The organism is Cellulosimicrobium cellulans, from assembly GCF_024124905.1.
Taxonomy (GTDB): domain Bacteria; phylum Actinomycetota; class Actinomycetes; order Actinomycetales; family Cellulomonadaceae; genus Cellulosimicrobium; species Cellulosimicrobium cellulans_G.
In genome coordinates, this window is sequence record NZ_JAMXST010000001.1 from 859,072 (window position 1) to 1,087,066 (window position 227,995).

Below are 227,995 nucleotides of genomic sequence, written 5' to 3' on the forward strand. Positions count from 1 at the left end.
ACGAGCGTGCCCTCGTCGGGCACGCTCGCGACCTCGAGCGTGCGCTGCTCGACGCGCCCGGTGTCGGTGATGATCACGACGAGCAGGCGCGAGTCCCCGACCGGCACGAGCTCGAGGTGCCGCAGCCCGGACCGGCTCAGCGACGGGTACTGCACGACCGCGACCTGGCCCGTGAGCTGCGCCAGCAGCCGGCCGGCGCGCGCGATGACGTCGTCGAGGTCCACGCCCTCGGAGAGGAACGTCTCGATGGCGCGCTTCTCCGGCGCGGACAGCGGCTTGACGCCCGAGAGCCGGTCGACGAAGAGACGGTAGCCCTTGTCCGTGGGGATGCGGCCCGCGGACGTGTGCGGCTGCGCGATGTACCCGGCGTCCTCGAGGGCCGCCATGTCGTTGCGGATCGTCGCGGGCGACACGCCGAGGCCGTGCCGCTCGGTGAGCACGCGCGACCCGACGGGCTCGCGCGTGAGGACGTAGTCCTCGACGATCGCACGCAGCACCTCGAGCCGGCGCTCCTCGCTCACGTCCACCTCCGTGTGCCGCACCGTCGCCGCCCCGGGCGGGCGCGCGGGCGTCGGCACTCTCGACCTCCGAGTGCCAATCCTACGCGTCCGCGCGGCCCGTCCCGCGGTCCTCCGCTCGCCGCGAACGCAGGTCGGCGAGCCCGACGACGAGCGCGAGCGCGACGAGCACGATCGTCACGAGCAGCGCCCTCCCCGTCGCGTGCGCCGCCGTGTCGCCGCCCGCGAGGCCCCCGTAGTACACGGAGAGCACGATCGAGATGCCGACCGCCGACCCGATGCGCTGCCCGAGCTGCAGCATGCTCCCCGCGACGCCCGCGCGGCTCACGGGCACCTCGGACAGCGTGAGGGTCTGATTCGGCGCGATGACCGTCCCGCTGCCCGCCCCGGCGACCAGCAGGGCGCCCGCGAGCGCCGGCCCGACGGCGGCGGGGTCGTCCCCGAGCAGCCGCACGACGGCGTCGGCCACGACGACCCCGACGAGGACGAGCGCCAGCCCGCCGACGACGAGCTGCCGGCCCCAGCGCGCGACCCAGCGCCCCGAGAACCACGCCGACACCCCGGACGCCACGGCGAACGGCGTCCCGACGAGCCCCGCCTGCAGCGGCGTGTAGCCGAGCTCGTCCTGCAGGTAGAGGGTGACCACGAGGAAGATGCCCGTGAAGCCCGCGAAGTAGGCGAGGCCGAGCAGCGCGCCGTTGCGGAACGACCCGAGCCCGACGACCTGCGGGTCGAGCACCGCCTCGCCGGTGCGCCGCTGGTACCGCCGCTCCCAGACGACGGCCGCGAACCCCGCCGCGGCGGCCACGACCAGCCACCACCAGCGCGAGGCGTCGTCGCCGCGGCCGGTCGTCGTGACGAACGGCATCATGACGCCGAGCGTCGCCGCGCCCAGCAGCGCCAGCCCGACGAGGTCGAGGCGACGCGGGCCCCGCGCGGTGCGTGCGGCGCCGGGCGGTGGGGCGGGCACGAGGCGCCACGCGAACGGCAGCAGCACCGCGACGACCGGGAGGTTCACGAGGAAGACCCACCGCCACCCGTCCGCGGAGCCCGCCGCCGCGATGATGAGGCCGCCGAGCAGCGGGCCGAGCGCCGTCGAGACCCCGATCGTCGCGCCGAACATCCCGAACGCGCGGCCGCGCTCGAACCCGGAGAACTGCTGCTGGATGAGCCCGACGACCTGCGGGTTGAGGACGCCCGCGCTCACGCCCTGCAGCAGCCGCGCGGCGGCGAGCCACCCGTCCGTCGGCGCGAGCCCGCACGCGAGGCTCATGAGCGCGAACCCGACCAGCCCGGCGATGAACAGGGACCGCCGGGCGCCGGCGTCGCCGAGCCGGCCGGCGGGCACGAGCGCGAGCCCGAACGCGAGCGTGTAGCCCGCGACGACGAGCTGGAGCTGCGTCGGCCCCGCGTCGAGCGACGACTCGATCGACGGGAGGGCGACGTTGACGATCGACACGTCGAGCGTCGTGACGAAGCCGACCGCGAGGCAGACGGGCAGCACGCGCCAGCGGTTCGGGTCCGGCTCGGCGCGCTGCGGGCTCACCGCTCCGTCGTACCACCCCTCCCCGGGACCGCGCGCGGCGGGCGCCGCGTGCCGAGATCGACCCGAGCGTCCGAGATCGACCCTCGGGAGGTCGATGTCGCGACGCACGGGCCGATCTCGCCGGGGTGCGTCCGGCGCTCCCCTAGGGTGACGGCGTGGCTTTCGATCGTTATGGGTTCGACGTCCTCGGCGGCACGCCCGCCCCCGTTCATCATCGTGCGCGGCCGGTGTCCCGACCGCAGGCCGCCGAGCGGGGGCTCGTCGTCGAGGAGGTGCAGACCGGGTGGGTCGGCGCCGTCGTGCGGGTCGAGAAGTCGGGCGGGATGCACGTCGTCGTGCTCGAGGACCGCGCCGGCCGGACGCGGACGTTCCCGCTCGGGCCCGGGTTCTGGGTCGACGGCGAGCCGGTCGAGCTCACCGCCCCGGTCACGTCCCGCGCCCCCGCCGCGCCGACGCGGACCGCGTCCGGCTCGCGCGCCGTCGTCGGGCAGCGGGCGCGCGTGGCCCGCGGCAGCCGCATCTGGGTCGAGGGCAAGCACGACGCCGAGCTCGTCGAGAAGGTGTGGGGCGACGACCTCCGGGTCGAGGGCGTCGTCGTCGAGCCCCTGCACGGCGTCGACGACCTCGCGGCGGCGCTCGCCGACTTCGGCCCGACGCCGCAGCGCCGCGTCGGCGTGCTCGTGGACCACCTGGTGCCCGGGAGCAAGGAGCGCCGCATCGCCGACGACGCGGTCCGCCGCTCCCCCGCGGGCACGGTGCTCGTGCTCGGGCACCCGTACGTCGACGTGTGGCAGGCCGTGAAGCCCGCGCGCGTCGGCCTGCAGCGCTGGCCCGTGATCGAGCGGGGCACCGAGTGGAAGCGCGGCATCCTGCGCGAGCTCGGCTGGCCCGCGGAGACCGCCGAGGACGTGGGCCGCGCGTGGCAGCGCATCCTCGGCACCGTGCGCACGTACGCGGACCTCGAGCCGTCCCTGCTCGGCCGCGTCGAGGAGCTCATCGACTTCGTCACGGCGTCCTGACCTCGCCCCGGTCCGGACGCGCCGCGCCCCGGCACCGACGGGCGGCACCGGGGCGTGGTGAACGACGACGACCGGCCGTCAGGCGGCCGGCACGCCCCCGGTGAGGCGACGGTAGGCGAAGCCCACGGCGACGTAGCTCAGCGGGATCGTGACGAACAGGCCGAGGCCGCACGGGATCGCGCCGAGGATGTTGATGCCGAACAGCGCGAGCAGCAGCAGGAACACCTGGCCGAAGTTCTTGGCGACGAGCGAGAAGCTCGTCCGGATCGCCGTGATCGCGTCGACGCCCTGGTCGAGCGCGACGTAGTAGACGAACGCGGAGAAGAGCAGCACCGCGAAGCCCGGCAGGATGCACAGCACGAAGCCGACGCCCGTGAGGATGCCGACGATCAGCGCCGCGAGCAGCACGTTGACGACGTTGCCGAGGCGGAAGAACGCCGCGACGTCCGGGCGGCGCCCGTCCACCTCGTCGAGCGCGCCGCGCGTGAAGAACGCGGTGATCAGGTAGCCGATGACCGTGCCCACGATCCCGAGCAGGATGCTCGTGAACGTGATGCCGCTGACGGCGGCGAAGTTCGTGTCGCTGAAGTCGTACTGGTCCTGGAACTGGTCGAACCCGCCCGTGATCCAGCTCCACGCCACGTTCACCGCGAGGAAGATCAGCGCGACGAGGATCCACGGCCCGAGGTTCGAGGTGACCTTGCGCCAGCCGTAGGAGATCGCCTCGCCCACCGCGAAGGCGGGCCCCGTGTACCCGGGCTGGGCGCCGTAGCCGCCGGCCGCGGTCGGGTACGAGCCGGGCGGCGGCGGGTAGGCGCCGGACGGGGGCGGGTACGCGCCCGGCGGCGGGGCGGTCGGCCCCGGGGCCGCGGGGTCGCCCGGTGCGCCCGCGGGAGCGCCGTACGCCCCGGGTGCGCCGTAGGCGGGCGGGCCCGACGGCGGCGCGGCGGGGTCCTCCGGCGCGCCGTACGCGGGCGGCCCCGACGGCGCGGCGGACGGGTCCGGCGGCGTCGCGCCGCCCGGGCCGTACGGCGACGCGGGCGGGACGTCGCCCTCGGGCGTCGCCGGGCTCGGACCGGCCGGCGGCTGGGTGGGCTGCTCCGGAGCGCCGGAGCCGTCCGCCGGCGTCGGCTCGTCGTCGCGGGGCGGCTGACCGCCCGGGTTCGTGGGGTCCGTCATCGTGCACCTCGTTCCTCGTCGTCACGTGCTGCGGGCAGCACGCGTCCTCGACGTGCTCGGTCCTATCCTGGCTGCTCAGGGGCCTGGGCGCGCGGGGAGCAGTGCCACCCTCCGCCTCAGACGGGCTGCTCGCCGTTGAGCCGGCGGTACACGTACGCCGTCGCGATCTGGGCGACGGGCAGCGCCACGAGCAGGCCGACGTAGCACAGGAGCGTCCCGACGAGCTCGGCCAGGTACACGCCCAGGAACAGCAGCACGACCGTGCCGAGGTTCTTGCTCACGACGGAGAAGCTCGCCTTGAACGCGTCGAGGACGCCGAGCTTCTTGTCGATGACGTAGAACAGCGTGAACTGGGCGAAGAACACGAAGACGAGCGGCCCGACGATCGTGATCGCGAGCACGCCCGTGGCGAGACCGATCAGCAGCGCCACGAGGATCACCGTGCCGAGGTTCGGGTACCGGAAGAAGTCCGCGTACTCGAGCTTCTTCCCGCGGGTGACCAGGAGCGACACGTTGACCACCGCGGCCTGGACGAGGAACCCGAGCACGACGAGGATCGCGACGAACAGGAACGTCCCGAACCCGAAAGCGAACCCGCCCGCCGTGCTGATCTCGCCCGTCTGCGGGTCGATCGTGGTCGTCGCCGTGCCGACGAGGAGCGCCCAGAACGCGACCGACAGGCCGGCGAGCACGACGACGTACGTGAGGACGCCGCCGAGGATGACCCCGGCGTTCTGCGTGAACCTGCTCCAGCCGTAGGAGAACGCGTCCTGGACCTGGATCGGCTGACCCGGGTACCCCGGCTGCCCGTACGGCGCCGCCGGCGGCGGGTACCCGGGCTGCCCGCCGTAGGGCGGCTGCCCGGGCGGCTGCTGGCCGTACGGCTGCCCGGGCGGCGGTCCCGCCGGGGGCGGGTACGCACCGGCCGGCGGGGCACCGTACGGCTGTCCCGGCGGCGGCCCGGCCGGCGACGGGTACGCGCCCGCGGGCGGAGCACCGGACGGCGAGGCCGGGGGCGGCGACGCGGGCTGCGCCGGTGCGTGCGGCGTCTGCGGGACGGGCGGGGCCTGCGGTGCAGGCGGCTCCTGCGCGACGGGCTCCTGCGGCGGGACCGGCGGCTCGGCCGCCGCGTACGGGTTCTCGGGCGCCGGGGCGTCCGACGGGAGCTGCGGCTCGTTCTCGTCGCGCGGCGGGCCGCCGGCGGTGCTGTCGCTCATGGGTCTCCTCGGTCGGTCGACGGGCCGCGGGGGAACCGGGCCACGCACCGGATGTGGACGTCGTGTGTCGGTCGCACATTTCGCTGTCGCCCTCCAGCCTGTCGGGATTCCGACGGCGGCGCGAGGGGAAACGCCGGGCGGACCGGAACGACGCCGCGGAGGGTCAGCTCGTCGTGGAGCCCAGCGCCGCCGCACGGGTCAGGCCGTCGACGACGACCGCCGTGTACGCCGTCGCTCCGGCGTCCGTGGGGTGCACGCCGTCCGGACCGAGCACGGTCGGGTCCGCGGCCACCGCTGCCGACCAGTCCGCGACGACCACACCGGGGTGCCGTCCCGCCGCGGCGACGATCTCGGCGTTGGTGCCCGGTACCCACGGCCGGTCGGCGTACCCGGTGACGAGCACGACGCGGTGGCCGGGGCCGACCGCCGCGAGCAGCTCGTCCATCGCCGCGGCGCTCGCGGTGCTGTTCGTCCCGAGGGAGACGACGACGTAGGGCCGCAGCGCGCCCGCGTCGCGCGCGGCGGCGAGCGCCGCCGGCCCGTCCTTGACCTGGCGCGAGACCGCGCCGTCGACGTACGTGCCCGGGAGGGCCGCAGCGAGCGCGGGCGCGCTCGCGAGCGTCACCGAGTCCCCCACGACGGTCACCTGGTCGCCGGTCGGTGCCGCGACCGGGGCCGCCGCGGCCTCGGCGGGTGCCGCCTCGGGTCCCGGTGCGGGCGCGTCGGCCGGGCCCGGGTCGGGACCCGCTGCCGGGGGCGACACCTCCGGGCCGGCCGCGGGCGCCGCGGCGCGCGGTGCAGCCTGCGTCGCCCGCGCGACCTGCTCCCCCGCCGCGATCTGCTGCTCCACGCTCGTCGTGGCGGGCGCGTTGACGACCCCGGCCGCGGAGAGGCCGACGACGAGCGCGCACGACGCCGCCAGCGCCCAGCCGCGGCGGGTGAGGACGCGCGGCCCCGCCTCGCCCGGCGTCGGCTGGAGGCGGCGGGCGAGGTCGCGCGCCGCGCCGCGCAGCCCGCGTCGCAGCACGGGACGCTCGACGTACCGGAAGGACAGCGCCGCCGCGACGGTCGTCACGGCGAGGGTCACGACGACGACGAGCGGGTGCACGGCACCCGGGGTCACGGGACCCACCACGGTCCCGAGCGCGGCCGCGGCGAGCACGAGCACGGGCCAGTGCCACAGGTAGAGCCCGTACGACCGCCGTCCGACCCAGCCGAGCGGACCGCGGTCGAGCTGCGCGCCGATGCCGGGCAGGCACACGACGGCGTTGAGCACCGCGGTCGCCGCGACCGCGCACACGAGCAGCCCGCCGCTATAGGCGAGCTCGCCGTCCCAGCGCATCGTCGCGACGGCGACGACGAGGACGACGGCGCCGACCGCCCCGGCGCCGAGGACGGCGACCCGGCCGCGCGGCGTGCGCACGCGCGGCCCGCCCGGCAGGAGGGCGGACGCGTCGGCGCCGGCCCGGGGTTCGACGTCGGGCCGCTGGACCGGGCGCACGTGCCAGAACGCGAGCGCAGCCCCGGCCATGAGCGCGAAGAGGTGGGTGTCGGTGCCGACGTAGACGCGCGTCGGGTCGGAGCCGGGCGCGTACAGCAGCGCCATGAGGGCCGCGGACACGAGCCCCAGACCGGCGACGATCCACGGCGCCCGGCGGCGCAGGGGCCGCACGACGCACAGGAGCACGACGACGAGCGGCCACAGGAGGTAGAACTGCTCCTCGACCGCGAGCGACCACAGGTTGCCGAAGAGGTGCGGGAGCAGCGCACCCGAGTAGGTGGCCCCGCTCGCGACGTCGACCCAGTTGCTCGTGAACGTCGCGGCGCCGAGGAGCTGGGGGCCGATGCCGACGAGGACGTCACCCCCGACGACGGCCGCGGCAGCCGTGCACACCGCCACGACCAGCCCGAGCGCAGGGAGCAGGCGGCGGGCGCGCCGCGCCCAGAAGGAGCGCAGCCCCACGTGGTGCCGGTCGCGGTGCTCGCGCACGAGGAGCGTCGTGATGAGGAAGCCCGAGAGCACGAAGAAGACGTCGACCCCGACGTACCCGCCGGGGAGCGTCGCCGGGGCGAGGTGGAACGCGACGACCACGAGGACGGCCAGCGCCCGCAGCCCGTCCAGCCCGGGCATCCGGCGGTAGCGCACGGTCGGGCGGCCCGGCCGTCGGGCGGCGCCGGGCGCCCGCACGTGCCCGACGACGCGAGGCTCCTCGAGCGTCGGGCGACCGGCCCCCGCATTGGTCGTCCCGGGTCGAGGTGCCTCGTAGGTCGTCGTCACTCGTCCGTGATCTCCCGTACCACCGTGTCCGCCAGCAACCGCCCCCGCAGGGTGAGCACTCCGCGACCGGCCACGGCCGCGCGGCCGTCGAGCAGCCCGTTCGCGACGAGCCCGGCGACGGCGCGCCGTCCGGCCGGGGACAGGACCGCGAGGTCGAGACCCTCGTGCAGCCGCACGCCGAGCATGGCCTGCTCGAGCCGTCCCTCGTCCCGCGTGAGGAGCTCACGCCCGGCCGCGGGGCTGGTGCCCGCCTCGAGCAGCGCCGCGTACCGGCGCGGGTGCTTCACGTTCCACCATCGCACGCCGACCCGCGGCTCCTGGACCGACGCGCCCGTGTCCTCGGTCACGGACGTCGGCTCCGCGCCGAGCGCCCCCGGCGCCGCGACGTACGAGTGCGCGCCGGGCCCGATCCCCCACCAGTCGTCGCCCCGCCAGTACGCGAGGTTGTGGCGGCAGCGGTCGTCGTCGGTGCGGGCCCAGTTGCTCACCTCGTACCAGGTCAGCCCGGCGGCGGTGAGCAGCTCGTCGGCGAGCTCGTACTTCGTGGCCTGGTCGTCCTCGCTCGGGAGCGCGACCTCCCCGCGCCGCACCTGGGCGGCCATCTTCGTCCCCGCCTCGACGACGAGCGCGTACGCGGACACGTGGTCGACGCCGGTCGCGAGCGCGGCCTCGAGGCTCGCCCGCCAGTCGTCGAGGCTCTCGCCCGGCGTGCCGTAGATGAGGTCGAGCGAGACCTGGAGGCCCGCGTCGCGCGCCCAGCGCACGACGTCCGGGATGCGGCGCGGGTCGTGCGTGCGCTCGAGCGTCGCGAGCACGTGCGGGACGGCGGACTGCATGCCGAACGAGACGCGCGTGAACCCCGCGGCCGCGAGCTCGGCGAGCGACTCCGGCGTCACGGAGTCCGGGTTGGCCTCGGTCGTCACCTCGGCGTCGGGTGCGAGGCCCCACGCGTCCCGCACGCCGTGGAGCAGGCGCGCGAGGTCGCCGGCGGGCAGCAGCGTGGGCGTGCCGCCGCCGACGAACACGGACGACACCGGCCGCTCGGGCAGACCGGCGTCGCGCAGGACGCGCGCCGCGAGGTCGACCTCGAGGAGCGCCGTGCTCGCGTAGGACGCCTGGCTCGCGCCGCCGCCGAGCTCGGACGCCGTGTAGGTGTTGAAGTCGCAGTACCCGCACCGCACCGAGCAGAACGGGACGTGCAGGTAGACGCCGAACCCGCGCGGCGCCGTCGGGCCGGGCACCCCCGCGACGGACCCGCTCCCGCCCGGCGCGACCCACGCGGGGAGCGAGCCGTCGGGCGGGACCGGCTCGCCGTCGGGCAGGGCCGGGCTCACTTCTTGGACTTGTCCTTGGCGTCCTTGCCGCCCGCGGCGTCGGAGGAGAGCGCGGCGATGAAGGCGTCCTTCGGGACCTCGACGGACCCGATGTTCTTCATGCGCTTCTTGCCCTCCTTCTGCTTCTCGAGCAGCTTGCGCTTGCGGCTGATGTCGCCGCCGTAGCACTTCGCGAGGACGTCCTTGCGCATCGCGCGCACCGTCTCGCGCGCGATGACGCGCGCGCCGACGGCCGCCTGGATCGGCACCTCGAACTGCTGGCGCGGGATGATCTCCTTGAGCTTGGCGGTCATCATGACGCCGTAGTCGTACGCCTTGTCCTTGTGCACGATCGCGCTGAACGCGTCCACCTGCTCGCCCTGGAGCAGGATGTCGACCTTGACGAGGTCCGCGACCTGGTCGCCCGACGGCTCGTAGTCGAGCGACGCGTACCCGCGCGTGCGGGACTTGAGCTGGTCGAAGAAGTCGAACACGATCTCGGCGAGCGGCAGGGTGAAGCGCAGCTCCACGCGGTCCTCGGACAGGTAGTCCATGCCGAGCATCTGCCCGCGGCGGTCGTTGCACAGACCCATGACCGTGCCGACGAACTCGCTCGGCGCGAGGATGGTCGCCCGCACGACGGGCTCGCTGACCTGCTTGATCTTGCCGCCGGGGAACTCCGACGGGTTGGTCACCTTGACGGTCGTCCCGTCCTCGAGCGTCACGTCGTAGACGACGTTCGGCGCGGTCGAGATGAGGTCGAGGTCGAACTCGCGCTCGAGGCGCTCGCGCACGATCTCCAGGTGCAGCAGGCCGAGGAACCCGACGCGGAAGCCGAAGCCGAGCGCGACCGACGTCTCCGGCTCGTAGTTGAGCGCGGCGTCGTTGAGCTTGAGCTTGTCGAGCGCGTCGCGCAGGACCGGGTAGTCGGTGCCGTCGATCGGGTACAGGCCCGAGAAGACCATGGGCTTGGGGTCGGAGTAGCCGCCGAGCGCCTCCGCCGCGGGCTTCGCGGAGTTCGTCACCGTGTCGCCGACCTTCGACTGGCGCACGTCCTTCACGCCCGTGATGAGGTAGCCGACCTCCCCGACGCCGAGACCCTTCGTGACGATCGGCTCCGGCGAGATGACGCCGATCTCGAGCAGCTCGTGCGTCGCACGCGTCGACATCATGACGATGCGCTCGCGCGGGTTGAGGTTGCCGTCGACGACGCGCACGTACGTCACGACGCCGCGGTAGGTGTCGTAGACCGAGTCGAAGATCATCGCGCGCGCCGGCGCGTCGGCGTCGCCCACCGGGGCGGGCACGCGCTCGACGATCCGGTCGAGGAGCGCCTCGACGCCGGCGCCCGTCTTGCCGGAGACCTTGAGCACGTCGTCCGGGTCGCCGCCGACGAGGTTCGCGAGCTCCTCCGCGTACTTCTCGGGCTGCGCGGCCGGCAGGTCGATCTTGTTGAGCACCGGGATGATCTCGAGCTCGTTCTCCATCGCGAGGTACAGGTTCGCGAGGGTCTGCGCCTCGATGCCCTGCGCCGCATCGACGAGCAGCACCGCGCCCTCGCACGCCGCGAGCGACCGGGAGACCTCGTACGTGAAGTCGACGTGGCCCGGGGTGTCGATCATGTTCAGCGCGTGCGGCGTCTCGACCCCGTCCTCGACGACCGCCCACGGCATGCGGACGGCCTGCGACTTGATCGTGATGCCGCGCTCGCGCTCGATGTCCATGCGGTCGAGGTACTGGGCACGCATGGCGCGCGGCTCGACGACACCGGTGAGCTGCAGCATGCGGTCGGCCAGGGTCGACTTGCCGTGGTCGATGTGGGCGATGATGCAGAAGTTCCGGATCAGCTCGGGCGGCGTGGCCGCGGGCTGGATGCGGGTGCTCAGCTGGGCGCTGGGGATCGGGGACAACGCGGGTGCGCTCCTGGGAGTGGCGTGCGGGTCGGGCCGCGCGCTCGGGGGCGGCGCGCCGACGGTCGCTCTCGGGCGGGCGGGAGCATCCATTGTCCCACGTCCGGCGTCCGGCACCCGCCCGCCCTGCGGGGCGCGGCGAGCCGACCTAGCGTGGAGGACCGGCCGGCCGCACCGGGCCGACCGGCGACGAGAGGAGCGCTCATGGCCCAGGACACCGCGCACCGGACCTCCGGCCGTCCCCGCGGCCGTCGCGTGCTGGCGATCGTGACGAACTACGGCGTCGAGCAGGACGAGCTCGTCGTGCCGCTCGAGCACCTGCGCGGCGAGGGGGTGGAGGTCGACGTCGCCGCGGTGTCCGCGGACGACGTGCAGACCCTGGTCGGCGACAAGGACCCCGGCCGCACCGTCACGCCGACGCTCACGCACGCCGACGCCGACCCTGCCGAGTACGACCTGCTGCTCGTGCCCGGAGGCACGATCAACGCCGACGCGCTGCGCCTGCAGGACGACGCCGTGAGCCTCGTCCGCGCGTTCACGACCGCCGGCAAGCCCGTCGCGTCGATCTGCCACGGGCCCTGGGCCCTCGTCGAGGCCGCGGCGGTCGAGGGCAAGACCCTCACGAGCTACCCGTCGCTCGAGACCGACGTGCTCAACGCGGGCGGGGCCTGGGTGGACCGCCCCGTCGTGCGCGACGACGACGGCTACACGCTCGTCACGTCGCGCGATCCCGGCGACCTCGACGCCTTCCTGCGCGAGGTGGACGCCGTCCTCGCCGGCTGAGCGGGCCGGTGCTCGACGGGTCCCGCGGCCGAGACCTGCGGCGGGGACCGACGCCGTCCGCACGCTGCGGGCACCGCGACACCGCCCGCCCGGTAGGGTGCGCGCGTGGCACGCAACCGATGGCTGGGACTTCTCACCGACGCGGCCCGCGCCGTCGTCTCCGGGCTCACGCGCTCGTCGCAGGGTGCGCAGGGCGGCTCGGGAACGGCCGCGACGCGCGCGCCGGGACGCGAGCGCCCGTCGCCGGCGCGGACCCCGTCCCCGCGCCCGGGACCGCGACCGTCGTCCCCGACCCGGCCCCGCACGCCCGCGCGCGGCGGGTCGGGCGACGGACCGGTCGGCGGGTACCCCGGCGACTACGAGGGCCGGGTGCGCGCGCAGTACGCACCGCGGCTCGACGGCGACCCGGACCCCGGGGAGATCGTCTGGACCTGGGTGCCCTACGAGGAGGACCACACGCAGGGCAAGGACCGGCCGGTCCTGCTCGTCGGGTCGGACGGCGCCTGGCTGCTGGGCGTCATGCTCACGAGCAAGGACCACTCGCGCGACGCCCGCGACGAGGCGCGCTGGGGCCGCTACTGGCTCGACATCGGTTCGGGCCCCTGGGACGCGAAGGGGCGCGACAGCGAGGTCCGGCTCGACCGCGTGCTCCGCGTCGACCCGGCCGCCGTCCGACGGGAGGGCGCCGTCGTGGGGCGCGACGTCTTCGACCGCGTGGTGGCGGGCATCTCGCAGCACCGCTGATCCCGCGGAGCGGGAGCGTCCGTCCGGGACCCGGCGCGGCGACGCCGCGCCGCGGTCCGGTGGGAGCTCCTGCGGATTGGAGTTCGGACCACGACCGCTGGTAGTCTTGGTGGTCGCGTGTCCGCCCAGGTCGGCGGGCACAGCCCCAGCACCTCTCCACGGGTTCCCCACCCCAGTCCCGGAGCTAGGGCCGCCCTCTACGACCTATCCGCTCGCTCCGGCGAACAGAACCAGAGAGTCCACACGTGGCAAACATCAAGTCCCAGATCAAGCGCATCCGCACGAACGAGAAGGCTCGCCTGCGCAACAAGGCGGTCAAGTCCGAGCTCAAGACGTACGTGCGCCGCGTGCGCGAGGCCGTCGCCGCGGGCGACAAGGAGGCGGCGAGCACCGCGCTCCAGGCTGCGTCGCGCAAGCTCGACAAGGCCGTCTCGAAGGGCGTCATCCACGCGAACCAGGCCGCGAACCGCAAGTCGGCCATCGCGAAGGCCGTCAACGCTCTCTGAGCGCACGGTTCGCCCGCGTCGGCGTGACACGCTGAACGTCACGACGGCCGCACAGGCTTCCCACGGAGGGGCGCCGACCCGCACGGGTCGGTGCCCCTCCGTGCGTGCGGCGGGAGAGCACCCACGCCGCCCGAGGTAGAACCGTGGTCGGACGAGGTAGAGCCGTGGTCCGGCGCCGACAGCCCGTCGCGCGCTCAGCGGCCGTGGGCACGCGCGATGGTGAGGACCGCGCGCTCGACGGCGAACACCGGGTCCCGGCCCGCGCCCTTGACCTCCGCGTCGGCCTGCGCAACGGCGCTGATCGCCGTGGCGAGTCCTTCGGGGGTCCAGCCCGCGAGCTCGCGGCGCGCCCGGTCGACCTGCCAGGGGGCCAGCCCCAGGTCCTTGGCCGCGACGCCGCCCCGGCCGCGCATCGCGCCGACCTTCGCGAGCGCGCGGAGCTTCATGGCGAGCGCCGCGACGAGCGGCACCGGGTCGGCGCCGGTCGCGAGCGCGTGGCGCAGGAGCGCGACGGCCTCCCCCGCGTTCCCGGCGACGGCGGCGTCGGCGACGCGGAAGCCGGTCGCCTCGACCCTCCCTCCGTAGTACCGGTCCACGACGGCCTCGCTCACGGTGCCGTCCGTGTCGGTGACGAGCTGGCTGCACGCGGCGGCGAGCTCGCGGAGGTCGTTGCCGACCGCCTCGACGAGGGCGCGCACCCCCGACGCGTCGATGCGTCGGCGGGCGCGGCGGAACTCGGCGGTGACGAAGGCGGTCTTGTCGGAGTCCTTCTTGATCGCCTCGACCGCGACGACGGGCGCCCCGCTGGCCTTGATCGCGTCGAGCATGCGCTTGCCCCGCACCCCGCCCCCGTGCACGACGACGACGGTCGTCTCCGGGTCGGCGGTCGGGACGTAGTCCACGACGTCGGCGACGAGCGCGTCCGTCGCCGCCTCCGCGCCCTCGACCACGACGACCTTCGCCTCGCCGAACAACGACGGGCTCGCCGCGACGGTGAGCATCCCCGCCTGGTACGTGGCGGCCTCCATCGTGACCTTCTCGACCTCGGGGTCCCGCTCGCGCGCGAGACCGACGATCGCGTCCACGGCCCGCTCGGCCAGGAGCGACTCCGGGCCCTGCACCAGCACGACCGGCGCGAGCCGGACGTCGTCCCACGCGAGCGACGGGCCGGCGGACGGTCGGGCGGTGCGGGTCGGCGCGGGCATGGCACCAGCCTCCCACGAGCCACCCACCGGACGAGAAACGCCGGCGCCGTTCAGCCGCAGCCCGCCGCGGCGAGGACGCCGTCGCGCACGACGAGCGCGAACGTCCCGCAGGCGTCCGTCCGCAGCACCGTCGCGCCGACGCCTCGGTAGAGGTCGAGGGCCCGGTCCGTCGGGTGACCGTAGGTGTTCTCGCCCGAGCTGACGAGCGCGACCGTCGGGGCGAGCAGACCGGCGAGCCGGTCGGACTGCGTCGCCGAGCCGTGGTGCGCGACCTTGACGACGTCGACGGGTCCGGAGCCGCGCTGCGCGAGGGTCCGCGCGAGGGCTGCCTGGCCGGCGTCCTCCAGGTCGCCGAGCGCGACGACGTCCATCCCCGCCACGCGCAGGAGGAGCGCCACGCTCGCGTCGTTCGCCCCGCCGTCGGACTCCGTCCGGGCTCCGCCCGACGAGGCGGCACCTGACCCGGCGGGCGACGGGCCGGGTCCCCGCGCGGCTCCCGAGCGTCCGCCGCCCACCCCGGCCTGGAGCACCTCCCACCGCACACCCGCGGCGGTGCCGTCACCGCCCTCGCTGCCGACGGCGCCCGCCGTCGCCACCTGGACCGGGACGCCCGCCTCGGCGAGCGCGGCGAGCGTCCTCTCGGCCTGCTCCGGGGGATCCGCCGTGGCGGTCACGAGCGCGCGCTCGACCGCGCGGCCGCGCAGGACGGCGTCGAGACCGCCCACGTGGTCGGCGTGGAAGTGGCTGAGGACGAGCAGGTCGACCCGGTCGACGCCGAGCCGGTCGAGGCAGCCGCCCGCCGCGGTTCCGGGTGGCCCCACGTCGACGACGACCGCGGACCGGGGCCCGGAGCGCAGCACGAGGGCGTCGCCCTGCCCGACGTCGCACGCGACCACGGCCCAGTCCGACGGCACCGGTCCGGCCGACACGGCGAGCGGTCGCACGAGCACGACGACGAGCACCGCCAGGACCGCCGCGGCGACCCCGCCGGCGACGACCTGACCCGGGCTCCGGCGAGGGCGCCGCGGCGCCGCACCCGGCCACGCGAGGCGTCCGCGCCCGCCCGACACCCGCCGTCGGGCGACGCGGACCGTCCGGGCGACGCGGTCGCGCAGGGGTGGCGACGACGCGCGTCGGAGGGCGCGCCGCTCCCCCGCCTCGTGCAGCGCGCGCGACCGGAGCACGACGGCGAGCAGCACGACCGTCCCGAGCGCCAGCAGGACCAGACCGCCGACGCCCCCGGGCCAGGGCAGCCGCGCACCGGGCAGACCCGCGAACGCCTCGGCGACGCCGGCGATCCACCCCGTGAAGATCCCGGCGGCCCACGCGAGCGCCGTCGCCGCGCCCGGCCACCACGGCGCGACGAGGGTCGCGAGCACTCCCAGGACGGTCGCGGGACCGAGCGCCGGGGCCGCGACCAGGTTGGCGGGGACGGACCAGGTGCTCACGCTCGGGTCGAGCAGCACGAGCACCGGGGCGCACGCGGCCTGGGCGGCGACGGGCACCGCGACCACGTGCGCGGCGGTCCGCCCGCACCACGGCGCCATCCGGCGCGCGAGCGGCGCCGCGAGGAGCGCGAGCCCGGCCGTCGCCGCGACGGAGAGCACGAACCCGTACGAGCGGGCGAGCCCGGGATCGAGGACGAGCAGGACGACGACGCCCGCCGCGAGCGCGGCGACGGCGCGCGACGGCCTGCCGAGCGCGATGCCGACCACCCCGACGGCACCCATCGCCGCCGCCCGCAGCACGCTGGGCTCCGGGTGGACCAGCACGACGAACCCGACCATGGCCGCACCCGTGACGACCACGCGCGCCCCGCGGGGCGCGCGGGCGAGAACGCACAGCGCGGCCACGCAGGTGACGACGATCGCGAAGTGGCCGCCGGAGACGGCCGTGACGTGCGTGAGCGACGTCGTCCGCATCGCCTCGTCCAGCGCGGGGTCGAGCCGCGAGGTGTCACCGACCGCCACGCCCGGGACGAGCCCCCGCGCCTGCGGGCTCAGCCCGTCGGTCGCATCGAGGAGCCCCCGGCGCATGGCGTGCACGCCGCGCAGGAACGCGCCCGGTGGCTCCACGACGCGCGGCGCCCCCTCCGTCCGCAGCAACGTCCGGTCGCCCTGGACCGCCAGCCGGCCCGTCACCACGACCGCCGCCCCGTAGGCGAGGTCGTCCCAGCCGTCGCCGGGCCCCGTCACGACGACGGTGCCGGCCGCCACGGTGGTCACGCCGCGCGCGGTGAGCTCGCGCAGGGAGACGCGCACCTCGTGACGGTCGGCGGCACCCGACCACGGGTTCGTCCGCGGCACGACGGCGGAGCGCACCACCGCGGTGACCGTCGCCGTCGCGCCCTCGCCGGCCACGTCGGCGAGCGCCTGCCGGTCGGCGAGCTGCGCCCCTGCGGACAGGAGCACCGCCGCGACGCACGCGACCACCAGTGCGCCCTGTGCCAGCACGCTCCCGGCCCGCCCCGACCGGGTGGGCCGGTCGGGGCGCGCCGGACGTCGTCGGTCTCCCGGCCCCGACGGCACGCGCGCGGCGCCCGGGGAGGTGGCGGTGCGCGGAGCCGTCGGCGTCCCGCGGCGGCCACGTCGTCCTCCGAGCAGCAGCACCCCGAGCACGACGCCCAGCAGCACGACGGCGACCGACGCACCGCGCAGGGCCGCCGCCGGCGTCGCGCCGGCCGCGAGGAACGCCGTCCCCCACGCCGCGAGCGCCGCCGGGACGAGCCGCAGGTCGCTCACACGCGGACGAGGTCGCGCACGTCCGCGAGGACGGCAGGCCCGATCCCGCTCACCTCGCCGAGCTCGTCGACCGTGGTGAACGGACCGTTCTCCTCCCGCCACACCACGATGCGCTCGGCGAGCACGGGCCCGATCCCGGGCAGCGCGTCGAGCGCCGCCGCGTCGGCCGTGTTGAGGTCGACCGTGCCGTCCGCGGCAGACCCTCCCGACGGTGGTGCCGACCCCGCGGCGGGCACCGCCTCGCCGGGGCGCGGGACGACGATCTGCTCGCCGTCGGTCACCGTCCGGGCGAGGTTCAGCGCGGCGAGGTCGGCCTCCGCGGTCGCCCCGCCCGCGGCGTCGAGCGCGTCGGCGACGCGCGCGTCGGCGGCGACGGTCACGAGGCCCGGCGCGACGACCTGGCCCACCACGTGCACGACCACCCCGCCCGACGGCACGCCCTCGGACGCGGCGCTCGCGTCCTCGTCGCCCGCCCCGGCCGGGGCCGCGCCGCCCGCCGTCCCGTCGGCGTCCGACGAGGTCCCGGCGGCCTCTGTCGAGGAGCCGCCCGTGGGCGCCGCGTCGAGGGGCGCGACCGGGGTGACGCCGCCGGCAGGGGACCGCAGCACGACGACCCCGGCCGCGAGGAGGAGCACGACGACCAGCGCCGCGACCGCGATCCGGGGCCGCAGCGCCCACCGGCGCCTGCCCTCGTCGCCGAGCCCCGCGAACCCCGCGTGGGACGTGGGGTGCCCGTACGCCGCGGTGTAGGCCGTGGACGCGGTCCGGGCAGCACGGGAGCGCAGCCGGTCGACCGCCTCGCCGTCCGGACCCGCGAGGCCGTCGGGCTCGTGGGGTCCGGGTGCTCCCGCCGGGTCGGTGCCTCGACCCTCGTCCACGTCGGGACGCGGCGGGAGCCAGCCAGGCCCCGCGTGCTCCGGCTCCCCCGCACGGCCACGCCCGCGGTGACCGCCCCGTTCGCGCATGAGCGGCTCGCTGCGGCGTGCGGGGAGCTCCGCGACGGGGGCGGGCGCCTCGCCGTCGCCCACGGGGTCGGGCTCCGCCGTGCGGAGACCGTCCGGCCACGGGTCGACGGCGGGCGCGGCGTCGCCGTCGTGCGGCGGTCCCAGCTGCGGGAGCGCCGCGGTCGCGGGGTGCCAGGCGAGCGCGGGCCGCTCGGCCCCGGTCACCGCGCGCAGGCGCTGGCGGACGACCGCACCCTCTCGGGCGGGGTCGCGACCGGGACGGGCGTGCTGACGCGGCTCGGGTCGTGGGGTGCTCACGCCGCGACCGTACGGAGCGTGGGTCGGGAGGATCCCGCTCGTCGAAGGCTCCTGGGGACGGGACGCTCCGTCGACGGCCCTGTGCACGGCCACGACCGGCCCGCTCTCGCCGCGGACGGAGGACCGACGGGTCTCGGCGCGCGTCGAACGGTCCGCGACGCCCGGGTCTCAGCGCGCGGTCGAACCGCCCTCGACGCCCGAGCCGCGGTCCGCGAGCTCGGCGACGACGACGGCCAGCACGCCCGGTCCCACGTGGGCGCCCAGCACGGCGCTGACGGGGGTGACCACGACGTCCAGGCCGGTGCGGGCGGTCAGCTCGGACGCGAGCCGCTGCGCGCCCGCCTCGTCCCCGACGTGGTGGACCGCGAGCGCGGGCAGCGCCCGGCGCGCCGCGGACTCGACGGCGACCGTCGTCAGCCGCTCGACCGCCGCGGCCCTGGTCCGGACCTTCTGCACGACCTCGATCCTGCCCTCCCGCACGGCCAGCAGCGGTCGCACGCCGAGCACCGTCCCCAACGCCGCGGACGCCGCGCTGAGGCGGCCCCCACGGCGGAGATGGTCGAGCGAGTCGACGAGGAAGACGGCGCGGCTCGCGTCGGCGACCTCGATGGCGCGCCGGGCGACCACGTCCGCGCTCTCCCCCGCTCCCGCGGCACGGGCGGCGGCCCGCGCCGCGAAGCCCAGCCCCATCGCGACGGTCCGGGAGTCCACGACCCGCACCGGGACCGGTGCGTCCGCCGCCGCGAGCGCGGCCGCGTGCACCGTGCCCGACAGTTCGCCCGAGAGATGGACGGAGACGATCTCGCGCGCGCCCGCGGCGACGGCGGCGGCGTACGCCTCGGCGAACGCCCGGGGCGTCGGCTGCGACGTCGTGACCCGGCGACCGGCCTGCAGGTGCGCGGCCACGTCCTCGGCGGTGAGCCCGACTCCCTCGAGCGAGGACTCGTCGTCGACGATCACGTGCAGCGGGACGGACCGGAGCCGCTCCTCGGGGACGGACGGGAGGGACGCCGTCGAGTCGGTGACGACGTGCACGTGGTGGTCGGTCATGGCCGCGCCACCTTACGGCCCGCGCGGGCCGTCGCGCATCCCGGCCCGGCTGCGCCCCCGCGGTGCCGCCCCTACGATCCGAGCATGGCCGACGACGCCGCACAGTCCCCGACCGAGCTCGCCGCCCTGCGCGCGGCCGCCGCGCAGGCCGCAGCCGAGGCCGCCGAGGCCAGAGCCGCCGCCGCGCAGGCGGCCCTCGAGGCCGCGGAGGCGGCCGCGCGGGCCGACACGGCCCCCGAGACCTCGGCTCCCGAGGGCGCCGACGCGTCGGCGACCGGTACGCCCCCGGGCACCGCCGGTCCAGCCGAGGCGAGCGGATCCCGCGAGGGGGGCACGTCGTCGGGCACCGAGCCGAGCGCGGAGGGTCGCGCGCCTGCCGAGGAGGCTGCGCCGTCGGGCACCGGGCCGCTCGAGGGCTACGCCGCCGAGGTCGCGACCGGCTACGCGTACCGGGGCGGCACGCTCGCGCTCGGCGCGCTGCTCGAAGGCGACCCGGGCGGCGACCCGACGCCGCGCGCCGACGTGCAGGTGGGGTTCGCCCTGAGCATGCTCAACCGGCACGGGCTCGTCGCGGGCGCGACCGGGACAGGCAAGACGAAGACGCTCCAGGGCATGGCGGAAGGGCTGTCGGCCGCTGGTGTGCCCGTGTTCCTCGCGGACGTCAAGGGCGACCTGTCCGGGCTCGCCGTGCCCGGCGAGCCGAACGAGAAGATCGTGGAGCGCTCGGCGTCGATCGGGCAGGACTGGAGCCCGACGACCTTTCCCGTCGAACTCTACTCGCTCGGCGGTCTGGGGACCGGCGTGCCGATCCGCACGACCGTCACGGACTTCGGACCGCTGCTGCTGTCCAAGGTCCTCGGGCTCAACGAGACGCAGGAGTCGAGCCTCGGGCTGATCTTCCACTGGGCCGACGCCCAGGGTCTCGCGCTGCTCGACCTCAAGGACCTCCAGTCGACGATCGCGTACCTCACGTCCGACGAGGGCAAGGCGGAGCTCAAGGGCATCGGCGGGGTGTCGAGCGCGACGGCGGGGGTCATCCTGCGCGAGATCGTCGCCCTGCAGGCGCAGGGCGCGGACGTGTTCTTCGGCGAGCCCGCGTTCGCGACGTCTGACCTGCTGCGCACCGCACCCGACGGCCGGGGCGTGATCTCCGCGCTCGAGCTGCCCGCGGTGCAGGACCGCCCCGCGCTGTTCTCGACGTTCCTCATGTGGCTGCTGGCCGACCTGTTCCAGGAGCTGCCCGAGGTCGGGGACGCGGAGAAGCCGAAGCTCGTCTTCTTCTTCGACGAGGCGCACCTGCTGTTCACGGGCGCGTCGAAGGAGTTCCTCCAGCAAGTGGTGCAGACCGTCCGGCTCGTGCGGTCGAAGGGCGTCGGCGTGTTCTTCGTGACGCAGAGCCCCAAGGACGTCCCCGCCGACGTGCTCGCGCAGCTCGGCAACCGCGTCCAGCACGCGCTGCGCGCCTTCACGCCCGACGACGCCGCCGCCCTCCGCGCGGCCGTGCGGACGTATCCGACCTCGCCGTACGACCTCGAACGGCTGCTGCAGTCGCTCGGCACGGGCGAGGCCGTCGTCACGGTCCTCACGGAGAAGGGCGCGCCGACCCCGGTCGCCTGGACGCGCGTGCGGGCACCGCAGTCGTCGATGGAGCCCGCGCCCACGACCGTGCTCGAGGGGATCGTGGCTGCGTCGCCGGCCTTCGCGCGCTACGGCACGGCGGTCGACAACGAGTCCGCGTTCGAGCTCCTGCAGGTGCGCGTGCAGGAGCAGGCGGCGGCGCGGGACGCGGCCGCGGCCGCCGAGGCCGAGGCGGCGGCCCAGGAGAAGGCGGCCAAGGACGCCGCCAAGGAGGCCGAGCGCGCGGCGAAGAAGGAGCAGGCGGAGCTGGAGAAGATGCGCGCGAAGCTCGAGCGCGACGCGGCGAAGAGCCGCTCAGGATCGGGCGGGTCGTCCCGGTCGCGGTCGTCGAGCCCGCTCGACTCGTTCCTCCGCTCCGCCGGCACCCAGCTCGGCCGCGAGCTCACCCGCACCATCTTCGGCACCCGCCGCCGCTGACCCCCACGTGCTGTGGGCATGAGATGGGCCCGGTTTTGGAGTCGAAACCGGGCCCATTTCATGCCCACAACCAGGTCGGGGACTCAGACGACGATGTTGACCAGCTTCGGGGCGCGGACGATGACCTTGCGGACCTCGGCGCCGTCGATCGCTCGCCCGACGTTCGGCTCTGCGAGCGCGGCGGCGGTGAGATCCTCCTCCGTGATCGACGGCGGCACCTCCAGGCGGGCGCGCACCTTGCCCTTGACCTGGACGACGCACGTCACGGTGTCCTCGACGAGGTAGCGCTCGTCGGCCGTCGGGAAGGGCTCGTGCGCGAGCGAGCGGTCGTGGCCCAGGCGCTCCCACAGCTCCTCCGCGATGTGCGGCGCGACGGGAGCGGTCATGAGCACGAGCGGCTCGACGGCCTCGCGCGGCACTCGGTCGAGCGACGTGAGGTGGTTGTTGAGCGTGATGAGCTTCGCGATCGCCGTGTTGGGGCGCATGTGCTCCATCTCGACGCGCACGTCGGCGATGGCGCGGTGCACGGCACGCAGGGTCGCGGCGTCGGCGGGCTCGTCGACGACCGTCAGCTCGCCGGTCTCCTCCGAGACGACGTTGCGCCACAGCCGCTGCAGGAACCGCTGCGACCCCACGACGGCGCGCGTCTCCCACGGGCGCGACAGGTCGAGCGGACCCATCGACATCTCGTAGACGCGGAACGTGTCGGCGCCGTACTCGGCGTACATCTCGTCGGGCGTGACGACGTTCTTGAGCGACTTGCCCATCTTGCCGTACTCGCGCTGCACGACCTCGCCGTTCCAGCGGTACACGACCTCGCCCGAGCCGTCGGACGCGGGCTCCTCCGTGACCTCGGCGGCCGGCACGTACTGGCCGCGCGCGTCGGTGAACGCGTACGCCTGGACGTAGCCCTGGTTGAAGAGCTTGTGGAACGGCTCGACGCTCGTCACGTGGCCCAGGTCGTAGAGGACCTTGTGCCAGAAGCGCGCGTAGAGCAGGTGCAGGACGGCGTGCTCGACGCCACCGACGTACAGGTCCACGCCCCCGGCGCGGCCCGCGCTCGGGTTGTGCTCCGGGCCCATCCAGTAGCGCTCGAGGCCGCCGTCGACCACGACGTCGTCCGCGCCGCCGTCCCACCGCGAGTCGAGGTAGCGCAGGTAGTACCAGCACGACCCCGCCCAGTTGGGCATGGTGTTGGTGTCGCGGCGGTACTGCTGAGGGCCGTCGCCGAGGTCGAGCGTGACGTTGACCCACTCGTCGTTGCGGCCGAGCGGCGCCTCGGGCGACGAGTCGGCGTCGTCCGGGTCGAACGTGCGGGGCGCGTAGTCCGGGACGTCCGGCAGGTCGACGGGCAGCAGCGCGTCGGGGATCGCGACGGGCTGGTCGTTCTCGTCCCAGACGATCGGGAACGGCTCGCCCCAGTAGCGCTGGCGGCTGAACAGCCAGTCGCGGAGGCGGTAGGTCGTGGTGCCCTCGCCGAGGCCCTTGGCGACGAGCCACTCCGTGATGCGTCGCTTGGCCTCCGCCACGTCGAGACCGTCGAGCGACACCTCGTCGTTCGACGAGCGGACGGCGACCCCGTCGCCCGTGTACGGGCCCGTGAAGTCCTCGGGGAGCCCGCCCTCGGGCTCGACCGTGCGCACGACCGGCAGCCCGAACGCCTCGGCGAACGCGAAGTCGCGCTCGTCGCCGCCCGGGACGGCCATGATCGCGCCGGTGCCGTAGCCCATGAGGACGTAGTCGGCGGTGAAGACCGGGATCGTCTGGCCGTTCACCGGGTTCACCGCGAGGTGCCCGGTGAACACGCCCGTCTTCTTGCCCGCGTCGGCCTGGCGCTCGACCGCCGTCTTCGCCGCGGCCTCGCGACGGTAGGCGGCGACGGCCTCGACCGGCGAGCGGTGCCCGCCGGTCCACGCGCTCGACGTGCCGTCGGGCCAGTGCGCCGGGACCTCGTCGAGCAGCGGGTGCTCGGGCGAGACGACCATGAACGTGGCGCCGAACAGCGTGTCCGGGCGGGTCGTGAAGACCTCGATCTCGGTGCCGGACTCCGCCGCGGCGTCGTTGGCGCCGTCGGGCGTGCCGAGCACGGCGAACCGCACGAGCGCGCCCTCGCTGCGCCCGATCCAGTTGCGCTGCATCGCCGTGACCTTCTCCGGCCAGTCGATGAGGTCGAGGTCGTCGGCGAGCCGGTCGGCGTACGCCGTGATGCGCATCTTCCACTGGCGCAGGCTGCGCTGGAAGACCGGGAAGTTGCCGCGCTCGGAGCGGCCGTCGGCCGTGACCTCCTCGTTCGCGAGGACCGTGCCCAGGCCGGGGGCCCAGTTCACGGGCGACTCGTCCACGTACGCGAGGCGCTGGGAGTCGACGACGGCGCGGCGCTGCTGGGGCGTGAGCGTCGCCCAGTCGGCCCCCTCCTCGACACCGTCGACGCCGGCCGGCACCGATCGCGCGCCCGACGCGAGCTCGGCCTCGAGCTCGGCGATGCGGCGCGCCCGGCCGCGACCGCCGTCGGGCCGCAGCGCTTCCGCGTCGTACCAGGAGTCGAAGATCTGCAGGAAGATCCACTGCGTCCAGCGCACGTAGTCGGGGTCGATCGTCGCGAACGTGCGGCGCGAGTCGTGCGCCAGGCCGAGGCGGCGCAGCTGGCGCCGCATGTTCGCGATGTTGGCCTCGGTCGTCACGCGCGGGTGCTGGCCCGTCTGCACCGCGTACTGCTCGGCGGGCAGGCCGAACGCGTCGTAGCCGAGCGCGTGCAGCACGTTCTCGCCGCGCATGCGCCGGAAGCGCCCGACGACGTCCGTCGCGATGTACCCGAGGGGGTGCCCCACGTGCAGGCCCGCGCCCGACGGGTACGGGAACATGTCCATGATGAAGTACGGGCTCGCGCCCTCGGGGCCCTGGCCGTCGCCGTCCGTGAGCTCGCCCGTGGGGTTGGCGGCCCAGAAGGTGCCGCGCTGCTCCCAGAGCTCCTGCCACTTGAGCTCGATCTGCTCCGCGAGCGCCGGCGTGTAGCGGTGGGCGGGGCCGCCCGCGGCGGGGGCGTCCGAGGCGTGCGGGATCGAGGCGGTGTCAGGCGTGGTCACCCGGCCGAGTTTACCGGCCGACGGGAGGCGCGACGGCGGCCGTCCGGCCCGTGCGAGGATGTGCGCCGTGATCATCGTGACGACCAACGAGGTGCCCGGCTACCGCATCGACGCGGTGCTCGGCGAGGTGATGGGCATGACCGTGCGCAGCGCGAACATCGGCGCGAACTTCGTCGCGTCGTTCCGCTCGATCGGCGGCGGCGAGGTGACGGAGTACACGAAGCTCGTCTACGAGTCCCGCCAGGAGGTCATGCACCGCATGGTCCAGGAGGCGCAGCGCCGCGGCGGGAACGCCGTCGTCGGCATGCGCTTCGACACGGGCGAGATCGCGGCGTCGTTCTCGGAGGTGTGCGCGTACGGCACCGCCGTCGTCGTCACGCCGATCCCGGCGGGCCAGCCCGGCGCGACGGCGCAGTCCGCCCACCAGGCCCAGGGTGCGCCGTCCGCTCCCCCGCAGCCGGGCGGTCACGGCTACCCGCAGGACGCCGCGCCGGACCAGCCGGCCTGGCGCTGACGCCAGCGGCGGTCCGCGCGGCCGGACCCTCGCGGGGCCGCGGCGCGCGTCAGAACAGCGTCATGATGATCGGGCCCTTGACCAGCAGGATCCACGCGACGAGCGCGACGTAGCCGATCGCCAGGAACAGGTGCCGGTTGCCCACGAGCGTGCGGCGCACGCCGTCGCCCGCAGGCAGGTACCCCTCCTGGACGGCGTGGACCACCTGGTACCAGAAGAGCGGCAGCATGGCGAACCACACGACCATGCAGTACGGGCACATCGCCGAGATCGCGTACATCGTCGTCCAGATGAGGAAGACGATCAGGCCCATGCCGAGGGTCGTCCCGCCGAGGAGCGCGAGCCAGTACCAGCGTGGGAGCCGCGCGCCCGCGAGCAGCACGACGCCCGTCGTGATGACGACGGGGAACGCCGCGATGCCCAGCAGCGGGTTCGGGAACCCGAGGAGCGAGCCCTGCCAGGAGTCCATCGCGTCGCCGCAGTCGAGCAACGCGTTGAGGCTGCACGACGGCACGTGGTTCGGGTCCGCGAGCTTGAGGAACTTCTCGACGGCCAGCGCCGCCGAGCCCGCCAGACCGATCGCGCCGGCCACGACGAGCAACCAGCCCATCGCGCGCGTGCTGATCGGGCGGGGACCGGACGACGGCAGCGGCTCGTCGTCGTGGTCGGCGGACACGCTCGCACCGGCGGTGGCGCTCTTGCTCACGGGGACGCTCCTCGTGGGTCACCGGCTCGCGCCGGACGTGACGGGGCGCACGGCGGTGCGCGCAGGGCACAACCTACCGCGCGCCGCTGGGTCCCGGCTGGGAGTCCGCCGAGGTAGAGGCGTGGTCGCCTTTCACGACGGCGTGTGGTTGCCCTGGGTGGTCGGGGTGGGTGGTGGTGCCGCGTCTACCATCCGCGCCGCTCGTTCCTCGCGTCGCTCCCGCCAGGCCCGACCACGACGCGGCACCACCACCCACCCCGACCCGGTGTCGACTCACCCGGTCGGTGCTCACGACGACCAGGGCTCTACCTCGGCAGACCAGGGCTCTACCTCGGCAGACCAGGGCTCTACCTCGGCGGACCAGGGGTCTACCTCGGCAGGCTGACCGGCTCGGTCACAGGCGAGCCGGCGTCGTCGGGCAGGGTGGCGCCGACGACGTCGGCGACGCCGGCGGGGCGGCGGCCGACGAGGAGGATGATCGCCAGGCCGGCGACAGTGAGCACGACGCCGGTCCAGGCCGGGGCGAGGTAGCCCCAGCCGGCGGCGATGACGAGGCCCCCGAGGAACGCGCCGTTGGCGTTGCCGACGTTGAGCGCGGAGTGGCACAGGGCCGCGCCGAGCGAGGGCGCGGCGGGCGACAGGTCCATGAGGCGCGTCTGCAGGGCGAGGCCGAGGACCTGGGAGGTGACGCCGAGCAGGAAGAGCGACAGCACGGCGGGGACGGGGTGGTGGCCCGTGAGGCCGAACAGCGCGAGCGTCACGCCCGTGGAGACGAACCCGAGGTAGACGGTGCGCATGACGGAGCGGTCGGCGAGCCGGCCGCCGAGGACGGTGCCGACGGTCATGCCGACGCCGAAGATCGCGAGCACCAGCGGCACCGCGGCGGACGACAGGCCCGTGACGCGCGTGATGGTCGGCTCGACGTAGGAGTAGACGGCGAACATGCCGCCGAACCCGACCGCGGCGCCGACGAATCCGAGCCACAGCGGCCCGTTGCGCAGCGCGCCGAGCTCGCGGCGCACGCTCGAGTCCTCGTTCCCCGCACCGGCCGGGACGAGCCACCACAGGGCGGCGAGCGTGACGAGGCCCAGCCCGCCGACCACGACGAACGCGGCGCGCCAGCCGAGCTGCTGCCCGGCGAAGGTCGAGAGCGGGACCCCGACGACGTTGGCGATGGTCAGCCCAGCCATCATGGTCGCGACGGCGCGCCCCCGGCGCCCGGGGCCCGCGACGGCCGCGCCGACCGCGGCTCCGACGCCGAAGAACGCTCCGTGCGGCAGCCCCGCGAGGAACCGGCCGGCGACGAGCGTCTCGATGCTCCCGGCGGTCGCGGAGAACAGGTTGCCGAGCGTGTAGAACGCCATGAGCGCGACGAGCAGCGTCTTGCGGGGCAGGCGCGCCGCGACGACGGTGAGCAGCGGCGCCCCGACGACCACGCCGACGGCGTAGGCGGTGATGGCGTGGCCCGCCGTGGGGATCGAGACGTCGAGGTCGGTCGCGATGTCGGAGAGCAGGCCCATCGTCGCGAACTCGGTCGTGCCGATGGTGAACCCACCCATCGCGAGCGCGAGGAGCGCGGGCCCGGCCCCGCGCAGGCGTCCGGCGCGCGTGGGAGGGACGTCCGCGGGAGGCGCGGGCGTGGCGGTGCTGTCGGTCATCGTGTCCTCGGGGCGTCGTGGCAGGGCGGCGGTGGAGACCTCGGACCGAAGCACCAGCGATCGAATCGATTCGAGGATCGTCGACGACGTCGGCGACGAGAACAGGGGCAGGCGGCCAGTCTAGGCGGGGACCGGCTCCGCGCGCACGACCCACACGTGGTCCGCGGCACGCAGGCCGAGCTGCGCGGGCGGCGTCGGGCGCGCGGCCGACGCGTCGTCGGGACGGACGCCCGCCCCGGCAGCGTCCGGCGGCGACCACACGACGGAGAGGATGCCCGCGTACTCGCGGCGTTCGCGCACCTCGACGCCGGTGTCCAGGCCGACGCCGATCTCCGCGAGGTAGCGCAGGACGTCCGGGTCGGCGTCGGAGATCCGCACGACGGTCCCCCGGTCCCCCACGACGAGGTCGGCGAGCGGGACGGCGGGCGGGCGGACGACGGTCCCGTCGGCGCCGGGGATCGGGTCGCCGTGGGGGTCGCGCGTGGGGCGCCCGAGGCGCGCGTCGATCCGCTCCATGAGCAGGTCGGAGACGGCGTGCTCGAGCACCTCGGCCTCGTCGTGCACCTCGTCCCAGCCGTAGCCGAGCTCGGACACGAGGTAGGTCTCGAGGAGGCGGTGGCGTCGCACCATGGCGAGCGCGAGGCTGCGCCCGCGCTCGGTGAGCGTGATCGCCCCGTAGGGCGCGTGCTCGAGGAGGCCCTGGGCGCTGAGCCGGCGCACCGTCTCCGACACGGTCGAGGCGCCGACACCGATGCGCTCGGCGAGGAGCTTGGTCGTCACCTTCTCGTCCGACCACTCCTGGGCGGCCCAGACGACCTTGAGGTAGTCCTGGGCGACGGGCGTCAGGTCGGTCGGGTGGTCCACACGACCACCCTAGGTCACGGGGCCCCGCGACCCCTCAGGGGCTCGCGGGCCGGACGAGCTGGAGCCGCACCTCGACCGTGCCCTCGTCCCGCACCTGGACGGGGGCCACGGGCGGCACCGCGATGCCGAAGTCGGAGAAGCGCACGCCGATCGCCCCGGTCGCGAGCACCCCGTCGCCCGACCGCTGCGCCTCGAGCGCCACCGTCACGGCCTCGGTCTCGTCGCGGATCGTCAGCGCGCCCGACGCCTCGAGGCGCACCGGCGTCGTCGTGGACCCGAGCTCGCTCACGTCGAGCGGCGAGGTGAGCGAGAAGAGCGTGGTCGGGTAGAGGTCGGTCTCGAGCGCCTGCTGGAGCTGGCGGTCCGCCACGGAGGACCCGGTCCGGAGCGTCGTCGTCTCGACCGTCACGGTCGCGGTCTCCAGCGACCCCGACCGCACGCGGAACGTCCCGGTGACGTCCGGGGTGACGCCCAGGAGCACGGCCTCGTCCGCCGGGACGTCCAGGACGTCGGCGCGGAAGCCCGCCTCGGACCCCGGCCCGACGACCCACTCGCCGTCGACGTCGAACGGCCCCGGCTCGGCGGGCGCCGCGGACGCCGTCTCCTCCCCCGGAGACTGCAGGCCCAGCGGCGGCGGGGTGCGGCCCTCGCGCACCTCCGAGTACACGAACGGCGCGAGGAGCACCACGACGAGCGCGAGGACCACCGACACGACGATCCAGCGCGTGGACCTGCTCATACGCCACATCCTGCCGTGTCCGGCAGCGCGGGGCGAGGACCGACGCGCGCCGTCTCAGCCCTCGGTGGCGGGCGCGTCGTCGGTCGGCTCGCCCGCGGGGACGTCCCCGCCCTCGACACCCTCCTCGCCGCCGTCGTCACCCGCCGGCTCCTCGACCACCGGCACGCCCGACGGCGTCGGCCAGGCGATGCGCGGCCAGACCGTCGCGGACTCGTCGGTCCCGATCTGCACGAGCTGCCAGTCGACGATGCGGCGCCGCTCAGGGTCGAAGCGCAGCACCGTCATCTCGGCCGTGCCCTTGAGCGGGCCGATGCGGAGCTGGTCCTTGACCGCCCCCGCGGTGCTGCCGCTCACGTACCGGACGCCGCCGCCCGTCCGCTCCGGACCGGACCGGGTGTGCATGTGACCGGAGATCTGGTTCGGGACGCAGCCGGAGTCGAGCGCCTCGTTCCCCATGCGGGGCGTGTGGATGAGGAGGAGGTCGATGCCGTCGCCCTCCTCCTGCTCCGTGCACGCGACCTCGGTGAGACGCGCCGCGTACTCCTCGGGCGTCTCCTCGCGCGGCGGCTGGCTGCCGAGGCCGAGGCGCGTCTCGAGCGGGTCGCGGTCGCCGAGGATGCGGATCCCCCCGACCTCGACGACCTTCCCGTCCAGCACGGTCTGGCCGTTGGCACGCTCCTGCGCCGACGTCTCGACGCTGTCGTGGTTGCCGTCGGCGACGACCATGGTCGCGCCCTTCGGCACCGCCGACGCGAACGAGTCGACGCAGAACGACTCGACCGCCGTGCCGTTCATCGTCGTGTCGCCGGCGTTGAGCACGATCGTCGCGCCCGAGCGCTCGGCGGCGGTCCGGACGAGCGGCGTCATGCCCGTGTTGCAGTGGAGGTCGCTCACGACCAGGAGCGTCACGAGGTCCTCCTCGGCCGCCGGCTGCGGAGCCGGCTCGTCGGTCGCCTCGGCGTCGGCCGACCCCTCGGCGCCGGAGACCTCGCCGCCCGCGCCCTCGTCGCCGGCGCCCGACGGCGGGGTGGCGGACGCCCCGTCGTCGTCCCCCGTGGCGCGGGTCCCCTCGGGCGACGTCGCCTCGTCGGGGGACGACTCGTCGTCGGACGTCGCCGTGGCCGCGGGGCGCGGGGCGGTGAGGCGCTGGATGCGGTCGCGCCGGTCCCACGCCGCGACGAGGTTGGCGTCGGCGCGCGCGTAGAAGGCCTCGTTCTCGCGGTACAGGTCGATGAGCATCGCGCCGTACGTGTCGACGACGCCCGCGAGCCGGCCGGTGATGCGCGCGCCCTCGAGCGGGGTCCCGTCGAACACGGCGGACGCGCGGTGGGACGGGCCGGTCGTCGTGCCCGGGTCGCTCGCGACGAGCGACGCCGCGACGAGGGACACGAGGACGACCCCTGCCGTGATCTCGTAGGTCCGCGGCGCGACGCGCTCGGTGAGCTCGCGGCGGCGCGGCGGGCCGAGCAGCAGGTAGAGCCCCGCACCGACGGCCGCGACGACGAGGATCGCGAAGCCCGTCCGGCGCAGCGCGTCGACGACGAGGGCCCGCGCGACGGAGCCGATCGTCTCCTGCGGGCCGCCGAAGAAGCGGAGGTAGTCCTCGAGGTCCTGCGACAGACCCTCGAGCGTGTCGGCCTGCCCGACCGCGGTGAGGTCGGCAGGGATCTCCTCGACCGTGACGTCGGCGCCCAGGCCGAGCGGCAGCGGCGAGTCGATCTGGATGGTCCCGAGCGGGCCGAGGTCGACGGTGACGAGGCCGTTCGTCGTGACCTCGTACAGCGCCTCGTGCGGCCCGAGGCTGCGCTCGGCCGTCGCGGTCGTGACCCCCCACACGACGCACGGCACGAGCGCGAGCAGGACGGCGAGGGTCCAGCGGACCCAGCGGGGCGGGGTGCGGTGCGGACGGCTCATCACCGCCCAGCCTCCCGGATCGGGGCTCCCGCCGCCAACCGCGGGCGCCGCGCGCCCCGCCGCGGGGGCGCGGCGGGACGCGCGGGGCGGCGCGTCGTCAGGACTTCGCGCCGCGCAGCGTGACGAGCGCCACGCCCGCGGCGACGAGCATGAGCACCACGCCGATGAGCGACGTCGTGCCCACGCCGCTGCCGAACGCGGCGTGCGCGGAGTCGAGCAGCGCCTGCGCCTGCCCCGCGGGCAGGGTGGACGCGACCTGGGTCGCACCGCCGAGCGTCTCGGCCGCGGCGACGGCGTCGGCGGCGGGAACGCCCGCCGGGACGACGACGTTCGCGTGGTACGACGCCGTGAGGATGCTCCCGAGCACGGCGGTGCCGAGCACGGCACCGACCTCGTACGCGGTCTCGGAGATCGCGGACGCCGCGCCCGCCTTGGCGGCGGGGACCGACGACACGATGAGGTCGTTGGACACGGTCTCCGCGGCGCCGACGCCGAGCGACAGCACGACGAACGCGACCACGAGCAGCGCGAGCGTGCTCTGCCCCGCGCCCGCGGCGACGATCGCGTACCCCGTCGCGGAGAAGAGCAGCGCGACGGCGACGACGTGCGCGGGGCGCACGCGGCGCACGACCCGCACGACGCCCAGGCCCGCCACGATCATGACGAGCAGGCCGGGCAGGAGCGCGACGCCCGCCTGCATGGGGGCGAGCCCGAGCACGAGCTGCACGTCCTGCGAGACGAAGAACAGGAACCCGACGAGCGAGAACACGGACAGCAGGTTGACGAGCACGGCGCCGCTGAACGCGCCGTGGGTGAAGAGCCGCACGTCGATCATCGGGTCGGGCCGGCGGAGCTGACGTCGCACGAACAGCGCCCCGGCGACCAGCCCGACGACGACGCTCCCCCCCGCGAGGGTGCTCACCCCGGACTTGGCGAGCATCTTGATGCCGTAGACGACGGGCGTCATGGTCGCCATGACGAGCACGATCGACAGCACGTCGACGCGCCCCGGTGCGGGGTCGCGCGACTCGGGCACGAAGAACGGCGCGAGCGCGAGCAGCAGCACGAGCACGGGGACGGCGAGGAGGAACACCGAGCCCCACCAGAAGTGCTCGAGCAGGAACCCGCCGACGATGGGCCCGAGGGCCGACCCGGCGGCGAACCCCGCCGCCCAGATCGCGATGGCGAGCCGACGCTCCTCGCGGTCGACGAAGACGTTGCGCAGGAGCGAGAGCGTCGACGGCATGAGCATCGCGCCGAAGAAGCCGAGCGCGGCGCGGGACGCGACGAGCGCGCCGGCCGTCGGCGCGTAGGCGGCGACGACCGACACGGCCGCGAACCCCACGGCCCCGACGAGGAGCAGCCGGCGGCGGCCGACGCGGTCGGCGAAGGAGCCCATCGGCACGAGCAGGCCGGCGAGCACGAGCGGGTAGATGTCGATGATCCACAGGAGCTGGGTCCCGCTGGGGCGCAGCGACTCGGAGATCTGCGGCAGCGCGAAGCTCAGCACGGTGTTGTCGATCGACACGAGCAGCACCGGGAGCATCAGCACGGCGAGCGCGAACCAGCGGCCGGCGGCGCCGCGCGCGGGCCCGCGCGTCGCGGACGCGTGCTGGGCGGCCGGGGCGGCCGTCGGGGTCGTCGGGGTCGTCGTCACGGAGGTCGTCACGGCGAGAGGTCCTTCCACGTTCTGCGGGCGGTCGGGGCAGCGCGGTGGCGCCGAACTTCCAAACCGTCCAGACGGTACAGTAACGATCTCGACGCTCGCCGTCATCCCGAGGACGGTGTGACGCTGCGCACCGCCGCCGTCCGAGCGAGCGCCGCTCCGTCCGGACGGCCGGTGCGCCGCGCCCTCCCACTACCCTCGGAACCATGCCGCCGCCCCCCGCCGCCCGCGCCAAGGTCCTGCGCGCGTTCGCGTCCCTCCTCGTCGAGCAGGGTGAGCGCGCCGCCACGCTCGACGCCGTCGCCGAGCGCGCCGGGGTGTCCAAGGGCGGGCTGCTCTACCACTTCGGCTCCAAGGACGCGCTCGCCGACGGTCTCACCGAGCACCTGCGCGAGCTCACCGCCGCCGACGTCGCGGCGATGCGCGCGGCGCCCGCCGGGGCCGTGGACTACCTCATCCGCACGTCGACGCTCGTCGACACCGAGTTCGAGCTCGTCTACCTCGCCGTCTCGCGCCTGGCGCAGGGGTCGTTCCCGCGCGCCCGCGCCGCGCTCGACGGCGCGCACGACGCCTGGACCCGTGCCGTCCTCGACGAGGTCGGCGACCCCGTCGTCGCGCGCGCGATCGTCCTGCTCAGCGACGGGCTCTACGCGCACGCCGCGCTGAGCAGCGACGTGCTCGGTCGTGTCACGGGCGGCACGGCCGCGACCGACGACGGCGACGGCGTCCCCGAGGAGGACCTCGCCTTCCGCGGGCCCCGGCCCGGCGACGACGTCGACGACCTCCTGCGGCTCATCGACGAGCTCGTCGCGCTGCGCCGCGCGTCGACCGCCTGAGCCGGGACCGTCCCGCGACGCCGGAGGCCCGGTGGCACGCCTGTCGACGTGCCACCGGGCCTCCGGATCCCGGGGGTGCTGCCTGCCGCTACCCGCCGAACGAGAACGCCACGGAACGCTCCCGCGTGACCTGCTCACCGTCGACGTCGGCGGCGAACGAGACGTCCACCTGGCCCTCGACCGGCTCCGTCGTGCGCACGGCGAACGCCTGGTAGGCGCTCGCTCCCGCCTCGACGCGCGGGAAGTGCTTGCGCCCGAACGGCGTCACGACGCTCACGTCCGCGGTGCTGTCGCCCTCGTTGAGCACGCGCACGCTGAGGTAGAGCTTGCCCGCGAGCCAGCGGGGGCTCACGTCGACGGAGAAGTGCGGCCCGGGGTCGTCGGCGCACGGGTCGGCCGTCGGCGCGTCCTCCCAGACGGCCCCGTAGGACCGTGAGTACGACCACCCGTCGACCCACGCCGACGCGCCGAGCACCAGATCGATGTCGTCGAGCCTCCACGTCTCGTCGTAGGCCGGCGAGACCGTACCGTCGCCGTGCGTGACGAATCCCGGCCAGGGCTCACGAGTGACCCACGGGTGGCCGAAGCCGGCGTCTCCGTACACGACGTCGTACCCGGTGTTCGGCCCCTCCCACGAGATGAGGAACGAGCTCTCGTCCACTCCCGCCGGGGGGTCGACGGCGATGTCGACGAACGGCTCGCCGGCCTCGCACACCGCCGTCACCGAGACGACGTCGAGCGCGCACCGCGGCCGCACGAGGGAGTACCACTCGAGGAGCAGCCGCCCGTCCCCGAGCGCTCGCCACTCACCCGTCGTGCCGGCGCCGCCGGGGAACTCGTACCCGGCCGCCGCCGTCGCGACGATGCCGTCGTCGCCACGCGCGTACGACACCTGCGCGGTGTCGGGCGGGAGGTGCACGTCCTGCGGCGTCGCCGCGCAGTCCGTCAGGGCTGGGGGCGTCTCGGGCACGACGATCTCGCCGCCCGACCCGCAGGACGAGACGCCCGACTCGCTGCGGTCGAAGGCGTCGTCCTCCGCGTCGACGACGACCTGCCACGTCTGGCCCGACCACTGGTCGAGCCGGGTGCCGAACCAGTAGGAGCCGTACTCGTCGACGCGGCCCTCGGAGACGACCTCGGCGTCCACCACGACGGTGACCGCCGAGCCGGCCGGGAAGCCGCCGAGCGAGACGTTGAGGTTCCCGCAGTACGCGTCGGCGGAGAACCAGTCGCTGGGCGGCTCTCCGCACGGCGTCGTCGTACCGCTGTCCGAGAAGTCCTCGTCGACCTCACCGGGTGCGTCGACGACGACGCTCCAGTCGTGCGCGACCGAGCCGTCGACGTCGTACCAGAGCGTGTGGTAGCCGTCGAAGACGACGTCGTCGACGGTCTCACCGTCGACGGTCGCGACGAACGCCGTACCGTCCGGGTATCCGTCGAGCGTGACGTAGAGGGACGAGCAGCCGGCTTGGACGTCCGGGACGGCGGCGGCTGCGGGGGTTGCCGTGGCGACGGAGATGCCGCCGAGGGCCAGCACCGTCCCCACGGTGCTGGCAAGGAGCTTCTTCACTCGGTGTCGTGGTCCTTCACGAGAGGACGGCGCGCGCCGTCGGCGGAGATGTCGAGCGCATTCAACCAGACCTGGGCACGACCTGGACATCCCCGACGAACCCCCTGTGCGCCGAGACCGGGGGCGGACGGAGGATCAGCCGTGTACGCCGCCCGCAGCGGGCCCAGGTCGAGCTTGGCCTGCGTCATCATCACGTCGACGACGCGCTGGACGCGGGCGGGGTCCGGGTCCTGCAGCATCGCGAGGAACTCGACGGGGACCACCTGCCACGACAGCCCGAAGCGGTCCTTGAGCCAGCCGCACTGCGACTCCTGACCTCCGTCGGTGAGCGCCGCCCAGTACGCGTCGACCTCCTCCTGCGACTCGCACTCGACGACGAACGACACCGCCTCGGTGAACGGGAACTGCGGGCCGCCGTTGATGGCGGCGAACCGGTGCCCGGCGAGCTCGAAGTCGGCCGACACCGCCGTGCCGTCGGGCTGGCGGAACACGTCGCCGACCGTCGCGTCGGGGAACACGCTCGCGTAGAAGGTGATGGCCTCCTCGAGGTTGCCGTCGAACCACAGGCTCGGCACGATCGCGCGCATCGTCGTCTCGCTTCGTCGGTCTCGCGGGTGGCCGGACGACCACCCACCGGTTCCGACGCGTCCCAGGGGCGCAACTCATCGCGCGCCCCAGGCCCCGCGTCGGGTCGGGCCGGGGCGGCGGGGACCGCCCTACGCGGACGCCTTCTTCCGCGTCGTCTTCGCCGTCGTCTTCTCCTTCGAGGACGACGAGCGGCCCGAGGTCTTCTTGGCCGCGGGCTTCGAGCCCTCGTCCTTCGCGCCGCCGCCCTTGGCCCGGGAACCGGAGGAGCCCTTGCCCGACGACGAGGCGGCCTTGCGGCCCGAGCCGCCCTTCGCCGTCGACCCGCCGGACGACCCCGACCCGCCGGCACGGCTGCTCTTCGAGGACGCGACGGACTTGCGCAGCGCCTCCATGAGGTCGATCACCTCGGCGCCCTCGCCCTTCTCGGGCTGCTCGCCGAACGTCTCGGCGGTGTCGAGCGCGTCCCCCTGCTCGAGCTTGGCCTCGATGAGCTGGCGGAGCTGCACCTGGTAGTCGTCCTCGTACTCCTCGGGCGTGAAGTCCGCCTCGAAGCTCGCGACGAGCTGCGCGGACATGGCGAGCTCCTTGTCGGTCACCTTCGCCTCGTCGTCCAGCGAGGGGAACGCGGCCTCGCGCACCTCGTCGGCCCACAGCAGCGTCTGGAGCACGAGCACGTCGTCGCGCACGCGCATCGCAGCGAGCCGCGTGCGCTGACGCAGCGCGAACTTCACGATCGCCGTCCGGTCGGTCTCCTCGAGCGTGCGCCGCATGAGCACGTACGCCTTGTTGGACTTCGAGTCGGGCTCCAGGTAGTAGCTGCGGTCGAGCAGGAGCGGGTCGATCTGCTCGCTCGGCACGAACTCGACGACCTCGATCTCGCGGCTGCGCTCGGCGGGCAGCGCCGCGAAGTCCTCGCCCGTGAGCACGACGGTGCGCTCCCCGTCGTCGTACGCCTTGTCGATGTGCTCGTAGGGCACGACCTCGCCGTCGATCTCGCACACGCGCCGGTAGCGGATGCGCCCGCCGTCCTTGTCGTGCACCTGGTGCAGCGGCACGTCGTGGTCCTCCGTCGCGGAGTACACCTTGACGGGGACGTTGACGAGACCGAACGTGATGGCGCCCTTCCAGATGGCCCTCATGCGTCCATGGTGGCGCCCTGCGCGCCCGCCCGCGAGGGGGCGGCGGCTCCGGGTCGCAGGCGAGCGACGCGCGACCCCGCCCGACGACGCCCGCGTGTGGGTGGCCCGCGGCACCATGGTCTCGTGGCGGGGACGAGGTTCGAGTTCGAGGCAGAGCTGTGGCGGTGGGAGGCGCGCACCGACAGCTGGGTGTTCGCCGCGCTGCCGGAGGACGTGAGCGACGAGATCGCGGAGCTGCCCCTCCCGCCCGCGGGGTTCGGCTCGGTCAAGGTCGAGGTGACGCTCGGGGCGCAGCGCTGGTCGACGTCGGTGTTCCCCGACGCGGGGCGCAAGACGTTCGTCGTGCCCATCAAGGCCGCGGTGCGGCGCGCCGAGGGCGTCGACGTCGGCGACCGGGTGACGATCGGCGTCGAGACCCTGCTCTGACGGGCGTCAGCCGAGCAGGCCGACGTGCAGCGCGCGCAGGACGGCGCGCGTGCGGTCGCGCGTCCCCAGCTTGAGCAGCACGGTCGACACGTGGTTCTTCACGGTCCCCTCGGCGAGGAAGAGCGCGTGCGCGATCTCGCGGTTGGAGAACCCCGCCGCGACGAGACGGAGCACCTCGAGCTCACGGTCGGTCAGCTCCTGCACCGGGCCGGTGCCGTCGTCCAGGTCGTCGGCGGGGACGGTCCCGGCTCGCACCGCCCGGAGGAGACGGTCGGTGATCGACGGCTGCACGAGGGTGCCGCCGGTGGCGAGCGTGCGGACGGCGCCCGTGAGCTGCTCGAGCGTCACGTCCTTGAGGAGGTAGCCGCGGGCTCCCGCCCGCAGGGCGCGGAGCACGAGCGCGTCGTCGTCGAACGTCGTGAGCACGAGGACGGGCACGTCGTGCCCGCTCTCGGCCATCGCCTCGAGAGCCCAGATGCCGTCGTGGCGCGGCATGCGCAGGTCGAGCAGGACGACGTCGGGCTCGTGCTCGCGCACGGCCGCGAGCGCCGTCATCCCGTCCTCCGCCTCCGCGACGACGGTGATGTCCGGCGCGAGCTCGAGGAGGCTGCGGATCCCCTGCCGCACGAGGGTCTGGTCGTCGACGAGCAGGACGCGCACCGCGGGGTCGCTCATGCTCCGGTCACGGTCGAGCCGACCGGTCCGGCACCCCGCACGAGGGCTCGGCCGTCGCCGTCGACGCGGCGGCGCTCGACGACGCTCCGCCGCACGGGGTCGAGCTCGACCTCGACCCGGAACCCGTTCCGCCCGTCGAGCCGGACGGTCCCGCCGGCGGCGCGGACCCGCTCCTCGATCCCCCGCAGCCCGTTGCCGGGCTCCACACGCGCGGCGCCCCACCCGTCGTCCTGCGCGACGAGCCGCACCCGGCCCTCGTCGGCGGTGACGACGACGTCGAGCACGGTCGCCTCGGCGTGCCGGATCGCGTTGGTCAGCGCCTCCTGGACCACGCGCACGAGCACGACCGTCTGGTCCTCGTCGACAGTGACGTCGTCGGCGACGGCGACTCGCACGCGCGGCACGGTCACCCGCTCGGCGAGCGCGCCGAGCGACTCCTGCAGGCTGGGCGCCTGCCGCCGCAGCTCGCCCACCGTGGCGCGCACGTCGCCGAGCAGCTCACGGGCGACGCCCTTGGCCCGGAGCACGTGCTCGCGCGCCGGGCCGCCGTCCTGGTGGCTCGCCGTCTCCAGCTCGAGGGCGAGCACGGTGAGCTGGTGGCCGAGGACGTCGTGCAGCTCGCGCGCGATCCGCAGGCGCTCCTGGGAGCGCGTCGACTCGTCCCGCAGCACCGCCGCCGCCCGCAGCTCGACGTGCGCGACGGCGAGCTGCTCGCGCATGCGCCGCTCGCGCTGGAGCGCGAGGGTCGAGCCGACGCTCGCGACCTGGAGCAGCAGGTAGATCGTCGCGGTGAGCAGGGCGTCGGTCGCCGAGCCGCGCAGCCCGACGGCGGCACCGACGACCACGGCGTTCACCGCGACGACGACCGCGACGACCGGCACGGGCACCACGTACACGCTCAGCGCCGCGACGACGACGAGCAGGATCGGGAGCCAGCCCGCGCCGGGCGCCGTGAGCACGAGCGTCCCCACGAGCACGACCTGCGCGCCCAGCAGCGTGTACGCGCGGGGCGTGGCGAAGCCCGACCCGAGGACGATCCCGACGGTGGCCAGGACGAACGCCGCGAACACCGCGAGCCAGGCCACGACGGGGAGCGTCAGGGCATCGGGGGCGGCGATCGGGACGAGCGCCCCGATGCCGAGGATGACGACGAGCATCGCGATGCCCGCCCACACCTCCGGGTCGGTCCGTCGCATCCCTCCACCCTACGGACCCGTCGGCCGGGCGCGACGTGCCGGAAGTCATGGGCGGGGTCGGTGACGACCGGCACGCGCGGGCCGGTCCCCGCGGTCCCTAGCGTCGGAGCACGCACCTGGGCAGGACGACCCGAGCGGTGGCACGCACGCCGCGGACGAGCAGGAGGACGACATGGACGCCGTCGACGCACGGAACCTCACGAAGCGCTACCGCCGCAAGGGCGGAACCACGACGGCGGTGGACGACGTCAGCCTCGTCGCCGTCGAGGGCGAGGTCCTGGGGATCCTCGGCCCCAACGGGGCGGGGAAGACGACGACGGTCGAGATGGTCGCGGGCGTGCGCCGACCCGACCACGGGTCCGTGCGGGTGCTCGGCCTCGACCCGTTCACGGACCGTGCCGCGGTGCGCCAGGTGCTCGGGGTGCAGCTCCAGTCGGGCTTTCTGCACGGCGCGCTGACGGTGCGCGAGCTCGCGCACCTCTACCGCACGTTCTACGGCGCGGGCCGCGACCCCGACGAGCTGGTCGCGACGCTCGGGCTCGAGGAGCAGCGCGACGTGCGCTACGAGCGGCTCTCGGGGGGTCAGCAGCAGCGGGTCGCGATCGTCCTCGCGCTCGTGGGGGACCCGCGCGTCGTGATCCTCGACGAGCTCACGACCGGGCTCGACCCGCAGGCCCGCCGGCAGGTCTGGGGCGTCGTGGAGGACCTGCGCGACGGCGGCGCGACCGTGCTCCTCGTCTCGCACCTCATGGAGGAGGTCGAGCGGCTCTGCGACCGCGTGACCCTGATCGAGAGCGGTCGCGTCGTCGCGCACGACACCCCGGCCGGGCTGGTCGCGGGTGCCGGGCTGGACCAGCGCGTGCGGTTCCGCGTCGCGCAGCCTCTCCCGCCCGCGCTCCTGGACCGCGTCCCCGGCGTGGACGACGTCGCGGTCCGCGGGGACCAGGTCGTGGTGACCGGTCGCGGCGACCTGCTCCAGGAGGTGAGCACCGCGCTCGTGCGGGCCGGCGTCGTCGCGACCGAGACCCGGCTCGAGCGCGCGACGCTCGACGACGCGTTCCTCGCCCTGACGGGACGCCCGCTGACCGACGACCTGCCGGGCGAGTCCCGGGCGACGACCGCCCCGACCGAGGAGGCCGCATGACCACCACCGTCCCCGCCGTCACGACCCCGTCCGGACGGGGCGCCTCGACGCGTCCCGGGCCGCGCGCGTGGGCGGCGCTGGTCGGCGCCGAGGCGCGGATGGTCGCGCGCGACACCGCCGGGCTCGTCATGCCGTTCGGCATGCCCGTGCTGATCCTCGTCATGTACGGGCTCAGCGACGCCACGACGACGGTCCTCCCGGGCTCGGGCGGACGGACGGCGTTCGACGTCTTCGTCGTGCCGGTCGTGCTCGCCGTCGTCGTCGGCATGATCGGCGTCGTCAACATGCCGAGCTTCCTGGCCTACTACCGGCGGTCCGGCATCCTCAAGCGTCTGTCCGTCACGCCCGCGTCGCCCGCGATGGTGCTCGTCGCGCAGGTCGTGGTGAGCGTCGCCCAGACCGCCGGGGGCGTCGCGCTCGCCCTCGGCGTCGCGACGGTCGCGTTCGACGCACGGCTCCCCGCCTCCCCCGGGGTCGCGCTCGGCGTGCTCGCCCTGGCGTCGGCGGCGATGTACGCGGTCGGGATGCTCGTGGCCGCCGTCGCGCCGACCCCGAACGCCGCGCTCGCGCTCGGCCTCGTCGCGTTCTTCGCGTTCGGGGCGACGGGCGGCATGTTCGGCGCCGTGTCGAACCTCCCCGAACCGGTCGCGCGGGTCGGGGAGATGCTGCCCTTCGGCGCCGCGGTGCAGGCGCTCGGCGACGCGTGGGCAGGGCAGCCCGTGGAGCCGGCGCACCTCGTCGCGCTCGGCGGCGCGGTCGTCGTCGGGACCGTCGGCGCGGCGCGCTGGTTCCGCTGGACCTGAGGCCGGCTCCGCCGGCCACCGGCGCCGCCGACCCGCGGGGTGGGTGGCGTCAGCCGTCGTGGCGGCGCTCGTGGAACGCCTCGTCGGCGACCTGCGCCGTCCGCATGAAGCTCTCCATCACCTCGCGCGGCGTGGCGAGCTCGTCCGTGTTCTCCGTGGGCTCGGGCACGCCGTCGAGGCCGCGCACCTCGTCGTGGATGCGCTCCATCGTGGTGTCGAGCGTCGCGGCGACGTCGGCCGCGAGCTTGAGGGCGTCGGTGAGGTGCTGCGGCACGTCTCGCTGGTACTTGTAGTAGATCTTGTGCTCGAGGCTCGCCCAGAAGTCCATCGCGATCGTGCGGAGCTGGATCTCCACCACGACGTCCTCGACGCGGTCCGACAGGAACACCGGCACCTGCACGATGAGGTGCAGGCTCTTGTACCCGTTGCCCTTGGGGTGGGCGATGTAGTCGCGCTCCTCCAGGACCGTGAGGTCGCGCTGGCCGACGAGCAGGTCCCGCACGCGGTAGATGTCCGAGACGAACGCGCACGTCACGCGCACGCCCGCGACGTCGAACATGTTCTCCCGCACGCCCTCCGGAGTGAGCGGGATCCCCTTGCGCCGCGCCTTCGCGACGATCGAGTCGAGCGACTTCAGGCGCGAGCCGAGGTGCTCGATGGGGTTGTCGTCGTGGACGTGCCGGAACTCGTCGCGCAGGACGGTGATCTTGGTCATCACCTCGTCGATGCCGAACTTGTAGTTCATCATCAGGCGCCGGAACTCGCGGACGCGCGGACCGATCTCCGCGGGGAGCGGTACGTCGTCGGCCGTCAGGTGCGTCACGGTGTTCCTCTCGGTCTGCCTCGTCCCGGCGGTCTCCACGGCTGGGTCGGACCGCCTCCTCCAGTGTGCACGGTCGAGGGCGCCGGGAAGTTCCCGCCGCGGCCCGCGGGCAGGGTCCTTGGTCCCGCGTCGGGTCCCGCCCGGCAGGCGGCGCGGACGGGCGCGCGTCACGATGGGCCCATGGCCACCTCATCGAGCCGCGGCGCGGGCGAGACGGTGAGCGTCGGGGGCCACCGCCTGCGGCTCACGAACCTCGACAAGGTCCTCTACCCCGCCACCGGCACGACGAAGGCGGACGTCCTCGCGTACCTCGCGGCCGTCGCCGACGTCATGCTCCCCCACTGCGCCCACCGGCCCGCGACGCGCAAGCGCTGGCCGGACGGGGTCGACGGGCAGGTGTTCTTCCAGAAGAACGCGGGGCAGGGCGTGCCGTCGTGGGTGCGCACGCGCCGCATCCAGCACAAGAGCAGCGCGAACGACTACGTGCTCGTCGACGACCTGGCCACGCTGACGTGGCTCGGCCAGACGGCGTCGCTGGAGCTGCACGTGCCGCAGTGGCAGTTCGGCCGCACCGGGGTCCACCTGAACCCGGACCGGCTCGTCCTCGACCTGGACCCGGGGCCCGGGGCCGGGCTGGCCGAGTGCGCGGAGGTCGCGCGCCTGGCCCGGCAGATCCTGCAGGGCATGGGGCTCGAGCCCCTGCCCGTGACGAGCGGGTCCAAGGGCATCCACCTGTACGCCGCGCTCGACGGCAAGCAGGACGCCGCGGCCGTCTCCGCCGTCGCGCACGAGCTCGCGCGCTACCTCGAGGCCGAGCACCCCGACCTCGTCGTGAGCGACATGAAGAAGTCGCTGCGCGGCGGCAAGGTGCTCGTCGACTGGAGCCAGAACAACGGCAACAAGACGACCATCGCGCCGTACTCGCTGCGCGGGCGCAAGCACCCGACCGTCGCGGCGCCCCGCACGTGGGAGGAGCTCGACGACCCGGACCTGCGGCACCTCGACAAGGACGAGGTGGTCGAGCGCGTGCGGACGATCGGCGACCCGCTCGCGGCCCTCACCCTCGGCCACCTCTCCGCGCTCGAGCCCACGCCCGAGCGCATGGCGACGTTCGAGCGCAAGGGCGCTGCGACGTCGGGCAGCGGCGGAGACGGCCCCGGGGCGAGCGACGACGACCGACCCGACCGCCTGCACCGGTACCGCTCGATGCGTGACGCCCAGCGCACGCCCGAGCCGGTGCCGGACGACGCACCGCCCCCGAGCGCGGGCAACAGCTTCGTCATCCAGGAGCACCACGCCCGGCGGCTGCACTGGGACTTCCGGCTCGAGCACGACGGCGTCCTCGTGAGCTGGGCGCTGCCCCGCGGCGAGCCGACCGACCCGAAGAAGAACCACCTCGCCGTCCAGACCGAGGACCACCCGCTCGCGTACGGGTCGTTCGAGGGCACGATCCCGCAGGGCGAGTACGGAGCGGGCGAGGTGACGATCTGGGACGCCGGAACGTACGAGCTCGAGAAGTGGCGCGACGGCAAGGAGGTCATCGTCACCCTCCACGGCGAGCAGCACGGCACGCGCCGCCTCGCGCTCATCCACACGGGCGGCCGCGACGGCCGCGAGGACGACAACTGGCTCATCCACCTCATGGCCCCGCGCGGCGGCACCCCGGGGCCGGTGTCCGCGGGAGGCCGCGACCAGGGCGAGACGAAGAAGGCGGGTGGGGCGCTCGCGCCGGGTCGTGGCGGGTCTGGCGGGAGCGCCGAGGAACGAGGCGCGGATGGTAGACCCGGCGCGAGCGCCCCACCCGCCACCCAGCCCGACCACGGCCCCGACCAAACCCCGACCGAACCGCAGCCGGCTCGGACGGACTGGCGGCCCATGCTCGCTTCTCCCGCGACGCCAGGCGACCTGCGCGACGGCGATGGTTGGGCGTTCGAGATGAAGTGGGACGGGTTCCGGGCGCTCGCGCACGTGTCGCACGGCCAGGTGCGGCTCGTGAGCCGCTCGGGCAAGGACATGACGGTGACGTACCCGGAGCTGCAGGCGCTCGCCGACCAGGTCCCCGCCGAGGCGCTGCCCGTGGTGCTCGACGGGGAGATCGTCGCGCTCGATGCGCGCGGGCGCCCGAGCTTCCGCCGCCTGCAGCAGCGCGCGAACATCGCCAAGCCCGGCGACGTGGCGGCGGCGCGGCGGAAGGTCGCCGTCGACCTCATGGTGTTCGACATTCTCGAGACGGCGGGGCGCTCCTTGGCGAAGCGCCCCTACGACGAGCGCCGAGAGCTCCTCGAGGACGTGCTCGACGACGCGCACGCACCCGTGCACGTGCCGCCCGCGTTCGACGGCGACCTCGACGCGGCGATGGAGACGTCGAGGCGGCTCGGCCTGGAGGGGGTCGTCGCCAAGCGGCGCGACGGCACGTACTCGTCCGGTCGCCGGTCGACGCTGTGGCTCAAGCTCAAGCACGCGCAGTCGCAGGAGGTCGTCGTCGTGGGGTGGCGGCCGGGGCACGGCGACCGGACGCACCTCGTCGGGTCGCTCCTGCTCGCGGTGCCCGACGGCGACCGGCTGGTCTACGTGGGCCGCGTCGGGTCGGGCTTCACGGACGCCGAGCGACGCGACCTCGTCGCCGAGCTCGGCCGGATCGAGCGCACGACGGCGCCCGCGACGGGAGTGTCCCGCGAGGACGCGCGGGACGCGCGCTGGGTCTCGCCGCGCCGGGTCGCCGAGGTCGTCTACGCCGAGTGGACGGGGCCCGGCGAGGGCGAGGGCGACGACATCCCGTTCGGCAAGCTGCGGCACCCCGTCTGGAAGGGGTGGCGGCGCGACAGGTCGCCGGCCGACGTCGTGCGCGAGGAGCCCGCGACGCTCGACCGGTGACGGATCGTCGACGGCCGTTGACGCGGCCCGCGACCCGCGGGACCGTTGCAGCGTCGAGGCTTCTCGGCTCCCCTCCGACGCAGGACGGTGACCATGACCGACACGTCCTCCGCACCTCCCGCCCCCGAGCGCCCGCCCCGGCTCCCGCCGCGCTGGTTCGTCCGTACGGCCTGGGTCGTGCACCGCGCGTACTACCGGGTCACGGGTCACCGGCGGGGCCTGTGGCGCCCGCAGCCCGAGAAGTGGGGCACGCTCCTGCTCCGCACGGTCGGGCGGCGCTCCGGCCGCGAGCACGACGTGATCGTCGGCTACGTCGAGGACGGCCCGAACCTCGTCACGCTCGCGATGAACGGCTGGGCCGCGCCCGAGCCGGCGTGGTGGCTCAACCTCCAGGCGCACCCCGACACCACCGTCGAGCTGCACGGCGAGACGCGCGCCGTCCACGGTCGCGCGGCCGAGGGGGCGGAGCGCGCCCGGCTCTGGGAGCGGTGGCGCACGTTCGACCACGCGCTGGACGGGTTCGCCGCGCGCCGCCCGACCGAGACGGCGGTCGTCGTGCTGGAGCCCCGTCCCGCAGAGGCGCCCGCCGGCGACAGCGCGTAGGGCGGGGGCGCTGCCGACGCGTCCCGCCGGTCGTCACCCGGTGCTGGGCGCGGCTCTCGGCCTGGTCCGGGAACCGGTCCGGGACGTCGAAGGGGCGTCCGTGCAATTGGTATACCATTTCGCCATGGCACATCTCCCCCCTCCCGGTGGCGCCGCGCCCCTGCGGCGTCGTACGCGCCGCACCCGGCGTGCCGTCGCGGCGTGGGCGACGGCCGTCGTCGTCGGCCTGCTCGCCGCCTGCTCGCCGGGCGATCCGGGCGACGCTGCCTCTCCCGATCCCGCGCGGACCCCCGGCGCCCCGTCCCCCGCCCCGCCCCCTGCGCCCGACCCCTCGGACGAGCCCGCGGTCCTCGAGGAGCCGGTGGAGGCCCCCGCGCGCTACCTGCTCGCGACCGAGGCCGAGTCCGACGGGCTCGCCGTCGTCGATCCGACGATCCGGGACGGGAGCGCCGTCGTCGACCGCGTCGAGGTCGGCGCCGCGCCCTGGGGGATCGCCGTGCACGCCCCGACGATGCGCGCGTACGTCTCGACGGCGCAGGGCGTCGCGGTCGTCGACCTCACCACGCGCGAGCGCGTCGACCTGATCCCCTACCGAGACACGCCCGCCCGGGTCGGGTTCGGCGAGTACCGACGCGGCGGCATGGGCATCGCGGTGTCGCCGGACGGCACCCGCGTCTACGTGGCCGTCCACCGGGGCGACTCGTCCACGCTCGAGACGATCGACGTCGCCGCGCGCGAGGTCCTCGCGAGCACGCCCGTGGGCCTGCGGCCGTTCGACGTGCTCGTCGCGGCCGACGGCCGCGCGGTCTACACGGTCGACCACGACGAGTTCTCCGTGCACGTCGTCGACACCACGACGTTCGAGGCCCGGCGGATCGAGGTCGCCCCCTTCGGCACGGAGGGCGGCCTCGCGTCGTTCGAGAAGCCGCACTACGCCGTCCTCGACGACGACGGGTCGCTCCTCCTCCCCTACCAGGGACGCGTCCTGGTCCGTCTCGACCCGGCCACCGGCACGACGACGACGGTGCCGTCCGCGGCCGACAGCCACCAGCACGGCGTCGCCCGCGCGCCCGACGGCCGCGTCGTCGTCGTGGGCAACGGCCCGTTCGGCAACGCCGCGGGCGGCCCCAACGTGGCCGTGCTCGACCCCGCGACCGGGTCGGAGCAGGTCGCGCCGCTGACGCGCCGGCACGAGACCGCGACCACGTGGACCGACCCCGCGACTGGGGCCCTCAGCGCCGTGCTCGCCGGCGGCTACACCCAGGCCGAGGCGTGGGACGGCGCGACCGTCGTCGACCTCGCCACCCTCGCCACGTACGAGATCCAGATCCCCGGACGGCCCCAGGTCGTCGTCCCGCTCCCGGAAGGACCCGCCGCATGACCAGCCCGAACGCCCCCGAGACCGTCACCGTCCTGCGCGACGTCCGCCCCTGGGGCGGCGAGCGGGTCGACCTGCACGTCGCCGACGGACGGATCGCCGCGGTGACGCCGCACGACCCTGCCGCGCCCGCGCCGTCGGGCACGTCGTCGGACGCGCCGGCCGCCGGGGCCGACGGGGTCGTCGACGGACGCGGCCTGCTCGCGCTGCCCGGCCTCGTCAACGCCCACGCGCACGTCGACAAGAGCTGGTGGGGCAAGCCGTGGGTCAGCTACGGCGGCGAGGCGACGACGCAGGGCCGCATCGCGCACGAGCGCGCGCACCGCGACGAGCTCGGCATCCCCGGCGTCGACGTCACGCTCGCCGTGCTGCGCGAGTTCGTCCGCCACGGCACGACGGCGATCCGCACCCACGTGGACGTCGACCTCGGCCTGGGCCTGCACGGCATCGAGGTCGTGCGCGAGGCGCTCGCCGCGCTCGGCGGCGCCGTGCACGCCGAGATCGTCGCGTTCCCCCAGGACGGCGTGCTGCGTCGCCCGGGCGTGCTCGACCTCCTCGACGCGGCCGCCGCCGCGGGGGCCGAGCACGTCGGCGGCCTCGACCCCGCCTCGATCGACCGCGACCCGGTCGGCCAGCTCGACGGGCTCTTCGCGATCGCCGAGCGCCGCGGCGTCGGGATCGACGTGCACCTCCACGACGGCGGCGACCTCGGCGCGTTCCAGGTCGAGCTCATGATCGACCGCACGCTGCGCGCGGGACTCCAGGGCAAGGTCAACGTCGCGCACGGCTTCGCGGTCGGCGACGTCCCGGCGTCGCGCCAGGCGGACCTCGTCGCCGCGATGGGCGAGGCCGGCATCACCATGACGACCGTCGCGCCGATCGGCGCCGCGCCCCTGCCCGTGCACGCGCTGCGCGCCGCGGGCGTCGCCGTCGGGCTCGGCACGGACGGGATCCGCGACCTGTGGTCGCCGTACGGGACCGGGGACCTCCTCGCCCTCACGACGCAGCTCGCGCGCCTGTCCCGGTTCCGGTACGACGAGGAGCTCGTCACCGCGGCGCGCGTCGCGACGTCCGACGCCGCGCGCTTCGTCGGCCGCGACGTGCACGACCTCGTCGTCGGCGCGCCCGCGGACGTCGTGCTCGTGGACGCCGAGAACGTGCCCGACGCCGTCGTGCGCGCCCCGCGCCGCGCGCTCGTCGTGGCCGCGGGCCGGGTCGTCGCGCGCGACGGCGACGTGCTCGTCTGAGCCCTCCCCGAGGCGGGCCGTCGCCCGGCCGCGACCCGCGCGCGGCCAGGCGATGAGTTCGTGGGGCACCGGTCGTCTACCTCCACGACACACGTACCGGGCGAACCGCCCACGACGCCGGAGGCACACTCATGAGCACGCAGATCTTCGTCAACCTGCCCGTCAAGGACCTCGACGCCTCCAAGGCGTTCTACACGGCCCTCGGGTACTCGGTGAACGAGCAGTTCACGGACGAGAACGCGTCCTCGATCGTCCTCAGCGACACGATCTACGTCATGCTCCTCACCGAGGAGTTCGCGAAGCGGTTCACGAACAAGTCGATCGCCGACGCCACGTCGACGACCGAGGTCATCAACGCCCTGAGCGTCGGCACGCGCGAGGAGGTCGACCGCCTGGCCGACGCCGCGTTCGCCGCCGGCGCCACCCCGGTCAAGGACCCCCAGGAGGAGGGCGGGTTCATGTACTCCCGCAGCTTCGCCGACCTCGACGGCCACCAGTGGGAGGTCCTCTTCATGGACCCGACGGCGTTCGAGGGCTGACGCACCGCACGAGGTAGAGCGTCCGGTCTCGAGGTAGAACCCCGCGTGTCCTCCCTCGAGACCGGACGCTCCATCTCGTGACGGTCGGTCTCGGGAATCGGGCGGGCGCGCGTGCCGTTGCCGCCATCATGCGAGCCATCACCTACTCCCGCTACGGCGGCCCCGACGTCCTCGAGACGACCGAGCTCCCGACCCCCAAGGTCGGGCCCGACTCCGTGCTCGTGCGCGTGCGCGCCGCGAGCGTCAACCCGGTGGACTGGAAGGTCCGCGAGGGCTACCTCGACCAGATCATGGACGTAGCCTTCCCCGTCGTCCCCGGCTGGGACGTCGCGGGCGTCGTCGAGCGCGTGGGCCTGGACACGCCCGAGCTCCAGGTGGGCGACGAGGTGTACGGGTACGTGCGCAAGGACGTCGTCGGAGGCGAGGTGTCGGGCGGGACGTTCGCCGAGCTCGTCGCGGCGCCGGTCCGCACGCTCGCGCGCAAGCCCGCGGCGTGGTCGTTCGAGGAGGCCGCCGCCGTGCCGCTCGCGGGTCTGACGGCATTCCAGACGATCCGGCGCGCGGGGGTCGCGGCGGGGCAGACGGTCCTCGTGCACGCCGCGGCCGGCGGCGTCGGGTCGTTCGCCGTCCAGATCGCCCGGGCGCTCGGCGCGCGCGTGATCGGGACCGCGTCCGAGCGCAACCACGACTTCCTGCGCTCGCTCGGCGCCGAGCCGGTCACGTACGGCGACGGACTCGCGGACCGCGTCCGGGCGCTCGCGCCCGAGGGCGTGGACGTCGTCCTCGACTACGTGGGCGGCGACGCGCTCGACACGGTGCCCCAGGTGCTGCGCGACGGCGGCACGGTCGCCTCGATCACGGAGGCCCGGGCGCGCGACGAGCTCGGCGGGCACTACGTGTGGGTGCGCCCCGACGCGGCGGACCTCGCGGAGCTCGCGCGCCTCGGCGAGGAGGGCGTCCTGCGTCCGGAGGTCGCGGAGGTGTTCGACCTCGCCGACGCCGCCGACGCGCACCGCGCGAGCCAGTCCGGCCACGTGCGCGGCAAGATCGTCGTCCGGGTCTGACCCCCGCGAGATCGACCCGAGCGTCCCCAGATCGACCCACCGAGGGTCGATCTCGGCCGCTCGGGTCGATCTCCTCGTCGTCAGGCGTCCGGGAGCTCGCGCAGCGGCGACGTGAGGTCGCCTCCCGCGTCGCCCGTGTTCACGGTCCCTCGGCGCTCGACGAGCACCGCGGAGGTCTCGACGTCGGCCCGCGGCCGGTGCTCGACGCCCCGCGGCACGACGAACAGGTCGTGTGGCCCCAGGACGACCGCCCGCTCGACGCCGTCCTCGCGCAGGTCGATCGTCAGCTCGCCCGCGAGCACGAGGAACAGCTCGTCGGTGTCGGGGTGGGTGTGCCAGACGAACTCGCCGCGCACCTTGACCACCTTGACGTCCTGGTCGTTGAGGCTCGCGACCCGGTGGGGCTGCCAGTGCCCGTCGAACGTGTCGAGGGCGGCGAAGAGGTTGCGCGCGTCGGTCATGTGCCCACCCTGCCACTCCCCTGCGCGCCGCGAGATCGACCCGCACGTCCGAGATCGACCCTCAGAGGGCCGACGTCGGAGCGCTCGGGTCGATCTCGCGGGTGAGCGGTGCCACGCTGGCACCATGTCCAGCACCGACGCCGCACGTCCGGGGGCCGCGTTCGGCCCCGAGGTCTACGCCGCCCGCCGCGAGCGCGCCGCCGCGCACGCCCGCGACGCCGGGCTCGCGGGGCTCCTCGTCTCGCCGGGGCCCGACCTCGCCTAGTTCACCGGCTACGCGCCGCCGGACACCGAGCGCCTCACGCTGCTCGCCATCCCCGCGGGCGAGCCCGGCGCACGGGCCGGCGCGTCCGTCGTCGTGCCGCTGCTCGAGCGCGGCGACCTGGTCTCGGCCCCGGGCGCCGACGGGCTCGACGTCGTGACCTGGCGCGACGGCGACGACGAGCACGACGCCGCCGCACGCCTCCTCGACGGGACCGGCACCTATGCCGTCTCGGACTCGACGTGGGCGCTGCACGTGCTCGGTCTCCAGCGAGCCCTCCCGGACGCGCGGTTCACCGCGTTCACCGACGCCGTCCCGACGCTGCGCGCCGTCAAGGACGCGCAGGAGGTCGAGCGCCCCGCCGCGGCGGGCGCCGCCGCCGACGCCGCCTTCGGCCAGATCCGCGAGGTCGCGTTCGCGGGCCGGCGCGAGCGGGAGGTCGCCGCCGACCTCGACCGGTTCCTGCGCGAGCACGGGCACGAGCAGGTCGACTTCACGCTCGTGTGCGCGGGACCGAACGGCGCCGACCCGCACCACGACGCGGGCGACCGGGTCATCGAGCCGGGCGACCTCGTCGTGCTCGACTTCGGCGGGCTCCGCGACGGCTACGGCTCGGACACGACGCGCACGGTCCTCGTCGACGGTGGCACCGACGACGCGCTCGCCGCGCAGCAGCGCGAGGTCTACGACGTCGTCCGCCGCGCCCAGCAGGCAGGGGTCGACGCCGTACGACCCGGCGCGACGTGCCAGGACGTCGACCGCGCGGCGCGCGCCGTCATTACCGACGCGGGCTACGGCGAGTTCTTCGTGCACCGTACGGGGCACGGCATCGGCACCACGACCCACGAGCCGCCGTACATGGTGGAAGGCGAGGACCGGCCGATCGAGCCCGGCATGTGCTTCTCCGTCGACCCGGGCATCTACCTGCCCGGACGGTTCGGCGTGCGGATCGAGGACATCGTCGTCGCGTTCCCGCCGGACGTGCCCGACGGCGCACGCCGCCTCAACACCTCGACGCACGACCTCCAGACCGTCCGATGAGGGACCCGGCGCGCTGGCCCGCCTACAACGCGGCCCAGCGCGGGCGGCCCGTGCGCGACCTGTGCCGCCGGGTCCTCGACCTCGCAGGCCCGGGCGACGGGCGCCTCGCGCTCGACCTGGGCTGCGGGGCGGGCGTCGAGACGGCCGCGATGCTCGACGCCGGGTGGCGCGTCGTCGCGCTCGACCCGGCCCCTGGGACCGGCGACCTGGTGCGTGAGGTCGTCGGGCCGGGCGACCGCGGTCGGCTCACCGTGCACGAGGCCGGCGCCGCGGACGTCTCCACCCTGGTCCGCCCCGCGGCCGTGCAGCTCGTCCACGCGAGCTACGCGCTCCCGCACCTGCCGCGAGCGGTGTTCGACGACGCGTGGCGGCAGGTCCGCGCCGCGCTCTCCCCGGGCGGGTGGCTCGCCGTCGACCTGTTCGGCGACCGCGACTCGTGGGTCGGCGCGCAGGACGAGACCTTCCTGTCGCGCGCCGAGGTGGACGACCTCCTCGCCGGGCTGGACGTCGTGGTGCTCGACGAGGTCGAGGAGGACGGCGAGGCGTTCAGCGGGCCGAAGCACTGGCACACGTACGCCGTGGTCGCCCGAGCACCGGGCTGAGCGTGCACGCTCAGGCGGCGGCGTCCGCGGTCGCGCGCACCTTCTCGTTGCGGATGCCGACCCAGCTCAGCACGCCGCCGAGGACGAGCAGCGCCGCCGTGACGACGAGCGAGCGGTGGAAGCCGTCGAGATCGAGCACGCCGCCGACGATCACGCCCGCGAACGCGATGACGACCAGGCCCGCGACGCGGGACACCGCGTTGTTCACCGCCGAGCCGATCCCAGCGTCCGCTGCGGGGATCGAGCCGAGGATGGCGGACGTGAGCGGGGCCACGGTCATCGCGAGGCCGAGGCCGAAGAGCAGGAGACCCGGGAGGACCTGGGTGACGTAGACGGCGTCGTCGGTCGTCGTGAGCAGCAGCAGGTAGCCGGCCCCGCCGACGATCGGCCCGACCGTCATGAACAGGCGCGGGCCGTAGCGGCCCGCGAGCGCCCCGAACCGCGTGGAGAGCGCGAGGAGCACGAGGGTCACCGGGAGCTGGGCGAGCCCGGCGGCCGTCGCGCTGTACCCGCCGACCTGCTGCAGGAACAGCGTGACGACGAACCCGCCGAAGTAGAGCGCCCCGTAGATGGCGGCGGTCGCGAGGTTGCCCCACGCGAAGTTGCGCACGCGGAACAGGCGCGGCGGGAGCATGGGGTCGGGGGCGCGACGCTCCCACCCGACGAACACCACGAGGCACGCGACCCCGACGACGCACGGCCCCCACACCACCGGGCTCGCCCACCCGAACCGGCCCTGCTCGATGAGCGCGAACACGGTGCCGGCGAGCCCGACGGCGGCGAGCGTCGCCCCGGCGACGTCGATGCGGCGTCGCCCGTCTGGGCCGCCCGCGGCCCCCGGCTCCTCCGCAGCGGACCGCGGGACGCCGCGCAGCAACCACAGCGTCACCGCGACGGGGAGCACGTTGATCCAGAACACCCAGCGCCACGAGATGGTGTCGATGAGGATCCCGCCGAGCAGGGGGCCGACGAGCGACGCGGTGCTGGTCCACGCGGTCCAGGAGCCGATGGCACGGGACTGCCGCTCGCCGTCGAACGTCGAGATGATCATGGCGAGCGAGCTGGGCACGAGCAGCGCACCCGCGACGCCCTGGAGCCCGCGCGCGACGACGAGGAACAGCCCGTCGGGGGCGAGCGCGCACGCGACGGACGTCACCGCGAAGCCGACGAGGCCGATCGCCATGATGCGACGCCGGCCGTGGACGTCGGACAGCGAGCCCGCCAGGAGGATGAGCGCGCCGAGCGTGATCATGTACGCGTCGACGACCCACTGCTGCAGTGCGAGGCCCGTGACCGGCCCGGTCGTCAGCTCGGCGGAGATCGCGGGCAGCGCGACGTTGACCACCGAGCCGTCCAGGAACGACACGAACGACGCGAGGACCGCGACCACCAGCACTCGCTGCTGCACCGTCACCGACCCACCGTACGACTCGACTCTCATGCCGTCCCGACCGAGGCGACCGGGACGGCGTGACGCGCGGTGCTCCGCGGGGCGGTCGGTCGACACCATACCTAGAGGTAGGTATGGTGACCGCCATGACGACGACCGACGCCCGCGCGCGCCTCGTCGCCGCCGCGCAGGAGCTGTTCTGGGCCCAGGGCGTCGGCGCGACCAGCCCGCGCGAGGTCCTCGCCGCGAGCGGCGTGGGCCAGGGCAGCCTCTACCACCACTTCCCCACCAAGCACGACCTCGCCGCGGCGGCCGTCCACGCCACGACGACCGCCGGGCTCGACGCGGCGCACCGCGACCTCGACGCCGACGGGACCGCCGTCGAGCGCCTCGTCCGCTACCTCGAACGGCCGCGGCCCGCGCTCGCCGGGTGCAAGGTCGGGCGCCTCGTGAGCGACCAGGCCGTCATGGACGACGCCACGCTGGCGGCGGAGGTCCGGACCTACTTCCGCGGGCTCGTCGACCTGGCCGCCGCCGTCCTGGCGGAGGACGGGCTGCCCGACGACGCCGCCCGCGACCGCGCGCTCGCGGCCGTCGCGATCGTGCAGGGCGGGTACGTCCTGGCGCGCGCCCTCGACGACCCCGACGCGATGACCGCGGCGGCCCGCGGGTTCGTCGCGCTCCTGGACCCTCGACCCGCCGACCCGCTGGAGGACGCATGACCGCCGCACCCGACCGCCCGTCCCTGCGCGAGCGCCTGCGCGCGCTGCCGGTGCTCGGCGCCGGCCTGCCCGGCCTCGACGTCGACGCGGCACCCGACAAGCCTGGCACGCTCTTCGTCGACTGGCTCCTGGAGGCGATCGACGCCGGTCTGCCGGCACCGCACGCGGCAACCCTCTCGACCGCCGACGCGAGCGGCCGGGTCGACGCCCGGACGCTGATCCTCAAGGACGTCGACGGCGACGGCTGGGTCTTCGCCACCCGCGCCGACTCGCCCAAGGGCCTGGCGCTCGCGGAGAACCCGAACGCAGCGCTGACGTTCTTCTGGCGCGAGCACGGCCGCCAGGTGCGGGTGCGCGGTCCGGTGGTCCCGCTCGGCCCCGACGCGTCCGCCGCCGACTTCCTCGCGCGCTCCGACGCCTCCCGCGCGACCGCGCTCGCGGGACCGCAGAGCGACCCGCTCGCGTCGCAGGACGCGTACCGGACCGCGTGGGACGCGGCGCTCGCACGGGTCCGCAGCGAGCCCGGACTCGTCCTCGACGCGTGGACCGCGTACGCCCTGGAGCCCACGAGCGTCGAGTTCTGGGCGTCCTCGCCCGAGGGCCAGACCCGCCTCCGCTACGCCGCGGCCGCGGACACCCGGACCGCAGCACCCACCTGGACGAAGGAGCTCCTGTGGCCCTGACCGGAACCGGCCCGCTCGCGCTCCCCGACGTCGAGGACGCGCGCCACGACGCACGGTCCGCGCTCGCCGCCGTCACCGCCGCGACGCGCACCCTCGGCGACGACGGCCTCGCCGGCCCCTCGACCCTTCCCGGCTGGTCGCGCAGCCACGTGCTCGCGCACGTCACGGCGATCGGCGAGGCCATGGCCCGCCAGGCGGAGCACGCCGCCCGCGGCGCGCTCGTCGAGGTGTACGACGGCGGAGCCGCCGGCCGCGAGGCCGGCATCCAGGCGGGCGCGGGCCGGTCCGTCGCCGCGCACGTCGTCGCGCTCGAGGCGCTCGCCGAACGCCTCGACGCCGCGTGGCCGGAGCCCGGGTCGTCCGGGTGGGACGCCCCCGTGACCTACCGCGACGGGACCGTCGCCGACGCGCTCGTCGCATGGTGGCGCGAGGTCCGCGTCCACGCCGTGGACCTCGACGCCGGGATCGGCCTCGACACCTGGCCGCGCTCCCTCGACCTCCACCTCCTCGACTTCCTCGGGGTCCGGCTCGCGGACGACGTCGTGGTCGAGCTCGCGAGCGAGCCCACCGTGCTCGGGGTGGGTCCGGGCGGCCTTCGCCTCGCTGCCGAACCCGGGATCTCTCCCGACTCGGAGACTCCCCTGGGGAGCGACCCCGGGTTCGACGCGCGAGCCGGTGTCGTCGTCCGGGGTCGCCTGACCGACGTCGCCGCCTGGCTCGCGGGCCGCGCCCCCGACGCCGCACCCCTCGCGTTCCGCTCCGGCGAACCGGTCGCCCTTCCCGAGATCAGCCCCTGGCCCTCCCCGTACTCGCCGCCGCGGTAGACCCGCGTCGGGGTTCGACGCGTGGCCGGGTCTCGGGCGCGAGCCGAACCCGCCGCTCGAGCGGCGGAGCCTCTGAGCCCTCCGCGACCTGCTCTCCCTCGGCGGACGGGGGTCCCGGGGTGCGGGTGAGACGTCCGGCCTGTGCCGGTCGGGACGTTCGTCCCGCGAAAGTGTGACGCACGCCCGTGACGGAACGCACACTTAGTGCACTCTTTCACAAGCGTAGAATCGGAGCGTGTCGAGTCGAGCGAGCAACCCCGCAAGCAGCGCAGACCAGATCGACGTAGCCCTCATCGGCGGTGGCATCATGAGCGCCACGCTGGGAGCCCTCCTCAAGGTCCTGGAGCCTTCCTGGACCGTGCGCATCTACGAGCGTCTGGACGCCGTGGCGCAGGAGTCGTCGAACCCGTGGAACAACGCCGGGACCGGCCATGCCGCCCTGTGCGAGCTGAACTACACGCCGGAGAAGGCGGACGGCTCGATCGACATCACCAAGGCGGTGAAGATCAACGAGCAGTTCGAGGTGTCGCGCGAGTTCTGGCACCACCTGCTCACCACCGGCGCCCTCCCCCAGCCCGCGAGCTTCATCTCCCGCACGCCGCACATGACATTCGTGCGCGGCGCGGAGAACGTCGACTACCTGCGCCGCCGGTTCGAGACGCTGCGCCGGCACCCGCTCTTCAGCGAGCTCGAGTTCAGCGACGACCCGGCCGTGATCGCCGAGTGGGCCCCGCTCCTCGTCGCGGAGCGCGACGGCGACGAGCCGGTCGCGGCGACGCGCGCGACGAGCGGCACGGACGTCGACTTCGGCGCCCTCACGCAGCAGCTCGTCGACTACCTCGTCTCGCAGGGCACGCAGCTCTACCTCGAGCACGAGGTGAAGAACCTCAAGAAGACGAAGGACGGCCGCTGGCGTCTGACGGTCAAGGACCGCTCGTGGAACGCCCCGAAGCGCCGCTCGACGGTCGAGGCGCGGTTCGTGTTCGTCGGCGCGGGCGGTGGCGCCCTGCCGCTGCTCCAGGCCGCGGGCATCCCCGAGGCCAAGGGTTACGGCGGCTTCCCCATCAGCGGCGAGTTCCTGCGCACCGACAGCCCCGAGCTCGTCGCGCAGCACCAGGCCAAGGTGTACGGCAAGGCCGACGTCGGCTCCCCGCCCATGTCCGTCCCGCACCTGGACACGCGCGTCGTCGACGGCAAGACGTACCTGATGTTCGGCCCCTATGCCGGGTTCAGCCCCAAGTACCTCAAGAAGGGCAAGTACCTCGGGCTGTTCACGTCGCTGCGCCTGCACAACCTCGGCTCGATGGTCGGTGCGGGCCTGAAGAACCTCGACCTCACCCAGTACCTGGTCGGCCAGCTCCTGGCGAGCCCGGAGACCAAGTTCACGGCGCTCCAGGGCTTCATGCCGACGGCGCACCCCAAGGACTGGGAGACCATCACCGCCGGCCAGCGCGTGCAGGTGATCAAGAGGGACAAGGACGGCAAGGGCGTCCTCGAGTTCGGCACCGAAGTCATCGCCGCCGGCGACGGCTCCATCGCGGGCCTGCTCGGGGCCTCGCCGGGCGCGTCGACCGCGGTCCCCGCGATGATCGACCTGCTGGAGCGCTGCTTCCCCGCGCGCTTCACCAAGTGGCGCCCCGAGCTCGCGACGATGATCCCGAGCCTCGGCCACGCCCCCTGGGAGGCCGAGGAGCTCGAGGGTCTCGACCAGCTCACCGGCGGCGCGGACGTCGACGCGGTCGGCTCGCGCGCCTGACCAGGATCTGACGCCCCTCCCCCACGACGGCCCGGACCTCCACGAGGTCCGGGCCGTCGCGTCTCTGTCGCCACGTCTCTGTCGCCCCCTCTCTGTCGCGGCGTCTCTGCAGCCGCCTCCTTGCCGTCCTGGCCGTCTCGCGTCCGTCGTCGTGCGTTCGCCGCGGGCACCGACCGCGTCAGCGCGGGAGCGGCACGCGCCGCGCCGCGCTCGGCGGACGCCGGTTCGACGTCGGCGGCTCGGCGAGCGTCGCCGACGCCTGCGCCGGGGCACCCCGCACGCCGTCGCGCACGGCAGGGTTCGGGACGACGCGCCGCAGGACGAGCTCGGCCGCGACCGCGTGCGGGTCGACGTGCGCGCCCTGCGCGTCAGGGCGCGAGGCCGCCGCCCGCAGGTCGGCGTCGAGACGCTGCGCGTCGCGGTCCGGGCGCTCGCCGTCGACCGACCGGTCGCCCCACGCGCCGGCACCGGGCCACGCGCCGTCGGACCCCGCGGGGAACCACGGTCGCGCGGGGTCCTCGCGCCGCACCGCGAGCGCCGCGACGGTCGGGCCGACGACGAGGAGAAGAACCACCACACCCCAGAAGATGTCCATGCCCCCACCCTTCCGCCGGGCGGCTCCGCCGACGAGTGGCAGGACTGACACCTCTCGACAAGATCCCGCCACGGGCGTAGCGTGCCGTGCATGGTGCACTCCGTCGCTGCCGTCGTGTGCGATGGCCTGGCCCCGTTCGAGTTCGGCGTCGTATGCGAGGTGTTCGGCCTCGACCGGAGCGAGGACGGCGTCCCGCCGTTCGACTTCCGCGTGTGCGGCCCGGTCGCCGGGTCGCCCGTCCGCACGTCGGTCGGCGCGCAGGTCGTCCCCGACCACGGGCTCGACGCGACGGACGACGCCGACCTCCTCATCGTCCCGGCGATCCGCATCGGCTCGCACTACCCGCCCGAGGTGCTGGACGCGGTCCGACGCGCGTCGGACCGCGGCGCGCTGCTGCTGAGCGTGTGCTCCGGGGTGTTCGTGCTCGCCGCGGCCGGCGTGATCGAGGGGCGGCGCGTCACGACCCACTGGATGCACGCCGACGAGCTGCGTCGCCGGTACCCGAGCCTGGACATCGACCCGGACGTGCTGTTCGTCGACGACGGCAACCTCGTGACGAGCGCCGGGACCGCAGCGGGGATCGACGCGTGCCTGCACCTCGTGCGGCGCGAGCTCGGGGCCAAGGTCGCGAACACGATCGCGCGGCGCATGGTCGTGGCGCCCCAGCGCGAGGGCGGTCAGCGCCAGTTCATCGAGCGCCCGGTCCCGGAGTGCGAGGAGGACTCGTTCGCCGAGCTGCTGGAGTGGATGACCGAGCACCTCGACGAGTCGCTCACGGTGCGCGACCTGGCGCGCCGGGCCCACACGTCGGAGCGGACGTTCGCGCGTTCGTTCGTCGCCCAGACGGGCACGACGCCGCTCGCGTGGCTGACGTCGCAGCGCGTCGCGCACGCGCAGTCGCTGCTCGAGGAGTCGTCGCTCGACCTCGAGGAGGTCGCGCGGCGCTGCGGTTTCGGGTCGGCGGCGCTCCTGCGCCACCACTTCCGGCGCGCGGTCGGCATCACGCCGACGGAGTACCGCCAGACGTTCCGCTTCGCCGCCTGACCACGACGCCGCCCGTCCGGCTCCTGCGCGAGTTCTTCACGTGACGCGCTCGCATGCGCAACCTACGGTCCCGTAGGGTGGGGGTCATCTGCAGCACGAGCACCCGCTCACCTCCGCGGCTGGGAAGTCGACACCGACACCCTGCGAGGCCGCACATGACCTCTGCCGCAGTGCGCCCGGGCTTCCGGGCCACCCGTCCCCGCACCGACGAGCCGGGCGCCGTCACCAGCACGTACAGCGCGCTGTCGCGCACCGTGCGCGACGCCGGCCTGCTCCACCGGACGCACGGCTACTACCTGTGGACCCTCGCCGTGCTGACGCTCGCGCTCGGCGGCGCCGTCGCCGGGTTCGTCCTCCTCGGCGACTCGTGGTTCCAGCTCCTGATCGCCGGGGCGCTCGGCCTGATCTTCACCCAGTTCGCGTTCGTCGCCCACGAGGCGTCGCACCGGCAGGTCTTCGCGTCCGGCCCGGCGAACGACCGCCTGGGTCGCATCCTCGCGAACGGCGTGGTGGGGATCAGCCACTCGTGGTGGATGAACAAGCACACGCGCCACCACGCGAACCCCAACCAGCGCGGCAAGGACCCGGACATCGCCCCGGACGTCGTCGTCTTCCTCGACGAGGACGCCGCCGCCGCGAAGGGCTTCCGCTCGGTGATCAACCGCTACCAGGGGTGGCTGTTCTTCCCGCTCCTCACGCTCGAGGGCCTCAACCTGCACGTCCAGGCGTACCGCTCGCTCCTCGCGGGTGGCCGGACGCGCGGCAACGTCCGCGACCGGGTCCGCGAGCTCGTCATCCTCACGCTGCGCCTGTCGCTCTACGTGGGGGCGATCTTCTGGTTCCTGCCGCTCGGCATGGCGTTCGCGTTCCTCGGCGTGCAGCTCGCCGTGTTCGGCGTCTACATGGGGGCGTCGTTCGCGCCCAACCACAAGGGCATGGCGATCATTCCCGAGAACGCGAAGATCGACTTCCTGTCCAAGCAGGTCCTCACGTCGCGCAACATCCGCGGCGGCTGGTGGATGAACGTCCTCATGGGCGGGCTGAACTTCCAGATCGAGCACCACCTCTTCCCGAGCATGCCGCGTCCCCACCTCGCGCGGGCGCGGGAGATCGTGCGCGAGCACTGCGCGAACCTCGGCCTGCCCTACACGGAGACCAGCCTCGTCCAGTCGTACGGCATCGTGGTCCGCTACCTCAACCGCGTGGGGCTCTCGGCGCGCGACCCGTTCGACTGCCCGATGTTCCGCCAGCTCCGCAAGGTCTGACGGGACAGAGGCGTGCCGCCCGGGCCCTCAGGTCCGACGACGCCCGGGCCGGTCAGGCCGACGCCGCGTGCCCGTGCCGCCAGTACCCGACGAAGTCGACGTGCGCCTTGGGCACGCCGCGGTCGTTGACGAGGTGGCGGCGCACCCCGGTCGCGAGCGTCGACTCCCCCACCGCGTACGCGTAGACGGGACCGGACGGCAGGTCGGCCGACCGCACCGCCTCGAGCGCCAGCGCGCCGGGCAGGAGCGCGTGCGGGTCGGTGCCCGCGGGAGCGGAGCCCTCCCGCACGACCCAGCGCAGCTCAACGCCGGCCGGGACGCGGAAGTCCTGCGCGTCCGCCGCCTCGGGGATCTCGACGATCGCGAGGCCGCGCGCGTCGTCGGGCAGCGACTCGCAGATGCCCGCGACCGCGGGCAACCCGGTCTCGTCGGCGACGACGAGGGTCCAGTCGTGCGGGACGCGCGGGTTGTACCCCACACCCTGGTCGAGCACGCCGACGCGGTCGCCCGGCTGCGCGGACAGCGCGAACGACGACGCGGGCCCGGCGTCCCCGTGGACGACGAAGTCGACGTCGATCTCGCGCAGGTCGGGCCGCGCGGCGCGCACCGTGTAGTTGCGGACCCAGGGCCGGCGCGCCTTGGGCGTCGCGAGGTACTGGACGTACCACATGCCCGACGTGCGCGTGGGCAGGCGCAGGGACTCCTGGTCGTCGCGGGCGAGGAACATCCGGAACCACTGGTCGAAGCCCATGGGTGTGAAGAGGTCCATGTCTTCGCCGCCGAAGGTCACCCGCACGACGTTCGGGCTCACCCGCTTGCTGCCCACCACGCTCAGCGTGACGACGTGCGCGTCGGCGGGCTTGACCATCTTGAACGTGGCCACCAGCGGCTCCTCGGGGTGCGGCCCGGGCCTCCCGGGCGGACGACGGCCCCGCGACCACGGTGACCGTAGGCAAGGCTATCCTCACCTGCGGGCCACCGTCGATGTGGCCGATCCCACACACCCCGTGCCCCTCCCCGGCCCGGAGGCACCGCGCTCCGCTGGCATGCTCGACGCGTGGAGCTTCCCGTCGCCTGGTCCGTCGTCCTGCTCGTCGCCGCCGCGTGGAACCTGCTCATCTGGCCGCGGTTCCTCCAGCGCATCGCCAAGGACCCCCGCGCGCGGGACGCCGAGGGGCGCGCGACGCGCTTCCTCACGGTGCACGTCGTGCTCATCGCGGTCTCGCTCGTTCTCGCTCTGGCAGTCGGCGCGCTCGGCGTCCTCACGCTCGTCTGAGCCCGGCCAGCCGCTCCGGGTTCCGGAAGAGCAGGACGCGCACGACGCGCTCGCCGTCGTACTCGACGGACGCCGCCATCGCCGGCGCCCCCTCCACGGTCCACACCCCGCCCAGCGCGCCGTTGACCAGCGCCGGCTCGAAGGCCATCGCCGTCGTCTCGGGCTTCGCCGAGAGGCCCACGAGCATGCGCGCCACCTTGTCCGCCCCCGTCACGGGTCGCAGCGCCGCGCGCGCCTTCCCGCCGCCGTCGCTCACCACGACGACGTCCGGCGCGAGGACCTCGACGAGCGCGGTCGTGTCACCCGTGGCGCACGCGGCCATGAACCGCTCGACGGCGGCACGCTGCGCGTCGTCGGGCGGCGTGAACCGCGGGCGACGCGCCCGCACGTGCTCGCGCGCGCGGTGCGCGGTCTGACGCACGGACTCGGCCGAGCGGTCGAGGCCCTCGGCGATCTCGTCGTACGGGACGTCGAACACCTCGCGCAGCACGAACACGGCGCGCTCGAGCGGGCTCAGCGTCTCCAGCACGACGAGCAGCGCCATCGAGACGTCCTCCGCGCGCTCGACCTGCAGCGCGGCGTCCGGCGTCGTGAGGAGCGGGTCGGGCAACCACGACCCCACGTACGTCTCGCGGCGCGCCCGCAGCGCGCGCAGCCGGTCGAGCGCGAGCCGGGTCGTGACGCGCACGAGGTAGGCGCGCGGGTCCAGGACGTCGGACCGGTCCGCAGCGGACCAGCGCAGCCACGCCTCCTGGACCACGTCCTCGGCGTCGGCCGCGGAGCCCGTCATCTCGTAGGCGACGGTGAAGAGGAGCCGGCGGTGGGCGCTGAACGGTACGAGAACCGGGTCGGGGCCGCGACGGTCCGCGACGTCGTCGGGCGGCGCGGTCTCGGCGTCGTCGCTCACCCGGCCAGCCTGCCAGCCGTCGCCGCCGTGCGCAGCCCGCCGTCGAGCGGGACCTCGCAGCGGTCGCTGAAGCCCTGGCTGGACAGGCCGAGGGCCGCGTTGATCCGGCTGCGCAGGTTCTCCAGCGCGACGACGGCGGTGAGCTCGACGAACGCGGGCTCACCCAGGTCGTCGACCAGCGCGGCCGCGAGCTCGTCCGTCACCGTCGGCGGGGTCGCGGTGGCCGCCTCGGCGTACTCGAGCACGCGCCGCTCGACGGCGGTGTACGCGTCGCTGTCGCGCCACGCGGGCACGTCGTGGAGCTTGCGGGGGTCGACGTCGCCGTGCTCCGACTCCCAGTAGCCGAAGTCGACGCACCACGAGCAGCCGATCTGCACCGCGGACGCCATGACCGCGAGCGCCGAGAGCGTCGGGTCGAGCGTCCGCCAGCGCGCGGCCCCGGCCTCGAGGACGCAGTACGTCGTCGCGACGCGCGGGTCGTGCCCGATGGCGGCGAGCGGCTCGAGCACGGCGCCGTACCGCCGGCGCGAGAGCGCCGCGAGCGTGCGGTTGAGCAGGGTCCGGGGCGGGTCGAGCGAGATGCGGGCCACGAGGGTCTCCTTCCGTCAGCCGGCGCGGTGCGCGCCGGTCGAGCGCGGGGTCGACCATCCAGACGCGCGCCGCGGGCCGCGCGTGACACGCACGCGCGTGACCTGCGTCACGGCCGGTGCGCGCGCTTCTCGTTGCCCCGCCGGTAGTTCCCCGTCGCCCGCGCGAGCAGGAGCTGGACCTCGACCTCGTCGTCGCGCGCCTCGGCCCGCTCCAGGGCCGCGACGAGGCGGTCGGCCGCCGCCCCCGCGACCGTGACGACGACGCGACCGCCGCGCGCGACCCGGACGCGGCCGTCCTTGGTCACCTGGTGGTCGAACGGGTCGGGGAACGGGTCGGGGGGTGTGCGGTCGCTCGTCATCCCGCCACGCTAGGGCGCGTCGGACGACGCGCGCACCGCCTTTTGCCCGGCGTGCGGTCGCACGAGGTTCGCGAGCGGCGAGTAGCGCGGCACCCAGCGCGCGAGAGCCGCCGCGGACCCCGCGCCGAGGAGCGACGTCGCCCAGACGCCGGCCGCGAGCGACCCCAGCGCGGCCCCCGCCGAGAGCACGAGGGGGCCCAGCGCGTCGCCGGTGTCCTGGAAGAGCCGCCACACGCTGAGGAAGGTCGGGCGCACGTCCGCGGGGGCGACGTCGGCCCCGAGCGTCATGACGATGCCCGACCCCATCCCGTTGCCGACCCCGAGCACGGCCGCGACGACGGTCACCGCGCCCACCGTGTGGGCGAGGGGCAGGAGCGCGAGCCCGGCGGCCATGGTGAGCATCGACGGCACGGCGACCCACAGGCGCCCGAACCGGTCCATGACCTTGCCCGCCGGGTAGAACAGCAGCATGTCGAGCGCGCCGGAGACGCCGAAGACCAACGACGTCACCTCCGCGTCCAGCCCGAGGTGCTCGCCCCAGAGCGGGATGACGGTCTGGCGTGCCCCGCGGACGGCGCTCACCAGGAGGATCGCGACGCCGAGGGTCGCGAAGAGGCGCCGGTGCTCACGAGCGACGGCGGCGATCGTGACGCGTGGGCCGCTCGACGCACGGCTCACCCGGGACCTGGCCCGACCGTCGCGCTCGCTCCCGTCCGGGCGCACGACGGCGAGCACCGCCACCGCGGCGAGCGCCGCCCCGGCCCCGAGCCAGTACGCGCCCCGCACGTCCGTCGCCGCGATGACCGCGGCACCGGCGAACGGGCCGAGGAACAGTCCGATGCGGTGCACCCCCGCGAGCGTGGACAGGACCCGCGCCCGCCGCAGCGGCGGGGTGATCTCCGTGAGGTACGCCTGCCGGGCGAGGTTGAAGACGGCGGTCGACGCCCCGAGCGCGAGGACCCCCACGGCGAGGCCCCACAGGCTCGGCGTGAGCGCGACCCCCGTGAACGCCGCCGCGGCGACGCCGCCCGCGAGGAGCATCGCCGCGCGGTCGCCGAGCCGCTGGGCGAGCGCCCCGGCCGGGAGGTCGAACAGGATCTTGCCGATCGGGACGAGCGCGGCGATCAGCCCCGCGACCGTGAGGCTCGCGCCGCGACCGGTCGCGGTGACCGCGACCACGGGCAGCATCGCGCCGATGCCGATCTCGAGCACGAGGGTCGGGACGAACGCGCCGAGGACGACGCTGCGGAGCGGGAAGAGCGGCGCGTCGGTGCCCGCCGGGGCGGTCACCGCACCTCCGCCGCGGCCTCGACGCCCACCGGCTCGTCGTCGGGCCGCGTCACCTCCGCCCCGCGGCACGCGGGAGCGTCGGCGAGGAGCTCGAGGAGCTGGGGCGCGGCGGAGGCCGTGCTGTCCCAGCGTCCGGTCACCACGGAGACGACCCAGCTCGGCGCGCCGCCCTCCGGCAGCGGGATCGTCACGAGGCGCTCGGCCTGCGGCTTCGCGGCCACGTGGCGGGGCACGAGGGCGATGCCGAGACCGCGGTCGACGAGCTCGAGGAGCGTGTGCACGTCGTTGACCGAGCACCGCACGCGCCGGTGGACGCCGTGCGCCGCGCACGTGGCGTCGTTGACGGGACGCGCACCCCACGACGGGTCGAAGTCGACGAACTCCTGGCCGGAGAGGTCGGCCCAGTCGACCCTGCCCCGCGCGGCGAACGGGTGCTCCGGGGCGCACACGAGCACGAGCGGCTCGCTGCCCAGCACGGTCTGCGACAACGACCCCAGGTGCTCGGTGGTCGCGACGAACGCGACGTCGAGGTCGCCCTCGCGCACGCGTGCGAGGAGGTCGTGCGAGCCGGCCTGCGCGAAGTGGATCTCCACCTGGGGGTAGCGGCGGTGGAAGCGCTCGAGCAGCGTGGTGACGTCGAGGACGCCGAGGCACTGCTCCGAGCCGACCCGCAGCGAGCCGGACAGGGCGCGCGTCGCGCGGACGACCGCGTCGCGCCCGGCGGCCGCCTGCGCGAGCATGGAGCGTGCGTGGGGCAGCAGCGCCAGGCCCGCCTCGGTGGGCTCGACGCGGCGGGTCGTGCGCGTGAACAGGCTCGCGCCGAGCTCCTCCTCGAGGCTCCGGACCGCGGCGGACAGGCCCGACTGCGAGACCCCGACGAGCTGGGCGGCCCGGGTGAACTGGCGCTCGTCCGCGAGCGCGACGAGGTACTCCATCTGACGAAGATCCATTGACCACTCGCACTTCTCTATATGACAACTACTAGTTGTTGGACTTCTAGGTTATCGCTTCCTAGGCTCGAGCAGTGCCGGGTCGGTCGTCTCGTCCCGCCCGGCGCCCGCCTCGCCGGCGGCGACGTCCCTTCTACCCCTGACCCCGTGAGGAAGTCCCCCATGCAGCAGCGCAGTCTCGGATCCCGGACGGTCTCCGCGATCGGTCTCGGCGGCATGCCGATGTCGATCGAGGGTCGCCCGGACGAGGCCCGGTCCGTCGCGACGATCCACGCCGCGCTCGACGCGGGCGTCACGCTGATCGACACGGCCGACGCCTACCACCTGCACGCCGACGAGGTCGGGCACAACGAGGAGCTCATCGCGCGCGCCCTGCGCTCCTACGGCGCCGACACGTCCGGCGTCCTCGTCGCGACCAAGGGCGGTCACCTGCGCCCCGGCGACGGCACCTGGACCCGCGACGGCGACCCGGCCTACCTCAAGCGGGCCGCGAAGGAGTCCGCCCGCCGGCTCGGCGTCGACGCGATCGGCCTCTACCAGTTCCACCGGCCCGACCCGGCCGTCCCGTACGCCGACTCGGTCGGTGCGCTCGTCGAGCTGCTCGACGAGGGCGTGATCGAGCAGGCGGGGATCTCCAACGCCGACGTCGCGCAGATCGACCTCGCGCACGAGCTCCTCGGCGGCCGCCTCGCGTCGGTGCAGAACCAGTTCTCGCCCCGCTTCCGGTCCAGCCAGGGCGAGCTCGAGCACTGCGCGGCGCTCGGCGTCGCGTTCCTGCCCTGGAGCCCGCTGGGCGGCATCACGAACGCCGCCGAGCTCGGCGCGCGCCACGCCGTCTTCCAGGAGGTCGCCGACGCGCACGGCGTGAGCGTCTACCGGGTGACGCTCGCGTGGGAGCTCGCGCTCGCGCCCGTCGTGATCCCCATCCCAGGCGCCTCGCGGCCCGCGTCGATCCTCGACTCGGCGGGCGCCGCCGACGTCGTCCTCACCCCGGAGGAGGTCGCGCGGCTGTCCGCCGCGTGACGTCCACCGCGTCCCCACCAGCGAAGGAGCTCAGCGGTGAAGACCTTCACCCTCCCCGGCACCGACCTCGTCGTCCCGGACGTCGTGCTCGGCCTCATGCGCATCCAGGACAAGACCGACGACGAGGTCCGCACGCTCGTGCGCACGGCCCGGGACGCCGGGATCACCTTCCTCGACCACGCCGACGTCTACGGCACCGACCTGCACGGCTGCGAGCGCCGGTTCGCCGAGGCGCTCGCCCTCTCCCCCGCCGAGCGCGCGGAGTGGGTCATCCAGTCCAAGGCCGGGATCGTGCGCGAGGGCCCGTACTTCGACTTCTCCTACGAGCACCTCGTCGCGTCCGTCGAGGGTTCGCTCGACGCGCTGCGCACGGACTACCTCGACATCCTCCTGCTGCACCGGCCCGACGCCCTCGTCGAGCCCGAGGAGGTCGCGCGCGCGTTCTCCGACCTGCACGCCGCGGGCAAGGTGCGCGCGTTCGGGGTCTCGAACCACACGCCGGGGCAGATCGAGCTGCTGCGCCGGTACGTCGAGCAGCCGATCGTCGCGAACCAGCTCCAGCTCTCGATCACGCACGCGCCGATCGTCGCGCAGGGCGTCGCGGCGAACATGCAGGGACTCGACCAGTCGATCAGCCGCGACAGCGGGATCCTCGACTACTGCCGCCTGCACGACATCACCGTCCAGGCGTGGTCGCCGTTCCAGGCGGGGTTCTTCACCGGCGTCTTCCTCGGCTCGGAGAAGTACCCCGAGCTCAACGCCGTGATCGACCGGCTCGCCGCGCAGTACGACGTGCCGCCCATCGCGATCGCGACCGCCTGGATCACGCGACACCCGGCACGGATGCAGGTCGTGCTCGGGACCACGAACCCGGAGCGCGTCGCAGGCGCGGCCGTCGGCTCCGACGTGCCGCTCACGCGCGCCGAGTGGTACGAGCTGTTCCGCGCCGCGGGCTACACCGTCCCCTGACGGACGCTCCGCGCGGGGCGTCCCGCACGCCCGTGCCGAAGGTCACGCACGGGCCGTCCGGGCCGCCCCGCGGGGCGGTCTAGGCTCGTGCCGTGGCAACCTTCTCGGCAGTGACCCGGCAGCACATCCTCCAGGCGATCGCGGACTGGGACGACCGGGGTCGGGACGCGTTCCTCGGGGTCTACGGCTTCACCGCCAGCCCCGGGACGCCTCTCCTGCACGAGGACCGGGCGTACGACGCCCAGGCGATCCTCGGCGTCGCGCATCGCTACGCGACCGGGCGCGTGGCGACGGCCGAGGAGTTCCGCAACAGCCCCGTCGGCGTCGCCGACCTGCTCCGCAAGCGCGGGTTCGACGTGCCCGGCGCCGCCCCTGCGGCGCCGGCGCCGGCGCGTCGGACCGCGGCGAAGGCCGCCACCACGCCTCGCGCCCCCCGGCGCACCACGACGCCGCGCGCGTCCGAGCTCGAGAAGCCGCCGGCCGTGTGCCCCACGTGCTTCACGGTCCTGCCCGCGACGGGCATCTGCGACGACTGCGGCTGAACCGGGTCCCCCGACGCACGACGAAGGGGCGCCGTCCGACCGGACGGCGCCCCTTCGTCGTGGGTCCGCGGCGGGACCGGGTCAGTTGACCTCGGACGGGTGGGCGCTCACGCGGCCCGAGCCGTCACCGGTGTCGAGGGCGTCGATCGCGGCGATCTCGTCGGCCGTGAGCTCGAAGCCGAAGAGGTCGAAGTTCTCCGCCATGCGCTCCTTGCGCGACGACTTGGGGAACACGATGAAGCCGCGCTGCAGGTGCCAGCGCAGGACCGCCTGCGCGGGGGTCACGCCGTGGGCGGTCGCGGCGTCGACGACGGCCTGCCGCTCGAACAGCGGGTACTTGCCCTGGCCGAGCGGGCCCCACGCCTCGATCTTGGTGCCGTGCGCGTCCGCCCACGCGAGCACGTCGCGCTGCTGGTACGCCGGGTGCAGCTCGATCTGGTCGACGGCGGGGACGACGCCCGTGTCCGCGACGATCCGGTCGAGGTGCTCCGGCAGGTGGTTCGAGACGCCGATCGAGCGCGCCAGGCCGGCGTCGCGGATCTCGACGAGCTTGGCCCACGCGTTCGTGTACTGGTCCTGCGCGGGCGCCGGCCAGTGCGTGAGGTAGAGGTCGACGAACTCGAGGCCGAGCTTGTCGAGGCTCTCGCGGATCGCGTCGTGCGGCTGCTCGCCGGACTGACGGTCGTTCCAGAGCTTCGTCGTGACGAAGAGCTCGTCGCGCGGGACGCCGCTCTTCGCGATCGCGGCGCCGACGCCCTCCTCGTTGCGGTAGATCGCCGCCGTGTCGATGTGGCGGTAGCCGATCTCGAGGGCCTCGCTCACGGCCTTCTCGGCCTCGTCCGGCGGCACGAGGAAGACGCCGAAGCCGAGCTGGGGGATGGTGTGCCCGGAGTTGAGCGTCACGGTCGGGACAGTGGGAGCGGTCATGCCCTCCAGCCTAGGAACGGGGCGTGCAGCCGTCCAACGACCGCGGGTCGTGCGACTCAGCGCTCCCGCTCATGAGTCCCTGACCTGCTGCGCGAGATCCGGGCTGGACTTTGTAGATCACGGTTTGGTTACATGGGCGCGGTCCTGACCACGAACGAACCGGAGCGCACCATGTCCCGAGGCCGCCACAGCGCAGCCCCCGCAGCTCCCGCACGCTCGTTCCGGCTCCCGGCGCGGCCCGCCCTCCCGGCACTCCCGGCGCGCGCCCTCAAGCTCCCGGCGCTGGCGCTCGTCGGGCTGCTCGGCGCGGGCGTCGTCGGTGCAGGGCCGCAGCCCGCCGAGGGCAACCCCGACCTCGCGCCGCTGAGCGTCGAGCCGGCCAGCGGATCGACCGTCGAGCGCGGGACCGGCGCCGCCAGCCGCTCGTCCGAGCGCACGGCTCCCCCGGCGGCAGCCCAGGAGGCCCCGCTCGTCGAGACCTCGGCGACGATCACCGTGGTCCCCGCCGCCGAGGTCGCCCCGGTCGTCCCCGTCGCCACCGGCCAGCTCTGGACCACCGACGCCGTCAACGTCCGCACCGGGCCGTCTGCCGACGCCGGGCGCGTCGCGACCGCCGCGTTCGGCACCGCCGTCGACGTCACCGGCACGACCGAGGGCGAGTGGAGCCAGGTCGTCTGGGACGGCGCGGCGGCCTGGATCAAGTCCAGCTTCCTCGCGGACTCCCAGCCCGAGGCGCCGGCGGCGACCGCCGCGAGCGGCGGGTCCAGCGCGAGCGGCATCTCCGACGCCGCCTGCTCGGTGAGCTCCGGGATCGAGTCGTCGCTCCGGTCCAACGCCCGTGCGGTCTACCGGGCGGTGTGCGCGATCTTCCCCCAGGTGACGTCCTACGGCGGAATCCGCCCGGGCGACAGCGGCGACCACGGCACCGGCCGAGCCCTCGACATCATGATCACGGGCGAGACGGGCTGGGAGATCGCGCGCTACCTCCAGGCCAACGCCGGCGCCCTCGGGATCACCTACCTCATCTACCAGCAGCAGATCTGGATGGCCGGAGACCCCGCGAGCGCGTGGTCCGGCATGGAGGACCGCGGCGGCACGACCGCGAACCACTTCGACCACGTGCACGTCAGCACGTCGTAGGCCACGACCGCACGGTCACGGCACGACGTTGGAGAACAGCCTCCTGCCCAGGGCGTCCACGTCCGACCCGTCCCGGGTCAGCCCCACGTAGCCGCTGCGCTCGACGACGAAGACGTCGGACGGGACCGCGGCCGTCAGGCGCGACACCCAGGAACGCTCGTGGTGAGAGACGACCACCTGGACGCCGTCGGCGACCAGCCGCAGCACCACGTCGACGAGCCCGGGGTGCGCGGGCAGCGGAGCAAGGCCGTCCTCGTCGTCGTACCCGGCGTCCTCCGGGCCTGACCCGCCCGAGAGCTTGAGCGACCGCAGGTGCGGCACGTGCGTGAGGAAAGCGCCGTCGGCGCCGTCGAGGCTCAGTGACAGCCGCTCGACGGCGGTGTGCCGCAGCGCGGTGAGGTCGGCACCCCGGGTCGTGCCGAGCAGGTGCAGCTCGGTGAGCGCGGGCAGCTGGGACAGCGCCTCGACGCCCGTGAGGTCGGGGCTGCCAGGGCCACCGGTGACGTACACGTCCAGCCGCTGGAGATCGGTGCACTCCGCCAGGGGCGCGAGGTCCGCGCGCTCGATGAGGACCATGCGGAGTCCCGTGAGTCCCTGCACCGCGCCGATGCCCTCGACGGACGGGCACGCACCGAGCTGGAGCATGGCACCCCCGGGGCGGAACATCGTCGCGGCGAACTCCCGCCGGTCGAACCTCCCCCACGCGCGGTGCAGCTCCGCGAGCTCGACGTCGGGGTAGCCGTCGCGCGCGTACCCGGCGAGCACGTCGAGCGCCGCCGGGGTCCCGATGCTTCCCAGCGCCCGGAGGGCCACCCGCCGCTCGGCCGCCCGCTGCCCCGGGCGTGCCGCGAACCACCGGGGGTCCGCGCCGGGACCAGCCGCGAGCCACGACGCCACCTGCGCCACCTTCTCGGGGAGCGCCGGGACGTCGCTCCCTGCGGTCGCGAGCGGCACGTCAGGAGCCTCAGCCGACGCGGGAGCCGCCGGCACGGACCCCAGCGCCGCCGCGTGCTTCGCGGCCGCCCGGCGGATCGTCGCGATCTTCGGAGCGCCCCGCTCTGCGGTCTCGGCGGGGAGCCGGTCGAGGACGGTCACGTCCGCCCGGGCCGCGAGCGCGAGGAGCGCCCAGAGCGTCCGTGCGTCGAGCGCCTCCGCGAGGCTCGACGCGTCGAGACCGGCAACCGCCCTGAGGCCCGGGTCCTCGAACACCCGCAACGCCGCACGCTCCAGCGCGGGGTCACTCGGGAGGCGCACGGCCCCCTGGATGGCGTTCGGCTGGTTCGAGTAGCGGTCGAACCGGGTCAGCACGTGCTCGGCGCGTGGTGCGCCGATCGCGTCCGCCAGCACGGCGAAGACGCCTGTCGAACCCGGCATGCGAGCCTCCGCTTCCCGTGGGGACCATCCAGCCGCCGGACGGCAGGACGGGCGGGGCCGACCCTACCGGCCAGGCCTCATGGCCGCCGAGGCGCGCCGAGCAGGAGAGCGAGAGCGACGACCCGACGCAGCGCAGAAACGACGAAAGCGGGGCGCCGTTGAACGACGCCCCGCTTCGATCCGGTGGAGCTGAGGGGACTCGAACCCCTGACCCCCTGCATGCCATGCAGGTGCGCTACCAGCTGCGCCACAGCCCCGTGGATCTGCGAAGATCCTGGTCAAACACTGGATGAACACTCCCCCGGCCGGTTTCCCGTCCTGCGGAGCGTCGCTAGTCTACGCAGAAACCGGCTCCAGATTCCAATCCGGTCCCGCGTTCCACTCGTCGAGCGGGAACCCGGCGCCGACGTTGTGCGCCACGAGGCGCCACGCGGGCGTCGCGGCGGGCGCGGAGCGGTGCAGGTGGGACCAGTGGACGTTGTGCAGGCCGGAGATCCCGCGCCAGCCCTCGGGGTCCAGCCCGAGCAGCGCGGTGACGGCGAGCGTGATGGCGGCGCCGTGGGACACGACGACGAGCGTGTCGTCGTGCTCCAGCTCCTCGACGTGCTCGGTGACGGCCTCCACGAGGCGCGCGGCCACGGCGGCCTTGGTCTCGGCGCCCGCGCGCGTGGGCTCCTCGCCCCGGCGCCACGCCGCGTACTCCTCCGGCCACCGCTCGGCGATCTCCGGGCCGGTCAGTCCCTCCCACTCCCCGAACCCGCGCTCGCGCAGCCGAGGGTCGAGCAGGACGTCCGCGCCGATCGCGTCCGCGTACGCGCGCGCGGTGTCGGTGGCGCGCACGAGGTCCGACGCGACGACGCGCGTGGCGCGGTGCGCGCTCGCGAGCGCCTTCGCGCCGTGCTCGGCCTGCCACTGCCCGACGCCGTCGAGCGGGATGTCGACCTGGCCCTGCAGGCGCATCCCGGCGTTGTACGCCGTCCGGCCGTGGCGCAGGAGGACGAGCGTGCCGGCGCTCACGCCAGGGGCTCCCCCGAGAGGCGGATGGCGCCGTCGCTGCGGGTCGTGTCGTCGGCGTCGTCGGCCGTGCCGTCGCCGCCGCGCGCGTCCTCGGGGAGCTCGACGACGGGGCAGTCCTTCCACAGCCGCTCGAGCGCGTAGTAGACGCGGTCCTCGGAGTGCTGCACGTGCACGACGACGTCGCCGAAGTCGATGAGGACCCAGCGGGCCTCCTGCTTGCCCTCGCGGCGGATCGGCTTGGAACCCGCCTTGAACATCGCCTCCTCGACCGCGTCGACGATCGCGGAGACCTGGCGCTCGCTCGACCCGGACGCGATGAGGAACACGTCCGTGAGGACGAGCTGCTCGCTCACGTCGAGGGCGATGATCTCCTCGGCCTTGCGGTCGGACGCCGCCCGCGCCGCGATGACGGCGAGCTCTACGGCTCGTTCGGTGGCAGTCACGTGTCTCCGTTCGTGGTGCGGCCGCTCAGCGGCCGGTGTCGAGGGTGCCGGGGTCGTCCCACGACACGGCGGTCGCCGAGGCGCTCGTGTCCTCGGTGGCGAGACCGGGGTCGTCGCGCGAGACGAGCGTCCACACGAGCAGGCCGAGGACGAACGCCACGGCGACGAGGATGAGGTAGTGCAGCCACGTGTACGAGGGGCCGCGCGGCTCGTCGTCGAGGTCGTCGTCCGCCTCGCCGTCGAGCTCGTCGGCACGGCCGCGCACACGGGGGAAGAGGTCGTCGGACGAGCCGCCGACGGCGGGTGCCACGGCCGCCGTCTCGCGCACGCCGCCGAAGGGAGGCGCGGGCTCGCGGCCCGCGCTCGCCGGCTCGGGCGCCGACCCGGACGTGATGGCCGACCACGGGAGCGCCGCTCCCGGGGCCTCGGCGGGCGCGGCCGCGGCGGGCGGAGCCGCCGGCCGCGCGGCGGCCGGCGTGCGCTCGGGCGCGGGCGCCGCGGTCGCACCCCACGGCGACGGAGCGGGTGCGGGAGACGGCGTGGCGGGGGGCGCGGCAGGTGCTGCCGCGGGAGCCGAGAAGGCCGACAGCCGCTGCGGCTGGGCCGGCGGCGCCTCGGGCGCTCCGACCCGGCCGACCGGCGCGGACCCGAAGCCACCCGCGGGAGCGGACGGCGTCGGGGGACGGACGGGGCCGGTGGCGCCCGGCGCGGCGGGCCGCGGCGGGCCCGCGGGCGGGCGGGAGCTCGTGCGCGTCGGCACCACGGGCGTCGGGACCGGCGGACGGATCGCGACCCGCTCCGCGGTCTCCTGCACCGGCGTGAGGCGACCCGTCTCGTCGAGACCCCGCATGCCACCCGAGGCGGCCGGAGGACGGACGACGGACGGCTGCGACGGGAAGTCCGTCGGACCGGCCGTCTCGCGCAGGGTGCGGCGCGACGGCGGCGGGGTCGCCGGAGCGGCGGGCCGCGCGGGAGCAGGCTGCTGCCACCCGCCGGCGCCGGGCGCCGGGGCGGGTGGAGGCGTGCCGGGCTGCGCGGACCGCTCGGCCGCGGCGGCCTGCTCGCGCTCGCGCATCTCGCGCCGCGTCAGCGGGCGGACGGGCTGCATGTTGCCGTTGTCACTCATCGTGCTGACCTCGATACAAACCGTGCTTGGCGATGTACTGGACCACGCCGTCCGGAACCAGATACCACACCGGCTGGCCCGCCTCCGCACGCCGACGGCAGTCCGTCGACGAGATGGCGAGGGCCGGGACCTCGAGCGTGGTGACCACGCCCGGCGGCAGACCCTCGACGCTCAGGCTGTGGCCCGGGCGGGAGACAGCCACGAAGTGTGCCATCTTCCACAGCTCGTCGGCATCCTTCCAGGTCAGGATCTGCTCGATCGCGTCCGCACCCGTGATGAAGAACAGCTCCGCGTCCGGACGCGCGGCCCGCAGGTCGCGCAGCGTGTCGACCGTGTAGGTCAGTCCCGGCCGGTCGACGTCGACCCGGCTCACCGTGAAGCGCGGGTTCGAGGCGGTCGCGATGACCGTCATGAGGTACCGGTGCTCGGCCGGGCTGACGCTCTGGTGCTGCTTGAACGACGGCTTTCCCGTGGGGACGAACACGACCTCGTCGAGGTCGAACCGCGCCGCGGCCTCGCTCGCCGCGACGAGGTGGCCGTGGTGGATGGGGTCGAACGTGCCACCCATCACCCCCAGGCGGGGACGGCGCGGGCTCATCGGGACGTCATCGGTCGCGGGCGCTTCCGTCGTTCGCTACCGGTCAGTGCCGCGTGCCGACGCTGCGGAACGCGTAGGTCACGAGCAGCAGGGCCACGAGCCCGCCGAACCCGAGCAGCCCGTAGGCGAGCGGCGGGATGGGCAGGTGCGACGCGGCCTCGGCGCCTTCCTCGGCGGCCAGCACGACGGCAGAGATCACGACGTCCTCCTCGAAGGTCGTCCCCGGGGCGGACGGTGTCGTGCCGCGGTCCGGGGTGGTGCGGTGGAACGGTTCGCCTGCCGGGACCGGCCCGACGGCGGACCGGACGGGCTCCGGTCGCCGACCAGTCTCTCACGACCGCTCGGCGGCCCGGTCCGGCAGGTATCAGGTACGTGCCGACGAACCGCTCGTCACGGACGGACGTGACCGTCGCCGTGCACGACCCACTTCGTCGTCGTGAGCTCGGCCAGGCCCATGGGGCCGCGCGCGTGGAGCTTCTGCGTCGAGATGCCGATCTCCGCGCCGAGGCCGAACTGCCCGCCGTCGGTGAACCGCGTCGAGGCGTTGACCATGATCGCGGCCGAGTCGAGCTCCGCGACGAACCGCTCCGAGGACGCCAGGTCGCGCGTGACGATCGCCTCGGTGTGCCCGGACGTCCACGTGCGGACGTGCTCGATCGCGGCGTCGAGGTCGTCGACCACGCGCACGGCGATCTCGGGCGCGAGGTACTCGGTCGCCCAGTCCTCGTCCGTCGCCGCGAGCACCTCCGTGCCCTCGGGCGCGAGTCCGGCCGTGCGGTCGTCGCCGTGCACGACGACGCCCGCCTCGGTGAGCGCGGCGAGCGCGGCGGGGAGGAACTCGGGTGCGGCGTCCGCGTGGACGAGGAGCGTCTCCGCGGCGTTGCACACGCCCACGCGCTGGGTCTTCGCGTTGAGCAGGATCTCGAGCGCCATGGCGCGGTCGGCGCTCGCGTCGACGTACACGTGGACGTTGCCGACGCCCGTCTCGATGACGGGCACGGTCGACTCGCGCACCACGGTGCGGATGAGGTCCGCCCCGCCACGCGGCACCAGCACGTCGACGAGCCCGCGCGCGTGCATGAGCGCGACGGCGCCCGGACGCCCGTGGCGGTCGATCGACTGCACGAGGTCGCCGGGCAGCCCCTGCGCCTCGAGCGCGCGGGCGAGGACGCCCACGATGACCTCGTTGGAGCTCGCAGCCGCGGACCCGCCGCGCAGGATCACGGCGTTGCCGCTCTTCAGCGCGAGTCCCGCGGCGTCGACCGTGACGTTGGGCCGAGCCTCGTAGATCATGCCGACGACGCCCATGGGCACGCGCAGCTGGCGCAGACGCAGGCCGTTCGGCAGCGTCGAGCCGCGCACGACCTCGCCCACCGGGTCGGGTAGGCCCGCGAGCGCCCGCAGCGCGTCGGCGATCGCGGCGATGCGCGGGCCGTCGAGCGCGAGCCGGTCGAGCAGGCCCTCGCTCATCCCGTTCGCGCGCTCGCGCGCGAGGTCGACGGCGTTCGCGGCCACGATCTCGTCCGTCGCCGCGACGAGCGCGTCGGCGAGGGCGAGGAGAGCCGCGTCCTTGGTCGCGCGCGTGGCGGTCGCCAGCGTGCGCGAGGCGACCTTCGCGCGGCGCGCGACGTCCTCGACGGCGGTCGCGACGTCGGTCGCGGGGCCGGCTGCGGCGGGACCCGCGGGCTGGGGCTCGGTGGCGCCCGCGACGACGGGCGCGTCCTCGGTGGTGGTCATGGACCGAGCCTACGTCGGCCGGGCTCACCCCGGGGGGCGCCGTCCGACGGCCGGTCAGCGGGGCCGCTTGCGCACCAGGACGAGGTCGTCGCGGTGCACGACCTCCCGGTCGTAGCCCTCGCCCAGCTCGGCCCGCAGCTCGCCCGTCGACCGGCCGAGGAGGTCCGGGATGTCACGGGACTCGAACGCGACGAGCCCGCGGGCGACCACGCGCCCGTCCGACGTCACCAGCTCGACCGGGTCCCCGGCGTCGAACTCCCCCTCGACGGCCGTGATCCCCGCGGGCAGGAGCGACGCGCGCCCGCCCTGCACGGCCTTCACCGCGCCGTCGTCGAGCACCAGTCGGCCGCGCGTGCGCGCGGCGTGCGCGAGCCAGAGGCGACGGCGGGTCGTCCGCTTGCCGGTCGCGGCGAACCACGTCCCGACGGGGTCGCCCGCGAGCGCGGCGGCAGCGTTCTGCGCCTGGGTCAGCACGACGGGGATGCCCGTCCCGGTCGCGATGGAGACGGACTCGAGCTTGGTGAGCATGCCGCCCGTCCCGACCGCGCTCCCCCGGCCCGTGACCTCGACGCCCTCGATGTCGGCCGCGGAGCGCACCTCGGCGATGCGGCGCGTGCCGGGGCGCGACGGCGGGCCGTCGTAGAGGCCGTCGACGTCGGTGAGCAGGACCATCGCGTCGGCACGCACGAGGTGGGAGACGAGCGCGGCGAGGCGGTCGTTGTCGCCGAACCGGATCTCGTCGGTCGCGACGGCGTCGTTCTCGTTGACGATCGGCACGACGCCGAGGTCGAGCAGACGTTCGAGCGAGCGCTGGGCGTTGCGGTAGTGCCCGCGGCGGACGGTGTCCTCGGCGGTGAGCAGCACCTGGCCGACGCGCAGCCCGTGCCCGGCGAACGCCTCCGTGTAGCGGGCGACGAGCATGCCCTGGCCGACCGAGGCGGTCGCCTGCGCCGTCGCCAGGTCGCGCGGTCGGCTCGCGAGCCCCAGGGGCCCGATGCCGGCGGCGATCGCACCGGACGTGACGAGCACCACCTGGCCGCCCGCCGCGCGTCGCGCCGCGAGGACGTCGACGAGAGCCCGCAGCGCCGTGAGGTCGAGGTGACCGTCCGCGCCCGTGAGCGAGGACGAGCCGATCTTCACCACCACGCGGCGGGCGGAGGCGATCTCGGAGCGGGAGGACAGCGCGTTCACGCGTCCATCATCGCCGCCGGACGGTCGCGGGCGCGCACGATTTCACGGACCAGGACGCCCCGGACCGGTTGTGGGCATGGAAGGGGCCCGGTCCCGAGAAGGAGACCAGGCCCATTCCATGCCCACAGCGGGCCCGCGTCAGTCGGCGTCGGGGTCCGTCCAGGTGCCGGCCTCGCGCTCGGTCCACAGCTCGCGACGTGCCTCGGCCTTGGCGTCCATGCGCTCGTGGTGCTCGCGACGCTTCTCCGAGCGCGTGGGGCGCAGGCGCTCCTCGAGGCGGTTGTCCGAGCCGCGCGGGCCGCCGAGCAGCTCCGAGCCGGTCATGAGCGTCGGCTCCCAGTCGAAGACGACGGCGTTGGCGTCGGTGCCGATGCGCACCTCGTCGCCCCCGACGGCCCCGGCCGCGAAGAGCTTCTCCTCCACGCCCAGGCGGGCGAGGCGGTCGGCGAGGTAGCCGACGGCCTCGTCGTTGCTGAAGTCCGTCTGGCGCACCCAGCGCTCGGGCTTGGCGCCGCGCACCTCGAACCAGTAGTCCGTGGCCCCGCCCTTGCGCGTGACGGTGAACCCGGCCTCGTCGACGGCCCGGGGCCGCAGCACGACGCGCGTCGGCTCGGGCGCAGGCGCCTCGGCCCGGGCCTTCTCGACGAGCTCGGCGAGCGCGTACGTCAGCGGGCGCAGGCCCTCGTGGCTGGCCGTCGAGATCTCGAACACGCGCAGGCCGCGCGCCTCGAGGTCGGGCTTGACGAGGTCGGCCAGCTCGCGCGCCTCGGGCACGTCGATCTTGTTGAGGACGACGAGCCGCGGGCGCTCGGTGAGCGGCACGCGGCCGCCCTCGATGTCGAGGTCCTGGGCGTAGGCGGCGAGCTCCGCCTCGATGACGTCGAGGTCGCTGATCGGGTCGCGACCCGGCTCGAGCGTCGCGCAGTCCAGGACGTGCACGATCACGGCGGTGCGCTCGATGTGGCGCAGGAACTCGAGCCCGAGCCCCTTGCCCTCGCTGGCGCCCGGGATGAGGCCCGGGACGTCCGCGACGGTGAAGCGTGCCGAGCCCGCCTGCACGACGCCGAGGTTCGGCACGAGCGTCGTGAACGGGTAGTCGGCGATCTTGGGCCGCGCGGCCGAGATCGCGGCGACGAGCGAGGACTTGCCCGCGCTCGGGTACCCGACGAGCGCGACGTCGGCGATCGTCTTGAGCTCGAGGACGACGTCCCGCTCCTCGCCCGGCTCGCCCAGCAGGGCGAAGCCCGGCGCCTTGCGGCGCGGGGACGACAGCGCGGCGTTGCCGAGCCCGCCGCGACCGCCCTCGGCGACGACGTACTCCGCGCCGTCGCCCACGAGGTCGGCCAGCACGGTCCCGTCCGCCGCCTTGACGACGGTCCCGTCCGGCACGCGCAGGACGAGGTCCTCGCCGTTCGCCCCGTCGCGGTCGTCACCCATCCCCTGGGTTCCCGACGTCGCGTGCCGGTGCGGCGAGTGGTGGTACTCCAGCAGCGTGGTGGTCTGCGCGTCGACGACGAGACGCACGGTCCCGCCGTCCCCGCCGTTGCCGCCGTCGGGGCCCGCGAGCGGCTTGAACTTCTCGCGACGGACCGAGGCGCACCCGTTCCCGCCGTTGCCGCCGGAGACGTGCAGGACGACACGGTCGACGAAGCTGGCCATGGAACGATCCTCTCAGAGGTGGGAGTGCGAGAAACAGCAGGAGGGGCGCACCGCGTCGGTGCGCCCCTCCTGCTCGAAGCCTGTGGCTGTCGCTCAGCCCTCGACGGCGACGATGTCGATGACCTTGCGGCCACGACGCGTGCCGAACTGGACCGCACCGGCGGCCAGGGCGAACAGCGTGTCGTCCTTGCCGCGGCCGACGTTCTCACCGGGGTGGAAGTGCGTGCCACGCTGGCGGACGATGATCTCGCCCGACTTGACGACCTGACCGCCGAAGCGCTTGACGCCGAGGCGCTGGGCGTTCGAGTCGCGACCGTTGCGCGAGGAGCTCGCGCCCTTCTTGTGTGCCATGACGAACCTGCTTTCGTGCTGGTTGCTGAGGGAGGGTGCCGGTCGGCGCGGGGCGGCCCGTGGCCGCTACCTCGCGCCGGGCGAGGTCACTTGATGCCGGTGACCTTGAGGCGGGTCAGCTGCTGGCGGTGACCCTGACGACGGCGGTAACCGGTCTTGTTCTTGTACCGCAGGATCGTGATCTTCGGACCCTTCTCGTCCCGCACGACCTCGGCGGTGACCTTGACCTTCGCGAGCTTCGCCGCGTCGGTGGTCACCTTCTCCCCGTCCACCAGCAGGAGAGCGGGCAGCTCGAGGGACTCACCGACCTTGGCGGACACCCGGTCCACCACGACGATGTCGCCGACGGAAACCTTCTCCTGCCGGCCACCGGCCTTGACGATCGCGTACACCACGTTGCTGCTCATCTCTCCTAGTCTTGGCGTGCTCGTCACGGCGAGTTCGTCTTGGAGACTCCGACCACGCCGCGGCGTGCGAGTGCGAGTCGTCCGTGGGCACACGGGACCGGCGCGCCTGGGCGCGCCGACGTTCAAGAGTACGGAAATCGGCTGGGCAGGTCAAATGGCGCGGGCGGTGCCCGCCCGCTCTCGTCCGCGCGGCGGCCCGTGTCCCGCGGCGTGCCGGACTCCGTTCCTACTCGAGGACGAACGTGACCTCGAGGACGACCTGCCAGGTCGTGATGCGCCCGTCGACGATGTCGACCTTCTGCTCCTTGACCCACGCGCCCGAGACGTTGCGCAGCGTGCTCGCCGCGCGCTCGACGCCGATCCTCACGGCGTCCTCGAAGCTCGTGTCCGACCGCGCGCTGATGTGCGTGATCCGTGCCACCGTGCCGCTCATGCCGGGCTCCCCCGTCCGGGGCGGGCGCACCGACGCGCCCGCGCACCCGTCGAGCATCCCGCCGCCCGCGGTCCCTCGCCACCGGGGCCGGGCCCGACTCCCTCGACGTCGCGGCCGCCGCGACGGAGGGCGGGCCGCGCGCGGCCGTGCGTACGCTGGCGGCGGAGGTGGTCGCATGCGCCCGGTACGCCCGCACGACGGGGTCGACGGTCGCGGGCACGACGCCGTCGCCGCCGCGATGCGCGCCGTCGACCGCCGCGCGTTCCTCCCTCGCGCGCAACGGCGCTGGGCGGGCCAGGACCGCCCGCTCGCGATCGGGCACGGCCAGACGAACTCGCAGCCGTCGACCGTCGCGGCGATGCTGCGGCTGCTGGACGTCGGCCCCGGGGCCCGGGTGCTCGACGTCGGGGCCGGCTCGGGATGGACGACGGCGCTGCTCGCCGTGCTCGTCGGCCCGGAGGGACACGTGCTGGGCGTCGAGCGCGACCCCGACCTCGCCGCGTGGGGGGCGACGAACCTCGCGACCCGCCGCGCCCCGTGGGCGCGCATCGTCACGGCGTCGCGCGGAGCGCTCGGCACGCCGGGCGAGCGGTACGACCGGATCCTCGTCTCCGCCGCGGCCGACGCGCTCCCCCAGGCCCTCGTGGAGCAGCTCGCGCCGGGCGGCCGGATGGTCGTCCCGGTCCGGCACACGATGGTGCTCGTCGAGGCCGAGCCGAGCGAGCCCGGTGGCGTCCGGCTCAGCGAGCACGGCTCCTACTCGTTCGTCCCGCTCGTCGAGGAGCCGCCCGCCTGAGCCCGCCACGGGGCCGCCGGCAGGTGCGCCCGGCAGCGCGCCTCGTAGCTCTCGGCCCCGCCGACGTGGGCGGCGACGGGGACCAGCGGGTCGCGAGGCCTGCCGCCCTCCGCCGTCGTCTCCGGCACCACCCGCACGTGGAACGCCGCGTCCTCACCGCACACCGCGCACACCGCGGTGAGCTTGTCGACGCGCTCGGCGAGCGCGGCGAGCGTGGGCAGCGGCTCGAACGGGCGTGCGTCGAACGTCACGTCGAGACCGGCGACGACGACCACGAGCCCGTCGTCCGCGAGGCGCTGCACGACGTCGACCAGGTCGGGCCCGAAGAAGTGGGCCTCGTCGACCGCGACGAGGTCGAGCGGTCCGCCGTCACGCACCAGGCGCGCGAGGTCGGCCGCGTCGTGGGCGGTCCGCGACGGGATCGCCAGACCGGAGTGCGAGCTCACCGTGCCCGTCCCGCGCCGGGTGTCGAGGACATGACCGACGACCTCGACCCGTCGCCCCGCGACCTCGGCGCGGCGGACCCGACGGAGCAGCTCCTCGGTCTTGCCCGCGAACATCGGGCCGCACACCACCTCGACCCGCCCGCCCGCGCGGGAGGCGTCCGGGACTCGCGCGGCGCCGCTCATGCGAGCAGTGAACCATCCCGGCACCGGCACCGCGCGACGCGGGACCGGCGCCCGGGTCAGTGGTGCCGGGCCGATCCGTTCGACGACGGACGCACGGGGAGCGGCTTGGGCTCCCCCGCCGGGCCGAGCACCGACACGCGGTCGGGCGCGCCCGCGCGACCGGCGTCGCGACGGCTGAGCAGCGTGGTCCCCGTGGACCCCGGGTCCTCGGCCCCGGACGGGCGGCCTGTGGCCTCCGGGCTCGCCGTCGGAGGCGCGGCCGCCCCGCCGTCCGCCGGGGCGGCCGGAGCCGTCGGGGCGGGGGCCGGGTCGCGTCGCTCGGCCTCGCGCGCCGGCTCCGCGACCGGCGCGACGGTGGCCCCGGCGGCGATTCCGACGAGGCCCGCCCCACCGATGCCCGGGACCGACCGCACGAGCGGGAGCTCGCGCGTACCCGTGCCCGCCGGTCGGGTCGGCTCCTCGGCGCGCTCCCGCGCCGGCTCGTCCTCGGCGTCGTGCTCGGCCGCCGGTGCAGCGGGGGCCGGCGGCGTCGCGGCCTCGCGGCGCGTCGGGGCAGGAGGCACGGCGTCCGCCGGAAGGGTCCGCCGATCGTCGACCGCCGGGTCTGCCGGCAGGATCCCCCGGTTGAGCTCGCCGTACGGCACGTGCACCGACGGGGCGACCCGGCGGGTGGCCTCGACGACGGCGCGCTGGTCGTCGAAGAAGATGTGCGGGCGCAGCACCTCGAGGACGCCGTCCTTGTCCACGCCGCCGAGGAAGAACGCGTCGTCGACGGTCACGCCCCACGACGACAGAGTCGCGACCGCGCGCTCGTGGGCCGGGGCCGAGCGCGCCGTGACGAGGGAGACGTGCACGCGCGGCCGGTACGACGCGTCGGCCGCGTGCCGCTCCCGCTCGACGACCTGCACCCGGTGGATGCCCACGAGGAGCTCGCGCAGCGGGCCGCGCCCGAGCGGGACGTCGGCGTTGAGCTCCTCGTGCTCGCGGAACGACGCGAGGCCGCCGTCCTGGAACCGGCGCTCCGACGAGTCGTCCGCGAGGACGCCGTCGAAGTCGAACGCGATGCGCAGCTCGTCGCCCGCCTCGTCCGCGAACGTCGGGTCCAGCACGTACCCGGCCGGCAGGCCGAGGTCGACCGCGTCGCGCACGGACCGCTCGTCGGCCGAGAGGAACAGGTCCACGTGCAGCGGACGGATGAACTCGTGCGGGCTGCGGCCCTGGCGGAACACGGCCCGCGTGATGTCGAGCTCGTGGTGCCGGATCGAGCGCATGACGCGCAGGCCCGTCTCCGGCGAGTTGCGCGACATGACGATGACCTCGACGAGCGGGTCGTCGGCCGACGGCGCCAGGTCGTTCAGCGCGAGCAGGCGGCGCACGAACCCGAAGGCGACGCCCGGGGCCAGCGCGTCGTCGCGGTGACGCTCCTGGAAGTCGCGGTACGCCGCCTCCCCCTGCGTGCGGAACACGCGGTCGGACTCGGTGAGGTCGAACAGTGCGGAGGAGGCGACGCCGACGACGAGGCGGCCCGAGAGGTCGTAACCCATGGCGGCATGATGCCAGGTGCGGGTGACGCGGACGAAGACGACCCGGAACGGTCAGGCCCGCGCGGCCCACTCCCGGCGCAGGACGCCCAGGACGACCGCGTCGTACCGGGCGCCGTCGACGACGCGGGCGTCGCGGAACCGGCCCTCCTCCACGAGGCCGAGCGCTCGACCGGCGCCCAGCATCGCGGCGTTCCCGGACCACGTCGCGAGGTCGAGCCGGACCCAGTCGGTCACCGAGAAGAGGTACGTGATCCACGCGCCGAGCGCGTCGCGACCGAGTCCGCGCCCGCGCACCGCGGGGTCGTACAGGCCGATCCCCACGCGCGCCCACTGCGTCTCCGCGGACTCCCAGTACCAGGAGCACGTCCCGACGAGCCGGTCCTCCTCGTCGGCGACGACGACGCGCCGGGGCGGGAGCCCGTCGTCGTCCAGCCCGCCCGGGCGGGCGGCCTGCGCGGCGGCGGCGCGCGCGAGGCGTGCGACCGCCGCGTCGGACGCGGCGTCGTCGGGCACCGGGTAGTACGGGCCGTCCCACCGGTGCCACTCGTGCGCCGGGCGCAGCCACTCGCGGTACGCGGCGAGGTCGTCCGCGCGCCACCCGCGCAGGCGGGCGCGCGCCCCGGCGGCGTACAGCGGCACGCCGCCGGGCGCTGTGCCCGTCACTCCTCGCCGGGCTCCGCGTGCGCCTCGTCGCCCGGGACCGGCGCGGAGTCCGCGCCGTCGTGCTCGTGCTCGTGGGCGTGCGCCGCCGCCGCCGCGATCGTGGCGAGCGTGGCCTTCACGGCCGCGCGGGCCTCGGACGTCACCTCCGGCAGGACCGGTACCGCCGGCTGCGGGAGCGTGATCGGGACGTCCTTGGCCGCCGCGGCACCCGAGCCCGAGCCGCGCTTGCGGCGAGACCGCGAGCGGCCGGCCTCGGCCGGCTCCTCGGCGGCAGCCGGGGTGGCGGCGCCACCGCCGTGGTCGTGCCCCCCGCGGCCGTTGCCGCCGGACTTCTCGATCGGGTCGGTGTGCACGATGAACCCGCGCCCGTGGCAGTGCTCGCACGTCTCGCTGAACGCCTCGACCAGGCCCTGGCCGACGCGCTTGCGCGTCATCTGCACGAGCCCGAGCGACGTGACCTCGGCGACCTGGTGCTTGGTGCGGTCGCGGCCCAGGCACTCGACGAGACGACGCAGCACGAGATCGCGGTTCGACTCGAGCACCATGTCGATGAAGTCGATGACGATGATGCCGCCGATGTCGCGCAGCCGGAGCTGGCGCACGATCTCCTCGGCCGCCTCCAGGTTGTTGCGCGTCACCGTCTCCTCGAGCGTGCCCCCCGAGCCGGTGAACTTGCCCGTGTTGACGTCGACGACGGTCATCGCCTCGGTGCGGTCGATGACGAGCGAGCCGCCGGAGGGCAGCCAGACCTTGCGGTCCATGCCCTTGGCGAGCTGCTCGTCGACCCGGTGGACCGTGAAGACGTCCTGCGTGCCCGTCCACTTCGAGACGCGCTCGCGCAGGTCGGGGGCGAGCTCCTCGACGTACGAGGAGATCTCGCTCCACGCCCCGTCGCCCTCGACGACGAGCGAGCTGAAGTCGTCGTTGAAGATGTCGCGGACCACGCGGATCGCGAGGTCGGGCTCGCCCTGGAGCAGGGCGGGGGCCGACGCCGTCTTCGACTTCTTCTCGATGGCCTCCCACTGGCCGCGCAGGCGCTCGACGTCGGCGCGCAGCTCCTCCTCGCTCGCCCCCTCGGCCGCGGTGCGCACGATGACGCCCGCGCCGTCGGGCACGACCTCCTTGAGGATCTTCTTCAGGCGGTTGCGCTCGGTGTCCGGGAGCTTGCGGCTGATGCCCGTCATGCCGCCGCCCGGGACGAACACGAGGTAGCGGCCCGCGAGCGTGATCTGCGACGTGAGACGCGCGCCCTTGTGCCCGATCGGGTCCTTGGTCACCTGCACGAGCACGGAGTCGCCCGACTTGAGCGCCTGCTCGATGCGTCGCGGCTGGCCCTCGAGCCCTGCCGCGTCCCAGTTGACCTCGCCCGCGTACAGCACCGCGTTGCGGCCCTTGCCGACGTCGATGAACGCGGCCTCCATGCTGGGCAGCACGTTCTGGACGCGGCCCAGATAGACGTTGCCCGCCATGGACGCCTGCGACTGCTGGGAGACGTAGTGCTCGACGAGCACGCCGTCCTCGAGCACGGCGATCTGCGTGCGGCCCGCGCGCTCGCGCACGACCATCGACCGCTCGACCGACTCGCGGCGCGCGAGGAACTCCGCCTCGGTGATGATCTGGCGGCGGCGACCGGCGTCGCGGCCCTCGCGGCGCCGCTGGCGCTTCGCCTCGAGGCGGGTCGAGCCCTTGAGCGCCGTGACCTCGTCGGCCAGGCTGCGCTCGCGCGGCCGCGAACGCGTCGAGGAGCTCTCGCCGCTCTCGCCCCGCCCACCGCGGCGGCGGCGACGCCGACGGCGGCTGCTGCCCGCCTCGTCCTCGCCGGGCTCGGCGTCGGCAGCGTCGTGCTCGGGCTCGTCGGCGTCGGCGGCCGCGCCGGAGTCGACCGGCTCGTCGCCCTCGGCGGGGGTCTCGTCGTTCTCGTCCTGGTCGCGACCGGTGTCCGGGCGACCGCGGCGACCGCGGCCACCGCGGCGACGGCGGCGCCGGGGACCGGACTCCGCGTCGTCGGACGCGGCCTGGTCCTCGGTGCCGTCGGGCGCGCCCTCGTCCAGGTCGGCGAAGTCCTCCGGGCCGAACGCGTCGTCGGGGAGCTCGATCCCCTCGGCGACCAGCTCCGACTCGATGGCCTCGATCTCCTCGACGGCGGCGGCGTCCTCGCCCGTGAGGGCGATCTCGACCGTCACGTCCTCCGTGCGCTCGGACGCCACCGGAGCCGCCGCGGGCTCCCTCCGCTCGCGCGGTCCGGCCGCGGCGGGGGGCTCCTCGGCCACGGGGGTCGGCTCGACGTGGCGCGGCGGACCGGCCGGGCTCTGGGCCCGGCGAGGACGCCGCGGCGCGGCCGCGGGGTCGGGCGCCTGGAAGAGCAGGGCGGTCGTCGCGAGGCGCGGCGTGCTCGTGCCGGCGCCGGTGGCGGCGGGCGAGACGGGCGCCTCGGGCGCGGCCGTGGGTGCCGGCGTGGCGGTCGACGTCGGCGCGGCCGTCTCCTGCGGCGCGGGCGCGGCCTCGGCGGGGGCGGCCTTCGAGGTGGCGCGGCGCGAGCGGCGTGCGGGCTTCTTCGGCGCCTCCTCGGAGGTCGGCGCGTCCGGCTCGACGGGCGGCGCGGAGGCCTCGGCCGCGGGTGCGTCGGCGTCGGACGTCGCGGCCGGAGCCGCGTCAGCGACCGTCGCGGTCGGGGCCTTCGTGGTCGGGGTCTTCGTGGTCGGGGCGCCGGCCGCGGAGGTCGCGCGGCGCGAGCGGCGCGCGGGCTTCTTCTCCGCGGGAGCCTCGGACGCGTCCGGCGCGGGCTCGGTCGGACCGGCGGGCTCCACCGCGGAGGCCTCGGGCGCGACGTCGTCCGCGGCCGTCGTGCGCGTCGTCCGGGTGCGCTTGGCCTTGCGGGGCGCGTCGGGGGCGCCGAGCAGCGCGTCCGCGTCCGGGCCGGTGGTCGCGGGTGCCGGCTCCGCGGCGGGCGGGGCGCTCAGCCCGAACTCGGAGAGCACGTCGAGCGGGACGTCGGCCGGGGCGGAGGCAGCCTTCTTGGCGCCGCCCTGGGCGCGGCGCGCGGTGCGCGCGCGTCCCTTCGGCGCGCTCGCCTCCGGTGCCGCCTCGGCGCCGGACGCCTCGACGGCGACCACGGGGGCGCCTGCCGCCGCGGCGTCCGTGGCGGTCGTCGCGGGGGCCTCGGCCGCGTCCGCGGCGGGCTCGACGGGTGCGGACGTCGTGCGGGTCGCGCGGCGCGAACGGCGCGCGGGCTTCTTCTCGGCCGTGTCGGGAGCCGGGGCCACGTCGGCCGCGGGAGCCACGTCGGCGGGAGCCGCGGGGGCGTCGGTGGGGGCGGTCGCGCCCCCGTCCGGCACGGCCGGCGTCTGGGGCGGGGCGGCGCTGCGCGTCGCGCGGCGGCGGGCGGGCTTGCGCCCGGTGGTGGTCGGGCTCTCGGCCCGGTCCTGGGTCGCGGCGGCGTCCGCCGTCGACTCTGAGGGGGTGCTGTCGGAGGTGCTGTCGAGCGTCACGCGTCGTGCTCCTGCTGCCACAGGGACCGCCCCGCACCGTGCGGCCCTTCGGGGCGGTCGGTCGTCGCTCGTGACGAGCGCACCGGAGCGCGTCGTCCGGCGACGGAAGTCGTCGGCCACGGCCGCGGTCCGCGTGCGCGGCGCGGGCGCCTGCCACCGGGCCCTTCGCCCCGGTCGGCGCTCCGACTGCCGCGGTCCGCTGGTGCCGCGATCTCGTGCTCGTCGGGAGGGCGATGCGGAGCCCACCCGGCTCCGCCCAGTATCGCACAGGGGCGCGAACGAACCCCGGCGACACGCACCGCGCCCCGGGCCCCGGGTCCCGCCGGACCGGGACCATGGTCCCGCGTGCTTGTGAACATAGTCACAAGCGCCGTGTTTTCAGCACTTGCCGTCATCTCCCGCCCTGCCGATGGGGCAGATTGGACCTAGCGTCAGGACACGGGCGGTCCTCTCCCGGACCGTCCAGACCGGCGCCGTAGCTCAGCACCTCCCCCTGAAGCCCGCCGACCCGTCGGCCCCCCGAGGAGCGCACGTGGAAGCCCTGGATCTCGCCCGGTGGCAGTTCGCCATCACGACCGTCTACCACTTCATCTTCGTCCCGCTGACGATCGGCCTGTCGCCCCTCGTCGCGATCATGCAGACGGCCTGGGTGCGCACCGGCAACGAGCGGTGGCTGCGCCTGACCAAGTTCTTCGGCAAGCTCCTGCTCATCAACTTCGCGCTCGGCGTCGTGACCGGCATCGTGCAGGAGTTCCAGTTCGGCATGAACTGGAGCGAGTACTCGCGGTTCGTCGGCGACGTGTTCGGCGCGCCGCTCGCCATGGAGGCGCTCGCCGCGTTCTTCATCGAGTCGACGTTCCTCGGCCTGTGGATCTTCGGCTGGGACCGCCTCAACAAGAAGGTGCACCTGGCGTGCATCTGGGCGGTCGCGATCGCGACGAACCTCTCCGCGTTCTTCATCCTCGCCGCGAACTCGTGGATGCAGCACCCCGTGGGCGCGATCTTCAACCCCGAGACCGGGCGCGCCGAGATGAACGACATCGGCGCCGTCCTCACGAACAACACCCTGTGGGCCGCCTTCCCCCACCAGATCACGGCGACCTTCCTCACCGCGGGCACGTTCGTCACCGGCATCGCCGCGTGGTGGATGGTCCGGCTGGTCCGCACCAAGAAGGCCGAGAACGTCGAGCTCGCGCGCGACGTCTACCGCCCGGCCGTCACCCTCGGCGTCATCGCGATGCTCGTCGGCGGGATCGGCGTCGCCGTCTCCGGCGACGTCCAGGGCAAGATCATGTACGAGCAGCAGCCCGGAAAGATGTCCTCGGCCGAGGCGCTGTGCCAGGGGCAGGAGGGCGCCGCGTTCTCCATCCTCACGATCGGCGACCTGTCGAACTCGTGCGAGAACGTCACGCACCTCATCGAGATCCCCGGCCTCGCGTCGTACCTCGGCACGGGCCACTTCTCCGGCCCCGAGTCGTACCTGCCCGGCGTCGAGGACGTCCAGGAGCAGATGACCGAGCGCTACGGCGACGTCACGGCCGCCGGCGACCCCGTCACGTACACGCCGAACCTCGCGATGACCTACTGGTCCTTCCGGCTCATGATCGGCATGGCCGCCGGCTCCGTGCTCCTCGCGCTCATGGCGCTGTGGCTCACCCGCAAGGGCCGCGTCACCGACAACGTGTGGTTCGCGCGCGTCGGCCTCGTCGCCATCCCCATGCCGTTCCTCGCGAACTCCTTCGGCTGGATCTTCACCGAGATGGGCCGCCAGCCGTGGGTCGTCGCGCCGAACCCGACGGGCATCGACCAGATCCGCCTGCTCACCGAGCGGGGGGTGTCGACCGTGGTGAGCCCCGGCGTCGTGCTCACGTCGATGATCGTGTTCACGCTCGTCTACGGCGCGCTCGCCGCGGTCTGGTTCACGCTCATGCGCCGCTACGCGATCGAGGGCGTGCCGCTGGTGGTGCACGACGAGTCGCCCGAGGCGCAGGAGCCGCCCGACGACGGCACCGAGGCCGCAGACCGCCCGCTGTCCTTCGCGTACTGACGCGCCCGGACCCGCCCAGAATCTCAGGAGAACACCACCGTGGATCTCGCCGTCGTCTGGTTCGTGCTCATCGCGGTCCTGTGGACCGGCTACCTCGTGCTCGAGGGCTTCGACTTCGGGGTCGGCATGCTGCTGTCGATCCTCCCGCGCGGGGACAAGGAGCACCGCGAGAAGGAGCGCCGCGTCCTCATCAACACCATCGGCCCCGTCTGGGACGGGAACGAGGTCTGGCTGCTCACCGCGGGCGGCGCGACGTTCGCCGCGTTCCCCGAGTGGTACGCGACCCTCTTCTCCGGCTTCTACCTGCCGCTCCTGCTCATCCTCGTCGCGCTCATCGTGCGCGGCGTCGCGTTCGAGTACCGCGGCAAGATCCGCGACGAGGGCTGGGCGCGCCGCTGCGACGTCGCGATCCAGGTCGGGTCCTGGGTGCCCGCCGTGCTGTGGGGCGTCGCGTTCGCCAACCTCGTGCGCGGCGTGCAGCTCGACGCCGACCACCAGTTCGTCGGCGGGTTCTTCTCGCTCCTGTCGCCGTTCGCGCTGCTCGGCGGCCTCGTCACGCTGAGCCTCTTCCTGCTCCACGGCTCGGTGTTCGTCGCCCTGAAGACCGACGGCGAGATCCGCGCCCGGGCCCGGCAGCACGCCTCGGTCTTCGGCGTCGCGGCGCTCGTGCTCGCGGGCGGCTGGGCCGTGTGGGCGCAGGTCGCGTACTCCGTGCCGTGGACGTGGGCCGCGGTCGTGGTGGCGGCCGGCGGCCTCGTCGCGGCGCTCGTCGCCAACCGGCGCGGCGCCGAGGGGTGGGCGTTCACCGCCTCCGCCGTGACGATCGTCGCGGCCGTCGTGCTCATCTTCGGCTCGATGTACCCCGACGTCATGCCCGCCGTCGACCCCGCGAACTCGCTGACGATCCACAACGCGTCGTCCACGGACTACACGCTCACGGTGATGACCTGGGTCGCGGTGATCCTCACGCCGCTCGTCATCGCCTACCAGTCGTGGACCTACTGGGTGTTCCGCCGCCGACTGTCCACGAAGGACATCCCCGCGCCCGTCGGCCTCTCGCTCAAGAAGGTCCGCGAGGCAGCGTTCGGCGGTGCGTCGTCGGGCGGCTCGGCCGGCCGCGACCTCGGGACCGGCGGGTCGGGAGACGCGTGAAGCCGCTCGACCCGCGGCTCCTGCGCCACGCGCGGGCCGCGCGAGGGTACGTCGTCCTGACGGCGGTGCTCGGGTTCGCCACGGCGGCCCTGGTCGTCGCCCAGGCGGTCGTCCTCGCGTCGGTCCTCGCGCCGGCGATCCAGAGGACGGCCGACCTGGCCGACCTCGGGCCGCGGGTCGGACTGCTCGCCGGGGTCGTCGCGGCCCGGGCGGCGACGTCCTGGGCGCAGGAGCGGTTCGCGCTGCGCGCCGCGACCCGGACCGTGGCCGAGCTCCGCGAGCAGGTCGTCACGCACGCCGTGGCCCTCGGGCCGCGGTGGCTCGCGTCCGGGCGTGGGCCCGAGGTCGCCACGCTCGCGACGCGCGGGCTCGACGCACTCGAGCCGTACATGGTGCGCTACCTGCCCCAGCTCCTGCTCGCCGCGACGGTCACGCCCGCGACGCTCGCCGTCGTGCTCGGACTCGACTGGGTCTCGGCGGTGATCGTCGCCGTGACCATCCCGCTCGTCCCGCTCTTCATGGTCCTCGTGGGTCGGCTCACCGCCGGGACGTCGGAGCGCCGTCTGGTCGTCATGCAGCGGCTCGGCGCCCAGGTGCTCGACCTGCTCGCGGGCCTGCCGACCCTGCTCGCGTTCGGCCGCGCGCGCGGGCCCGAGCGGCGCGTGCGGGCGCTCGGGGAGGCCAACCGGCGCGCGACCATGGGCACGCTGCGCATCGCCTTCCTCTCCGGCATGGTCCTCGAGCTCCTCACGACGCTGTCGGTGGCCGTCGTGGCCGTGGGCGTCGGGCTGAGGCTGGTGCACGGGGGCATGGAGCTCGAGCCCGCGCTCGCGGTGCTCGTGCTCGCGCCCGAGGTGTACCTGCCGCTGCGCCAGGTCGGGATGCACTTCCACGCCTCGACCGACGGCATCGCCGCGGCCGAGCAGGCGTTCGCGATCCTCGACGAGGAGGCCGCCGAGCCCGGGACCGTCCCCGCGCCGCCGCTCGCCGGCGCGGCGATCGCCCTGCGCGGCGTGAGCGTCCGCGCCGGCGACCGCGACGTGCTGGCACCGGCCGGCCTCGACCTGGACCTCGCACCTGGGACGTCCGCAGGCCGCGTCGTGGCCCTCACCGGCCCCAGCGGCGCCGGGAAGACGACGACGGCGCTCGTCCTGCTCGGGCTCGTCCGCCCCGACCGCGGCACCGTCACGATCACCGCGTCCGGGCGGGCGTTCGACCTCGCCGACCTCGACCCGGCCACGTACTGGTCCCAGGTCGCCTGGCTCCCCCAGCGGCCGGTGCTCGCCCCGGGGCGTCTGCGCGACGTCGTCGCGGGCGGCCTGCCCGTGGGCGACGCCGACCTCGACCGTGCCGCGCGCACCGCGGGCCTCGACTCCGTCCTCACGACGCTGCCCGACGGCTGGGACACCGAGGTGGGACGCGGCGGCGTCGGGCTGAGCGTGGGCCAGCGCCAGCGGGTCGCGCTCGCCGCGGCCCTGCTCGGCGACCCCGCCCGCGTCCCACTCGTCGTGCTCGACGAGCCCACGGCGCACCTCGACGCGCGCGGGGAGCAGGTCGTGCTCGACGCGGTTCGGGCCTTCCGCGACCAGGGCCGGACCGTCGTGGTCGTCGCGCACCGCGCATCGCTCGTCCGGGCGGCGGACGAGGTCGTCGAGGTCCGCGCGACGCCGCTCGACGACCCGGCCCTCCCCGAGCACGCTCGGCACGAGGACGCGGCCTCGCCCGCCCCTGCCGCCGCCGCGCCGACCGACGGGAGGCACCCGTGACCGTGCCCCGCCACCGCCTCGCGAACGACCCGCTGTGGCGTGCCGTCGGGCTGCTCGACGTGCGCTGGCGCCGCGTCGTCTGGGCCGTCGTGCTCGGCACGCTCTCGCTCGGGAGCGCCGTCGGCCTCGCCGCCGTCGCCGCGTGGCTCATCGCCCGCGCCTCGCAGATGCCTCCCGTCCTCACCCTGTCGGTCGCGGTCGTCGCCGTGCGCGCGTTCGGCATCTCGCGCGGCGTCTTCCGCTACCTCGAACGCCTCGCCTCGCACGACGTCGCGCTGCGCGGCATGGCGGCCCTGCGCGCGAACCTGTACACCGCGCTGGCGGAAGGCTCCCCGGGCGCGCTCGTCGGGCTGCGGCGCGGAGACCTGCTCGCGCGGGTCGGGGCGGACGTCGACGCGGTGGGCGACGTCGTCGTGCGCGCGCTCGTCCCCGCCGGTGTCGCGCTGGCGATCTCGGTGGGATCCGTGGTGCTCGTCGGGGCGTTCCTGCCCGCCGCGGGCGTCGCGCTCGCGCTGTGCCTGCTCCTCGCCGCGGTCGTCGCGCCGTGGCTCTCCGCGCGGTCGGCGCGCGAGGTCGAGGCGCGCGGCGCGACGACGCGCGCGGCGATGACCGCGACGACGCTCGAGATCCTCGAGCAGTCCGGCCCGCTCGCCGTCTCGGGCCGTCTCGACGCGCGCCTCGACGACCTGCGCGCGACGGACCGCGCCCTCGCGCGCGTGACCGACGACGGCGCCCGCCCCGCCGGGGTGGCCGCCGGGATCGCCGCGCTCGCGGTCGGCCTCGCCGTGCTCGCGTCGCTCCTGCTCGGCATCCCGGCCGTGACGGCCGGGACGCTCGCGCCCGTGGAGCTGTCGGTCATCGTGCTCACGCCGCTCGCGGTGTTCGAGGCCGCGAACGCCCTGCCCGCCGCCGCCGTCCAGCTCCACCGCTCGCGCCAGGCCGCGGCGCGCGTCGTCGCGCTCCTCGACGGCTCCGCACCCCGCGTCACGACGGCGGCCCCCGCTGCGGACGCGTCCGTCCCCGGTCCGGCGGAGCCGTCGTCCCCCGAGCAGGCGTCGCTCGTGCTCGACGGCGTCGCGGCCGGGTGGCCGGGCACGACGCGCGTCGTCGTGGCGGGCGTGGACCTCGACCTGCGCCCCGGGCGCGCGGTCGCGGTCGTCGGTCCGTCCGGCGTCGGCAAGACGACGCTGCTCGCGACCGCCGCCGGGCTCGTCCCCGCGCTCGCGGGGAGGGTGACGCTCGACGGAACCGACGTGAGCGCCCTCCCCCGCGAGGCCACGGCGCGCGGCGTCGTGCTCGTCGCCGAGGACGCGCACGTGTTCGACACGACGGTGCTGGAGAACCTGCGCGTCGCGCGAGGCGACGTCACAGCCGAGGAGGCCGTGGCGACGCTGCACGACGTCGGCCTGGACGCCTGGCTCGCCGCGCTGCCGGACGGCGTCGAGACGCTGCTCGGCCCGGACGCCACGACCGTCTCCGGCGGCGAGCGTCGTCGTCTGCTCGTCGCGCGGGCGTTGTTGTCACCCGCGCCCCTGCTCCTGCTCGACGAGCCGGCCGAGCACCTCGACGCGGCCGGCGCCGACGCGCTCGTGCGGCACCTCGTCGCGACGACCCGCGCGCCGGCGGGCGCGTCGGCCGGAGGTGGCCGACGCGGCGTCGTGCTCGCGACGCACCGGCTCAGCGCGCTCGAGGCCGTCGACGAGGTGCTGCTCCTCGGTGTCCCGGACGGCGCGCCGGACGACGCCCCGGCGCGCGTCGTCGCGCGCGGGACGCACGCCGAGCTGCTCGGGCTCCCCGCCTACCGGTGGGCGCTCGACCAGGAGACGCCCGCACCGCGGTAGCCCCGAGATCGACCCGTGCGGCCGAGATCGACCCTCCGAGGGTCGATCTGGAGACCGACGGGCCGATCTCGGCCGGTGTCAGTGGTAGCCGTCAGCCTTCGCCGAGGCGCGCGAGGAACAGCGCCTCGCCGACCGCGAGGTTCTCGATCTCGCTCGGCGCGACCGACTCGTTCGGCGCGTGGATGAGGCACGCCGGCTCCTCGACGCCGAGCAGCACGATCTCCGCGTCCGGGTACTGCCCGGCGAGCACGTTGCACAGCGGGATCGAGCCGCCCTGCCCCGCCGTGACCGTCTCGCGCCCGTACGCGTCCGCGAGCGCCCCTGTGAGCGTGTCGAACACGTGCCCGCTCGTGCGGGCCGCGAACGGCTGCCCGACGGCGTCGCGCTCCACGCGGACGCGCACGCCCCAGGGCGCGTGGGCCTCCAGGTGCGCGACGAGCTTGTCCTGGAGGTCCTGGGCGTCGGAGCCCGGCGGGACACGCAGGTTGAGCCGCGCCGAGGCGCGGGGCTGGATCGCCGCGGCCGAGCCGACGACGCTCGGGGCGTCGATCCCGAGGATCGTCACCACGGGCCGTGCCCAGAGCCGGTCGGCGACGCTGCCCGTCCCGACGAGGCCGACGCCGTCGAGCACTCCCGCGTCGTGGCGGAACTGCTCCTCGTCGTACGCGACGCCGTCCCAGGTCCCGTGGGTGACGGCGTCCGGCACGCCGTCGATCGTCGTGTCGCCGTGCTCGTCGCGCAGGCTCGCGAGCACGGCGACGAGCGCGGCGAGGGCGTCGGGCGCGGCCCCGCCGAACATGCCCGAGTGGATCTCGCCCTCGAGCGCCTCGACGTGCACGACGACGTTCGCCGCGCCGCGCAGCGTCACGGTGAGCGTCGGGAGGCCGAGCTCGGCGTTGCCGGTGTCCTGGACGAGCATCGCGTCGGCCGCGAGCGCCCCCGGGTTCGCCTCGACCCACCGGTCGAGGCCGCCGGTCCCCTGCTCCTCCGAGCCCTCGACGACGAGACGGACGCCGACCGGGTAGTCCTCGCCGCCGAGCGCGCGCAGCGCCCGGAGCGCGGTCAGGTGGGTGACGATGTTCCCCTTGCAGTCGGCGGCCCCACGCCCGTAGAGCCGGCCGTCGCGCTCGGTGAGCTCGAACGGCGGGGTCGTCCACGCGGCGTCGTCGAGCGGCGGCTGCACGTCGTAGTGCGCGTAGAGGAGCACCGTGGGCGCGCCGTCGGGGCCGGGGCGGTGCCCGAGCACGACCTGCGACCCGTCGGGCGTGACCTCGAGCCGCGTGTCGATCCCCTCGGCGCGGAACGCGTCGGCGACCCACTGCGCGGCGCGCTCGCACTCGGCACGGGGGTAGAGGCGCTCGTCGGCGACGGACGGGATGGCGACGAGCGTGCGCAGGTCGTCGAGCGCACGGGGCACCAGGCCCTGGACGGCGGCACGCACCTCCTCGACGTGCCCGGTGGCGCCCGGTCGTGCTCCGGTGCTCGGCTGGCTCACGCGTCCTCCTCGGTCGGGGTGGCGTCGGCGCCCTCGGTGGCGTCGCTGCCCGGCTCGGTCGTGCGGCCGGGGTCGAGGTCGAGCGAGTCGACGTACGCGTCGAACGCGTCGAGCTGGTCGGGGCAGTAGACCTCGATGACGAGCCGGTCGCCCGCGAGGCGGCGCTCGTCGAGGACGGACGGCCGCAGCCCCGGCCCGGCCGCCCCGTTCGCGGCGCCGAGGTTCGCCGTCGCCTCGACGAGGGCCGCCGGGTCCGTGCAGAACCCGCCGCCGTCGTCCCCGAGGACGTCGGCGATGGTCTCCTCGCTGAAGGCCGTGATCCCGATCTCGGCGAAGCGGTCGTGCAGCTCGGCGGCCTTCTGCTCGGCCTCGCGTGCGTCGCGGTTGGTGCGCACGTTGTGGAACACGGTCACCATGACCGCGCCGAGCGCGACGAGGAGCAGCGCGACGGCGGTGTACGTGACCCACCGCTTGGACGAGACCGGCTCGGGCTCGTGCTCGGGGACGTGGTCCGGGCGCGTCGTGGTCATGCCGCCTCGCCCTCCCCCGCCTCGTCCGCGGCGGCGATGGCCGCGGCCTCTGGGTCCTTCCAGGACGGCTTGCGCAGCAGGTAGAACAGCGCCGGGACGAGCAGGCCGATGATGCCGAGCCCGCCGCCCACGATGAGCACGTACACCCCGACGTTCCCGCTGGAGAACTGGGCCGGCGGCACGAACCCGATGATCATCGCGGCCACCGACGCGCAGAACCCGACGACGCACAGGAGCGTGAGCACGGGCGCGCGGTAGCCGCGCGGGTGGTCGGGTGCGCGACGACGCAGCCGCACCGCCGCGACGAACAGCAGCAGGTACATGACGAGGTACACCTGCGTCGTGATGACGGACAGGATCCAGTAGGCGCTCGACACGTCCGGGATGAACGCGTAGAGGAGCGCGATCCCCGTCGTGATGAGGCCCTGGGTGACGAGGATGTTCTGCTGCACCCCGTGCTTGTTGAGGCGCTGCAGGAACGGCGGGAGGTAGCCCTCCTCGCGCGCGACCGTGAGCAGGCCCTTGGACGGCCCGGCGAGCCACGTGAGCATGCCGCCGAGCGACGCCGCGATGAGCATGAGGCCGAGGATCGGCGTCAGCCAGCTCACGCCGAAGTTGGCGAAGAACGCGTCGAACGCCTGCATGACGCCCGCCGTGAGGCTGAGCTGGTCGGCCGGGATGACCCAGCTGATCGCCACGGCCGGGAGGATGAAGATGACGAGCACGAGCCCGATCGCGAGGAACATCGACCGCGGGAACTCCGTCGAGGGCTTGCGCAGGCTCGTGACGTGGACCGCGTTCATCTCCATGCCCGCGTAGGACAGGAAGTTGTTGACGATGAGCACGAGGGACGCGAGGCCCGTCCAGGCAGGGAGCAGGTGCTGCGCGTCCATCGGCGCGGCCGACGGGTTGCCCTGCCCGAGGAACACGATGCCGAGCACGACGAGGATCGCGGCCGGGATGAGCGTGCCGATGATGAGTCCCCAGCTCGACAGGCCGGCGACCGTCTTGGTGCCCTGCGAGGAGAGCCACACGCCGGTCCAGAAGAGCACGACGATGACGATCGCCACGTACAGCCCGTTGCTGGCGAGGCTCGGGTTGATGACGTACGCGAACGTGCTCGCGACGTACCCGAGCAGGCTGGGGTAGTAGAAGATCGTCATCGCGAACTGGCACCAGACGGCGAGGAAGCCGAGCGGCTTGGACACGCCGTCCGCGACCCACCGGTACACCCCGCCCGACCAGCCGGAGGCGAGCTCGGCGGACACGAGGGACGTCGGCAGCAGGAACACGAGCGCCGGGACGATGTAGAGGAACACCGCCGCGAGTCCGTAGACCGCCATCGTCGGCGCGGCGCGCAGGCTCGCGACCGACGACGTGATCATGAACGCGAGCGTGAGCCACGTGATGTAGTTCTTCGGCGTCCGTGCCGTGATCGCCGCGCGCACCTCTGCGTGCGTCGGCGCGCCCGTGGACGAGCCCATCCCCACCCCCGAAGCCGTGACCCCGCGGGGCCGACCGGGACGGCGCGCGGACGGCGCGTCGTCGGAACACCGCGAACATATCCCCGGCGGCGAGGTCGCGCCTGCGGAAGCGCAGGTGGGACGGGCGAGGCGCCCCCGAGCAGCAGCCGTGCGGCAGCCGGCCGCCCGCCGGACGGCACGGTGGTACGTTCGCGAGGCGGCCCGACCCGCGCCGGGAGGCCGCGACCTCGACGGACCACCCCGGGAGCAGCGTTGAAGATCCTCGTGCCCAGCACCATCGCCCTCGACGTGCGCGGCGGCCCGGGAGACCAGGTCGTCCGCTACGACGCCGCGGCACCGCTCGGTCCCGAGGACGCCGACGCCGAGGTGCTCGTGGCGTGGGCGAACACCCCCGCGAACCTCGCGGACGCCGCCGCGCGGCTCACGCGACTGCGCTGGGTCCAGACGCTCGCGGCGGGCCCGGACGCGGTGCTGGCCGCGGGGTTCGGCCCGGACGTGACGATCACGTCCGGGCGGTCGCTGCACGACGGTCCCGTCGCTGAGCACGCGCTCGCCCTCGTCCTCGCGGCCGTGCGCCGGCTCGACGTGCTCGGGGCGGCGCAGCGCGACCACCGGTGGGACACCGCCGTGAACCGCGCCCAGGCCGACCCCGCGACGGCCGCGCGGTACACGCTCGACGGCGCGCGCGTGACGATCTGGGGTTTCGGCTCGATCGCGGCGCGGCTCGCCCCGCTGCTCGCCGCGCTGGGCGCCGAGGTGACGGGCGTCGCGAGCCGCCGTGGCGAGCGCCACGGGTTCCCCGTCATGACCGACGACGACCTCCCCGACGTGCTCGCCTCGACCGACGTGCTCGTCTCCCTGCTCCCCGCGCTCGACGCGACCCGGCACGCGTTCGACGCCGCCCGGATCGACCAGCTCCCCGACCACGCGGTCTTCGTCAACGTCGGCCGCGGCGCCACGGTCGACGAGGACGCGCTCGTCACGGCCCTGCGCGACGGCCGCCTCGGCGGTGCCGCGCTCGACGTCACGGAGACCGAGCCCCTGCCGGAGGCGTCACCCCTGTGGGACGCGCCGCGGCTGATCCTCACGCCGCACGTCGCGGGCAACCGCCCCCAGCGCGCGTCGGACCTCGTGAACGCCAACCTCGACGCGCTCCGCGCGGGCCGCGAGCTCCGCAACGTCGTCCCCCGCTGACCCGGCGACGACGGCGAGACGAACCGGAGTGCCGACGCCGGAGCGGGGGCGGGCCGACGACCTACCAGCGGCCGTTGCGGGGGCGCGGCTGGCACCGCGGGCACGTGTACGACGAGCGGTTCATGAACTCGTCTCGGCGCACCGGCGTCCCGCAGCGCGGGCACGGCTCGCCTTCCTGCCCGTACACCGCGAGCGAGCGCGAGAAGTAGCCGGACTGCCCGTTGATGTTGACGTAGAGCGCGTCGAAGCTCGTCCCACCCTGGGCGAGCGCCTCCGTCATCACCTCGGCCGCGGCGTCGAGCAGGCGGTGCGCCTCGGGGCGGCGCAGCGTGTCGGTGGCGCGCGCGTAGTGCAGGCGGGCGCGCCACAGCGCCTCGTCGGCGTAGATGTTGCCGACGCCGGACACGATCGTCTGGTCGAGCAGCGCGCGCTTCACGCCGGTCCGACGGCGGCGGATCGCGTCGACGACGTCGTCGCGCCGCAGGGCGGGGTCGAGGAGGTCGCGGCCGATGTGCGCGACCGGGGCGGGCACCGCGGCGAGGTCGGCCCCGAGCCCGCCGGGCGCGCCGTCGGGCGTGGGCACGAGGTCCTGGACGGACAGGTGCCCGAACGTGCGCTGGTCGACGAAGTCGAGCGCGAGCGCGCCCGCCGGGCCGGCGCCGTCAGGCTCGAGCACGAGACGCACGCGCAGGTGCGGCGACCGCTCCCCGAGGCCCGGCCCCGAGCGCACCAGGAGCTGGCCCGACATCCCGAGGTGGGCCAGCAGCGCGGCCGCGGGGCCGTCGTCGGGCCCACCCGTCGGCCCGCCCGTCGACCCGCCCGGGACGAGCGGGAGCCAGAGGAACTTGCCGCGGCGCACCGCGGCGTCGAGCCGCTGGCCGAGGAGCTGGTCCCGGAAGTCGGCCGGGCCGCCGTCGTGGCGCCGCACGCTGTAGTCGCGCAGCACCTCGACGTCGACGACCCGGGAGCCCAGCACGTGGCGGCCGAGCCCGTCGCGGACGGTCTCGACCTCGGGCAGCTCAGGCACCGGCGTCCTCGGCCGCCTCCACCGTCGTGGCCGCGCGCCCGTCGGACGGCTCCGGCTCCGCGCGCTCGGCCGCCAGTGCGCGGTAAGCGCGTTCGGCGGCCTCCTGCTCGGCGTACTTCTTCGCGGTGCCGCTGCCGGTCCCGTAGAGCCGGCCGTCGAGGTGGACGTACGACGTGAAGACGCGCGCGTGGTCCGGCCCGACGGCGTCGCTCGAGTAGGAGGGGGCGCTGAGCCCTGCGGCGGCGGCGGCCTCCTGGAGCGACGTCTTCCAGTCGAGCCCCGCGCCGAGCCCTGCGGCGGCCGACAGCGTCGGCTCCACGAGACGGAGCACGAGGCCGCGTGCGGGCTCGAGCCCGTGGCTCAGGTAGACCGCGCCGATGATCGCCTCGACCGTGTCCGACAGGATCGAGTCCTTGTCGTTGCCGCGCGTGCGGATCTCGCCCTTGCCGAGCAGCACGTACTGCCCCAGGCCGAGCCGGCGCGCGATCGCGGCGAGCGACTTCTGCGAGACGGTCGCGGCCCGCATCTTGGCGAGCTCGCCCTCGGACAGGTCGGGGTGGCGGCGGTAGAGGGTCTCCGTGACGACGAGGCCCAGGACGGTGTCACCGAGGAACTCGAGACGCTCGTTCGTGGGGATGCCGCCGTTCTCGTGCGCGAACGACCGGTGCGTGAGCGCAAGCACGAGAAGCTCGGGGTCCAGATGGACCCCGAGCTTCTCGAGAAGACCGGATGCCGGTGCAGCCGGTGCCACGCGCCTCAGCCTGCGTGCTCGGTGCGCAGCGCCTCGGCGTACTGGCGGCCCTTGTAGGTACCGCACGTCGGGCACGCCGCGTGCGACAGCTTGTCGCCCTTGCACTGCGGGCAGGTGGTGAGGTTCGCGGCGGTCGTCTTCCACTGCGAACGACGCGCACGGGTGTTGCTGCGCGACATCTTGCGCTTCGGAACAGCCACGGCTAGCTCTCTTTCGTCTCGTCGGACACGTTCGAGGTGTCGAACATGCTCTCCAGCGCCGACCACCGAGGGTCGACAAGTTCGTGGGTGTGGCCCGGGTCGTCCGCCAGGCGCGCACCGCACTCGGAGCACAGCCCCGGGCAGTCCGCTCGGCACACCGGACTGAATGGTAGTGCAGTGACGACCGAATCCCGTAGCGCGGGCTCGATGTCCGCGAGGTCGCCGTCGAGGTCGTACACGTCCTCGGCGTCCTCCAGGTCGTCGCCCGACTCCTCCGCGGCCTTCGCCCGCTCGGGGTAGGCGAAGAGCTCCGCGAACTCGACCGTGACGTCCTCGTGGACGGTGTCGAGGCAGCGCACGCACTCCCCGACCGCGCGGCCCGTCACCGTCCCGGAGACCAGCACGCCCTCCATGACCGCCTCGAGGCGCAGGTCGAGCTCGAGCTCGCTGCCCTCGGGGATGCCGATGACCGCGGTCCCGAGGTCGGCGGGCGCGGGGACGGTCGCGACGACCGTCCGCATGCTCCCGGGTCGCCGACCGAGCTCGTGCGTGTCGAGCACGAGCGGCGACGTCTTCTCGGCGGTGATGGCGCGCTCCAGGATCGCCAGGCCGCGGGCGTGGGGGCCCGCGGACGGATGGTCAACGATGTCGGGGGCCGACGGCCGCTCGAGGCGACTGCCAGGCACAGGCCGACGCGCGACGCGCCGAGCCAAACATCGATCTTACGTCACGCGACGGCCCGACCGCCACCTGCCACGTCCTGTGGGGAGCCCACGACCCGGCCCGCCGCCGAGCAGCCGGTGGTCGTCGGCACCGCAGACGCTCCGCGCCGGCCCGGTGAGGGACTCAGCGGCCGGTGCGCTCGCGCATCGTCGCCGGGAACGGCGACTCCTCCGGCTCGGCGACGCGGTCCCCGAGGCGGTCCGCGAGCTTGGCGCGGCCGCCCTGGACCTGTGCGAGCAGCTTGCCGAGGTCGACCTCGAAGTCCGCGAGCCTGCGGTCGCAGTAGTCGTCGGCGTCGCGTCGGAGCACGGCCGCGGCCTCCTCGGCCTCGTCGACGATCTCCCGGGCCCGTGACTCCGCCTGCACGACGACCTGCTCCGCCTGCACGAGCTCGATCGCGCGCGCCCGCGCCGTCGTGAGGATCTCCTCCGCCTGCCGGTGCGCGTCCTCCAGCACGGCGTCCGCCTGCGCGAGCACCTCGTCCGCGTGCGCGAGCTGCTCCGGCAGCGCGCCGCGCAGCTCGTCCAGGAGCGCGACCGCGTCGCCCTTGTGCACCAGCACCGACGACGACATGGGCATCGCGCGCGCCGTCTCCACGAGGTGCGTCAGGTCGTCGAGGATCGCGTTCAGCCCGACCTGCGCCTCCTCCGTCGCGCGCTCCTCGTGCGTCACCCGCCGGTCCTGCTGCTCGCTCACGTACCCGGTCCTCCCCGTCGTGCTCACCTGCTGCTCCCCTGCACCCGTGCCAGCGCCGCACGGACGGCGTCGCCCACCCCCGGCGGGACGAGGTCGTCCACCGGTCCCCCGTACCGCGCGATGTCCTTCACGAGCGACGACGCGACGTGCTGCAGCGCGGCGTCGCCCGCGACGAACACGGTCTCGACGCCCGCCAGGTGCCGGTTCATGAGCGCCATCGGCAGCTCGGCGTCGAAGTCCGCGCCACCGCGCAGGCCCTTGACCACGGCGACCGCCCCGATCTCGCGGCAGAAGTCCACCAGGAGCCCCGGCACGACCTCGACGCGGACCCCGTCCAGCCCGGCGTCGTCGACGGCCGCGCGGGCGAGCGCGACGCGCTCGTCGACGCTCAGCAGCGCCGACTTCGACGCGTTCCGTGCGACGCCGACGACGACCTCGTCGAAGAGCGCGCGGGCGCGTCGGACGATGTCGAGGTGGCCCAGGGTGATCGGGTCGAACGACCCGGGACAGACGGCTGTGGTCACCTCGTCACGGTAGTACACGGGAGCGCGCGGACCCCGGCGGCACGGCCGGGCGGGCGCGGATCGGCCCCGCGCGCGACGATGGTCGGCGTGACCGCCCCCGAGGAGCCCGCCGTCGTCCCGCTCGCCACGCCCGAGCTCGTCCGCTCGCTCCACCGCGACGTGCTGACGCCGTCGTTCCCGCCCGCCGAGCTCATGGGCGGGGACGAGCTCGTCGACGCCCACGCGACCGGGCGCCTGCGCAGCCTCGGGGTGGTCGAGGACGGGCGCGTCGTCGCCGGCGTCGTCGGCGAGTGGTTCCCCGACGCACGCGTCCTCCTCGTCCTCTACCTCGCGATCGCCCCGGGTCGGCGCGGCGGCGGGGTGGGCGCCCGGCTGGTCGCCGCCGCCCTCGACGACTGGCGCGCGCTCGACCCGCTGCTCGTCGTCGGGGAGGTCGAGCACCCCGCGCACCACGTGGGCAGCGAGGCGCACGGCGACCCGGTCGCGCGGCTGCGGTTCTACGCACGGCTCGGCGCGCGCGTCCTCGCCCTCCCCTACTTCCAGCCCGGCGACGGCCCCGGCGGCGAGCGCGTCCCGGCGCTCCTGCTCGTGTCGTTCCCGCTCGGCCAGGGCACCGCCGACGACGTCCCGGCAGCCCCGCTGCGTGCCTTCCTCGCGGAGAACCTCCGCGGGAGCGAGGGCACGCTCGCCGACGACACCGCGACCCGCCGCCTGCTCGACGCCGCGAGCGGCGACCGCGTCGCGCTCGTCGACCCGGCCGACCCCACCGCCCTCGCGACCGCCCCGGTCGGCCTCCTCGCCCCCTCCGAGACCCACGCCCCACCCCGCTGACCCCCCGCCTCGCCACCGACCAGGCCCTCCCGACACGTCGAGCAGGTGGTTCCGGCGCGTCCGGGTCGCAGGACGCGCCAGAACCACCCGCTCGGCGGTCAGGGGTGGGCTACGGGAGGGCGGGGCCGACGAAGTAGACCGTCGTCTCGCCGTAGTCCTTGCGCGCGACGAGCTCCCAGCCTGTCGGCCAGGCCGGTTCCGGGGTCCGGGTGGAGCGCTCGACGACGACGACGGCGGCCGGGTCGAGGACGCCGGGCGCGGCGAGGTGGGCGAGGACGCGCTCCAGCGCCTCGGCGGTGACGTCGTACGGCGGGTCGACGAGCACGAGGTGGTACGGGCCGTGGCCCGCCCGAACGGAGGCCGGCGTTCCGTCCGCCCCGCCGGCCGGGCGCTGCGCCGCGGCGGCCGCCACGCCGGCGACGAACGCCTCGGCCGGCTGGGCGACGACCCGCACGTCGCGGAGGCCCAGGGCGGCGACGTTGCGTCGGGCGACGTCGGCGGCGACCCGGGCGGAGTCGACGAGCGTCACGTCGGCGGCGCCCCGGCTCGCGGCCTCCAGACCGAGCGCGCCCGAGCCGGCGTAGAGGTCGAGGACGTGCGCGTCGTCGACCACGCCCAGGTGCTCGAGGCGCGAGAAGATCGCCTCGCGGACGCGCTCGCTCGTCGGCCGCGTCCCGCGCGGCGGGACCTGCAGCGTGCGTCCCCCTACCGTCCCCGCCACGATCCTCGTCACGCGCCCAGCCTAGAGCCTGTCGAACGACGGCCCTGGGCCGAGACGGCGTAGCCGGGCCCGGTCCGGGACAGGGCGCGAGCGTGCGCGCACCCTCGCGACGCCTGCGGCCTCGACGACCGGGGGACGACGGGGACGGTGGACCACGACCGCCTCACGCCCGCTCGAGGAACTCCTCGCGCTCCGGGTCGAGCTGGTCGCGGATCGCGTCGGCGAGCGCCGGGTGGCCGGTCAGGTCCGGATCCTCCGCCACGACGGCGGCGGCGTCGGCGCGCGCGGTCGCGATGACGTCCGCGTCCTTGACGACGCGCAGGAGCCGCAGAGAGCTCGCGCGCCCCGACTGCGCGGCCCCGAGGACGTCGCCCTCGCTGCGCAGCTCGAGGTCGACGGTCGCGAGCTCGAACCCGTCGGTGGTGCGCGCGAGGGTCTCGACGCGGGTCGCAGCAGGCGTGCCGGGCTGCGCGGTCGACACGAGCAGGCACAGCCCCGCCGCGGACCCGCGCCCGACGCGCCCGCGGAGCTGGTGGAGCTGGGAGATGCCGAACCGGTCGGCGTCGAGCACGACCATCGCCGTCGCCTCGGGGACGTCGACCCCGACCTCGACGACGGTCGTCGAGACGAGCACCTGGACCGCACCGGACGCGAAGTCGGCCATCACGGCGTCCTTGTCCGCCGGGGGCATCTGCCCGTGCAGCACCCCGACCTCGAGCCCCGCGAGGCGCGGGTGCGCGCGCAGCTCCTCGGCGACCTCGAGCACCGCCCGCAGGGGCGCGCGGTCCGAGGCGTCCGGGGCGTCGGGGTCGAGGAGGAAGTCGGGCACCTCGTCGAAGTCGTCGGTCCGCTTCGACGGCGCGTCGGCGTCCGGCTCGTCCGGGTGGATGCGCGCGCACACCACGTACGCGCGGTGCCCGGCGTCGACCTCCTCGCGCACGCGCGCCCACGTGCGCTCCATCCACGCCTCGTTGCCGGCGGGCACGACGTGGGTCGTGATGCCGGCGCGCCCGGCCGGGATCTCGGTGAGCGACGAGGTCTCGAGGTCGCCGAACACGGTCATCGCGACCGTGCGCGGGATGGGGGTCGCCGTCATCACGAGCAGGTGCGGGCTCGTACGGGCCTTGGCCCGCAGCGCGTCGCGCTGCTCGACGCCGAACCGGTGCTGCTCGTCCACGACGACGAGGCCGAGGTCGGCGAACTGCACGTTCTCCGACAGCAGGGCGTGGGTGCCGACGACGATCCCGGCGGCGCCGCTCGCGGCGTCGAGCAGCGCCTCCTTGCGCGCCGCCGCGCCGAGCGACCCCGTGAGCAACGCCACTCGCGTCCCGTGCTCGGCGCCCCCGAGGAAGCCGCCCTCCGCGAGCGGCCCGAGCAGCGCGCGCAGGGTGCGCGCGTGCTGGGCGGCGAGCACCTCGGTCGGGGCGAGGAGCGCCGCCTGCCCGCCGGCGTCGATTACCTGGAGCATGGCGCGCAGCGCGACGACCGTCTTGCCGGAGCCCACCTCGCCCTGCAGGAGACGCTGCATCGGGCGCGGGAGCGCAAGGTCGGCCGCGATCTCCTCCCCGACCTCGCGCTGACCCGTCGTCAGCGTGAACGGGAGGGCGTCGTCGAAGTCGGCGAGGATGCTCGGCTCCCCCGGGCCACGGAGGGGTCGCGCCGTCGCGGGCTCGGCCGCGGCGCGGGCCCGGCGCTGGGCGAGCGCCGCCTGGAGGACGAACGCCTCCTCGTACCGCAGCCGGTCGCGCCCGCGCCGCCACTGCTTCTCGTCGTAGGGCTCGTGCACGTCGCGCAGCGCCTCGAGCCGCGTCCCGAGCCCGTGCCGCTCGCGCACGGCGTCCGGGAGCGGGTCCGGGACGTCGTCCTCGCGCAGCGGGTCGAGCACGGTGCGCACCGCAGGCTGGATCTTCCAGCTCGGGATGCTCGCGCTCGCGGGGTAGATCGGGATGGGCCGGCTCGCCTCGAGCACGGCGCTCTCCGCGTCCTCGGCGTCGTCGTCGACCCCGATGATCTTGTAGTCGGGGTGCGTGAGCTGCCGCGTGCCGCGGTACAGCCCGACGACGCCGGTGAAGAGCCCGTGCCGCCCCGGCGCCAGCCGTTGCTCGTGGTAGCGCAGGACGTTCGGGCTCTTGGCGAAGAACGTGAGCGAGAGCTGCTGCGGGCCGTCGGTCACGACCGCCTCGAGGATCGCGCCCGCGCGGTTGCGCATGCGCCGGACGGTCGCGCTGCGGACCTGCGCGACGATCGTCACGTGCTCGCCGAGGGCGAGGCCGCCGAGGTCGGTGAGGCGCCCCGGGTCGCCGTACCGCCGCGGGTAGTGCCGCAGGAGGTCCCCGACGGTCTCGAGGCCCAGCTTCGCGAGCGGACCCGCGCTGCGCGTGCCGACCGCGCGGGTCAGCGGCTCGGCCAGGCGGTCGCTCATCGCTCGTCTCCCCGGATGTCGACGTCCACGGCCCCCGGCCCCTCGGCGGCGAGCGTGACGGCACCGCCGTCGCGGCCCGAGCGCAGGAGCACGACCTCGGCGCCGTCCCCGGTCGCGCGCGCCGCGAGCGCGTCGAGGGCCGCGTCCGGCACGTCGTCGTCGGCGAGCACCGTGACGAGCGTGCCGGCGCGCACACGGAGGGGTTCGAGCCCGTCCGCGAGCCGTCGCGCCAGCTCGGGCACCGGCACGCCCGGGGCGTCGAGCCGAGCCCACCGGGCGGCGGCGAGCGCCGACCGTGCCGCCTCGAGCCGCTGCGCCGCACCGGGCTCCACGAGCTGTGCGGCGGCGAGCGCCACGGCGACGTGCAGGTCGGTCACGGCGGGCAGCACCTCGAGCGTCTCGACCCCGTCCTCGCGCAGGGTCGCGCGCAAGGTCGCGGCGTCGTCCTCCGGCAGGTCCACGCCGGGCAGGAGCGCGACGTGCGACGCGCGGGAGTCGACCGCGACGCGGTGCAGGGCGGTCAGGTCGACGGGACCGGGAGCCTCCCGCAGCAGCACGACGGCGCCTGCGCGGGCGAGGTCCGCGACGAGACCGGGCGCCGTGGTCACGGCGACCAGACCCGGGCCGTCCGCCGCCACGGTCGCGGCGTCGTGCGCCCCGCCGGCAGCGGTGTCCAGGGCGTGGCCCTCCTCGTGGGGCCCCGGGAAGTGCCGGACCCGCACCTGGCGCAGCGCGGCGTCGTCTCCCCCCGTGGTCGACGCGGCCTTCTCGCCGACGCCCCGCGCGGACCGCAGGCCCGCGACCGCGGCACGTCCGACGGCGACCGCGGCCATCGGGTCGTCGGTGTGGACGTGCGCCTGCCAGAGCCCCGAGCCGTGGTCACCCGGCCCGCCCACCACGACGACGGAGTCGCCGATCCGCGCGAGCTCGGCACGGAGCGGCTCGGCGGGGTCCTCGACGGGCGTGCCGGCCGGGTCCACCGCTCCACCCGCGGGGACGTCGACCACGAACATCACCTCGAACGCACCCCCCTCGTGGACGTCCTGCGGACCGGCACCTGCCTCCCGGGGCGAGCCCGCCACCGGAACCATGCCGGCCATCATGCCGAGCACCTCCGACACACCCGCCACTGCCGGCCCCGCGGCGTCGCGTGCGGGGGCCGGTGCCGAGGCGGCCTCCACGGGGTCGACCGCCGGGACGGCACCCGTGCCTCGCGCGTCGAGCGCCGCGACGAGCGCGCCGAGGACCAGCACCAGGCCGAGGGCTCCGGCGTCGAGGACCTGCGCCCGCGCGAGCACGTCGAGCTCGCCGGTGCTGCGCAGCGCCGCGGCGCGCGCCCCGTCCCGGGCCGCGGCCGCGACGACCGCGGGCGAGGAGGCGCCGGGCCCGTCCGCCGCGGTCGCGGCCGCGCGCGCCGCGGCGTCGGCGGCCGTGAGGATCGTGCCGGGTGCGGGGCGGGCCACCGCGCCGCGGGCGGTGCGGGCGGCGCGGTCCAGGCCCCCCGCGAGCGCGGCACCGGTCACGGTCCGGTGCTCGGCGAGCGCGAGGGCGAGCCCGCGGAGGTACTCGCTGAGGATGACGCCCGAGTTGCCGCGCGCCCCGACGAGCGCACCGCGGGCCAGGCGCACGAGCAGGTCGCCGGCGCCGCCCGCGGCCCCCGTCTCCCCGCCTCCCGCCGGGTCGCCGCCGGGCAGCGCGCGGACCGCGTCCAGGAGCGTGAGGTACATGTTGGTGCCCGTGTCCGCGTCCGCGACCGGGAAGACGTTCACGCGGTCGAGCGACTCGCGCGCGTCGGCGAGCGCACGGACGCCACCGTGGCCCCACGCGACGACGACGGCGGCGTCGACCACGTCGGCTCCGGGGCTCACGTCGGACCGGCTCCTCGCGCTCGGGGGACGACCGCGCCGGGTGGCCGGACGGTCGGACGGCACCGCGGGCCGTCGGGACCACGGTAGTCAACCGCGCGCGCCGTGGGGGCGCCCGCCGGGCCACCTCCGGGCGCGCGCGGGTGTGACGAGCGCCCGGTTTGAGCTCGGGCCATCGGATCGGCTACCCTGACGAGGTTGCCCGGGTGCTTCGCGCGCCCTCGACACCGTCGAGGAGCCGCCGAGGAACACCGGGCGAGACACCCTACAGACCATTCAGGACGTCGCCGCTGCGTGCGCGACGTGCACGACGATCAGGAGAAACCGTGGCTGCCAACTGCGACGTCTGCGGCAAGGGCCCGGGCTTCGGGCACAGCATCTCGCACTCCCACATCCGGACGAAGCGCCGCTGGAACCCGAACATCCAGCGCGTGCGCGCCGTGGTCGCGGGGACGCCCAAGCGCCTCAACGTGTGCACCTCCTGCCTCAAGGCCGGGAAGGTCACCCGCCCCGCCTGAGCGTCGCGAGACTCTGTGACGAGAGCGTCTGCCGGTTCCCGGCAGGCGCTCTCGTCGTCTCTGCGGCACGACCGGCCCCGCGACCACGGGCGACGACCCCCGGAGATGCGGAGATCTCCTGAAGATCGGGACAAACCGGTTTGGCGGATCCGGGCCGCGGTGGCAGTCTTTGTGCATGGTGACGGAACTGAGCGAGGTAACCATCCGCCCGGCCGCTCCCGCGGACGCGAGCGCCATCGCGGCCGTGCACATCGCGTCCTGGAGGGGCGCGTACGCGGGCATCGTCCCCGACGAGTACCTGGCCTCGCTCGACCACGACCAGCGCGAGCAGCACTGGGTCCAGAGCCTCGCCACCGCGGGCGCCCGCACGTGGCTCGCCGACGCGGACGGCCGCACGATCGGCTTCGCGACGCTCGGCCCGAGCCGTGACGAGGACGCCGAGCCCGGTGACCTCGAGATCTACGCCATCTATCTCGACCCGGAGTCCTGGGGCCGCGGCGTCGCGCGCGACCTCATGCGCACCATGCTCGGCGAGGTGCGTCCCGGCACGACGGTCACGCTCTGGGTCCTCGAGGACGCGGAGCGCGCGCGCCGCTTCTACCGTCGCCACGGCTTCGTGCCGGACGGCGTCGAGCGACGGGACGACATCGGCGGCAAGGACCTGACCGCCGTCCGCTACCGCCGGGGCTGACCGCCGCGCTCAGGCGCGGAAGTGGTCCCACCCCGTCGCGCGGTGCGCCACGCGGCCGTCGACCCGGACGCCGGGATCGTCGCACCACGCACGTCGGACCGTGCCGATCGCCCGGAACCCGTCGGGCAGGTCGGCGTCGGCGGGGAACGTCGCGAGCAGCGCGTGGTCCTCGCCTCCCGACAGCACCCAGCCCTCGGCGCGGTCGCCGGCGTCCGTCGCGGCGTCGCCGTCCCCGCTCGTGCCGTCGAGCACGACCGCCGCCGCGCGCAGGCGGTCGCGGTCCGCGCCCAGCGCGGCGAGCTCGAGGTCCACGACGACGCCGCTCGCCCGCGCCATCCGGCCCGCGTCACGCAGCAGCCCGTCGGACACGTCCATCATCGCGGTCGCGCCGGCGTCGGCGGCCGCAGGCCCCGCGGCGAGCGGCGGGTCGGGGCGCAGGTGCGCGACGACGAGCGCGTCGTCGAGGTCCGCCCGGTCGGCGTCGAGCAGCGCGAGCCCCGCCGCGGACCGGCCGAGGCCCCCCGCGAGCGCCACGACGTCGCCCGGCCGTGCGCCGGAGCGCAGCACGGGCTCGCGGCCCTCGAGGTCGCCGTGGACGGTGACCGCGACGACGACCTGGTCTCCTCCCGAGAGGTCCCCGCCGACGACCGCGGCGCCGAGGGGCGTGCACGCGTCGGCGAGCCCGCGCGCGAGGCCCGTGACCCAGTCGACGGGCAGGTCGCCCGGCATGACGAGCGAGACGACGAGCGCCGCGGGGCGCGCACCCATGGACACGACGTCGGCGAGGTTCTGCACCGCGGCCCGCCACCCGACGTCGTACCCGGACGACCAGCGCCGACGGAAGTGCCGGTCCTCGACGAGGACGTCGGTCGACACGACGTAGCGGCCGTCGGGCGCCGCGACGACGGCGCAGTCGTCCCCCGGACCGACGAGGGTGGTCGGCGCGGTGGGCAGCAGAGGGAAGATCCGGGCGAGGAGCGCCTCCTCGGGCACGTCGCGGACCAGCAGGGGCGTCTCGCTCACGCCGCCACCCTAGTCGCCGCCCGGGCGGTCACGGGCACCCTCCTCGGGCCGCTACGGTGGTCGCGTGCTCGACGCCGTCCCTCCCGCCTCGCCGTCCACCCACCCCGGTGCGCCCCTGCCCCGCCGCTCGCACCCCCTCGTCCGAGCCCTCGCGGTGCCGGCGCTCCTCGGCGTCGTCGCGGCGACCGCCGCGTGCGCGCCGCGCATCGGCGTCCCGGTCGCGGACGACGCCCAGAACCCGCTGTGCGCGGACGTCGTGCTCGCGCTGCCGGACACCCTGGGCGAGGACCTGGCGAAGGTCGGGACGACGAGCCAGGCCACCGCGGCCTGGGGCGAGCCGGGCGCCGCGGTGACGCTGCGGTGCGGCGTCGAGGTGCCCGGCCCGACGACGACCACGTGCCAGAGCGTCGAGTCCGCCGGCGGCACCGTGGACTGGCTCGTCGTCGAGGACCAGGGCACGTGGACGTTCACGACCTACGGCCGCGACCCCGCGGTGCAGGTCGTCGTGCCGCCGGCCGTGACCGAGAGCCACTCCACGTCGTTCATCGCCGACCTGGGGCGCGCGGTCATGGAGGTCCCGCAGACGCGCGCGTGCGTCGGCGCGGGCGACCTGGGCTGAACCCGCCCGGGTCGGCGCACGGGGTCAGCGCAGGCCGGTGGGCCGCTCGAGCGCGAGCGCGACGAGCTCGTCGATGAGCTCGGGGTAGCTGAGCCCCGACTTCTCCCACATGCGGGGGTACATCGAGAACGGCGTGAAGCCGGGCATGGTGTTGATCTCGTTGACGACGACCTGCTCGTCGGGCGTGACGAACACGTCGACGCGCGAGAGGCCCTCCGCACCGACCGCCTCGAACGTGCGGACCGCGATCTCGCGCACGCGCTCCACGAGGTGCTCGGGGAGGTCGGCGGGGCACGACAGCTCGACCCCGGCCTCGTCGAGGTACTTGGCCTCGAAGTCGTAGAAGTCGTGCGCCTCGCCCGTGACGACGATCTCGCCGGGCAGCGACGCGCGCGGGCGCGCGCCACCGCGCCCGCCGAGGACGGCGCACTCGATCTCGCGACCGACGACGCCCGCCTCGACGATCACCTTGGGGTCGTGCTCCTGCGCGGCGGCGATCGCGGCGGGCAGGTCCGCGAGGTCGTCGACCTTGGAGATGCCGAGGCTCGACCCGGCGCGCGCGGGCTTGACGAACACCGGCAGGCCGAGGGCCGCCACGGTCTGCGTCCACGCCTCGGGGTCGCGCTCGAACGCGCCCGGGCGGATCACGGTGTACGGGGAGACAGGCAGCCCCTCGCCCGCGAGCACGAGCTTCATGAAGTGCTTGTCCATGCCGACGGCGGACGCGAGCACGCCCGCGCCGACGTAGCGGACGTCGGCGAGCTCGAGCATGCCCTGGAGCGTGCCGTCCTCGCCGTAGGGGCCGTGCAGCAGCGGGAAGACGACGTCCACCTCGCCGAGCACGCGCGGGACGTCGCCCGGGGTGAGGACGCGCAGCTCCCGGCGCCCGGTCGACAGCGGCAGGATGACCTCCTCGCCGGTCGGCTCCACCTGCGGCAGGCGCCCCTCCGTGATCTCCCAGCGCGCGGGCTCGTCGGCCGCGAGGACCCACTCGCCCGTCGGCGTGATCCCGACGGGGACCACGTCGTAGCGCGAGCGGTCGATCGCGCGCAGGACGCCGGCGGCGGTCGCGGCGGAGATGGCGTGCTCACCCGAGCGGCCCCCGAACAGCACGAGGACGCGGGGCTTGCGGGGCGCGCCGGTGGGGTGCTCGTCGGTGGACGGCACGGACCGGTCGGGGCTCTGGCTGGACATCGCGGACGACCCTACCGGACGCCTGCTCGCGCGCCCGACGCGCGCAGGTCCGTCGCCCCGGGAACGATCCGGGGGCGTCCCGCGTTGGGGTTGCCGTGGAAGACACGACTCTCGAGGCCCCCGCGGCCGACGACCCCGACCATAGTCCCGGCCGCACCGGCCCCGGCAGCGAGCGGACGCGCGAACGCGTCCCCGACGACCGGAGGGCGGTGCGGGCACGATGACGACCTTCCTCTCCCTCCTGCTCGGGCTCCTCGTGGTTCTCGCGATCACGGCGGCGACGGCGTACTTCGTCGCCCAGGAGTTCGCCTACATGACCGTCGACCGCTCCCGCCTGGGAGCCAAGGCGGAGGCCGGCGACGAGTCGGCCCGGCGCGCGCTCGCCGTCACGAGGCGCACGTCCTTCGTCCTGTCCGGGGCCCAGCTCGGGATCACCGTGACGGGCCTGCTCGTCGGCTACGTGGCCGAGCCGCTCATCGGCGAGTCGCTGGGCACGATGCTCGGCGGCGTGGGAGTACCCACGGGCGTCGGCGTGGCGGTGGGCACCGTGCTCGCCCTCGTGCTCTCGACGATCGTCCAGATGCTCTTCGGCGAGCTGTTCCCCAAGAACCTCGCCATCGCGCGGCCCGAGCCGCTCGCGAAGGGCCTGGCCCGCTCCACGACCGCCTATCTCACGGTGTTCGGCTGGCTCATCGCGGTGTTCGACAAGGCGTCCAACGCCCTGCTGCGCCTCCTGAAGATCGAGCCCGTGCACGACGTCGACAACACCGCGACCGCGCGCGACCTCGAGCACATCGTGGCCGACTCGCGCGAGAGCGGGGACCTGCCCGACGAGCTCTCCGTGCTGCTCGACCGCATCCTCGACTTCCCCCAGCGGGACGTCGAGCACGCGATGATCCCGCGCTCGCGCGTCGGGACGGTCCGCCCCGACGCGACCGTCGCCGAGGTCCGCGAGCTCATGGCCCGCGCCCACACCCGCTACCCCGTGGTCGACGAGACGGACCAGCCGCTCGGCGTCGTCCAGCTCGCCGACGTCCTGGCGACCGACCTGCCCGACGGCGCGCCCGTCACCGCGCTCATGCGCCCGGCCGTCGTGCTGCCCACGCTCATGACGCTGCCCGACGCGCTCGCGCAGCTCAACGCCACGCGCAACCAGCTCGCGTGCGTCATCGACGAGTACGGCGGGTTCACCGGCGTGCTCACGGTCGAGGACCTCGCCGAGGAGCTCGTGGGCGAGATCACCGACGAGCACGACCCGGAGCAGCCCGTCACGGTCACGGCCGAGGACGACGGCGTGTGGGTCATGGGCGGCGACGTCCACGTCGACGAGGCGGAGCGCGCGATCGGGCAGGACCTGCCGCGCGGCGACCACGAGACGGTCTCCGGGCTCCTCATCGCCCAGCACGGCGCCCTGCCGCGCGCGGGCGACACGATCGAGGTCCCGCTGCCGGACGACCCGGCCGACCTCGTCCACGACGTGCCCGTGCACCGCGCGCTCGTCGTCGACGTCCTGTCGGTCGAGCGGCACGTGCCGCGCCTCGTGCGGGTCCGGCTCGTGGAGCAGCGGGGCGACGCCCCCGCCGCCGACGAGACGGGCGAGAGCGCCCGACCGACCACACGCCCGGCGACCGCTGCGGAGGAGTCCCGATGAGCAACCCCTGGGTCGTCGTCGCGGCGACCGTCGCGATCATCGCGCTCAGCGCGTTCTTCGTCGCCGTGGAGTTCGCGCTCCTCGGCGCCAAGCGGCACCGCCTCGAGGACGCCGCCCCGACCAGCCGGGCGGCGCGCGCCGCGCTGCGCAGCTCGAACGAGCTCACGCTCCTCATGGCCGGCGCGCAGCTCGGCATCACGGCGTGCACGCTCGCGCTCGGCGCCATCACCAAGCCGGCCGTCCACCACTGGCTCACGCCCGTCTTCGAGGCGTGGGGCGCGCCCCTGTGGGCCGCGGACGTCGCGGGCTTCGTGCTCGCCCTGATCGTCGTGACGTTCCTCCACCTCGTCATCGGCGAGATGGCGCCGAAGTCGTGGGCGATCGCCCACCCGGAGCGCTCGGCCACCCTGCTGGCGCTCCCGATGCGCGGGTTCATGTGGGCGTTCCGCCCGCTCCTGCGCTGGCTCAACGCGCTCGCGAACCGCTGCGTGCGGGCCGTCGGCGTCGAGCCGGTCGAGCACGTCGAGGGCGGCGGTCAGGACCCCGCGACCCTGCGCCACCTCGTCGAGCACTCGGCGAACGTCGGCGCGCTCGAGGCGTCGTACCGCGTCCAGATCTCCGGTGTCATCGAGCTGGAGACCCTCACTGTCGACGCTCTCGTGCCCGCGGAGGGCCGACCCACGTCGGTCCCGGCGACCGCCACGGCCGCGGACGTGCGCGCCGCGTCCGCCCGGTCGGGCCACCTGCGCATCCTCGTCGAGAACGGGAGCGTCGTACCGAAGGTGGTGCACGTGCGCGACACGCTGCTGGAGCCCGACGACCGGCCCGCCGGGGAGCTCGCGCGCCCCGGGTTCGTCCTCGCGTCCGGGACGACCGCGCACGCCGCGCTCGCGCGCATGCGCGAGTCGAGCGAGCAGCTCGCGGTCGTCATGGACGGCGAGCGGTTCGTCGGGGTCGTGACGCTCGCCGACGTGCTGCGCCGGATCCTGCCGACCCCGGAGGATCCGGTGCCCGCGCTCGTCGGCTGACCGGCCCGGCGTACGGTGGAGGGGCCTCGGCGACGCGCGTCGCCGGGGCCCCTCGCCGTCCGCCCCGACCGAAGGCAGGCCATGCCCACGCCCGTCACCCCGTCGTCCTCCCCGTCCTCCTTCGCTCCCCCGTTCCCGGAGCCCCGCTCCCTCCTGTCCGACGACCTGCTCGACGCGGTCCGTGGCCGCGCCGCGGGCTACGACCGCGACAACGCGTTCTTCGACGAGGACCTCGCGGCGCTCGTCGACGCGGGATACCTGCGCGCGCTCGTCCCCACGTCGTTCGGCGGCGCCGGGCTCGGCCTGCGCGAGGTCGCGCACGAGCAGGCGCGGCTCGCGGGCGCGGCGCCCGCGACGGCGCTCGCGGTGAACATGCACCACGTGTGGACCGGCGTCGCGCGCTACCTGCACGAGCGCGGCGACTCGTCGCTCGACTGGCTGCTCGAGGAGGCTGGCCGCGGCGAGGTGTTCGGCTTCGGGTACTCCGAGGGCGGCAACGACCTGGTCCTGCTCGGTTCGCGCACCGAGGCACGACCGGACGGCGCGGGCGGCTACACGTTCCACGGCCGCAAGATCTTCACGTCCAACTCGCCCGCGTGGACGCGGCTGGGCGTCCTCGGCCTCGACACTGCGTCCGACGACGCCCCGCGCCTCGTGCACGCGTTCGTCCCCCGGGACTCCGGGGTCGAGGTGCTCGACGACTGGGACACGATGGGCATGCGGGCCTCGCAGTCCCGGTCCACGGTGCTCGACGGCGCTCACGCGCCCGCCGACCGCGTCGTCCGGCGCCTCGCGCCCGGCCCCACGCTCGACCCGCTCGTCGTAGGGATCTTCACGACGTTCGAGACCCTCCTCGCGTCCGTCTACACCGGGATCGCGGAGCGCGCGCTCGAGCTCGGCGTCGCCGCGGCGCGCCGCCGCACGTCGATGAAGAACGACGGCGCGTCGCTCGCGCAGGACCCGGACATCCGGTGGCGACTCGCCGACGCCGCGCTCGCGCTCGACGCGGTCTGGCCGCAGATCGACACCGTCGCGGGCGAGCTCGACGCGCTCGTCGACCGCGGCGCGGGCTGGTTCCGCGCGACCGCGGGGCTCAAGGTGCGCGCCACGGAGACCGCGAAGACGGTGGTCGACCAGATGGTGCGCGTCGCCGGCGGGTCGAGCTACTTCGCCGGCAACGAGCTGGGCCGCCTGTACCGCGACGTGCTCGCCGGGATCTTCCACCCGTCCGACGACGAGTCGGCCCACTCGACGGTCGCCCAGTCCCTCCTGGGCCCGCCCGCCTGACCTTCCCTCCCTCCACCCGCCGAGTCGGGTGGTGGTCAGGGGGTGGTTGGTCGGGGCAGCCGTCGCGCAGGCGGGCGTACGCTGCGGCCATGAGCGACCCGCACGTCCCCGCCGCCCTCTCCCCCGCGACCGTCGCCGTCGCTGCCGGGCGGCCCGAGCGCGGGCAGGGCGCGCCCGTGAACCCGCCGATCGTCCTGTCGTCCACGTACGTCTCGCAGGGTGTACAGCAGCCTGGTGAGCTCCTGTACACGCGGATGGACACCGAGACCTGGCACCCGTTCGAGGAGGCGCTCGCCGCGCTCGAGGGCGCGGCGGAACCGGGCGTGGTCTTCGGCTCGGGGATGGCGGCCGTCGCGGCCGTCTTCTCGTTCGTCCCCGCCGGTGGCAAGGTCGTCCTTCCCCGGCACGCCTACCAGGTGACGCTCGGCTTCGCGGACGACCTCGCCGCGCGCGCGGGCGTGGAGGTCGTCCGCGTCGACGTCGCGGACACCGACCAGGTGCTCGCCGCTCTCGACGGCGCCTCGCTCCTGCTCGTCGAGTCGCCGACCAACCCCATGCTCGAGGTCGCCGACCTGCCGGTGCTCCTCGCGGCGGCGCGCGACCGGGGCGTGCTCACCGCCGTCGACAACACGTTCGCGACACCGCTCGGGCAGCAGCCGCTCGCGCACGGGGCCGACGTCGTCGTGCACTCGGTGACGAAGTACCTCGCCGGGCACTCCGACGTGGTCCTCGGCGCCGCGGTGGCCCGGACGCCCGAGCTCGTCGCGGCCCTGCGCGCGTACCGGACCCTGCACGGCTCGATCCCCGGCCCGTTCGAGGTGTGGCTCGCGCTGCGCGGCCTGCGCACCCTCGCGCTGCGCGTCGAGCGCGCCCAGGCGAACGCGGCCGAGCTGGCCAGGCGGCTCGCCGACCACCCGGACGTCGTCGAGGTGCGCCACCCGAGCCTGCCGACGGATCCCGGTCACGAGCGCGCGTCGCGCCTCATGACGGGCTACGGGTCGATCCTCGGGGTCCGCCCGCGCGGCGGAGCGTCGGGGGCTGACGCGGTCGTCGCGGCCGTGCGCCTGTGGGTGCCGGCGACGAGCCTCGGCGGCGTGGAGTCGAGCCTGGAGCGTCGCCGACGGTTCGCGACCGAGTCGCTCACGGTCCCCGAGGACCTGCTGCGGCTCTCCGTGGGCATCGAGGACGTCGAGGACCTCTGGCAGGACCTCGACCGCGCGCTGCGGGCACCCGCCGGCTGACTTCCTCCGACGTGCGCTACCGTGCCTCGACGTCCGGGCGCCCGGGCCGCGACGGGTCGGGCGTGCCCACCGGGCCCGCCGGGACGTAGAAGACGCCGTCGTCGAGGTCGACGTCGAACGGACGCCCCTCCGCGGGGCGCTGCACGATGTCGAGGCGCTGGCGCTCCTTCTCCTCGGTGAGATGCGTGCGGCTCGGCTGGAAGATCTCGACGATCTCGCCGAACATGCCCGACGACGCGCTCTCGCCCCCACCCGCGTCGCGGCGGGCGCGCGCCTCGGCGCCGGAGGTGAACCGCGTGATCCCGACGACGAGCAGCACCGTGAGCGCGACCGCGACGAGCACGCCCACCACGTCTGCGCCGATCCCCTGCAGCATCTCCCGAGCCTAGCGTCGACCACCCCGACCGGACCACGACGGCAAGGCCCCGCGCACACGACCCCGGGACGACGTCGACATCGTGCCGAGACACCGCCGTGACCCGACCGGAACCGGACCGTGCCCTGTCCGCCGCGCGGGCGTGACCTGCGCTTTCTACGATCGAGCCATGAGGACACGACGAGCGGTGCAGACCGGAGGCCGGCGAGGACGGCCCGCCCTGGCGAGGCCGCGACGACGCCCCGCGGCAGCCGCCGCGGCAGCGGGGCTCGTGCTGGCCCTCGCCGCGTGCACGCCGGGCGGCACGGACGACTCCCCGTCGCCGTCGGGCACCGCGACGAGCGACTCGCTCAGCCCCACGGACGCGCCGTCCGACGGGTCGGGCGAGAGCCCGACGGACGACTCGTCGGCACCGGCCGACGACGCGACCGAGGCCCCGCTGCCGTTCCCCGCGAACACCGATCCCGACACCCAGGACCCGTCCGCGGACGCAGCCCTGACCGTGACGGACATCCGGATCGGTCACCACGACGGCTTCGACCGCGTCGTCTTCGAGCTCGGCGGCACGGGGACGCCCGGGTGGCGCGTCGAGTACGTCGACCAGCCGATCGACGACGGCAGCGGCAACGTCGCGACCGTCGACGGCGACGCCTACCTGCAGGTCATGATCTCCGGCTCGGGATATCCCATGGACACGGGCGTCGACGAGTACGCGGGCCCCAACCCGGTGCGCGCCGGCGACGACGGCGAGGTCGAGGAGGTCCTGCTGCGCGGGGTCTTCGAGGGCTACACGCAGGCGTTCGTCGGGGTCGACGACGAGCAGCGACCCTTCCGGGTGTTCTCGCTCGAGGACCCGACGCGCGTGGTGGTCGACGTCCGCGACGACGACTGACGCTCCGCGCCCGGCCCCGCAGCCGTCCTCAGCGCTCCGCCGAGATCCCCTCGGCCTTCTGCGGCCGGGCGAGCAGGCCGCGCGCCATCTCGTCGACGGGCATGCCCTCGTGCAGCACCGCGACGACGCCGGCCGTGATGGGCATCTCGACGCCTACCTTCTGCGCGAGCTCGAGCACCGACCGGCAGGACTTGACGCCCTCGGCCGTGCCGCCGGTGGCGGCGATCGCGTCGTCGAGGCTCAGCCCCTGGCCGACGTGCTTGCCGAGCGTGTGGTTGCGCGAGAGCGGCGACGAGCACGTCGCCACGAGGTCGCCCATGCCCGCGAGGCCGGGGAACGTCTCGGCGTCCGCCCCGAGTGCGAGGCCCAGTCGCGTGATCTCGACGAGCCCGCGGGTGATGACCGTGGCCGTGGTGTTGTAGCCGAACCCCCGCCCCTGGGCGATCCCCACCGCGAGGGCGATGACGTTCTTGACCGCGCCGCACAGCTCGACCCCGACGACGTCGCGGTTCGTGTAGGGACGGAAGTACGACGACGAGCAGGCCCGCGCCACGTACCGCGCCACGTCCTCGTCGACGCACGACACGACGGTCGCCGTCGGCTGGCGGTGCGCGATCTCGCGCGCCAGGTTCGGGCCCGACACCACGGCGACGCGCTCGGGCGGCAGCCCGAGGGACTCGGCGACGACCTCGCTCATGCGGCGGTCGGTGCTCAGCTCGACGCCCTTCATGAGCGAGACCGCGACGGCGTCGGGCTCCAGGTGCGGGCGCAGCTCGGCGAGCGTCGTGCGCGCGACCTGCGAGGGGATCGCGACGACCACCAGGCCCGCCCCGGCGAGCGCGTCGCGCGCGTCGGTCGTCGCCCGGATGCCCGCGGGCAGCTCGATGCCCGGAAGCCGCTTCTCGTTGCGGCGCTCGACGTTCACCTGCGCGGCGACCTCGGGGTCGCGGCCCCACAGGCGGACCTCGCAGCCGGCGTCGGCGAGCACGGCGGCGAACGTCGTGCCCCAGCTCCCCGACCCGAGGACCGCGGCGACGACGCGCTCCGGGGCAGGAGCGTCGTCGGCGCCGAGCGGCGCGGGACTGATCTCGACAGTCTGGTCCCCGCTCACCGACGGCGCTCCGAGCCCGGGTGCTGACGCAGGTCGAAGCGCTCCGCGGGCGCCTTCGCGCCGCGGATCTCCTCGAGCTGGTGCGTGATCGCCGCCATGATGCGCTCGGTCGCCTCGCGCAGCGTCGCGGTGTCCTGCGGGCGGTCGTAGAGGTCGGACAGGTCGACGGGCGGGCCGGCGTGCACCGCCACCCGCTTGGGCGGGATCGGCTTGAACACCTTGCCGTACGGCGCGAGGAGCTGCTCGGCGCCCCACTGCGCGATGGGAACCACAGGGGCGCGGCTCGTCAGGGCCAGCCGCGCGACGCCCGTCTTGCCGACCATGGGCCAGCCGTCGGGGTCGCGCGTCAGCGTCCCCTCGGGGAAGAACACGACGCACTCCCCCTCGTCGAGGCGCGCGGTGGAGTCGACGAGCGACTGCGCGGCGCCCGCGGTACCGCGGTGGACCGGGATCATGCCCGTGCGACGCAGGATGCCGCCCAGGACCGGCACCGTGAACAGCGACGCCTTGGCCGTGATCTTGGGCGCGCGCCCCTGGTCGTAGAGGAAGTGCGCGAGCGTCACGGGGTCGACCTCCGTGACGTGGTTCCCCGCGGCGATGAAGCCGGTCGCGGGAAGGTTCTCCGCGCCGCGCCAGTCACGGCGGGTGATCGCGAAGAGGATCGGGCGCAGGAAGAACGCGAGGGTCTTGTACGCGCGCGGGGTCTCGGGCAGGCTCGGCACGGTCACCGAGCCTACCGGGCGCGGCCCGCCGCTCAGATCCAGCCGTGCCGCCGCGCCACGTGCGCCGCCTCGTGACGGTTCGCCGCCCCGAGCTTCGCGGCAGCCGACGACAGGTAGTTGCGCACCGTTCCTGGGGCGAGGTGGGCGCGCGTCGCGATCTCCTCGACGGGCGCCCCGTCGGCGGCGAGCTCGAGCACGTCCGCCTCGCGCGCGGTGAGCGGGCTCGCGCCCGCGGCGATCGCCTCCGCGGCCAGCTCGGGGTCGACGTAGCGGCCGCCGTCGCGCACCTGCCGCACGACGTCCGCGAGCACGCGCGACGAGACCGTCTTGGGCAGGAACCCGCGCGCGCCCGCCTCCAGCGCGCGCTTGAGATAGCCCGGCCGGCCGTGGCTCGTGACGATCACCACACCGCACGACGGCAGGTCGCGCGCGAGGCGCTGCGCGACCTCGACCCCGTCGAGCCCGGGCATCTGGAGGTCGAGCACCGCGACGTCGGGCTCGAGCTTGAGGGCGGCGGCGACGGCCTCGGGACCCGAGGCCGCCTGCGCCACGACCTCCAGGTCGTCCTCGAGGGCCAGGAGCGACGCGACGGCGTCGCGGATGAGGTTCTCGTCGTCGGCGAGCAGGATGCGGATCACGCGCGCGTGGTCCTCTCGGTGGTGGGGGCGGGAAGGTCGCGAGCGCTGCCCCGCGCCGGTGCCCCCCGGGCCGCGCCGTCGTCGGGCACGCGCGCGACGAGGCGGTACCGGCCGCCGTCGGACCACGTGCGCAGGCTCCCGCCGGCGCCCTCCAGCCGCTCCCGGAGACCGACCAGCCCGGAGCCGCGTCCGTCGCCCGTCCCCGTGGGGGCGCCGTCGTTGACGATCTCGACGACGCTCGACGTCCGGTCCCGGTGCACCGTGATCGTGCACGTGCGGGCGGTCGAGTGCCGCACCACGTTGGTGACGCCCTCGCGCACCGCCCAGGCGAGCGCCTCCTGCGCGGCGGTGCCGACCGGGGTCTCCTCGCCGTGGACGGTCGTCTCGATGCCCGCCGAGCGCAGGACCGAGCGGGCGCCGACGAGCTCGGCGCCGAGGTCGGCGGTGCGGTAGCCGGCGACGACGGCGCGCACCTCGCGCAGCGCGTCCTGCGCGATCCGGCGCACCTCGAGCATCTGCTCCTCCGCGCCGGGGCGGCCCCGGGCGGCCAGCTCCGCGGCGAGCTCGCTCTTCACGGCGACGACGGACAGCGTCCGTCCGAAGACGTCGTGCAGGTCGCGGGAGAACCGCAGCCGCTCCTCCGCGACGGCGAGCCGGGCGTGGAGCACGCGTGTGCGCTCCTGCTCCCACACGATGCCGAGCATCCACACGGACACGCGGTAGGACCCGAACACGGCGACGAGCATGATCGTGCCCGAGAGCCCGAGGCCGAACGCCATGCCCGCGGTCGTCGAGGTGATCGGCCCCGTGCCCACCCACACGGAGCACCCCGTGACCGCGCCGAACAGGACGGCGAGGAGGGCGAGGCGGCGGAAGGTGAGGAGCGGCACGACGGCGAGCGTGCCGAACCCGAACCCCAGCAGGAGCGCGTAGTACCGGGCGCTCCCGGCGACGTCGTCCGCCGAACCGACCGGGAAGGTCCAGAACCCGACCACCGCGACCGCGAGGGACACGGCGCCGTGGAGCGCGAGCAGCCACGGGCGCACGACCGGGCCCCCGAGGAAGTGCACCACCCCCGCCCGGAGCATCGCGAGGCACGTGACCGTGTGCGCGAGGACGAGCAGCAGCCACGCGTTGACGGCCCCCGGCCGGAACGTCTGGTCGACGCCGACGAGCGCGAGCGCGAGGAACGGCTCGAACAGCGAGAGCAGGTACAGCGACCAGCGCGTGTAGGCGTCGAACCGCTCGGGCGCGGTCCGACGGCTCCACACGTCGAGGAACGTGCGTGGTCGGGTGATCACGTCGACCAGCGTCGCACGCACGCGCGCCGCAGCGCCGTGACAGGCGTCATGACCTGCGGTGACGACGCCGCGGGGTCAGTCGCGGCGGACGTCGGCACCGAGCGCGACGAGCTTCTCCTGGAAGTTCTCGTAGCCGCGGTCGATGAGGCTGATGCCGCGCACGGTCGACGTGCCCTTCGCCGCGAGCGCGGCGATGAGGTGGGAGAAGCCGCCGCGCAGGTCGGGGACCTCGATGTCGGCCGCGGCCAGCGGCGTCGGGCCGGAGATCACCGCGGAGTGGTGGAAGTTGCGCTGGCCGAACCGGCAGTCGCGCCCGCCCAGGCACTCCTTGTAGACCTGGATGGTGGCACCCATGCCGCGCAGCGCGTCGGTGAAGCCGAACCGGTTCTCGTAGACCGTCTCGTGCACGATCGACAGGCCCTTGGCCTGGGTGAGCGCGACGACGAGCGGCTGCTGCCAGTCCGTCATGAAGCCGGGGTGCACGTCCGTCTCGAGGACGATCGGCGACAGGTCGCCGCCCGGGTGCCAGAACCGGATGCCGTCGTCCTGGACGTCGAAGCGGCCGCCGACCTTGCGGAACGTGTTGAGGAACGTCATCATCTCGGGCTGCGTCGCGCCCTTGACCGTGATGTCGCCGCCCGTGGCGAGCGCGGCCGACGCCCACGACGCCGCCTCGATGCGGTCGCCGAGCGCCGTGTGCGTGTACCCGTCGAGGCGGTCCACGCCCTCGATGCGGATCACGCGGTCGGTGTCGACCGAGATGATCGCGCCCATCTTCTGGAGCACCGCGATGAGGTCCATGATCTCGGGCTCGATCGCGGCGTTCGCGAGCTCCGTGATCCCCTCGGCGCGCACGGCCGTGAGCAGGAGCTGCTCCGTGGCGCCCACCGACGGGTACGGCAGCGCGATCTTGGTGCCCTGCAGGCGGCGCGGGGCGCGGATGTGGATCCCGTTCTCGCGCTTGTCCACGACGGCGCCGAACTGGCGCAGGATGTCCAGGTGGTAGTTGATCGGCCGGTCGCCGATCCGGCACCCGCCCAGGTCGGGGATGAACGCCTCGCCCAGGCGGTGCAGCAGCGGGCCGCAGAACAGGATCGGTATCCGGCTCGAGCCCGCGTGCGCGTCGATGTCCGCGACGTGCGCCGACTCGACGTTGGAGGGGTCCAGGTCGAGGATCCCCGCGTCCGGGTCGGACTTCACCGCCACGCCGTGCAGCTCCAGCAACCCCGTCACGACGCCGACGTCGCGGATCTGCGGCACGTTGCGCAGCACGCTCGGCGACTCCCCCAGCAACGACGCCACCATCGCCTTGGACACGAAGTTCTTCGCGCCCCGCACGGTGATCGTCCCGTCCAGCGGGGTCCCGCCGTTGACGTACAGCACATCCTTCATGAGCTCTGGTCGCCCTCTCGCCAGCCGATGGTCCGTGGTGCCCCTGCGGGCCCGGTCCCGCGTGTCGTGGCCGCGGACGGCTCGTCCGCGGGCGCGGGGCCCGAGTGCGCCAACATGCGGCACCCGGAGATTATTCACCCCCGCGGGCATGCTCGCCGCCATCCGGACGGCGGCGGCCGTCCCCGACACGTTACTCCCCGGTACGCCTGCGCGGGACGAGCGCCCAGAACCGCGAGGGAGAGCCCTGGTCCCGCGAGGTAGAGCCCTGGTCATGACCATGCCTCTACCTCGGCGGACCAGGGCTCTACCTGGGCGGACCAGGGCTCTCCCTCGGCGGACCGGGGCTCTCCCTCGGTGCAGCCGGAGGCCGGGTCAGACGGCGGTCGGGTCGAACCCCGCGACGTACCGGTCGATCTCGGCGAGGTAGGCGGCCCGCTGGGAGTCGCCGAGCCACGACGCCTCGAACGAGTTCCGCGCGAGCCGCACGACCTCCTCCGTGGTCAGGTCCGCTGCGTCCGCGAGCGCCACGTAGTTGTCGGCCACGTAGCCGCCGAAGTACGCCGGGTCGTCGGAGTTCACGGTGACCCGCACGCCCGAGCGCAGCAGGCCGGCGATCTCGGTCGCCTTCATGTCGTCGGTGACGAACGAGTTCGAGATCGGGCACGTCGTCAGGCCCAGCCCGCGCTCGCGCACGACGTCGACGAGAGCCGGGTCCTCCACGACGTTCGTGCCGTGGTCCACGCGGTCCACGCCGATCTCGTCGAGCACGGTCCGGATGTTGTCGATGCTGCCGACCTGGTCGATGTCGCAGTGCATCGTGAGCCGGTAGCCGAGCTCGCGGGCGCGCGCGAAGACGTCGGCGAACTTCTGCGGCGGGTTGTCGCGCTCGTCCGAGTCGAGCCCGACGCCCAGGATCTTGTCCCGGAACGGCACCGACGCCTCGAGCGTCTCTGCCGCGCTCTGTGCGGAGTGGTCGCGCAGGAAGCACAGGATGAGGTGCGCGTCGATGCCGTGCTTGCTCGGCGCCTCGGCCGCGGCGCGGTGGTAGCCCGTCACGACCGCCTCGAACGGCACGCCCCGCGACGTGTGCGCCTGCGGGTCGAAGAACATCTCGGCGTGCTTCACGCCGTCCGCCGCCGCGCGGGCGAGGTAGGCGTCGGCGAGCTCGTAGAAGTCGTCCGCGGTCTGCAGCACCTCCATCGCCGGGTAGTACACGGCGAGGAAGCTCGTCAGGGAGTCGAACGCGTAGGTCGCGCGCACCTCCTCGACCGTCGTCTGGCCGATGTCGATCCCGTTCTTCTGCGCGAGCCGCAGCTTGAGGTCGGGCTCGAGCGTGCCCTCCAGGTGCAGGTGCAGCTCCGCCTTGGGCAGGCCGGTGACGAACTCGCGGGTGGGCGTCGTGGGCGCGGGCATGGGTCTCCTTCTCGGGTCGGTGTCCCCCCGCCCCCATCCTCCCCCGTGCACGACGCCGGGGCGCACCCGCTCCCGGACGGCCGCACCGGCGTCGGGCTCGCGGGGACGGTGGCGGCCCGAATCGATTAGGCGGCTGACGCCGCGGGCGGGGGCGAGGCATGGTCGTCGCGTTCGACATCCGAGAGCGAAGGAGCTGGAGAGATGCGACGCATCGCAGCGTGGGCCGCCGCCGTGGTCCTCGGCGCGGCCGGGCTCGTGGCGGCCTCGCCACCCGCCCCGGCCGCCGCGCACGGGGCGGAGGTGTTCCCGGGGAGCCGCCAGTACCTGTGCTGGGTGGACGGCCAGACGGGCAACGGGCAGGTCGACCCGCAGAACCCGGCGTGCGCGAACGCCTACGCGGTCAGCGGGACCTCGGCGTTCTACAACTGGTTCGGGAACCTGGACTCGAACGGCGCGGGCCGGACGGTCGGCTACGTCCCCGACGGGCAGATCTGCGACGGCGGGGGGCGCGGCCCGTACGACTTCAGCGGGTTCAACGCCGTGCGCGACGACTGGCCGCGGACGCACCTGACCGCCGGGGAGACCTACCAGTTCCAGCACAACAACTGGGCCGAGCACCCGGGGCGCTTCGACGTGTACGTCACCCGGGAGGGCTGGGACCCGTCGAGCCCGCTCGCCTGGGACGACCTCGAGCTCGTCGACAGCGTGACGAACCCGCCGGACACGGGCGGACCGGGTGCCCTGAACTACTACTACTGGGACGTCACGCTTCCGGCCGACCGCAGCGGCGACCACATGATCTTCACCCACTGGGTCCGCTCGGACAGCAACGAGAACTTCTACTCGTGCTCCGACGTCGCGTTCGACGGCGGTGACGGCGAGGTCACGGGGATCGGCGACGACGGCGGCGAGCCGACCGAGCCCGCGTGCCCCGACGAGGCGCCGGGCGCCCCGGGAACGGTGATGGCCATGTCCGTCACCGCGACCAGCGCGCACGTCATGTGGGGTGCCGCCGAGTCCGGGTGCGTCACCGGGTACGACGTGCTCGACCCCGTCACCGGCCAAGTCCTCGCGAGCACCGACGGGTCGCCCATGGTCGACCTCACCGGTCTCGAGCCCGACACGGCGTACACGGTGGAGGTCCGGTCGCGGAACGACCACACCGGGGCGGTCTCCGGGACCAGGAACGTCACGTTCACGACGCTGGACGACGGCGGCACCCCCGAGCCCACCGGCGCGTGCACCGTCGACTACTCCGCGGCCGCCTGGGGCGGCACGAGCACCGGGTTCACCGCGTCGGTCACGGTGACCAACACGTCCGCCGCGACCGTGGACGACTGGGTCGTCACGTTCGACTACCCCGGAGGTCAGCGGGTCGACGCGCCGGGATGGAGCGCGGCCGTCGCCCAGACGGGCACCACGGTCACGGCGACCCACCCGGCGTGGCAGCCGAGCATCGCGCCGGGGCAGTCGGTCACGTTCGGCTACAACGGCGCGACCACGACGGCCGGCACCCACCCCGATCCCACCGGGTTCACGCTCGACGGGGTCGCCTGCGACTGACGCGCGACGACGGTGGGCCGGCGGGGACCGCCCCGTCGGCCCACCCACCTCTAGTCCGTCGCCGAGACCAGACCCACGCGGTAGGCGAGCACGACCGCCTGCACCCGGTCCCGGAGCCCGAGCTTCGCCAGGATCCGGGACACGTACGTCTTGACGGTCTCGGGGGTGATGACGAGCACGCTCGCGATCTCCGCGTTGGACAGCCCCGCGGCGAGCTGCTCGAGCACCTCGAGCTCGCGCGGGGTCAGGGCACGCACGACGTCGTCCCGCGCGGGGCGGGAGGTGTCGGTCGGCCGCACCCGCTCGGCGTAGCGGCCGACGAGGGCGCGGGTGACGCTCGGGGCCAGCAGGGACTCGCCCCGGGCGATCGTCCGGATGCCCTCGACCAGCTCGGCGGGAGGGGCGTCCTTGAGCAGGAACCCGCTCGCCCCGGCGCGCAGCGCCTCGTAGACGTACTCGTCGACGTTGAACGTGGTGACCATGAGCACCTTCGCCGGCGTCTCGACGTCGGGCCCGGCGATCTGCCGTGTCGCCTCGATGCCGTCGAGCACGGGCATCCGGATGTCCATGACCACGACGTCGGGGCGCAGCCGTCGCGCGGCCTCGACGGCCGCCCGGCCGTCCTGCGCCTCGCCGACGACCTCCATGTCGGCCTGCGCGGAGAAGATCGTGACGTAGCCGACCCGCACCAGCTCCTGGTCCTCGCAGACCAGGACGCGGATCGGGGGCCGCGGCCCCGGCGGCGAGACGGTCATGGGCGGCTCCTGGTCGGAGCGGTGGTCGGGGCGGTGGGGATCCGGGCCCGCACGCGGAATCCCCCGTCAGGTGTGGGGCCGGTCTCCAGGTCCCCGTCGAGGACCCGGACGCGCTCGCGCAGACCGGCGAGCCCGCGACCGGCCGGTGGTGCCGGATCCACGGTGGCAGGGCGGTCCGGTGGCGGGGTCCCCGGCCTGGCGACCGACGAGTCGGGTCCGCCGGTGCTCACCTCGGCCTCGACGTGGTCGGCGCCGTGCCGCACGCGGACCGTGGTCGGGCGCCCGGGCGCGTGCTTGAGCGCGTTGGTCAGGCCCTCCTGCACCACCCGGTAGGCGGCGAGCCCGACGGCGTCGGGCAGGTCGCGCCGTCGACCCTCCTCCGTCCACTCCACCGGCTGGCCGGACCGGCGGGCCTGGTCGACGAGGTCGCCCACGCGGCCGAGGACCGGCGCCCGCTCCGCCGGGGCCGCCTCGCCCGTGGCCTCGAGCACGCCCAGCAGGTGCCGGAGCTCCGTCAGGGCGCGTCGCCCGGTGCCGCTGATCGCGACGAGCCCTTCGGCGGCGCGGTCGGGTGCCGCGGGCAGGAGGTACTGCGCGGCGTCGGCCTGCACGACCATCGCGGTCACGTGGTGCGTCACGACGTCGTGCAGGTCCCTCGCGATCCGGGCGCGCTCCTGAGCGGTCGCGACGGCGGCCGCGAGACGCCGACGCTCGACCTCCTCGGCCCGCCGGCGACGCACTCCCGCGCCGGCCGACCAGATCACCACCAGGACGAGGTAGAACGCGAGGAACACGGGCAGCCGGTTGGGTGAGCCGAGGCCGGACAGCGTGGCCGCGAGGACGACGTAGCCACCGGTCACCACGGCGGCGATGATCCGACGAGACCGCGCCAGGTGGGCCCCGGCGGTGTACAGCGCCACGTAGAGGCCGACGCTCGCGAACGTCGGCGGGCAGGCCAGCACCTGCGCCGCGGCGAAGGCGGTACCGACGACGGCGAGGCAGACCCCGGGTACGCGGCGGCGGAACGCGAGCGGCAGGCACTGCGCGAGGGCGAGCGTCACCGCCAGCGCGTCCGTCGGCCGCTCGGGCAGGTCACCGAGCTCGACGCCGATCGTCGAGAGCGTCGGGACGAACCCGAGCACCGCGAGGGCGACCGCGAGCGACGCGTCCAGCGCGTCCTGCCGTCCCGGTCGCCACCGTCGACGCGGCTCACCGGGGCGTGACGCCCGGTCGAGGACGGGGGTGTCGGGCACGGCCCGAGCCTACGGGCGACGACGGCGGGCCGGGACCCACGTCCCACGCCGGCGCACGAGCACGAGCATCGGGACGGCGATCAGCGCGCCGAGCACCACGGTCACCACCGATCCCTCGATGCCGAACGCTCCGCCCGTCAGCAGGCTCGGCCCCGAGACGTCGGCGACCAGCAGGCCCGCGGAGGCGTGCCCCGAGACGGGGATGCCGAGCAGCGCGATCGTGGCGTTCCAGGCGAGGTGCAGGCCGATGGCGAACCACAGGTTCCGACGCCAGAGGAACGCGGCGCCGAGCAGTCCGCCCGCCTCGATCGCGATCGCCAGCGCGCTCCACGCGGTCGCGGCGGGGTTGAACAGGTGCGTCAGACCGAAGAACAGGGCCGTGATCCCCAGCGCGACCCAGCTCCCGAGCAGACGCTCGAGCGCCTGGAGCGCGAAGCCACGGAACATGAGCTCCTCGGTGACGGCGGCGCCGACGGTCACCGCGACGATCGGTGCCACCACCGCGAGGAGGTCGCCGTCGGCGACGCGGAACGTGTAGCCGCCGAGGGCCGTGACGACGGCCGCGGACACCGCGACGAAGCCGAGCCCGACCGCGGCGCCCCGCAGCGCCTCCAGCACCGCGCGGCGGCCGGCGAGCTCGGGCGTGCGGCGGTGGGCGACGCACCGCATGACCACCCGGTAGACGACGACCGCGAGCGCCGCGCCCAGCACGGGGAGCAGCAGGAACTGTTCGGCCGACGCCGTCAGACCTCCGACGAGGGCGACGCCGACCACGCCGATCAGCATCCACGTCAGGGGGTGCCGCAGGAAGCGGGACATCGGGCCGCCGCCGTCGTCCTCCCGGGTCCGGGGGCGAGGTGTCGTGGTCGTCGTGCTCATGCGGGCCTCCGTCGCTGTGCCTGACCGCCCGGCTGGGCGACCACCGGCAACGCTAGGAATCCGGGCGCTCCGGCGAATCACCCCCGGGTGAGCAGTCCGGATAGCTCTCACGGGGGACCCACGCCGCGGCAGACCCGCCTCGTGACGCCCGGAGCTCAGTTGCGGTTCAGGCCGTGCCTCCGCGAGTCCAGGGCGACCTTGAAGTGGCTCTCTGCCTCGTCGATCACCCGCGTCGGTGTCGACGGGTCGAACACCCGCAGCAGCGAGAAGCGGAAGCCGGTCGGGTCGACGGTGCGCAGCTCGACGTTGCCACCGTGGCCGTTGGTCGCGTACGCGGTCCAGCGCTGCCGGATGCTCTCCGCACCGTCGGCCTTGCCCACGTAGTGCCGACCGTCGCGGGTGTCGGTGATCAGGTAGACACCGACGACGGAGGCCAGCGCCGTGCGCCACGCGGCATAGCGGTGCTCGCGCATCACCGCCTGCAGCTGCGCGTGGTCGAGCACGAGCCGGTCGAAGCCCGGGAACGGCACGGGCCGCGCGTCGGCGATCTCCATGACCGGGTATCCCGCCGCGGTCGGCCCGTTGAGCCGCCACGTGCGCGGCGACCGCCAACCGATCACCAACCGGTCCCTCAGGTCCGCGAGCCGCTCGGACCTGACCAGGTCGAACGTGCGGAGGGCCCCGTCGTTCGAGACCTCACCGCGGTTCTCCAGCACCGACCACAGCCGCGCCCGGTCTCCACCCTCGCGGACGAACACGACCCAGATGCCCGGCGGAGCAGCCGGGAAGATCCGTGGCGACGCCGACTGCCGGCGTGTGTACGCCAGGATCTCGTCATCGGTCGAGTCCGCGTGGATGCCCGGCAGGCCCGTGTCCTCGTGCTCCTTGACGAAGGCGTGCCGGATCACGAGGGCCTCCGCGGGGTCGATGAGCCCGCTGCGCAGGATCGGTTCGAGCGTCAGTGTCATGTGCCGGTCGGTCTCCCGTGTCGTCGTGGCGTCTCGTCCGCCGTCGTCGAGGCCGTCCGGCGCGTTCGTCGGCTGCCGTCGGTCGAGGTCGGCCGGGCAGCCCCCGCGTCGCCGCGAGTACGGCCCCGCGCCGCGTCCAGCGCCGTCACCAGTCGACGACGCGCGCCACGACGCTCCCCGCACCCCGCGCGAGCCAGACGACGCCGCGCCCGACGCTCACGACGACGCTGACGAGGTCGACGAGCTCCAGGACTCTGGCGATGCCGCGCCCGAGGGCTCGGAACGGTCGCCACACCTGGTACCAGAAGCCCCGTCGCGGCCGGCTCGGCGAACTCACGACGGAAGCGTGCCACACACGACCCGTTCTCGGCCGCTCGGCCACGTCCTCGCCACGCCCGCTAGGGTGCTTCGCATGCGAAACGACGACCCTGCGGCGGTGGCCTCCGAGGAGCTGCGGATCCAGATCCCGGCGGGCGGCTGGGTCGTCGGCACGGTGCGCCGGCCCGCCGAGGAGCCGCCCCGCGGCGTCGTGGTGATCCACCCGGCGACGGCGGTCCCCGAGCGCCTGTACACGGGGTTCGCGGAGTTCCTCGCTACCCACGGGTACGTGGCCGTCACCTACGACTACCGCGGCACCGGCCGGTCCGGCAGCCCGCGCTCCCACCGCGGCCTGCGCATGCGCGACTGGATGGCCGACGACGTCCCCGCGGTCGCCGCGTGGGCCCGCCCGCGGTTCGGCGACGTGCCGCAGCTCGCCGTCGGGCACAGCATCGGCGGGCACGCGCTCGCGCTCGGCAGGGGCTCACGGGGCCTGGCCGGGTTCGTCACGGTCGCGTCCCACGTCGCCGCGACGTCCACGGTCCCCGACCGCGCCGAGCGGGCGCGCGTCCGGCTGATCCTGCGGGTGCTCGGCCCTGCGACGGCCCGGGTGCTCGGCTACGTCCCCGGCCGTCGCCTGAGCCTCGGGGAGGACATGCCCGCCGCCGCGATGCTCGAGTGGGGCCGCTGGTCGACCCTGCCGGGCTACTTCTTCGACGACCCGACCATGCGCGCCGCCGCGGACGCGGCACGCGTCACCGGCGACGTCCTCGCCGTCGGGTTCACCGACGACCCGTGGGCCACCCCCGCGCAGATCGATGCGATCACCGACCGCCTCACGGCCGCTCGCGTCGAGCGACGGACGTGGAGCCCCGCCGACGGCGGCGTGCAGGCGATCGGTCACATGGGCTTCTTCCGCCGAGGCCTGCGCGACACGCTCTGGCCCGAGCTCCTCGCCTGGCTCGACGCCCGCGCGGGGGCCGCCCCGGCGCAGGAGGACGGCAACGTCCGCTTTCCTGCCAGGAAGCCGCGACGGTGACGCGTCGCCCGCCGCGGCTGGTGTTCCTCACCACCGCGGCGGAGCGCCAGATGCGGCGCTGGATCGCGCGACGCGGCAGCGCACACGGCACCGGCAACGGCGGCCAGGGATTCGGCGCCCCCGCCGCCGGCGTCCTGCTGCACCTCGCCGACCACCCCGGCGCGACGATCGGCGAGGTGACGGCCGCGCTGCAGGCCTCCCCCGCCGGCACCAGCGGCCTGCTCGCCCGCATGGAGCGCGCCGACCTCGTGCGCCGTCGCACCGACCCCGACGACCGACGCACCGTCCGGCTGGACCTCACGCCCACCGGCACCGCTGCGCTCGACGACGTCCGCGCCGCGCTCGCCGAGCTGAACGACCGCCTCACCGACGGCTTCACCCCCGACGAGCTGGCCACGTCGCCCGCTGGCTCGAGCACGTGACGCGGACGCTCTCGTAACGGTCGCACCCTCTTCGGCTCCGGATGAGCGCCATCATGGGCCTGTACGTAACATCGAAAGTAGGTAACATTCGATGCGACCTACATCGGAGGAAACCATGGTGACCGGCTTCGTCGGTCGGAAGCGCGAGCTCGCCGACCTCGACTACGTCCTGGAGCAGGTGCGGAACCCGACCTCCGACAGGCCGGGGAAGGCGATCGCCCTGCGTGGACGTCGCAGGGTCGGCAAGTCCCGCCTCGTCACCGAGTTCGTCGAGCGTGCAGGGGTGCCGTCGCTGTACTTCCTGGCAGACGGATCGCGCCCCGAGCTCGAACAGCGCCGACTTCTCGAGACCGTCGCCGCCTCCGGTCTGCCCGGTGCGGACGCCGCCGGATACGCCGTCTCCTCTTCCTGGCAGGACGCCCTGACCGTCCTGGCCCTCGCGCTGCCAACGGACCGGGTGTCGATCATCGTGCTGGACGAGGTCTCCTACCTGACCGGCGACCCAGGGTTCGAGGGCGCGCTCCAAGGCGTGTGGGACACCCGGTTCTCGGCGCTGCCCGTGCTCCTCGTCCTCGTGGGGTCGAATCAGTCAGAGATGGAACGGCTCACCAGCCACGGACGCCCGTTCTACGGCCGCAGCGTCGACAAGGAGATCCTCCCGCTCACCCCGCAGGACGTGGCGACGATGACGGGCCTGGACGCGGCACCAGCGATCGATGCCTATCTGGTGACAGGCGGCCTGCCCCCGCTGGTCACGGCGTGGAGACGTGGGCAGTCGGTCGCGGACTACCTCGCCGACGGCCTGTCCACCTCGATCAGCACGCTGGTCGTGTCGGGCGAACGGGTCCTGTCCTCCGAGTTCCCCTCCGAGACCCAGGCGAAAGACGTGCTGCGCGCGATCGGCGCGGACGCCCGGACGTTCACGGCGATCGGCCAGGCTGCCCAGGTCGACCAACGCGCTTCGCTCTCGCGTTCGCTCGACCAGCTGGTCGAGCGGCGCGTCGTCGCCGTCGACGAGCCCCTCTCGACCAAGCCTGCTCACCACAAGCAGTACCGGATCGACGACCCGTACATGCGCTTCTGGCTCGCGTTCCTGCACGACGCCGCCGACCTCATCGATGCAGGCCGTGGCGACATCGTGACGCGGCGCATCGAGCGCGGGTGGTCGACGTGGCGCGGACGAGCCGTCGAGCCCGTCGTCCGGCGGCTCCTCTGGGAGCGAGCGCTCGACGACGACGTCGTGCCGGCGTCCGCCGTCGTCGGCGGCTGGTGGAACCGCAAGGGCGACGTCGAGGTCGACCTGGTCGGCGCCGATCGGCGTCCCGCGAAGACCGTCACCTTCATCGGCTCGATCAAGTGGCGCGAGACCGCGCCCTTCGATCTCCATGACGCCACCGAGCTGGTCAACCAGCGCAGCGTCGTCCCTGGGGCCGACCAGGACGCCCCGCTGATCGCCGCGTCCCGCTCCGGGGGCAGCATCGACGGCATCACGATCCTCACCCCGGCCGACCTGCTCGGCTGAGCTCACCGCTACGGCAGGTGGGCCCTGTCGAAGGCGTCGAGCATGCTGGGACGTCGGCGGTGTCTATCCCGCGGGCAGCCCCCCACCCCGGTCCGCGCCTCGGCCCAGGCGTTGTTCCGCCTCCTGCGTGCCTCTTCGAGTGGCCCGCAGGGGCACGCCTGTCTCAGGTGTGCACGGGCCTCCAGACAGAAAGAGGCCCGGAACCGTGGAACTCCGCGGATCCGGGCCTCTGACCACGCGATCGGACGGCGTCCGACCTGGCCTGCTGCCTAGAAGTTGATCATGTGCCCCGCGAGCCCGTGGATCGACTCCTGGACGGCCTCGGACAGCGTCGGGTGGGTGTGCACGTTGCGCGCGACCTCGTTGACCGTGAGGTCCCACTTCTGCGCGAGCGTGAGCTCGGGCAGCATCTCGGAGACGTCGGGGCCGATGAGGTGGCCGCCGAGCAGCTCGCCGTAGGTCTCGTCGGAGATGAGCTTGACGAAGCCGACCGGGTCACCGAGGCCGTGCGCCTTGCCGTTCGCCATGAACGGGAAGGTCGCGACCTTGACCTGGTAACCCTCGTCGCGCGCCTGCTGCTCGGTGAGGCCGAAGCTCGCGACCTGCGGCTGGCAGAACGTCGCGCGCGGCATCATGCGGTAGTCGCCGAGCGTGAGGGTCTCGGCGCCGCCGATGGTCTCGGCCGCGACGACGCCCTGCGCCTCGGCGACGTGCGCGAGCATGAGCTTCGCGGTGACGTCGCCGATGGCGTAGATGTGCTCGACGTTGGTGCGCATGACGTCGTCGATCGCGATGGCGCCGCGCTCGGTGAGCTGGACGCCGGTGTTCTCGAGGCCGAAGCCCTCGACGTTGGGCGCGAAGCCGACGGCCATGAGGACCTTGTCGACGACGAGCTCGCCCGGCTTGTCGTCCTTGACGCCCTTGTAGGTGACCGTGACGCCGTTCGCGCCGTTGTCGGTGACCGTCTGGACGGCGGTCGACGTGAGCAGGTTGACGCCGAGCTTCTTGTACTGCTTGGCGATCTCCTTCGACACGTCGGCGTCCTCGTTGGGCAGCGCGCGGTCGAGGAACTCGATGATCGTCACGTCCACGCCGTAGTTCTTGAGGACGTAGGCGAACTCCATGCCGATCGCGCCCGCGCCGACGATGGCGATGGAGCGGGGCAGGTCGCGCGTGAGGATCTGCTTCTCGTACGTGACGACGTTCTCGGACAGCTCGACGCCCGGGAGCAGGCGCACCTTCGAGCCGGTCGCGATGATGACGTTGTCGAACGTCACCTGGTCGGTCGAGCCGTCGGCGAGCTTCACGTCGAGCGTGTGCGCGTCGCGGAACGTGCCGCGGCCGTCGTACTCGGTGATCTTGTTCTTCTTCATGAGGAAGTGCACGCCCTTGACGCGCCCCTCCGCGACGGTGCGCGAGCGGTCGAACGCCGCGCCGAAGTCGAAGCTGACCTCTCCGGAGATGCCGAAGGTCTTGGCGTCGTGCTGGAAGATGTGCGCGAGCTCGGCGTTGCGCAGGAGCGCCTTGGACGGGATGCAGCCCACGTTGAGGCACACCCCACCCCAGTACTTCTCCTCCACGACCGCGACCGACAGGCCCAGCTGGGCTGCACGGATCGCGGCCACGTAACCACCGGGACCTGCACCGAGGACGACGACGTCGTAGTGGGATGCCATGGCGTCCAGCCTAATGGCGCGGGATCGGCCGTGGCGCGCCCGCGCGGGCGACGTCCGCCACACCCGCGGGCCCGGGAGGGTTGACCCTGCGCCGTCGGGCAGGTCACGATGTCCGGGATGCGACACCTGCGGCTCCTCCTTCGCCGGCCGCGCTGAGCCCGCCGGGCGGGCACGCTCAGCGCGGCGATGCCCGCGCGTCCCCACGGACCGGGCGAGTGCCCGACGACGAAGCCCACCTTCTCGAGGAGCCTCCCCGTGGACGCCGCACACCCACCCCAACCCTCCGTACCCCCGTCTCCCCCGTCGACCCGCGAGATCGAGGACCGCTGGCAGCGGCACTGGGCCGAGCACGGGACGTTCCGCGCGCGCGACGACGGCGCGCGACCGCGCCGCTACCTGCTGACGATGTTCCCGTACCCCTCGGGCGACCTGCACATGGGTCACGCCGAGGTGTTCGCCCTGGAGGACGTCGTCGCGCGGTACTGGCGCCTGCGCGGGTACGACGTGCTCAACCCGATCGGCTGGGACTCGTTCGGGCTCCCCGCCGAGAACGCGGCGATCCGCCGAGGCGAGAACCCCGCGGTCTTCACCGAGACCAACATCGCGACGCAGGCCGCGACGGCGCACCGGTACGGCGTGTCGTTCGACTGGTCGCGACGCCTGGAGACCCACCGCCCGGAGTACTACCGCTGGACGCAGTGGCTGTTCCTGCGGCTGCTGGAGCGCGGCCTCGCCTACCGCACCACGGCCCCCGTGAACTGGTGCCCCGCGGACCGGACGGTGCTCGCCAACGAGCAGGTCGTGGGCGGGCGGTGCGAGCGGTGCGGGGCGGCCGTCGTGCAGCGCGAGCTCACGCAGTGGTTCGTGCGCGTCACCGCGTACGCCGACCGGCTGCTCGACGACATGGACGCGCTCGAGGGCGCGTGGCCCGCCCGCGTCCTGACGATGCAGCGGAACTGGATCGGGCGCAGCACGGGCGCGCGCGTGCGCTTCGCGGTCGTGCCCGACGGCGGCCCCCGCGCCGCCGCGAGCGCCTCGCCCGGGCCGGGCGCACGCCCCGAGCACGTCGAGGTGTTCACGACGCGCCCCGACACCCTGCCCGGCGCGACGTTCGTCGCCGTCGCGCCGGACGGACCGCTCGCGGCGGTGCTGTGCGCGCCGGAGCACGCGGAGGCGCTCGCGCGGCACCGGGAGGCCGCGCTGGCCTCCGGGGAGATCGAGCGGACGAACGCGCAGCGCACGAGCGCCGGGACGTTCCTGGGTGCGTGGGTGCGCCACCCGGTGACGGACGAGCGGCTGCCCGTCTGGGCGGCGGACCACGTGCTGCCCGGCTACGGGACGGGCGCGGTCATGGGCGTACCCGCGCACGACGACCGCGACGCGCGCTTCGCCGCCGCCCACGGCCTGCCCGCGGGGTCGGGCGAGACGTGGCCCGACGTCGACGACGCGATCACACGGCTGGAGGCCGACGGCGCGGGCGAGCGCGCGACGTCGTACCGGCTGCGGGACTGGCTGGTCTCGCGCCAGCGCTACTGGGGCGCCCCGGTGCCGGTCGTGCACTGCCCGGCGTGCGGCGTCGTGCCGGTCCCCGACGACGCGCTGCCCGTGCGGCTGCCGGACCTGGCCGGCGACGACCTGCTCCCCCGCGGGCGCTCCCCGCTCGCGTCGCCCGCCGCCGCCGCGTGGCGGCGCGTGCCGTGCCCGCGCTGCGGCGCGGACGCGGAGCGGGACCCGGACACGCTCGACACGTTCGTCGACTCGTCCTGGTACTTCCTGCGGTACTGCTCGCCGGGCGACGACGGCCCGCCCGGCGACGTCCCGTTCCGGCCCGGGGACGCACGGCTGTGGATGCCCGCGGCGCAGTACGTGGGCGGCGTCGAGCACGCGATCCTGCACCTGCTGTACAGCAGGTTCGTCACGAAGTTCCTGCACGACGAGGGCTGGGTGGACGTCGTCGAGCCGTTCGCGACGCTGCTCAACCAGGGGCAGGTCCTCAACGGTGGTCGGGCGATGAGCAAGTCGCTCGGCAACGGCGTCGACCTGGGCGAGCAGCTCGACCGGCACGGCGCCGACGCGGTCCGCCTCGCGATGGTGTTCGCGGGGCCGCCCGAGGACGACGTGGACTGGGCGGACGTCGACCCCGGCGCCATGCGACGCTTCTGCGCGCGCGTGCTGCGGCTGGCCGACGCCGTAGGCCCGGCCGTGGGGTCGGCCGGAGGCTCGGTCGTCGGGCCGGGCGCACGGTCGGGCGCGGCGACCCACGACGCCTCGCTCGCCGAGGTGGCGCCCGGGTCGCGCGCGCACGACCTGCGCCGTGCGACCCACACGACCATGCACGAGGCGGAGGACCTGCTCGACCGGAGCCGGTTCAACGTGGTCGTCGCGCGCGTCATGGAGCTCGTCACCGCCGCGCGGCGGGCGTCCGACGCCGGCCCGGCGCCGGGCGAGCCCGACGCGCCGCACCGGGCGGCCGTGCGCGAGGCTGCCGAGGTCGTCGCGGTGCTGCTGAGCCTGTTCGCCCCGCACACCGCCGAGGAGGCCTGGCACCGGCTGGGCCGCGATCCCTCGGTCGCCGACGCGACCTGGCCCGTCGCGGACCCGGCGCTCCTCGTCGCCGACGAGGTCGAGGCGGTCGTCCAGGTCGACGGGAAGGTCCGCGGCCGGGTGCGGGTGCCCGCGGACGTCGACGAGCGCACGCTGCACGACCTCGCGCTCGCGTCGACCGGCGTCGCGCGGGCGACCGCCGGGCGCGAGGTCGTGCGCGTCGTCGTGCGCGCGCCGCACCTCGTGAACGTCGTGACCCGCCCCACGGCACGCTGAGCACGGTCGGCGCCCGCGTCCCGACGGGACCGGGCGCCGACCCCGTGCCGGGCGCCGCCGGGCGACGGTGGGCCAGCGCGACGCCGCGGGGCCCGCACTCGCTACGATGCTGCCGCCGCGTCCACTCGACCAGCGGGCCCGTGCGCGGCGACGCGGGCCGGCGCACGGAGCACCTCCCCATGGCCTTCGGACTCGCTGCCCTCCTGGACGACATCGCGGCGTTCGCCAAGCTCGCCGCCGCGTCGATCGACGACGTCGGCGCCGCGGCCGGGCGCGCGAGCGCCAAGGCGACGGGCGTCGTCATCGACGACACCGCCGTCACGCCGCGCTACGTCGAAGGCCTCGCCGCGAAGCGCGAGCTGCCGGTCGTCAAGCGCATCGCCACCGGGTCGCTGCGCAACAAGCTGCTGTTCATCCTCCCGGCGATCCTGCTGCTGAGCCAGTTCCTGCCCCAGCTGCTCACGCCGCTGCTCATGCTCGGCGGAACCTACCTCGCGTTCGAGGGCGCCGAGAAGGTGTGGGAGCTCGTCTCGGGCAGGCACCACGCCGAGGTCGAGACGAAGGCCGAGAAGAAGGCCGTCGACGAGGACTCCGTGGTGTCGAGCGCGGTGCGCACCGACTTCATCCTCAGCGCGGAGATCATGGTCATCGCGCTCAACGAGGTCGCCTCGGAGGCCTTCTGGTCGCGCCTGATCATCCTCGTGATCGTCGCGGTGCTCATCACGGTCCTCGTGTACGGGGTCGTGGGGCTCATCGTGAAGATGGACGACATCGGCCTGCACCTCGCGCGGCGCGACACGCCCTGGGTCCAGTCGTTCGGTCGCGGGCTCGTCGGCGCGATGCCCAAGGTCATGTCCGTCATCTCGTTCGTCGGCATCATCGCGATGCTCTGGGTCGGTGGCCACATCCTGCTCCAGGGCGCCTACGACCTCGGCTGGCACGGCCCGTACGACGTCGTGCACCACCTCGAGCACGCGGTCACCGGCGTCGCGGGCGTGGGCGGGTTCCTCGGCTGGCTCGTCAACACGGCGTGCTCGGCCGTCGTCGGCATCGTCGTGGGTGGCGTCGTCGTCCTCGTGGCGCACGTCGTCCCGCGCCGCAAGCACGCCGAGCCGGCCACCGCCGAGGGCCCGACCGACGCGACCGGCGACGTGACCGACGACGCGACGGCCGGGACGGCGACCGGGGCCGCCGTACCGGCGGCCGAGCCGCAGGGCTCCGCCCCGGCCGATGCAGACCAGGCCGATCCCGAGCCGAGCGACCCCGAGCCCACGGACCCCGGCCCGAGCCCCACCGACCGCTGATCCCACGTCGGGCCGGGCGGCCTGCTTGGATGGAGCATGGACTCCGGTACCTGGGCCAACATCGGCCTCGTGCTGCTCTTCATCCTCGTCGGCGGTGTGTTCGCCGGCACCGAGATCGCGCTCGTCTCGCTGCGCGAGAGCCAGGTCGCCCGGCTCGAGAAGCAGTCCGCGCGCGGCGCGCGGGTCGCGGAGGTCGCGCGCGACCCCAACCGGTTCCTCGCCGCCGTGCAGATCGGCGTCACCGTCGCGGGGTTCTTCTCGGCCGCGTACGGCGCCTCGACGCTCGCCCCTGACCTCGCGCCGTCGCTCGAGGGCCTCGGGCTGTCGAGCGGGCTCGCGGACACGGTCGCGCTCGTCGGGCTGACGCTCGTCATCGCGTACCTCTCGCTCGTGCTCGGGGAGCTCGTGCCCAAGCGCATCGCGCTCCAGCGCTCGGCGGGCGTCGCGCTCGTCGTCGCCCCTCCCCTGGACCGGTTCGCGACCCTCATGCGGCCCGTCATCTGGCTGCTGTCGCGCTCGACCGACGGCGTCGTGCGCCTGCTCGGCGGCGACCCGTCGGCGCGCAGCGAGGAGATGAGCGAGGAGGAGCTGCGCGAGATCGTGCTCGCGCACGAGTCGCTGCCGGAGGACGAGCGCCGCATCCTCGACGACGTGTTCCAGGCGGGCGACCGGTCGCTCGCCGAGGCCATGACCCCGCGCGGCGAGGTCGCGTTCCTGCGCGCCGACACGACGCTCGCCGACGCCGCGGAGACCGTCGCGGCGGGACCGTACTCGCGCTACCCCGTGACCGGGGACGACTTCGACGACGTCGTCGGGTTCCTCCACGTCCGCGACCTCCTCGGGCGCGACTGCCCCGACCACCCGGCCACCGACCCGGCGACGGGGCGCGCCCTCGCGGTGCGCGACGTCGTCCGCCCGATCCTCGCCCTGCCCGCGACGAACACCGTGCTCCCCGCGATGTCGCAGATGCGCCGCGAGGGCGTGCACATCGCCGTCGTCGTGGACGAGTACGGCGGGACCGACGGGATCGTCACGCTCGAGGACCTCGTCGAGGAGCTCGTGGGCGACATCCGCGACGAGTACGACCCCGACGAGCCCTCCCCGGCGCGCGAGCACGGCACCGCGACGAGCGTCGACGCCGGCCAGACGATCGAGGAGTTCGCGCGGCGCACCGGCGTCGAGCTGCCCGACGGTCCCTACGAGACGGTCGCCGGGTACGTCGTCGCGCAGCTCGGCCGGCTGGCGACGGTGGGCGACCACGTCGACGTCGACGACCGCCGTCTCACCGTGACCGACGTCGCCCGCCGCCGCATCGTCCGCCTCGACGTCACCCCGCTCCCCTGAGTGCTGGGGATTCGTCGTCGCTGGCGCCCGGAGACGACGCCTACCCAGCACTCGACGGGCTCGGGTGTGGGTGGCGGGGCGTAGCGTCCTCGGGATGAGCGCAGCGACGGAGACAGGGTCGGGGATCAAGGTCGGGGTGGTCGGGAGCTTCGGCTCCGCGGCCCAGGTGCTGGACATGGCGGTCGGCGCCGAGGAGTCCGGCTGGGACGGGTTCTTCTCGTGGGACGGGCTGAGCCTGCTGTCGATGCCCGTCGACACGTTCGACCCGTGGGCGGTGCTCGCCGCAGCGGCGGTCCGGACCGAGCGCATCGCGCTCGGGGCGATGGTCTTCGCCCTCCCGCGCCGCCGGCCGTGGGAGGTCGTGCGGCAGGCGCTCACCGTGGACCACCTGTCGGGCGGACGCCTGGTCCTGCCCGTCGGCGTGGGCGTGCTCGACGACGGCGGCTTCTCCGCCGTCCCGGGCCAGCCCCAGTCCCTGCGTGAGCGCGCGGAGCTGCTCGACGACGCGATCGCCTACCTCGACCGCGCCTGGTCGGGCGAGAAGTTCACCTTCGACGGCACGCACGTGCACGCGGGCGAGATGCTGTTCCTCCCCCGACCCGTGGAGCGCCCGGTCGTCGGGCACCACGTGCCGGTGTGGCCCGTGGGCGTCTGGGACGCCGAGCGCCCGCCGCTGCGCTCGCTCGACCGCACGCTGCGCGCGGACGGGATCGTGCTGCAGCTCCGCGGCGAGCGCGGCTTCGACGTCCCCACGCCCGACGACGTCTCCGCCCTGGTCGCCTGGCTCACCACGCGCCGTGCGGAGCTGGGCCTCGACGCGGGCCGCCCGTTCGACGTCGTCGTCCAGGGCGAGCTCCCGTCCGACCGTTCGGCAGCGGCGGACCAGCTCGCCGGCCTCGCCGACGCGGGCGCCACCTGGTGGGTCGAGTCCCGATGGAACCCCGAGACCGCGACCCCGGAGTCCCTCCTCGACGCCATCCACCAGGGCCCACCCCGCCCCTGAGGAGGCGAGGCGCCGACGGTGCGAGTCGCCGTCGTCCCCGATCCGTCCGCGCGAGTGACGTGTCGGCGACACGACCACGGGCGGGGTCTGGGGTGGTGACGACGGGTCGTGGTGGGCCTGGCGGGAGCGGGGCGAGGAACGAGCCCCGCGGATGGTAGACCCGTCGTCACCTCCCCCAGAGCCCGCCCCCGAGCCAGGAAGGTCAGACCGGCCGAGCAGCCTCGATCTCGACCTTCGGCAGCGTCTTCGCGGGCAGCGTCTTGGGCCGCCACGACGCCCGCGTCGCCTCGAACGCGGAGATCTCGTCCTCGTGCTGGAGGGTCAGGCCGATGTCGTCCAGACCCTCCATGAGGCGCCAGCGCGTGTAGTCGTCGATCTGGAACGGCACGGTGACGTCCTGCGCGGACGCGGTGCGGTTGACGAGGTCCACGGTCACCTCGGTGCCGGGGTTGGTCTCGAGGATCTTCCAGAGGAGCTCGATGTCCTCCTGCGCGACGATGCCCGCGACGAGGCCCTGCTTGCCGGAGTTGCCGCGGAAGATGTCGGCGAAGCGCGACGCGAGCACGACGCGGAAGCCGTAGTCCTTGAGCGCCCACACGGCGTGCTCGCGCGACGAGCCGGTACCGAAGTCGGGGCCGGCGACGAGCACGGAGCCCGCGCGGTAGGCGTCCTGGTTGAGGACGAACGTGGGGTCACCGCGCCAGGCGGCGAACAGCGCGTCCTCGAACCCCGTGCGCGTCACGCGCTTGAGGTAGACGGCGGGGATGATCTGGTCGGTGTCGACGTTGCTGCGGCGCAGCGGGACGCCGACGCCGGTGTGGGTCGTGAACTTCTCCATGGCAGGAACCTCTTCGAGTCTTCGGGGCGACGAGTGGGCAGCAGCGCGGCGCGGGGCTCAGACCTGCACGAGGACGCGCGGGTCGAGCGGCGCGAGCGGCGTGCCGTCGAAGGACGTGATGTCGGTGCCCTCGGGCAGGTCGAGGTCGCTCAGCGAGGAGAGCGTCCCGCGCAGCGCGGTGGCGGCGGCGACGAGCGGCGACACGAGGTGCGTGCGGCCGCCCTTGCCCTGGCGCCCCTCGAAGTTGCGGTTCGACGTCGAGGCGGCGCGCTCGCCCGGCTGGAGCTGGTCGGGGTTCATGCCGAGGCACATCGAGCAGCCGGCGTTGCGCCACTCCGCGCCGAAGTCGAGGAAGATCTTGTCGAGGCCCTCGGCCTCGGCCTGGAGGCGCACGCGCGCGGAGGCCGGGACGACGAGGACGCGCACGCCGTCGGCCTTCTGCTTGCCCTGGACGACCTTCGCGACCGAGCGCAGGTCCTCGATGCGGCCGTTGGTGCACGATCCGATGAACACGGTGTCGACGGGGATCTCGCGCAGCGGCTGGCCGGGCGTGAGGCCCATGTACTCGATCGCGCGCTCGGCGGCGACGCGCTCGTTCTCGTCCGCGATCTCCTCGGGGACGGGCACGGTCGCGGAGATGGGCAGGCCCTGGCCAGGGTTGGTGCCCCAGGTGACGAAGGGCTCCAGGTCGGACGCGCGGAGCGTGACCTCGGTGTCGAAGACGGCGTCGTCGTCGGAGCGCAGCGTGCGCCAGTACTCGACGGCCGCGTCCCAGTCGGCGCCCTCGGGCGCGTGCGGGCGGCCCTTGAGGTACTCGAACGTCGTGTCGTCCGGGGCGATCATGCCGGCACGTGCGCCCGCCTCGATCGACATGTTGCAGATCGTCATCCGCGCCTCCATGGAGAGCTTGCGGATGGCCTCGCCGCGGTACTCCAGGACGTAGCCCTGGCCGCCGCCGGTGCCGATCTTGGCGATGATCGCGAGGATGATGTCCTTGCTCGTCGCGCCGGGCGGCAGCTCGCCGTCGACGTTGATCGCCATCGTCTTGAAGGGCGCGAGCGGGAGCGTCTGCGTGGCGAGCACGTGCTCGACCTCGGACGTGCCGATGCCGAACGCGAGTGCGCCGAACGCGCCGTGCGTCGAGGTGTGCGAGTCGCCGCACACGACCGTCAGACCCGGCATGGTGAGGCCGAGCTGCGGCCCGACCTGGTGCACGATGCCCTGGTCGGCGTCGCCGAGCGAGTGGATGCGGACGCCGAACTCGCGCGCGTTGTTGCGCAGCGTGTCGATCTGCGTGCGGCTCGTGAGGTCCGCGATCGGCAGGTCGATGTCGAGCGTCGGGGTGTTGTGGTCCTCGGTCGCGATCGTGAGGTCGGGACGGCGGACCGGGCGGCCCGCGAGGCGCAGCCCCTCGAACGCCTGGGGGCTGGTGACCTCGTGCACGAGGTGGAGGTCGATGTAGAGGAGGTCGGGCGACCCGTCGGTGCCTCGTCGCACCAGGTGCGCGTCCCAGACCTTCTCCGCCAGCGTGCCGGCCATGTAGCTCATCTCCTCGTCGTCTGTCACGGTGCTCCTGGGGGTCTGGAGAACCGTCTGGGTCGATCGTCCGTCGTCCGGCAGCCTGCCGGGGAGAACGTCCAGCGGGTGGAACATCTCCGCCGGACTTGCATCTCAGTGCGTGAGACGTCAATATCGACCTATGGACAATACTAGCGGAGTCGGAGTGCTGGACAAGGCGGCCTCCGTCCTGGGCGCCCTGGAGTCCGGACCAGCCACCCTCGCCCAGCTCGTCACGGCCACGGGCCTGGCTCGCCCGACCGCGCACCGCCTCGCGGTCGCGCTCGAGCACCACCGCATGGTGGCGCGCGACATGCAGGGCCGGTTCGTCCTCGGCCCGCGGCTCAACGAGCTCGCGACGGCCGCCGGCGAGGACCGCCTGCTCGCCGCCGCGAACCCCGTGCTCACCGCCCTGCGCGACCACACGGGCGAGAGCGCCCAGCTCTACCGCCGCCAGGGCGACCACCGCATCTGCGTCGCGGCCGCCGAGCGTCCGGTCGGCCTGCGCGACTCGATCCCGGTCGGCGCCACGCTCACGATGAACGCGGGCTCCGCGGCGCAGATCCTGCTCGCGTGGGAGGAGCCGGACCGCCTCCACCGCGGCCTGCGCGAGGCCGTCTTCACGGCCACGATCCTCTCGGGCGTCCGACGCCGTGGCTGGGCCCAGTCCGTCTCCGAGCGCGAGCTCGGCGTCGCCTCGGTCTCCGCTCCCGTGCGCGGGCCGTCCGGCCGCGTCGTCGCGGCGGTCTCCATCTCCGGTCCGGTCGAGCGCCTGAGCCGTCAGCCCGGCCGCCTGCACTCCGGCTCGGTCGTGGCCGCGGCGAACCGCCTCACCGAGGTGCTGCGTCGCGCGGGCGAGTAGCAGGGACGCGCCGAGCCCGGGGACGCGGCCGGGTTCGGCGACTGATCCGCCGATAGCCCCGGGTTCGGCGCGCCGCGGGCGGCAAACGGGACGTGCCCTGTCAAAATGTCACCGGCTGCTGCCATGCTGTGCGTGCCCCGGCGCCGGACGGTGCGGTGGCGGCAGGGGGCGCACCTGACCGTCCGAACCCGAGACACGAGGAGTCCCGATGCATCCCAAGGTGAAGATGACCCTGATCTGGGTGCTCGTGATCTTCGCCGTCTACGCGGTCATCAGGAGCCCCGACCGCGCCGCCGACATCGTCGAGGGCATCTGGGACGTCATCCTCGGTGCCTTCAGCTCCATCGGCCAGTTCTTCAACTCGCTCCTGGACTGACCGTGGCCCGCGGCCGTCCCCGGAGCCGGATCCTCGACCGCTACGTGCTCAGCGGCGAGCGGGTCGTGGTGGCCACGCGCCACCACTGGGGGATGCTGCTCGAGCCGGTCGTGACCACCGTCGCGGGCGCGTTCCTCGTCGCGTGGCTGGTCGTGCGCGCGGGGCCGGCCGTCGGCGACGGCGTGCTGTTCCTGTGGTGGCTGTGGCTGATCCTCGCCGGGCGCCTGGTGTGGAAGGTCTTCGAGTGGCGCAACGAGTGGTTCGTCGCCACCGACAAGCGCCTGCTCCTGCTGTACGGCCTCATCACGCACAAGGTCGCGATGATGCCGCTCACCAAGGTCACCGACATGAACTACGGGCGCTCGCCCGTCGGGCGCGTCTTCGGTTACGGGCAGTTCCTCCTGGAGTCCGCCGGGCAGGACCAGGCGCTGCGCCAGATCGACTGGGTCTCTCACCCTGACGCGACGTACCGCCTCCTGTGCGACACGCTCTTCACGCCCGGGAGCCGCCCCGGCGCGGGACCGAGCGGCCCCGGAACGGCACAGGGCGGCACCCAGGGAGCCGCCCCGGCGTCGATCCCGCCGCCGGGCCCGCGCCCTCCCCAGCCGGCCGAGCCGGCGCCCGTCGAGCCCGCCCCCGCGTGGGACGGCCGCAGCCCGGCCCAGACCCTGCCGCCCGTCCCCGCGCCCCCACCCGCCGACCAGCACGTGGTCGTCGTCCCCGGGCGCGCGGCGGGCGAGTCGAGCGGGCCGACGCAGCCCATCCCGGTCGCGGGGCCGTCGGAGGCGGCTCAGGGCGCCGCGGGACGCAGGGACGGGTGGCTCGGCGGCGAGCACCCCGCGGAGCCTCATGACGACGAGCCCGGCTGGGCGGTCTCCGGGGAGCACCGGGCGACCTACGTGCCGGTCATCCACCCGCGCCCCACGCCGACGCCGATCCCGAAGCCCTACGAGCCCGGCCCGGGTCGCGACGGCGCGCCCTGACGACACCTCGACGAGCTCACGAGCGCGGGCTGACGATTCCGTCGTGCCCAGCACGGCGATCACGCGTCCCCACCGAGGGCCGCGACCTTCGTCACACGGCGCGTGCGAGCACCACGACACGTCGCGTCGAGCGCTGCTCACGCTTCTCCGAGCATGACAAAGGCCCGGTCACCGTGATGGTGACCGGGCCTTTCTCTGTACCCCCAACGGGATTTGAACCCGTGTTACCGCCGTGAGAGGGCGACGTCCTAGGCCGCTAGACGATGGGGGCCTGTGGATCCTCGTACCGTTTCCGGTCCGTTTCTCCGTCGAGAACTCTACCTCATGTTTCGCGCGGTCTTGACCACGCGATCCGAGCCGGAGCTCTTCGCTGGGGTACCAGGACTCGAACCTAGACTAAGTGAACCAGAATCACTCGTGCTGCCAATTACACCATACCCCAAGGGGGTAACCAGCCACCGTCGAGGAGCCGTTTCGACGAGTCGAGACTCGTCCCCTGGCTCCCTCCCGTGGAGGTCCCACCGGCCGAGAACATTACCGGACATGGGGACGCGGACCAAATGCGACCCGCACCGTGGAGGTCCGGTACGCACGGGCACCTCCGGGTCGACGCGCGGCGCCGCCGTCTGGCACCGTCGGGGCATGAGCACAGGAGACTCCCCCGATCCCGGCTCGCGTGCCGACCGCGCCGCGTCGTTCGAGCAGGGGGCCGCCCAGTACGCGTCCACACGGCCCTCCTACCCGGACGAGGCGGTCGACTGGCTCCTGCCCGACGGCGCGCGGCGCGTCCTCGACCTCGCCGCGGGCACCGGGAAGCTCACCGAGCGGCTCGTCGCCCGCGGGCTGGACGTCGTCGCCGTCGAGCCCTCGGACGCGATGCGCGCGCGCCTCACGGAGTCCGTGCCGGACGCACGGGCGCTGCCCGGCTCGGCCGAGGCGATCCCGCTCCCCGACGCGAGCGTCGACGCCGTGCTCGTCGCGCAGGCCTGGCACTGGTTCTCCCCCGCCGCCCAGCCCGAGATCGCGCGCGTGCTGCGCCCCGGCGGGCGCCTCGGCATCGTGTGGAACGTGCGGGACAGCGCGGTCGACTGGGTCGGCCGGTTCACGGAGATCATCCACCGTGGCGACACCCTCGAGCGCAGCTACCGCGAGCCCGTCCTCGCCGAGCAGCTCTTCACCCCGCCCGACCACCGCACGGTGCCGTGGGCCGACCGTGTCCCGACGTCGTCGCTCCGCCCGCTCGCCGCGTCGCGCAGCTACCTGCTGACGCTCCCCGACGCGCGCCGCGAGGAGCTGCTCGGCGAGATCGACGAGCTCGTCGCGACCCACCCGGACCTCGCGGGGCGCGACCGGGTGGACCTCCCGTACCTCGCCGAGTGCTGGCGGGCCGACGTGCTCGCCGCCCCGGGCAGCGCGTGAGCACGCGCCCGGGCCGCGCCGGCCACCGCACCCCGGAGGCCGTCACCGGCGACGACGTCCGGACGGCGGCGCGCTGGCTCGCGGACCACCTCGTCCGGCACCCCGCCTCGGCGTTCGACGCGCAGGCCGGCCCGGTGCGGTGGTCGTGCTGGACGACGGCGGAGCACGTCGTGGACGACCTGCTCGCCTACGCCCTCCAGCTCGCCGCGCTCCCGCGCCTCGCGTACGTCCCGCTCGTCGGCCCGCGCGGGGAGGACGAGATCGCGCACGTCGACCGTGCGGCCGGGACGGCGGGCCTGGCCGAGGCGCTGCTCGGCGGCGGCGAGCTCCTCGCGACGCTCGCCGAGACCCGTCCGGCGGCAGCGCGCGCCTATCACCCCTACGGGACCTCCGACGCCGCGGGGTTCGCGGCGATGGGGGTCGCCGAGGTCCTCGTGCACGGCCACGACGTCGTGCTCGGGCTCGCGGGCGAGCACGTGCCGTTCCCCGCGGGCCTCGCGCCGCGGGTCCTCGCACGCCTCTTCCCGGACGTCGACCCGGGAGCGGAGGAGGACCCCGACCTCCTGCTCCTGTGGGCGACCGGGCGCGGCGAGCTCCCCGGCAGGCCCCACCGCACGCGCTGGCGCTGGGACGCGTCGGTGCGCTGACGGACCTCGTCGCGCCCGCGGGGCCAGGGTCAGCCCGACGAGACGGCCGCCGCGGCGGCGATGCGGCGCGCGGCGGACGAGAGCGCGGTGCCGTCCTTCCACACCATGCGCAGGCGACGGTCGAGCTCGAGCCCCGGGACGGCGACCCGCACCAGTGCGCCGCGCGCGACGTCGTCGGCGACGGCGAGGCTCGACAGGACCGCGACGGCACCGCCGTGCTGCACGGCGGTCTTCAGCGCCGCCGTCGAGCCGAGGTAGGGCAGGTGGTCGGGCAGGCGCTCGCCGACCGCCGCGAGGCCGCGCTCGAGCGTCTCGCGCGTGCCCGACCCGCGCTCGCGCACGACGAGACCGCCCGTGAGCAGCTCGTCGACCCGCAGCGCGCTCCGCCGTGCCCACCGGTGCGCCGGCCCGACGACCACGACGAGCCGGTCGTGCGCGACGGTGCGGCTGCGCAGCCCGCGGCGCAGCGTCGCGCTCTCGACGAAGCCCAGCTCGACGGCGCCGTCGAGGACGAGGTCGGTCACCTCGCGCGAGTTGCGCACCACGAGCTCGACGTCCGGCGCTCCCCCGCCGGGGCCGGATCCCTCGAGCGCCAGGCGCACGAGCCAGCGGGGAGCCAGGTACTCGGCGACCGTGAGGCTCGCCGCGACGCGGACCCGGGCGGCCGGGGCGTCGCGCAGCGCGGCGACCGACGTCTCGAAGCGGTCCGACGCCTCGATCACCTCGCGCGCCCACGCGGCGGTCGCGCGGCCCGTCTCCGTGAGCCGGGAGCCGCGCGTCGTGCGCTCGAGGAGCTCGAGCCCGAGGCGGCGCTCCAGCGCGCGCAGGCCTGCCGACGCCGTCGGCTGGGCGACCCCGAGCGCCCGCGCCGCAGCGCTGATCGAGCCGTGCGAGTCGGTCGCGACGAGCAGCTCGAGCGCGGAGAGCGAGGTCCGGTCGCGAGAGGTGTGGGCCATAGGACCACTCTATGGGTTGCGAGGCAGATCGCCCTTCCGCGGCGTCGCCGCACGCAGCAGGCTCGTGAGCATGGCACCTCCCGCACCCCGCACGGCCCGCACCGCACCACCTCCCGTCGCGACGGCGAGCGCGTCCCGCCGCGCCGCGGGCTCCCGTGCGCTGCTGCCCGGGCTCGTGCTGGTCGCCGGGGCGACGGTCCTCGTGCTGCTCGGGGCGCGGCTCGTCCCGACGGTCTCCCCGCTCGTCGTCGCGCTCGTGCTCGGCGCGCTCGTCGCACCGGTCCTGGGCCGGGTGGGCAGGACCCGGCGCGGCGGAGCCACCGTCGCGGCGACCCGGCCCGGGGTCGCGTGGACGTCCCGCGTCGTCCTGCGCACCGGCGTCGTGCTGCTCGGCTTCCAGCTCTCGGTCCCCGAGGTCCTCGCGCTGGGCTGGCGCGGGCTCGTGGTCGTCACGACGACCCTCCTCGTCACCTTCACGGGCACGCTCGCCCTCGGTCGCGCGCTGCGGGTTTCGCGAGTCACCTCGCTGCTCGTCGCGACCGGGTTCTCGGTGTGCGGGGCCGCGGCGATCTCGGCGATGCAGGGCGTCGTCGCCGGTCCGGGACGCACCCCCGGGCAGGTCCGCGAGGACGACGACGGCGTCGCCGCGTCCCTCGCGCTCGTCACCGTCTACGGCACGCTCGCGATCGTCGCGCTGCCCTGGCTGGCGTCGGTGGTGGGGCTGAGCGACGACCAGGCCGGGCTCTGGATCGGCGCGAGCGTGCAGGAGGTCGCGCAGGTCGTCACGGCCGCCGGGACCATCTCGGACCCCGCCCTCGCGACCGCCACGGTCGCCAAGCTCGCGCGCGTCGCCCTCCTCGCCCCGCTCGTCACCGTCGCAGGCGTCGTCGTGGCCCGCGGGGCCCGGCGCGCGGCCGTCGCCCGGGTCGGCTCCACCGGCGCCGTCCACGGCGACGCCTCGGGGACGACGGCGCACGCGACCCCACCGCGGGTCGCGCCGGTGCCGTGGTTCGTCGTCGGGTTCGTGGCCGCGGTGGCGCTGCGCAGCCTGGGCGTCGTGCCGGCGCCCCTGCTCGCCGCGCTCGCGACCGCGACGACGCTCGCGTTCGTCGCCGCCATGTTCGCGCTCGGGCTCGGCGTGGACGTCCCGTACCTGCTGCGCACGGGGCGGCGCGCGCTCGTCCTCGGAGGCCTCTCGGCGCTCCTCGTCACGACGACGGCCCTCGTCGGCGTCCTGCTCCTCACCTGACAGGTCCCCGTCGGCGGAGGACCTGGTCACGCGAGCGAGAACCGTGGTGGCGCGAGGTAGAGCCCTGGTCACGCGAGGTAGAGCCCTGGTCATTGACCAGGGCTCTACCTCGGCGGACCAGGGCTCTACCTCGGCGTGGGGGCCTCGGCGCGGGCGTGGACGGCGATGCCGAGGGTCGCGGGCAGGTCGACCAGGGTGTGGACCACGTGCACGCCCGACGCGCGGGCCGACGTCGGGTCCTCCGGGTGCGGGCCGCCGCGGCGCGTGCCGGGTCGGTCGAGCCAGACCCCGACGAGGCCGGCCGCGAGCGCGGCGCGCGCGTCGACGTCGAGCTCGTCGCCTACGTACGCCGTGCGGGCCGGGTCGGTCCCGAGCCGGCGGCACGCCTCGGCGAACACGCGCGGGTCGGGCTTGCCGAACCCGAGCGTGTCCACCCCGACGAGCAGCGGGACGTCGGGCAGGCCCGCGGCCGCGAGCTTGCGGGTCTGCAGCTCGACGCGCGCGTTCGTCAGGGACCCCACGCGGACCCCCGCCGCGACGAGCGCGTCCACGACCGGGCGCGCGTCCTCGAACCCTGCCCACGAGGCCTCGAACGTGCCCCAGAAGAGGTCCTTCCAGTCCACGTACGCGGCGTCGTCGAGCAGCTCGCCGCCGAACGTCGCCTGGAGCTCGTTGGCCCGCGCCATGCGCTGCGCGTCGAAGTCGACCTCGCCGCGCGTGTACGCGCGGTAGTGCCCGTTGGGGTCGGAGCGCCACAGCGCGAGCACCTCGTCGTACCGGCTCTCGGGCAGGTGCGGGAGCCACACGCGCGACGCAGCGGCGATCGCCTCCGAGAACGCGGCGCGCGTGTCGACGAGCGTGTCGTCGACGTCGAACAGGACGCCCTCGACCGCCTCGGGGGCCGCCGAGACGCCGTCCGTCACAGCGCGTCCCGCAGCCGGACGAGGCGCTCCAGCGTGGAGCCCTTGCCGAGCAGCTCCATGGACTCGAACAGCGGCGGGGAGACGCGGCGGCCCGTGAGCGCGACGCGCAGCGGCGTGAACGCGAAGCGCGGCTTGACGCCCATGCCCTCGACGATCGCGTCGCGCAGGCGCTCCTCGATCGCCGCCGTGACGAACTCGCCGTCCTGCAGCACGTCGAGCGCGGCGATCGCGGCGGCGAGGACGTCCTTCGCGTCGTCGCGCAGGGCGCCGCGCGCGTCCTCCTCGACCGTGAGCGCGTCGTCGGCCGTGAAGAGGAAGCCGAGCATCCCGACCGACTCCCCGAGCAGCACCATGCGCTCCTGGACCAAGGGCGCCGCGGCGGTGAGGATCTCCTGGTTGCGCGGCGACAGGTCGGCGAACGAGTCCGCCGGGACGAGCCCGCCCGCGTGCAGGTACGGGACGAGGCGGTCGCGGAAGTCCTCGGGGGCGAGCAGGCGCACGTGCGTCGCGTTGATCGCCTCCGCCTTCTTGAGGTCGAAGCGCGCCGGGTTGGGCAGGACGTCGTGGACGTCGAACGCCTCGACCAGCTCGGTGACGGTGAAGATGTCGTGGTCCGGCGAGATGGACCAGCCGAGCAGCGCGAGGTAGTTGAGCAGGCCCTCGGGCGTGAAGCCGCGCTCGCGGTGCAGGAACAGGTTGGACTCGGGGTCGCGCTTGGAGAGCTTCTTGTTGCCCTCGCCCATGACGTACGGCAGATGACCGAACTCCGGCATCACCTGCGCGACGCCGATCTCCAGCAGCGCTCGGTACAGCGCGATCTGCCGCGGCGTGGAGGACAGCAGGTCCTCGCCGCGCAGCACGTGCGTGATGCCCATGAGCGCGTCGTCGACCGGGTTGACGAGCGTGTAGAGCGGCTGACCGTTGCCGCGCACGAGCGCGTAGTCCGGGACCGAGCCCGCCTTGAACGTGATTTCGCCGCGGACGAGGTCGGTGAACGTGATGTCCTCGTCCGGCATGCGCAGGCGCAGCACGGGCTCGCGGCCCTCGGCACGGAACGCGGCCTTCTGCTCGTCCGTGAGGGTGCGGTCGAAGTTGTCGTACCCCTTGGTCTTGACGCCCGCGGCGGCGTTGCGCGCGTCGGACTCCTCGGGGGTCGAGAACGACTCGTACACGTACCCGCCCTCGACGAGCCGCGCGATGACGTCCTGGTAGATGTCCGCGCGCTGCGACTGCCGGTACGGCTCGTGCGGGCCACCCACCTCGACGCCCTCGTCCCAGTCGAGCCCGAGCCAGCGCAGCGCGTCGAGGAGCTGCTGGTAGCTCTCCTCGCTGTCGCGCGCGGCGTCGGTGTCCTCGATGCGGAACACGAACGTGCCGCCCGTGTGCCGCGCGTAGGCCCAGTTGAACAGGGCGGTGCGGATGAGCCCGACGTGCGGCGTCCCGGTCGGGGACGGGCAGAAGCGGACGCGGACGGGCGAGGAGCCAGGTGCGGGGATCACGGTGCCCAGCGTAGTTGCCCGACGCCGTGCGTCGCCCGGGCGTCCGGCGTCACCCGCGTCGTCGTCTCAGTCCGGCGCGGCGCACGGCACGACGGCGCCCCGGCCCCCTCCGCGCACGACCGTACGACCCGGGGCGCGTCCCAGGGTCAGTGGCGTCGGACGACCGGGTTGCTCAGGACGCCGATGCCCTCGACCTCGCACTCGACGCGGTCGCCCACGTCGACCAGGCCGACGCCGGCGGGCGTGCCGGTGAGGATGACGTCGCCGGGCAGGAGGGTCATCGCCTCGGAGATGTACGACACCAGGAAGGGGACGTCGAAGATCATGTCGCTCGTGCGGCCGTCCTGCTTCACCTCGCCGTTGACGCGGCTGCGCACGCCGACGTCCTCGGGGTTCAGGTCGGTGTCGATCCACGGGCCGAGCGGGCACGCGGAGTCGAAGCCCTTGGCGCGCGCCCACTGCCCGTCGGTGCGCTGCGCGTCGCGCGCGGTGACGTCGTTCGCGACGGTGTACCCGAGCACGTACCCGGGCGCGGCCTCGGGCGAGACGTCCTTGGCGAGCCGGCCGATGACGACCGCGAGCTCGGCCTCGTAGGAGACCTCCTGCGAGAAGTCGGGCAGGACGATCGGGTCGTCCGGGCCGACGACCGAGGTGTTCGGCTTGAGGAACAGCAGCGGGCTCGTCGGGACGTCGTTGCCCATCTCCCTCGCGTGGTCCGCGTAGTTGCGGCCCACGGCGACGACCTTGGAGCGCGGGATCACCGGCGCCAGCAGCCGGACGCCGTCGCCCAGCTCGATGCGCTCGCCCGTCGGCGTGACGGGCATGTAGAGCGGGTCGCCCGTGAGGACCGCGAGGTACGTGCGGTCCCCCTCCTGCTGGACGAGGGCGTAGCGGGGGTCGTCTCCGGTGGTGAATCTCGCGATGCGCACGGGCTTAGGCTATCCGGCCTGCGCCCGCGCGACCGCGCGGGACCGTGGCGCGACCGCGCTCACGCGCGGGCGAGGACCTCGCCGTTGAGGACCGCGAACCAGCCCGCGGGCTCCTCGGCCCAGCGCAGCCAGTCCTGCGCGAGCTGTTCGAGCGCGACGTCGTCCGCGAGCGCCGACTCCTTCGCCTGCACCGCGAAGTTCGACGCGACGCAGCGCTCGGCCCAGAGCCCGCCCCACCAGGTGCGGTCGGCCGGGGTCGCGTAGCACCACGTGCTCGCGCTGGGCACGATGCCGTCGAGGTCGAACCCGGCGTCCTGGACCCAGGAGAACAGGCGACGACCGGCGTCGGCCTCGAACCCGTACGCGTGCGTGACCTCGTGGTAGAGCGTGTTCCACTCGGTCAGGCCAGGGGACTCGGGGTACCAGGTCATGGCGGCATAGTCGGCGTCGCGCACGGCGACGAGCCCGCCGGGCTTGGCGACGCGCTTCATCTCGCGCAGCGCGGCGATCGGGTCGGACAGGTGCTGGAGGAGCTGGTGCGCGTAGACGACGTCGAACGTGCCGTCGGCGAACGGCAGCTCGTACGCGTTCGCGTGCTGGAAGGTGATGTTCGCGGTGCCGCGCTGGGCGGCGAGCTCGCGCGCGCTCTCGAGGACGGCCTCGGACGCGTCGACCCCGACGACGCGTCCCCCGGCCACGCGGTCGGCGAGGTCGACGGTGACCGTCGCCGGGCCGCAGCCGACGTCGAGGACGCTCATGCCCGCGCGCAGGTGCGGCAGGAGGAACCCGGCCGAGTTCTCGGCGGTGCGCCACCGGTGCGAGCGCAGCACGGACTCGTGGTGCCCGTGCGTGTACGACTCGGACTCCTGCGCGGGGTCGCTCCCGGCCCCGGTGGGGGCGTCGGCGTGGTGCTCGGCGGCCGCGTCGGCGCCGTGGGGGGTGTGCGTCATACCCGCACCGTAGGCCGGACGTGCATCGTTCTCGACCCCGTTCTCACACTCTGGGCGCGCGGTCCGCGCGGGGTCGCACCGCCGTCCGCTCCGGCGTGGCGGCCGGGTGGGAGCGCGCCCGCGCGCGGACAATCCCCCCATGACGGCCGCGACCGGCACGACTCCCGCCCCTGGCGAACCCGCTCGCCCCTCCCCCGGGTTCGCGCGGCGGCACGCCGCCCTCCTGCTCGGCGGGCCGGGTCGAGTGGCGGGGGTCGACGTCGCGCGCGGGATCGCGGTCCTCGGGATGTTCACCGCGCACGTCGGGTACACCTCCGACGACTTCGGCGAGGTGGCCGGCTGGCTCTCGCTGTCGCACGGGCGGTCGTCGATCCTCTTCGCGCTCGTCGCCGGGGTGTCGCTCGCGATCGTCTCGGGCGGGCGCACGCCGCTCGACGGGCTGCCCGCGCTGCAGACCCGGACGCGCATCCTCGTGCGCGCCGTGATGCTCCTCGGGCTCGTGGGCCTGCTGGACCTGCTCGGCACGCGCGTGCTGCTCATCCTCGGCTTCTACGCCGCGTACTTCGTGCTCGCGCTGCCGTTCCTGCGCTGGCGCCGCCGCGACCTGCTCGTGCTGGCCGGAGCGGTCGCGGTGGTCGGGCCGGTGCTCGCGTACTGGCTCCCCGAGGTGCTCGCGCGCGCCGGGCTGCACCTGCCCGACGACGGGTCGGGAGCGCTGACCGACTTCTTCGCGTCCGGGCACTACCCCGCGGTCGTGTGGATGGCATACGTGCTGGTCGGGATCGCGATCGGACGCTCCGACCTGTCCTCGACCGCGACGCGCGTCGGGCTCGTGGGCGGCGGGCTGCTCGCCCTGGGCATCGGGTACGGGCTCTCGGCGACGATGACCGGACCCCTCGGCGGGGCACAGGCCGTCGAGGACGCCGCCGCGGCGTGGTCGAGCACGTTCCGGCCCGAACCCCTGGGCTGGTCCGACCCGTGGCCGACGAGCGCGTACCTGTGGCTCGCCGGCCCGCACACCGACACCCTGCCGGAGGTCGTGGGCTCGGGCGGGTTCGCCGTCGCGGTGCTGGGTCTGTGCCTGTTCGCGGGCCGGGTCGGGCGCTGGGTCCTGGCGCCCGTCGCGGCGGTCGGCGCGATGGCGCTCACGGTCTACTCGGCCCAGATCGTCGTGCTGTGGGCGTGGGGCGACGCGGCCTACGAGCAGACGACGAACGGTCCCCTCCTCGCCCTCGTGCTCGCCACGCTCGCGGTCGCGACCCTGTGGCGCTGGGCGCTCGGGCGGGGGCCGCTCGAACGGCTCTTCGCGGCCGTCGCGGCGCGCGCGTCCGCGGTCACGACCGCCCGCGGCGCGTCGTAGGGTCGCCGCATGACGACTGCGAACGACGGAACCGCTCCCCGCCCCGCCCTGCGCCGCCTCGGCCGGTCCGGCCTGGCCGTCTCCGCCGTCGGGCTGGGCTGCAACAACTTCGGCCGCCCGCAGACGGCGACCGAGACGCTCGACGGGACGCGCGCCGTCGTCGACGCCGCGCTCGACGCCGGGGTGACGTTCTTCGACACGGCCGACACGTACGGGGGCCGCCCCGGGCTGAGCGAGGAGCTGCTCGGCCAGGCGCTCGGGTCGCGCCGCGACGACGTCGTGGTCGCGACGAAGTTCGGCATGTCCATGCGCGGCACGGCGGGCGACGACTTCGACGCCCGCGGGTCGCGGCGCTACGTCGTGCGCGCCGTGGAGGACTCGCTGCGCCGCCTGGGCACCGACCGGATCGACCTCTACCAGTTCCACACGCCCGACCCGCGCACCCCGATCGAGGAGACGCTCGCGGCGCTCGACGACCTCGTGCGCGCGGGCAAGGTGCTCTACGTCGGGCACTCCAACCGGGCCGGATGGCAGATCGCGGAGGCGGAGTTCACCGCGCGCAGCGCCGGGACCGTGCGCTTCGTGTCCGCGCAGAACCAGTACAACCTCGTCGACCGCGCGGCCGAGCTCGAGGTGCTGCCCGCCGCGGCCGCGTACGGGCTCGGGGTGCTCCCCTACTTCCCGCTCGCGAACGGCCTGCTCACGGGCAAGTACGCGCACGGCGCGCGGCCCGACGACGGCCGCCTCGTCCGGACCAAGCCGCACCTCCTCGAGTCGGCGCCCTGGGAGGCGCTCGCGCGCCTCGGCGCGTTCTGCCAGGTGCGCGGCATCACCGAGGTCCAGGTCGCGTTCGGGTGGCTCCTGTCGCGCCCGCAGGTGTCGAGCGTCATCGCCGGCGCGACGAAGCCCGAGCAGGTGCGGCAGAACGCCGCGGCCGGGGCCTGGGCGCCCACGGCCGAGGACCTGGCCGAGCTCGACGAGATCTTCCCGCCGCTCGGGAAGGTCGCGCCCTACTGACGCACCCCGGCCCGGCCTGGCCGCCGACCCTCTGGTCCGTCGTCGACCAGCGGCCTACCGTGGAGGCATGGCCTCGTGGGAGGACGTCGCGCGGATCGTGGCGGTGCTGCCGGACACGGACCTCAAGGGTCCGCGGCAGTGGACCGTGCACGGCAAGCTGTTCGTCTGGGAGCGGCCGCTGCGCACGAGGGACCTCGACGAGCTCGGCGACGCCGCACCCGCCGAGCCGCCCGTCGCGTTCCGCGTCGCCGACGAGGGCGAGAAGGCGGCCCTGCTCGGCGACGACCCCGCCGTCTTCCTCACGACGAGCCACTTCGACGGGTACCCGATCGTCCTCGCGCGGCTCGACCAGGTCGCCGTGCCGGAGCTCGAGGAGCTGCTGCAGGACGCCTGGCTCGCGCGCGCCCCGAAGCGCCTCGCGCAGGAGTACCTCGACCGCACGGAGTGACGCACGGCGCACCGCCCCGCGCGCGGGTCACCAGGAGAACACGGCCACCGCGTAGTTCGCCCAGGTCGGTTCGACCCCGACGACGACGTCCTCCGGGTCGTACACGTTGTAGACGAGGTCCCACTCGGCGCTCGTCCCCCGGGCGATCGTGTCCGGCTCGTCGAGCAGGACCTCGGGCGCGTAGTCGTAGACCGTGCGAGCGACGAGGCCGCCCGACACGGGCTGCAGCTCGAGCCCGTCCGGGTCGATCTCCTGCCCGGTGCCGTTGGTGACCCGCACGCGGAGGCGGACCGCGTGCGGGTAGTCGTCCTCCCGCTTGGTGGCGTCCTCGGTCGGGGTGTACGGCTGCGGGGCGGACACCGCGACCACCAGTCCGTCCGCGTAGCGCACCGACTCCCCGTACCAGACCCGGTCCGAGGCAGCGCCGATCTCGGGCCCCTCGTCGTAGCCGCCGCCGAACGGGTACCCGCGCAGCGAGCTGCCAGGACCGTAACCCGGACCGCCGGCCGTCATGACGTCGACCGTCACCCACGCGGTGAGCACCACGGTGCCCGCCAGGAGCGCGACGAGCGCGCGCGTCGCGCCCACCACGCCGCGCGTGCCGCGCCACCACACGACCGCGCCCACCGCGACCACCGCGGCACCCGCGACCGCGTAGAGGCCCCCGACGTGCGCCCAGCCGCGCCGCGCCGTCACCGCCTCGGTGGCGAGCACGGCGACGACGAGGAGGACGCCGAGCGTCGCCGCCACGAGCGCGGCCGTCGTCCACGACCAGCGCCTGCGGTGGCCGGAGCCCGTAGCGGGCTCCCCCGACCCGCCGTCCGTCCCGGCGTGCGGATCGCCACCCGGGGCCGGGCCTGGTGCCGCAGCAGGTGTCGACGCACTCGTCGGGGCGGGTCCGGCCTCGGGCGCGGTCCCCCAGGCCGGCGCGCGGCGCTCGCCAGGGTCGCTGCTCACGGTGAGCCCTTCGGGTGGTTCGGGTCGTCGTGTCGCGGAGCGGGCAGGGTCGTCATCCGAGCGCTGCGAGCACCCCGCCGGAGAAGGCGGAGTCGTGGAGCTCGATGCTGACCGGCGCACCGTCGAGGGGCACGTCGAAGACGACGCGCGGCGAGATCGAGTTGCCCGGGTTCACGGGCTCGATCCACGACTGGACGTCGTCGCCGAGGTAGAGCCCCGCGACGTCGTCCGCCGAGTACTCCTGGCCCGCCGCGTTCACCGTGTACTGGTTGCTCCCGAAGAACGTCTGCGCGGAGTCGCCCACGTTCGTGACGGTCAGGGACACGATGCAGTACTGACCCTGCGGTGTCTCGGAGAAGTAGTCGTCACCCACGCGCATGACCCCGCACTCCATCCCGCCGACGACGAACTCGAAGTCCCCGTCACGGACCGGCGTGCCGACGGCCGGCAGCGCCGGAGTCACCGGCTCCTCGACCGGGAGCGGCTGCGACGCCGCCGGATCGTCGCCCGGCGTCTCCGCGCCGTCAGACGTCACGACGTCGGGCTCCGGAGTCGTCGTCGCGCTCTCGGCGGTGTCGACCCAGGTGACCTCGGCGGGCTGCATCGCGGCGTAGGCGACCGTCGACACGATCGACCCCAGTCCCGCGACGAGACCGAGGCACAGTCCTGCGATCGCCGTGCCGGTCCCTCGGGGCACCCGACCCGCGCGGACGAGCCCGGCGATGCCCAGTCCGATGGCGACGAGGGCGAGGATCCCGGCCACGACGTTGACCACGGGCACGAGGCACAGGAGCAGCGCGACGATCCCGACGACGAGCGCCGCGACCGCGGACCCGTTACCGGCCGGCGGCCGCGGCGGCGGCCCGCTGCTCGGCGCGAACCCCGCCCCGTAGGGAGCAGACGGGTGCGCGGCCTGGGCCGGCCACGTCGGGGCCGGCCCACCGTGCCCCGGCACTCCTGGGCCCGCGCCGGGTGCGGTCGGGGGCGGCGGAGCGAAGGAGCTCGGGTGCTGGGCTCCCTGGTCTCCCCACGTCGGGTAGGTCACGTCGTTTCTCCGCTCTCGTGCCAAGCCGGTCCGGCACCGTGCCGGACCGGGACCGCAGGGTGGATCAGTACGCGCTCGCCTGCGTGACCTCGAACGTGGCCGTCTTCATGGCCTCGAGGTTCTCGGCGTCGATGACGTCGAAGATCTCGACGGTCTCCGAGGCGCCCGGCTCCAGGGTCTCGGAGTAGGCCCAGTCGCTCTCGATCACCGTGCCGTCGGCGGCGACCGCGTCGACGTCGATGTCGAACGTGAGGGGCTCGTCGGACGTGTTGGTGAACGTCACCGGCAGCGCGGACTCGACCCAGCCGTACTCGTCGGCCGTGCCCTCGAAGGTTCCGAACTCGACGCCGAGGTCGTTGGCGAGGACGTCCTCCGTCGCCTCGCCGAACGCCCGGTCAGAGTCCTCCTGGATCTCGGACAGCGTCTGCTCGTACTGCGTCGAGGCCTCGTTCGCCGCGACGACGAAGACCACCCACATGAGGATCGTCGCGAGGACGGACAGCACGCCGAGGACGATCGCCGTGATCGAGAAGCCCTTGCCCGACCTGCCCTGCTTCACCTGGGACAGCCCGACGAACCCGAGCACGACGCCCGTGATGCCGAGCAGCGCGGCGAAGATGTTGACGAACGGGATCCAGCTCCCGAGGAAGCCCAGGATCGCGAGGACGAACCCGACGATCGCGATCGTGCTCGTCGACGGGGCGGGCGCGGTGTACGCCGAGTAGCCGTTCCCGTAGGGGCTGCCGTACGGCTGCTGCGCCGGGTCGCCGTAGGGCTGGCCGTACGCCTGCTGCGCGGGGTCCGGGTACGGCTGCGGGTACGGCTGCTGCGCGGCGTCGCCGTACGGCTGGCCGTACCCGGTCGGCTGGCCGTACGCCTGCTGCTGGTCCGCGCCGTACGCGGGCGCCTGGCCCGCACCGTAGGGAGCCTGCTCGGGCGCCGCGCCGTAGCCCGGGGCGGCGTACGCGTCGTCCGCCGAGCCGTACGGCTGCGTCGGCGCCTCGCCCTGCGGCGCCCAGGCGTCGTGCGACGGCGCCTGCTGCGCGGGGTCCGCGCCGTGCGGGCGGTAGGGGTCGAACTGGTACGGGTCCTGCGGTGCCGTGGGCGGCTGCGACATGGTGCTCCTCCGCGGCCTCGCCGCGCGTATCGGTCGTTCGGGTGGCGGGTCGACGGTGGTCGGCCGCGCGGACGCGCCGGGTCTTCACAGCACGTTCACGAGCATTCTTCCCGGTCCTGCCCACATCGGGAAAATGCCCGCCCGGGTGAAACGCGTCTCGTCGGCGGGCTCGTCGGCGACCCCCGGCGCTCTCGTACCCTGGAACCGTGCCCCCGACCGCCACCGCGACCGCCTCGACGACCCCCGTCGCCGCACCCGTCGTGCTCGTGGCCGAGGACTGGACGGCGCGCGAGCGCGCCCACGCGGAGCGCGCCGACGCGTTCACCGCCGGGTGGCGGGAGCGCAAGCCGCTCGGCGAGAAGCACGCGATCGAGGACTTCCTCTTCACCTACTACCCCACGCGCCCGGCGCAGCTCCGCCGTTGGCACCCGGGCCCCGGCGTCGTGCTCGCCCGGCCGACGGGCCACGTGCGCGCCCCCGGCACCGCACCCCGGCCCGACGACGAGCCCGCCGACCCGTACGCGGCGCGCGCCGCGTGGCGGTGGTACCGCGAGACGCCGGAGGGCCTGACGCTCGACGCCGACGCGTTCGTCGCCGACCGCGGCGACACCGTGCGCTACCTGCGCGCCCTGCTCGCCGCCACCGCCTCGCGGCCCGGCCGGTTCGGGTGCTTCGGGCTGCACGAGTGGGCGATGGTCTACCGCGACCGGGCCACCGGCCGGGACCACCGCCACCCGCTCCCGCTCCGCCTCGGGCACGCCGGCACCGACCGCGTCGTCGAGTCCCACCCGGTGCAGTGCTCGCACTTCGACGCGTTCCGCTTCTTCACGCCCGAGGCCGGCCCGCTCAACCGCCTGCAGCCGACGCGCGAGACCCAGCCCGCCCTGGAGCAGCCCGGGTGCCTCCACGCGACCATGGACCTCTACAAGTGGGCCCTCAAGCTCACCCCCGCCGTCCCCGGCGACCTCGTGCTCGACTGCTTCGAGCTCGCGCGCGACGTCCGCGTCGTCGACATGCAGGCGTCGCCCTACGACGTGTCGTCGTACGGGCTCGACCCCGTCGCGATCGAGACGCCCGAGGGCAAGGCCGAGTACGTGCGCCACCAGCGCGAGTTCGCCGAGCGCGGTGCGGTGCTGCGCGAGCGCCTGCTCGCCGCGTGCGAGGCGCTCCTCGACTGTGCCCAGCCCGAGCCCGAGCCCGAGCCCGCACCGGCGCCCGAGGTCAGTGCGACAGCATCCCGCTGACGAGGCAGCGCCAGGTCACGAGCCCGACCACGCCGTCGACGGCGACCTCCGGAAAGCCCGCGTGCAGCGCGTCCTGGAAGCCGCGCACCCACGCCTCGGTGCGGGGGCCGAGCTGCCCGTCGATGGTGAGCACCGGGTCGGGTCCGCCGGACAGGTCCCGCGCGACGGCCTCGCGCTGCACCGCGCGCACGGCCTCGCCGACGCTCCCCCGGCGCACCACCACGACGAGCGCCGCCCACGTCGCCGCGCCCGCGACGCCGTCGACGTCGAGGCCAGCCACGTCCTGGAAGGCGCGGACGGCGCCCTCGGTGCGCGGCCCGAGCAGCCCGTCGACCGCGAGCTCGTGCCCGCGGTGGCGCAGCAGGTGCTGGAGCGTCTGGACCGGGTGCCCGTTCGCGCCGCGGCGCACGCGGGGCCAGGTCGGCAGTGTCGTGAGGACGGTCGTCATCGTCGTTCCCTCCGTCGTCGCAGGACCGGCAGGGTGCTCCCGCCGTCGGGGTCCCGCGCCCCCGTCCGGAGGGAGTGCGGCGGCCCGGCTCCTGATGCGTCGGCCGGCGTCGTGCGAGGATCGCGCGCATGACCCGTCCCCCGCTCGCCGCCGTCCCGACCGGCCACGTCGTCGTGCCCGACGCCGTCCGCGCGCTCGCGGGCGACGACGTCCTCACTCCCATGTGGCGCAACGAGCTCGGCGGCCTGACCTTCCGGCTCGACGGTGCCGACGGCACCCGGTTCGCCAAGTGGGTCGCGGCCGGGACGCCCGAGATCGACCTCCCGGGCGAGGCGGCGCGTCTCGCCTGGATCGGCGACCGCGCCCCGGTCCCGCGCGTCCTCGCCCAGGGCTCCGACGACGACGGCGCCTGGCTCGTCACGCGCGCCGTCCCAGGACGGTCGGCGGTCGAGCCGCGCTGGGTCGCGGACCCGGCGACCGCCGCGCTCGCGATCGGGCGGGGGCTGCGCGCGCTGCACGACGCGCTGCCCGTCGCCTCGTGCCCGTTCACGTGGGCCGTCGAGGACCGCGTGGCGAACGCCGACGCGCGCCTGGCCCGCGGAGACGGCCCGGACGGGTGGTTCCCGGAGCACCGCGGCCTGGGCGTCGCGGCAGCACGTGCCCGGCTCGGAGCGGCCCCGGCCGTCGACCGTCTCGTCGTGTGCCACGGCGACGCGTGCGTGCCGAACACGCTCCTGCACGACGACGGCTCGTTCGCCGCGCACGTCGACCTCGGCTCGCTCGGGGTCGCGGACCGCTGGGCCGACCTCGCCGTCGCGGCCTGGAGCACGGAGTGGAACTACGGCCCGGGGTACGATGGCCACGTCTACGCGGGCTACGGCGTCGACCCGGACCCCGAGCGCATCGCCTACTACCGGCTGCTCTGGGACCTCTCCTGACGACCCAGACCCCACCGCGAGGGTCTGGCGCAGGAGCTCACCATGGTCCGAGAGCCGGGCCCCTCCTCCAGGACACGTCGGTGGTCGAGGTCCCCGAGGGATCTCGGTTCGCCGACCGGAGCTTCACGCCGGAGGACGGCAACGGCAACTTCGTGCTCCTCGTCGAGGGCCCCGACCTCACCACGGCGCACGTGGGGGTGTCGAGCGTCCCGAGCTGACGGGCGTCAGCGGCGCGGCTGGTGCGCCGCGACGCCCTGCTCGGCCTGCTCGGCGGTCTCCGCGATCCGGCGCGCACGGGTCTCCGGTCGCTTCGCCTCGACGATCCAGCCGAGGATCGAGCGTCGGACGCCCGGCGTGAACGTGTCGAAGCGCTCGCGGGCACCGGGTCGCTCGGCGAGCGCCGCGGCGAGGTCGTCGGGCACCACGAGGGCCTCGGCGTCGTCGTGCCGCGTCCACGACCCGTCGGCCTTCGCCGCATCCACGACGGCGCGGCCGGCGTCGGTCATGCGCCCGTCCGCCTCGACGCGCGCGACGCGCTCCTTGCTGAGCCGGGTCCAGCGGCTGCCGCGCCGGCGGCGCGTGAACCAGAGCGCGTGCCGGTCGGCGTCGACCGTCGCGGCCTGGCCGTCGATCCAGCCGTAGGACAGCGCCTCCTCGATCCACGGCTCGTACCCGTAGGTCGCGCGACCGCTCTCGCGGCGCCAGGTGAGCAGCCACACCCCCGGCTCCGGGTCGTCGTGGTGCGCGGCGAGCCACGCGCGCCACTCCTGCGGCGTCTCCGCGTGCGTCGCCGGCTTGCCCTGGTACTCCTCGGTCACTGCGCCTCCGTCGTCGGTGGGGGCACCAGCGTGCCCGAGACGTCGACGGGACGCCAGGCAGCTTGTCGACCGGGAGACCTGGTCCGGAGGCGCCCGGGACGTGACCCGGGAGGCTCGTCCCGCTGTGTCGCAGGCTGCCTCCCGGGTCGGTGCGTCAGCCGCAGGCCGGGACGACGACGTCCCGCGTGACCGCCTGGGTCGTGCCGCCCGGACCGGTCGCCGTGACGGTCACGGGCACGTCCGCCCCCGTCTCCATGTCCCGCACCGCGAACGACTGGTACGCGTTCGCGCCGGCGGCCACCGCGGCGAAGGTCCTCTCCCCCGCGCCGGTCACGAGCGCGACGGCGAGCACGCCGTCGGACAGGTTGCGGGCGCGGACCGCGACGTAGGGCGCGCCGGCGAGGCAGCGCGCGGACGTCTCGACGTCGACGAGCGGCGCCGTCGGCTCGCCGACGACCTCGCCGTCCACGGTGAGCGTGCCGTCGGCGTTCACGACGACGTCCGCCGCCATGGCGGACGCGAGGTCGAGGCGCTGCCACTCGGCCTCGCCCGCGACGTCGAGCGCGTAGCCCGAGTCGAGCGCGGTCGCGGCGAGCACGAGGCGGCGCTGGTCGCCCGTGAGGTCGGGGAACGCCGTGCGCAGCAGGTCCTCGGCGCCGGCGGGCACCTGGACCTCCCGGCCCGCCTCCCCGACGCGCGGGAACCCGTACGTGAGGCGCTGGTCGTAGACCGCGAGCGCCTGGTCCGTGGGGAGGTAGGGCACCTGGTCCTGCGCGCACACCGCGATCTCGTCGCCGCACGCTCGCTCCAGCACGGTGACGAGCTCGGTCCGGGCCTGCTCGAGGAGCACGCGGAACGCGGGGTCGGACCACCGGAGCTGCGCGATGTTCTGCCCGGTCATGCGGCCGCCCATGACGTCGAGCGGGTAGTGGAAGCCGGTGACCAGGCGGTTGTCGCCGTACTCGGACGCCCGCGCGAGGATCTGCGGCGCGAGCTCCGGCAGGAGCGTGGCGAGCACGGTGCCCTGCGCGTAGCCGTGGTTGGTGTGCCCGCTGGGGAACGAGCCGTTGGTGCGCAGCCCCTCGTAGCTGCCGGAGGACTCGAACGCGTTGACGTGACCGCCGGCGGACGTGAAGCCGAGGCGGACGAACGGGCGCTTGTAGTCGTACGCGGCCTTGGCGGGCTCGTGGTTGCCGACCGACTTCTCGACGCGCCCGGACAGCAGGGCCTTCGTCTTGGGGAGCCGGCCGTCGGCGAGCGCGTCGCGGTAGATCGGCCCGAGCTCGCTGCCGAGCGCGTCCGCCATGGTCTCGTAGGCGGAGCCCCGCCCGTCGGTCAGGGCACGCTGCACCTGCAGGTCCCCGGCGACGTAGGCGTTGTTGCGCGCGAGCGAGCCGAGGTCGTTGGCGCTCGTGGGCTGGCCGGGCTCGTTGGGCGAGAGGATCTCCGGGTGGTTCGCGCGCAGGTCGGCGAACCCGCGCAGCATCCAGGTGAACCAGTCCTGCCCGGTCGGGGCCGACGGCGTCGCGTCGGACGCGTAGGTCCGGTCGAGGACGTCCTGCGGGAACGGCATCGACGGGTCGTCGGTCGTGGAGAGCGCGAGGGAGAAGAAGACGTCCGAGCTCGTCGCGTTGCACTGGTGGATCTCCACCGCGATCGTGTTCTCGCCCGGGACGAGCACGTCGGCGGGGACGACGAGCGTCTCGCGCAGCGGCGCGGTCGCGCCGGCCTTGTCCTGGTACTGCAGGTTTCGGGTGATCATCGAGTCGCCCCACCCGGCGACGCGCTCGCCGTTGACGTACACGGTGGCGGAGTCGTCGTAGACGAGCGTCCCGCGCAGGCCGGTGATCTCGTCGAGCGTCGCCTCGTCGAGGGTCACGGTCGTGCGGAAGAAGTAGGCGGGCACGACGACCTTGGGCGTCTGCGTGATCCAGTAGTCGAGCAGGGTCGTGATGGTGTGGCCGCCGCCGATGCCGCTCGCGGTCCCGTTGACCGCGCCGAAGCCCGGCCGGCCGGTCTTCCACGCCGCGTCGTCGAACGCCGGGTCGGCCCACACGGTCCGGTCCGCGTTCCCCGCAGCGGGGTCGGTGTTGTCGTCCAGGTAGCGCCAGGTCGTGCCGGCGCCGACCACCTCGGTCGGCGTGAATCCCTCGGCGGCGCGCGCTGCGGGCGCCTGGAGCGCCGCGGCGAGCACGAGCGCGAGCGTCGTCAGCGCTGCCAGCAGGGCGAGCGGCGCGGTGGTCCGGCGGTCGCGGGCTCGCGGGGCCGGGTACGTCGTCGTACCGGTCATGGGTCGTCCCTCTCGTCGATGTCGGTGTCGGTCTGCGTGCGTGCACGACGGCGGTGCGGGCCCGGTCCTGCCGGCCCCGCACCGCCGTCGGTCAGGAGCAGGACACGGCGTCGTACGCGGCCGTGACCTGCTGGGGCTCGCCGTCGGGCGTCGTCACGGTGACCGTGACGTCGCCCGCCTCGACGGCGGCGGCCCGGGTGGCGAACGACTGGTACGCGTTCGACCCGGGCGCGACGACGCCGAAGAGCTTCGAGCCGTACGGGGTCGCGAGCTCGACCGCGACGGGCTGCTCGCCGGTGTTGAGCGCGCGCACCGCGACGAACGCCTTGCCGCCGAGGCAGCGCGCCTGCGCCGTGACCTCGACCTGCGGCGCGGGGACGGCCCCCGTCGCGTCGGTCGCGACCGCGAACACGTGGAACCGCGTGTTGCGCGGCAGGGTGAGGCTCGTGAGCACCTTGCCGTCGGGCACGGCGACGGGCGCCGTCGCGTAGAGCCCGCAGCCGAACGCGTCCGTCCCGGTCCCGTTGCCCCGTGCGCCCGGCTTGGCGACGAGGATGTTGCCCGGCTCGGGCGAGCCCGTGCACCAGTCGCTCAGGGCGACCTGGACGGTCTGGCTCGTCCCGTCCGCGAACCCGAGGACGAGGTCGCCGCGCTGGGTGCCGTGCGTCGCCGTCCCGACGACCGAGAGCGTGCGCGCGGCACGCTGCGCCTCGGGCACCTCGAGCACCTGGCCGTCCGCCGCGACGTTGTCGGGCTCGCCCGCGGGCGGGGCGCCGAGCAGGTACGTCAGGTCGGTGCCCGGGACGGTCAGCTCGAGGCCCTGGACCACGCCGAGGTCCGCGAGCAGGTCGCGCAGGAGGTACGCGCCCGAGCCGTCGAGGTTCGCGTTGGCCGCGCCGGGGTCGCCGATGCCGACGTTGTCGAAGGCGTCGGCGATCCACGACTCCCCGGACACGACGACCGAGACCTCGCGGACCGCCTCGATCCCCGCGGCGTCGCGCACGACGAGCCGCACCGTGTGGGTCCCCGGCTCGGCGTCGGCGGGTGCGTCGATCGTCACCGTGCCCTCGACCGTGGCCGGCAGGCCGTCGGACTCGGCGGTCCAGTCCGCCAGGTCGGTCGTCGCGGTCACCGCGCCGTCGGACGTCACCTCGAGCGTGCCGCTCGTCGTCCCCGCGCCCTGCGCGACGACCTGGACCGCGACCTCCGTCCGCCCGCCCGGGGCGACGACCGGCTGCCGCGGCGTCGCGCCGACGAACAGGCGCTCGACCGTGCCGTCCGCGGGCACGACGGCGCCCGGCGAGACCGCGGGGTCGGTCGCCCACGCGGACGGCGCGGTGCCGACGGTCACGTCGAGCGTGCCCGCCGCGGTGAGCTCGTCGCCCGTGACCCAGGCGCGGTCCAGCGGCTCGCCGCCGAGCGACACGGACTGCGTGTAGTGCGCGTCGGGCGCGACGCCGTCGGCCGTGAGGTGCAGCGCGTCGCGACCGAAGACCTCCGGGTCGAGCGTGATCGTCACGTCGTCGAACAGCGGGGTCGTGAGGCCCCAGAGGTCGGTGCCCGGCACGATCGGGTACACGCCGATCGACGACAGCACGTGCCACGCGGACATCGTGCCGAGGTCGTCGTTGCCCGTGACGCCGTCCGGGCCGTCGGTGAAGAGCGTCGCCGCGGCGCGCACGACGTCCGTCGTCTTCCACGGCTGGCCCGTCCACAGGTAGACGTACGGCGCGTGGAGGTTCGGCTCGTTGTTCGGGTTGTAGGTCTCCCAGCCGTAGTAGTCGTACGTGCCGTTGACCCACACCTCGCTCGCGACGCGCGCGGGGTCGGCGACGAGCTCGTCGTACGCGAAGAACGCGTCCAGGCGGTCGACTGCGGCGTCGGTGCCGCCCATGAGGTCGAACAGGCCGGGGACGTCCTGGGGCACGAGCCACTGGTACTGCACCGCCGTGCCCTCGTGGAACCCGTCGGAGTGCGCGGGGTCCGCATCACCCACGAAGAAGCCGTCGGCGTTGCGCGCCCGGAAGTTGCCCGTGCGCGGGTCGAACACGTTGCGGTATCCCTGGCCGCGGGCGGCGTAGCGGTCGGCGTCCTCGTCGTGGCCGAGGCCGCGGGCCATCGTCGAGAGCATGGCGTCGGCGAAGGCGTACTCCATGGTCGCCGAGGCGCCGTGCTGGAGGTCGTAGTCCCCCGGCTTGCCCGAGCGCGCCGGCTCGTGCGGGACGAACCCGTCGCGCAGGTACTCGACGTTCGCCGCGCGCCCGTTGAAGGGCGAGTCGGCGGGCGGGACGCCGTCGGCGTTCTCCCTCAGGACCGCGTACGCCTCCTCCTCGTGGCCCGCGAGCAGGCCCTGGCGCCAGGCGCTGACGAGGAACGGCGTCGCCGGGTCGCCGGTCATGATGTTCGTCTCGACCGTGCCGTACCCCCAGCGCGGGAGCCACCCGCCCTGCTGGCCCTGGCGCACGAGCGAGAGCGCCATGTCGGCCGACTCGTCGGGCGCGAGCAGGTACAGGAGCTGCTGCTGGGTGCGGTACGTGTCCCAGAGCGAGTAGTTCTGGTAGTAGGTGAAGTCCGGTTCCGCGGCGTGGACCTCCTGGTCCCAGCCGCGGTAGCGCCCGTCGACGTCGGAGCCGACGTTCGGCGCGAGGAAGCTGCGGTAGAGCGAGGAGTAGAAGGTGCGCAGGTCGTCCGGGTCGCCCTGCGCGACCCGCACCAGGCCGAGGCGCTCCTCCCAGGCCGAGCGCGCGGCGTCGTGCACGGCGTCGAAGGTGCCGGTCTCTGCGGCGAGGTTCGCCGCGGCGCCGTCGGCGCCCACGTAGCTCATCGCGGTGACGGCCTCGACGTCGAGGTCGCCGCCGGTCGTGTCGAACGTGACGTACGCGCCGCGACGGCCCTCGCCGCCGGACGCGGCGTCCGAGCCCGCGGTGACGGTCGAGCCGTCCCACGTGCCGTGCGCGACGAAGGGGCGGTCGAAGGTCGTGCGGGTCCAGATCGTCTGCGGCTCGGTGTCCTGGCAGAAGCCGCGGACGGTGATGCGTGTCTCGACCGTGCGGTCGTCGACGACGCGCACGTCGGACTCCGTGACCCGGTTGAGCGCCTGGCCCGCGTTGAGCAGGACGTTGGCCTGCGCCGTCGCGGGGAAGGTGTACCGCTGGACGCCCGTGCGCGCGGTCGCGGTGAGCTCGGCCTCGATCGTGCCGGCTGCCGCCTGGAGACCCACGCGGTAGTACCCGGGCGAGGCCTCCTCGTCGTCGTGCGAGAAGCCGAGCGCGTACTGGCCGTAGTCGGTCGAGGTGATGGCGCCCGTCGTCGGCAGGGTCGGGAGGGGACCGCCGAGGCCGCAGCCGACGCCGGAGAGGTGCACGAGCGAGAACCCGCGGACCGACATGCGGTCGTAGTCGTACCCGACGTTGTGCCCGTTGTCCGGGGAGAGCTGCACCATGCCGAAGGGGACGGCGGCGCCCGGGTAGGTGTTGCCGTCGTCCTTGGTCCCGATGAACGGGTTGACGTAGTCGACCAGCGGGCCCTCGACGGCGGCAGCGGCGGCGTCGGACCTCGTCGCTGCCTCCGTCCCGGTGGTGGTCGTGGGCGATGCAAGCCCCGGCGACGCGGACGCGGCCAGCGGGAGCGCGAGGCTCGCCGCAGTAGTCAGGGCGACGACCGCGCCCGCGCGACGCCGACGCGCGCCGCGACGCCGCGGGCGAGAGCGTGACGGTCCGGTACGTCCCGGGAATGGTTCGCGATCGGTGTCGACAGCGCTGTCTGCCCGCATGCGGTGCTCCCCTTGGTCCCACGGCGGCGTGGGGTCGGTGGTCGTCGATGACTCGGAGGCCGGGACCGGCCTCGACGCCGGTCCCGCGCCATACCCTCGCACACGCTGACAGCGCTATCAACCCCCGTGGGTCGATCCACCCGTTCTGCCGAACCCGGGGTCGTTCCCCAGTTCGACGGCGAACCGGGGAACGACCCCGGGTTCGGCACCGCCCGGTCCGCGTCGGCCCCGGGACCGGCGCGACCGGGCTGCCGACGACCCCGGCGCTCCGCACCTGACAGACTCGTCCCGTGACCACCACGACCGGCCGCACCCCGGCTCTCCTCGCGCACGTGCCCGCACCGACGGGCAAGGCCCCCGACCCGGACGCGCTCTACGAGGGGTTCACCACGTGGGCGACCGAGCAGGGCCTCGAGCTGTACCCGCACCAGAGCGAGGCGCTCATCGAGCTGGTCACCGGCTCGCACGTCATCCTCTCGACGCCCACCGGCTCGGGGAAGTCGCTCGTCGCGATGGGCGCGCAGTTCGCGGCGCTCGCCGCGCACCGCTCGGGCCGCGGCGGCCGGACGTACTACACCGCGCCGCTCAAGGCGCTCGTCAGCGAGAAGTTCTTCGCGCTCGTCGCGGCGTTCGGGTCCAAGAACGTCGGCATGACGACGGGCGACTCCGCCGTGAACCCCGACGCCCCGATCATCTGCTGCACGGCGGAGATCCTCGCGAACATCGCGCTGCGCCGCGGCGGCGGTGACGGTGTCGCCGCCGGACCTGTCGACGAGGACGCGATCTCCCAGGTCGTCATGGACGAGTTCCACTTCTACGCCGACCCGCAGCGCGGCTGGGCGTGGCAGGTGCCGCTGCTCGAGCTGCCGAACACCCAGTTCCTGCTCATGTCCGCGACGCTCGGCGACACGACCCGGTTCGTCGAGGAGCTCGAGGAGCGCACCGACCGGCCCGTCGCCGAGGTGACCACGGCCCAGCGGCCGGTCCCCCTGCACTTCAGCTACGTCGTCGAGCCGCTGACCGAGGTCATCGAGGAGCTCGTCAGCACGCGCCGCGCGCCCGTGTACGTCGTGCACTTCACGCAGAAGGACGCGGTCGAGCGCGCGCAGTCGCTGCTGTCCATGAACGTCGCGACGAAGTCCGAGAAGGAGGCGATCGCGGCCGAGCTCGGCGACTTCCGCTTCGGCACCGGGTTCGGCAAGACGCTGAGCAAGTTCCTGCGCCACGGCGTCGGCGTGCACCACGCGGGCATGCTCCCCAAGTACCGGCGCGTCGTCGAGCGCCTCACGCAGGCGGGCCTGCTCAAGGTCGTGTGCGGCACGGACACGCTCGGCGTCGGCATCAACGTGCCGATCCGCACCGTGCTGCTCACGAGCCTCGTGAAGTTCGACGGCGAGCGCATGCGCCACCTCACGGCGCGCGAGTTCCACCAGATCGCGGGGCGCGCGGGCCGCGCCGGCTACGACACCGTGGGCGAGGTCCTCGTCATGGCGCCCGACCACGTCATCGAGAACCGCAAGATGCTCGCCAAGGCCGGCGACGACCCCAAGAAGCTCAAGAAGATCGTCCGCAAGAAGGCGCCGCAGGGCTCGGTCAACTGGACCGACGCGACGTTCGAGCGCCTGCGCGACGCGGAGCCCGAGCCGCTGACGAGCCACTTCACCGTCACGCACGCCATGGTGCTCAACGTCCTCGCGCGCACCGCCCAGCACGGCCGCGGCGGGCACGTCGACGCGTCCGACCCGCGCCGCGACCCGGTCGAGGCCATGCGGCACCTGCTCCTCGCGAACCACGACACCGACACCCAGCGCCGCGAGCACGTGCGCCAGACGTTCCGCATCTACCGCTCGCTGCGGGTCGCGGGGATCGTCGAGCGCGTGCGCGTGCCCGACCCGTCGCGCCCCGCGGGCTACCGCCCGAGCGTGCGCCTCGTCGGCGACCTGCCGCGCGAGTTCGCGCTCAACCAGCCGCTCTCGCCGTTCGCGCTCGCGGCCCTGGACCTGCTCGACGTCGAGGGCGCGACCCACGCGCTCGACGTCGTCTCCGTCATCGAGGCGACGCTCGACGACCCGCGCCAGGTGCTCTACGCCCAGCAGAACGCCGCCAAGGGCGAGGCCGTCGCCGCGATGAAGGCCGAGGGGTACGAGTACGAGGAGCGCATGGCGCTGCTCGAGGAGATCACGTGGCCCCAGCCCCTCGAGGAGCTGCTGGCGCCCGCGTTCGCCATGTACAAGCGGTCCAACCCGTGGGTCGCGGACGCCGAGCTCTCCCCCAAGTCCGTGGTCCGCGACATGGTCGAGCGCGCCATGACGTTCGCCGAGTTCGTGTCCGTCTACGGGCTCGAGCGCACCGAGGGCGTCGTGCTGCGCTACCTCGCGGACGCCTACCGCGCCCTGCGCCAGGTGGTCCCCGAGGAGCACCGCACCGAGGAGGTCCAGGAGATCGTCGAGTGGCTCGGCGAGCTCGTCCGCGGCGTCGACTCGTCGCTCCTCGACGAGTGGGAGCGCCTCGCCCACCCGGTCGACGACGACGCGGACACCGAGGTGGGCGACGGCCCGCTCTCGGGCGCGGGGGCCGAGGCGCCGACCCGGCCGGTCACGGGCAACCCGCGCTCGTTCCGGCGCCTCGTGCGCAACGCGCTGTTCCGCCGCGTCGAGCTCGCGTCCCGCGAGGACTACCGCGCGCTCGGCGCGCTCGACGGCGGCGCGGGCTGGGACGCGGACGCGTGGGGCGACGCGCTCGACCCGCTCTTCGAGGACCAGGGCGACGACGCGATCGGCATCGGGCCCGGGGCCCGCTCCGCGGCGCTGTTCCGCGTCGTCGAGGCGGGCGCCGAGCTGCCGGCCGGCCACGAGGGCCCGACGGCGGAGCACGCCCCGGGCGGCGTCGTCCCCGCGGGCACGTGGCTCGTGCGGCAGGTGCTCGACGACCCGGCGGGCGACCACGACTGGGCGATCACGGCGAGCGTCGACCTCGCGGCGAGCGACGAGGCGGGCGAGCCGGTCGTGACCGTGCTGGCCGTCGGGCCCCTGTAGACCGGTGCCGCGACGAGCGCCGCGGCCGGGCGGCACGGGGTCGGGTACCACCACCAGCCGGGCGTCGCGGGCCGGGTGCACCGGCCGCGCGCCGCGGGTCGGGGCGCCGCCGGGCCCGGCCGCTCAGTCGACGGGGAGCAGCCCGCGCTCGGCGAAGACCTGCTTGGCCACGGCCGTCGCGTTGAGCGCCCGCGGGAACCCGCAGTAGACGGCGGCCTGCAGGAGCGCCTCGACGATCTCCTGCGGCGTCAGCCCGACGTCGAGCGCGGTGCGGACGTGGATCTCGAGCTGCGGCTCGCACCCGCCGAGGGCGCTGAGCATCCCGAGGGTGACGAGCTGCCGGTCGCGCGGCTCCAGGTGCGGCCGCGCGTAGATCTCGCCGTACGCCCAGGCCGAGATCTGGTGCTCGAGCTCGGGCGAGACGCCCGCGAGCGCCTCGGCGATCGCGGCGGGCGCCGTCTCGTTGACGGCGCCGAACACCGCCTGCCCGTGCTCGTAGCGCTCCGCGCGCGTGGTCGGTCGGTCGGTCGTGGAGTTCCCCTGCGTCACGCCGAGCAGCGTAGGGGACGGGACGTGACCTGCGCCGACGGTCTCACCCCCGGCGAGCGGTGCGGTCAGACGGCCTCGCGCCGCCGGTCGAACCGCTCCGGCAGGTGGACGAAGCCCGCGGCGACGTACGTGGCGACGCCCCCGACGTTGGACGCCGGCGTCGCGACGAGCGCGCTCGACGCGCCCAGCGCGCGGAGCGCCGCCAGGCCGGCGAGGGTGACTGCCCGGCCCAGGCCCCGACGACGGTGGTCGGCGTGCACCCCCATCGGCTCGATCAGCCCGGGACGTCCCGGGCCGGCGGACCACACCGCGATCACCGCTGCCGCGGGCTCGTGACCGGCGCGGGCCGGGTCGTCGGGGACCGGCGCGCCGTCGTGCACGAGGAGACACCGCGCGTCGCCGTACGGGAGCCCGGTCGCCAGGGCGTGCCAGCGCTCCGGCGCGGCCCGCGTCCCGCCGAACGACGAGCGCAGCGCCTCGGCCCACGCGGCGGCCTCCGACGGCCCGACCTCGCGCGCCCGGACCCCCGAGTCCTCCACCGGCGCGGCCAGGTCGCGGCGCAGGAGCGCCCACCGCTCGTCGACGCGCCAGCCCGCCGCGGCCAGGTGCTCGTCCACGAGGGCACCCACCGGTGCCTCGACCGACGCTCCGCCCGGCCCCAGCACGCCCCGCTCGGGTCGCCCGGCGTCCTCGGCGAGGCGGCGCGCGAGCTCGTCGTCGCGCTGCAGGTCCGGCGCGATCCCCAGGCGGAGCAGGTCGGGGCCGTCGAGCAGCCCGACGGCGACCACTCGTCCGTCGCGGCGCCACGTCCGCAGCGCGGCGGCGGTCGCCGGAGCGCCGAACCGCCAGTACCAGCCCACGTCGCCGGGATGGAGCTGCAGCGGCGCAGCGTCGTCCTGCCACGAGCGGAGCACGTCGACGACCTCGCCCAGCTCGTCGACCCCGAGGGTGCGCGTCTCGATCGTCACAGGTCGATCAGACACCACGACGCGGGCGCCGGTCGCACCCTTTTCGCCGGGCCGCGCCGCCTCAGCCGTCCGCGGGACGCAGGTCGAGGCGCATGACCCGGCGTCGCGTCGTCGGGCGCGCCACCTCCACCAGGCCCGCCGCACGGAACGCCTGGACGCTGCCGACCGAGTTCTCTCCCCAGGTGATCGGTGCGCCGGCCGGGTCGAGGATCGGGTACCCCTCGACCGCCGTCGCGCCGTGCTCGCGCGCGTACCCGACGGCGGCCCGCGCGAGGTCGTACGTCAGCCCCAGCCCGCGGAAGCCCGCGCGCACCACGAAGCACGCGACGGCCCACACGCCCGCGTCGTCCTTGTCCTGCGCGTCGCCCGCCGCACGCCCCGTCCACGGGACCGGGCTCCCCCGCAGGCGCCGGTAGGTCGGGCGCGGTCCGACCGCGACCCAGCCCGCGGGCTCGCCGTCGAGGAACGCGACGAGGCCGCTCGTGGTCGGCGCTCCCGGGTCGTCGCAGCTCGTCTGCTCGTGCAGGAGCCGGGCCCGCTCCTCGGGCGGCGTCCGGTACCAGACGCGGTCGCCGAGCACCTGGCGCTGGCACCAGCACGTCGCGGGATAGCCGCGCTCGCCGAACACGGTCGCGAGCTCGTCCCACGTCACCGTGCTGGCCGGGCGCACGACGACGGCCCCGGTCGCCCCGGGGAGCGTCGTGCCGCGCGTCGCCACGTCCCGACGCTACGCCGACGCCGCGCTCCCCGCTCCCGGTCGCGGCGCGCGCGCAGGCCCCTACGGTGAACCCATGAGCGACGCACCGCGCACGGGCCGGCACCCCGGCGAGCCCCACCACCCGGAGAGCACCGGGTCACGCCTCAATCGGCTGCGCGCCGGGGTCCTGGGCGCGAACGACGGCATCGTGTCGACGGCGGGCGTCGTCGTCGGCGTCGCGGCGACGAGCACGTCGATCCCCGTCATCGCGACGGCGGGCGGGGCGGCGCTCCTCGCGGGAGCGCTGTCCATGGCGGCTGGCGAGTACGTCTCCGTGAGCACGCAGCGCGACACCGAGAAGGCCCTGCTCGCGACCGAGCGCCGTGAGCTCGCCGAGATGCCGGACGCCGAGCTCGCGGAGCTCGCGGGGATCTACGAGGCGAAAGGGCTCACACCCGACCTCGCGCGCCAGGTCGCGGTCCAGCTCACCGAGCGCGACCCGCTCGCCGCGCACGCCGACGCCGAGCTGCACATCGACCCCGACGAGCTCACCAGCCCGTGGGAGGCCGCGGTCGCGTCCATCGTGTCGTTCACGGTGGGCGGCCTGCTGCCGCTCGCGGCGATCCTGCTCGCCCCGGCGACCATCCGCATCCCGCTCACGTTCGTCGCCGTCGTGCTCGCGCTCGTGCTCACGGGCTGGGGCTCCGCGCGCCTCGGGAACGCGCCGACCCGGCGCGCGACGATCCGGACCGTCGTCGGCGGCGCGGTCGCGATGGGCGTGACCTACGCGATCGGGTCGCTGCTCGACGTCAACGTGTAGCGCGGCGCTGCGGCAGAATCGAGCCGTGGCCAAGAAGTCGAAGTCGTCCGCGCACGCCGGCACGCCCGCGGTCGCGCTCCTCGAGCGCGAGGGCGTCGCCCACACGCTGCACCCGTACGAGCACGACCCGTCGAGCGACCTGTCCTACGGGCTCGAGGCGGCCTCGGCGATCGGGGTGCCCGCGGAGCAGGTGTTCAAGACCCTGCTCGCGGTCGTCGACGGCGCCGCGCTCGTCGTGGGGATCGTGCCCGTCGACCGTCAGCTCGACCTCAAGGCCCTCGCCAAGGCGGCGGGCGGCAAGAAGGCGAGCATGGCCGAGCCCGCCGCGGCCGAGCGCGCGACGGGCTACGTCGTCGGCGGCATCTCGCCCCTGGGCCAGAAGCAGCGCCACCGCACGTTCCTCGACGACACCGCGCGCGCGTTCGACGCCGTCTACGTCTCGGGTGGCCGCCGCGGCCTCGACGTCGGCCTCGCGCCGTCGGACCTCCTGCGCCTCACGGCGGGCACCACGGCCCCGATCGCGAGGTAGAGCCCCGGTCGGCCGAGGTAGAGGCCTGGTCTACCTCGCGGTACCGGGGCTCTACCTCGCGGTCCGTCAGCGCTGGTAGGCGGTGTACGGGGCGTCGGTCGGGACGATGTCCTTGCCGAGCGGCAGGAGCGAGACGGGGATCATCTTGAGGTTCGCGATCCCGAGCGGGATGCCGATGATCGACACGAACAGCGGGATCGCGGTGACGACGTGACCGATCGCGAGCCAGATCCCGGCCACGACCACCCAGATGACGTTGCCGATCGTCGACCACGCGCCCGCGGTCGGCTTGTCCACGACCGTGCGGCCGAACGGCCACAGCGCGTACCCGGCGATGCGGAACGACGCGATGCCGAACGGGATCGTGACGATGAGGATGCAGCAGATGATGCCCGCCAGGACGTAGCCCAGGGCGAGCCACAGCCCGGCGAACACGAGCCAGATGATGTTGAGCAGTGTCTTCACGGCACCGTCCTTTCGCGCACCATTCTCGCCGATCAGGGTGCCGGTGCGGATCCGGGACCACCCTGAGACGACCCGGGTCTCGGGCGACCCGCCCGGCCTAGACTGACCGCATGCCCCTCCCCGACCCGTCGTCCGTGCTGCCCGCGCAGATCGCGCAGAACCTCGCCCGGGTGCGGAGCAGGGTCGACGACGCCGCCCGCGCGGCCGGGCGTGCGCCGTCGGACGTGCGGCTGCTCGTGGCGACCAAGACGCAGCCGGCGGACGCCGTGCGCGCGGTCGTCGAGGCCGGCGCGGACCTGATCGGCGAGAACCGCGTCCAGGAGCTCGTCGCGAAGGCCCCCGACCTCGCCGACCTCGTGGCCGCGGGGCGTGTCGAGGTCCACATGATCGGCCACCTGCAGCGCAACAAGGTCAACCAGGTGCTCGCGACCGCCACGGGCGTCGAGAGCGTGGACTCGCTCGCGCTCGCCGAGGCGCTCGCGGCGCGCTGTGCGCGCGACGGCCGCGTGCTCGACGTCCTGGTCCAGGTCAACGTCTCGGGCGAGGAGTCCAAGTCGGGCGTCCGGCCCGACGACGCCCCCGCCCTCGCGACCGCCGTCGCGGCGCTCGACGGGCTGCGCCTGCGAGGCTTCATGACGATCGGCGCGAACGCCCCCGACGAGACGCTGGTGCGCGCGGGATTCGCGCGCCTGCGCGAGGTGCGCGACGCCGTCGCGGGCTCGGGCGCTCCCGGGACCGGAGACGCGCGCGAGCTGTCGATGGGCATGAGCGGCGACCTCGAGCTCGCGATCGCCGAGGGCGCGACGATCGTCCGCGTCGGCACCGCCGTCTTCGGCCCGCGACCCACGCCGAGGTAGAGCTCGCGGTCGCGACGTAGAACCCCGGGAGCTCTACCTCGCGACCGGCAGCTCTACCTCGCGGGTGACGGCGTCACGGGACGCGCGCGGTCCACTCCGGCGTCGAGAACTTCGTGCGCGCGAGCTCCTGGGCGCGCTCGCGCTCCTCGGGCGTGACCTTGCCCTCGACCGTCCGGTAGCGCGACCGGAAGTGCCGCTTGAACGCCTCGATGACGTCCTCGCGCGCCATGCCCGTCTGCGAGCGCACCGGGTCGACGCGCTTGTTCGCGCTCGTCGTGCCCTTGTCGGAGAGCTTCTCGCGGCCGATGCGCAGCACCTCGGTCATCTTGTCGGCGTCGATGTCGTACGCCATCGTCACGTGGTGGAGCACCGCTCCCCCGCGCAGGCGCTTCTGCGCCGCGCCCGCGATCTTGCCTGCGGGCGACGCGATGTCGTTGAGCGGCTTGTACGTCGCCTCGACACCGACGTCCGCGAGCGCGCCGAGCACCCAGTCGTCGAGGAACGCGTAGGAGCGCTCGAAGCTCAGGCCCTCGACGAGCGACCCGGGCACGTAGAGCGAGTAGGTGATGGTGTTCCCCGGCTCGACGAACATCGCGCCCCCGCCGGAGATGCGGCGCACGACCGTCACGCCGTGGCGCTCGGCGCCCTCCGGGTCCACCTCGTTGCGCAGCGACTGGAACGACCCGATGATCACCGCGGGCGACGCCCACTCCCAGATCCGCAGCGTCGGGCCGCGGCGGCCGGCGTCGAGCTCCTCGGTGAGCACCTGGTCGAGCGCGAGGTGCATCGCCGGCTCCTCCGGGCCCTCGTGCACGATCTCGAAGGTGTGGTCGCCCCAGCCCGTCGCGTGCCCGAGGGCTCGCCGGACGGCGATGGCGACCGCCTCCGGCGAGAAGCCGATCATCGTGACGTCCTCGCCGAGAGCGCCCTGGACGGCGCTCGCGAGCTGCGCGACCGTCGCCGTCTCCGGCATGCCCGTGAGCGCGCCGTCGATGTCCTCGAGCGCGTCGTCCGGCTCGAGGAAGAAGTCGCCGCTCACCGCGACGCGAGCGAGCCGCCCGGCCTCCACCTCGACGTCGACCGCCACGAGCTTGCCACCGGGAACCTTGTACTCACCACGCACCCGTCCACCCTAAGCCCGCGGGGCCCCGGCTCGACGGGAGACGTCGGTCACGGGGGTCCGGTGACGGCTCAGCGCGGGTCGACGCCCGCGTGGACCAGCCCGTAGATCGCGGAGTCGGTCAGCGCCTCCCAGGCGGCCTCGATGAGGTTCGGCCCGACGCCGACCGTCGACCACGAGGTCGAGCCGTCGGTCGTCTCGATGAGGACGCGCGTGATCGCATCGGTCCCCTGCTCGGTGTCGAGGATGCGGACCTTGAAGTCGATGAGCTCGAACACGTCGATCTCGGGGTAGACGCGGCCGAGCGCGAGCCGGAGCGCGTGGTCGAGCGCGTTGACGGGCCCGTTCCCCTCGCCGGTCGTGACGATGCGCTCGCCCCCGGCGTGGAGCTTGACGGTCGCCTCCGCCGTGGCCTCGGTGCCGCGCGACCCGGCCCGCTCGACGATCGTGCGCCAGCTCTCGACGCGGAAGTACGGGGGGCGCTCGCCCGTGATCTCCTCGCGGAGCAGCAGCTCGAACGACGCGTCCGCGGCCTCGTAGGTGTAGCCGTTCGCCTCGTCGTCCTTCACGCGGTTGGTCACGCGCGTGAGGAGCTCGCCCTGGCCCGACAGGTCGAAGCCGAGCTCGCGGCCCTTGAGCTCGATCGACGCGCGACCGGCCATGTCGGAGACGAGCATGCGGATGTCGTTGCCGACCGCCGTCGGGTCGATGTGCTGGTAGAGGTCCGGGTCGACCTTGATCGCGCTCGCGTGCAGCCCCGCCTTGTGCGCGAACGCGCTCGCGCCGACGTACGGCTGGCGCGCGTACGGGGAGATGTTGGTGATCTCGCTGATCGCGTGCGAGATGCGCGTGGACTCCTCGAGCCCCTCTCCGGTCAGGGTCCGCAGCCCGTGCTTGAGCTCGAGGTTCGCGACGACCGTCAGCAGGTCGACGTTGCCCGTGCGCTCCCCGTACCCGTTGACCGTCCCCTGGACGTGGGCCGCGCCGGCCTCGACGGCCGCGAGCGTGTTCGCGACGGCGCACCCCGAGTCGTTGTGCGCGTGCATGCCGAGCAGCGCGTCGCCCGGGAGCGCGTCGCGCCCGTGCGGGAGCCCGACGGCGTCGCGCAGCTCCTCGACGATCTCGACGACCCAGGTCGGCAGCATCCCGCCGTTGGTGTCGCACAGGGCGACGACCTCGGCCCCGGCCTCGAACGCGGCCTGCACGGCGGAGCGCGTGAACGCCGGGTCGTGCCGGTAGCCGTCGAAGAAGTGCTCCGCGTCGACGACGACCCGCCGGCCCTCGCCCACGAGGAACGACACCGTGTCGGTGATCATGGCGAGCCCCTCGTCGGGCGTCGTGCGCAGCGCACGCTCGACGTGCCGCACGTCCGACTTGGCGACGAGCGTCACGACGGGCGCCTCCGAGTCGACGAGCGCCCGGACCTGCGGGTCGTCCCACGCGCGCAGCCCGGCCTTGCGGGTCGAGCCGAACGCCGCGAGCACGGCGTGGCGCAGGTCGAGCTCCTTGGCAGCGCGGCGGAAGAACTCCGTGTCCTTGGGCACCGCGCCCGGCCAGCCGCCCTCGATGAACCCGACGCCGAGCTCGTCGAGCAGCGGGGCGATGGCGAGCTTGTCGGCGACGGAGAGGTTCATGCCCTCCTGCTGCGCGCCGTCGCGCAGGGTCGTGTCGTAGACGTGGAAGACCCGGGCCTCGCGGGGGCCGGTCACGGGGGTCGTCGCCGAGGTCATGGTGCCTCTTCCTGCCGTTCGTCGTGTCGCGGACGCCGCAGCGCCCGCCCCTCTGGTCCGTCTCCCAGGACGCCGGGCGGGGCCCTCGTGAGGCGGGAGGCCCGGCATCCGTGCCGCCGGGCGGGGGTGGTGCCCAGCAACAAAAAAACCCCCCGAGGGTGCGGGAGGTCTGCGCGTCCGGTGAGTGCTACCGGGCGCGCTACTCGATAATGAGCTGGGAGACGAGGTGTGTCACAGGGCACATGGTGCCACAGGTTCGGCGAGGATGGACACGAGCGTCCATCCACCGAGCCGCCCACCGCCCTCGGGCACGGCGGCGACCGACCGAGGAGTGACGATGAGCGACCCGACGCCGGGCGGCTACGACCCGCAGAACCCCCCGACGCGCCGGTACGGGCAGCCCCCCGTGCCGCAGCACGCCCAGCCCCCCGCGATCCCCCCGACGGACCCGCAGGCCGGCTTCCCCGAGCAGAGGCCGCCCGTCAATCCCGCGGACCCGCGCCTCGCGGTCGAGGCGGGCCGGTTCTGGGCGGGCGCCGCGGCGACGGCGCTCGTCGCCGCGCTCATCGGGCTGCTCGGCGTGATCATCTTCGAGCGCATCTTCGCGATCACGCTCGTGCCGCCGCCCGACCTGTTCGGCACGGGGTCGCGCCAGGCCGCGTGGGCGATCGACGGGGCGATCCTCGCCGTCCTCGCGGCGGGCGTCCTGCACCTGCTCATCCTCAGCACGCCGCGCCCGCGCGCGTTCTTCGGCTGGATCATGGCGCTCGTCATCGTCGTGATCGCGGTGCTCCCGTTCGCCTGGTCGAGCGACGTCACGGCGGCGGCCCTGTCCGGGCTCATCAACCTGCTGATCGGCATCGCGGTCTGGTCGCTGCTCGCGGGAGTCGCCGGGCGCACCATCGTCGTGCGGCCGGCGACCGCCGTCTGATTTGCCGGTCGTCGCGCGTCCCACGCGCCGACCGACACGCACGACGACGGGGTGCCCTCCCGCGGGAGGGGCACCCCGTCGTCGTGCCGGGTGCGGACGGGCCGCCCGACTCAGGCGAGGCGGCGCAGCCAGCCGTGGCGGTCGGCCGCGCGCCCGGTCTGGATGTCGGTGAGCTCGGCGCGGATCGCCATGGTGAGCGACCCCGCCTCGCCGCCGCCGATGGTGTGGTCGAAGTCGGACCCCGCGAGGCGCCCGATGGGGGTGATGACGGCGGCCGTGCCGCACGCGAACACCTCGGTCACGGAGCCGTCCTGAATCCCGGCGAGGACGTCGGTGAGCGGGATGCGGCGCTCGACCACGTCGTGCCCGCGGTCGGTGAGAAGGCGGATGATCGACGAGCGCGTCACGCCCTCGAGGATCGAGCCGCTGAGCTCGGGGGTCTCGACCGAGCCGTCCGCCTTGACGACGAACACGTTCATGCCGCCGAGCTCCTCGAGGAACGTCCGCGTGCCGGAGTCGAGGAAGCACACCTGCTCGCACCCGTGCTGCTGCGCGACCACCTGCGGGAGCAGGCTGGAGGCGTAGTTGCCGCCGCACTTCGCGTCACCGGTGCCCCCGGCGCCCGCGCGGCTGTACTCGCGGTCGACCCAGATGGACACGGGCTTCACGCCGCCCGAGAAGTAGGGCCCCACCGGGGAGGCGATCACCAGGTACTCGGCCTCGAGCGACGGACGCACGCCGAGGAACGCCTCCGACGCGTACATGAACGGGCGCAGGTAGAGGCTCGCCTCGTCGCCGCTGGGCACCCAGTCGACGTCCGTGCGCACGAGCGCCGTGATCGACCCGACGAAGTCGTCGACGGACAGGGCCGGGAGCGCGAGGCGGTGGGCCGAGCGGGCGAAGCGCGCCGCGTTCGCCTCGGGGCGGAACGTCCACACGGACCCGTCGGCGTGGCGGTACGCCTTCATGCCCTCGAAGATCTCCTGCGCGTAGTGCAGGACGGCGGTCGCCGGGTCCAGCAGGAGGGGGCCGTACTTCTCGATGCGGCGGTCGACCCACCCGTCCGTCGAGTTCCAGCTGATCCGCGCCATGTGGTCCGTGAAGACCGTGCCGAACTTCGGGGCCGCGATCGCGGCCTCGCGCTCGGCGGGCGGCGTCGGGGCGTCCGTCGGGCGGACGTCGAACAGGGCGATGAGGTCTTCCTCCGAGGAGGACGGCTGGTGCTGCGCTGCGAGGGTGCTCATCATGAGGCCTTTCACCTGGCGACCCGGGTGGTCTCCGCCTAGTTTTCCACGACCGCACGGCTCGTGCGGCGATCCGCGCGAGGGTACGACGACGGCAGGCGTCACCGGGTCAGAACGGGAGGGATCCGGTCCTGGGGCGATGACGACCGAGGTGCGGGGACTGCGGGCGAACCGGTGCCCGGGTCCGTGCGGGACCCGGGCGGCGTGTCAGCCGGCGACGCGAGCGGCGAGCTCGCGGCCCACCTCGGCCGTCGAGCGTACTCGGCTCCCCCGCTCGGCGAGGTCGGCCGCGACGGCCGCCTCGACGCGCTTCGCCTCGTCGCGGAGGCCCAGGTGGTCGAGGAGCAGCGCGACCGACAGCACGGTGGCGGTCGGGTCGGCCTTGCCCTGCCCGGCGATGTCGGGTGCCGAGCCGTGCACGGGCTCGAACATGGACGGCGCCGTGCGGTCGGGGTTGATGTTCGCGGACGCGGCGAGGCCGATCCCGCCCGTGATCGCGGCGGCCTGGTCCGTGAGGATGTCCCCGAACAGGTTGTCCGTGACGATGACGTCGAACCGCGACGGCTTCGTCGTGAGGAAGATGGTCGCCGCGTCGACGTGCAGGTAGTCCGTCGTGACGTCGGGGAACTCGGCGTTGACGGCCTCGACCGTCCGGCGCCACAGGTGGCCCGCGTGCACGAGGACGTTGTGCTTGTGCACGAGCGTGAGGTGCTTGCGCGGGCGCGCCTGGGCACGGGCGAACGCGTCGCGCACGACGCGCTCGACGCCGAACGCCGTGTTGAGGGAGACCTCGGTCGCGATCTCGTGGGGCGTGCCGGTGCGCAGCGAGCCGCCGTTGCCGACGTACGGGCCCTCGGTGCCCTCGCGCACCACGACGAAGTCGATCTCGCCCGGGTCGGCGAGGGGCGAGGTGACGCCCGGGTACAGCTTGCCCGGGCGCAGGTTCACGTAGTGGTCGAGCGCGAAGCGGAGCTTGAGCAGCAAGCCGCGCTCGAGCACGCCCGACGGGACGCTGGGGTCGCCGATCGCGCCCAGGAGGATCGCGTCGTGGCCGCGGATCGCGTCGAGGTCCGCGTCGGTGAGCGTCTCCCCCGTCGCGTGCCAGCGGCGCGCACCCAGGTCGAACGGCGTCGTGGAGACCTTCACGTCCGAGCCGGACACGGCGGCCTCGAGCACGGCGAGGCCCTGCTCGACGACCTCGGTACCGATGCCGTCCCCGGCCACGACTGCCAGATCAATGGTGCGCGTCATGCCGTGAGCCTACGCCGCCGCGCCACCCCTCGGGACGACGGTCTCACGTCTCGGACTGCGCTCGAGTTGCGTGACGGGGCGAGACAGGGCACTATTAGGAAACTTTCCTAAAGCCCGCCCGAAGGAACGCCATGACCGCGCCCACCTCGTCGAGGATCCCCGGCACGCCGGGGCTGCTCCGCACGATCAACGATCGCGCGGCGCTCGAGCTCCTGCTCGACGCCGGGCCGCTCACCCGGTCCCAGATCGGCGACAGCACGGGAGTGTCCCGACCGACGGCCTCGCAGATCGTCGCACGGCTCGAACAGTCCGGACTCATCGAGCCCACCGGCTCCGTGCAGGGGGCGCGCGGGCCCCAGGCGACACAGTACGCCGCGCGTACCGACGTCCTCGTCGGGCTCGCGCTCGACGTCGTGCCCGACGGCGTGCGGGCGAGCGTCGTCGACGCGCTCGGCCGGACGCTCGGCGAGACGACCGTCGCCGCGGGCCCGGACCGCGCCGCCGCGACCGACGTCCGCACGGCGCGCGACGAGGCCTGCGCGGACGCGGGCATCCCGGTCGCGCGCGTGGCGACCGCCGTCGTCGGCGTCCAGGCCGCGGTCGCCCCGCGCACGGGCGACATCGCCCTCGTCGGCGAGCTGCCCGGCTGGCCGCGCGAAGGGCTCCGGGGGCATCTCGAGGGCGCCCTCGGCATCGACGTGCGCGTCGAGAACGACGTGAACCTCGCCGCGATCGCCGAGCGCGACGCGGGTCGCGACGAGCAGAGCTTCGCCCTGCTGTGGCTCGGCGAGGGCATCGGCATGGGGGCGTGGCTCGAGGGCCGCGTCCACCACGGCACCACGGGCGGCGCCGGCGAGATCGGCTACCTCCCCGTCCCCGCCGCCGGGATCGACGACTCCGTCAACGTGCAGGACCTCGTCGGGGGCCTGCGGCTCGTCGAGCTCTGCGCCCGGGCGGGCGTCCCCGGGGTCACGGAGTCCACCCCCTACGCCGCGGCCGTCGCCGCGATCCGCGAGCACGGCGACACGGCCGCCGTCCGCGCGCTCGTGCAGGATCTCGCCCGTCGTGTCGCGATCGTGCTCCAGCCCGTCGTGGCGATCCTCGAGCCCGACGCCGTCGTGCTCGGCGGCCCGACGGGGGTCGCGTGCGGCGCGGGGCTCGCCGAGGCCACCGCCACCGCTCTCCGCGGCACCGACCAGCGGACGGGAGCGGTCGTCGCGACCGCCGTGCCCGAGCTCGCGGTCCTGCGCGGGGCGCGCTCCGTCGTCGCGCAGGACGTGCGCACGCTCCTGCTCGCCGCAGCGGGCCGACCGGACCACCCGGTCGGCCCGTCATCGATCCCGGGGTAGTCCTCTTCACCTGCCCCGCGAGCGGTGGCCGGCCGACCGTGGCACGGCCGGCCACCGCTCATCCCGCCTCAGCGCGGGTAGCGCAGCTCGAACCGCTCGCACACGAGCGGCATGTCGGGAGCGAACTCTCGCTCCAGCACGCGCCGGAAGTACGTCTCGTGACCGTCGCGCCACGACTCGAGGGAGCCGTCGTCCTCCCCTTCCGCCAGGGCGAAGTCCGCGTCGACGTCCTCGAACGCGACGATCTCGACCGACGTCGTCCGGACGAGCGCCCGCGGGTGCCCGGCACCGTCGAGCAGGATCGACAGCTCGCCGACGCGCGGGACGGGCTCCCCCGAGTCCTCGTACTCCCACAGCGCGGACGACGTCGCGGTCTTCTCCCCGCTCAGCACCGCCGCGAGCAGGTCGTCGGCCAGCGCGGGGTTGTCGCCGAACGACCACGCGGGCGGCGGCACCGTCTCGGAGACCGTGGTGCCGGTGACCACGCCCACCCGCGCCATCCCGGCGCTCGGCCGCGCCAGCTCCCAGAACGCGAGGATCTCCGCCGCCCTCTCGTCCACCACCACGTCGTCCGTCACCGGTTCCCCCTCGTCCGCCTGTCGGGTCATGCCCCTATCGTGGCGTACCGAGGGTCGATGTGCCCGATCTCTCGCGGTTCGTCCCGCTCGTGTCGCACCGACCGACGGCCCCGGCCACCGCCGCGACGACGGCCGACGAGGGACGCAGCACGACACCCAGTCCCACGACCTGGGCGAGGCCCTCCTCGGTCGTGCCGGAGACGGCGTCGGGCACGACGACGGCCCGCAGATCCCGCTCGCTCGCGTCGGTGAGCGTCGCGCGCGGACAGTTCGGGAAGTTGCAGCCCGCCACGACGACGGTGTCGACGCCGCGCTCACGCAGGAGATCCTCGAGCGGGGTGCGGTGGAACGCGCTCCACCGAGGCTTCCACACGACGATCTCGCCAGGTCCGAGGTCCTGTGGACGCCCGGCGAGCAGCACGTCGGGATCGAGCGGGGGCGCGCCCGCCGGCACGAGCTCGGGAAGGATCGCGGAACCCGGCGTGCCCGGACGCACCACGGCGGCGCCGTCGCCGATCGCCCGGCGCCGCACCAGGTCCACGTCGTCCCCGTCGTACAGGCGCACGACGTGGACGACAGGCAGGCCCGCTCGCCGGTACGCCTCGACGAGCGAGGTGAGCGCGGGCACGACCGCCCGCGTTCCCGCGACGGGCGTGCTCCCGCCCTCGGCGAAGTCGACTTGCGTGTCGATCACCAGCAGCGCCGACGTCTCCCAGTGCGGAGCCAGGAACGGATCCAGCAGCTCGTCGTGCGCGGCCGGCGGTGTCGTCGTCGTCACAGTGCCTCCTTGGTCGGCACGGTCGCGTGCCTGGTTGCCGCGGCGATGGGGCGGGACGATCCGGGTCGCGCCGCGCGAGCGCGGGGCGGCCCAAGAGCCCGAGGCGGAGCCGACGTCGCGCACGACGCCGGCTCCGCCTCGGGCAGGCAGGACGGCCTGCGTCAGCGTGCGGCGCTGCCCTCGGTGTAGTCGGCGTCCTGCTGCTTCCACGCGAACAGCGAGCGCAGCTCCTTGCCGACCTTCTCGATCGGGTGCTGCGCGGCCTTCTCGCGCAGCGCCGTGAACTCCGGCGCGCCGGCGTCCTGGTCGTCGATGAAGCGCTTGGCGAACGCGCCGGACTGGATGTCCGCGAGGACGCCCTGCATGTTCTCCTTGACGTGCGGGTCGATGACGCGCGGGCCGGAGACGTAGTCGCCGTACTCGGCGGTGTCGGAGACGGACCAGCGCTGCTTGGCGATGCCGCCCTCCCACATGAGGTCCACGATGAGCTTGAGCTCGTGCAGCACCTCGAAGTAGGCGATCTCCGGCTGGTAGCCGGCCTCGGTGAGCGTCTCGAACCCGTACTGGACGAGCTGCGACACGCCACCGCAGAGGACGGCCTGCTCGCCGAACAGGTCGGTCTCGGTCTCCTCGGTGAACGTCGTCTTGATGACGCCGGCGCGCGTGCCGCCGATCGCCTTCGCGTACGACAGCGCGACGTCCCACGCCTGGCCCGACGCGTCCTTCTCGACGGCGATGATGTCCGGGATGCCGCGGCCCGCGACGAACTCGCGGCGCACGGTGTGGCCCGGGGCCTTGGGCGCGACGAGGATGACGTCGACGCCGTCGGGGGCCTCGATGTAGCCGAACCGGATGTTGAAGCCGTGCGCGAAGGCGAGCGTCTTGCCGGCGGCGAGGTTCGGCTTGATCTCGTCGTTGTAGATCGAGCGCTGGTGCTGGTCCGGCGCGAGGATCATGATCAGGTCGGCCCACGCCGCGGCGTCGGCGACGGACTTCACCTCGAAGCCCTCGTCCTGGGCCTTGGCGGTCGACTTCGAGCCCTCGCGGAGGGCGACGACGACCTCGACGCCGGAGTCGCGCAGGTTCTGGGCGTGCGCGTGGCCCTGGCTCCCGTAGCCGACGATCGCGACCTTCTTGGCCTGGATGATGGACAGGTCGGCGTCGTCGTCGTAGAACAGCTCAGCCACGATGGATCTCCTCGGTTCTTCGTTGCGGTGCAGGGGTCTGTTGCGATGTCTCGCGGTGGAACGACGATCGGTGCGCACCGACGCCCGTGCGGGTCTCGGTGCGAGGGTAGGCGATCGTCAGGCGGAGCGGACCACGCGTTCCAGCGCGCGGTCGGTGATCGAGCGGGAGCCGCGGCCGACGGCGACGGTCCCCGACTTCACGATCTCGCGCACGCCGTAGGGCTCGAGCGCGCCGAGCAGGGCGTTCAGCTTCTCGCCGGTGCCCGTCGCCTCGATGGTCACGGCGTCGGGCACGACGTCGACGACCTTCGCTCGGAACAGGTTGACGACCTCGAGCACGCCGGTGCGGTTCGCGCCGTCGGCGCGGACCTTGACGAGCAGGAGCTCGCGCTGCACGGACGCGGCCGCGTCGAGCTCGACGATCTTGATGACGTTGACCAGCTTGTTGAGCTGCTTCGTCACCTGCTCGAGCGGGCGCTCCTCGACGTCGACGACGACGGTGATGCGCGAGATCTCCTCGTGCTCGGTCGGGCCGACCGCGAGCGAGTGGATGTTGAAGGCGCGACGGGCGAACAGGCCCGCGACGCGCGTGAGCACGCCGGGCTTGTTCTCGACGAGCACGGAGAGGGTGTGGCGGGACATGGCGGGTCAGTCCTCTCGGTCCCACGCGGGCGAGATGCCCCGCGCGTACTGGATGTCGTCGTTGCTCACGCCGGCGGCGACCATCGGCCACACCATCGCGTCGCGCGAGACGTTGAAGTCGACGACCACGGGGCGGTCGTCGATCTCCATCGCGCGCTTGATCGCGGCGTCGACCTCGCCCATCGACTCGACGCGGATGCCCTCGCACCCGTACGCGTCGGCGAGCTTGACGAAGTCGGGGACGCGCGCCGTGCCGTGCCCGGTGTGCAGGTCGGTGTTGGAGTAGCGCTTGTCGTAGAACAGCGTCTGCCACTGGCGCACCATGCCGAGCGAGGAGTTGTTGATCAGCGCGACCTTGATCGGGATCTCGTTGATCGTGCAGGTGGCGAGCTCCTGGTTGGTCATCTGGAAGCAGCCGTCGCCGTCGATCGCCCACACCGTGGCGTCCGGACGGCCGACCTTCGCGCCCATCGCCGCGGGGATCGAGAAGCCCATGGTGCCGAGTCCGCCGGAGTTGATCCAGGTGCGCGGGTGCTCGTACCGGATGAACTGCGCGGCCCACATCTGGTGCTGGCCGACGCCCGCGACGTAGACCGACTCGGGACCGGAGATCTCGCCGAGGCGCGAGATGACGTGCTGCGGGGCGAGATGACCGTCGTCGGGCTCGGTGTACCCGAGCGGGTAGGTCTCGCGCCAGTCGTCGATCTGGCGCCACCAGGCCTCGACGTCCGGCTTCCCCTTGGCCTCGTGCTCGCGCTCGAGCTCGGGGAGCAGGTCGGCGATGACCTCCTTGAGGTCGCCGACGATCGGGACGTCCACGTCGCGGTTCTTGCCGATCTCCGCGGGGTCGATGTCCGCGTGCACGACCTGCGCGTGCGGCGCGAAGCTCGAGAGCTTGCCCGTGACGCGGTCGTCGAAGCGCGCGCCGAGGGACACGACGAGGTCGGCCTTCTGCAGCGCCGCCACGGCGGGGACGGTGCCGTGCATACCGGGCATCCCGAGGTTCTGGGGGTGCGTGTCGGGCACGGCGCCGCGCGCCATGAGCGTCGTGACGACCGGCGCGCCCGACAGGTCGACGAGGCGGCGCAGCTCGGCCGACGCGTTCGCGCGGACCACGCCGCCGCCCACGTAGAGCACCGGGCGCCGGGCCGACGCGAGCAGGCGCGCGGCCTCCTTGATCTGCTTGCTGTGCGGCTTCGTCACCGGGTGGTAGCCCGGGAGCTGCACGTCCTGGGGCCACGAGAACGTCGTGCGCGACTGCATCGCCGACTTCGCGATGTCCACGAGCACCGGGCCGGGACGGCCCGTCGAGGCGATGTGGAACGCCTCGGCGATGGTGCGCGGGATGTCGTCGGGGTCGGTGACGAGGAAGTTGTGCTTGGTGATCGGCAGCGTGATGCCGACGATGTCCGCCTCCTGGAAGGCGTCCGTGCCGATCGCCCCCGCGGCGACCTGGCCGGTGATCGCGACGAGCGGGATCGAGTCCATGTTCGCGTCGGCGATGGGGGTGACGAGGTTGGTCGCGCCCGGGCCCGAGGTCGCCATCGTGACGCCGACCTTCCCGGTCGCGTGGGCGTAGCCCTGCGCGGCGTGGCCGCCGCCCTGCTCGTGGCGGACGAGGATGTGGCGCAGCCGCTGGGAGTCCATGAGCGGGTCGTACGTCGGGAGGATCGCGCCACCCGGGATGCCGAAGACGACCTCGGCGCCGACCTCCTCGAGGGAGCGGACGATCGACTGCGCGCCGGTCATCTCCTCACCGGTCGAGGTGCCCTGCGTGCTGCCGGCCGGGCGAGCCGTGGCAGCGCGCCGGACGTCGCCGCGCGGGGCGACCGACGCGGGTGTCGGGGCGGGCTTCGGCGCCGGCGCCGCGGGCGTCGGGGCCCCCGGTCGCGGAGGTGCCGGGGTGGGACCCTGGGCCATGGTGTCTCCTGCGTGTCGTGGCCTCGGCCCGGCGGGCGCCCCGTGGGGCGCTCCGCCGGGAACCGGAGCCGACCGTGGTGGTGCGGTCGTGCTGGTCGCGGTGTGCGGGTGCCGGTCCTCGCGGGTCTCGCGGGTGCGGCGCTCGCGGTGGCCTGGTGAGCCTGCCGCGGTCTGTCTGCCGTGCTGATGGCGTTGTGGTGGCAACAAAAAACCCCTCGGACCCGGGATGCCGGGCTGGACGAGGGGTGAGCGCGCTGACGAAGCCTGGTTGCGTGGCCTCAGCCGGCGCGCTCAGGAAGTACTACAAGGAGGATCGTCTGCACGTCATGGGACTGTACGCCCATGTCTCGGCGATGTCACGTGTCGAGGCGCCCGTCTCACGCACTGGGACGTGCGGCATCCTCGCCCGCCCGGCGGAGCACCCGTCCCTCCCACGGCCGCAGGTGCCCGACGGCGCCCGGCCGGCCCTCGGCGTCGGGCCCGCCCGGGTGCGTGGCCACCAGGGTCGACGCGTCCTCCCAGCCGGCGAGGACGTCGTCCGGCACGTCCTGGGGCTGCCCGCCCACGTTCACGAGGACGAGCAGCTCGTCGCGCACGGCCGTCCCGTCCGCCCGTGTCGTGTCGAGGCCGCGCGTGAACGCGTAGACCGCCTCGTGGTCCGGCAGGAGCATGTGGAAGTCCCCGAGCGCGACGACCGGCTCGTCGCGGCGCAGGGCGACGAGCCGCCGGTAGAAGTGCAGGACCGAGTCCTCGTCGGCCCACGCCGCCTCCGCGTTGATCGCGGTGTGGTTGGGGTTGACCTCGAGCCACGGCGTCCCGGTCGTGAACCCGGCGTTCGCGCTCGCGTCCCACTGCACGGGCGTGCGGGCATGGTCGCGGCTCGCGTGCGCGAGCACGGCGAGCATCTCGCCGTCGGTGCGCAGCCGCGGTCCGCCTGTCCGGCCGGTGAGCTCGCGGAAGTACCCGAGCGACTCGACGTCCTGGTACTGCTCGACGCGCGTGAACGGCGCGTTCGTCATGCCGAGCTCCTCGCCCTGGTAGACGTACGGCGTGCCGCGGTGCAGGTGCAGCAGGAGCGCGAGCGCCTTGGCCGACGCGACGCGGTGCGCGGGTGAGTCGTCGCCGAAGCGCGAGACGACGCGCGGCTGGTCGTGGTTGTCCCAGTAGAGGGCGTTCCAGCCGCGGTCGGCGAGGCCGGCCTGCCACCGGCCGAGCGTCGCCTTGAGGTCGGCGAGCTCCCACCGGACCGGGTCGTAGCGCGTCGCCCCGTGGTCGATGCCCATGTGCTCGAACTGGAACACCATGTCGACCTCGCGACGGTCGGGGTCGGTGTACCGGACGCCGTGCTCGACGGTCACCCCCGGCGTCTCCCCCACCGTGAGGATCTCGCGGCCCTGCGCGAGGTACGGGGCGAACACCTCGCGGTGCATCTCGGCGAGGAACTCGTGCACGCGCGGCCCGTCCGTGTAGTGCGGGCTCCCGTCGCCGTACGTCCCCCAGTGCACCTCGCCGTCGGGCAGCGAGCCGTCCGGGGCGACGTCCTTGGAGATCAGGTTGATGACGTCCATGCGGAACCCGTCGACGCCCCGGTCGAGCCACCTCCGCATCATCGCGTAGACCGCGTGGCGGACCTCCGGGTTCTCCCAGTTGAGGTCCGGCTGCTTGGTGTCGAACAGGTGCAGGTAGTACTCCCCCGAGGCCTCGTCGAACCGCCACGCGCTGCCCCCGAAGAAGGAGCGCCAGTTGGTCGGCTCCGCGCCCGGCGCCCCGGGCTCCATGCCGGTGCGCGCGGGACGCCACCAGTACCAGTCGCGCCGCGGGCTCTCGGCGGACGACCGCGACTGGACGAACCACGGGTGCTCGTCGCTGGTGTGGTTGACGACGAGGTCCATGACGAGCTTCATCCCGCGCGCGTGCAGACCCTCGATGAGGGCGTCGAGGTCCGCGAGCGACCCGAACAGCGGGTCGACGTCCTCGTAGTCGCTGATGTCGTACCCGTTGTCCGCCTGCGGCGACCGGTACACCGGGGACAGCCACACGACGTCCACGCCCAGCCGCTCCAGGTGATCGAGGCGCCGGGTGATCCCGCGGAGGTCCCCGACGCCGTCGCCGTCGGTGTCCTGGAACGAGCGCGGGTACACCTGGTACACGACCGAGCGCGTCCACCACGGCGCGTCGGCGGGCGTCTCGGCGCCGGGCCACCCGCCGCGGGGCCGGGCGTCCGGGGTGGGTGCGGACGAGGTCATCGCACGGCTTCCTCTCGGGTCACGGGGTCGTGGTCCCAGCCTGCCCGACGCCGCGCGCCGCGGCGACGCGACGGCCGGGGTCCGTGAGGACGTCGACGTCGTCGACCCACTGCTCGACCGTCCCGACGCCCGGTGGCAGCGCCCGCACGGCCGGGTCCTGGATCGCGGCCGTCACCGCGTCGGCCACCGGCCCGAGCCCCCGGTACGGCCGGTCGAAGAACGGGACGACGACGTCGGCCACCGTCGGGAGACCCGCCTCGCCCTGGAGGTCGTGCAGGGACGCCAACCCCCGGCACAGCGCCGCCTCGCGCGGGCGCCAGTCGTCGGCCACGAGCGCCGCCGCGAGGTCGGGCCCGGCGGCGGCGGCGGCGCGCGGGAGGGCGGCGAACGCCGTCCCGAACCACTTCGCGTACGGGGGCCAGCACCGCTCGAGCAGGAAGCCGAGGTGCATCGCGACGCGTACGAGCCGGGCCGCGACGACGCGCGACCCGAGGTCGTCGCCGCGCTCCGCCGTCCGGCCGACGAACGGCAGCTCCTGCCCGATCCGCGCCCAGTCGACGGCGACCGCGTACCGCCACAGGTCGTCCGGGTACCAGGCGAGGCGGTCGCGCGCCGCGGTGACCCGACCGTCGGTGTCCGCGAAGACGGGACCCGCGGTGACCTCGAGCACCGCCTGACCGGTGAGCGCGAGCCAGTCGTCCAGGGTGAGCGGGCGCGTCGCGTCGAGTCCCAGGCGGGACGTGGTGAAGCCCGACGGCGACGCGACCTCGACCTGGTGCGGGCCCTCCGGGCTCCACGTGGTCGGGAACCGGGTCGGGTGCCCGGCGAACGTGCCAGGCAGCGCCGCGTCGAGCAGCGCGTCGACCTCGTCGACCATCGGCTCGTCGACCAGCAGCGTCAGGCGCAGGCCCCAGTCGTGGTCGCGCGACGTCGCGTCGTCGAGCCCGAGGACGTCGGACCCGCTCCCGAGGCGTCCGGCCGCGTGCGGCAGCCCGGGCCAGCGTCCCAGCACGAGCGGCCCGACGACCTCGTCGTAGTAGCGCCGCGCGAGGTCGGCCCCGGTCTCCACGCGGGCAACCTAGCGGGTCGGCGTCACGACACCCAGGGCTTTCGCCGCTACCAGCGCTCGGCCCCGACGAAGTTCGTGGGAGCGGGCTCGACCCCGAGCACGTCGCGCAGGACCGTGAGGTCGTAGGTGCGTTCCATCGCGAGGTGGCTCAGCGCGTACCGCGTGAGACGCGGCGGCTCAGGGCGTCGCAGCCGCCGCGCGACCGTCTCGACCGCGCCCGCGAGCGCCCATGCCGGACGGACCGGGACGGCGACGACCCGGACGTCGGTGCCGCGGCCGCGCAGCGCCGCGGTGAGCGCGTCGCGCAGCGCGACCGGCGCGGCGTCGGCGACGTTCGCGACGAGCAGCCCGCGGGGCGGCCCTCCCCCGCGGCCGGCCGCGCGGGCCGCGCCGTCGGGCAGCGCGACGGCGGCCCGCACCGCGGCGAGGAGCGTGTCCACGTGCGTGAGCGACTGGAGCACGCGCCCGCCGCCGGGCAGGACGAGGCGCCCGCACCGCACGGCGGCCTCGACCCGCGGGAGCAGCGTCGTGTCCCCCGGGCCGTAGACGGCGTGCGGGCGCAGCACGACGACCGCGCCCCGGTCGGGGTGGTGCACGACGTCGCGGGCCAGCGCGCGCTCCGCCTCCGCCTTGGTCGTCCCGTAGGCGTCGAGGTACCGGTCGACCGGAGCCTCGTGCTCGCGGGCGCGCACGCTCGGGCGGAACGGGTCGTACACGCTGCCGGACGACACGTGCACGAACCGCGCGCCCGGGAACGTGTCGCGCACCGCGAGCGTCCCGCCGACGTTGGTCGCGCGCGCGACGTCGGGCGCGCACCAGTCGGACACGGCGGCGCCCGCGTGCACGACGGCGTCCACCGCGGGCGGGTCGGGGAGCGGACCGGCGGTGAGGTCCCACGCGAGGTGCCGGGTGCCCGGGAGGCCCGGGTCGCGGCGGGAGGACGTCCAGACGTCGTGGCCGTCGGCGACGAGGCCGCGGGCGACCGCTCCCCCCACGAACCCCGACGCCCCGGTGACGACGACCCTCACGCGACGGCACCGCGCGCGTCGCGGCCGGCGGCGGCCGGCTCGGCGGGCACGAACGGCGCGGCGGCGCGCGAGAGCGCCGCGCGGTCTGGCTTGCGCGAGCGCCCCGCGAGCGGGACGCGGTCGGCGTGCAGCACGACGTCGGGCAGCGCGTCGTGGTCGAGCACGCCCGGCAGCGCCGTGCGCACCCGCGCGACGAGCGGGTGGTCCGGGTCGAGGCCGACGTCGCCGTCGGGCCGCGCACGACGGGTCGGCGCGCCGTCGGTCACCGAACCCGCCGAGGTGCCGGTCGAGGTGCCCGTCGAGGTGCCCGTCGAGCCGACCGACGAGGTGACCACGAGCGCGACGCGCTCGTCCCCGTCCACCTGCGGCACGCCGACGAGGACCGCCTCGCCGACGCCGTCGAGCGCCGCGACACGCGGCTCGAACAGGCCCGGGTAGATGTTGGTCGTCCCGCGGATGATCATGTCCCGCGTGCGGCCGACGAGCACGATCCTCCCCGCGTCGTCGAGCCGCGCGAGGTCGCCGGTGCGGTGCTCCGCGACCCGCGCTCCCCTGCCGCGCGCCGGGGCGTCGAGGTCGTGCAGATAGCCCGCCATGAGTGACGGCCCGGACAGCACGAGCTCGCCGACGACGTCCGCGCCGCCGTCGGCCGGGCGGTCCGCCGGGTCGCCCGGCCCGTCGTCCTCCACCGGGTCGAGGTGCGCGACCGTCCCGGGAAGCGGCAGGCCGACGAGGTCGCCGTCCCCCGGGTGCGCGAGCTTCTCCCGGGCCTCGACCACCGCGACGGGCAGGATCTCCGTCATCCCGTACACCGCGACCCAGCCCGTGCCGGGCAGGACCCGTGTCGCGCGCGCCAGCAGGGCGCGCGTCACGGGGGCTCCGCCGACGAGCGCGACGCGCGGGCCGCGCGGTGGCACCGTCCCGGCCTCGACGGCGTCGAGCAGCGCCGTGACGTCCGCGGGCACGAGGTACGTGCCCGCGGCGCCGTCGAGCTGACGAGCGAACGTCACGACGTCGCGGCTCGGCGGGTCGGCCGGCACGGACCACGTGGCACCCGCGAGCAGTGCCGGGACGCCGAGCAGCATCTGGTCGGTGTGCACGACGTCGCCCGGCGCGAGCGCGAACACGTCCCGCAGCAGGTCGCACCCGGCGAGCAACGACCCGGCCGTGTGCACCACGGCCTTGGGCTGCGCCGTCGTGCCGGACGTGAAGACGGTCAGGGCCTCACGGTCCGGGTCGAGCTCTGGCAGCGCCGCGCGGTCGACCGGGCCGGCGCCGAGGCGACGCGCGGCGCGCGAGCCGCGTGGCACCCCGGGGAGCCACGGCCCCGCGTGCACGTGCCGCAGCGGCAGGCTCGCGTAGTCCGGCAGGAGCAGGCCGCGCGAGCGGGCCAGACGGCGCAGCGGCCCCCGCGACACCGCGTACAGCAGCGACTCGGTCGTCGCGAGCGACGGCCCGGCAGCGCGCACGCGCGCCGTGAACAGCTCGGGCGTCGACCCGGGGTCGACGAACACGATCGTGCCGCCCGCGCGGACGACCCCGAACGCCAGCACGACGCCCTCCGGCCGGGGCCGCACCGAGAACAGCGCCCGGTCGCCGGGCGCGAGCCCGTCCGCCGCGAGCGCCGTCGCCGTCGCCTCGACGCGGCGGGCGAGGTCGGCGTACGTGACTTCCTCGCGCACGCGCGCGCCCCGACGGCCGGGCCGCGTCCAGCGCCGGAGGGCGACGGCGTCCGCGGACGCGTGCCCGGGTGCGCCCCGCTCGAGGATCGGGCCCAGCAGGTGGCGAGCCGCGTCGTCGGCCGCGGTCACGCCGCCTCCCCTGCCGACGCCACGGCCGACCCGGCGCCCGGGCGCGCGGACCCTTCCGGCGCGCCCACCCGGCCGCCGGCCGCACGCACCCCGAGCGATCGGTACGCGGGGATGAGCACCCCGCGCGCGACGGCACGGTCGGTGACCTCGACGCTCCGCCCCGCCGCGGCGACGGGGCGCAGGGCGTCCAGCACCGCGTCGACCTGGGCCATGGCGAGCGGCATGCCGAGGCAGAAGTGCGGGCCGGCACCGAACCACAGGTGCCGCACGGCCGGATCGACGGGTGCGTCGGGGTCGAAGGGGCCCGCGTCCTTGCAGCAGGAGATCGTCGCGATCACGACCCGGTCCCCCGCGCGGACGCGGACGTCGCCCACGGTCGCGTCGGCGCGCACCGACCGCAGCATCGCGGGCGTGGGGGCCGTGACGCGCAGCGCCTCCTCCACGACGCGCCCGCGCAGCGCCGCGCCCTCGGGACCGGGCGGCGCGGCCAGGAGCCGGTCGAGCCAGCCCGTGTCCGCCGTGAGCGCGACGAGGCGCGGCACGAACGACTGGATCGTCTCCGTCCCGGTGAGGACGAACGCGCCGACCGCGCCCATCGCCTCGTCCTCCGAGAGCCCGAGCTCGCGCATGCGCCCCGGCACGGTCGCGGGGTCGCCGTCCCGGTACGCGTCCCGCGCGGGAGCCGAGAGCCGGGCGAGGACGGCGCGCGCGTGCCGCACCTGCGCGGGCGTGAGGCTGCGTCGGTGCAGCCGCACCAGGCCGACCACGGACTGCGCGGCCGTCATCGCCTCGCGCACGGCGACGTCGGTGGGCGGCAGCCCGGTCATGGCGCAGATGACCGTGCCCGCCATGGCCGCGGTCTCCGCGACGAGGTCGACGCGCGCGCCCGCCAGCAGGCGCGGCGCGAGCCCCGCGAGGACGTCCGGGACGCTGACCGCCACGAGGTCCCGCACCGCCCGCGGGGTGAAGAGCCCGGAGAGCGCGCGGCGCAGGCGCGCGTGGTCGGCACCCTCCATGTTGAGCAGCACGGACGGCCCGAGCACGGGCGTCCACAGGTCCGACGGCGACCCCGGGCCCACCTTGGTGAACCGCTCGGTGTCGAGCAGCACGGCACGCGCGGTCGCGGCGTCGGACACGACCACCCCGATGCCGGGGACGCGCACGACCGGGCCGCGGTGGCGCAGCGCCCGGATCGCCGGGTAGACGAGCGGGTGCGCACCGCGCTGGACGCGCTCCTCCCAGCGCATCGCCGCGGCGAGCCCGACCGGGGCCGGCGCGACCGCCGTCGTCCCCGTCACCGGATGTCCACCACCTCGGGCCGGTACCGGTGGTCGGCGTACCAGCCGAGCGTCCGCACGAGCCCCCACGCGTGCGCGCGGCGCGCCGACGCGAGCACGACGACCTCGCGGTGCGCGCCGTACCTCCGGGTCAGGCGCCGCACCGCGTTGACGAGCGCGCGGTCCTCGTGGACGTCCTCGATCGCGGTGCGCGGGAACCCGCCCGCGGCCTCGTAGAGCTCTGCGGTGATCGCCATGTTGCAGCCCGGCGCCATGACGTACGGGCCGAGGTAGGACGGGTCCTGGTTGCCGGGCCGGAAGCGCCCGAACGTGCTCGCCACGCTCACCGCCGCCGACAGCACCCCCTGCTGGACGCGCGAGACCGGCCGGTCGTCCGTCCGCGCCACGAGCCGGCCCGCGACGAGGTCGTGCCCGCTCGCGAACGCCGCACGCACGCGCCGGGTCCAGTCCGGCAGCGGGAGGCAGTCGGCGTCCGTGCGGGCGAGGTGCGTCGCCCCCTGCCCGATCGCCGCGCGCATCCCCGTGTCGGCCGCGGCGCCCGTGCCCTTCTGCGGCTCGTCGACCACGCGCCAGCGCGTCATGCCCCACGCCGCGGCGGTCGCGCGGACGAGGTCGCCCGTCCCGTCCGACGACCCGTTGTCGACGACGACGAGGTCGAAGTCGGTGTCCTGCTGGTCGCGCAGCGCCTCGAGCGTCGCGACGATCCCGTGCGCCTCGTCGCGCGCGGGCACGACGACCGCGAGCCGCTGCGGGCTCGCGACGTGCCGCGTGAACCGGCGCGCGGTCACAGCCGCACCACCGTCGCGCCGATGCTGATGCCGCCGGCGAGCCCGACCAGCACGACGACGTCCCCCGGCCCGACCCGGCCGGTCTCCAGCGCCGTGGCCAGCTGCAGCGGGAGCGTCGCGGAGGCGACGTTGCCGTGGTCGGCGACGGTGACGAGCGTGCGGCCCGTCGGGAGGCCGAGCGCGGCGTGCACGTCGTCGAGGTACGCGACGGCGACCTGGTGGACCGCGACGAGCGCGACGTCGTCCCACCCGAGGCCCGCGCGACCCAACGCGTCGAGGACGACGCCCGGGCCCAGCGCGAGGAACGCGTCACGCAGGCGCGACCCGTCGATCTCGAAGTAGGTCCGCTCGAGGTCGCGCGGGTGCGCGGTGCCGCCGCCCGGGAGCATGCCGACGTCCCAGTGCGTCGACTCCGCGCCGAACGCGCTCGCGAGGATGCCGCGCGGTGCGGGCGCCCCGGCGGCGTCACGCGCGTCGGCCTCCGCCGGCGTGGCGCGGCGCACGAGGACGGCCGCCCCGGCGTCGGACATCGTGTAGCCCGGCGCGGAGAGCAGGTACGTCGCGCGGTCCGGGACGTCCCAGCGCACCGCGCGCGACGGCGCCTCGCCCGACGCGATCAGGACCGTCGCGTAGCGCCCGGTGCCGATGAGCGCCTCCGCGACCTCGATCGCGTTGAGCACCGAGTTGCACGCGTTCTTGACGTCCATCACCGGCGCGCGGACGCCGAGCTTCGCCGCGACGATGTGGCTCGTCGCGGGCTCGACCATGTCCTGGCTCGCCGACGCGAAGAGCAGCAGGTCGACGTCGTCGGTCGCCAGCCCCTCGGTCGCGAGCAGCTTCTCCGCGGCCGCGACCGCGAGGTCGGACGCGTCCCAGTCGTCCGGGAGCACGTGCACCTGCCGCACGCCCGTGAGGCGCGCAACCATCGGCACCCGCGGCGCCGCGCCCGGGTTGCGCTCCGCGAGGGCGCGCTCCGCGTCGCGCACGTCGACCGTGCGCTCGGGCAGGTGCACCCCGACCGCGGCGAGCACCGCCGTCGGGGGTGCGAGGGGCGGGCGGGACGCCGTCCCGGCGGGGTTCACTGGCACGCGCGACACAGTAGCCAAGCAGACCCGCTCCGACGGTGGTCGTCCACAGGATCCGATGGGGTGAACTGCCCATCCCCAGATCGCGGCGTGCCCGCCCGGAGCCGCCGCGTGTGCGCCACACTGACCCGGTGACTGCGACCACGACCGCGCCGGTGACCACCCGCGAGCGACGCCGCGCCCTGCCCACGACCCGGCGCGAGCTGCAGGTGCTGGCCGCCGCGCGGCCCGCGATGGCCGGCGTCCTGCTCGCGGGCGGGGCGCTCGCCGGGGCGCGCGCGGGCGGCGGTCTGCGCAAGTTCCCGGGGCTCGGCTGGGTGACCGCGGACCCGACGGTCGGACGGCGGATCCTCACCGACCACCGGCACTTCACGATCGTCGGGGAGGGCGGGGTCGGGCACCTGTGGGCGCAGATCCTCGGCGACTGGGTGCTCGACCTGTTCGACGGCCCGGGCCACCACGACCTGCGCACGCGCTCGCGCGAGCTCTTCACCGAGGCGAGCGCCGCGGCGCTCGTCGACGGCGCGTGGTCCGTCGCCCTCGACGACGCGAGGCGGACCCTCGCGGCGGGCGGGACGGTCGACGTCGGCCGGCTGGCTCGCGTGCTGGTGGGACGGATGATGATCTCCCTGCTCGGCATCCCGACGCACGGCGGCGCGGCCGCCCCCGACGGCGGGTCCGCCGTCGTCCCGGGCGACGACGACGCGCTCACCGCCTTCGCGACGGGCGAGCGCCTCGCGTCGATCGCGCTCGGCAGCGCGGGCTCGACGTACCTCTCGCCGGAGCAGGTCGCGGCGGCGCAGGAGATCGTCGCCGAGCTGACCCGGGGCGTGCCCGACGGCTGGCGGCACGCCCCCGCCGACCGCCTGCTCGGCCGGTGCCGCGAGCTCGGCCTCGGGCTGGAGGAGACCACGGGGCTCGCGAGCCTGCTCATGGTCGCAGGCACGGAGACGTCGGCGTCCGCGATGGCCCGCACGACCGCGCTCCTCGTCGACACGGGCGAGCAGCACCGCCTGCTGCGCCTCATGGCCGACGAGCGCGCGCACCCCGTCGAGCGCGCCGCGGGCGAGCCCGACGCCGTGGAGAACGCGGTGCGCGAGGGCCTGCGCGTGACCAGCCCGGCGTCGGTCATCGGGCGCGGCGTCTCCGCGGACGTCGAGGTCGCGGGGCGCACGCTGCGCGCCGGGGAGCGCGTCATGATCCTCACGTGGGCCGCGAACGTCGCCGCCGGGCCGTTCCGCGCCGACCGCCCCTATGTGCGCGAGACGCGCCAGCTCTGGTTCGGCGCGGGCCGCCACCTGTGCCTCGGGGCGGCGCTCGCACGCGCCGAGATCGCCGCGCTGCTGCACGCGTTGTGGGACGACGGCGTGCCGCTGCGAGTCGTGTCCCGCCGGGCGAAGCGGCGCGTGCTCGTGCCGGGGTACGACGAGCTTGTCGTCGCGCGCGCCTGACGCGGCGAGGCCGGGCCGCGCCACGCGGCGCCGGGCGTCAGCCCTGGGGCGTCACGCTCCACGTGCCCGCGGTCTTCACGGCCAGGACGCCGGGCAGCACCAGGTCGAACGTCTCGGTGAACGCCTCGGTGTCGCCGAACACGCGCGACGCCTCGCGCGTGACGCCGAAGTACCGGCCCTGGAACGAGTCCTCCGGGCCGGCGGGCGTCCACGCGACCTCGGCGCTCGTCGCGGTGCCGTCCAGCCGCAGGACGGTCGAGCCGGTGCCCGACTGCGCTCCCGTCACGGGCGGCAGGTCGTTCCAGCTCTCGAGCCGCACCGACCAGTCCCCCGGGGTCTCGAGCCAGATCGACTGCTGCGGCGCGGAGTCCTCGAACACGTCCATGAGGTAGGAGCCCGTCGCCTCGCCGAGGGTGCCGGGGTACGGGGTGACGTCCGTGGGCGCCATGAACGCGCGCGCCCCGGCGCAGTCGCCGCAGTCGAGGTGCACGACGACGGCGAACTCGCCGTCGCGCACGAACGACACCGCCGCGCTCCCCGTACCGCTCACGACGGCGGGCGCCCCGGCGGCGACCGTGCCGGCGTCGACCGCCTGCGCGGGCGGCTCCGACGGCCGGTCCGCGAGCGGGTCGTCCGCGTCGGCGGCCGCGTCCGTCGGCTCGTCGGTCGCGCCCGCCGCGTCGTCGGGCTCCGCCGACGGGGTCGGGGTCGCGGCCGACGTCGTCGGTCGCGGGCCCGGCTCGGCACCGGTCGAGCACGCGCCGAGCACAACGACGCAGGCCGCGGCGACGAGGAGCGGCACGACGGCGGGGGCGGGCCTCCGGCGACGCGGGGAGCTCACAGGACCGGTTCTCATGGGACCAGGGTCTCAGGCGCGCCCGGCCCCGGTCGCAGGCGTCTCACCGGTGCGGCGGCACGGGTGGACGGTCAGTCGCGCGCCTGCCACGTGCAGACGCACGCCTCGTTGCCCTCGGCGTCGGCGAGGACCCAGAACGCGGGCGCGCGACGGTCGGACACGAGGTGCCCGCCCGCCGCGATGGCGGCCGTCACGCGCGCCTCGGCGACGTCGTGCGGCACGGTCACGTCCACGTGGATGCGGTTGCGCTGCTCGCGCGGCGCGTCCATCTGCTGGAACCAGAACGCGGGTGCATGAGCCGTCGGGTCGTGGAGGTCGGGCGCGGGCAGCTCCGGGGAGCCCTCGTCGAACCCCAGGACCGCGCGCCAGAACGGCTGGACCGCCGAGCCGACCAGGGTGTCGATCGCGATCTCGAGGTCCTGCACCGCCGTCGGGTCGGCGACGAGGTCGAGCTCGCGCGCCGCGGCGGAGATCTGCCGGGCGAGGTCGACGTCGCGCGTGCTGACGCCGCCGACGTCGTGCGAGGACAGCCGGACCGTCACGGTCCCGTAGCGCAGGTCGACGTCGGGGTGGTGGTTCGCCGCCTCGGCGAGCTCGCCGATCGCGTCGACCAGCTCCACCCCCGCGGTGAACGACCCGGTGCGGAACAGCGTCTGCACCGTCCCGAGGATGTACCGCCAGTCCTCGACGCCGTCGCTGTCGTGGAACTGGCGCGCGGTGATGCGGTCGTCCGCCGTCTGGGTCATGGCCGTCCTCCGGGTGGGCGTCGCTGCGTCGAGGTGCGACACCACGCTAGTGCCCGCGCCCGACGCACGCGCGGCCCGCGCCTACTCGAGGATCGCGCCGCGAGACGCGGACTGGACGAGCTTGGCGTACTTGGCGAGCACGCCGCGCGTGAACGTCGGCGGCAGCGGCGCCCACCCGTCGCGGCGCGCGGCGAGCGTGTCCGCGTCGACGAGCAGGTCGAGCGTCTTGTTCGCGACGTCGAGCCGGATCGGGTCGCCGTCGCGCACGAACGCGATGGGCCCGCCGTCGACCGCCTCGGGCGCGACGTGCCCGACGCACAGCCCGGTCGTCCCGCCGGAGAAGCGGCCGTCGGTGAGCAGCAGGACGGTCTTGCCGAGCCCAGCGCCCTTGATCGCGCCCGTGATCGCCAGCATCTCGCGCATGCCTGGGCCGCCCTTGGGCCCCTCGTACCGGATGACGACGACGTCGCCGTCGGTGATCGTCCCGTCCTCCAGGGCGTCGAGCGCCGCCCGCTCGCGCTCGAAGACGCGGGCCGTCCCCTCGAACACGTCCTCGTCGAACCCGGCGGACTTCACGACGGCGCCCTCCGGCGCGAGCGACCCGTGCAGGATCGTGATGCCCCCGGTGTGGTGGATCGGGTTGTCGAGCGCCCGCAGGATCTTGCCGTCCGGGTCCGGCGGGTCGATGTCGGCGAGGTTCTCCGCGACCGTGCGGCCCGTGACGGTGAGCGCGTCGCCGTGCAGCAGCCCGGCGTCGAGCAGGGCCTTCATCACGACGGGCACGCCGCCGATGCGGTCGACGTCGTTCATCACGTAGCGCCCGAACGGCTTGAGGTCCCCGAGGTGCGGCACGCGGCTCGCGACGCGGTCGAAGTCGGCGAGCGTGAGGTCGACCTCCGCCTCGTGCGCGATGGCCAGCAGGTGCAGCACCGCGTTGGTCGAGCCGCCGAACGCCATGACGACGGCGATCGCGTTCTCGAACGCCTCCTTCGTCATGATGTCGCGCGCCGTGATGCCGAGCCGCAGCAGGTTGACGACGGCCTCGCCCGAGCGGTGCGCGAACGCGTCCCGGCGCCGGTCCGCCGACGGCGGCGCCGCCGACCCGGGCAGCGACATGCCCATCGCCTCCGCGACCGACGCCATCGTGTTCGCCGTGTACATGCCGCCGCACGCGCCCTCGCCGGGGCAGATCGCCCGCTCGATGCGGTCCACGTCCTCGCGGCTCATGAGCCCGCGCGCGCACGCGCCGACCGCCTCGAACGCGTCGATGAGCGTGACGTCCTTCTCCGTGCCGTCGGAGAGCTTGACCCAGCCCGGCATGATCGAGCCCGCGTAGAGGAACACGCTCGCCAGGTTCAGCCGCGCCGCCGCCATGAGCATCCCCGGCAGCGACTTGTCGCACCCCGCGAGCAGCACCGTCCCGTCGAGGCGCTCCGCCTGGACCACCGTCTCGACCGAGTCCGCGATGATGTCGCGGCTCACGAGCGAGAAGTGCATCCCCTCGTGGCCCATGGAGATGCCGTCGGAGACGGAGATCGTCCCGAACTGCAGCGGGTACCCGCCGCCCGCGTGCACGCCCTCCTTCGCGCCCTGCGCCAGCCGGTCGAGCGACAGGTTGCACGGCGTGATCTCGTTCCACGAGCTCGCGATGCCGATCTGCGGCTTGGCGAAGTCCTCGTCGCCCATCCCGACGGCGCGCAGCATCCCGCGCGACGCCGTCGCCTCCAGACCGTCCGTGACCTGGCGGGAACGAGGCTTGAGGTCGGGTCCGGCGTCCGTGCGCGGGGTCTGCCCAGTCATGCCCCCACTCTAGGAACGCGGTCGCCGGACGGCGCGCCGGACGTCCCGAGACACGCCGACCCGGCCAGGGACCGCACGGCATCATGGGCCCGTGCGCACACGATCCCTCGCCACCGCTGCCCTCGTCTCCGCTCTCGCCCTGGTCGTGACGACCGCGTGCACCGCCCCGGGGCCGTCGAGCGCGGACCCCGGCGACACGACGTCGGCGGCGCCCCCCTCGTCGTCAGGCTCCCCGACCGCTGCCCCCGACGACGTCGCGACCGAGGACGAGACCGAGCCGGCACCCGAGGAGGAGCTCGCGGAAGAGCGCAGCGAGACGCCCGAGGAGTCGTTCCGCGCGTGGCTCGCCGCGAGCCGCGCGCCGGACGTGGAGGTCGCGTGCGGCTACCTCACCCCGGAGCTCGCCGAGCGGATGGTCGCCGAGATGACGTCGCAGGGGTGGCCGGGCATCACGGACTGCGCATCGATGATCACGACGACCGCCGGCCTGTACGCGGCCGTCGGCGACGTCCCGGACGTCGAGATCGCGGTCCGCGAGGAGCGCGCCGAGACGACGGTGCTGTCCGTCGTCTACGGCGGCGGCGACTGCGGCAGCGCCGTCATGGCACCCGCGGGGACGCGGTGGGTCGTCACGGAGCAGTCCGAGGAGGAGTGCTGACGCCCGCCGCGGACGCACGCCCCCGGCACGACGACGGGCCCGCACCTCGCGAGGTGCGGGCCCGTCGTCGTCGGGATCAGCGGCTGCGCTTGATGAGCGACACGTCGCGGACGGCGCCGCGGTCGGCGGAGGTCGCCATCGCGGCGTACGCCTGGAGCGCGGGCGAGACGTAGCGGTCGCGGTCGACCGGCTGCCACGGGTTCTCCCGCGCCTCCATCTTGGCGCGGCGCTCGGCGATCACCTCGTCCGGGACGTTGAGGCGGATGAGGCGCGTGTCGACGTCGATCTCGATCTCGTCGCCGTCCTCGACGAGGCCGATGACGCCGCCCGCGGCGGCCTCGGGCGAGACGTGGCCGACGGAGATGCCCGACGACCCGCCGGAGAAGCGGCCGTCGGTGATGAGCGCGGTCACCTTGCCGAGGCCGCGGCCCTTGATGAACGACGTCGGGTACAGCATCTCCTGCATGCCCGGGCCGCCCGCGGGGCCCTCGTAGCGCACGACGACGACGTGCCCCGGCTCGACCTGCTTGGTGAGGATCTTCTCGACCGCCTCGTCCTGCGACTCGCAGACGAGCGCCTTGCCGACGAAGTGGAAGACGTCCGGGTCGACCCCGGCGGTCTTGAACACGGCGCCGTCCTCGGCGAGGTTGCCGCGAAGCACGGCGAGGCCGCCCTCGACGGTGTACGCGTGCTCGAGGTCGCGGATGCAGCCCTCGGCCGCGTCGGTGTCGAGCGACTCCCAGCGGTTCGACGTCGAGAACGCCTGCGTGGTGCGCACTCCCCCGGGTGCCGCGTGGAACAGCTCGATCGCGCGGTCGGTCGCCTTGCCGCCCCGGACGTCCCAGTCGTCGAGCCACTCGCGCAGCGTCGGGGTGTGGACGCTCGTGACGTCGTGGTCGAGCAGGCCCGCGCGGTCGAGCTCGCCCAGGAGGGCGGGGATGCCGCCGGCGCGGTGAACGTCCTCCATGTGGAAGTTCGGGTGGTTCGGCGCGACCTTGGACAGGCACGGCACCTGGCGGCTGATCCGCTCGATGTCGGTGAGGTCGAAGTCGACCTCGCCCTCCTGAGCCGCGGCGAGGATGTGCAGCACGGTGTTCGTCGAGCCGCCCATCGCGACGTCGAGCGCCATGGCGTTGGAGAACGCGGCCTTGGTCGCGATCGAGCGCGGCGCGACCGAGTCGTCCTCGTCCTCGTAGTAGCGCTTGGCGAGGTCGACGATCGTGCGGCCGGCCTCGAGGAACAGCTCCTTGCGCGCGGCGTGCGTCGCGAGGGTCGAGCCGTTGCCCGGGAGCGACAGGCCGAGCGCCTCGGTGAGGCAGTTCATCGAGTTCGCGGTGAACATGCCCGAGCACGACCCGCACGTGGGGCACGCGTTCTCCTCGACCTGCGCGAGCGCGGCGTCGGACACGTCGTCGTCCGCCGAGTAGTTGATCGCGTTGACGAGGTTGAGGTGGGTCTTGGCGACGCCGTCGGCGACGACCGCCTTGCCCGCCTCCATGGGGCCGCCGGACACGAAGATCACCGGGATGTTGAGCCGCAGCGCGGCGTTGAGCATGCCGGGCGTGATCTTGTCGCAGTTCGAGATGCACACGAGCGCGTCGGCGCAGTGCGCGTTGACCATGTACTCGACCGAGTCGGCGATGAGGTCGCGGCTCGGCAGCGAGTAGAGCATGCCGCCGTGGCCCATCGCGATGCCGTCGTCGACGGCGATCGTGTTGAACTCCTTGGAGACGCCACCGGCCTCGCGGATCGCCGACGCGACGAGGTCGCCCATGTCCTTGAGGTGGACGTGGCCGGGGACGAACTGCGTGTACGAGTTCGCGATCGCGATGATCGGCTTGCCGAAGTCCTCCGAGCCCATGCCGGTCGCGCGCCAGAGAGCGCGCGCGCCGGCCATGTTGCGGCCGTGGGTGGACGTCCGGGAGCGCAGGGGGCGGCTCATGTCGGTTCAGCTCCTTCGACGGGTGGCCGCGGCCGATCCTCCGGCCGCCGGGTCACATTACGCCTGTCGGGGACCGGACGAACCGGGCGTCCGTCTCGTGGTCGTCGGGCTACGTACGCGGAGTCCCTACCCCCTGAGGGATCTCCACCTAAACGTTACGTAAGGGTTGAACCGCCGCAGGGCACCCTGCCACCGTGGACGGGCACGGCACGGCCGGGGACCTCGGCGACGCCTCGACGGAGAGCGGCGGCAGGTCAGGTCCCGGCACCGACCCGATCCTCAGATCCCGTTCCCGAGGGGGCACCTCATGTCCACGTCCACCGCACGCACGACCTCACCGCCCGGCGGCGCCTCCCAGACCGCCGCGCGCGCCGCCGCCACCGCGACGACCGCTCCCGTCACCCAGGACGACGTCGTCACGCGCTCCCCCGCCCGGCACGCCCTCGCGCTCGCCCGACTCGGCGCCGCGGTCGTGTTCCTCTGGCCGTTCGCCGACAAGCTCCTCGGCCTCGGGTACGCGACGCCGCGCGACCGCGCGTGGCTCGCGGGTGCCGCCCCGGCCCAGGGGTACCTCGAGCACGGGGTCCAGGGCCCGCTCGCGGGCACCTTCACCGCGATGGCCGGCCCCGTCACGGACTGGCTCTTCATGCTCGGTCTGCTCGGCGTCGGCCTCGCGCTCCTGCTCGGGATCGGCCTGCGGGTGGCCGCGGTGAGCGGCGCCCTGCTCTTCGGCATGCTCTGGCTGTCGCAGTGGCCGCTCGCGGCCGGGTCGAACAACCCGGTCGTCGACCAGCACGTCCTCGTGGTGCTGCTCCTCGTCGTCCTCGCGACGACGCTCGCGGGCGACACCTGGGGGCTCGGCCGCCGCTGGGCCGCGCTGCCCCTCGTCCGCCGGTCGCCCTGGCTGCGCTGACGGCGGCCCGCCCGGCCGGGACCGCGCGAGGTCGCAACGGCGCGGCCTCGCGCGGCCACGGCCCCGGCGCGTGGCCGACCGAGCGCCGTCAGGCGCCGGCCGTGTGCGCGCCCTCGAGCTCGTCGGCGTGGCGGACGTGCCGCGTGACCCACGGGGCCAGCGCGAACAGCGCGATCGCGAACACGAGCGTCACGGCGCCGATACCCCCGAAGTACGCGGTGTCGGACGCCCCCTCGGTGACCTGCACGACCTGCGCCGTGATGGCCTGACCCGCCGCGGGTGCGAGGAACCAGAGCGCCATCGCCTGGGACCGGAACGCCTTCGGCGCCAGCAGCGTCGTCGCCGCGAGGCCGACGGGAGACAGGCACAGCTCCCCCAGCGTCTGGATCACGTACACGAGCACGAGCACCCAGGACGGGGCCTTGCCGTCGCCGACGACCGCGGACGCGACGGCGAGGAAGAGGAACGACACCGACGCGAGGGTGAGACCGATGGCGAACTTGTTGGCCGTCGTCGGGCGGTCCCCGGTCTTGATCCAGATCCACGCGAACACCGGCGCGAGGACGATGATCGACAGCGGGTTGACCGACTGGAAGAACTCGGGACTGATGCCGACGCCGAAGAAGGTGAGGTCGGTCCGGTCCTTCGCGAACGCGGAGAGCGTCGTGGCCGCCTGCTCGAAGATCATCCAGAAGAGCATCGCCGCGACGAACAGCGGGATGTAGGCGATGACGCGCGGGCGCTCGGCGTCGGTCACGCGCGGCGAGCGGTACATGACGACGAAGTACGCGATCGGCGCGAGGAACGCCAGGTAGGACATCGTGTCGATGAACGTCGAGATGTCGAAGCCGCCGGCCACCAGGACCGCGATCAGCCCCACGAGCACGACGCCCGCGGCGATGAGCAGGAAGACGCGCGCGATCGTCGCCCGCTCCTCGGGGCGCACGGGGTTGGGCACGTGCGCGCCCGCCTCGCCGAGGTAGCGGCGGCCCGCGACGAAGAACACGAGCGCGACGGCCATGCCGACCGCCGCCACCGCGAACCCGGCGTGGTACCCGCCCCAGGCGCGCGCGGCCCCGACGAGGAACGGCGCGATGAACGACCCGAGGTTGATGCCCATGTAGAAGATGGAGAAGCCCGAGTCGCGCCGCGGGTCGTCGCGCGCGTAGAGCTCGCCGACCATGGACGACACGTTGGGCTTGAGCAGACCCGTCCCGAGCGCGACCATCGCGATGCCCGCCATCGAGAAGCCCGCGCCCGGGACCGTGAGGCTCACGTGCCCCGCGGCGATGACGATCCCGCCGTACAGGACCGAGCGACGCGAGCCGATCACGCGGTCCGCGAGCCACCCGCCCACGACGGAGAGCAGGTAGACGCTCGTGCCGTAGATCGAGACGAGCGCCAGACCGGTCGTCTCGCCGATCCCGAGCCCGCCGTTCGCCACGGAGTCCGTGAGGTAGAACAGCAGGATCGCGCGCATCCCGTAGTAGCTGAACCGCTCCCACAGCTCCGTGGTGAAGAGCGTCAGCAGGCCGCGCGGGTGGCCGAAGAACGCGTGGTCCCCCTCGATCGCGCCGGCCGCGGGTCCCGGACCGGCTGCTGAGCCCGCCGGGCGCGCGACGGCGCCCGGGCCGGGTGGTGCACCCGGGTCCGGCTCGACCTCGAACTCGCGTTCGCCGCCGCCACCCCGCGTCGCCATGCGTTCGATGCTCCCACCGGCGTGCGCGGCAGGCGACCGTTAGCGTGACCGGGTGCCGACGATCTGGTGGTGCCGCCGCGACCTGCGCCTCGCCGACAACCCGGCCCTCGTCGCCGCGGTGGAGGCCGCTCGGGACGCGGGCGACGACGTCGTCGCGCTCTACGTCCTCGACCCGCATCTGTGGGGCTCCGCGGGCGCACCGCGCCGCGCGTACCTCGCCCGGAGCCTCGCGGCGCTCGACGCCGCGACGGACGGGCGGCTGGTCGTGCGGCGCGGAGACCCGCGGGCCGTCGTCCCCGCGCTCGCACGCGAGGTGGGCGCCGGCGAGGTGCACGTCGCGGCCTCGTTCGAGCCCTACGGTGTCGCGCGGGACGAGGCGGTCGCGCAGGCGCTGACCGACGCCGGGGCGCGCCTCGTGCGCACGGGCTCGCCGTACGCCGTCGCGCCCGGGCGCGTGCTCACGCGCACCGGGACGCCCTTCCAGGTCTTCACGCCGTTCCGCGAGGCGTGGGTCGCGCACGGCTGGCGCGACCCGGTGCCGCGGCCCCGCGACGCGCCGTGGGCCTCGCTGCGGTCCGACGGCGTCCCCGACGACCCCGGGACGGACGCGCGCCTGCCCGCCGCGGGCGAGGCGGCCGCGCGCCGCCGGTGGCGCGACTTCCTCGTGGACCACCTCGCGGGCTACGCGACCGAGCGCGACCGCCCGGACCGGGCGGCGACGTCGGGCATGTCCGTCCCGCTCAAGTGGGGCGAGCTCCACCCGCGCACCCTTCTCGCCGACGTGCGGAGCGCGCTGCACGACGGGCTCGCGCCGTCCGACGACGCGCTCGCCTACCGCTCCGAGCTCGCGTGGCGCGAGTTCCACGCGGACGTCCTGTTCCACCACCCCGGGGCGGCGCGGCGGTCGCTGCGCACGGTCGTGCCCGACGACGCGTGGGCGACCGGCGCGGAGGAGGACCGGCTCCTCGCGGCCTGGGCGGCCGGGCGCACCGGGTACCCGCTCGTCGACGCCGGCATGCGCCAGCTCCTCGGCGAGGCATGGGTGCACAACCGCGTGCGGATGGTCGTCGCGTCGTTCCTCGTCAAGGACCTGCACGTGCGGTGGCAGCGCGGCGCGGCGCACTTCATGGCGCACCTGGCCGACGGCGACGTGTCGCAGAACCAGCTCAACTGGCAGTGGGTCGCCGGCACGGGGCGCGACGCCGCACCGTACTTCCGCATCTTCAACCCGGTGACCCAGGGCAGGACGTTCGACCCCGACGGGGACTACGTGCGGCGCTGGGTGCCGGAGCTCCGCGGCGTGGAGGGCCGGGCCGTCCACGAGCCCTGGAGGCTGCGGGAGCGACCCGCGGAGTACCCCGAGCGGATCGTCGACCACGCCGTGGAGCGGCGGGTCGCGCTCGACGACTTCGAGCGCGCCCGACGGCACTGAGATCATTTATCAACCAAGGGGTTGACGACCGCGGGCGCGAGGCGTAGCGTCGTCGTCAACCGAACAGTTGATGAACGGGACGCCGCACCCGGCGCCCCACGAGGAGGTCCCGTGACGGCCGACCCGCTCTCGCGCGTGTTCTCGGCGCTCGCCGACCCCACGCGCCGCGACATGGTGGCCCGGCTCGCGTCGGGCGACGCCAGCGTCGGCGAGCTCGCCCGGCCGTACGACATGTCCGTCCAGGCGGTGTCCAAGCACCTGCGCGTGCTCGAGGACTCCGGCCTGGTGACCCGCACGACGGACGCCCGACGCGCCCCCGTGCACCTCGAGGCGGAGGTCTTCGACCTCATGACCAAGTGGATCGAGCGATACCGGCGTGAGGCGGAGGACCGCTACCGCCGCCTCGACGACGTCCTGCGCGACCTGCCCGACCGGCCGGCCGCGCCCCCGAACGACCCGACGACAGGAGCAGGATCATGACCACCACCGGCACCCACGAGACCGAGATCGTCGTCCCGGAGGACCTCCCGATCGTCCGCATCGTGCGCGAGTTCGACGCGCCCGCGGCGAAGGTCTTCCGTGCCCACCTCGACCCCGAGCTGTTCGCGCGCTGGAACGGCCCGCGCTACCTCACCCAGCGCAACGAGCACTGGGACGTGCGCACGGGCGGCGCCTACCGCTACGTCCAGGTGGACCCCGACGGCAACGAGTACGCGTTCTTCGGCAGCGTCCACGAGGTGCGCCCGGACGAGCTCATCGTCCAGACGTTCACGTTCGAGGGCTTTCCCGACGGCGTCTCGCTCGACCGTCTCGTGTTCGAGGACCTGCCCGACGGCCGCAGCCGCCTCACCGCGACGTCGCTCGTCGACTCGATCGAGGGTCGCGACAGCTTCGTCGCGAGCGGCATGGAGGTCGGCGTCCGCGAGGGCTACGAGCAGCTCGACGAGCTCCTCGCCGAGTCCTGACCCGACCCGCGCGACGACGGGGCGGCACTCACCAGCGGTGCCGCCCCTCGTCGTGTGCGGGTCAGGTGGTTCCCCGTGCCCGGCCCCCGCGGCCGGGCACGGGAGTCTCAGCGCGTCACGCCTCGCCGCGCGCGAGGAGGCGACCCGTGGGGCGGTCGAAGGTGATCTCCTCGCCCCGCAGGTACGTCGCGACGACGGCGCCCGAGAGCGCGCGGTCGGCGTACGGCGTGATGGGGTTCTTGTGGTGCAGGGCCGTCGGGTCGACGACGAACGCCGTGTCCGGCTCGACGATCGCGAGGTCGGCGTCGAAGCCGAGCGCGATCGAGCCCTTGCGCCGGAGCCCCGCGATGCCGGCCGGGCGCGACGACATCCACTCGACGACGCGCGCGAACGGCACGCCGCGCGTCCGGGCCTCGGTCCACACGATCGCGAGCCCGAGCTGGAGCGACGAGACGCCGCCCCACGCCGTCCCGAAGTCGCCCGTGTCGAGGTCCTTGAGGTCGAGGGTGCTCGGCGAGTGGTCGGACACGACGCAGTCGATCGTGCCGTCGACCAGCCCCTCCCACAGCAGCTCGCGGTTGTCGATCTCTCGGATGGGCGGGCAGCACTTGAACTGCGTCGCGCCGTCGGGGATCTCCTCGGCCGCGAGCGCCAGGTAGTGCGGGCAGGTCTCGACCGTGATCCGTACGCCCTCGCGCTTCGCGCTGCGGATCATCGGCAGCGCGTCGGAGCTCGACAGGTGCAGCACGTGGGCGCGCGCGCCCGTCCAGCGGGCCGCCTCGATCACCGCCGCGATCGCGACGTTCTCCGCGCCGCGCGGGCGCGACGCGAGGAACGTGTCGTAGTGGTCGCCGTGCGGCGTGGGCGCGTGCTCGATGGCGCGCGAGTCCTCGGCGTGCACGAGCATCAGCCCGTCGAAGTCGGCGAGGACGCGCAGGTCCGCCTCGAGCTCGTCGGGCTCGAGGTACCCGAACTCCTCGACCCCCGAGTGCAGCAGGAAGCACTTGAACCCGAACACGCCCGCGTCCCACAGGGGCCGCAGCTCGTCCGCGTTGCCGGGCACGGCGCCGCCCCAGAACCCGACGTCGACGAACGCCTGGTCGCGCGCGACCTTCTGCTTGGTCTCGAGCGCCGCGACGTCGACCGTCGGCGGGATCGAGTTGAGCGGCATGTCGACGATCGTCGTCACCCCGCCCGCGGCGGCGGCCCGCGTCGCGGACGCGAACCCCTCCCACTCGGTGCGCCCGGGCTCGTTGACGTGCACGTGCGTGTCGACGAGGCCGGGGACCAGCACCTGGTGCGGCCCCAGCTCGACGACGCGCGCGCCGTCGAGCCCGGCGCCGAGCGGCTCGATCGCGCGGACCACTCCCCCGACGACGCCCACCTCGCGCGGGTGCTCGCCGCCGGCGACGAGCACGCGCTCGCCGCGCACGACGAGGTCGTACTCGTGCTCCTGCGGGACCGTCGTGCTCATCCCGTCCTCCTTCGCTCCGGGTCGTGACCAGGGTTCTGCCTCGCGGTACCAGCGCTCCCTCTCGCCGTACCGGCGTTCCACCTCGGCGGTGGGCGTCTCAGTCGAGGAGCGCGACGGCGGTCGGCGCGTCCTCGGCCGAGATCGCGAGGTCCTCGAACTCGTTCACGCCCGTGAGCTCGACGCCCATGGCGATGTTCGTGACGCGCTCGAGGATGACCTCGACCACGACCGGCACGCGGAACTCCGCCGCCATGGCCTGCGCCTTCGCGAACGCCTCGCCGAGCCCCTCGGGGTCGGTCACGCGGATCGCCTTGCAGCCCAGGCCCTCGGCCACCTTGACGTGGTCGACGCCGTAGCCGCCCAGCTCGGGCGAGTTGACGTTCTCGAACGAGAGCTGGACGTGGTAGTCCATGTCGAACGCCCGCTGCGACTGCCGGATGAGGCCGAGGTAGGAGTTGTTCACGACCACGTGCACGTACGGCAGGTTGAACTGCGCGCCCACCGCGAGCTCCTCGATCATGAACTGGAAGTCGTAGTCGCCCGAGAGCGCGACGACCGGCTCGTCCGGCGCGGCCTTCGCGACGCCGAGCGCCGCCGGCCCGGTCCAGCCGAGCGGACCCGCCTGGCCCGCGTTGATCCAGTGGCGCGGCTTGTACACGTGGAGGAACTGCGCGCCCGCGATCTGCGAGAGCCCGATCGTCGTGACGTAGCGGGTCTCGGGCCCGAACGCCTTGTTCATCTCCTCGTACACGCGCTGCGGCTTGATGGGGATCTCGGTGAAGTGCGTCTTGCGCTGCAGCGTGCGCTTGCGCTCGGAGCACTCGGCGGCCCAGCCGGAGTAGTCGCGTGCCTGCCCCGCGTCGCGGCGCTCGCGCGCGACCTCGACGAACAGCTCGAGGGCCGCCTTCGCGTCGGACACGATGCCGTAGTCGGGTGCGAACACGCGACCGATCTGCGTCGGCTCGATGTCCACGTGGACGAACGTCCGACCCTCGCGGTACGTGTCGAGGCCCCCCGTGTGGCGGTTGGCCCAGCGGTTGCCGATCCCGAGCACGAAGTCCGAGGCGAGCAGGTTCGCGTTGCCGTAGCGGTGCGACGTCTGGAGGCCGGCCATGCCGGCCATGAGCGCGTGGTCGTCCGGGATGACGCCCCAGCCCATGAGGGTCGGGATCACCGGGACGCCCAGGGTCTCGGCGAGCTCGACGAGCAGGTCCTCGCCGCCCGCGTTGACGATGCCGCCGCCCGCGATCAGCAGGGGTCGCTCGGCCGCCAGGAGCAGGTCGATCGCCTTCTCGGCCTGCGCGCGCGTCGCCGTCGGGCGGTGCACGGGCAGCGGCTGGTACGTCGCCGGGTCGAACTCGATCTCCGTGAGCTGCACGTCGATCGGCAGGTCGATGAGCACCGGCCCCGGGCGGCCCGAGCGCATGAGGTGGAACGCCTGCTGGAACACCTGCGGCACCTGGCCCGCCTCGAGGACGGTCTTGGCCATCTTCGTCACCGGCGCGGCGATGCTCGCGATGTCGACGGCCTGGAAGTCCTCCTTGTCGAGCTTGGCGACCGGCGCCTGGCCCGTGATGCAGAGCATCGGGATCGAGTCGGCCCACGCGGCGTAGAGGCCGGTGATCATGTCGGTGCCCGCGGGGCCCGACGTGCCGATGCAGATGCCGATGTTCCCCGGCTTCGCGCGGGAGTAGCCGTCGGCCATGTGCGACGCGCCCTCGACGTGACGGGCGAGCACGTGGTCGATGCCGCCGTGCGCGCGCATGGCGGAGTAGAAGGGGTTGATTGCGGCGCCGGGCAGGCCGAAGGCCTGGGTCGCGCCCTCGATCTCGAGGATCGCCACTGCGGCGTCCACCGCACGCATACGAGGCATGGTTTCTCTCCTTGCTGGAGGTGACGTCGTCGTCAGGGGGAAGGTCAGGAGCCGTCGCGGCCGGACAGGCGCTCGACGCCGCGGAACAGGCCGGAGTGGTCGAGGCCACCGTCGCCGTTGGCGCGCGCGGAGGCCATGAGCTGGGCGACGAGGCCGCCGAGCGGCGCGACGACGCCCGCCTCGCGGGCCGCGGCGGTCACGATGCCGAGGTCCTTGTGGTGGAGCTCGATCCGGAAGCCGGGGCCGAAGTCGCGGTCGAGCATCTTGCGCGCCTTCTGGTTCAGGACGGCCGAGCCGGCGAGCCCGCCGCCGAGCACCTCGATCGCGGCCTCGGTGTCGACGCCGTAGGCCTCGAGGAAGACGACCGCCTCGGCGAGCGCCTGGATGTTCGCGGCGACGATGAGCTGGTTCGCGGCCTTGACCGTCTGGCCGGAGCCGTTCGGGCCCACGTGCACGACCGTCTTGCCGACGACGTCGAGGAACGGCTTGGCCGCCTCGAAGTCCTCGGGCGTGCCGCCCACCATGATCGACAGCGCGGCGTTGATCGCGCCCGGCTCGCCGCCCGAGACGGGGGCGTCGACGATCCGCAGGCCCGCGTCCTTCGCCTGCTGCGCGAGCGCGACCGTGACGTCCGGGCGGATCGAGGAGAAGTCGACGACGAGCGCGCCGGGCTTCGCGTTCGCGAGGACGCCGTCGTCGCCGGTGAGCACCGCCTCCACGTCGGGCGAGTCCGGGACCATGATCGCGACGACGTCGGCGCCCGAGACCGCGTCGGCGACCGACTCGGCCGAGCGACCGCCCGCCTCGACGAGCGGCGCGGTCTTCTCGGGGCTCCGGTTGTAGCCCGCGACGTCGTGCCCGGCGTTCTGCAGGTGGACGGCCATGGGGCTGCCCATGATGCCGAGTCCGATGAAGGCGATGGAGGCCATGGTGTGCTCCTCTGGGTGGTTCAGGTCGGGGGTCGATGCGGCCGGCGGACGGCCGGAGGTCGCGTCAGCGCTCGGCGGCGGGGAGCCACGCGAACGGGTCGGCGGCCGCGGTCTTGTACTCGAGGCCGATCCAGCCGTCGTAGCCGCCGGCGCGCAGGTCCTTGGTCCAGCGCTCGATCGGCAGGTCGCCCGTGCCGGGCTCGCCGCGACCGGGCGCGTCCGCGATCTGCACGTGCGCGATGCGGCCGCGGTACGTCGACAGGGCCGCGTCGACGTCGTCGCCGTTCACGGCCAGGTGGTAGACGTCGAACAGGAGACCGAGGTTCGTCTCGCCGTGGTCGGCGGCGACCCGGTCGATGACGCGCACGGCGTCGGCCGCCGTCGTCAGCGGGTACGCGGGCGCGCCGCTCACGGGCTCGACGAGCACCGTGCCGCCGATGCGCCCGACGGCCCGCGCCGCGAGCGCGAGGTTCTCGGCGCCGAGCGCGTCCTGCGCCTCGGGCGTCTCGCCCTCCTGGCGGTTGCCGTAGAGCGCGTTGAACGCGCGGCAGCCGGTGCGCTCGCCGATCGCGGTGACGACGTCGAGGTTCGCGCGCAGGTCGGACGACCGCGCGGGCCACGACACGAGGCCGCGGTCGCCGCCGGGCATGTTCCCGGCGTCGAAGTTCAGGCCCGTGAGCTGCACGCCCGCCGCCTCGATCGCGCCGACGAACGCGTCCACCTCGTCGCGGGCGGGCGTGGGCGACGCGAACGGCCACCAGAACTCGACGCCCCGGAACCCCGCCGCCGCGGCGGCGGCCGGCCGCTCGAGCAGCGGCAGGTCCGTGAGCAGGATCGAGCAGTTGACGGTGTACGTCGGTGCGGGGCTCATCGTCGTCTCCCTGGGTCCGTCCGCGTCTCGCTGCGTTGCGATTCCATTCTGCGGAACTTTTCTTCTGCTGTATGGAAGTGTAGGCACGCTCGCCGCGGAGCGTCAACAGCCGCTGCGTCACCCCGTCCCGTGGCGGGCATGGAAAGGGCCCGGTTCCGCGTGCGGAACCGGGCCCTCGTCGTGCCCTCGTCAGGTGTCGCGTCAGCGGCGACGGTCGAGCTTGACCTGCCGGTTGACGTCCTTGTAGAGCAGGTAGCGGAACGGCTTGGGGCCGCCCGCGTAGCAGGCCTGCGGGCAGAACGCCCGGAGCCACATGAAGTCGCCCTCCTGCACCTCGACCCAGTCGCCGTTGAGACGGTAGACGGCCTTGCCCTCGAGCACGTACAGGCCGTGCTCCATGATGTGCGTCTCCGCGAACGGGATGGACCCGCCCGGCTGGAACGTCACGATGTTCACGTGCATGTCGTGCGCGAGGTCGTCGGGGTCGACGAACCGCGTCGTCACCCACACGCCGTCCGTGTCCGGCATCGCGCGCGGCTCGACGTCCTGCTCGCGCGTGACGAACGACGTCGCGGTGTGGCCCGGGATCGGCTCGTACACCTTGCGGATCCACTGGAACGCGGCCTTGGCGTCCGAGCGGTTGTGCAGCGCCCACCGCTCCCCCGCCGCGAGGTACGCGTACCCGCCGGGCTCCAGCACGTGCTCGACCCCGGCGAGCGTGAGCACGAGCATGCCCTCCGTGACGAAGACGACGGACTGCACGGTCTCCTCGTCCTCGCCCTGGTCCGACCCGCCGCCGGGCGAGACCTCCATGACGTACTGCGCGAACGTCGTCGCGAACCCCTCGATCGGTCGGGCGAGCACCCACAACCGGGTCTTCTCCCAGCCCGGCAGGTTGCTCGTGACGATGTCGCGCAGCACGCCGCGCGGGATCACCGTGTACGCCTCGGTGACGATCGCGCGGTCGGTGAGCAGCTCGGTCTGGCCGGGCAGGCCACCCTGCGGGGTGTAGTAGGGGGTGGTCTGGGTCATCGGTTCACTCCTCGGGATGGTGGCCCGGCCGACGTCGGTCGGTCGCGGTGGGCTGGACGGGGGCGGGGTGGGTGAGGGCGCGGAGGGCGTGGGTCGTCAGCCCGCGACGGGCTGCGGGGCGTGGCCCGAGACGCGGACGGCGTCGAGCCCGGAGCGGTCGAGGCCGGTCGCGGCGCGGACCTCGGCCTCGGTGAGCGCGCCGCAGTCGACGCCGCGCCCGAGGAACCAGGCCATCGCCTTGGCCGTGGCGGGCTCGTCGAGCACGCCACCGGCGTCGGGCACGAACCCGACGTACGCGGCGAGGCGCGCGAGCGCCGACGCCGCGCCCTCGCGATAGAACGCGTACGTCGCCGCGAACCGGCTCGGGAGCTGCGCCGGGTGCAGGTCCCAGCCCTGGTAGTAGCCGCGTTCGAGCGACCGGCGCACGAGCCGCCCGTGGAGGCGCCACGCGGCGTCGACGGCCTGAGGGTCACCGACCGGCAGCACGTTCGTCGAGCCGTCGGAGAGCCGCACGCCCGTGCCCGCGACGGCGAGCTGCATGACGGACTTCGCGTGGTCGGCCGCCGGGTGCTCCATCGACTGGTAGGCCGCGGCGATGCCGAGCGACGCCGAGTAGTCGTACGTGCCGTAGTGCAGCGCGGTGACACGTCCGGGCGCGGCGTGCACGAGCCGCGCCACGGTGGCCGTGCCGTCCGCCGCGAGCAGCGCCTGCGGCGTCTCGACCTGCACCTCGAACCGCAGGCTGCCCGGTCCGAGGCCGTTCGCCTGCTCGACGCGCTCGCACGCGACCGCCATCGCCTCGACCTGCTGCGGCGCGGTGACCTTGGCGAGCGTGACGACGAACCCGTCGGGCAGCCCTGCGTGCCCGTGCGCGGCGCGGGCCGCGACGAGCTCGGCCACGAACAGCGCGAGCGTGCGCACCCCGCGCCGGCGTGTGGCGGCCTCGAGGCACTTGATCCGGATGCCGGAGAACGGCGTCGCCGTGCCCTGCGCCTCGGCCCGCGCGAGCTCGCGCGCCGCCGCCGTGACGGCGGCGTCCTCGGCCGCGTCGCCGCGGTCGCCGAACCCGTCCTCGAAGTCGATCCGCAGGTCCTCGATCGCCTCGACGGCGAGCTTGGTGCGCACGCGCTCGGCCACGGCGTCGGCGAGACCGTCCCCGGACCCCGCGCCGATCCCCAGCAGGTCGACGAGCCGACGTACGCCGTCGGCGCCGCCGCCCGCCGCGTCGACCGCCTCGCGCGCCCGGGCCGCCCACTCGGGCACGAGGCCCGCGGTGTACCGGTCACCCGGCACGTAGACGGTGTGCACGGGCTGGCGCGAGCCGTCGTCGCCCGGGTACCGCGCGTCGAGCTCCGCGTCCCACGGGGCGAGCAGGCCGTCGAGCGTCGCGTGCAGCGCGTCGATCCCCTGCTCGCTGAAGGCGCTCCTGGACTCCTCGCCCGCTCCCTCCGGGAACCCCGCCGGCATCAGGAGGCGTCCTGCTCGTGCGCGACGACGTCCTCGTACGCGGGCAGCGTGAGGAAGTCGACGTAGTGCTCGTTGAGCGCGATGTCCTCGACGAGCGCCGCCGCCCGGTCGTACGGCCCGGCGTCGTAGGCCTCGTGCCCGACGTCGTCGCGCAGCCGGGCGGTCTCCTCGCGCAGGAGCGTGCGGACCAGGTCCGCGGTGACCGTCGTGCCCGCGCTCTCGCCCGCGGTGAACGACGCGCCCGAGCGCACCCACTGCCACACCTGCGAGCGCGAGATCTCCGCGGTCGCGGCGTCCTCCATGAGGTTGTGGATCGCGACCGCGCCGTTGCCCGCGAGCCACGCCGCGACGTACGCGACGGACACGTAGAGGTTGTTGCGCAGCCCGGCCTCGGTGACGTCGCCCTGCGCCGACGACACGTCGAGGAGCTGGTCGGCCGTGACGTGGACCTCAGGGCGCTGCTTGTCGAGCTGGTTGGGCCGCTCGCCGAGCACGCCGTCGAACACCTCGCGGCACACGGGCACGAGGTCCGGGTGCGCGACCCACGAGCCGTCGAACCCGTCCCCCGCCTCGCGCTGCTTGTCCGCGCGCACCTTGTCGAACGCCTGGGCCGTGACCTCGGGCTCGCGGCGGTTCGGGATGACGGCCGCCATGCCGCCCATCGCGAAGGCGCCGCGCTTGTGGCACGTCTGGACGAGCAGCTCGGTGTACGCGCGCATGAACGGTGCGGTCATCGTGATCGCGCCGCGGTCCGGGAGCGTGAACGACGGGCCCGAGTCGCGGAAGTACTTGATGACGGAGAACAGGTAGTCCCAGCGGCCCGCGTTGAGGCCCGACGCGTGGTCGCGCAGCTCGTAGAGGATCTCGTCCATCTCGAACGCGGCCGGGATCGTCTCGATGAGGACCGTCGCGCGGATCGTCCCGTGCGGGATCCCGAGGGACTCCTCGGCGTGCGAGAAGACGTCGTCCCACAGGCGCGCCTCGAGGTGCGACTCCATCTTGGGCAGGTAGTAGTACGGTCCCGACCCGCGGGCCAGGAGCTCCGCGGCGTTGTGGAAGAAGTGCAGCCCGAAGTCGACGAGCGCACCCACCGCGGGCGTCCCGTCCACGGTGAGGTGCACCTCGTCGAAGTGCCACCCGCGCGGTCGCACGACCATGACGGCGAGCGGGTCGCCGTCGGTCTCCGGGCGCAGCGCGTACTGCTTGCCCTCGGGCGACGTGAACGCGAGCGTGCGGCGCGTCGCGTCGTGCAGGGCGACCTGACCCCCGACGACGTTGCTCCAGTGCGGCGTCGACGCGTCCTCGAGGTCCGCGAGCCAGACCTTCGCGCCCGAGTTGAGAGCGTTGATCGCCATCTTGGGCGTCGGCGGCCCCGTGATCTCGACGCGGCGGTCCTGGAGGTCGACGGGCGCGCCCGCGACCGTCCAGTCCCCCGCGCGCACGTCGGCGGTCTCGGGCAGGAAGTCGAGGCGCCCCGTGCGGGCGACCTCCTCGCGTCGCGCGGCGCGCGCGGCGAGCAGCTCGTCGCGGCGGGCGCCGAAGCGCCGCTGCAGGTCGGCGACGAAGTCGAGCGCGTCGGGCGTGAGGATCTCGTCGGACCGCTCGACGGCGGGTCCGTGGACGGCGACGGCCGTGGTGGTGGTCATGGTGTGTCCTTTCTGCGGGGCGGCCGGGCTGACGACGGTGCGTCAGGACCGGGGCGCCGACCCGACGTGGTGACCCGACGTGGTGCTCTCCTGAGCCTGCTCCGCACGGGCGCGCTCCGCGACCTCGGCGACGGCGCGCGCGACCGCCTTGGAGACCGCGGGCTCGAACACGCTCGGCACGATGTAGCTCGCGCTGAGCTCCTCGGGCGCGACGGCGTCCGCGATCGCGACGGCCGCGGCGCGGAGCATCTCGTCCGAGATCTCGCTCGCGCCGACGTCGAGCAGGCCGCGGAACAGGCCCGGGAACGCGAGCACGTTGTTGATCTGGTTCGGGTAGTCGCTGCGTCCCGTCGCGACGACGGTCGCGTGCTGCGCGGCGGCGATGGGGTCGACCTCGGGCGTCGGGTTCGCGAGCGCGAAGACGATCGCGTCGTCGGCCATCGTCGCGACGTCGTCCCCCGTGAGGATGTTGGGGCCGGAGACGCCGATGAACACGTCGGCTCCCGCGAGGCCCTCGCGCAGCGTGCCCGTGAAGCCCTCGGCGTTGGTCGTCTCGGCGAGGCGACGGCGGTGCTCGTCGGTGAGGTTCGCACCCGGGTGGATCGCGCCGTGCCGGTCGAACGCGACGATGCGGCGCGCGCCCTGACCCTGGAGCAGCGAGATGATCGCGTTGCCCGCGGCGCCGACGCCCGAGACGACGATGCGCACGTCCTCGATCCGCTTGCCCGCGACGCGCAGCGCGTTCGTCAGCGCGGCGAGCACGACGATCGCGGTGCCGTGCTGGTCGTCGTGGAACACGGGGATGTCGAGCTCCTCGCGCAGGCGGCGCTCGATCTCGAAGCAGCGCGGCGCGGAGATGTCCTCGAGGTTGATCCCGCCGTACACGGGCGCGATCGCCTTGACGGTGCGGATGATCTCCTCGGTGTCGGTCGTGTCCAGGCAGACCGGCCAGGCGTCGACGCCCGCGAACTGCTTGAAGAGCGCCGCCTTGCCCTCCATGACCGGGAGCGCGGCGGCCGGGCCGATGTCACCCAGGCCGAGGACGGCGGTGCCGTCCGTCACGACCGCGACGGTGTTGCGCTTGACCGTCAGACGGCGCGCGTCCTCGGGGCGCTCGGCGATGGCGAGGCACACGCGCGCCACGCCGGGCGTGTAGGCGCGGGCGAGGTCGGCGCGGTGGCGCAGGGGGACCTTGGGGTTGACCTCGAGCTTGCCGCCGAGGTGCATGAGGAACGTCGCGTCGCTCACGTGGCGGACGGTGATGCCGTCGAGCGCCCCGAGCGCGTCGCGGATCTGCTCGACGTGCGCGGCGTCCACGGTGTCCGCCGTGACGTCGACGACGAGGCGGTCCGCGCCCGACTCCGAGACGTCGACGCCCGTGATCGCGGCGCCCGTCGCGCTCACGGCGGCGACGAGGTCGCTCGCAGTGCGGTGCCCGCTCGGGGCCTCGACGCGCAGCGTGATGGAGTAGCTCGGGCTGGTCGCCGCGGCCTTCGCCGTCGTGGCCTGCGTCTCCGGGGCCTTCGTCTCGGACGTCATGTTCGTTCCTTCTTCTCGTATGCTGATGCGTGTCTTCCGTGATGCGGAAGGGAGCGCGGGACGGTCCCGCACTGCTCAGGCGAGGTGCGCCCGCCGTCGGGCGGCACCTGGTGGACAGGAGATGGTGAGATGGCCGAGACCTCGGCGGCGACGGAGCCGACGGAGACCGCCCCGGGCGTGCGCCCGGCGAAGGCGTCCGGGGGCGTGCAGTCGGTCGACCGGGCGATCGAGCTGCTCGAGCTGCTCGCCGACTTCGGCGGCGAGTCCGGGCTCAGCGAGCTCGCGCAGCACGCCGGCCTCCCCCTGCCGACGATCCACCGGCTGCTGCGCACGCTGCTCGCGCAGGGCTACGTGCGCCAGACGCCGTCGCGCCGGTACACGCTCGGCCCGCGCCTCATCCGGCTCGGCGAGTCGGCCGGGCGCCAGCTCGGCGCCGGCGCCCGTCCCTACCTCGAGCGGCTCGCCCACGACCTCGGCGAGTCGGCGAACCTCGCGATGATCGACCGCGACATGGCGGTCTACGTCGCCCAGGCGTCGTCGAGCCACTCGATGCGGATGTTCACCGAGGTCGGCCGGCGCGTCTACACGCACTGCACGGGCGTCGGCAAGGCGGTGCTCGCCCAGCTCCCCGACCAGACGGTGCGGGAGATCATGGGCCGCGTGGGCATGCCGCCCGCGACGGACCAGTCGATCACCGACGTCGACGCGCTCCTCGCCGAGCTCGCCGCCACGCGCGACCGCGGCTACGCGATCGACGACGGCGAGCAGGAGCTCGGCGTGCGCTGCTTCGCCGTCGCGGTGCCCGACGCCCCGACCCCCACCGCCCTGTCCGTCTCGGGCCCCGCGGCCCGCGTGACGTACGAGTTCGGGGAGCGAGCCGTGCCGGTGCTGCACCGCGTCGCGAACGAGCTCACGCGCGAGCTCATCACCGCGGCGCCCTGAGGCGGCGCCGGGGTGCGACGGGCCGGGCGCGCCCTGCCGGACCGCGGGTGCTCCGCGGTCGGGCAGGGCGCGTCCGTCCGTCACGGTCGGCTCAGCAGAACCCGGTGACGGTCGCCCAGGCGCGCGGCTCGGCCGGCTCGCCCTCGCGCTGCACCGTCGCCTCGATGAGCCCGTACGGGCGGTCGGCCGCGTAGAAGACCTCGTTGGGGTTGTCGAGGCCGAACGGCGCCAGGTCCACGAGGAAGTGGTGCTTGTTCGGCATCGAGAACTTGATCTCGGCGATCTCCGGGACGGCCTCCAGGACCGCCTTGCCCATCGCGAACAGCGTCTGCTGCAGCGCGAGCGAGTGGGTCGTCGCGAACGCCTCGAGCTGGATCGCGCGGACCTTCGCGTACACGGCGTCGAAGTCGACGTCCGTCGTCGTGTAGCGCCAGCGCGACGTGACCGACGTCGCGAGGATGCGGTCGTTCGTCTCCACGAGGGTCGTGTAGCGATCGCGCGGGAACCCGTGGAACTCCGAGCCCGTCGACTTGAGCACGACGAGGTCCGTGAGGCCCGAGACGACGAAGACCTCGTCGCCGTCGCGCTGGACGACGGTCGTGCGCGTCTCCTGGTTGTTCCGGACGAACGCGTGGTCGTGCTCGCCGTCCGCGGTCTCGATGCGGTTCCAGGAGTACTGCTCGATCTCCCAGCGGCCGCCTTCGATCCACTCGAAGTCCTCGACGAAGTGCCGGCCGAGGCGGATCGCGAAGTCCTCGATCGCGCCGACGCCGTCGCGGGCGAACGCGTAGATCGTGTTCTTCTGCGTGTCGGTGGCGACGCACTTGGAGTTGTCGCCCTCCAGGTGCGTGGCCTCCTGCCCGCCCCGCAGCTGCGAGGAGACGTTGAGGTCCGTGATCTCGTGGCGAGGCGTGGCGCGGTCGACGCGCACGAGGCGCACCTCCGCCTTGCCCCACTGGTTGTCGCCCAGGACGATGGCCCCGCTGCTCTGCGTGGCCGCCGGCTGCGCGGCGGTCGTGGTGGTGGTGCTCATGTCAGCTCCCTCGATAGGTCGAGTAGGCGAACGGGCTGAGCAGGACGGGGACGTGGTAGTGCTGCTCAGCGCTCGCCACCCGGAAGACGATGACGACCTCCGGGTAGAAGGACACGGTGTCTCGCCGGTCGAAGTACTCGCCCGTGTCGAACACGAGCCGGTACGTACCGGGGACGAGGGTCTCGGGCCCGAGCTGGGGCACGCGACCGTCGTCGTTCGTGCGGGAGGACGCCACCAGGGACCAGCCCTGCCCCGTCGTCCTGTCCGCGATCTCCGGAGCCGCCTCCAGGCGGACGGCGATCCCCTCGGCGGGCCTACCGCTGGCCGCGTCGAGTACGTGCGTGGTGATGTGGCTGGCGTGGGTGCTCATGGTGTCAGCATTCCCTTCAGCCGCAGCGCGGCGATCTCGCGCAGGTTGCGGGCGGCGTTCGCCCGCTCGGTCTCGGCGTCGTTGCCGCGCCGCTCGGTGAGCTGCTCGAGGATCTCCTCGGCGCTGCGTCCGGCGGCCCGGATGAGGAACACGTGCCCGAACCGCTCCTCGTACGCGCGGTTGCCGTCGGCGAGCCGACGCGTCACGTCGTCGTCGGAGGTGTCGACGCCGGACTGCTCGGACCGCGACATGCTCGCGTCCGCGGCGTCCCCCTGCGCACGCTCCCCGATCCGGGGGTGGCGGGAGAGCGCCGCGTCGACCTCGTCGTCCGTCCACGGGTCGGCCGCCGCGAGGGCGGCCTCGGCCGCGTCCTCGACGGTCGCGTAGGGGCGCCCGTCGGCGACGGCGTCGGCCCAGCGCGTCACGTGCGCGCACGCGAGGAGCGCGTCGCGCGCCGCCGACGGCGACAACCGGTTGAACTCGTCCAGCGTCATCGCTGCGTGTCCCTCTCGACGTCCGGCCGGTCGGCGGTGCCCGACCTGACCTGGCCTCTACGATGTCATTCCACATCTCGGAAGTTTGTTTCCGTCTTATGAATGTACGTCGGACGGCTCCGTCATGTCAACCACGGTCCCCCGCCGCCGGGGTCACCGCACGTCGCTCCGAGGCGGCAGGTGCGACCTCCGCTCACGCGACACGGACTCTCCGCCGAGGGACGACACGGACCGGCTCGCGGAGTCGGCCGGGACGAGACAGACCGGGTCGCGGCCTCCCCCGGAGACGACGAAGGGCCCGGCAGCAGCTGCTGCCGGGCCCTCCGGTCGGTCGGACGCGTGGTCTCCCGCCGCTCAGGACGTACCGAGTCCCGCCCGGAACTCGTCCTCGAGGATGCTCATGACGGTGGCGTCGGCCCAGCCGTCGCCGTCGCGGTAGACGTCGCGCAACCGGCCCTCCTCGCGGAAGCCCAGCGACTCGTAGAGCATCTGCGCGCGCGGGTTGATGCTCAGCACGTCCAGGCTCACGCGGTGCAGGCGCGGACCTTCGTGCCGGTTCCCGTCG

Annotated in this window: 206 protein-coding genes and 3 tRNA genes (2 of these 209 running past the window's edge); 78 read left to right on the forward strand and 131 right to left on the reverse strand. The window is 74.5% G+C overall.

Features of this window, described 5'->3' with window-relative positions:
* On the reverse strand, positions 1-521 hold the 5' portion of the coding sequence (gene hrcA / locus NHH00_RS03930; RefSeq protein ID WP_253050325.1) for a heat-inducible transcriptional repressor HrcA. The gene continues 496 nt to the left of window position 1, outside the view; only the first 521 of its 1,017 coding nucleotides appear in the window; its start codon is at positions 519-521; its stop codon lies beyond the left edge, outside the window.
* 79 nt (positions 522-600) lie between these two features.
* Positions 601-2,064, reverse strand: coding sequence for an MFS transporter (locus NHH00_RS03935; RefSeq protein ID WP_253050327.1), 1,464 nt, complete (start codon positions 2,062-2,064; stop codon positions 601-603).
* A gap of 155 nt (positions 2,065-2,219) precedes the next feature.
* On the opposite strand from NHH00_RS03935, the gene NHH00_RS03940 reads away from it, so the two are divergent.
* Complete coding sequence (locus tag NHH00_RS03940) at positions 2,220-3,083, forward strand: DUF3097 domain-containing protein (RefSeq protein WP_253050329.1); 864 nt, start codon at positions 2,220-2,222, stop codon at positions 3,081-3,083.
* 78 nt (positions 3,084-3,161) lie between these two features.
* Here NHH00_RS03940 and NHH00_RS03945 read toward each other — a convergent pair whose 3' ends face one another.
* The 5 genes from NHH00_RS03945 to lepA all read right to left on the reverse strand — a co-directional run bounded on the left by NHH00_RS03945 (position 3,162) and on the right by lepA (position 10,980).
* Complete coding sequence (locus NHH00_RS03945) at positions 3,162-4,262, reverse strand: hypothetical protein (protein ID WP_253050331.1); 1,101 nt, start codon at positions 4,260-4,262, stop codon at positions 3,162-3,164.
* Positions 4,263-4,378: 116 nt separating this feature from the next.
* Complete coding sequence (locus tag NHH00_RS03950) at positions 4,379-5,479, reverse strand: hypothetical protein (protein ID WP_253050333.1); 1,101 nt, start codon at positions 5,477-5,479, stop codon at positions 4,379-4,381.
* A 163-nt stretch (positions 5,480-5,642) separates the two neighbouring features.
* Positions 5,643-7,757 carry an acyltransferase family protein gene (locus NHH00_RS03955; RefSeq protein WP_253050335.1) on the reverse strand — a complete coding sequence of 705 codons (2,115 nt, stop codon included), beginning with the start codon at positions 7,755-7,757 and terminating at the stop codon, positions 5,643-5,645.
* Positions 7,754-9,091, reverse strand: a complete 1,338-nt coding sequence (hemW, locus tag NHH00_RS03960; protein WP_253050337.1) for a radical SAM family heme chaperone HemW — start codon at positions 9,089-9,091, stop codon at positions 7,754-7,756. The genes NHH00_RS03955 and hemW overlap by 4 nt, the downstream gene beginning before the upstream one ends.
* Positions 9,088-10,980: a translation elongation factor 4 gene (lepA, locus tag NHH00_RS03965; protein WP_290444608.1), complete on the reverse strand. Its 1,893-nt coding sequence runs from the start codon at positions 10,978-10,980 to the stop codon at positions 9,088-9,090. The genes hemW and lepA overlap by 4 nt, the downstream gene beginning before the upstream one ends.
* A gap of 204 nt (positions 10,981-11,184) precedes the next feature.
* Between lepA and NHH00_RS03970 the strand changes: the two genes are divergently transcribed.
* From NHH00_RS03970 to rpsT, 3 genes are all read left to right on the forward strand, one after another.
* Positions 11,185-11,763, forward strand: coding sequence for a type 1 glutamine amidotransferase domain-containing protein (locus tag NHH00_RS03970; protein WP_253050339.1), 579 nt, complete (start codon positions 11,185-11,187; stop codon positions 11,761-11,763).
* Between the two features lie 105 nt (positions 11,764-11,868).
* Entirely contained in the window at positions 11,869-12,507 is a 639-nt protein-coding gene (locus tag NHH00_RS03975) for a type II toxin-antitoxin system PemK/MazF family toxin (RefSeq protein WP_253050341.1), read from the forward strand.
* Between the two features lie 245 nt (positions 12,508-12,752).
* A complete protein-coding gene (gene rpsT, locus NHH00_RS03980; protein ID WP_253050343.1) occupies positions 12,753-13,013 on the forward strand; it encodes a 30S ribosomal protein S20 in 261 nt (86 codons plus the stop codon).
* A 194-nt stretch (positions 13,014-13,207) separates the two neighbouring features.
* Here rpsT and holA read toward each other — a convergent pair whose 3' ends face one another.
* The 4 genes from holA to NHH00_RS04000 all read right to left on the reverse strand — a co-directional run bounded on the left by holA (position 13,208) and on the right by NHH00_RS04000 (position 19,271).
* Positions 13,208-14,218: a DNA polymerase III subunit delta gene (holA, locus tag NHH00_RS03985; RefSeq protein WP_253050345.1), complete on the reverse strand. Its 1,011-nt coding sequence runs from the start codon at positions 14,216-14,218 to the stop codon at positions 13,208-13,210.
* A gap of 50 nt (positions 14,219-14,268) precedes the next feature.
* A complete protein-coding gene (locus tag NHH00_RS03990; protein WP_253050347.1) occupies positions 14,269-16,959 on the reverse strand; it encodes a ComEC/Rec2 family competence protein in 2,691 nt (896 codons plus the stop codon).
* Positions 16,956-18,221, reverse strand: a complete 1,266-nt coding sequence (locus NHH00_RS03995) for a ComEA family DNA-binding protein (RefSeq protein ID WP_253050349.1) — start codon at positions 18,219-18,221, stop codon at positions 16,956-16,958. Before NHH00_RS03995 ends, NHH00_RS03990 begins: the two co-directional genes overlap by 4 nt.
* Before the next feature lie 168 nt (positions 18,222-18,389).
* On the reverse strand, positions 18,390-19,271 hold the full coding sequence (locus NHH00_RS04000) for a DegV family protein (protein ID WP_253050351.1): 882 nt from the start codon (positions 19,269-19,271) through the stop codon (positions 18,390-18,392).
* An 84-nt stretch (positions 19,272-19,355) separates the two neighbouring features.
* On the opposite strand from NHH00_RS04000, the gene NHH00_RS04005 reads away from it, so the two are divergent.
* Complete coding sequence (locus tag NHH00_RS04005) at positions 19,356-21,326, forward strand: helicase HerA-like domain-containing protein (RefSeq protein ID WP_253050353.1); 1,971 nt, start codon at positions 19,356-19,358, stop codon at positions 21,324-21,326.
* 83 nt (positions 21,327-21,409) lie between these two features.
* Here NHH00_RS04005 and leuS read toward each other — a convergent pair whose 3' ends face one another.
* Positions 21,410-24,409, reverse strand: coding sequence for a leucine--tRNA ligase (gene leuS, locus NHH00_RS04010; RefSeq protein ID WP_374614107.1), 3,000 nt, complete (start codon positions 24,407-24,409; stop codon positions 21,410-21,412).
* Between the two features lie 67 nt (positions 24,410-24,476).
* Between leuS and NHH00_RS04015 the strand changes: the two genes are divergently transcribed.
* The gene (locus tag NHH00_RS04015) at positions 24,477-24,923 is read left to right on the forward strand and encodes a YbjQ family protein (protein WP_253050354.1); all 447 of its coding nucleotides are present in this window, start codon (positions 24,477-24,479) and stop codon (positions 24,921-24,923) included.
* Positions 24,924-24,972: 49 nt separating this feature from the next.
* On the opposite strand, the gene NHH00_RS04020 is transcribed toward NHH00_RS04015, so the two are convergent.
* The 6 genes from NHH00_RS04020 to NHH00_RS04045 all read right to left on the reverse strand — a co-directional run bounded on the left by NHH00_RS04020 (position 24,973) and on the right by NHH00_RS04045 (position 32,473).
* Positions 24,973-25,629: a vitamin K epoxide reductase family protein gene (locus NHH00_RS04020; protein WP_253050355.1), complete on the reverse strand. Its 657-nt coding sequence runs from the start codon at positions 25,627-25,629 to the stop codon at positions 24,973-24,975.
* A 368-nt stretch (positions 25,630-25,997) separates the two neighbouring features.
* On the reverse strand, positions 25,998-27,287 hold the full coding sequence (locus NHH00_RS04025; protein WP_253050357.1) for an MFS transporter: 1,290 nt from the start codon (positions 27,285-27,287) through the stop codon (positions 25,998-26,000).
* 120 nt (positions 27,288-27,407) lie between these two features.
* On the reverse strand, positions 27,408-28,151 hold the full coding sequence (locus NHH00_RS04030) for a metal-dependent transcriptional regulator (RefSeq protein ID WP_253050358.1): 744 nt from the start codon (positions 28,149-28,151) through the stop codon (positions 27,408-27,410).
* Positions 28,152-28,185: 34 nt separating this feature from the next.
* Complete coding sequence (locus NHH00_RS04035) at positions 28,186-28,890, reverse strand: YceI family protein (protein ID WP_253050360.1); 705 nt, start codon at positions 28,888-28,890, stop codon at positions 28,186-28,188.
* Positions 28,891-28,944: 54 nt separating this feature from the next.
* A complete protein-coding gene (locus NHH00_RS04040) occupies positions 28,945-30,804 on the reverse strand; it encodes a metallophosphoesterase family protein (protein WP_253050362.1) in 1,860 nt (619 codons plus the stop codon).
* A 97-nt stretch (positions 30,805-30,901) separates the two neighbouring features.
* Entirely contained in the window at positions 30,902-32,473 is a 1,572-nt protein-coding gene (locus tag NHH00_RS04045) for an MFS transporter (RefSeq protein WP_253050364.1), read from the reverse strand.
* 203 nt (positions 32,474-32,676) lie between these two features.
* On the opposite strand from NHH00_RS04045, the gene NHH00_RS04050 reads away from it, so the two are divergent.
* Positions 32,677-33,306, forward strand: a complete 630-nt coding sequence (locus NHH00_RS04050; RefSeq protein WP_253050366.1) for a TetR/AcrR family transcriptional regulator — start codon at positions 32,677-32,679, stop codon at positions 33,304-33,306.
* An 88-nt stretch (positions 33,307-33,394) separates the two neighbouring features.
* Here NHH00_RS04050 and NHH00_RS04055 read toward each other — a convergent pair whose 3' ends face one another.
* The 3 genes from NHH00_RS04055 to ku form a co-directional block, all read right to left on the reverse strand.
* Entirely contained in the window at positions 33,395-34,876 is a 1,482-nt protein-coding gene (locus NHH00_RS04055) for a hypothetical protein (protein ID WP_253050368.1), read from the reverse strand.
* Positions 34,873-35,463 (reverse strand): VOC family protein, encoded by a 591-nt coding sequence (locus NHH00_RS04060; RefSeq protein ID WP_253050369.1) that lies wholly within the window; start codon positions 35,461-35,463, stop codon positions 34,873-34,875. The genes NHH00_RS04055 and NHH00_RS04060 overlap by 4 nt, the downstream gene beginning before the upstream one ends.
* Before the next feature lie 129 nt (positions 35,464-35,592).
* Positions 35,593-36,603 (reverse strand): non-homologous end joining protein Ku, encoded by a 1,011-nt coding sequence (gene ku, locus NHH00_RS04065; protein ID WP_253050370.1) that lies wholly within the window; start codon positions 36,601-36,603, stop codon positions 35,593-35,595.
* Between the two features lie 123 nt (positions 36,604-36,726).
* Here ku and NHH00_RS04070 point away from each other — a divergent pair, with 123 nt between their 5' ends.
* Positions 36,727-37,029: a DUF1905 domain-containing protein gene (locus tag NHH00_RS04070; protein WP_253050372.1), complete on the forward strand. Its 303-nt coding sequence runs from the start codon at positions 36,727-36,729 to the stop codon at positions 37,027-37,029.
* Positions 37,030-37,035: 6 nt separating this feature from the next.
* Here NHH00_RS04070 and NHH00_RS04075 read toward each other — a convergent pair whose 3' ends face one another.
* Together NHH00_RS04075 and NHH00_RS04080 are read right to left on the reverse strand one after the other, a co-directional pair.
* Entirely contained in the window at positions 37,036-37,704 is a 669-nt protein-coding gene (locus NHH00_RS04075; protein ID WP_253050374.1) for a response regulator, read from the reverse strand.
* Positions 37,701-38,900, reverse strand: a complete 1,200-nt coding sequence (locus NHH00_RS04080) for a histidine kinase (protein WP_253050376.1) — start codon at positions 38,898-38,900, stop codon at positions 37,701-37,703. The genes NHH00_RS04075 and NHH00_RS04080 overlap by 4 nt, the downstream gene beginning before the upstream one ends.
* A 172-nt stretch (positions 38,901-39,072) precedes the next feature.
* Between NHH00_RS04080 and NHH00_RS04085 the strand changes: the two genes are divergently transcribed.
* On the forward strand, positions 39,073-40,044 hold the full coding sequence (locus NHH00_RS04085) for an ABC transporter ATP-binding protein (protein ID WP_253050378.1): 972 nt from the start codon (positions 39,073-39,075) through the stop codon (positions 40,042-40,044).
* Positions 40,041-40,847, forward strand: a complete 807-nt coding sequence (locus tag NHH00_RS04090; RefSeq protein WP_253050380.1) for an ABC transporter permease — start codon at positions 40,041-40,043, stop codon at positions 40,845-40,847. Before NHH00_RS04085 ends, NHH00_RS04090 begins: the two co-directional genes overlap by 4 nt.
* A gap of 49 nt (positions 40,848-40,896) precedes the next feature.
* Here NHH00_RS04090 and NHH00_RS04095 read toward each other — a convergent pair whose 3' ends face one another.
* On the reverse strand, positions 40,897-41,595 hold the full coding sequence (locus NHH00_RS04095; RefSeq protein WP_253050773.1) for a GTP pyrophosphokinase: 699 nt from the start codon (positions 41,593-41,595) through the stop codon (positions 40,897-40,899).
* Between the two features lie 255 nt (positions 41,596-41,850).
* On the opposite strand from NHH00_RS04095, the gene NHH00_RS04100 reads away from it, so the two are divergent.
* The 6 genes from NHH00_RS04100 to NHH00_RS04125 all read left to right on the forward strand — a co-directional run bounded on the left by NHH00_RS04100 (position 41,851) and on the right by NHH00_RS04125 (position 49,375).
* Positions 41,851-44,544 carry an ATP-dependent DNA ligase gene (locus NHH00_RS04100; RefSeq protein ID WP_253050382.1) on the forward strand — a complete coding sequence of 898 codons (2,694 nt, stop codon included), beginning with the start codon at positions 41,851-41,853 and terminating at the stop codon, positions 44,542-44,544.
* A gap of 93 nt (positions 44,545-44,637) precedes the next feature.
* Positions 44,638-45,147 carry a nitroreductase/quinone reductase family protein gene (locus NHH00_RS04105; protein WP_253050383.1) on the forward strand — a complete coding sequence of 170 codons (510 nt, stop codon included), beginning with the start codon at positions 44,638-44,640 and terminating at the stop codon, positions 45,145-45,147.
* 124 nt (positions 45,148-45,271) lie between these two features.
* On the forward strand, positions 45,272-46,528 hold the full coding sequence (locus NHH00_RS04110; RefSeq protein ID WP_253050795.1) for a YncE family protein: 1,257 nt from the start codon (positions 45,272-45,274) through the stop codon (positions 46,526-46,528).
* A complete protein-coding gene (locus NHH00_RS04115; RefSeq protein ID WP_253050385.1) occupies positions 46,525-47,772 on the forward strand; it encodes an amidohydrolase in 1,248 nt (415 codons plus the stop codon). Before NHH00_RS04110 ends, NHH00_RS04115 begins: the two co-directional genes overlap by 4 nt.
* Before the next feature lie 131 nt (positions 47,773-47,903).
* A complete protein-coding gene (locus NHH00_RS04120) occupies positions 47,904-48,311 on the forward strand; it encodes a VOC family protein (protein WP_253050387.1) in 408 nt (135 codons plus the stop codon).
* Between the two features lie 128 nt (positions 48,312-48,439).
* Entirely contained in the window at positions 48,440-49,375 is a 936-nt protein-coding gene (locus NHH00_RS04125; protein WP_253050389.1) for an NADP-dependent oxidoreductase, read from the forward strand.
* 80 nt (positions 49,376-49,455) lie between these two features.
* Here the strand turns inward: NHH00_RS04125 and NHH00_RS04130 are convergent, their stop codons facing one another.
* Positions 49,456-49,836 carry a cupin domain-containing protein gene (locus NHH00_RS04130; protein ID WP_253050391.1) on the reverse strand — a complete coding sequence of 127 codons (381 nt, stop codon included), beginning with the start codon at positions 49,834-49,836 and terminating at the stop codon, positions 49,456-49,458.
* Between the two features lie 124 nt (positions 49,837-49,960).
* Between NHH00_RS04130 and NHH00_RS20950 the strand changes: the two genes are divergently transcribed.
* From NHH00_RS20950 to NHH00_RS04140, 3 genes are all read left to right on the forward strand, one after another.
* Positions 49,961-50,101, forward strand: coding sequence for a hypothetical protein (locus NHH00_RS20950; protein ID WP_308202255.1), 141 nt, complete (start codon positions 49,961-49,963; stop codon positions 50,099-50,101).
* Between the two features lie 93 nt (positions 50,102-50,194).
* Entirely contained in the window at positions 50,195-51,139 is a 945-nt protein-coding gene (locus tag NHH00_RS04135) for a M24 family metallopeptidase (protein WP_308202256.1), read from the forward strand.
* On the forward strand, positions 51,136-51,741 hold the full coding sequence (locus tag NHH00_RS04140; protein WP_253050393.1) for a class I SAM-dependent methyltransferase: 606 nt from the start codon (positions 51,136-51,138) through the stop codon (positions 51,739-51,741). The genes NHH00_RS04135 and NHH00_RS04140 overlap by 4 nt, the downstream gene beginning before the upstream one ends.
* Positions 51,742-51,751: 10 nt before the next feature.
* Here NHH00_RS04140 and NHH00_RS04145 read toward each other — a convergent pair whose 3' ends face one another.
* Positions 51,752-53,155, reverse strand: coding sequence for an MFS transporter (locus NHH00_RS04145; RefSeq protein ID WP_253050395.1), 1,404 nt, complete (start codon positions 53,153-53,155; stop codon positions 51,752-51,754).
* Positions 53,156-53,277: 122 nt separating this feature from the next.
* Here NHH00_RS04145 and NHH00_RS04150 point away from each other — a divergent pair, with 122 nt between their 5' ends.
* From NHH00_RS04150 to mqo, 4 genes are all read left to right on the forward strand, one after another.
* Entirely contained in the window at positions 53,278-53,853 is a 576-nt protein-coding gene (locus tag NHH00_RS04150) for a TetR/AcrR family transcriptional regulator (RefSeq protein ID WP_253050397.1), read from the forward strand.
* Positions 53,850-54,536 (forward strand): pyridoxine/pyridoxamine 5'-phosphate oxidase, encoded by a 687-nt coding sequence (locus tag NHH00_RS04155; protein WP_253050398.1) that lies wholly within the window; start codon positions 53,850-53,852, stop codon positions 54,534-54,536. Before NHH00_RS04150 ends, NHH00_RS04155 begins: the two co-directional genes overlap by 4 nt.
* Positions 54,527-55,360 carry a maleylpyruvate isomerase family mycothiol-dependent enzyme gene (locus tag NHH00_RS04160; protein WP_253050400.1) on the forward strand — a complete coding sequence of 278 codons (834 nt, stop codon included), beginning with the start codon at positions 54,527-54,529 and terminating at the stop codon, positions 55,358-55,360. Before NHH00_RS04155 ends, NHH00_RS04160 begins: the two co-directional genes overlap by 10 nt.
* 235 nt (positions 55,361-55,595) lie before the next feature.
* On the forward strand, positions 55,596-57,116 hold the full coding sequence (gene mqo, locus NHH00_RS04165; RefSeq protein ID WP_253050402.1) for a malate dehydrogenase (quinone): 1,521 nt from the start codon (positions 55,596-55,598) through the stop codon (positions 57,114-57,116).
* Between the two features lie 178 nt (positions 57,117-57,294).
* Here mqo and NHH00_RS04170 read toward each other — a convergent pair whose 3' ends face one another.
* Positions 57,295-57,711: a hypothetical protein gene (locus NHH00_RS04170; protein WP_253050404.1), complete on the reverse strand. Its 417-nt coding sequence runs from the start codon at positions 57,709-57,711 to the stop codon at positions 57,295-57,297.
* A 90-nt stretch (positions 57,712-57,801) separates the two neighbouring features.
* Here NHH00_RS04170 and NHH00_RS04175 point away from each other — a divergent pair, with 90 nt between their 5' ends.
* Positions 57,802-58,755 carry a helix-turn-helix domain-containing protein gene (locus NHH00_RS04175; protein ID WP_253050406.1) on the forward strand — a complete coding sequence of 318 codons (954 nt, stop codon included), beginning with the start codon at positions 57,802-57,804 and terminating at the stop codon, positions 58,753-58,755.
* A gap of 155 nt (positions 58,756-58,910) precedes the next feature.
* The gene (locus NHH00_RS04180; protein ID WP_253050408.1) at positions 58,911-60,020 is read left to right on the forward strand and encodes a fatty acid desaturase family protein; all 1,110 of its coding nucleotides are present in this window, start codon (positions 58,911-58,913) and stop codon (positions 60,018-60,020) included.
* 52 nt (positions 60,021-60,072) lie between these two features.
* Here the strand turns inward: NHH00_RS04180 and NHH00_RS04185 are convergent, their stop codons facing one another.
* Positions 60,073-60,903 (reverse strand): siderophore-interacting protein, encoded by an 831-nt coding sequence (locus NHH00_RS04185; protein WP_308202257.1) that lies wholly within the window; start codon positions 60,901-60,903, stop codon positions 60,073-60,075.
* Between the two features lie 174 nt (positions 60,904-61,077).
* On the opposite strand from NHH00_RS04185, the gene NHH00_RS04190 reads away from it, so the two are divergent.
* Positions 61,078-61,296, forward strand: a complete 219-nt coding sequence (locus NHH00_RS04190; protein ID WP_253050410.1) for an SCO4848 family membrane protein — start codon at positions 61,078-61,080, stop codon at positions 61,294-61,296.
* Here the strand turns inward: NHH00_RS04190 and NHH00_RS04195 are convergent.
* The 5 genes from NHH00_RS04195 to NHH00_RS04215 form a co-directional block, all read right to left on the reverse strand.
* Positions 61,283-62,203: an RNA polymerase sigma-70 factor gene (locus NHH00_RS04195; protein WP_308202258.1), complete on the reverse strand. Its 921-nt coding sequence runs from the start codon at positions 62,201-62,203 to the stop codon at positions 61,283-61,285. The two genes, NHH00_RS04190 and NHH00_RS04195, sit on opposite strands and share 14 nt — an antisense overlap.
* A complete protein-coding gene (locus NHH00_RS04200) occupies positions 62,200-62,793 on the reverse strand; it encodes a carboxymuconolactone decarboxylase family protein (RefSeq protein ID WP_253050411.1) in 594 nt (197 codons plus the stop codon). Before NHH00_RS04200 ends, NHH00_RS04195 begins: the two co-directional genes overlap by 4 nt.
* 107 nt (positions 62,794-62,900) lie before the next feature.
* The gene (locus tag NHH00_RS04205) at positions 62,901-63,152 is read right to left on the reverse strand and encodes a hypothetical protein (protein ID WP_253050413.1); all 252 of its coding nucleotides are present in this window, start codon (positions 63,150-63,152) and stop codon (positions 62,901-62,903) included.
* Positions 63,153-63,161: 9 nt separating this feature from the next.
* Positions 63,162-64,442 (reverse strand): MFS transporter, encoded by a 1,281-nt coding sequence (locus tag NHH00_RS04210; RefSeq protein WP_253050415.1) that lies wholly within the window; start codon positions 64,440-64,442, stop codon positions 63,162-63,164.
* The gene (locus NHH00_RS04215; RefSeq protein ID WP_253050417.1) at positions 64,439-65,392 is read right to left on the reverse strand and encodes a LysR family transcriptional regulator; all 954 of its coding nucleotides are present in this window, start codon (positions 65,390-65,392) and stop codon (positions 64,439-64,441) included. Before NHH00_RS04215 ends, NHH00_RS04210 begins: the two co-directional genes overlap by 4 nt.
* 162 nt (positions 65,393-65,554) lie before the next feature.
* On the opposite strand from NHH00_RS04215, the gene NHH00_RS04220 reads away from it, so the two are divergent.
* The 3 genes from NHH00_RS04220 (at position 65,555) to NHH00_RS04230 (ending at position 67,926) form a co-directional block, all read left to right on the forward strand.
* Complete coding sequence (locus NHH00_RS04220) at positions 65,555-66,415, forward strand: aldo/keto reductase (RefSeq protein ID WP_253050419.1); 861 nt, start codon at positions 65,555-65,557, stop codon at positions 66,413-66,415.
* Between the two features lie 36 nt (positions 66,416-66,451).
* Complete coding sequence (locus NHH00_RS04225; RefSeq protein ID WP_253050421.1) at positions 66,452-67,384, forward strand: aldo/keto reductase; 933 nt, start codon at positions 66,452-66,454, stop codon at positions 67,382-67,384.
* A gap of 92 nt (positions 67,385-67,476) precedes the next feature.
* Positions 67,477-67,926, forward strand: coding sequence for a hypothetical protein (locus NHH00_RS04230; RefSeq protein ID WP_253050423.1), 450 nt, complete (start codon positions 67,477-67,479; stop codon positions 67,924-67,926).
* Between the two features lie 81 nt (positions 67,927-68,007).
* Here NHH00_RS04230 and NHH00_RS04235 read toward each other — a convergent pair whose 3' ends face one another.
* The gene (locus tag NHH00_RS04235) at positions 68,008-68,853 is read right to left on the reverse strand and encodes an aldo/keto reductase (RefSeq protein ID WP_253050425.1); all 846 of its coding nucleotides are present in this window, start codon (positions 68,851-68,853) and stop codon (positions 68,008-68,010) included.
* A 171-nt stretch (positions 68,854-69,024) separates the two neighbouring features.
* On the opposite strand from NHH00_RS04235, the gene NHH00_RS04240 reads away from it, so the two are divergent.
* Positions 69,025-69,993 (forward strand): SH3 domain-containing protein, encoded by a 969-nt coding sequence (locus tag NHH00_RS04240; RefSeq protein WP_253050427.1) that lies wholly within the window; start codon positions 69,025-69,027, stop codon positions 69,991-69,993.
* Positions 69,994-70,008: 15 nt separating this feature from the next.
* Here the strand turns inward: NHH00_RS04240 and NHH00_RS04245 are convergent, their stop codons facing one another.
* From NHH00_RS04245 to NHH00_RS04305, 13 genes are all read right to left on the reverse strand, one after another.
* Positions 70,009-71,367, reverse strand: a complete 1,359-nt coding sequence (locus NHH00_RS04245) for a hypothetical protein (protein WP_253050429.1) — start codon at positions 71,365-71,367, stop codon at positions 70,009-70,011.
* A gap of 184 nt (positions 71,368-71,551) precedes the next feature.
* Positions 71,552-71,624 (reverse strand) — tRNA-Ala (locus NHH00_RS04250).
* Between the two features lie 79 nt (positions 71,625-71,703).
* Entirely contained in the window at positions 71,704-72,384 is a 681-nt protein-coding gene (locus NHH00_RS04255; protein WP_253050430.1) for a histidine phosphatase family protein, read from the reverse strand.
* Positions 72,381-72,827, reverse strand: a complete 447-nt coding sequence (gene rsfS / locus NHH00_RS04260) for a ribosome silencing factor (protein ID WP_253050432.1) — start codon at positions 72,825-72,827, stop codon at positions 72,381-72,383. The genes NHH00_RS04255 and rsfS overlap by 4 nt, the downstream gene beginning before the upstream one ends.
* A gap of 25 nt (positions 72,828-72,852) precedes the next feature.
* Positions 72,853-73,953, reverse strand: a complete 1,101-nt coding sequence (locus NHH00_RS04265) for a hypothetical protein (RefSeq protein WP_253050434.1) — start codon at positions 73,951-73,953, stop codon at positions 72,853-72,855.
* On the reverse strand, positions 73,946-74,551 hold the full coding sequence (gene nadD / locus NHH00_RS04270) for a nicotinate-nucleotide adenylyltransferase (protein WP_253050436.1): 606 nt from the start codon (positions 74,549-74,551) through the stop codon (positions 73,946-73,948). Before nadD ends, NHH00_RS04265 begins: the two co-directional genes overlap by 8 nt.
* A gap of 43 nt (positions 74,552-74,594) precedes the next feature.
* The gene (locus NHH00_RS04275; protein WP_021483496.1) at positions 74,595-74,750 is read right to left on the reverse strand and encodes a hypothetical protein; all 156 of its coding nucleotides are present in this window, start codon (positions 74,748-74,750) and stop codon (positions 74,595-74,597) included.
* Between the two features lie 191 nt (positions 74,751-74,941).
* Entirely contained in the window at positions 74,942-76,288 is a 1,347-nt protein-coding gene (locus NHH00_RS04280; RefSeq protein WP_253050438.1) for a glutamate-5-semialdehyde dehydrogenase, read from the reverse strand.
* Positions 76,289-76,342: 54 nt separating this feature from the next.
* Positions 76,343-77,470: a glutamate 5-kinase gene (proB, locus tag NHH00_RS04285; protein WP_253050779.1), complete on the reverse strand. Its 1,128-nt coding sequence runs from the start codon at positions 77,468-77,470 to the stop codon at positions 76,343-76,345.
* A gap of 147 nt (positions 77,471-77,617) precedes the next feature.
* Complete coding sequence (obgE, locus tag NHH00_RS04290; RefSeq protein WP_253050440.1) at positions 77,618-79,138, reverse strand: GTPase ObgE; 1,521 nt, start codon at positions 79,136-79,138, stop codon at positions 77,618-77,620.
* Between the two features lie 93 nt (positions 79,139-79,231).
* The gene (rpmA, locus tag NHH00_RS04295) at positions 79,232-79,489 is read right to left on the reverse strand and encodes a 50S ribosomal protein L27 (protein WP_047234735.1); all 258 of its coding nucleotides are present in this window, start codon (positions 79,487-79,489) and stop codon (positions 79,232-79,234) included.
* An 86-nt stretch (positions 79,490-79,575) separates the two neighbouring features.
* Positions 79,576-79,896 carry a 50S ribosomal protein L21 gene (gene rplU / locus NHH00_RS04300; protein WP_047234734.1) on the reverse strand — a complete coding sequence of 107 codons (321 nt, stop codon included), beginning with the start codon at positions 79,894-79,896 and terminating at the stop codon, positions 79,576-79,578.
* A gap of 226 nt (positions 79,897-80,122) precedes the next feature.
* Positions 80,123-80,329: a dodecin family protein gene (locus tag NHH00_RS04305; RefSeq protein ID WP_205206126.1), complete on the reverse strand. Its 207-nt coding sequence runs from the start codon at positions 80,327-80,329 to the stop codon at positions 80,123-80,125.
* A gap of 175 nt (positions 80,330-80,504) precedes the next feature.
* Between NHH00_RS04305 and NHH00_RS04310 the strand changes: the two genes are divergently transcribed.
* Positions 80,505-81,125, forward strand: a complete 621-nt coding sequence (locus tag NHH00_RS04310; RefSeq protein WP_253050442.1) for a protein-L-isoaspartate O-methyltransferase family protein — start codon at positions 80,505-80,507, stop codon at positions 81,123-81,125.
* On the opposite strand, the gene NHH00_RS04315 is transcribed toward NHH00_RS04310, so the two are convergent.
* Genes NHH00_RS04315 through NHH00_RS04330 form a run of 4 tightly spaced genes read right to left on the reverse strand, consistent with a single transcriptional unit; the run spans position 81,086 to position 87,449 of the window.
* Positions 81,086-81,754 (reverse strand): thymidine kinase, encoded by a 669-nt coding sequence (locus NHH00_RS04315; RefSeq protein ID WP_253050444.1) that lies wholly within the window; start codon positions 81,752-81,754, stop codon positions 81,086-81,088. The genes NHH00_RS04310 and NHH00_RS04315 overlap by 40 nt on opposite strands.
* 56 nt (positions 81,755-81,810) lie before the next feature.
* Positions 81,811-83,298, reverse strand: a complete 1,488-nt coding sequence (locus tag NHH00_RS04320; protein ID WP_253050446.1) for a 5'-nucleotidase — start codon at positions 83,296-83,298, stop codon at positions 81,811-81,813.
* Between the two features lie 51 nt (positions 83,299-83,349).
* Positions 83,350-83,961: a GNAT family N-acetyltransferase gene (locus tag NHH00_RS04325; protein ID WP_253050448.1), complete on the reverse strand. Its 612-nt coding sequence runs from the start codon at positions 83,959-83,961 to the stop codon at positions 83,350-83,352.
* Positions 83,958-87,449 carry an Rne/Rng family ribonuclease gene (locus NHH00_RS04330; RefSeq protein WP_253050449.1) on the reverse strand — a complete coding sequence of 1,164 codons (3,492 nt, stop codon included), beginning with the start codon at positions 87,447-87,449 and terminating at the stop codon, positions 83,958-83,960. The genes NHH00_RS04325 and NHH00_RS04330 overlap by 4 nt, the downstream gene beginning before the upstream one ends.
* Positions 87,450-87,981: 532 nt before the next feature.
* Here NHH00_RS04330 and NHH00_RS04335 point away from each other — a divergent pair.
* Genes NHH00_RS04335 through cydC form a run of 4 tightly spaced genes read left to right on the forward strand, consistent with a single transcriptional unit; the run spans position 87,982 to position 94,255 of the window.
* Positions 87,982-89,496: a cytochrome ubiquinol oxidase subunit I gene (locus NHH00_RS04335; protein WP_253050450.1), complete on the forward strand. Its 1,515-nt coding sequence runs from the start codon at positions 87,982-87,984 to the stop codon at positions 89,494-89,496.
* A 39-nt stretch (positions 89,497-89,535) separates the two neighbouring features.
* Complete coding sequence (gene cydB / locus NHH00_RS04340; protein ID WP_253050451.1) at positions 89,536-90,648, forward strand: cytochrome d ubiquinol oxidase subunit II; 1,113 nt, start codon at positions 89,536-89,538, stop codon at positions 90,646-90,648.
* A complete protein-coding gene (gene cydD, locus NHH00_RS04345; RefSeq protein WP_253050453.1) occupies positions 90,645-92,414 on the forward strand; it encodes a thiol reductant ABC exporter subunit CydD in 1,770 nt (589 codons plus the stop codon). Before cydB ends, cydD begins: the two co-directional genes overlap by 4 nt.
* Positions 92,411-94,255, forward strand: a complete 1,845-nt coding sequence (gene cydC, locus NHH00_RS04350; RefSeq protein ID WP_253050455.1) for a thiol reductant ABC exporter subunit CydC — start codon at positions 92,411-92,413, stop codon at positions 94,253-94,255. The genes cydD and cydC overlap by 4 nt, the downstream gene beginning before the upstream one ends.
* A gap of 91 nt (positions 94,256-94,346) precedes the next feature.
* Here cydC and NHH00_RS04355 read toward each other — a convergent pair whose 3' ends face one another.
* From NHH00_RS04355 to NHH00_RS04365, 3 genes are read right to left on the reverse strand one after another with little or no spacing between them, the layout of a single operon-like run.
* Entirely contained in the window at positions 94,347-95,750 is a 1,404-nt protein-coding gene (locus NHH00_RS04355) for a dipeptidase (RefSeq protein WP_253050457.1), read from the reverse strand.
* Entirely contained in the window at positions 95,747-96,280 is a 534-nt protein-coding gene (locus tag NHH00_RS04360) for a hypothetical protein (protein ID WP_253050459.1), read from the reverse strand. The genes NHH00_RS04355 and NHH00_RS04360 overlap by 4 nt, the downstream gene beginning before the upstream one ends.
* Positions 96,277-97,764, reverse strand: coding sequence for an APC family permease (locus NHH00_RS04365; RefSeq protein WP_253050461.1), 1,488 nt, complete (start codon positions 97,762-97,764; stop codon positions 96,277-96,279). The genes NHH00_RS04360 and NHH00_RS04365 overlap by 4 nt, the downstream gene beginning before the upstream one ends.
* A gap of 252 nt (positions 97,765-98,016) precedes the next feature.
* Here NHH00_RS04365 and NHH00_RS04370 point away from each other — a divergent pair, with 252 nt between their 5' ends.
* Positions 98,017-98,958 carry an NAD(P)-dependent oxidoreductase gene (locus NHH00_RS04370; protein ID WP_253050463.1) on the forward strand — a complete coding sequence of 314 codons (942 nt, stop codon included), beginning with the start codon at positions 98,017-98,019 and terminating at the stop codon, positions 98,956-98,958.
* A gap of 61 nt (positions 98,959-99,019) precedes the next feature.
* Here NHH00_RS04370 and mutM read toward each other — a convergent pair whose 3' ends face one another.
* The 6 genes from mutM to coaD form a co-directional block, all read right to left on the reverse strand.
* Positions 99,020-99,985, reverse strand: coding sequence for a bifunctional DNA-formamidopyrimidine glycosylase/DNA-(apurinic or apyrimidinic site) lyase (mutM, locus tag NHH00_RS04375; RefSeq protein WP_253050465.1), 966 nt, complete (start codon positions 99,983-99,985; stop codon positions 99,020-99,022).
* Positions 99,978-100,736 carry a ribonuclease III gene (gene rnc / locus NHH00_RS04380; RefSeq protein ID WP_253050467.1) on the reverse strand — a complete coding sequence of 253 codons (759 nt, stop codon included), beginning with the start codon at positions 100,734-100,736 and terminating at the stop codon, positions 99,978-99,980. The genes mutM and rnc overlap by 8 nt, the downstream gene beginning before the upstream one ends.
* A gap of 5 nt (positions 100,737-100,741) precedes the next feature.
* Complete coding sequence (rpmF, locus tag NHH00_RS04385) at positions 100,742-100,936, reverse strand: 50S ribosomal protein L32 (RefSeq protein ID WP_021482203.1); 195 nt, start codon at positions 100,934-100,936, stop codon at positions 100,742-100,744.
* Positions 100,937-100,938: 2 nt separating this feature from the next.
* Positions 100,939-101,457 carry a YceD family protein gene (locus NHH00_RS04390; protein ID WP_374614248.1) on the reverse strand — a complete coding sequence of 173 codons (519 nt, stop codon included), beginning with the start codon at positions 101,455-101,457 and terminating at the stop codon, positions 100,939-100,941.
* Between the two features lie 325 nt (positions 101,458-101,782).
* Entirely contained in the window at positions 101,783-102,355 is a 573-nt protein-coding gene (locus NHH00_RS04395) for a hypothetical protein (protein WP_308202259.1), read from the reverse strand.
* A 23-nt stretch (positions 102,356-102,378) separates the two neighbouring features.
* Positions 102,379-102,879, reverse strand: a complete 501-nt coding sequence (gene coaD / locus NHH00_RS04400) for a pantetheine-phosphate adenylyltransferase (RefSeq protein ID WP_253050469.1) — start codon at positions 102,877-102,879, stop codon at positions 102,379-102,381.
* Positions 102,880-102,966: 87 nt separating this feature from the next.
* On the opposite strand from coaD, the gene NHH00_RS04405 reads away from it, so the two are divergent.
* A complete protein-coding gene (locus tag NHH00_RS04405; protein WP_253050471.1) occupies positions 102,967-103,710 on the forward strand; it encodes a GNAT family N-acetyltransferase in 744 nt (247 codons plus the stop codon).
* A gap of 109 nt (positions 103,711-103,819) precedes the next feature.
* Here the strand turns inward: NHH00_RS04405 and rsmD are convergent, their stop codons facing one another.
* The 3 genes from rsmD to NHH00_RS20955 all read right to left on the reverse strand — a co-directional run bounded on the left by rsmD (position 103,820) and on the right by NHH00_RS20955 (position 108,721).
* Complete coding sequence (gene rsmD, locus NHH00_RS04410; protein ID WP_253050473.1) at positions 103,820-104,443, reverse strand: 16S rRNA (guanine(966)-N(2))-methyltransferase RsmD; 624 nt, start codon at positions 104,441-104,443, stop codon at positions 103,820-103,822.
* A 151-nt stretch (positions 104,444-104,594) separates the two neighbouring features.
* Positions 104,595-106,853, reverse strand: a complete 2,259-nt coding sequence (locus NHH00_RS04415) for an ATP-dependent DNA helicase RecG (protein WP_253050475.1) — start codon at positions 106,851-106,853, stop codon at positions 104,595-104,597.
* Entirely contained in the window at positions 106,850-108,721 is a 1,872-nt protein-coding gene (locus NHH00_RS20955; protein WP_253050477.1) for a DAK2 domain-containing protein, read from the reverse strand. The genes NHH00_RS04415 and NHH00_RS20955 overlap by 4 nt, the downstream gene beginning before the upstream one ends.
* Before the next feature lie 323 nt (positions 108,722-109,044).
* Between NHH00_RS20955 and rpmB the strand changes: the two genes are divergently transcribed.
* A complete protein-coding gene (rpmB, locus tag NHH00_RS04425) occupies positions 109,045-109,236 on the forward strand; it encodes a 50S ribosomal protein L28 (RefSeq protein WP_024840757.1) in 192 nt (63 codons plus the stop codon).
* Between the two features lie 175 nt (positions 109,237-109,411).
* Complete coding sequence (locus NHH00_RS04430; RefSeq protein WP_253050479.1) at positions 109,412-109,927, forward strand: GNAT family N-acetyltransferase; 516 nt, start codon at positions 109,412-109,414, stop codon at positions 109,925-109,927.
* A gap of 9 nt (positions 109,928-109,936) precedes the next feature.
* Here the strand turns inward: NHH00_RS04430 and NHH00_RS04435 are convergent, their stop codons facing one another.
* Positions 109,937-110,950 (reverse strand): thiamine-phosphate kinase, encoded by a 1,014-nt coding sequence (locus NHH00_RS04435; RefSeq protein WP_253050481.1) that lies wholly within the window; start codon positions 110,948-110,950, stop codon positions 109,937-109,939.
* Positions 110,951-111,014: 64 nt separating this feature from the next.
* On the opposite strand from NHH00_RS04435, the gene NHH00_RS04440 reads away from it, so the two are divergent.
* Positions 111,015-111,569 carry a DUF3515 family protein gene (locus NHH00_RS04440; RefSeq protein ID WP_253050483.1) on the forward strand — a complete coding sequence of 185 codons (555 nt, stop codon included), beginning with the start codon at positions 111,015-111,017 and terminating at the stop codon, positions 111,567-111,569.
* Positions 111,570-111,593: 24 nt separating this feature from the next.
* Here the strand turns inward: NHH00_RS04440 and NHH00_RS04445 are convergent, their stop codons facing one another.
* The gene (locus NHH00_RS04445) at positions 111,594-112,763 is read right to left on the reverse strand and encodes a D-alanine--D-alanine ligase family protein (protein ID WP_047232575.1); all 1,170 of its coding nucleotides are present in this window, start codon (positions 112,761-112,763) and stop codon (positions 111,594-111,596) included.
* 220 nt (positions 112,764-112,983) lie between these two features.
* Between NHH00_RS04445 and NHH00_RS04450 the strand changes: the two genes are divergently transcribed.
* The 4 genes from NHH00_RS04450 to NHH00_RS04465 all read left to right on the forward strand — a co-directional run bounded on the left by NHH00_RS04450 (position 112,984) and on the right by NHH00_RS04465 (position 117,970).
* Positions 112,984-114,414: a hemolysin family protein gene (locus tag NHH00_RS04450; RefSeq protein ID WP_253050485.1), complete on the forward strand. Its 1,431-nt coding sequence runs from the start codon at positions 112,984-112,986 to the stop codon at positions 114,412-114,414.
* Positions 114,411-115,442, forward strand: a complete 1,032-nt coding sequence (locus tag NHH00_RS04455) for a hemolysin family protein (RefSeq protein WP_253050487.1) — start codon at positions 114,411-114,413, stop codon at positions 115,440-115,442. The genes NHH00_RS04450 and NHH00_RS04455 overlap by 4 nt, the downstream gene beginning before the upstream one ends.
* 81 nt (positions 115,443-115,523) lie before the next feature.
* Positions 115,524-116,729, forward strand: coding sequence for an acyl-CoA dehydrogenase family protein (locus NHH00_RS04460; RefSeq protein WP_253050489.1), 1,206 nt, complete (start codon positions 115,524-115,526; stop codon positions 116,727-116,729).
* 89 nt (positions 116,730-116,818) lie between these two features.
* The gene (locus tag NHH00_RS04465) at positions 116,819-117,970 is read left to right on the forward strand and encodes a trans-sulfuration enzyme family protein (protein WP_253050491.1); all 1,152 of its coding nucleotides are present in this window, start codon (positions 116,819-116,821) and stop codon (positions 117,968-117,970) included.
* 16 nt (positions 117,971-117,986) lie between these two features.
* Here the strand turns inward: NHH00_RS04465 and NHH00_RS04470 are convergent, their stop codons facing one another.
* Positions 117,987-118,346 carry a DUF6191 domain-containing protein gene (locus tag NHH00_RS04470; RefSeq protein WP_253050493.1) on the reverse strand — a complete coding sequence of 120 codons (360 nt, stop codon included), beginning with the start codon at positions 118,344-118,346 and terminating at the stop codon, positions 117,987-117,989.
* Between the two features lie 169 nt (positions 118,347-118,515).
* On the opposite strand from NHH00_RS04470, the gene NHH00_RS04475 reads away from it, so the two are divergent.
* Positions 118,516-119,238 (forward strand): AMIN-like domain-containing (lipo)protein, encoded by a 723-nt coding sequence (locus tag NHH00_RS04475; RefSeq protein ID WP_253050495.1) that lies wholly within the window; start codon positions 118,516-118,518, stop codon positions 119,236-119,238.
* A 28-nt stretch (positions 119,239-119,266) separates the two neighbouring features.
* On the opposite strand, the gene NHH00_RS04480 is transcribed toward NHH00_RS04475, so the two are convergent.
* The 6 genes from NHH00_RS04480 to NHH00_RS04505 all read right to left on the reverse strand — a co-directional run bounded on the left by NHH00_RS04480 (position 119,267) and on the right by NHH00_RS04505 (position 125,815).
* Positions 119,267-120,325 (reverse strand): NAD(P)H-dependent glycerol-3-phosphate dehydrogenase, encoded by a 1,059-nt coding sequence (locus tag NHH00_RS04480; protein WP_253050785.1) that lies wholly within the window; start codon positions 120,323-120,325, stop codon positions 119,267-119,269.
* A gap of 20 nt (positions 120,326-120,345) precedes the next feature.
* Entirely contained in the window at positions 120,346-121,071 is a 726-nt protein-coding gene (locus NHH00_RS04485) for a lysophospholipid acyltransferase family protein (protein ID WP_253050497.1), read from the reverse strand.
* A 32-nt stretch (positions 121,072-121,103) separates the two neighbouring features.
* Positions 121,104-121,709 carry a response regulator transcription factor gene (locus tag NHH00_RS04490; protein WP_047232570.1) on the reverse strand — a complete coding sequence of 202 codons (606 nt, stop codon included), beginning with the start codon at positions 121,707-121,709 and terminating at the stop codon, positions 121,104-121,106.
* Positions 121,706-123,010, reverse strand: coding sequence for a sensor histidine kinase (locus tag NHH00_RS20960; RefSeq protein ID WP_253050499.1), 1,305 nt, complete (start codon positions 123,008-123,010; stop codon positions 121,706-121,708). Before NHH00_RS20960 ends, NHH00_RS04490 begins: the two co-directional genes overlap by 4 nt.
* A gap of 75 nt (positions 123,011-123,085) precedes the next feature.
* Positions 123,086-124,402: a UDP-N-acetylglucosamine 1-carboxyvinyltransferase gene (gene murA, locus NHH00_RS04500; protein WP_064317243.1), complete on the reverse strand. Its 1,317-nt coding sequence runs from the start codon at positions 124,400-124,402 to the stop codon at positions 123,086-123,088.
* Positions 124,403-124,774: 372 nt separating this feature from the next.
* Positions 124,775-125,815 carry an adenosine deaminase gene (locus NHH00_RS04505; RefSeq protein WP_253050501.1) on the reverse strand — a complete coding sequence of 347 codons (1,041 nt, stop codon included), beginning with the start codon at positions 125,813-125,815 and terminating at the stop codon, positions 124,775-124,777.
* A gap of 201 nt (positions 125,816-126,016) precedes the next feature.
* On the opposite strand from NHH00_RS04505, the gene NHH00_RS04510 reads away from it, so the two are divergent.
* Positions 126,017-127,378, forward strand: a complete 1,362-nt coding sequence (locus NHH00_RS04510) for a lytic polysaccharide monooxygenase (protein WP_253050504.1) — start codon at positions 126,017-126,019, stop codon at positions 127,376-127,378.
* A 50-nt stretch (positions 127,379-127,428) separates the two neighbouring features.
* On the opposite strand, the gene NHH00_RS04515 is transcribed toward NHH00_RS04510, so the two are convergent.
* From NHH00_RS04515 to NHH00_RS04535, 5 genes are all read right to left on the reverse strand, one after another.
* Positions 127,429-128,133, reverse strand: coding sequence for a response regulator (locus NHH00_RS04515; RefSeq protein WP_253050506.1), 705 nt, complete (start codon positions 128,131-128,133; stop codon positions 127,429-127,431).
* Entirely contained in the window at positions 128,130-129,386 is a 1,257-nt protein-coding gene (locus NHH00_RS04520) for a sensor histidine kinase (protein WP_253050508.1), read from the reverse strand. Before NHH00_RS04520 ends, NHH00_RS04515 begins: the two co-directional genes overlap by 4 nt.
* A gap of 9 nt (positions 129,387-129,395) precedes the next feature.
* Entirely contained in the window at positions 129,396-130,265 is an 870-nt protein-coding gene (locus NHH00_RS04525; RefSeq protein ID WP_253050510.1) for a CPBP family intramembrane glutamic endopeptidase, read from the reverse strand.
* Between the two features lie 155 nt (positions 130,266-130,420).
* The gene (locus NHH00_RS04530; protein ID WP_253050512.1) at positions 130,421-131,233 is read right to left on the reverse strand and encodes a GIY-YIG nuclease family protein; all 813 of its coding nucleotides are present in this window, start codon (positions 131,231-131,233) and stop codon (positions 130,421-130,423) included.
* 145 nt (positions 131,234-131,378) lie between these two features.
* The gene (locus NHH00_RS04535; protein ID WP_253050514.1) at positions 131,379-131,570 is read right to left on the reverse strand and encodes a hypothetical protein; all 192 of its coding nucleotides are present in this window, start codon (positions 131,568-131,570) and stop codon (positions 131,379-131,381) included.
* 75 nt (positions 131,571-131,645) lie between these two features.
* Between NHH00_RS04535 and NHH00_RS04540 the strand changes: the two genes are divergently transcribed.
* The 3 genes from NHH00_RS04540 (at position 131,646) to NHH00_RS04550 (ending at position 134,534) form a co-directional block, all read left to right on the forward strand.
* Positions 131,646-132,590, forward strand: a complete 945-nt coding sequence (locus NHH00_RS04540) for an alpha/beta hydrolase family protein (protein ID WP_253050516.1) — start codon at positions 131,646-131,648, stop codon at positions 132,588-132,590.
* Positions 132,587-133,012, forward strand: a complete 426-nt coding sequence (locus NHH00_RS04545) for a MarR family winged helix-turn-helix transcriptional regulator (RefSeq protein ID WP_253050518.1) — start codon at positions 132,587-132,589, stop codon at positions 133,010-133,012. The genes NHH00_RS04540 and NHH00_RS04545 overlap by 4 nt, the downstream gene beginning before the upstream one ends.
* Before the next feature lie 118 nt (positions 133,013-133,130).
* Positions 133,131-134,534 carry an ATP-binding protein gene (locus tag NHH00_RS04550; protein WP_253050520.1) on the forward strand — a complete coding sequence of 468 codons (1,404 nt, stop codon included), beginning with the start codon at positions 133,131-133,133 and terminating at the stop codon, positions 134,532-134,534.
* A 269-nt stretch (positions 134,535-134,803) separates the two neighbouring features.
* On the opposite strand, the gene lpdA is transcribed toward NHH00_RS04550, so the two are convergent.
* Positions 134,804-136,210 carry a dihydrolipoyl dehydrogenase gene (lpdA, locus tag NHH00_RS04555; RefSeq protein ID WP_253050522.1) on the reverse strand — a complete coding sequence of 469 codons (1,407 nt, stop codon included), beginning with the start codon at positions 136,208-136,210 and terminating at the stop codon, positions 134,804-134,806.
* Positions 136,211-136,465: 255 nt separating this feature from the next.
* Between lpdA and NHH00_RS04560 the strand changes: the two genes are divergently transcribed.
* The 4 genes from NHH00_RS04560 (at position 136,466) to NHH00_RS04575 (ending at position 142,681) form a co-directional block, all read left to right on the forward strand.
* Positions 136,466-139,030, forward strand: a complete 2,565-nt coding sequence (locus NHH00_RS04560; protein ID WP_374614169.1) for a leucine--tRNA ligase — start codon at positions 136,466-136,468, stop codon at positions 139,028-139,030.
* Between the two features lie 179 nt (positions 139,031-139,209).
* Positions 139,210-140,334: a DUF808 domain-containing protein gene (locus NHH00_RS04565; RefSeq protein ID WP_253050524.1), complete on the forward strand. Its 1,125-nt coding sequence runs from the start codon at positions 139,210-139,212 to the stop codon at positions 140,332-140,334.
* Between the two features lie 36 nt (positions 140,335-140,370).
* The gene (locus tag NHH00_RS04570) at positions 140,371-141,678 is read left to right on the forward strand and encodes a hemolysin family protein (RefSeq protein ID WP_253050526.1); all 1,308 of its coding nucleotides are present in this window, start codon (positions 140,371-140,373) and stop codon (positions 141,676-141,678) included.
* Positions 141,679-141,772: 94 nt separating this feature from the next.
* Positions 141,773-142,681, forward strand: coding sequence for an LLM class flavin-dependent oxidoreductase (locus NHH00_RS04575; RefSeq protein WP_253050528.1), 909 nt, complete (start codon positions 141,773-141,775; stop codon positions 142,679-142,681).
* Positions 142,682-142,883: 202 nt separating this feature from the next.
* Here NHH00_RS04575 and leuD read toward each other — a convergent pair whose 3' ends face one another.
* Together leuD and leuC are read right to left on the reverse strand one after the other, a co-directional pair.
* On the reverse strand, positions 142,884-143,519 hold the full coding sequence (leuD, locus tag NHH00_RS04580) for a 3-isopropylmalate dehydratase small subunit (RefSeq protein WP_087469387.1): 636 nt from the start codon (positions 143,517-143,519) through the stop codon (positions 142,884-142,886).
* Between the two features lie 57 nt (positions 143,520-143,576).
* Entirely contained in the window at positions 143,577-145,058 is a 1,482-nt protein-coding gene (gene leuC / locus NHH00_RS04585; protein WP_253050789.1) for a 3-isopropylmalate dehydratase large subunit, read from the reverse strand.
* 160 nt (positions 145,059-145,218) lie between these two features.
* Between leuC and NHH00_RS04590 the strand changes: the two genes are divergently transcribed.
* The 3 genes from NHH00_RS04590 to NHH00_RS04600 all read left to right on the forward strand — a co-directional run bounded on the left by NHH00_RS04590 (position 145,219) and on the right by NHH00_RS04600 (position 147,297).
* The gene (locus NHH00_RS04590; protein WP_024840729.1) at positions 145,219-145,938 is read left to right on the forward strand and encodes an IclR family transcriptional regulator; all 720 of its coding nucleotides are present in this window, start codon (positions 145,219-145,221) and stop codon (positions 145,936-145,938) included.
* A gap of 208 nt (positions 145,939-146,146) precedes the next feature.
* The gene (locus NHH00_RS04595) at positions 146,147-146,314 is read left to right on the forward strand and encodes a hypothetical protein (protein ID WP_167550992.1); all 168 of its coding nucleotides are present in this window, start codon (positions 146,147-146,149) and stop codon (positions 146,312-146,314) included.
* A gap of 2 nt (positions 146,315-146,316) precedes the next feature.
* Positions 146,317-147,297, forward strand: a complete 981-nt coding sequence (locus tag NHH00_RS04600) for a PH domain-containing protein (protein ID WP_253050530.1) — start codon at positions 146,317-146,319, stop codon at positions 147,295-147,297.
* A gap of 198 nt (positions 147,298-147,495) precedes the next feature.
* Here the strand turns inward: NHH00_RS04600 and NHH00_RS04605 are convergent.
* Positions 147,496-147,568, reverse strand: a tRNA-Glu gene (locus NHH00_RS04605).
* Positions 147,569-147,667: 99 nt separating this feature from the next.
* Positions 147,668-147,739 (reverse strand) — tRNA-Gln (locus tag NHH00_RS04610).
* 200 nt (positions 147,740-147,939) lie between these two features.
* Between NHH00_RS04610 and NHH00_RS04615 the strand changes: the two genes are divergently transcribed.
* The gene (locus NHH00_RS04615; RefSeq protein WP_253050532.1) at positions 147,940-148,716 is read left to right on the forward strand and encodes a class I SAM-dependent methyltransferase; all 777 of its coding nucleotides are present in this window, start codon (positions 147,940-147,942) and stop codon (positions 148,714-148,716) included.
* Positions 148,713-149,363 (forward strand): hypothetical protein, encoded by a 651-nt coding sequence (locus NHH00_RS04620; protein ID WP_253050534.1) that lies wholly within the window; start codon positions 148,713-148,715, stop codon positions 149,361-149,363. The genes NHH00_RS04615 and NHH00_RS04620 overlap by 4 nt, the downstream gene beginning before the upstream one ends.
* 29 nt (positions 149,364-149,392) lie before the next feature.
* On the opposite strand, the gene NHH00_RS04625 is transcribed toward NHH00_RS04620, so the two are convergent.
* Positions 149,393-150,319 (reverse strand): LysR family transcriptional regulator, encoded by a 927-nt coding sequence (locus NHH00_RS04625; protein ID WP_253050536.1) that lies wholly within the window; start codon positions 150,317-150,319, stop codon positions 149,393-149,395.
* Positions 150,320-150,389: 70 nt separating this feature from the next.
* Here NHH00_RS04625 and NHH00_RS04630 point away from each other — a divergent pair, with 70 nt between their 5' ends.
* A complete protein-coding gene (locus tag NHH00_RS04630) occupies positions 150,390-151,568 on the forward strand; it encodes a YeiH family protein (protein ID WP_253050538.1) in 1,179 nt (392 codons plus the stop codon).
* Between the two features lie 125 nt (positions 151,569-151,693).
* Here the strand turns inward: NHH00_RS04630 and NHH00_RS04635 are convergent, their stop codons facing one another.
* The 4 genes from NHH00_RS04635 to NHH00_RS04650 all read right to left on the reverse strand — a co-directional run bounded on the left by NHH00_RS04635 (position 151,694) and on the right by NHH00_RS04650 (position 155,869).
* Positions 151,694-152,491 carry an HAD family hydrolase gene (locus tag NHH00_RS04635; RefSeq protein WP_253050540.1) on the reverse strand — a complete coding sequence of 266 codons (798 nt, stop codon included), beginning with the start codon at positions 152,489-152,491 and terminating at the stop codon, positions 151,694-151,696.
* On the reverse strand, positions 152,488-153,990 hold the full coding sequence (gene gltX, locus NHH00_RS04640) for a glutamate--tRNA ligase (RefSeq protein WP_253050542.1): 1,503 nt from the start codon (positions 153,988-153,990) through the stop codon (positions 152,488-152,490). Before gltX ends, NHH00_RS04635 begins: the two co-directional genes overlap by 4 nt.
* 146 nt (positions 153,991-154,136) lie before the next feature.
* A complete protein-coding gene (locus NHH00_RS04645; protein ID WP_253050544.1) occupies positions 154,137-154,919 on the reverse strand; it encodes a fumarylacetoacetate hydrolase family protein in 783 nt (260 codons plus the stop codon).
* Between the two features lie 59 nt (positions 154,920-154,978).
* Complete coding sequence (locus NHH00_RS04650; protein ID WP_253050546.1) at positions 154,979-155,869, reverse strand: methyltransferase domain-containing protein; 891 nt, start codon at positions 155,867-155,869, stop codon at positions 154,979-154,981.
* 139 nt (positions 155,870-156,008) lie between these two features.
* On the opposite strand from NHH00_RS04650, the gene NHH00_RS04655 reads away from it, so the two are divergent.
* The 3 genes from NHH00_RS04655 to NHH00_RS04665 all read left to right on the forward strand — a co-directional run bounded on the left by NHH00_RS04655 (position 156,009) and on the right by NHH00_RS04665 (position 158,694).
* Positions 156,009-157,229: a heparan-alpha-glucosaminide N-acetyltransferase domain-containing protein gene (locus NHH00_RS04655; RefSeq protein WP_253050548.1), complete on the forward strand. Its 1,221-nt coding sequence runs from the start codon at positions 156,009-156,011 to the stop codon at positions 157,227-157,229.
* A 9-nt stretch (positions 157,230-157,238) separates the two neighbouring features.
* On the forward strand, positions 157,239-158,246 hold the full coding sequence (locus tag NHH00_RS04660; RefSeq protein WP_253050550.1) for an aldo/keto reductase: 1,008 nt from the start codon (positions 157,239-157,241) through the stop codon (positions 158,244-158,246).
* Between the two features lie 67 nt (positions 158,247-158,313).
* Positions 158,314-158,694 (forward strand): MmcQ/YjbR family DNA-binding protein, encoded by a 381-nt coding sequence (locus NHH00_RS04665; protein WP_253050552.1) that lies wholly within the window; start codon positions 158,314-158,316, stop codon positions 158,692-158,694.
* A gap of 27 nt (positions 158,695-158,721) precedes the next feature.
* Here the strand turns inward: NHH00_RS04665 and NHH00_RS04670 are convergent, their stop codons facing one another.
* The 3 genes from NHH00_RS04670 to NHH00_RS04680 form a co-directional block, all read right to left on the reverse strand.
* On the reverse strand, positions 158,722-159,651 hold the full coding sequence (locus tag NHH00_RS04670; protein ID WP_253050554.1) for a hypothetical protein: 930 nt from the start codon (positions 159,649-159,651) through the stop codon (positions 158,722-158,724).
* Positions 159,652-159,703: 52 nt separating this feature from the next.
* Positions 159,704-160,696: a DUF4190 domain-containing protein gene (locus NHH00_RS20965; protein WP_253050556.1), complete on the reverse strand. Its 993-nt coding sequence runs from the start codon at positions 160,694-160,696 to the stop codon at positions 159,704-159,706.
* Positions 160,697-160,760: 64 nt separating this feature from the next.
* Positions 160,761-161,813, reverse strand: coding sequence for a DUF4190 domain-containing protein (locus NHH00_RS04680; RefSeq protein ID WP_253050558.1), 1,053 nt, complete (start codon positions 161,811-161,813; stop codon positions 160,761-160,763).
* 206 nt (positions 161,814-162,019) lie between these two features.
* On the opposite strand from NHH00_RS04680, the gene NHH00_RS04685 reads away from it, so the two are divergent.
* Positions 162,020-163,057: a 3-methyladenine DNA glycosylase gene (locus NHH00_RS04685; RefSeq protein WP_374614184.1), complete on the forward strand. Its 1,038-nt coding sequence runs from the start codon at positions 162,020-162,022 to the stop codon at positions 163,055-163,057.
* On the opposite strand, the gene NHH00_RS04690 is transcribed toward NHH00_RS04685, so the two are convergent.
* On the reverse strand, positions 163,035-163,505 hold the full coding sequence (locus NHH00_RS04690) for a peptidoglycan-binding domain-containing protein (RefSeq protein WP_253050560.1): 471 nt from the start codon (positions 163,503-163,505) through the stop codon (positions 163,035-163,037). The two genes, NHH00_RS04685 and NHH00_RS04690, sit on opposite strands and share 23 nt — an antisense overlap.
* Before the next feature lie 128 nt (positions 163,506-163,633).
* Here NHH00_RS04690 and NHH00_RS04695 point away from each other — a divergent pair, with 128 nt between their 5' ends.
* Together NHH00_RS04695 and NHH00_RS04700 are read left to right on the forward strand one after the other, a co-directional pair.
* Positions 163,634-164,443 carry an aminoglycoside 3'-phosphotransferase gene (locus NHH00_RS04695; protein WP_253050562.1) on the forward strand — a complete coding sequence of 270 codons (810 nt, stop codon included), beginning with the start codon at positions 163,634-163,636 and terminating at the stop codon, positions 164,441-164,443.
* Positions 164,444-164,523: 80 nt separating this feature from the next.
* Positions 164,524-164,661, forward strand: a complete 138-nt coding sequence (locus tag NHH00_RS04700) for a hypothetical protein (RefSeq protein WP_253050564.1) — start codon at positions 164,524-164,526, stop codon at positions 164,659-164,661.
* 6 nt (positions 164,662-164,667) lie between these two features.
* On the opposite strand, the gene NHH00_RS20970 is transcribed toward NHH00_RS04700, so the two are convergent.
* The 3 genes from NHH00_RS20970 to NHH00_RS04715 all read right to left on the reverse strand — a co-directional run bounded on the left by NHH00_RS20970 (position 164,668) and on the right by NHH00_RS04715 (position 171,323).
* Positions 164,668-165,261, reverse strand: a complete 594-nt coding sequence (locus NHH00_RS20970; RefSeq protein WP_253050565.1) for a YdeI/OmpD-associated family protein — start codon at positions 165,259-165,261, stop codon at positions 164,668-164,670.
* A 154-nt stretch (positions 165,262-165,415) separates the two neighbouring features.
* Complete coding sequence (locus tag NHH00_RS04710; RefSeq protein ID WP_253050566.1) at positions 165,416-167,551, reverse strand: acid phosphatase; 2,136 nt, start codon at positions 167,549-167,551, stop codon at positions 165,416-165,418.
* Positions 167,552-167,642: 91 nt separating this feature from the next.
* Positions 167,643-171,323, reverse strand: coding sequence for a GH92 family glycosyl hydrolase (locus NHH00_RS04715; RefSeq protein WP_253050567.1), 3,681 nt, complete (start codon positions 171,321-171,323; stop codon positions 167,643-167,645).
* Between the two features lie 290 nt (positions 171,324-171,613).
* Here NHH00_RS04715 and NHH00_RS04720 point away from each other — a divergent pair, with 290 nt between their 5' ends.
* Positions 171,614-174,358, forward strand: coding sequence for a DEAD/DEAH box helicase (locus NHH00_RS04720; RefSeq protein WP_253050569.1), 2,745 nt, complete (start codon positions 171,614-171,616; stop codon positions 174,356-174,358).
* A gap of 123 nt (positions 174,359-174,481) precedes the next feature.
* On the opposite strand, the gene NHH00_RS04725 is transcribed toward NHH00_RS04720, so the two are convergent.
* The 3 genes from NHH00_RS04725 to NHH00_RS04735 form a co-directional block, all read right to left on the reverse strand.
* Positions 174,482-174,907: a carboxymuconolactone decarboxylase family protein gene (locus tag NHH00_RS04725; protein WP_253050572.1), complete on the reverse strand. Its 426-nt coding sequence runs from the start codon at positions 174,905-174,907 to the stop codon at positions 174,482-174,484.
* Positions 174,908-174,972: 65 nt separating this feature from the next.
* Positions 174,973-175,875 carry a GNAT family N-acetyltransferase gene (locus NHH00_RS04730; protein ID WP_253050574.1) on the reverse strand — a complete coding sequence of 301 codons (903 nt, stop codon included), beginning with the start codon at positions 175,873-175,875 and terminating at the stop codon, positions 174,973-174,975.
* Between the two features lie 61 nt (positions 175,876-175,936).
* On the reverse strand, positions 175,937-176,593 hold the full coding sequence (locus NHH00_RS04735; protein WP_253050576.1) for a GNAT family N-acetyltransferase: 657 nt from the start codon (positions 176,591-176,593) through the stop codon (positions 175,937-175,939).
* Positions 176,594-176,666: 73 nt separating this feature from the next.
* Between NHH00_RS04735 and NHH00_RS04740 the strand changes: the two genes are divergently transcribed.
* Together NHH00_RS04740 and ybaK are read left to right on the forward strand one after the other, a co-directional pair.
* Entirely contained in the window at positions 176,667-177,392 is a 726-nt protein-coding gene (locus NHH00_RS04740) for a VIT1/CCC1 transporter family protein (RefSeq protein ID WP_253050578.1), read from the forward strand.
* 25 nt (positions 177,393-177,417) lie between these two features.
* Positions 177,418-177,921, forward strand: coding sequence for a Cys-tRNA(Pro) deacylase (gene ybaK / locus NHH00_RS04745; RefSeq protein WP_253050581.1), 504 nt, complete (start codon positions 177,418-177,420; stop codon positions 177,919-177,921).
* Between the two features lie 66 nt (positions 177,922-177,987).
* Here the strand turns inward: ybaK and NHH00_RS04750 are convergent, their stop codons facing one another.
* Positions 177,988-178,386, reverse strand: a complete 399-nt coding sequence (locus NHH00_RS04750) for a YccF domain-containing protein (RefSeq protein ID WP_047232538.1) — start codon at positions 178,384-178,386, stop codon at positions 177,988-177,990.
* A 110-nt stretch (positions 178,387-178,496) separates the two neighbouring features.
* Here NHH00_RS04750 and NHH00_RS04755 point away from each other — a divergent pair, with 110 nt between their 5' ends.
* Positions 178,497-179,243, forward strand: a complete 747-nt coding sequence (locus NHH00_RS04755; RefSeq protein WP_253050583.1) for a YggS family pyridoxal phosphate-dependent enzyme — start codon at positions 178,497-178,499, stop codon at positions 179,241-179,243.
* Between the two features lie 73 nt (positions 179,244-179,316).
* Here the strand turns inward: NHH00_RS04755 and NHH00_RS04760 are convergent, their stop codons facing one another.
* Both NHH00_RS04760 and cimA read right to left on the reverse strand, forming a co-directional pair.
* Positions 179,317-180,366, reverse strand: a complete 1,050-nt coding sequence (locus tag NHH00_RS04760; RefSeq protein ID WP_253050585.1) for a lipoate--protein ligase family protein — start codon at positions 180,364-180,366, stop codon at positions 179,317-179,319.
* Between the two features lie 68 nt (positions 180,367-180,434).
* Complete coding sequence (cimA, locus tag NHH00_RS04765; RefSeq protein WP_253050586.1) at positions 180,435-182,093, reverse strand: citramalate synthase; 1,659 nt, start codon at positions 182,091-182,093, stop codon at positions 180,435-180,437.
* 337 nt (positions 182,094-182,430) lie between these two features.
* Between cimA and NHH00_RS04770 the strand changes: the two genes are divergently transcribed.
* Positions 182,431-183,024, forward strand: coding sequence for a hypothetical protein (locus tag NHH00_RS04770; RefSeq protein ID WP_253050588.1), 594 nt, complete (start codon positions 182,431-182,433; stop codon positions 183,022-183,024).
* A 110-nt stretch (positions 183,025-183,134) separates the two neighbouring features.
* Here NHH00_RS04770 and NHH00_RS04775 read toward each other — a convergent pair whose 3' ends face one another.
* Complete coding sequence (locus NHH00_RS04775; RefSeq protein ID WP_253050590.1) at positions 183,135-184,268, reverse strand: branched-chain amino acid aminotransferase; 1,134 nt, start codon at positions 184,266-184,268, stop codon at positions 183,135-183,137.
* Between the two features lie 207 nt (positions 184,269-184,475).
* Positions 184,476-185,519, reverse strand: a complete 1,044-nt coding sequence (locus NHH00_RS04780; RefSeq protein ID WP_253050592.1) for a 3-isopropylmalate dehydrogenase — start codon at positions 185,517-185,519, stop codon at positions 184,476-184,478.
* Between the two features lie 131 nt (positions 185,520-185,650).
* On the opposite strand from NHH00_RS04780, the gene NHH00_RS04785 reads away from it, so the two are divergent.
* The gene (locus NHH00_RS04785; protein ID WP_253050594.1) at positions 185,651-186,868 is read left to right on the forward strand and encodes an ROK family transcriptional regulator; all 1,218 of its coding nucleotides are present in this window, start codon (positions 185,651-185,653) and stop codon (positions 186,866-186,868) included.
* Between the two features lie 68 nt (positions 186,869-186,936).
* On the opposite strand, the gene NHH00_RS04790 is transcribed toward NHH00_RS04785, so the two are convergent.
* The 12 genes from NHH00_RS04790 to NHH00_RS04850 form a co-directional block, all read right to left on the reverse strand.
* Positions 186,937-187,476 (reverse strand): ASCH domain-containing protein, encoded by a 540-nt coding sequence (locus NHH00_RS04790; protein ID WP_253050596.1) that lies wholly within the window; start codon positions 187,474-187,476, stop codon positions 186,937-186,939.
* Between the two features lie 4 nt (positions 187,477-187,480).
* Positions 187,481-188,224, reverse strand: coding sequence for a cysteine hydrolase family protein (locus NHH00_RS04795; RefSeq protein WP_253050598.1), 744 nt, complete (start codon positions 188,222-188,224; stop codon positions 187,481-187,483).
* A gap of 161 nt (positions 188,225-188,385) precedes the next feature.
* Positions 188,386-189,411 carry a ketol-acid reductoisomerase gene (gene ilvC / locus NHH00_RS04800; RefSeq protein ID WP_253050600.1) on the reverse strand — a complete coding sequence of 342 codons (1,026 nt, stop codon included), beginning with the start codon at positions 189,409-189,411 and terminating at the stop codon, positions 188,386-188,388.
* A 117-nt stretch (positions 189,412-189,528) separates the two neighbouring features.
* Positions 189,529-190,053, reverse strand: coding sequence for an acetolactate synthase small subunit (gene ilvN / locus NHH00_RS04805; RefSeq protein WP_047232530.1), 525 nt, complete (start codon positions 190,051-190,053; stop codon positions 189,529-189,531).
* Positions 190,054-190,059: 6 nt separating this feature from the next.
* Positions 190,060-191,973 carry an acetolactate synthase large subunit gene (locus NHH00_RS04810; protein ID WP_253050602.1) on the reverse strand — a complete coding sequence of 638 codons (1,914 nt, stop codon included), beginning with the start codon at positions 191,971-191,973 and terminating at the stop codon, positions 190,060-190,062.
* A gap of 377 nt (positions 191,974-192,350) precedes the next feature.
* On the reverse strand, positions 192,351-194,219 hold the full coding sequence (locus NHH00_RS04815) for a glycoside hydrolase family 13 protein (RefSeq protein WP_253050604.1): 1,869 nt from the start codon (positions 194,217-194,219) through the stop codon (positions 192,351-192,353).
* A 19-nt stretch (positions 194,220-194,238) separates the two neighbouring features.
* A complete protein-coding gene (locus NHH00_RS20550) occupies positions 194,239-195,288 on the reverse strand; it encodes a DUF4037 domain-containing protein (protein ID WP_308202260.1) in 1,050 nt (349 codons plus the stop codon).
* Positions 195,289-195,335: 47 nt separating this feature from the next.
* Positions 195,336-196,316, reverse strand: coding sequence for an NAD-dependent epimerase/dehydratase family protein (locus NHH00_RS04830; RefSeq protein WP_253050606.1), 981 nt, complete (start codon positions 196,314-196,316; stop codon positions 195,336-195,338).
* Positions 196,313-198,127 carry a class I adenylate-forming enzyme family protein gene (locus tag NHH00_RS04835; RefSeq protein WP_253050608.1) on the reverse strand — a complete coding sequence of 605 codons (1,815 nt, stop codon included), beginning with the start codon at positions 198,125-198,127 and terminating at the stop codon, positions 196,313-196,315. Before NHH00_RS04835 ends, NHH00_RS04830 begins: the two co-directional genes overlap by 4 nt.
* The gene (locus NHH00_RS04840; RefSeq protein ID WP_253050610.1) at positions 198,124-199,425 is read right to left on the reverse strand and encodes a cytochrome P450; all 1,302 of its coding nucleotides are present in this window, start codon (positions 199,423-199,425) and stop codon (positions 198,124-198,126) included. The genes NHH00_RS04835 and NHH00_RS04840 overlap by 4 nt, the downstream gene beginning before the upstream one ends.
* Complete coding sequence (locus NHH00_RS04845) at positions 199,422-200,213, reverse strand: glycosyltransferase family 2 protein (RefSeq protein WP_253050612.1); 792 nt, start codon at positions 200,211-200,213, stop codon at positions 199,422-199,424. Before NHH00_RS04845 ends, NHH00_RS04840 begins: the two co-directional genes overlap by 4 nt.
* Positions 200,210-201,301: a 3-oxoacyl-ACP synthase III family protein gene (locus tag NHH00_RS04850; RefSeq protein ID WP_253050614.1), complete on the reverse strand. Its 1,092-nt coding sequence runs from the start codon at positions 201,299-201,301 to the stop codon at positions 200,210-200,212. Before NHH00_RS04850 ends, NHH00_RS04845 begins: the two co-directional genes overlap by 4 nt.
* Before the next feature lie 128 nt (positions 201,302-201,429).
* Between NHH00_RS04850 and NHH00_RS04855 the strand changes: the two genes are divergently transcribed.
* Complete coding sequence (locus NHH00_RS04855) at positions 201,430-202,749, forward strand: cytochrome P450 (RefSeq protein ID WP_253050616.1); 1,320 nt, start codon at positions 201,430-201,432, stop codon at positions 202,747-202,749.
* A gap of 37 nt (positions 202,750-202,786) precedes the next feature.
* On the opposite strand, the gene NHH00_RS04860 is transcribed toward NHH00_RS04855, so the two are convergent.
* The 3 genes from NHH00_RS04860 to ilvD (NHH00_RS04870) form a co-directional block, all read right to left on the reverse strand.
* Positions 202,787-203,605 carry a hypothetical protein gene (locus NHH00_RS04860; RefSeq protein WP_253050618.1) on the reverse strand — a complete coding sequence of 273 codons (819 nt, stop codon included), beginning with the start codon at positions 203,603-203,605 and terminating at the stop codon, positions 202,787-202,789.
* Positions 203,606-203,676: 71 nt separating this feature from the next.
* Positions 203,677-204,351, reverse strand: coding sequence for a 4a-hydroxytetrahydrobiopterin dehydratase (locus tag NHH00_RS04865; protein WP_253050620.1), 675 nt, complete (start codon positions 204,349-204,351; stop codon positions 203,677-203,679).
* A gap of 81 nt (positions 204,352-204,432) precedes the next feature.
* Complete coding sequence (gene ilvD / locus NHH00_RS04870; protein ID WP_253050622.1) at positions 204,433-206,151, reverse strand: dihydroxy-acid dehydratase; 1,719 nt, start codon at positions 206,149-206,151, stop codon at positions 204,433-204,435.
* 91 nt (positions 206,152-206,242) lie between these two features.
* Between ilvD (NHH00_RS04870) and NHH00_RS04875 the strand changes: the two genes are divergently transcribed.
* The gene (locus NHH00_RS04875) at positions 206,243-206,809 is read left to right on the forward strand and encodes a hypothetical protein (protein WP_253050624.1); all 567 of its coding nucleotides are present in this window, start codon (positions 206,243-206,245) and stop codon (positions 206,807-206,809) included.
* Between the two features lie 76 nt (positions 206,810-206,885).
* Here NHH00_RS04875 and ilvD (NHH00_RS04880) read toward each other — a convergent pair whose 3' ends face one another.
* On the reverse strand, positions 206,886-208,751 hold the full coding sequence (gene ilvD / locus NHH00_RS04880) for a dihydroxy-acid dehydratase (protein ID WP_253050626.1): 1,866 nt from the start codon (positions 208,749-208,751) through the stop codon (positions 206,886-206,888).
* 307 nt (positions 208,752-209,058) lie between these two features.
* On the opposite strand from ilvD (NHH00_RS04880), the gene NHH00_RS04885 reads away from it, so the two are divergent.
* Positions 209,059-209,664, forward strand: coding sequence for a DoxX family protein (locus NHH00_RS04885; RefSeq protein ID WP_253050628.1), 606 nt, complete (start codon positions 209,059-209,061; stop codon positions 209,662-209,664).
* An 88-nt stretch (positions 209,665-209,752) separates the two neighbouring features.
* Here the strand turns inward: NHH00_RS04885 and NHH00_RS04890 are convergent, their stop codons facing one another.
* The gene (locus NHH00_RS04890) at positions 209,753-211,363 is read right to left on the reverse strand and encodes a peptide MFS transporter (RefSeq protein WP_253050630.1); all 1,611 of its coding nucleotides are present in this window, start codon (positions 211,361-211,363) and stop codon (positions 209,753-209,755) included.
* 52 nt (positions 211,364-211,415) lie between these two features.
* On the opposite strand from NHH00_RS04890, the gene NHH00_RS04895 reads away from it, so the two are divergent.
* The 3 genes from NHH00_RS04895 to NHH00_RS04905 all read left to right on the forward strand — a co-directional run bounded on the left by NHH00_RS04895 (position 211,416) and on the right by NHH00_RS04905 (position 213,760).
* The gene (locus tag NHH00_RS04895; protein WP_253050632.1) at positions 211,416-212,795 is read left to right on the forward strand and encodes a cryptochrome/photolyase family protein; all 1,380 of its coding nucleotides are present in this window, start codon (positions 211,416-211,418) and stop codon (positions 212,793-212,795) included.
* 111 nt (positions 212,796-212,906) lie between these two features.
* Positions 212,907-213,275 (forward strand): ArsR/SmtB family transcription factor, encoded by a 369-nt coding sequence (locus tag NHH00_RS04900; protein ID WP_308202261.1) that lies wholly within the window; start codon positions 212,907-212,909, stop codon positions 213,273-213,275.
* On the forward strand, positions 213,272-213,760 hold the full coding sequence (locus NHH00_RS04905; protein ID WP_253050634.1) for an SRPBCC family protein: 489 nt from the start codon (positions 213,272-213,274) through the stop codon (positions 213,758-213,760). The genes NHH00_RS04900 and NHH00_RS04905 overlap by 4 nt, the downstream gene beginning before the upstream one ends.
* Positions 213,761-213,875: 115 nt before the next feature.
* Here NHH00_RS04905 and allB read toward each other — a convergent pair whose 3' ends face one another.
* From allB to NHH00_RS04945, 8 genes are all read right to left on the reverse strand, one after another.
* A complete protein-coding gene (gene allB / locus NHH00_RS04910) occupies positions 213,876-215,234 on the reverse strand; it encodes an allantoinase AllB (protein ID WP_253050636.1) in 1,359 nt (452 codons plus the stop codon).
* A 97-nt stretch (positions 215,235-215,331) separates the two neighbouring features.
* Positions 215,332-217,107 (reverse strand): glyoxylate carboligase, encoded by a 1,776-nt coding sequence (gcl, locus tag NHH00_RS04915; RefSeq protein WP_253050638.1) that lies wholly within the window; start codon positions 217,105-217,107, stop codon positions 215,332-215,334.
* Between the two features lie 44 nt (positions 217,108-217,151).
* Positions 217,152-218,036, reverse strand: coding sequence for a 2-hydroxy-3-oxopropionate reductase (locus tag NHH00_RS04920; RefSeq protein ID WP_253050640.1), 885 nt, complete (start codon positions 218,034-218,036; stop codon positions 217,152-217,154).
* 64 nt (positions 218,037-218,100) lie between these two features.
* Positions 218,101-218,907: a hydroxypyruvate isomerase family protein gene (locus tag NHH00_RS04925; RefSeq protein ID WP_253050641.1), complete on the reverse strand. Its 807-nt coding sequence runs from the start codon at positions 218,905-218,907 to the stop codon at positions 218,101-218,103.
* A 201-nt stretch (positions 218,908-219,108) separates the two neighbouring features.
* Positions 219,109-219,939, reverse strand: coding sequence for a bifunctional allantoicase/(S)-ureidoglycine aminohydrolase (locus tag NHH00_RS04930; protein WP_253050642.1), 831 nt, complete (start codon positions 219,937-219,939; stop codon positions 219,109-219,111).
* 96 nt (positions 219,940-220,035) lie between these two features.
* Positions 220,036-221,406, reverse strand: coding sequence for a DUF6986 family protein (locus NHH00_RS04935; protein ID WP_253050644.1), 1,371 nt, complete (start codon positions 221,404-221,406; stop codon positions 220,036-220,038).
* Positions 221,406-223,052, reverse strand: coding sequence for a malate synthase A (gene aceB / locus NHH00_RS04940; RefSeq protein WP_253050646.1), 1,647 nt, complete (start codon positions 223,050-223,052; stop codon positions 221,406-221,408). The genes NHH00_RS04935 and aceB overlap by 1 nt, the downstream gene beginning before the upstream one ends.
* Positions 223,053-223,094: 42 nt before the next feature.
* Positions 223,095-224,591 carry an NAD-dependent malic enzyme gene (locus tag NHH00_RS04945; protein ID WP_253050648.1) on the reverse strand — a complete coding sequence of 499 codons (1,497 nt, stop codon included), beginning with the start codon at positions 224,589-224,591 and terminating at the stop codon, positions 223,095-223,097.
* A 129-nt stretch (positions 224,592-224,720) separates the two neighbouring features.
* Here NHH00_RS04945 and NHH00_RS04950 point away from each other — a divergent pair, with 129 nt between their 5' ends.
* Positions 224,721-225,533 (forward strand): IclR family transcriptional regulator, encoded by an 813-nt coding sequence (locus NHH00_RS04950; RefSeq protein ID WP_253050650.1) that lies wholly within the window; start codon positions 224,721-224,723, stop codon positions 225,531-225,533.
* Positions 225,534-225,624: 91 nt separating this feature from the next.
* On the opposite strand, the gene pucL is transcribed toward NHH00_RS04950, so the two are convergent.
* The 4 genes from pucL to NHH00_RS04970 all read right to left on the reverse strand — a co-directional run.
* Positions 225,625-226,566 carry a factor-independent urate hydroxylase gene (pucL, locus tag NHH00_RS04955; RefSeq protein WP_253050653.1) on the reverse strand — a complete coding sequence of 314 codons (942 nt, stop codon included), beginning with the start codon at positions 226,564-226,566 and terminating at the stop codon, positions 225,625-225,627.
* 1 nt (position 226,567) lies between these two features.
* Positions 226,568-226,936 (reverse strand): hydroxyisourate hydrolase, encoded by a 369-nt coding sequence (uraH, locus tag NHH00_RS04960; RefSeq protein WP_253050656.1) that lies wholly within the window; start codon positions 226,934-226,936, stop codon positions 226,568-226,570.
* Positions 226,933-227,430 (reverse strand): 2-oxo-4-hydroxy-4-carboxy-5-ureidoimidazoline decarboxylase, encoded by a 498-nt coding sequence (gene uraD / locus NHH00_RS04965; protein ID WP_253050658.1) that lies wholly within the window; start codon positions 227,428-227,430, stop codon positions 226,933-226,935. Before uraD ends, uraH begins: the two co-directional genes overlap by 4 nt.
* Before the next feature lie 354 nt (positions 227,431-227,784).
* Positions 227,785-227,995: the end of a GNAT family N-acetyltransferase gene (locus NHH00_RS04970; RefSeq protein WP_253050660.1), read on the reverse strand. Its footprint extends 395 nt past the window's final position; only the last 211 of its 606 coding nucleotides appear in the window; the start codon falls outside the window, past its right edge; it ends in the stop codon at positions 227,785-227,787.

Bases quoted from the DNA above. Each gene is read 5' to 3' on its own strand.
- NHH00_RS03945 (WP_253050331.1), bottom strand. From the start codon at position 4,262: ATGACGGACCCCACGAACCCGGGCGGTCAGCCGCCCCGCGACGACGAG.
- NHH00_RS03950 (WP_253050333.1), bottom strand. From the start codon at position 5,479: ATGAGCGACAGCACCGCCGGCGGCCCGCCGCGCGACGAGAACGAGCCG.
- NHH00_RS03970 (WP_253050339.1), top strand. From the start codon at position 11,185: ATGGCCCAGGACACCGCGCACCGGACCTCCGGCCGTCCCCGCGGCCGT.
- holA (WP_253050345.1), bottom strand. From the start codon at position 14,218: ATGCCCGCGCCGACCCGCACCGCCCGACCGTCCGCCGGCCCGTCGCTC.
- NHH00_RS04000 (WP_253050351.1), bottom strand. From the start codon at position 19,271: ATGACCGACCACCACGTGCACGTCGTCACCGACTCGACGGCGTCCCTC.
- NHH00_RS04005 (WP_253050353.1), top strand. From the start codon at position 19,356: ATGGCCGACGACGCCGCACAGTCCCCGACCGAGCTCGCCGCCCTGCGC.
- NHH00_RS04025 (WP_253050357.1), bottom strand. From the start codon at position 27,287: ATGACCGACAGCACCGCCACGCCCGCGCCTCCCGCGGACGTCCCTCCC.
- NHH00_RS04035 (WP_253050360.1), bottom strand. From the start codon at position 28,890: ATGAGCAGGTCCACGCGCTGGATCGTCGTGTCGGTGGTCCTCGCGCTC.
- NHH00_RS04040 (WP_253050362.1), bottom strand. From the start codon at position 30,804: ATGAGCCGTCCGCACCGCACCCCGCCCCGCTGGGTCCGCTGGACCCTC.
- NHH00_RS04050 (WP_253050366.1), top strand. From the start codon at position 32,677: ATGCCGCCGCCCCCCGCCGCCCGCGCCAAGGTCCTGCGCGCGTTCGCG.
- NHH00_RS04060 (WP_253050369.1), bottom strand. From the start codon at position 35,463: ATGCGCGCGATCGTGCCGAGCCTGTGGTTCGACGGCAACCTCGAGGAG.
- ku (WP_253050370.1), bottom strand. From the start codon at position 36,603: ATGAGGGCCATCTGGAAGGGCGCCATCACGTTCGGTCTCGTCAACGTC.
- NHH00_RS04075 (WP_253050374.1), bottom strand. From the start codon at position 37,704: ATGAGCGACCCCGCGGTGCGCGTCCTGCTCGTCGACGACCAGACCCTC.
- NHH00_RS04080 (WP_253050376.1), bottom strand. From the start codon at position 38,900: ATGCGACGGACCGACCCGGAGGTGTGGGCGGGCATCGCGATGCTCGTC.
- NHH00_RS04085 (WP_253050378.1), top strand. From the start codon at position 39,073: ATGGACGCCGTCGACGCACGGAACCTCACGAAGCGCTACCGCCGCAAG.
- NHH00_RS04090 (WP_253050380.1), top strand. From the start codon at position 40,041: ATGACCACCACCGTCCCCGCCGTCACGACCCCGTCCGGACGGGGCGCC.
- NHH00_RS04095 (WP_253050773.1), bottom strand. From the start codon at position 41,595: ATGATGAACTACAAGTTCGGCATCGACGAGGTGATGACCAAGATCACC.
- NHH00_RS04100 (WP_253050382.1), top strand. From the start codon at position 41,851: ATGGCCACCTCATCGAGCCGCGGCGCGGGCGAGACGGTGAGCGTCGGG.
- NHH00_RS04105 (WP_253050383.1), top strand. From the start codon at position 44,638: ATGACCGACACGTCCTCCGCACCTCCCGCCCCCGAGCGCCCGCCCCGG.
- NHH00_RS04110 (WP_253050795.1), top strand. From the start codon at position 45,272: ATGGCACATCTCCCCCCTCCCGGTGGCGCCGCGCCCCTGCGGCGTCGT.
- NHH00_RS04115 (WP_253050385.1), top strand. From the start codon at position 46,525: ATGACCAGCCCGAACGCCCCCGAGACCGTCACCGTCCTGCGCGACGTC.
- NHH00_RS04120 (WP_253050387.1), top strand. From the start codon at position 47,904: ATGAGCACGCAGATCTTCGTCAACCTGCCCGTCAAGGACCTCGACGCC.
- NHH00_RS04125 (WP_253050389.1), top strand. From the start codon at position 48,440: ATGCGAGCCATCACCTACTCCCGCTACGGCGGCCCCGACGTCCTCGAG.
- NHH00_RS04130 (WP_253050391.1), bottom strand. From the start codon at position 49,836: ATGACCGACGCGCGCAACCTCTTCGCCGCCCTCGACACGTTCGACGGG.
- NHH00_RS20950 (WP_308202255.1), top strand. From the start codon at position 49,961: ATGTCCAGCACCGACGCCGCACGTCCGGGGGCCGCGTTCGGCCCCGAG.
- NHH00_RS04140 (WP_253050393.1), top strand. From the start codon at position 51,136: ATGAGGGACCCGGCGCGCTGGCCCGCCTACAACGCGGCCCAGCGCGGG.
- NHH00_RS04150 (WP_253050397.1), top strand. From the start codon at position 53,278: ATGACGACGACCGACGCCCGCGCGCGCCTCGTCGCCGCCGCGCAGGAG.
- NHH00_RS04155 (WP_253050398.1), top strand. From the start codon at position 53,850: ATGACCGCCGCACCCGACCGCCCGTCCCTGCGCGAGCGCCTGCGCGCG.
- NHH00_RS04170 (WP_253050404.1), bottom strand. From the start codon at position 57,711: ATGGACATCTTCTGGGGTGTGGTGGTTCTTCTCCTCGTCGTCGGCCCG.
- NHH00_RS04175 (WP_253050406.1), top strand. From the start codon at position 57,802: ATGGTGCACTCCGTCGCTGCCGTCGTGTGCGATGGCCTGGCCCCGTTC.
- NHH00_RS04180 (WP_253050408.1), top strand. From the start codon at position 58,911: ATGACCTCTGCCGCAGTGCGCCCGGGCTTCCGGGCCACCCGTCCCCGC.
- NHH00_RS04205 (WP_253050413.1), bottom strand. From the start codon at position 63,152: ATGACGAGCGACCGCACACCCCCCGACCCGTTCCCCGACCCGTTCGAC.
- NHH00_RS04215 (WP_253050417.1), bottom strand. From the start codon at position 65,392: ATGGATCTTCGTCAGATGGAGTACCTCGTCGCGCTCGCGGACGAGCGC.
- NHH00_RS04220 (WP_253050419.1), top strand. From the start codon at position 65,555: ATGCAGCAGCGCAGTCTCGGATCCCGGACGGTCTCCGCGATCGGTCTC.
- NHH00_RS04235 (WP_253050425.1), bottom strand. From the start codon at position 68,853: ATGACCGCTCCCACTGTCCCGACCGTGACGCTCAACTCCGGGCACACC.
- NHH00_RS04240 (WP_253050427.1), top strand. From the start codon at position 69,025: ATGTCCCGAGGCCGCCACAGCGCAGCCCCCGCAGCTCCCGCACGCTCG.
- NHH00_RS04245 (WP_253050429.1), bottom strand. From the start codon at position 71,367: ATGCCGGGTTCGACAGGCGTCTTCGCCGTGCTGGCGGACGCGATCGGC.
- NHH00_RS04265 (WP_253050434.1), bottom strand. From the start codon at position 73,953: ATGAGTGACAACGGCAACATGCAGCCCGTCCGCCCGCTGACGCGGCGC.
- nadD (WP_253050436.1), bottom strand. From the start codon at position 74,551: ATGAGCCCGCGCCGTCCCCGCCTGGGGGTGATGGGTGGCACGTTCGAC.
- NHH00_RS04280 (WP_253050438.1), bottom strand. From the start codon at position 76,288: ATGACCACCACCGAGGACGCGCCCGTCGTCGCGGGCGCCACCGAGCCC.
- obgE (WP_253050440.1), bottom strand. From the start codon at position 79,138: ATGGCCAGCTTCGTCGACCGTGTCGTCCTGCACGTCTCCGGCGGCAAC.
- rpmA (WP_047234735.1), bottom strand. From the start codon at position 79,489: ATGGCACACAAGAAGGGCGCGAGCTCCTCGCGCAACGGTCGCGACTCG.
- rplU (WP_047234734.1), bottom strand. From the start codon at position 79,896: ATGAGCAGCAACGTGGTGTACGCGATCGTCAAGGCCGGTGGCCGGCAG.
- NHH00_RS04305 (WP_205206126.1), bottom strand. From the start codon at position 80,329: ATGAGCGGCACGGTGGCACGGATCACGCACATCAGCGCGCGGTCGGAC.
- NHH00_RS04310 (WP_253050442.1), top strand. From the start codon at position 80,505: ATGCGCCCGGTACGCCCGCACGACGGGGTCGACGGTCGCGGGCACGAC.
- NHH00_RS04315 (WP_253050444.1), bottom strand. From the start codon at position 81,754: ATGAGCGGCGCCGCGCGAGTCCCGGACGCCTCCCGCGCGGGCGGGCGG.
- NHH00_RS04320 (WP_253050446.1), bottom strand. From the start codon at position 83,298: ATGGGTTACGACCTCTCGGGCCGCCTCGTCGTCGGCGTCGCCTCCTCC.
- NHH00_RS04360 (WP_253050459.1), bottom strand. From the start codon at position 96,280: ATGACCACGACGCGCCCGGACCACGTCCCCGAGCACGAGCCCGAGCCG.
- NHH00_RS04365 (WP_253050461.1), bottom strand. From the start codon at position 97,764: ATGGGCTCGTCCACGGGCGCGCCGACGCACGCAGAGGTGCGCGCGGCG.
- NHH00_RS04390 (WP_374614248.1), bottom strand. From the start codon at position 101,457: ATGCGGACGGTCGTCGCGACCGTCCCCGCGCCCGCCGACCTCGGGACC.
- NHH00_RS04415 (WP_253050475.1), bottom strand. From the start codon at position 106,853: ATGAGCGACCGCCTGGCCGAGCCGCTGACCCGCGCGGTCGGCACGCGC.
- NHH00_RS04430 (WP_253050479.1), top strand. From the start codon at position 109,412: ATGGTGACGGAACTGAGCGAGGTAACCATCCGCCCGGCCGCTCCCGCG.
- NHH00_RS04445 (WP_047232575.1), bottom strand. From the start codon at position 112,763: ATGTCCAGCCAGAGCCCCGACCGGTCCGTGCCGTCCACCGACGAGCAC.
- NHH00_RS04450 (WP_253050485.1), top strand. From the start codon at position 112,984: ATGACGACCTTCCTCTCCCTCCTGCTCGGGCTCCTCGTGGTTCTCGCG.
- NHH00_RS04455 (WP_253050487.1), top strand. From the start codon at position 114,411: ATGAGCAACCCCTGGGTCGTCGTCGCGGCGACCGTCGCGATCATCGCG.
- NHH00_RS04460 (WP_253050489.1), top strand. From the start codon at position 115,524: ATGCCCACGCCCGTCACCCCGTCGTCCTCCCCGTCCTCCTTCGCTCCC.
- NHH00_RS04465 (WP_253050491.1), top strand. From the start codon at position 116,819: ATGAGCGACCCGCACGTCCCCGCCGCCCTCTCCCCCGCGACCGTCGCC.
- NHH00_RS04470 (WP_253050493.1), bottom strand. From the start codon at position 118,346: ATGCTGCAGGGGATCGGCGCAGACGTGGTGGGCGTGCTCGTCGCGGTC.
- NHH00_RS04475 (WP_253050495.1), top strand. From the start codon at position 118,516: ATGAGGACACGACGAGCGGTGCAGACCGGAGGCCGGCGAGGACGGCCC.
- murA (WP_064317243.1), bottom strand. From the start codon at position 124,402: ATGAAGGATGTGCTGTACGTCAACGGCGGGACCCCGCTGGACGGGACG.
- NHH00_RS04505 (WP_253050501.1), bottom strand. From the start codon at position 125,815: ATGCCCGCGCCCACGACGCCCACCCGCGAGTTCGTCACCGGCCTGCCC.
- NHH00_RS04510 (WP_253050504.1), top strand. From the start codon at position 126,017: ATGCGACGCATCGCAGCGTGGGCCGCCGCCGTGGTCCTCGGCGCGGCC.
- NHH00_RS04515 (WP_253050506.1), bottom strand. From the start codon at position 128,133: ATGACCGTCTCGCCGCCGGGGCCGCGGCCCCCGATCCGCGTCCTGGTC.
- NHH00_RS04525 (WP_253050510.1), bottom strand. From the start codon at position 130,265: ATGAGCACGACGACCACGACACCTCGCCCCCGGACCCGGGAGGACGAC.
- NHH00_RS04530 (WP_253050512.1), bottom strand. From the start codon at position 131,233: ATGACACTGACGCTCGAACCGATCCTGCGCAGCGGGCTCATCGACCCC.
- NHH00_RS04540 (WP_253050516.1), top strand. From the start codon at position 131,646: ATGCGAAACGACGACCCTGCGGCGGTGGCCTCCGAGGAGCTGCGGATC.
- lpdA (WP_253050522.1), bottom strand. From the start codon at position 136,210: ATGGCATCCCACTACGACGTCGTCGTCCTCGGTGCAGGTCCCGGTGGT.
- NHH00_RS04565 (WP_253050524.1), top strand. From the start codon at position 139,210: ATGGCCTTCGGACTCGCTGCCCTCCTGGACGACATCGCGGCGTTCGCC.
- NHH00_RS04570 (WP_253050526.1), top strand. From the start codon at position 140,371: ATGGACTCCGGTACCTGGGCCAACATCGGCCTCGTGCTGCTCTTCATC.
- NHH00_RS04575 (WP_253050528.1), top strand. From the start codon at position 141,773: ATGAGCGCAGCGACGGAGACAGGGTCGGGGATCAAGGTCGGGGTGGTC.
- leuD (WP_087469387.1), bottom strand. From the start codon at position 143,519: ATGGAGAAGTTCACGACCCACACCGGCGTCGGCGTCCCGCTGCGCCGC.
- leuC (WP_253050789.1), bottom strand. From the start codon at position 145,058: ATGGCCGGCACGCTGGCGGAGAAGGTCTGGGACGCGCACCTGGTGCGA.
- NHH00_RS04590 (WP_024840729.1), top strand. From the start codon at position 145,219: ATGGACAATACTAGCGGAGTCGGAGTGCTGGACAAGGCGGCCTCCGTC.
- NHH00_RS04595 (WP_167550992.1), top strand. From the start codon at position 146,147: ATGCATCCCAAGGTGAAGATGACCCTGATCTGGGTGCTCGTGATCTTC.
- NHH00_RS04615 (WP_253050532.1), top strand. From the start codon at position 147,940: ATGAGCACAGGAGACTCCCCCGATCCCGGCTCGCGTGCCGACCGCGCC.
- NHH00_RS04625 (WP_253050536.1), bottom strand. From the start codon at position 150,319: ATGGCCCACACCTCTCGCGACCGGACCTCGCTCTCCGCGCTCGAGCTG.
- NHH00_RS04630 (WP_253050538.1), top strand. From the start codon at position 150,390: ATGGCACCTCCCGCACCCCGCACGGCCCGCACCGCACCACCTCCCGTC.
- NHH00_RS04650 (WP_253050546.1), bottom strand. From the start codon at position 155,869: ATGACGCACACCCCCCACGGCGCCGACGCGGCCGCCGAGCACCACGCC.
- NHH00_RS04655 (WP_253050548.1), top strand. From the start codon at position 156,009: ATGACGGCCGCGACCGGCACGACTCCCGCCCCTGGCGAACCCGCTCGC.
- NHH00_RS04660 (WP_253050550.1), top strand. From the start codon at position 157,239: ATGACGACTGCGAACGACGGAACCGCTCCCCGCCCCGCCCTGCGCCGC.
- NHH00_RS04665 (WP_253050552.1), top strand. From the start codon at position 158,314: ATGGCCTCGTGGGAGGACGTCGCGCGGATCGTGGCGGTGCTGCCGGAC.
- NHH00_RS04680 (WP_253050558.1), bottom strand. From the start codon at position 161,813: ATGTCGCAGCCGCCCACGGCACCGCAGGACCCGTACCAGTTCGACCCC.
- NHH00_RS04690 (WP_253050560.1), bottom strand. From the start codon at position 163,505: ATGACGACCGTCCTCACGACACTGCCGACCTGGCCCCGCGTGCGCCGC.
- NHH00_RS04695 (WP_253050562.1), top strand. From the start codon at position 163,634: ATGACCCGTCCCCCGCTCGCCGCCGTCCCGACCGGCCACGTCGTCGTG.
- NHH00_RS04710 (WP_253050566.1), bottom strand. From the start codon at position 167,551: ATGACCGGTACGACGACGTACCCGGCCCCGCGAGCCCGCGACCGCCGG.
- NHH00_RS04715 (WP_253050567.1), bottom strand. From the start codon at position 171,323: ATGCGGGCAGACAGCGCTGTCGACACCGATCGCGAACCATTCCCGGGA.
- NHH00_RS04740 (WP_253050578.1), top strand. From the start codon at position 176,667: ATGAGCGACGCACCGCGCACGGGCCGGCACCCCGGCGAGCCCCACCAC.
- NHH00_RS04755 (WP_253050583.1), top strand. From the start codon at position 178,497: ATGCCCCTCCCCGACCCGTCGTCCGTGCTGCCCGCGCAGATCGCGCAG.
- cimA (WP_253050586.1), bottom strand. From the start codon at position 182,093: ATGACCTCGGCGACGACCCCCGTGACCGGCCCCCGCGAGGCCCGGGTC.
- NHH00_RS04770 (WP_253050588.1), top strand. From the start codon at position 182,431: ATGAGCGACCCGACGCCGGGCGGCTACGACCCGCAGAACCCCCCGACG.
- NHH00_RS04775 (WP_253050590.1), bottom strand. From the start codon at position 184,268: ATGAGCACCCTCGCAGCGCAGCACCAGCCGTCCTCCTCGGAGGAAGAC.
- NHH00_RS04780 (WP_253050592.1), bottom strand. From the start codon at position 185,519: ATGACGCGCACCATTGATCTGGCAGTCGTGGCCGGGGACGGCATCGGT.
- NHH00_RS04785 (WP_253050594.1), top strand. From the start codon at position 185,651: ATGACCGCGCCCACCTCGTCGAGGATCCCCGGCACGCCGGGGCTGCTC.
- NHH00_RS04790 (WP_253050596.1), bottom strand. From the start codon at position 187,476: ATGACCCGACAGGCGGACGAGGGGGAACCGGTGACGGACGACGTGGTG.
- ilvN (WP_047232530.1), bottom strand. From the start codon at position 190,053: ATGTCCCGCCACACCCTCTCCGTGCTCGTCGAGAACAAGCCCGGCGTG.
- NHH00_RS04810 (WP_253050602.1), bottom strand. From the start codon at position 191,973: ATGGCCCAGGGTCCCACCCCGGCACCTCCGCGACCGGGGGCCCCGACG.
- NHH00_RS04815 (WP_253050604.1), bottom strand. From the start codon at position 194,219: ATGACCTCGTCCGCACCCACCCCGGACGCCCGGCCCCGCGGCGGGTGG.
- NHH00_RS04860 (WP_253050618.1), bottom strand. From the start codon at position 203,605: ATGAGAACCGGTCCTGTGAGCTCCCCGCGTCGCCGGAGGCCCGCCCCC.
- NHH00_RS04865 (WP_253050620.1), bottom strand. From the start codon at position 204,351: ATGACCCAGACGGCGGACGACCGCATCACCGCGCGCCAGTTCCACGAC.
- ilvD (WP_253050622.1), bottom strand. From the start codon at position 206,151: ATGACTGGGCAGACCCCGCGCACGGACGCCGGACCCGACCTCAAGCCT.
- ilvD (WP_253050626.1), bottom strand. From the start codon at position 208,751: ATGAGCCGCCCCCTGCGCTCCCGGACGTCCACCCACGGCCGCAACATG.
- NHH00_RS04885 (WP_253050628.1), top strand. From the start codon at position 209,059: ATGTCCACGTCCACCGCACGCACGACCTCACCGCCCGGCGGCGCCTCC.
- NHH00_RS04890 (WP_253050630.1), bottom strand. From the start codon at position 211,363: ATGGCGACGCGGGGTGGCGGCGGCGAACGCGAGTTCGAGGTCGAGCCG.
- NHH00_RS04905 (WP_253050634.1), top strand. From the start codon at position 213,272: ATGACCACCACCGGCACCCACGAGACCGAGATCGTCGTCCCGGAGGAC.
- allB (WP_253050636.1), bottom strand. From the start codon at position 215,234: ATGAGCACGACGGTCCCGCAGGAGCACGAGTACGACCTCGTCGTGCGC.
- gcl (WP_253050638.1), bottom strand. From the start codon at position 217,107: ATGCCTCGTATGCGTGCGGTGGACGCCGCAGTGGCGATCCTCGAGATC.
- NHH00_RS04920 (WP_253050640.1), bottom strand. From the start codon at position 218,036: ATGGCCTCCATCGCCTTCATCGGACTCGGCATCATGGGCAGCCCCATG.
- NHH00_RS04925 (WP_253050641.1), bottom strand. From the start codon at position 218,907: ATGAGCCCCGCACCGACGTACACCGTCAACTGCTCGATCCTGCTCACG.
- NHH00_RS04930 (WP_253050642.1), bottom strand. From the start codon at position 219,939: ATGACCCAGACCACCCCCTACTACACCCCGCAGGGTGGCCTGCCCGGC.
- NHH00_RS04935 (WP_253050644.1), bottom strand. From the start codon at position 221,406: ATGCCGGCGGGGTTCCCGGAGGGAGCGGGCGAGGAGTCCAGGAGCGCC.
- aceB (WP_253050646.1), bottom strand. From the start codon at position 223,052: ATGACCACCACCACGGCCGTCGCCGTCCACGGACCCGCCGTCGAGCGG.
- NHH00_RS04945 (WP_253050648.1), bottom strand. From the start codon at position 224,591: ATGACGTCCGAGACGAAGGCCCCGGAGACGCAGGCCACGACGGCGAAG.
- NHH00_RS04950 (WP_253050650.1), top strand. From the start codon at position 224,721: ATGGCCGAGACCTCGGCGGCGACGGAGCCGACGGAGACCGCCCCGGGC.
- pucL (WP_253050653.1), bottom strand. From the start codon at position 226,566: ATGAGCACCACCACCACGACCGCCGCGCAGCCGGCGGCCACGCAGAGC.
- uraH (WP_253050656.1), bottom strand. From the start codon at position 226,936: ATGAGCACCCACGCCAGCCACATCACCACGCACGTACTCGACGCGGCC.
- uraD (WP_253050658.1), bottom strand. From the start codon at position 227,430: ATGACGCTGGACGAGTTCAACCGGTTGTCGCCGTCGGCGGCGCGCGAC.